The organism is Sphingomonas olei (assembly GCF_045369765.1).
Classification (GTDB): Bacteria; Pseudomonadota; Alphaproteobacteria; order Sphingomonadales; family Sphingomonadaceae; genus Sphingomonas; species Sphingomonas panaciterrae.
This window is the reverse complement of the sequence record NZ_JBIQEU010000005.1, coordinates 1-218,897: the sequence shown is the minus strand read 5'-3', so window position 1 is coordinate 218,897 and position 218,897 is coordinate 1. Positions and strand designations below refer to the sequence as shown.

202 protein-coding genes, 3 tRNA genes and 2 pseudogenes are annotated in these 218,897 nt (G+C 67.6%); 87 read left to right on the top strand and 120 right to left on the bottom strand.

Features of this window, described 5'->3' with window-relative positions:
* The 5 genes from ACH0BU_RS08745 to rimP form a co-directional block, all read right to left on the bottom strand.
* On the bottom strand, positions 1-668 hold a 668-nt coding region (locus tag ACH0BU_RS08745), incomplete at its 3' end, for a translation initiation factor IF-2 associated domain-containing protein (RefSeq protein WP_500263929.1).
* Positions 665-1,411, bottom strand: a complete 747-nt coding sequence (locus ACH0BU_RS08740) for a DUF448 domain-containing protein (RefSeq protein ID WP_296218449.1) — start codon at positions 1,409-1,411, stop codon at positions 665-667. The genes ACH0BU_RS08740 and ACH0BU_RS08745, both read right to left, overlap by 4 nt.
* Positions 1,412-1,483: 72 nt before the next feature.
* Complete coding sequence (locus ACH0BU_RS08735; protein WP_125945862.1) at positions 1,484-1,720, bottom strand: tautomerase family protein; 237 nt, start codon at positions 1,718-1,720, stop codon at positions 1,484-1,486.
* Positions 1,720-3,351, bottom strand: coding sequence for a transcription termination factor NusA (nusA, locus tag ACH0BU_RS08730; protein ID WP_125945861.1), 1,632 nt, complete (start codon positions 3,349-3,351; stop codon positions 1,720-1,722). Before nusA ends, ACH0BU_RS08735 begins: the two co-directional genes overlap by 1 nt.
* Complete coding sequence (gene rimP / locus ACH0BU_RS08725) at positions 3,351-3,902, bottom strand: ribosome maturation protein RimP (RefSeq protein ID WP_296218453.1); 552 nt, start codon at positions 3,900-3,902, stop codon at positions 3,351-3,353. Before rimP ends, nusA begins: the two co-directional genes overlap by 1 nt.
* Positions 3,903-4,137: 235 nt before the next feature.
* On the opposite strand from rimP, the gene ACH0BU_RS08720 reads away from it, so the two are divergent.
* Positions 4,138-4,281, top strand: coding sequence for a lmo0937 family membrane protein (locus tag ACH0BU_RS08720; RefSeq protein ID WP_125945859.1), 144 nt, complete (start codon positions 4,138-4,140; stop codon positions 4,279-4,281).
* A gap of 49 nt (positions 4,282-4,330) precedes the next feature.
* On the opposite strand, the gene ACH0BU_RS08715 is transcribed toward ACH0BU_RS08720, so the two are convergent.
* The 3 genes from ACH0BU_RS08715 to ACH0BU_RS08705 form a co-directional block, all read right to left on the bottom strand.
* The gene (locus ACH0BU_RS08715; protein ID WP_296218456.1) at positions 4,331-5,647 is read right to left on the bottom strand and encodes a dihydrolipoamide acetyltransferase family protein; all 1,317 of its coding nucleotides are present in this window, start codon (positions 5,645-5,647) and stop codon (positions 4,331-4,333) included.
* Between the two features lie 104 nt (positions 5,648-5,751).
* Positions 5,752-6,756 carry an alpha-ketoacid dehydrogenase subunit beta gene (locus tag ACH0BU_RS08710; protein WP_046407317.1) on the bottom strand — a complete coding sequence of 335 codons (1,005 nt, stop codon included), beginning with the start codon at positions 6,754-6,756 and terminating at the stop codon, positions 5,752-5,754.
* Between the two features lie 193 nt (positions 6,757-6,949).
* On the bottom strand, positions 6,950-8,236 hold the full coding sequence (locus ACH0BU_RS08705; protein WP_125945857.1) for a 3-methyl-2-oxobutanoate dehydrogenase (2-methylpropanoyl-transferring) subunit alpha: 1,287 nt from the start codon (positions 8,234-8,236) through the stop codon (positions 6,950-6,952).
* A 221-nt stretch (positions 8,237-8,457) separates the two neighbouring features.
* Here ACH0BU_RS08705 and ACH0BU_RS08700 point away from each other — a divergent pair, with 221 nt between their 5' ends.
* The 5 genes from ACH0BU_RS08700 to ACH0BU_RS08680 all read left to right on the top strand — a co-directional run bounded on the left by ACH0BU_RS08700 (position 8,458) and on the right by ACH0BU_RS08680 (position 16,876).
* Positions 8,458-9,213, top strand: coding sequence for an ImuA family protein (locus ACH0BU_RS08700; protein ID WP_241212641.1), 756 nt, complete (start codon positions 8,458-8,460; stop codon positions 9,211-9,213).
* The gene (locus tag ACH0BU_RS08695; RefSeq protein WP_314472279.1) at positions 9,122-11,341 is read left to right on the top strand and encodes a DUF6504 family protein; all 2,220 of its coding nucleotides are present in this window, start codon (positions 9,122-9,124) and stop codon (positions 11,339-11,341) included. Before ACH0BU_RS08700 ends, ACH0BU_RS08695 begins: the two co-directional genes overlap by 92 nt.
* Before the next feature lie 15 nt (positions 11,342-11,356).
* Positions 11,357-14,629 (top strand): error-prone DNA polymerase, encoded by a 3,273-nt coding sequence (locus tag ACH0BU_RS08690; protein ID WP_296218461.1) that lies wholly within the window; start codon positions 11,357-11,359, stop codon positions 14,627-14,629.
* Between the two features lie 70 nt (positions 14,630-14,699).
* On the top strand, positions 14,700-16,010 hold the full coding sequence (locus tag ACH0BU_RS08685; RefSeq protein WP_296218463.1) for a cytochrome P450: 1,311 nt from the start codon (positions 14,700-14,702) through the stop codon (positions 16,008-16,010).
* On the top strand, positions 16,007-16,876 hold the full coding sequence (locus ACH0BU_RS08680) for a PaaI family thioesterase (protein ID WP_296218465.1): 870 nt from the start codon (positions 16,007-16,009) through the stop codon (positions 16,874-16,876). The genes ACH0BU_RS08685 and ACH0BU_RS08680 overlap by 4 nt, the downstream gene beginning before the upstream one ends.
* 50 nt (positions 16,877-16,926) lie before the next feature.
* On the opposite strand, the gene ACH0BU_RS08675 is transcribed toward ACH0BU_RS08680, so the two are convergent.
* On the bottom strand, positions 16,927-17,928 hold the full coding sequence (locus ACH0BU_RS08675) for a fumarylacetoacetate hydrolase family protein (RefSeq protein ID WP_296218467.1): 1,002 nt from the start codon (positions 17,926-17,928) through the stop codon (positions 16,927-16,929).
* A gap of 152 nt (positions 17,929-18,080) precedes the next feature.
* On the opposite strand from ACH0BU_RS08675, the gene ACH0BU_RS08670 reads away from it, so the two are divergent.
* Positions 18,081-19,235, top strand: coding sequence for an acyl-CoA dehydrogenase family protein (locus ACH0BU_RS08670; protein WP_296218469.1), 1,155 nt, complete (start codon positions 18,081-18,083; stop codon positions 19,233-19,235).
* Between the two features lie 90 nt (positions 19,236-19,325).
* Here the strand turns inward: ACH0BU_RS08670 and ACH0BU_RS08665 are convergent, their stop codons facing one another.
* Together ACH0BU_RS08665 and ACH0BU_RS08660 are read right to left on the bottom strand one after the other, a co-directional pair.
* The gene (locus ACH0BU_RS08665) at positions 19,326-20,867 is read right to left on the bottom strand and encodes a methyl-accepting chemotaxis protein (protein ID WP_125945851.1); all 1,542 of its coding nucleotides are present in this window, start codon (positions 20,865-20,867) and stop codon (positions 19,326-19,328) included.
* Positions 20,864-21,184 (bottom strand): hypothetical protein, encoded by a 321-nt coding sequence (locus ACH0BU_RS08660; RefSeq protein ID WP_296218473.1) that lies wholly within the window; start codon positions 21,182-21,184, stop codon positions 20,864-20,866. Before ACH0BU_RS08660 ends, ACH0BU_RS08665 begins: the two co-directional genes overlap by 4 nt.
* A 270-nt stretch (positions 21,185-21,454) precedes the next feature.
* On the opposite strand from ACH0BU_RS08660, the gene ACH0BU_RS08655 reads away from it, so the two are divergent.
* Positions 21,455-22,840: a DEAD/DEAH box helicase gene (locus tag ACH0BU_RS08655; RefSeq protein WP_046407281.1), complete on the top strand. Its 1,386-nt coding sequence runs from the start codon at positions 21,455-21,457 to the stop codon at positions 22,838-22,840.
* A gap of 77 nt (positions 22,841-22,917) precedes the next feature.
* The gene (locus ACH0BU_RS08650; protein WP_046407280.1) at positions 22,918-23,178 is read left to right on the top strand and encodes a hypothetical protein; all 261 of its coding nucleotides are present in this window, start codon (positions 22,918-22,920) and stop codon (positions 23,176-23,178) included.
* 31 nt (positions 23,179-23,209) lie between these two features.
* On the opposite strand, the gene ACH0BU_RS08645 is transcribed toward ACH0BU_RS08650, so the two are convergent.
* Positions 23,210-23,875, bottom strand: coding sequence for a nitroreductase (locus ACH0BU_RS08645; RefSeq protein ID WP_046407278.1), 666 nt, complete (start codon positions 23,873-23,875; stop codon positions 23,210-23,212).
* A gap of 81 nt (positions 23,876-23,956) precedes the next feature.
* Between ACH0BU_RS08645 and ACH0BU_RS08640 the strand changes: the two genes are divergently transcribed.
* The 3 genes from ACH0BU_RS08640 (at position 23,957) to ACH0BU_RS08630 (ending at position 26,640) form a co-directional block, all read left to right on the top strand.
* Positions 23,957-25,159 (top strand): acetyl-CoA C-acetyltransferase, encoded by a 1,203-nt coding sequence (locus tag ACH0BU_RS08640; protein WP_046407276.1) that lies wholly within the window; start codon positions 23,957-23,959, stop codon positions 25,157-25,159.
* A 94-nt stretch (positions 25,160-25,253) separates the two neighbouring features.
* A complete protein-coding gene (locus ACH0BU_RS08635; RefSeq protein ID WP_046407275.1) occupies positions 25,254-26,036 on the top strand; it encodes an SDR family NAD(P)-dependent oxidoreductase in 783 nt (260 codons plus the stop codon).
* 160 nt (positions 26,037-26,196) lie between these two features.
* Positions 26,197-26,640, top strand: coding sequence for an acyl-CoA thioesterase (locus tag ACH0BU_RS08630; RefSeq protein WP_046407313.1), 444 nt, complete (start codon positions 26,197-26,199; stop codon positions 26,638-26,640).
* A gap of 100 nt (positions 26,641-26,740) precedes the next feature.
* Here the strand turns inward: ACH0BU_RS08630 and ACH0BU_RS08625 are convergent, their stop codons facing one another.
* Together ACH0BU_RS08625 and ACH0BU_RS08620 are read right to left on the bottom strand one after the other, a co-directional pair.
* The gene (locus tag ACH0BU_RS08625) at positions 26,741-27,010 is read right to left on the bottom strand and encodes a CsbD family protein (protein ID WP_046407273.1); all 270 of its coding nucleotides are present in this window, start codon (positions 27,008-27,010) and stop codon (positions 26,741-26,743) included.
* A 111-nt stretch (positions 27,011-27,121) separates the two neighbouring features.
* Complete coding sequence (locus tag ACH0BU_RS08620; RefSeq protein ID WP_125945850.1) at positions 27,122-27,904, bottom strand: crotonase/enoyl-CoA hydratase family protein; 783 nt, start codon at positions 27,902-27,904, stop codon at positions 27,122-27,124.
* Positions 27,905-28,020: 116 nt separating this feature from the next.
* On the opposite strand from ACH0BU_RS08620, the gene ACH0BU_RS08615 reads away from it, so the two are divergent.
* Positions 28,021-28,458 carry a PaaI family thioesterase gene (locus ACH0BU_RS08615; RefSeq protein WP_046407269.1) on the top strand — a complete coding sequence of 146 codons (438 nt, stop codon included), beginning with the start codon at positions 28,021-28,023 and terminating at the stop codon, positions 28,456-28,458.
* Positions 28,455-28,847: a PaaI family thioesterase gene (locus tag ACH0BU_RS08610; protein ID WP_296218487.1), complete on the top strand. Its 393-nt coding sequence runs from the start codon at positions 28,455-28,457 to the stop codon at positions 28,845-28,847. The genes ACH0BU_RS08615 and ACH0BU_RS08610 overlap by 4 nt, the downstream gene beginning before the upstream one ends.
* Here ACH0BU_RS08610 and ACH0BU_RS08605 read toward each other — a convergent pair.
* A complete protein-coding gene (locus ACH0BU_RS08605) occupies positions 28,831-29,976 on the bottom strand; it encodes a PQQ-dependent sugar dehydrogenase (protein WP_500263933.1) in 1,146 nt (381 codons plus the stop codon). The genes ACH0BU_RS08610 and ACH0BU_RS08605 overlap by 17 nt on opposite strands.
* Before the next feature lie 167 nt (positions 29,977-30,143).
* Here ACH0BU_RS08605 and rnhB point away from each other — a divergent pair, with 167 nt between their 5' ends.
* From rnhB to ACH0BU_RS08570, 7 genes are all read left to right on the top strand, one after another.
* A complete protein-coding gene (rnhB, locus tag ACH0BU_RS08600; RefSeq protein WP_046407266.1) occupies positions 30,144-30,752 on the top strand; it encodes a ribonuclease HII in 609 nt (202 codons plus the stop codon).
* A 177-nt stretch (positions 30,753-30,929) separates the two neighbouring features.
* A complete protein-coding gene (locus ACH0BU_RS08595) occupies positions 30,930-32,081 on the top strand; it encodes a site-specific DNA-methyltransferase (protein WP_296218490.1) in 1,152 nt (383 codons plus the stop codon).
* Positions 32,082-32,227: 146 nt separating this feature from the next.
* Complete coding sequence (gene folP / locus ACH0BU_RS08590; protein WP_296218492.1) at positions 32,228-33,274, top strand: dihydropteroate synthase; 1,047 nt, start codon at positions 32,228-32,230, stop codon at positions 33,272-33,274.
* Positions 33,252-34,031, top strand: a complete 780-nt coding sequence (locus tag ACH0BU_RS08585) for an NRDE family protein (RefSeq protein WP_500263928.1) — start codon at positions 33,252-33,254, stop codon at positions 34,029-34,031. Before folP ends, ACH0BU_RS08585 begins: the two co-directional genes overlap by 23 nt.
* A 99-nt stretch (positions 34,032-34,130) precedes the next feature.
* Positions 34,131-34,712, top strand: coding sequence for an alpha/beta hydrolase (locus ACH0BU_RS08580; protein WP_314472275.1), 582 nt, complete (start codon positions 34,131-34,133; stop codon positions 34,710-34,712).
* A 59-nt stretch (positions 34,713-34,771) separates the two neighbouring features.
* A complete protein-coding gene (gene purE / locus ACH0BU_RS08575; RefSeq protein ID WP_082102663.1) occupies positions 34,772-35,248 on the top strand; it encodes a 5-(carboxyamino)imidazole ribonucleotide mutase in 477 nt (158 codons plus the stop codon).
* A complete protein-coding gene (locus ACH0BU_RS08570) occupies positions 35,245-36,321 on the top strand; it encodes a 5-(carboxyamino)imidazole ribonucleotide synthase (protein ID WP_046407260.1) in 1,077 nt (358 codons plus the stop codon). Before purE ends, ACH0BU_RS08570 begins: the two co-directional genes overlap by 4 nt.
* A 397-nt stretch (positions 36,322-36,718) precedes the next feature.
* Here the strand turns inward: ACH0BU_RS08570 and ACH0BU_RS08565 are convergent, their stop codons facing one another.
* The 18 genes from ACH0BU_RS08565 to ACH0BU_RS08480 form a co-directional block, all read right to left on the bottom strand.
* Positions 36,719-37,837 (bottom strand): OmpA family protein, encoded by a 1,119-nt coding sequence (locus ACH0BU_RS08565; protein ID WP_350027055.1) that lies wholly within the window; start codon positions 37,835-37,837, stop codon positions 36,719-36,721.
* A gap of 110 nt (positions 37,838-37,947) precedes the next feature.
* The gene (locus tag ACH0BU_RS08560) at positions 37,948-38,451 is read right to left on the bottom strand and encodes a DUF2793 domain-containing protein (protein ID WP_296221893.1); all 504 of its coding nucleotides are present in this window, start codon (positions 38,449-38,451) and stop codon (positions 37,948-37,950) included.
* Complete coding sequence (locus tag ACH0BU_RS08555; protein WP_314472528.1) at positions 38,448-40,586, bottom strand: GTA baseplate fiber-binding domain-containing protein; 2,139 nt, start codon at positions 40,584-40,586, stop codon at positions 38,448-38,450. The genes ACH0BU_RS08560 and ACH0BU_RS08555 overlap by 4 nt, the downstream gene beginning before the upstream one ends.
* Positions 40,586-40,981: a peptidoglycan endopeptidase gene (locus ACH0BU_RS08550; protein ID WP_145117917.1), complete on the bottom strand. Its 396-nt coding sequence runs from the start codon at positions 40,979-40,981 to the stop codon at positions 40,586-40,588. The genes ACH0BU_RS08555 and ACH0BU_RS08550 overlap by 1 nt, the downstream gene beginning before the upstream one ends.
* A complete protein-coding gene (locus ACH0BU_RS08545; protein WP_296221898.1) occupies positions 40,978-41,793 on the bottom strand; it encodes a phage/gene transfer agent baseplate hub protein in 816 nt (271 codons plus the stop codon). Before ACH0BU_RS08545 ends, ACH0BU_RS08550 begins: the two co-directional genes overlap by 4 nt.
* Complete coding sequence (locus tag ACH0BU_RS08540; RefSeq protein ID WP_296221900.1) at positions 41,790-44,072, bottom strand: DUF2460 domain-containing protein; 2,283 nt, start codon at positions 44,070-44,072, stop codon at positions 41,790-41,792. Before ACH0BU_RS08540 ends, ACH0BU_RS08545 begins: the two co-directional genes overlap by 4 nt.
* A gap of 1 nt (position 44,073) precedes the next feature.
* Entirely contained in the window at positions 44,074-44,664 is a 591-nt protein-coding gene (locus ACH0BU_RS08535; protein WP_500263927.1) for a tail tape measure protein, read from the bottom strand.
* The gene (locus ACH0BU_RS08530; protein WP_314472522.1) at positions 44,657-44,902 is read right to left on the bottom strand and encodes a phage tail assembly chaperone; all 246 of its coding nucleotides are present in this window, start codon (positions 44,900-44,902) and stop codon (positions 44,657-44,659) included. The genes ACH0BU_RS08535 and ACH0BU_RS08530 overlap by 8 nt, the downstream gene beginning before the upstream one ends.
* Complete coding sequence (locus ACH0BU_RS08525; RefSeq protein ID WP_314472521.1) at positions 44,899-45,210, bottom strand: GTA-gp10 family protein; 312 nt, start codon at positions 45,208-45,210, stop codon at positions 44,899-44,901. Before ACH0BU_RS08525 ends, ACH0BU_RS08530 begins: the two co-directional genes overlap by 4 nt.
* Positions 45,207-45,614 (bottom strand): phage major tail protein, TP901-1 family, encoded by a 408-nt coding sequence (locus tag ACH0BU_RS08520; RefSeq protein WP_046407325.1) that lies wholly within the window; start codon positions 45,612-45,614, stop codon positions 45,207-45,209. The genes ACH0BU_RS08525 and ACH0BU_RS08520 overlap by 4 nt, the downstream gene beginning before the upstream one ends.
* A gap of 1 nt (position 45,615) precedes the next feature.
* Positions 45,616-46,014 (bottom strand): tail completion protein gp17, encoded by a 399-nt coding sequence (gp17, locus tag ACH0BU_RS08515; protein WP_136451061.1) that lies wholly within the window; start codon positions 46,012-46,014, stop codon positions 45,616-45,618.
* A complete protein-coding gene (locus ACH0BU_RS08510) occupies positions 46,011-46,571 on the bottom strand; it encodes a head-tail connector protein (RefSeq protein WP_231621836.1) in 561 nt (186 codons plus the stop codon). The genes gp17 and ACH0BU_RS08510 overlap by 4 nt, the downstream gene beginning before the upstream one ends.
* Positions 46,572-46,629: 58 nt before the next feature.
* Complete coding sequence (locus ACH0BU_RS08505; protein ID WP_500263926.1) at positions 46,630-47,646, bottom strand: phage major capsid protein; 1,017 nt, start codon at positions 47,644-47,646, stop codon at positions 46,630-46,632.
* 73 nt (positions 47,647-47,719) lie between these two features.
* Entirely contained in the window at positions 47,720-48,094 is a 375-nt protein-coding gene (locus ACH0BU_RS08500; protein WP_314472520.1) for an HK97 family phage prohead protease, read from the bottom strand.
* Positions 48,091-48,399 (bottom strand): DUF6127 family protein, encoded by a 309-nt coding sequence (locus ACH0BU_RS08495; RefSeq protein ID WP_125946348.1) that lies wholly within the window; start codon positions 48,397-48,399, stop codon positions 48,091-48,093. Before ACH0BU_RS08495 ends, ACH0BU_RS08500 begins: the two co-directional genes overlap by 4 nt.
* Positions 48,396-49,502, bottom strand: coding sequence for a phage portal protein (locus ACH0BU_RS08490; protein ID WP_314472523.1), 1,107 nt, complete (start codon positions 49,500-49,502; stop codon positions 48,396-48,398). The genes ACH0BU_RS08495 and ACH0BU_RS08490 overlap by 4 nt, the downstream gene beginning before the upstream one ends.
* Before the next feature lie 68 nt (positions 49,503-49,570).
* Entirely contained in the window at positions 49,571-50,872 is a 1,302-nt protein-coding gene (locus ACH0BU_RS08485) for a DNA-packaging protein (protein ID WP_314472519.1), read from the bottom strand.
* Positions 50,869-51,630: a hypothetical protein gene (locus ACH0BU_RS08480; RefSeq protein ID WP_500263925.1), complete on the bottom strand. Its 762-nt coding sequence runs from the start codon at positions 51,628-51,630 to the stop codon at positions 50,869-50,871. The genes ACH0BU_RS08485 and ACH0BU_RS08480 overlap by 4 nt, the downstream gene beginning before the upstream one ends.
* 258 nt (positions 51,631-51,888) lie before the next feature.
* Between ACH0BU_RS08480 and ACH0BU_RS08475 the strand changes: the two genes are divergently transcribed.
* Positions 51,889-53,115, top strand: a complete 1,227-nt coding sequence (locus ACH0BU_RS08475) for an NAD(P)/FAD-dependent oxidoreductase (RefSeq protein WP_314472081.1) — start codon at positions 51,889-51,891, stop codon at positions 53,113-53,115.
* 75 nt (positions 53,116-53,190) lie between these two features.
* Here the strand turns inward: ACH0BU_RS08475 and lpdA are convergent, their stop codons facing one another.
* Positions 53,191-54,585, bottom strand: coding sequence for a dihydrolipoyl dehydrogenase (gene lpdA / locus ACH0BU_RS08470; protein WP_296222905.1), 1,395 nt, complete (start codon positions 54,583-54,585; stop codon positions 53,191-53,193).
* A 92-nt stretch (positions 54,586-54,677) separates the two neighbouring features.
* Here lpdA and ACH0BU_RS08465 point away from each other — a divergent pair, with 92 nt between their 5' ends.
* A complete protein-coding gene (locus ACH0BU_RS08465) occupies positions 54,678-55,910 on the top strand; it encodes an acyl-CoA dehydrogenase family protein (protein WP_296222904.1) in 1,233 nt (410 codons plus the stop codon).
* Positions 55,911-55,990: 80 nt separating this feature from the next.
* Here the strand turns inward: ACH0BU_RS08465 and ACH0BU_RS08460 are convergent, their stop codons facing one another.
* The 3 genes from ACH0BU_RS08460 to ACH0BU_RS08450 form a co-directional block, all read right to left on the bottom strand.
* Positions 55,991-56,566, bottom strand: a complete 576-nt coding sequence (locus ACH0BU_RS08460) for a hypothetical protein (protein WP_046407339.1) — start codon at positions 56,564-56,566, stop codon at positions 55,991-55,993.
* Between the two features lie 141 nt (positions 56,567-56,707).
* Complete coding sequence (locus ACH0BU_RS08455; protein WP_046407341.1) at positions 56,708-57,079, bottom strand: tRNA-binding protein; 372 nt, start codon at positions 57,077-57,079, stop codon at positions 56,708-56,710.
* Positions 57,079-57,750, bottom strand: coding sequence for a glutathione S-transferase family protein (locus ACH0BU_RS08450; protein WP_046407342.1), 672 nt, complete (start codon positions 57,748-57,750; stop codon positions 57,079-57,081). Before ACH0BU_RS08450 ends, ACH0BU_RS08455 begins: the two co-directional genes overlap by 1 nt.
* 135 nt (positions 57,751-57,885) lie before the next feature.
* On the opposite strand from ACH0BU_RS08450, the gene ACH0BU_RS08445 reads away from it, so the two are divergent.
* From ACH0BU_RS08445 to ACH0BU_RS08435, 3 genes are all read left to right on the top strand, one after another.
* On the top strand, positions 57,886-58,731 hold the full coding sequence (locus tag ACH0BU_RS08445; RefSeq protein WP_296222771.1) for an enoyl-CoA hydratase-related protein: 846 nt from the start codon (positions 57,886-57,888) through the stop codon (positions 58,729-58,731).
* A 143-nt stretch (positions 58,732-58,874) separates the two neighbouring features.
* A complete protein-coding gene (locus tag ACH0BU_RS08440; protein WP_500263924.1) occupies positions 58,875-60,968 on the top strand; it encodes a S9 family peptidase in 2,094 nt (697 codons plus the stop codon).
* Between the two features lie 84 nt (positions 60,969-61,052).
* Positions 61,053-61,259 carry a hypothetical protein gene (locus ACH0BU_RS08435; protein ID WP_500263923.1) on the top strand — a complete coding sequence of 69 codons (207 nt, stop codon included), beginning with the start codon at positions 61,053-61,055 and terminating at the stop codon, positions 61,257-61,259.
* Positions 61,260-61,301: 42 nt separating this feature from the next.
* Here ACH0BU_RS08435 and ACH0BU_RS08430 read toward each other — a convergent pair whose 3' ends face one another.
* On the bottom strand, positions 61,302-62,288 hold the full coding sequence (locus tag ACH0BU_RS08430; RefSeq protein ID WP_314472118.1) for a nitronate monooxygenase: 987 nt from the start codon (positions 62,286-62,288) through the stop codon (positions 61,302-61,304).
* A gap of 89 nt (positions 62,289-62,377) precedes the next feature.
* Here ACH0BU_RS08430 and ACH0BU_RS08425 point away from each other — a divergent pair, with 89 nt between their 5' ends.
* Both ACH0BU_RS08425 and ACH0BU_RS08420 read left to right on the top strand, forming a co-directional pair.
* Positions 62,378-62,794 (top strand): secondary thiamine-phosphate synthase enzyme YjbQ, encoded by a 417-nt coding sequence (locus ACH0BU_RS08425; protein WP_296223125.1) that lies wholly within the window; start codon positions 62,378-62,380, stop codon positions 62,792-62,794.
* A gap of 4 nt (positions 62,795-62,798) precedes the next feature.
* Positions 62,799-64,280 carry an ABC1 kinase family protein gene (locus ACH0BU_RS08420; protein ID WP_314472089.1) on the top strand — a complete coding sequence of 494 codons (1,482 nt, stop codon included), beginning with the start codon at positions 62,799-62,801 and terminating at the stop codon, positions 64,278-64,280.
* An 18-nt stretch (positions 64,281-64,298) separates the two neighbouring features.
* On the opposite strand, the gene ACH0BU_RS08415 is transcribed toward ACH0BU_RS08420, so the two are convergent.
* Complete coding sequence (locus ACH0BU_RS08415) at positions 64,299-65,555, bottom strand: aspartate kinase (RefSeq protein ID WP_296222945.1); 1,257 nt, start codon at positions 65,553-65,555, stop codon at positions 64,299-64,301.
* Positions 65,556-65,607: 52 nt separating this feature from the next.
* On the opposite strand from ACH0BU_RS08415, the gene ubiG reads away from it, so the two are divergent.
* On the top strand, positions 65,608-66,387 hold the full coding sequence (gene ubiG / locus ACH0BU_RS08410; RefSeq protein WP_314472091.1) for a bifunctional 2-polyprenyl-6-hydroxyphenol methylase/3-demethylubiquinol 3-O-methyltransferase UbiG: 780 nt from the start codon (positions 65,608-65,610) through the stop codon (positions 66,385-66,387).
* A gap of 50 nt (positions 66,388-66,437) precedes the next feature.
* Here the strand turns inward: ubiG and ACH0BU_RS08405 are convergent, their stop codons facing one another.
* Together ACH0BU_RS08405 and ACH0BU_RS08400 are read right to left on the bottom strand one after the other, a co-directional pair.
* The gene (locus ACH0BU_RS08405; protein ID WP_136451046.1) at positions 66,438-67,211 is read right to left on the bottom strand and encodes a class II aldolase/adducin family protein; all 774 of its coding nucleotides are present in this window, start codon (positions 67,209-67,211) and stop codon (positions 66,438-66,440) included.
* Positions 67,212-67,251: 40 nt separating this feature from the next.
* Entirely contained in the window at positions 67,252-68,286 is a 1,035-nt protein-coding gene (locus ACH0BU_RS08400; RefSeq protein WP_296222814.1) for an alcohol dehydrogenase family protein, read from the bottom strand.
* Positions 68,287-68,531: 245 nt separating this feature from the next.
* On the opposite strand from ACH0BU_RS08400, the gene clpB reads away from it, so the two are divergent.
* Positions 68,532-71,111, top strand: coding sequence for an ATP-dependent chaperone ClpB (gene clpB / locus ACH0BU_RS08395; protein ID WP_314472094.1), 2,580 nt, complete (start codon positions 68,532-68,534; stop codon positions 71,109-71,111).
* A gap of 43 nt (positions 71,112-71,154) precedes the next feature.
* Here the strand turns inward: clpB and ACH0BU_RS08390 are convergent, their stop codons facing one another.
* The gene (locus tag ACH0BU_RS08390) at positions 71,155-72,003 is read right to left on the bottom strand and encodes an inositol monophosphatase family protein (protein ID WP_500263922.1); all 849 of its coding nucleotides are present in this window, start codon (positions 72,001-72,003) and stop codon (positions 71,155-71,157) included.
* 63 nt (positions 72,004-72,066) lie between these two features.
* On the opposite strand from ACH0BU_RS08390, the gene ACH0BU_RS08385 reads away from it, so the two are divergent.
* The gene (locus tag ACH0BU_RS08385; RefSeq protein ID WP_125946367.1) at positions 72,067-72,606 is read left to right on the top strand and encodes a peroxiredoxin; all 540 of its coding nucleotides are present in this window, start codon (positions 72,067-72,069) and stop codon (positions 72,604-72,606) included.
* 49 nt (positions 72,607-72,655) lie between these two features.
* Positions 72,656-73,705, top strand: coding sequence for a GGDEF domain-containing protein (locus ACH0BU_RS08380; protein ID WP_231621837.1), 1,050 nt, complete (start codon positions 72,656-72,658; stop codon positions 73,703-73,705).
* 377 nt (positions 73,706-74,082) lie between these two features.
* On the opposite strand, the gene ACH0BU_RS08375 is transcribed toward ACH0BU_RS08380, so the two are convergent.
* Positions 74,083-74,715, bottom strand: a complete 633-nt coding sequence (locus ACH0BU_RS08375; RefSeq protein ID WP_296219128.1) for a YbhB/YbcL family Raf kinase inhibitor-like protein — start codon at positions 74,713-74,715, stop codon at positions 74,083-74,085.
* 74 nt (positions 74,716-74,789) lie between these two features.
* Here ACH0BU_RS08375 and ACH0BU_RS08370 point away from each other — a divergent pair, with 74 nt between their 5' ends.
* A complete protein-coding gene (locus tag ACH0BU_RS08370) occupies positions 74,790-75,215 on the top strand; it encodes a DUF1810 domain-containing protein (RefSeq protein WP_296219127.1) in 426 nt (141 codons plus the stop codon).
* Between the two features lie 38 nt (positions 75,216-75,253).
* Here ACH0BU_RS08370 and pepN read toward each other — a convergent pair whose 3' ends face one another.
* Entirely contained in the window at positions 75,254-77,848 is a 2,595-nt protein-coding gene (gene pepN / locus ACH0BU_RS08365) for an aminopeptidase N (RefSeq protein WP_296219126.1), read from the bottom strand.
* Between the two features lie 216 nt (positions 77,849-78,064).
* Here pepN and ACH0BU_RS08360 point away from each other — a divergent pair, with 216 nt between their 5' ends.
* The 3 genes and pseudogenes from ACH0BU_RS08360 (at position 78,065) to ACH0BU_RS08350 (ending at position 81,847) form a co-directional block, all read left to right on the top strand.
* Positions 78,065-79,732, top strand: coding sequence for a M28 family metallopeptidase (locus ACH0BU_RS08360; protein ID WP_296219125.1), 1,668 nt, complete (start codon positions 78,065-78,067; stop codon positions 79,730-79,732).
* A gap of 15 nt (positions 79,733-79,747) precedes the next feature.
* Complete coding sequence (locus ACH0BU_RS08355; protein ID WP_296219124.1) at positions 79,748-81,028, top strand: M48 family metallopeptidase; 1,281 nt, start codon at positions 79,748-79,750, stop codon at positions 81,026-81,028.
* Positions 81,025-81,847, top strand: a pseudogene (locus ACH0BU_RS08350) (Rossmann-fold NAD(P)-binding domain-containing protein). The gene ACH0BU_RS08355 and the pseudogene ACH0BU_RS08350 overlap by 4 nt, the downstream one beginning before the upstream one ends.
* Here ACH0BU_RS08350 and ACH0BU_RS08345 read toward each other — a convergent pair.
* The 4 genes from ACH0BU_RS08345 to nadB form a co-directional block, all read right to left on the bottom strand.
* Positions 81,757-82,674, bottom strand: a complete 918-nt coding sequence (locus ACH0BU_RS08345; protein WP_296219122.1) for a DMT family transporter — start codon at positions 82,672-82,674, stop codon at positions 81,757-81,759. The pseudogene ACH0BU_RS08350 and the gene ACH0BU_RS08345 overlap by 91 nt on opposite strands.
* A 38-nt stretch (positions 82,675-82,712) precedes the next feature.
* Positions 82,713-83,717 (bottom strand): threonine aldolase family protein, encoded by a 1,005-nt coding sequence (locus tag ACH0BU_RS08340; protein ID WP_296219121.1) that lies wholly within the window; start codon positions 83,715-83,717, stop codon positions 82,713-82,715.
* Between the two features lie 77 nt (positions 83,718-83,794).
* Entirely contained in the window at positions 83,795-84,916 is a 1,122-nt protein-coding gene (locus ACH0BU_RS08335; RefSeq protein WP_052742397.1) for a serine hydrolase, read from the bottom strand.
* Between the two features lie 116 nt (positions 84,917-85,032).
* Positions 85,033-86,613, bottom strand: a complete 1,581-nt coding sequence (nadB, locus tag ACH0BU_RS08330; protein WP_296219119.1) for an L-aspartate oxidase — start codon at positions 86,611-86,613, stop codon at positions 85,033-85,035.
* Positions 86,614-86,747: 134 nt separating this feature from the next.
* Here nadB and ACH0BU_RS08325 point away from each other — a divergent pair, with 134 nt between their 5' ends.
* The 6 genes from ACH0BU_RS08325 (at position 86,748) to ACH0BU_RS08300 (ending at position 90,987) form a co-directional block, all read left to right on the top strand.
* Entirely contained in the window at positions 86,748-88,550 is a 1,803-nt protein-coding gene (locus ACH0BU_RS08325) for a M24 family metallopeptidase (protein ID WP_314472107.1), read from the top strand.
* Positions 88,511-88,645 (top strand): hypothetical protein, encoded by a 135-nt coding sequence (locus ACH0BU_RS08320; RefSeq protein WP_269430555.1) that lies wholly within the window; start codon positions 88,511-88,513, stop codon positions 88,643-88,645. The genes ACH0BU_RS08325 and ACH0BU_RS08320 overlap by 40 nt, the downstream gene beginning before the upstream one ends.
* A gap of 208 nt (positions 88,646-88,853) precedes the next feature.
* Positions 88,854-88,928 (top strand) — tRNA-Thr (locus ACH0BU_RS08315).
* Between the two features lie 195 nt (positions 88,929-89,123).
* The gene (hdhA, locus tag ACH0BU_RS08310) at positions 89,124-89,906 is read left to right on the top strand and encodes a 7-alpha-hydroxysteroid dehydrogenase (protein WP_206430605.1); all 783 of its coding nucleotides are present in this window, start codon (positions 89,124-89,126) and stop codon (positions 89,904-89,906) included.
* A 100-nt stretch (positions 89,907-90,006) separates the two neighbouring features.
* Positions 90,007-90,597, top strand: a complete 591-nt coding sequence (locus ACH0BU_RS08305; RefSeq protein ID WP_052742400.1) for a MarC family protein — start codon at positions 90,007-90,009, stop codon at positions 90,595-90,597.
* 87 nt (positions 90,598-90,684) lie between these two features.
* Positions 90,685-90,987, top strand: a complete 303-nt coding sequence (locus ACH0BU_RS08300) for an alkylphosphonate utilization protein (protein WP_046407374.1) — start codon at positions 90,685-90,687, stop codon at positions 90,985-90,987.
* A gap of 26 nt (positions 90,988-91,013) precedes the next feature.
* Here ACH0BU_RS08300 and ACH0BU_RS08295 read toward each other — a convergent pair whose 3' ends face one another.
* The 5 genes from ACH0BU_RS08295 to purD all read right to left on the bottom strand — a co-directional run bounded on the left by ACH0BU_RS08295 (position 91,014) and on the right by purD (position 98,071).
* Positions 91,014-91,478, bottom strand: a complete 465-nt coding sequence (locus tag ACH0BU_RS08295; protein WP_145117858.1) for a PaaI family thioesterase — start codon at positions 91,476-91,478, stop codon at positions 91,014-91,016.
* Positions 91,479-91,517: 39 nt separating this feature from the next.
* Positions 91,518-93,035, bottom strand: a complete 1,518-nt coding sequence (locus tag ACH0BU_RS08290; protein ID WP_046407377.1) for a lipopolysaccharide biosynthesis protein — start codon at positions 93,033-93,035, stop codon at positions 91,518-91,520.
* A gap of 46 nt (positions 93,036-93,081) precedes the next feature.
* Entirely contained in the window at positions 93,082-95,862 is a 2,781-nt protein-coding gene (gene polA, locus ACH0BU_RS08285; protein WP_314472115.1) for a DNA polymerase I, read from the bottom strand.
* Between the two features lie 71 nt (positions 95,863-95,933).
* Complete coding sequence (locus ACH0BU_RS08280; RefSeq protein ID WP_206430606.1) at positions 95,934-96,692, bottom strand: helix-hairpin-helix domain-containing protein; 759 nt, start codon at positions 96,690-96,692, stop codon at positions 95,934-95,936.
* Between the two features lie 116 nt (positions 96,693-96,808).
* On the bottom strand, positions 96,809-98,071 hold the full coding sequence (gene purD / locus ACH0BU_RS08275) for a phosphoribosylamine--glycine ligase (protein WP_125946381.1): 1,263 nt from the start codon (positions 98,069-98,071) through the stop codon (positions 96,809-96,811).
* Here purD and xseA point away from each other — a divergent pair.
* From xseA to ACH0BU_RS08260, 3 genes are read left to right on the top strand one after another with little or no spacing between them, the layout of a single operon-like run.
* The gene (xseA, locus tag ACH0BU_RS08270) at positions 98,070-99,437 is read left to right on the top strand and encodes an exodeoxyribonuclease VII large subunit (RefSeq protein WP_314471721.1); all 1,368 of its coding nucleotides are present in this window, start codon (positions 98,070-98,072) and stop codon (positions 99,435-99,437) included. The genes purD and xseA overlap by 2 nt on opposite strands.
* A gap of 10 nt (positions 99,438-99,447) precedes the next feature.
* Positions 99,448-99,648, top strand: a complete 201-nt coding sequence (locus ACH0BU_RS08265) for a DUF2093 domain-containing protein (RefSeq protein WP_296222683.1) — start codon at positions 99,448-99,450, stop codon at positions 99,646-99,648.
* On the top strand, positions 99,645-100,565 hold the full coding sequence (locus tag ACH0BU_RS08260; RefSeq protein WP_296222684.1) for a M23 family metallopeptidase: 921 nt from the start codon (positions 99,645-99,647) through the stop codon (positions 100,563-100,565). The genes ACH0BU_RS08265 and ACH0BU_RS08260 overlap by 4 nt, the downstream gene beginning before the upstream one ends.
* A 10-nt stretch (positions 100,566-100,575) precedes the next feature.
* Here the strand turns inward: ACH0BU_RS08260 and ACH0BU_RS08255 are convergent, their stop codons facing one another.
* Positions 100,576-101,400 (bottom strand): HTD2 family dehydratase, encoded by an 825-nt coding sequence (locus ACH0BU_RS08255; protein ID WP_046407018.1) that lies wholly within the window; start codon positions 101,398-101,400, stop codon positions 100,576-100,578.
* A 106-nt stretch (positions 101,401-101,506) separates the two neighbouring features.
* Here ACH0BU_RS08255 and ACH0BU_RS08250 point away from each other — a divergent pair, with 106 nt between their 5' ends.
* A complete protein-coding gene (locus tag ACH0BU_RS08250; RefSeq protein WP_046407016.1) occupies positions 101,507-101,704 on the top strand; it encodes a hypothetical protein in 198 nt (65 codons plus the stop codon).
* A gap of 51 nt (positions 101,705-101,755) precedes the next feature.
* Entirely contained in the window at positions 101,756-103,609 is a 1,854-nt protein-coding gene (locus tag ACH0BU_RS08245; RefSeq protein ID WP_314471726.1) for an AMP-binding protein, read from the top strand.
* Between the two features lie 109 nt (positions 103,610-103,718).
* Here the strand turns inward: ACH0BU_RS08245 and ACH0BU_RS08240 are convergent, their stop codons facing one another.
* Positions 103,719-104,546: an arylamine N-acetyltransferase family protein gene (locus ACH0BU_RS08240; protein WP_296222676.1), complete on the bottom strand. Its 828-nt coding sequence runs from the start codon at positions 104,544-104,546 to the stop codon at positions 103,719-103,721.
* The gene (locus ACH0BU_RS08235) at positions 104,543-106,225 is read right to left on the bottom strand and encodes an acyl-CoA dehydrogenase family protein (RefSeq protein ID WP_296222675.1); all 1,683 of its coding nucleotides are present in this window, start codon (positions 106,223-106,225) and stop codon (positions 104,543-104,545) included. Before ACH0BU_RS08235 ends, ACH0BU_RS08240 begins: the two co-directional genes overlap by 4 nt.
* A 37-nt stretch (positions 106,226-106,262) precedes the next feature.
* Between ACH0BU_RS08235 and ACH0BU_RS08230 the strand changes: the two genes are divergently transcribed.
* Positions 106,263-107,180, top strand: a complete 918-nt coding sequence (locus tag ACH0BU_RS08230; RefSeq protein ID WP_296222674.1) for an L-threonylcarbamoyladenylate synthase — start codon at positions 106,263-106,265, stop codon at positions 107,178-107,180.
* Positions 107,181-107,183: 3 nt separating this feature from the next.
* Here the strand turns inward: ACH0BU_RS08230 and msrA are convergent, their stop codons facing one another.
* On the bottom strand, positions 107,184-107,729 hold the full coding sequence (msrA, locus tag ACH0BU_RS08225) for a peptide-methionine (S)-S-oxide reductase MsrA (protein ID WP_296222673.1): 546 nt from the start codon (positions 107,727-107,729) through the stop codon (positions 107,184-107,186).
* A 65-nt stretch (positions 107,730-107,794) separates the two neighbouring features.
* Here msrA and galE point away from each other — a divergent pair, with 65 nt between their 5' ends.
* Positions 107,795-108,808: a UDP-glucose 4-epimerase GalE gene (galE, locus tag ACH0BU_RS08220; RefSeq protein ID WP_314471730.1), complete on the top strand. Its 1,014-nt coding sequence runs from the start codon at positions 107,795-107,797 to the stop codon at positions 108,806-108,808.
* Positions 108,805-109,641 (top strand): aldolase/citrate lyase family protein, encoded by an 837-nt coding sequence (locus ACH0BU_RS08215; protein WP_314471731.1) that lies wholly within the window; start codon positions 108,805-108,807, stop codon positions 109,639-109,641. The genes galE and ACH0BU_RS08215 overlap by 4 nt, the downstream gene beginning before the upstream one ends.
* Before the next feature lie 15 nt (positions 109,642-109,656).
* On the opposite strand, the gene phbB is transcribed toward ACH0BU_RS08215, so the two are convergent.
* From phbB to gmd, 7 genes are all read right to left on the bottom strand, one after another.
* A complete protein-coding gene (phbB, locus tag ACH0BU_RS08210) occupies positions 109,657-110,379 on the bottom strand; it encodes an acetoacetyl-CoA reductase (RefSeq protein ID WP_125946390.1) in 723 nt (240 codons plus the stop codon).
* Positions 110,380-110,409: 30 nt separating this feature from the next.
* On the bottom strand, positions 110,410-111,417 hold the full coding sequence (gene hemH / locus ACH0BU_RS08205; RefSeq protein WP_296220890.1) for a ferrochelatase: 1,008 nt from the start codon (positions 111,415-111,417) through the stop codon (positions 110,410-110,412).
* Complete coding sequence (locus tag ACH0BU_RS08200) at positions 111,414-113,627, bottom strand: molybdopterin cofactor-binding domain-containing protein (protein WP_296220892.1); 2,214 nt, start codon at positions 113,625-113,627, stop codon at positions 111,414-111,416. Before ACH0BU_RS08200 ends, hemH begins: the two co-directional genes overlap by 4 nt.
* An 83-nt stretch (positions 113,628-113,710) precedes the next feature.
* Positions 113,711-115,342, bottom strand: coding sequence for a long-chain-fatty-acid--CoA ligase (locus tag ACH0BU_RS08195; RefSeq protein WP_296220894.1), 1,632 nt, complete (start codon positions 115,340-115,342; stop codon positions 113,711-113,713).
* Between the two features lie 121 nt (positions 115,343-115,463).
* Positions 115,464-116,636 carry an acyl-CoA dehydrogenase family protein gene (locus tag ACH0BU_RS08190; protein ID WP_046407034.1) on the bottom strand — a complete coding sequence of 391 codons (1,173 nt, stop codon included), beginning with the start codon at positions 116,634-116,636 and terminating at the stop codon, positions 115,464-115,466.
* A gap of 67 nt (positions 116,637-116,703) precedes the next feature.
* On the bottom strand, positions 116,704-117,666 hold the full coding sequence (gene fcl, locus ACH0BU_RS08185) for a GDP-L-fucose synthase (protein ID WP_296220898.1): 963 nt from the start codon (positions 117,664-117,666) through the stop codon (positions 116,704-116,706).
* Positions 117,667-117,732: 66 nt separating this feature from the next.
* Complete coding sequence (gene gmd / locus ACH0BU_RS08180) at positions 117,733-118,800, bottom strand: GDP-mannose 4,6-dehydratase (protein ID WP_296220900.1); 1,068 nt, start codon at positions 118,798-118,800, stop codon at positions 117,733-117,735.
* Positions 118,801-119,086: 286 nt separating this feature from the next.
* Here gmd and ahpC point away from each other — a divergent pair, with 286 nt between their 5' ends.
* The 16 genes from ahpC (at position 119,087) to ACH0BU_RS08100 (ending at position 137,296) form a co-directional block, all read left to right on the top strand.
* Positions 119,087-119,650 (top strand): alkyl hydroperoxide reductase subunit C, encoded by a 564-nt coding sequence (gene ahpC / locus ACH0BU_RS08175; protein WP_046406992.1) that lies wholly within the window; start codon positions 119,087-119,089, stop codon positions 119,648-119,650.
* 278 nt (positions 119,651-119,928) lie between these two features.
* Positions 119,929-121,506 carry an alkyl hydroperoxide reductase subunit F gene (gene ahpF / locus ACH0BU_RS08170; protein ID WP_145117820.1) on the top strand — a complete coding sequence of 526 codons (1,578 nt, stop codon included), beginning with the start codon at positions 119,929-119,931 and terminating at the stop codon, positions 121,504-121,506.
* Between the two features lie 115 nt (positions 121,507-121,621).
* On the top strand, positions 121,622-122,599 hold the full coding sequence (locus ACH0BU_RS08165; RefSeq protein ID WP_125946396.1) for an NAD-dependent epimerase/dehydratase family protein: 978 nt from the start codon (positions 121,622-121,624) through the stop codon (positions 122,597-122,599).
* Between the two features lie 129 nt (positions 122,600-122,728).
* Positions 122,729-123,265 (top strand): glycoside hydrolase family 108 protein, encoded by a 537-nt coding sequence (locus ACH0BU_RS08160; protein WP_296220901.1) that lies wholly within the window; start codon positions 122,729-122,731, stop codon positions 123,263-123,265.
* Positions 123,266-123,278: 13 nt separating this feature from the next.
* Positions 123,279-123,686, top strand: coding sequence for a holin family protein (locus ACH0BU_RS08155; protein ID WP_136451014.1), 408 nt, complete (start codon positions 123,279-123,281; stop codon positions 123,684-123,686).
* A gap of 132 nt (positions 123,687-123,818) precedes the next feature.
* A complete protein-coding gene (hslV, locus tag ACH0BU_RS08150) occupies positions 123,819-124,364 on the top strand; it encodes an ATP-dependent protease subunit HslV (RefSeq protein ID WP_082102736.1) in 546 nt (181 codons plus the stop codon).
* Positions 124,365-124,463: 99 nt separating this feature from the next.
* Entirely contained in the window at positions 124,464-125,885 is a 1,422-nt protein-coding gene (locus ACH0BU_RS08145; RefSeq protein ID WP_296221592.1) for an amidohydrolase, read from the top strand.
* Positions 125,882-127,174, top strand: coding sequence for an amidohydrolase family protein (locus tag ACH0BU_RS08140; RefSeq protein ID WP_136451012.1), 1,293 nt, complete (start codon positions 125,882-125,884; stop codon positions 127,172-127,174). Before ACH0BU_RS08145 ends, ACH0BU_RS08140 begins: the two co-directional genes overlap by 4 nt.
* Positions 127,175-127,262: 88 nt before the next feature.
* Positions 127,263-129,206 carry a heme lyase CcmF/NrfE family subunit gene (locus ACH0BU_RS08135; RefSeq protein ID WP_296221594.1) on the top strand — a complete coding sequence of 648 codons (1,944 nt, stop codon included), beginning with the start codon at positions 127,263-127,265 and terminating at the stop codon, positions 129,204-129,206.
* Positions 129,203-129,730, top strand: a complete 528-nt coding sequence (locus ACH0BU_RS08130; protein WP_145117812.1) for a redoxin family protein — start codon at positions 129,203-129,205, stop codon at positions 129,728-129,730. Before ACH0BU_RS08135 ends, ACH0BU_RS08130 begins: the two co-directional genes overlap by 4 nt.
* A gap of 17 nt (positions 129,731-129,747) precedes the next feature.
* A complete protein-coding gene (locus tag ACH0BU_RS08125) occupies positions 129,748-130,161 on the top strand; it encodes a cytochrome c-type biogenesis protein (RefSeq protein ID WP_241212746.1) in 414 nt (137 codons plus the stop codon).
* Between the two features lie 79 nt (positions 130,162-130,240).
* Positions 130,241-131,035, top strand: a complete 795-nt coding sequence (locus ACH0BU_RS08120) for a glutathione S-transferase family protein (protein WP_296221597.1) — start codon at positions 130,241-130,243, stop codon at positions 131,033-131,035.
* Positions 131,036-131,066: 31 nt separating this feature from the next.
* Entirely contained in the window at positions 131,067-132,422 is a 1,356-nt protein-coding gene (locus tag ACH0BU_RS08115) for a cytochrome P450 (protein ID WP_125946669.1), read from the top strand.
* Positions 132,422-132,802: a hypothetical protein gene (locus ACH0BU_RS08110; protein ID WP_296220984.1), complete on the top strand. Its 381-nt coding sequence runs from the start codon at positions 132,422-132,424 to the stop codon at positions 132,800-132,802. The genes ACH0BU_RS08115 and ACH0BU_RS08110 overlap by 1 nt, the downstream gene beginning before the upstream one ends.
* A gap of 83 nt (positions 132,803-132,885) precedes the next feature.
* Positions 132,886-135,483 carry a type I DNA topoisomerase gene (gene topA / locus ACH0BU_RS08105; protein ID WP_500263921.1) on the top strand — a complete coding sequence of 866 codons (2,598 nt, stop codon included), beginning with the start codon at positions 132,886-132,888 and terminating at the stop codon, positions 135,481-135,483.
* Positions 135,484-136,315: 832 nt separating this feature from the next.
* Positions 136,316-137,296, top strand: a complete 981-nt coding sequence (locus tag ACH0BU_RS08100) for an acyltransferase family protein (protein WP_500263920.1) — start codon at positions 136,316-136,318, stop codon at positions 137,294-137,296.
* On the opposite strand, the gene ACH0BU_RS08095 is transcribed toward ACH0BU_RS08100, so the two are convergent.
* On the bottom strand, positions 137,180-138,505 hold the full coding sequence (locus ACH0BU_RS08095; RefSeq protein ID WP_314471749.1) for a WcaI family glycosyltransferase: 1,326 nt from the start codon (positions 138,503-138,505) through the stop codon (positions 137,180-137,182). The two genes, ACH0BU_RS08100 and ACH0BU_RS08095, sit on opposite strands and share 117 nt — an antisense overlap.
* 192 nt (positions 138,506-138,697) lie before the next feature.
* Positions 138,698-139,309, bottom strand: a complete 612-nt coding sequence (locus tag ACH0BU_RS08090) for an ankyrin repeat domain-containing protein (protein ID WP_046407978.1) — start codon at positions 139,307-139,309, stop codon at positions 138,698-138,700.
* A gap of 46 nt (positions 139,310-139,355) precedes the next feature.
* On the opposite strand from ACH0BU_RS08090, the gene ACH0BU_RS08085 reads away from it, so the two are divergent.
* From ACH0BU_RS08085 to ACH0BU_RS08075, 3 genes are read left to right on the top strand one after another with little or no spacing between them, the layout of a single operon-like run.
* On the top strand, positions 139,356-139,937 hold the full coding sequence (locus tag ACH0BU_RS08085) for an SCO family protein (protein WP_296220973.1): 582 nt from the start codon (positions 139,356-139,358) through the stop codon (positions 139,935-139,937).
* Positions 139,934-140,365, top strand: a complete 432-nt coding sequence (locus ACH0BU_RS08080) for a YcgN family cysteine cluster protein (protein ID WP_145117803.1) — start codon at positions 139,934-139,936, stop codon at positions 140,363-140,365. The genes ACH0BU_RS08085 and ACH0BU_RS08080 overlap by 4 nt, the downstream gene beginning before the upstream one ends.
* Before the next feature lie 44 nt (positions 140,366-140,409).
* Positions 140,410-141,129: a M48 family metallopeptidase gene (locus ACH0BU_RS08075; protein WP_296220969.1), complete on the top strand. Its 720-nt coding sequence runs from the start codon at positions 140,410-140,412 to the stop codon at positions 141,127-141,129.
* On the opposite strand, the gene ACH0BU_RS08070 is transcribed toward ACH0BU_RS08075, so the two are convergent.
* From ACH0BU_RS08070 to rpmI, 9 genes and pseudogenes are all read right to left on the bottom strand, one after another.
* Positions 141,087-143,216: a transglycosylase domain-containing protein gene (locus tag ACH0BU_RS08070; protein WP_296220967.1), complete on the bottom strand. Its 2,130-nt coding sequence runs from the start codon at positions 143,214-143,216 to the stop codon at positions 141,087-141,089. The genes ACH0BU_RS08075 and ACH0BU_RS08070 overlap by 43 nt on opposite strands.
* A gap of 143 nt (positions 143,217-143,359) precedes the next feature.
* Entirely contained in the window at positions 143,360-143,755 is a 396-nt protein-coding gene (gene msrB / locus ACH0BU_RS08065) for a peptide-methionine (R)-S-oxide reductase MsrB (protein WP_296220965.1), read from the bottom strand.
* Between the two features lie 58 nt (positions 143,756-143,813).
* A complete protein-coding gene (locus tag ACH0BU_RS08060) occupies positions 143,814-144,698 on the bottom strand; it encodes an RsmD family RNA methyltransferase (protein ID WP_296220963.1) in 885 nt (294 codons plus the stop codon).
* Entirely contained in the window at positions 144,695-145,570 is an 876-nt protein-coding gene (locus tag ACH0BU_RS08055) for an aldose epimerase family protein (RefSeq protein ID WP_314471755.1), read from the bottom strand. The genes ACH0BU_RS08060 and ACH0BU_RS08055 overlap by 4 nt, the downstream gene beginning before the upstream one ends.
* 51 nt (positions 145,571-145,621) lie before the next feature.
* Positions 145,622-147,973, bottom strand: a complete 2,352-nt coding sequence (pheT, locus tag ACH0BU_RS08050; RefSeq protein WP_296218983.1) for a phenylalanine--tRNA ligase subunit beta — start codon at positions 147,971-147,973, stop codon at positions 145,622-145,624.
* A 13-nt stretch (positions 147,974-147,986) separates the two neighbouring features.
* Positions 147,987-149,093 (bottom strand): phenylalanine--tRNA ligase subunit alpha, encoded by a 1,107-nt coding sequence (gene pheS / locus ACH0BU_RS08045; RefSeq protein WP_046407964.1) that lies wholly within the window; start codon positions 149,091-149,093, stop codon positions 147,987-147,989.
* 85 nt (positions 149,094-149,178) lie between these two features.
* Positions 149,179-149,469 (bottom strand): annotated as a pseudogene (locus ACH0BU_RS08040) (GIY-YIG nuclease family protein); the annotation flags it as partial.
* A 139-nt stretch (positions 149,470-149,608) separates the two neighbouring features.
* On the bottom strand, positions 149,609-149,974 hold the full coding sequence (rplT, locus tag ACH0BU_RS08035; RefSeq protein WP_294444813.1) for a 50S ribosomal protein L20: 366 nt from the start codon (positions 149,972-149,974) through the stop codon (positions 149,609-149,611).
* Positions 149,975-149,991: 17 nt separating this feature from the next.
* Positions 149,992-150,195: a 50S ribosomal protein L35 gene (gene rpmI, locus ACH0BU_RS08030; protein WP_046407959.1), complete on the bottom strand. Its 204-nt coding sequence runs from the start codon at positions 150,193-150,195 to the stop codon at positions 149,992-149,994.
* A 156-nt stretch (positions 150,196-150,351) separates the two neighbouring features.
* Between rpmI and ACH0BU_RS08025 the strand changes: the two genes are divergently transcribed.
* On the top strand, positions 150,352-152,487 hold the full coding sequence (locus ACH0BU_RS08025; protein WP_296219022.1) for an AsmA family protein: 2,136 nt from the start codon (positions 150,352-150,354) through the stop codon (positions 152,485-152,487).
* A gap of 36 nt (positions 152,488-152,523) precedes the next feature.
* Here the strand turns inward: ACH0BU_RS08025 and ACH0BU_RS08020 are convergent, their stop codons facing one another.
* Positions 152,524-152,766, bottom strand: coding sequence for a hypothetical protein (locus ACH0BU_RS08020; RefSeq protein WP_296218987.1), 243 nt, complete (start codon positions 152,764-152,766; stop codon positions 152,524-152,526).
* A gap of 46 nt (positions 152,767-152,812) precedes the next feature.
* Positions 152,813-153,985: an aspartyl/asparaginyl beta-hydroxylase domain-containing protein gene (locus ACH0BU_RS08015; protein ID WP_296218989.1), complete on the bottom strand. Its 1,173-nt coding sequence runs from the start codon at positions 153,983-153,985 to the stop codon at positions 152,813-152,815.
* A gap of 153 nt (positions 153,986-154,138) precedes the next feature.
* On the opposite strand from ACH0BU_RS08015, the gene ACH0BU_RS08010 reads away from it, so the two are divergent.
* Positions 154,139-155,071 (top strand): hypothetical protein, encoded by a 933-nt coding sequence (locus ACH0BU_RS08010; RefSeq protein ID WP_296218991.1) that lies wholly within the window; start codon positions 154,139-154,141, stop codon positions 155,069-155,071.
* Between the two features lie 81 nt (positions 155,072-155,152).
* On the opposite strand, the gene ACH0BU_RS08005 is transcribed toward ACH0BU_RS08010, so the two are convergent.
* Positions 155,153-158,215 (bottom strand): TonB-dependent receptor domain-containing protein, encoded by a 3,063-nt coding sequence (locus ACH0BU_RS08005; RefSeq protein ID WP_314471765.1) that lies wholly within the window; start codon positions 158,213-158,215, stop codon positions 155,153-155,155.
* A 241-nt stretch (positions 158,216-158,456) separates the two neighbouring features.
* Between ACH0BU_RS08005 and ACH0BU_RS08000 the strand changes: the two genes are divergently transcribed.
* On the top strand, positions 158,457-158,990 hold the full coding sequence (locus ACH0BU_RS08000) for a hypothetical protein (RefSeq protein WP_314471768.1): 534 nt from the start codon (positions 158,457-158,459) through the stop codon (positions 158,988-158,990).
* Positions 158,991-159,020: 30 nt separating this feature from the next.
* Here ACH0BU_RS08000 and ACH0BU_RS07995 read toward each other — a convergent pair whose 3' ends face one another.
* The 4 genes from ACH0BU_RS07995 to ACH0BU_RS07980 form a co-directional block, all read right to left on the bottom strand.
* Entirely contained in the window at positions 159,021-160,442 is a 1,422-nt protein-coding gene (locus ACH0BU_RS07995; protein WP_500263919.1) for an SGNH/GDSL hydrolase family protein, read from the bottom strand.
* Positions 160,439-160,867 (bottom strand): hypothetical protein, encoded by a 429-nt coding sequence (locus ACH0BU_RS07990; protein ID WP_296219001.1) that lies wholly within the window; start codon positions 160,865-160,867, stop codon positions 160,439-160,441. Before ACH0BU_RS07990 ends, ACH0BU_RS07995 begins: the two co-directional genes overlap by 4 nt.
* A gap of 64 nt (positions 160,868-160,931) precedes the next feature.
* On the bottom strand, positions 160,932-162,104 hold the full coding sequence (locus ACH0BU_RS07985; protein WP_314472013.1) for a glycosyltransferase: 1,173 nt from the start codon (positions 162,102-162,104) through the stop codon (positions 160,932-160,934).
* Entirely contained in the window at positions 162,101-162,679 is a 579-nt protein-coding gene (locus ACH0BU_RS07980) for an LbetaH domain-containing protein (RefSeq protein ID WP_136450992.1), read from the bottom strand. Before ACH0BU_RS07980 ends, ACH0BU_RS07985 begins: the two co-directional genes overlap by 4 nt.
* Before the next feature lie 159 nt (positions 162,680-162,838).
* Here ACH0BU_RS07980 and ACH0BU_RS07975 point away from each other — a divergent pair, with 159 nt between their 5' ends.
* Positions 162,839-164,338 carry a hypothetical protein gene (locus tag ACH0BU_RS07975; RefSeq protein WP_296219006.1) on the top strand — a complete coding sequence of 500 codons (1,500 nt, stop codon included), beginning with the start codon at positions 162,839-162,841 and terminating at the stop codon, positions 164,336-164,338.
* Here the strand turns inward: ACH0BU_RS07975 and ACH0BU_RS07970 are convergent.
* The 3 genes from ACH0BU_RS07970 to ACH0BU_RS07960 are packed head-to-tail and all read right to left on the bottom strand — an operon-like array spanning position 164,287 to position 167,617.
* Complete coding sequence (locus tag ACH0BU_RS07970) at positions 164,287-165,315, bottom strand: glycosyltransferase family 4 protein (protein ID WP_296219008.1); 1,029 nt, start codon at positions 165,313-165,315, stop codon at positions 164,287-164,289. The genes ACH0BU_RS07975 and ACH0BU_RS07970 overlap by 52 nt on opposite strands.
* The gene (locus ACH0BU_RS07965; protein WP_500263918.1) at positions 165,308-166,609 is read right to left on the bottom strand and encodes a teichoic acid transporter; all 1,302 of its coding nucleotides are present in this window, start codon (positions 166,607-166,609) and stop codon (positions 165,308-165,310) included. The genes ACH0BU_RS07970 and ACH0BU_RS07965 overlap by 8 nt, the downstream gene beginning before the upstream one ends.
* Positions 166,610-166,654: 45 nt before the next feature.
* Positions 166,655-167,617 carry an alpha/beta fold hydrolase gene (locus tag ACH0BU_RS07960; RefSeq protein ID WP_046407945.1) on the bottom strand — a complete coding sequence of 321 codons (963 nt, stop codon included), beginning with the start codon at positions 167,615-167,617 and terminating at the stop codon, positions 166,655-166,657.
* A gap of 78 nt (positions 167,618-167,695) precedes the next feature.
* Between ACH0BU_RS07960 and ACH0BU_RS07955 the strand changes: the two genes are divergently transcribed.
* Complete coding sequence (locus ACH0BU_RS07955) at positions 167,696-168,388, top strand: DUF2490 domain-containing protein (protein WP_296219014.1); 693 nt, start codon at positions 167,696-167,698, stop codon at positions 168,386-168,388.
* A gap of 22 nt (positions 168,389-168,410) precedes the next feature.
* On the opposite strand, the gene ACH0BU_RS07950 is transcribed toward ACH0BU_RS07955, so the two are convergent.
* The 12 genes from ACH0BU_RS07950 to ACH0BU_RS07895 form a co-directional block, all read right to left on the bottom strand.
* Positions 168,411-169,142 carry an RNA methyltransferase gene (locus ACH0BU_RS07950; RefSeq protein ID WP_145117760.1) on the bottom strand — a complete coding sequence of 244 codons (732 nt, stop codon included), beginning with the start codon at positions 169,140-169,142 and terminating at the stop codon, positions 168,411-168,413.
* Positions 169,143-169,203: 61 nt separating this feature from the next.
* Positions 169,204-169,665, bottom strand: coding sequence for a transcriptional regulator NrdR (gene nrdR, locus ACH0BU_RS07945; RefSeq protein ID WP_125945407.1), 462 nt, complete (start codon positions 169,663-169,665; stop codon positions 169,204-169,206).
* A 62-nt stretch (positions 169,666-169,727) separates the two neighbouring features.
* Entirely contained in the window at positions 169,728-169,904 is a 177-nt protein-coding gene (locus ACH0BU_RS07940) for a hypothetical protein (protein ID WP_164518900.1), read from the bottom strand.
* Between the two features lie 7 nt (positions 169,905-169,911).
* Positions 169,912-171,234, bottom strand: coding sequence for a serine hydroxymethyltransferase (glyA, locus tag ACH0BU_RS07935; protein WP_046407940.1), 1,323 nt, complete (start codon positions 171,232-171,234; stop codon positions 169,912-169,914).
* Entirely contained in the window at positions 171,231-171,683 is a 453-nt protein-coding gene (gene rpiB, locus ACH0BU_RS07930; RefSeq protein ID WP_136450985.1) for a ribose 5-phosphate isomerase B, read from the bottom strand. Before rpiB ends, glyA begins: the two co-directional genes overlap by 4 nt.
* Before the next feature lie 137 nt (positions 171,684-171,820).
* Positions 171,821-173,863, bottom strand: a complete 2,043-nt coding sequence (locus ACH0BU_RS07925) for a malate synthase G (protein WP_500263917.1) — start codon at positions 173,861-173,863, stop codon at positions 171,821-171,823.
* Between the two features lie 127 nt (positions 173,864-173,990).
* Complete coding sequence (locus tag ACH0BU_RS07920; protein WP_136450983.1) at positions 173,991-175,499, bottom strand: acetyl-CoA acetyltransferase; 1,509 nt, start codon at positions 175,497-175,499, stop codon at positions 173,991-173,993.
* 2 nt (positions 175,500-175,501) lie between these two features.
* Positions 175,502-176,305, bottom strand: a complete 804-nt coding sequence (locus ACH0BU_RS07915; RefSeq protein WP_046408016.1) for a crotonase/enoyl-CoA hydratase family protein — start codon at positions 176,303-176,305, stop codon at positions 175,502-175,504.
* Positions 176,306-176,316: 11 nt separating this feature from the next.
* Complete coding sequence (locus ACH0BU_RS07910) at positions 176,317-178,584, bottom strand: CaiB/BaiF CoA-transferase family protein (RefSeq protein ID WP_500263916.1); 2,268 nt, start codon at positions 178,582-178,584, stop codon at positions 176,317-176,319.
* Positions 178,581-179,990: a phosphotransferase family protein gene (locus tag ACH0BU_RS07905; protein WP_500263915.1), complete on the bottom strand. Its 1,410-nt coding sequence runs from the start codon at positions 179,988-179,990 to the stop codon at positions 178,581-178,583. The genes ACH0BU_RS07910 and ACH0BU_RS07905 overlap by 4 nt, the downstream gene beginning before the upstream one ends.
* Entirely contained in the window at positions 179,987-181,114 is a 1,128-nt protein-coding gene (locus ACH0BU_RS07900; protein WP_500263914.1) for an Rv3169 family protein, read from the bottom strand. The genes ACH0BU_RS07905 and ACH0BU_RS07900 overlap by 4 nt, the downstream gene beginning before the upstream one ends.
* 197 nt (positions 181,115-181,311) lie before the next feature.
* Positions 181,312-181,911: an NADPH-dependent FMN reductase gene (locus ACH0BU_RS07895; protein WP_046407933.1), complete on the bottom strand. Its 600-nt coding sequence runs from the start codon at positions 181,909-181,911 to the stop codon at positions 181,312-181,314.
* Between the two features lie 101 nt (positions 181,912-182,012).
* On the opposite strand from ACH0BU_RS07895, the gene ACH0BU_RS07890 reads away from it, so the two are divergent.
* Positions 182,013-184,121, top strand: coding sequence for a transglycosylase domain-containing protein (locus ACH0BU_RS07890; RefSeq protein WP_500263932.1), 2,109 nt, complete (start codon positions 182,013-182,015; stop codon positions 184,119-184,121).
* Between the two features lie 41 nt (positions 184,122-184,162).
* On the opposite strand, the gene gltB is transcribed toward ACH0BU_RS07890, so the two are convergent.
* From gltB to ACH0BU_RS07870, 4 genes are all read right to left on the bottom strand, one after another.
* Positions 184,163-188,677, bottom strand: coding sequence for a glutamate synthase large subunit (gltB, locus tag ACH0BU_RS07885; protein WP_500263913.1), 4,515 nt, complete (start codon positions 188,675-188,677; stop codon positions 184,163-184,165).
* Complete coding sequence (locus tag ACH0BU_RS07880; protein ID WP_125945399.1) at positions 188,677-190,125, bottom strand: NAD(P)-dependent oxidoreductase; 1,449 nt, start codon at positions 190,123-190,125, stop codon at positions 188,677-188,679. The genes gltB and ACH0BU_RS07880 overlap by 1 nt, the downstream gene beginning before the upstream one ends.
* 133 nt (positions 190,126-190,258) lie before the next feature.
* Entirely contained in the window at positions 190,259-191,059 is an 801-nt protein-coding gene (locus ACH0BU_RS07875) for an undecaprenyl-diphosphate phosphatase (protein ID WP_500263912.1), read from the bottom strand.
* 67 nt (positions 191,060-191,126) lie between these two features.
* Positions 191,127-192,053 carry a complex I NDUFA9 subunit family protein gene (locus ACH0BU_RS07870; RefSeq protein ID WP_498343151.1) on the bottom strand — a complete coding sequence of 309 codons (927 nt, stop codon included), beginning with the start codon at positions 192,051-192,053 and terminating at the stop codon, positions 191,127-191,129.
* Between the two features lie 100 nt (positions 192,054-192,153).
* Here ACH0BU_RS07870 and ACH0BU_RS07865 point away from each other — a divergent pair.
* Positions 192,154-192,240, top strand: a tRNA-Leu gene (locus ACH0BU_RS07865).
* Between the two features lie 91 nt (positions 192,241-192,331).
* Complete coding sequence (locus tag ACH0BU_RS07860) at positions 192,332-193,891, top strand: DUF6538 domain-containing protein (RefSeq protein ID WP_500263911.1); 1,560 nt, start codon at positions 192,332-192,334, stop codon at positions 193,889-193,891.
* Between the two features lie 125 nt (positions 193,892-194,016).
* Here the strand turns inward: ACH0BU_RS07860 and ACH0BU_RS07855 are convergent, their stop codons facing one another.
* From ACH0BU_RS07855 to ACH0BU_RS07840, 4 genes are all read right to left on the bottom strand, one after another.
* Positions 194,017-194,853 carry a hypothetical protein gene (locus tag ACH0BU_RS07855; RefSeq protein ID WP_500263910.1) on the bottom strand — a complete coding sequence of 279 codons (837 nt, stop codon included), beginning with the start codon at positions 194,851-194,853 and terminating at the stop codon, positions 194,017-194,019.
* A 533-nt stretch (positions 194,854-195,386) separates the two neighbouring features.
* Complete coding sequence (locus ACH0BU_RS07850; RefSeq protein ID WP_500263909.1) at positions 195,387-195,896, bottom strand: hypothetical protein; 510 nt, start codon at positions 195,894-195,896, stop codon at positions 195,387-195,389.
* Positions 195,897-195,923: 27 nt separating this feature from the next.
* Entirely contained in the window at positions 195,924-196,187 is a 264-nt protein-coding gene (locus tag ACH0BU_RS07845) for a hypothetical protein (protein ID WP_500263908.1), read from the bottom strand.
* A gap of 904 nt (positions 196,188-197,091) precedes the next feature.
* Complete coding sequence (locus ACH0BU_RS07840) at positions 197,092-197,760, bottom strand: recombinase family protein (protein WP_500263907.1); 669 nt, start codon at positions 197,758-197,760, stop codon at positions 197,092-197,094.
* Positions 197,761-198,085: 325 nt separating this feature from the next.
* Here ACH0BU_RS07840 and ACH0BU_RS07835 point away from each other — a divergent pair, with 325 nt between their 5' ends.
* On the top strand, positions 198,086-199,057 hold the full coding sequence (locus ACH0BU_RS07835) for a DUF6236 family protein (protein WP_500263906.1): 972 nt from the start codon (positions 198,086-198,088) through the stop codon (positions 199,055-199,057).
* Between the two features lie 325 nt (positions 199,058-199,382).
* Here ACH0BU_RS07835 and ACH0BU_RS07830 read toward each other — a convergent pair whose 3' ends face one another.
* Complete coding sequence (locus ACH0BU_RS07830) at positions 199,383-200,039, bottom strand: Crp/Fnr family transcriptional regulator (protein ID WP_500263905.1); 657 nt, start codon at positions 200,037-200,039, stop codon at positions 199,383-199,385.
* Between the two features lie 78 nt (positions 200,040-200,117).
* On the opposite strand from ACH0BU_RS07830, the gene ACH0BU_RS07825 reads away from it, so the two are divergent.
* Positions 200,118-200,951 carry a TauD/TfdA dioxygenase family protein gene (locus tag ACH0BU_RS07825; protein WP_334656655.1) on the top strand — a complete coding sequence of 278 codons (834 nt, stop codon included), beginning with the start codon at positions 200,118-200,120 and terminating at the stop codon, positions 200,949-200,951.
* A 31-nt stretch (positions 200,952-200,982) separates the two neighbouring features.
* Here the strand turns inward: ACH0BU_RS07825 and ACH0BU_RS07820 are convergent, their stop codons facing one another.
* From ACH0BU_RS07820 to ACH0BU_RS07790, 7 genes are all read right to left on the bottom strand, one after another.
* Complete coding sequence (locus ACH0BU_RS07820) at positions 200,983-202,197, bottom strand: UbiH/UbiF/VisC/COQ6 family ubiquinone biosynthesis hydroxylase (protein ID WP_125945447.1); 1,215 nt, start codon at positions 202,195-202,197, stop codon at positions 200,983-200,985.
* A 188-nt stretch (positions 202,198-202,385) separates the two neighbouring features.
* Complete coding sequence (gene pgeF, locus ACH0BU_RS07815; protein WP_500263904.1) at positions 202,386-203,174, bottom strand: peptidoglycan editing factor PgeF; 789 nt, start codon at positions 203,172-203,174, stop codon at positions 202,386-202,388.
* 11 nt (positions 203,175-203,185) lie between these two features.
* Positions 203,186-203,701 (bottom strand): GNAT family N-acetyltransferase, encoded by a 516-nt coding sequence (locus tag ACH0BU_RS07810; protein ID WP_500263903.1) that lies wholly within the window; start codon positions 203,699-203,701, stop codon positions 203,186-203,188.
* On the bottom strand, positions 203,698-204,750 hold the full coding sequence (locus ACH0BU_RS07805; protein ID WP_500263902.1) for a class I SAM-dependent methyltransferase: 1,053 nt from the start codon (positions 204,748-204,750) through the stop codon (positions 203,698-203,700). Before ACH0BU_RS07805 ends, ACH0BU_RS07810 begins: the two co-directional genes overlap by 4 nt.
* Positions 204,751-204,814: 64 nt before the next feature.
* Positions 204,815-205,276: a GNAT family N-acetyltransferase gene (locus tag ACH0BU_RS07800; protein WP_500263901.1), complete on the bottom strand. Its 462-nt coding sequence runs from the start codon at positions 205,274-205,276 to the stop codon at positions 204,815-204,817.
* Positions 205,277-205,335: 59 nt separating this feature from the next.
* Positions 205,336-206,136, bottom strand: coding sequence for a DUF72 domain-containing protein (locus tag ACH0BU_RS07795; RefSeq protein WP_500263900.1), 801 nt, complete (start codon positions 206,134-206,136; stop codon positions 205,336-205,338).
* 172 nt (positions 206,137-206,308) lie between these two features.
* Positions 206,309-206,383, bottom strand: a tRNA-Gly gene (locus ACH0BU_RS07790).
* A gap of 152 nt (positions 206,384-206,535) precedes the next feature.
* Between ACH0BU_RS07790 and ACH0BU_RS07785 the strand changes: the two genes are divergently transcribed.
* From ACH0BU_RS07785 to ACH0BU_RS07750, 8 genes are all read left to right on the top strand, one after another.
* A complete protein-coding gene (locus ACH0BU_RS07785; protein ID WP_046406678.1) occupies positions 206,536-207,246 on the top strand; it encodes a response regulator transcription factor in 711 nt (236 codons plus the stop codon).
* Complete coding sequence (locus ACH0BU_RS07780; protein WP_125945390.1) at positions 207,243-208,562, top strand: ATP-binding protein; 1,320 nt, start codon at positions 207,243-207,245, stop codon at positions 208,560-208,562. The genes ACH0BU_RS07785 and ACH0BU_RS07780 overlap by 4 nt, the downstream gene beginning before the upstream one ends.
* Before the next feature lie 90 nt (positions 208,563-208,652).
* The gene (locus ACH0BU_RS07775) at positions 208,653-209,351 is read left to right on the top strand and encodes a carbonic anhydrase (RefSeq protein ID WP_046406681.1); all 699 of its coding nucleotides are present in this window, start codon (positions 208,653-208,655) and stop codon (positions 209,349-209,351) included.
* On the top strand, positions 209,351-210,880 hold the full coding sequence (locus ACH0BU_RS07770; protein ID WP_046406683.1) for a SulP family inorganic anion transporter: 1,530 nt from the start codon (positions 209,351-209,353) through the stop codon (positions 210,878-210,880). The genes ACH0BU_RS07775 and ACH0BU_RS07770 overlap by 1 nt, the downstream gene beginning before the upstream one ends.
* Positions 210,881-211,055: 175 nt before the next feature.
* Positions 211,056-211,901 carry a TorF family putative porin gene (locus ACH0BU_RS07765; RefSeq protein ID WP_500263899.1) on the top strand — a complete coding sequence of 282 codons (846 nt, stop codon included), beginning with the start codon at positions 211,056-211,058 and terminating at the stop codon, positions 211,899-211,901.
* A 110-nt stretch (positions 211,902-212,011) separates the two neighbouring features.
* Positions 212,012-212,908 carry a tetratricopeptide repeat protein gene (locus ACH0BU_RS07760; protein WP_046406686.1) on the top strand — a complete coding sequence of 299 codons (897 nt, stop codon included), beginning with the start codon at positions 212,012-212,014 and terminating at the stop codon, positions 212,906-212,908.
* The gene (locus tag ACH0BU_RS07755; RefSeq protein WP_125945389.1) at positions 212,905-213,522 is read left to right on the top strand and encodes an LON peptidase substrate-binding domain-containing protein; all 618 of its coding nucleotides are present in this window, start codon (positions 212,905-212,907) and stop codon (positions 213,520-213,522) included. Before ACH0BU_RS07760 ends, ACH0BU_RS07755 begins: the two co-directional genes overlap by 4 nt.
* Positions 213,519-213,725: a Trm112 family protein gene (locus tag ACH0BU_RS07750; RefSeq protein WP_498343329.1), complete on the top strand. Its 207-nt coding sequence runs from the start codon at positions 213,519-213,521 to the stop codon at positions 213,723-213,725. The genes ACH0BU_RS07755 and ACH0BU_RS07750 overlap by 4 nt, the downstream gene beginning before the upstream one ends.
* 119 nt (positions 213,726-213,844) lie before the next feature.
* Here ACH0BU_RS07750 and pal read toward each other — a convergent pair whose 3' ends face one another.
* The 7 genes from pal to ACH0BU_RS07715 all read right to left on the bottom strand — a co-directional run.
* A complete protein-coding gene (pal, locus tag ACH0BU_RS07745; RefSeq protein WP_046406691.1) occupies positions 213,845-214,363 on the bottom strand; it encodes a peptidoglycan-associated lipoprotein Pal in 519 nt (172 codons plus the stop codon).
* A 59-nt stretch (positions 214,364-214,422) separates the two neighbouring features.
* Positions 214,423-215,787: a Tol-Pal system beta propeller repeat protein TolB gene (gene tolB, locus ACH0BU_RS07740; protein ID WP_500263931.1), complete on the bottom strand. Its 1,365-nt coding sequence runs from the start codon at positions 215,785-215,787 to the stop codon at positions 214,423-214,425.
* Between the two features lie 107 nt (positions 215,788-215,894).
* Complete coding sequence (tolA, locus tag ACH0BU_RS07735; RefSeq protein ID WP_500263930.1) at positions 215,895-216,998, bottom strand: cell envelope integrity protein TolA; 1,104 nt, start codon at positions 216,996-216,998, stop codon at positions 215,895-215,897.
* Between the two features lie 5 nt (positions 216,999-217,003).
* The gene (tolR, locus tag ACH0BU_RS07730; RefSeq protein ID WP_125945387.1) at positions 217,004-217,435 is read right to left on the bottom strand and encodes a protein TolR; all 432 of its coding nucleotides are present in this window, start codon (positions 217,433-217,435) and stop codon (positions 217,004-217,006) included.
* 44 nt (positions 217,436-217,479) lie between these two features.
* On the bottom strand, positions 217,480-218,172 hold the full coding sequence (tolQ, locus tag ACH0BU_RS07725; protein WP_046406694.1) for a protein TolQ: 693 nt from the start codon (positions 218,170-218,172) through the stop codon (positions 217,480-217,482).
* The gene (ybgC, locus tag ACH0BU_RS07720) at positions 218,169-218,636 is read right to left on the bottom strand and encodes a tol-pal system-associated acyl-CoA thioesterase (RefSeq protein WP_136450958.1); all 468 of its coding nucleotides are present in this window, start codon (positions 218,634-218,636) and stop codon (positions 218,169-218,171) included. Before ybgC ends, tolQ begins: the two co-directional genes overlap by 4 nt.
* A gap of 52 nt (positions 218,637-218,688) precedes the next feature.
* On the bottom strand, positions 218,689-218,897 hold a 209-nt coding region (locus ACH0BU_RS07715; RefSeq protein WP_500263898.1), incomplete at its 5' end, for a hypothetical protein.

Sequence of the window (218,897 nt, the reverse complement as noted above, 5' to 3'; positions counted from 1 at the left end):
GCCGCTACCGGCGCGGCCGGTGCCGGCGTCGGCGGAGCCGGCGCCTCGACGACTGGTGCCTTGGGCTCGGGCGCGGGAGGCGGCGGCGGCGGGGCCACCGGACGGAACATGATCGGCGCACCCGTGCGCACCATCAGCGGCTCTTCGGCCGGGGGCGCGGGGGGTGCAGCCGCCGGGGTCTCAGCCACCGGCTCGGGTGCCGCCGGAGCAGCCTCGGGCGCAGGCGCAGCCTCGGCCGCGGCGGCAGCAGCGGCACGCTCCTCGGCGCGGCGCTTCTCTTCCTCGGCCGCGCGGGCACGCTCGGCCTCCTCGCGGTGCCGCTGTTCCTCCAGCGCACGCATGCGCTGCTCCTCGGCCTCGCGCAGCAGGCGGGCCTGCCGCTCCTGCGGGGTCTCGTTGGACGGGGCGCGCGGCGGTGCGGGCGGCTCAGCGCGCGGTGCGGGCGCGGCGGGCGCCTCGACTTCCGCCGGTGCCGGCGCGGCAACCTGCTCCGTCGGCGCGGGGTCGCCCGGCTTGCGGAAGGTGCGGGCCTTCTTGGTTTCCACGATCACCGTATTGGAGCGGCCGTGGCTGAAGCTTTGCTTCACCTTGCCGGTCTCGACGGTGCGTCGGACGCCCAGAGGCGCGCGCATGCCAAGTTTCGGCTTATCGTTGTCGGTCTCGCTCACTCAAATTCCTCGTGTGTCGTCACGGCCGGTACATGCCCGGAAAGCTCGGGCGCCGATGCGCCTTGCGCGGCCGTTGCGCAAGGTGCGGAGGTCAGACCACCCACCAAAGTATCACTTTGATGAGCTTCTGGGCTATCAGGGCCGATAAAGCGGCGCCAGCGATCGAGCGCGTCGCTCAACCTGCCGGCCGCCATGCGGTCGGTGACGCCGATATGTACCACGTTTTCGCGGCCCAGCGCCATCGACAATATGGGGCGTGGTATCGGCAGAACCAAGCCCCCCAGTCCGCTGCCCTCGCGGTTGGATCCGACTCGCCAGGCCTGGGCCAGCTTGCGCCGCCCGTCCTCGCTCGCGTCCGCGGCATGGTACAATGCGTGCAGCCGGCCGGCGCGCGCCGCCTCGGCAATGCGGTCCGATCCGGTCAGCACGGTGCCCGCGCGCGATTCCAGCCCCAGCCGGTCGAGCGCCTGGCGCTCCAGCGCGGCGGCGATCATCCCGGGCAGATCATCGGGAATGATCATCTCGCCGGTCTTGAACGCCCGCGCCAGCGCCCCGCGCAGCTTGCCCTTCGCCTGGGCGGCGGAAAGCTCGGCCGCGGTCACGCCGATCCAGGCCCCGCGGCCCGGCGCCTTGGCACGCACATCGGGCAGCACGCGCCCGTCAGGCGCCAGCACCAGCCGGATCAGGCCGTCGCGCGGTGCTTCCTCGCGCGACAGGATGCAGGTACGAACAGGATCGCTCATGCGCGCGCCTCCCGTCCGGCAACCTGGTGGCTGCCGGCCTGATGTTGGTTGGCGCTGCGGATCGTTAGCCGATCATTGTGAGGGTTCCGCATGCGCGTCTCCCTCTTTCGGTGCGGCAGGCGAGTCGCGATCAACGATCAGCACGCCGCCGGCACCGTAATTCTCCGTCGAAACTTCCTCGATCACGATCTGGACCGCGGCGGGATTCTTGCCCAGCCGCGTGACCAGCGAGGACGTGACGTCAGCCACGATCCCCGCCTTCTGCTCCCTGGATGCGGAGCCTGCCAGTCTGATCGACACGAACGGCATCAGGCCTCCGACTCCTCCGTCGCAACATCGGCCGTCGCGGCATCGGCCGGCGCGGCCTCCTCATCATCGAACCAATGCGCACGGGCAGCCATGATGATCTCATTGCCCTGCTCTTCGGTCAGGCCATATTCGCCCAGCACACCGCCCTTGTGCTCGGGACGGCGCGGTGCGTCCTCGTTGCGGCGGCGCGGCTCGGCACGCTTCTTCTCGATCAATTCGTCGGTGGCGAGGTCGGCGACATCGTCCAGCGTCTTGATCCCGGCCTTGCCCAGCGTGACCAGCATCGCTTCGGTCAGGTGCGGCAGCTGCGCCACCGCATCCTCGACGCCCAGCGCCTGGCGCGCTTCGCGATTGGCCTGCTCGCGACGCTCGATCGCCTCGGCCGCACGGCTCTGCAGCTCCTGCGCCAGATCCTCGTCGAAGCCTTCGATCGCCGCCAGCTCGTCCAGCTCGACATAGGCGACCTCTTCCAGCTCGGTGAAGCCTTCGGCCACCAGCAGCTGGGCCAGCGTCTCGTCGACGTCCAGCTCGTTCTGGAACGCTTCCGACCGGCTGACGAATTCCTGCTGACGCTTCTCCGACGAATCGGTCTCGGTCATGATGTCGATCGCCTTGGCGGTCAGCTGCGACGCCAGGCGCACGTTCTGACCACGGCGGCCGATGGCAAGGCTCAGCTGGTCGTCGGGAACGACCACCTCGATCCGCTCTTCTTCCTCGTCGATGATCACGCGGCTGACGTTCGCCGGCTGCAGCGCGTTGACGACGAAGGTCGCGATGTCCGGCGACCACGGGATGATGTCGATCTTCTCGCCCTGCATTTCCTGCACGACGGCCTGAACGCGGCTACCCTTCATGCCGACGCATGCGCCGACCGGATCGATCGACGAATCGTGGCTGATGACGCCGATCTTCGCGCGGCTGCCCGGGTCGCGCGCGGCGGCCTTGATCTCGATGATGCCGTCGTAGATTTCGGGCACTTCCTGCGCGAACAGCTTCTTCATGAAGTCGGGGTGCGCGCGCGACAGGAAGATCTGCGGCCCGCGGTTCTCGCGCACCACCTTCAGGATCAGCGACCGGATGCGGTCGTTCACGCGCACCACTTCGCGCGGGATCTGCTGGTCGCGGCGGATGACGCCCTCGGCGCGGCCAAGGTCGACGACAATGTGGCCGAACTCGACACGCTTCACGACGCCGGTGATGATCTCGCCGGCGCGGTCCTTGAATTCCTCATACTGGCGCTCGCGCTCGGCATCGCGAACCTTCTGGAAGATCGTCTGCTTGGCAGCCTGCGCCTGGATTCGGCCGAATTCGATCGGCGGCAGCGGATCGACCAGGAAGTCGCCGACGGTCGCGCCCTTCTGCAGCTTCTGCGCGCCATTGACGTCGACCTGCTTGTAGATGTCGTCGACCTGCTCGACCACTTCAACGACACGCCACAGGCGAAGGTCACCGTTGTTCGGGTCCAGCTTTGCGCGGATGTCCATTTCCTGGCCGTAGCGGGTACGCGCCGCACGCTGGATCGCATCCTCCATCGCCTCGATGACGATCGCCTTGTCGATCATCTTCTCGCTGGCGACGCTGTTGGCGATCGCGATCAGTTCCGCACGGTTCGCGGTGACGCCGGTAGCCATTACTCGGTTTCCTCTGCTTCGATTTCTTCTTCTTCCGCGCCCTCGACGGAGAGCGGGACGGTTGCAGCGATCAATTTGTCGGTCAGCACCAGCTTCGCGTCAGTGATCCGCGCGAAGGGAACGTTGGCCACCGAGCCGGTACGATTGCGGATGGCGATGTCCTCGCCCTCAACGCTGACGATCTCGCCGCGAAACTGCTTCTGCCCGTCGAGCGGCGCGTCCAGCGTCAGCTTCGCCTCATGTCCGGCCCAATCGGTGTAATCCGACAGGCGCGTCAGCGGGCGATCGATGCCGGGGCTCGACACTTCCAGGCGATAGGCGCCCTCGATCGGGTCACGCCCTTCCTCTTCCAGCGCGTCGAGCACGTCGGAGATCCGGCGCGACAGGTCGGCGCAATCGTCGATCGTCAGCTGCCGCGTGTCCGGCCGCTCCGCCATCACCTGCAGCGTGCGCTCGTCACCCTTGCCGAACAGCGCGACACGCACGAGGTCGAACCCGAGTGCCTTGGCCTCGGTCTCGATCATCTGGGTCAGCGCGGCCAAATCCGCCATCGGGTCTCCACATACACACAGGTTGTTGCCGCCGCGGAGCCCTGCCCCGCGACCCCTTGCATCTGGCGATGTAAGAGAAAGCACGGTCAATATAGATCGGGATGCGATGAGGGGCAATCCCCCACTGCCTTCCCTGATCAGTCGCGCCGGCAATGTTTCAAAATGTTGCCAAGAAGGTCGGAACGGGCCGCCCGCGGCATCGTTCACCATATATCACTTGGGAAAGGAACGCGCTTTGCTCTGGACGATCGTTGTCATCCTGCTGGTCCTATGGCTCCTCGGCTTCAGCCTGCATGTCGCTGGCGGCCTGATCCACATCCTGCTGGTGATCGCGCTGATCGTCGGGCTGGTGCAGCTCTTCACCGGCCGCCGCGTCTAGATCCGGTGGCATCACCCCGGGATCCGTCCCGGGGTGACGCGTCCCCGCCTCAGTCGGCGAACAACATCACCGGCGTCTCGAGCAGCTTCTTGACCGCCTGGACATAGCTTGCCGCATCCCAGCCATCGACGACGCGATGGTCGCAGCTGATTGACAGGTTCATCAGCTTGGCGCGGACGATGTCGTCGCCCCGGAACACCGGCCGCTCGACGATCTTGTTCGGCCCGATGATCGCCACTTCCGGCCGGTTGATCACCGGAGTCGTCGCGATCCCGCCCAACGGCCCGAGCGAGGTGACGGTGATCGTCCCGCCGCCCAGCTCCTCGGGCTTCAGCTTCTGCGTCCGCGCCGCTTCCGCGAGACGCCCGATCTCGGCTGCCAGCTGCCAGACATTCTTGTCCTGCGCATCGCGGATCACCGGCACGGTCAGCCCGGCATCGGTCTGCGCCGCCATGCCCAGATGCACCCGGCCCGACCGAGTCACCACGCCCGCCTCGTCATCGTAACGCGCGTTGAGCATCGGGAACTGCGGCAAGGTGCGGCAGATCGCAACGATCAGGAACGGCAGCATGGTCAGCTTCGGCCGCCCGCCACGATTGTCGTTCAGGTCGGCGCGCATCTCCTCCAGCGCGGTCACGTCGATTTCGTCGACATAGGTGAAGTGCGGGATGTTGCGCTTCGACGCGGCCATGTTCTCGGCGATACGGCGGCGCATCCCGATCACCTTGACCTGCTCGTCCTCGCGCGCGCGGCTGGCATGCGGCGCATGATAGCCCTGCCCGCCGGCATAGCGCAGATAGGCGTCCAGGTCGGCGTGGCGGATGCGGTCACCCTCCGACACCTTCACCTGCGAGAGGTCGACGCCTAGATCCTTCGCCCGCGCGCGCACCGCCGGGGAGGCCAGAACAGGAGCCGCCGACGCCGCGGCAGGCGCCACCTCGGCAACCGGCGCAGCAGCCACCGATGCAGCCGGAGCCGGAGCCGGAGCCGGAGTGGCCGGCGCCGCTTCCACCACGTCCTCGACGCCGGGATTCTCCGCCTCGAATGCCGCGGCTTCGTGCGCGCCGCCCAGCTTCTGCTCGACCTCCGCCGCGGTCTCGCCCTCCGGCTCGACCGACGCATCGGCGTCGGTTTCGATCACCACCAGCATCGCGCCGATCGCAATCTGGTCGCCGACCTCGCCGGCCAGCTCGACCACGACGCCCGACACCGGCGATTCCATCTCGACCGTCGCCTTGTCGGTCATCATGTCGGCGATATTCTGGTCTTCCTCGACCCGGTCGCCCACCGCGACATGCCAGCCGACGATCTCCGCCTCGGCAATGCCTTCGCCGATATCGGGCAGCTTAAAGGTGAAACGCGCCATAGCCTGATCCAAATCCGTTCGTGTCGAGCGAAGTCGAGACACTGTCTCGCGAAGCCCCGCCCCTCGACTTCGCGCGGGACGGACGGGGCGGGTGGGACTGGGTGTCAGTCCTTCATGATCTTTTTCAGCGCCATGCCGATGCGCACGGGGCCGGGGAAATACGCCCATTCCAAGCTGTGCGGATACGGCGTGTCGAACCCGGTCACGCGCTCCACCGGCGCTTCCAGGTGATAGAAGCACCGCTCCTGCACCAGCGCCGACAGTTCCGCGCCAAACCCGCCGGTGCGCGTCGCCTCATGCACGATCAGGCAGCGCCCGGTCTTCTTCACGCTCTCCTCGATCGTCTCGATGTCGAGCGGCACCAGCGTGCGCAGGTCGATGATCTCGGCGTCGATGCCGGTATCCTCGACCACCTGGGCGCAGACGTGAACCATCGTGCCATAGGCCAGCATCGTCACCGCCTGGCCCTCGCGCACGACCGCCGCCTTGCCCAGCGGGATCTTGTAATAGCCGGTCGGCACTTCGCCCGCGGGATGCTTTGACCAGTTCGCCGCCGGGCGATCCCAATGGCCGTTGAACGGGCCGTTGTAGATGCGCTTGGGCTCAAAGAAGATGACCGGATCATTGTCCTCGATCGCGGAGATCAGCAGCCCCTTGGCGTCATAGGGCGTCGACGGAATCACCGTCTTCAGGCCGGAGACGTGGGTGAAGATCCCCTCCGGGCTCTGCGAATGGGTCTGCCCGCCGAAAATGCCGCCGCCGAACGGCGAGCGCACCGTGATCGGCGCGGTGAATTCCCCGTCCGAGCGATAGCGCAGCCGTGCCGCCTCGCTCACCAATTGGTCGAGCGCGGGGTAGATGTAATCGGCAAACTGGATCTCGGGCACCGGGCGCAGCCCGTACGCGCCCATGCCGATCGCGACGCCGATGATGCCGATCTCGGTGATCGGCGTGTCGAACACGCGCGTCTTGCCATATTTCGCCTGCAGGCCGGCCGTCGCGCGGAACACGCCGCCGAAATAGCCCACGTCCTCGCCCATCACCACGACGTCGGGGTCGCGCGCCATCAACACGTCCATGGCGGAATTGATCGCCTGGATCATGTTCATGCGCTGGGTGGCGCCGGCGGCGTCGGTCTCCACCGCCGTATTTTCCGCGTTCGTCTCGATCACGTCACTCACCAGGCCAACTCCGTCATCCCAGCGCAGGCGGGGATCCATAAACGCATCATGTCGAAAGAGCCGCCGGGGGCGCGGCCAGTGCTGTTCGCCGTCCGCGCGGCGGCACTCACCGTCGCAGCGCTCACTTCTTGCGCGCCCACGGTCGCCCGCTTTCCTCTTCCTCGGCGATCATCTGCGCCTGCTGTTCGCGCAGATGCCACGGCATCTCCTCGAACACGCCGTCGAACAGCGTGTCGAGCGGCTGGTGCAGGCCATGGCCCAGGATGCCGTTCTTCTCGGCTTCCTTCTGCGCGGCCTTCACCTCGTCGGCGACTTCCTTGTCCATCGTCGCCTGGCGCTCCTCGTCCCATTCGCCGATGGTGATCAGATGATCCTTCAGCCGGCGGATCGGGTCGCCCAGCGGCCATGCGGTCGGCTCGCCCGCGCTGCGATATTGCGACGGGTCGTCGGACGTGGAATGCCCTTCGGCGCGATAGGTGAAATGCTCGATCAGCGTGGGGCCCTGGTTGGTCCGCGCACGCTCCGCCGCCCATTGCGTCGCGGCATAGACCGCCAGCGCGTCATTGCCGTCGACCCGCAGGCCAGCGATGCCATAGCCAACCGCGCGCGCGGCAAAGGTCGTCGCCTCCGCGCCGGCAAAGCCGGAAAAGCTCGAAATCGCCCATTGGTTGTTGACGACGTTGAAGATCACCGGTGCGCGATAGACGGTGGCAAAGGTCAACGCGGAGTGGAAGTCGCCCTCCGCCGTCGATCCCTCGCCGCACCAGGTGGCGGCAATGCGCGTGTCGCCCTTCGATGCGGACGCCATCGCCCAGCCCACCGCCTGCGGGTATTGCGTCGTCAGGTTGCCGGAGATCGAGAAGAAGCTGAAGCGCTTCTCCGAATACATGATCGGCAGCTGCTTGCCCTGCAGCTTGTCGCCCGCATTCGAATAGATCTGGTTCATCATGTCGACCAGCGGGCACCCGCGCGCGATCAGCAGACCCTGCTGGCGATAGGACGGAAAGCACATGTCGTCGGCGTCGAGCGCATAGGCCTGCGGCACGGCCACCGCCTCCTCGCCCAGCGACTTCATGTAGAAGCTCGTCTTGCCCTGCCGCTGCGCGCGGAACATGCGCTCGTCGAACGCGCGCACCGTCGCCATGTGGCGCAACATGCGGCGCAGCGTGTCGGGCGACAGCTTGGGGTCCCACGGGCCAACGGCGCGATTGTCGTCATCGAGCACGCGGACCATCGTATAGACGAGGTCGGTGAACCCGCGCGCGTCCTCGGCAGTGTCCGGGCGGCGCACCGATCCCGCGGCGGGGATCTCCACATCCGAAAAATCGACCGTGTCGCCGGGGCGGAACTTGGGCTCGGGCACATGCAGCGCGAGCGGGGGCAGATTGCTGCGGGCGGCGTCCGCCATAGTTTCTCCGGTTACTTGTTGCACCGGACAACGCGCCGGTGAGCAGATCGAATCCTTGTTATAAAATTTCAACGCACAGCGCCAGCGTCTGCGATGCAAGGAAATGTGACACGACCTTTTCGTCCGCCGAAACCGCCATGGATCATGGTTTCGAGTCGCACGATTGACTCCGCCGCTTGTAGGAACAAAAGAGGAACGTGAGTTTTGAGTGAGTCGTGCCCGTGCCATCCCCTGCCACCATTGCCGAGCTGAGAGAAACGCTCCGCGCCATCGAGGGCGACGGCCATCGCCGGCGCGAGACGCTGCCCTTCGGTGTGGCGGATATGGACTCGCGGCTCGCCGACGGCGGGCTGCGGCTCGATGGGCTGCACGAGGTTGCGGCAAAGGGCGCCGACATGTGCGATGATTCGGCCGCCACCTTGTTCATGGCGGGGATTGCCGCGCGCGCCTGGGGTCCGATCCTGTGGGTCGTGCGCCGGCGCGATCTGTTCGCCCCCGGCCTCTACCAGGCGGGCCTCTCCCCCGAACGCGTCCTTTATGCCGAGGCGCGCGACGATGCCGAAGTGCTCGCGCTGATGGAGGAAGGGCTGCGCCACCGCGGTCTTGGCGCGGTGATCGGCGAGGTAAAGCGCGCTGCCATGCCTGCCACCCGCCGGCTGCAACTCGCCGCCGAAGGGGGCCGCACGATCGCGCTCCTCCTGCGCCGCCATGCGCGCGAGGATGCCGATCCGCTGGCCCCGCCCTCCGCGGCGCTCACCCGCTGGCGGATCGCTTCCGCCCCGTCCGTTCCCCTGCGCTGCGGCAGCATGGGCCGCCCGCGCTGGGCCGTCTCGCTGGTGCGGCAACGCGGCGGCGACCCTTTCGACACTTTGCTGGAGGCCTGCGATGACACGGGTCGTCTCGCTCTACCTGCCGCACTGGGCGATCGATCGCGTGCGCCGGGCCGAGCGTCGCCGCGCACCAACGCCGCGGCCTGAACCGGGCAATTCGCTCGATTCAGGGCCGCTCGATCTCGCGCCGCTGACGGCGGCGGTGGCCGAGGAACAGGTGCTGCAATGCGACGCGCCGAAGAACACCGGCTGGCGCCCCGGCGCGCGCTGGGCGCGCAGCGATGCCGCTGCGCCTGTTGAGAAGCGCTGGTCGCAATCGACGCGCGCCGATGTCGCACGCCAGGTGGAGGCGATGCCCGCGCATCAGCGTCCGCCGATGCGCGAAATGGGCCGCCGCAGCGAGGCCGCCGACCATCCCTTCCGCGCCATGCCGCCGGACGAAGGCGCACGCCCCGTGCCCACGACGCTACCCGTGGGCCCCGATCCCGAGGACGTGCCCAACACTCGCTGGCGCGGCTTCGACGGCCTCGATCCCAACGCCGACGACCGCGCCGCCGCCGCGCTCGCACGGTGGAACGCCATGCCCAGCGTCCGCTACCCCGGCGAGGGACCCCACCCCGACAAATACGCCCGCTGTGGCTCCAACGATGCCGGCGCGCGGGTCCCCGGCGTCGCACCCTTTTTCGACACCGGCCGCACCCTCGCCAACACCGTCGCCCGCGCCAGCAATCTCCAACATCCCGCCCCCAAACCTCACAAGCGCAATGTTCGAGAACTTCCGCCGCCCTTGATCACCGTCCACAAGATCGGCAGCCGCATCGAAATCGCCGCCGCCTCGCCCGAGGCACGCGCCCTCGGCCTCACGCCGGGCATGGCGCTGACTCAGGCGCGCGCCGCCGTCCCAGACATCGACGTGCGTGATGCGGATGCCGCCGGCGACCTCGCCGATCTGCACCGCCTCGCCACTGCGCTCGCCCGTCGCTGGTGCCCGGTGGTCGCACTGTCAGACAGCGATGGCCTGTTCCTGGAGATCAGCGGCACCGCGCACCTCCACGGTGGCGAGGAAGCGATGGCGCGCCGCCTGCTGCGCCTGCTCGCCCGGCTCGGCATCACCGCGCAGCTGGCGATCGCCGACACCGCGGGCGCCGCCTGGGCCTTCGCACGTCAGGCTGCGCCCGCTGCGATCATCCCCCCCGGCGCGCATGTCGCCGCGCTCACCCCGCTGCCGGTCACCGCGCTTCGCCTCGCCGATGGCGCGCGCGAATTGCTCGCCCGGCTCGGCGTGGAGACGATCGGCGAGCTCATGGCGATGCCTCGCGCGCCGCTCGTCCGCCGCTTCGGCAAGACGATCGCGCAGCGGCTCGACCAGGCGACCGGCGCCCTGCCCGAACCGCTCGATCCGATCATCCCGGTGCAGCCGATCGCCGTCACCCGCCGCTTCGCCGAACCGATCGCCACCGCCGATGCGATCGGCCATTGGCTCGCCGGCCTCGTTGATGATCTGGCGGCAGCGCTGGCCAGGGCAGGGGTCGGCGCCCGTTCGCTCGCCTTCGTCGCCGCGCGTGTCGATTCGACCGATCAGGTGATCCGCATCGGTCTCGCGCGCGCCAGCCGCGAACCGTCGCACCTGCTGCGTCTCATTGCCCGCCGGATCGAGGAAATCGACGTTGGCTACGGCCTCGACGCGCTGACGCTTCACCTCGTCCGCGCTGACCCGCTCGGTCCCGAAACGCTGGGCGCGGCGCTTGCCGAACAGCAGGCGCCCGATCTTGCCCCTTTGGTCGACACGCTCGCCAACCGCATCGGCCCGACGCGTTTGTGGCGGCACCAGCCGATCGAAAGCGACGTCCCCGAACGCTCGGTCGCCCCGCTGCCGCCGCTCGATCCCCCCGCCACCGCTGCCACCCGCCTGAAGCGCGACGACGTGCGCCAGCTCGACGGCCGCACGCCCGATCATGCCTGGCACCCGCGCTGGCCGCGCCCCGCACGATTGCTGCGCCGTCCCGAGCCGATCGACCACGTCATGGCCGAAATGCCCGATCATGCGCCGCGCCGCTTCACTTGGCGCGGCCGCCCGCATCGCGTCACCCATTCCGACGGCCCCGAACGGATCACTGGCGAATGGTGGCGCCGCGCGGGCGAGCGCGACGGGGTGCGCGATTATTTCCGAGTCGAGGACGAACAGGGCCACCGCTTCTGGCTGTTCCGCCGCGGCGATGGCGAGCGCGCGGAAACGGGCGATCTCAGCTGGTACATCCATGGCACCTTTGCATGATCCGCATGGTGCCGCATGACCTACAGCGAGCTTCAGGTCACCACGCATTTCTCGTTCCTGCGCGGCGCGTCCTCCTGCGAGGAGCTGTTCGCCACCGCCGCACTGATGGGGATGCCGGCGCTCGGCATCACCGATCGCAACTCGGTCGCCGGCGTGGTCCGCGCGCTCTATGCGTGCGAGCAGCTGAAGGCGAAGCACGGCCTCCTCATCCGCTCCATCCCCGGCTGCCGGCTCGATCTGGTCACCGGCGAATCCCTCCTCGTCTGGCCGGAGGATCGCGCCGCCTGGAGCCGGCTCACCCTCCTCCTCACGCTCGGCAAGTCGCGCGCTGACGCGCGGCGCGGCGAGAAAGGCCAATGCTTCCTCCACTGGGAGGATGTCGCCGCGCATGGGGACGGCCTCGTCGCCGCGCTGGTGCCGGGGCGCAGTGGCGCGGCGCCAACCGCGCTGGCCGCCACTACCGACATCTTCGGCCGGCGCGGCCACCTCTGCCTCACCCCCTGGCGCCGCCCGGGCGAACGGCGGCGCTTTGCCGAGACCGCGCAGGCCGCCGCCGCCTACGGCCTCACCCCGCTCGCCACCGGCGACGTGCTGTACCACAAGCCCGATCGCCGGATGTTGCAGGACGTCGTCACCGCGATCCGCGAGAAATGCACGGTCGACGAGCTCGGTTTCCGCCGCGAACGCCATGCCGATCGCCATCTCCAGCCGCCCGACGAAATGGCGCGCCGCTTCGCCGCTTACCCCGATGCGCTCGCCGCGGTGGAGGCGATCGTCGAACGCTGCACCTTCTCGCTGCGCGACCTCGACTATCAATATCCCGACGAGATCATCATGTCCGGCCGCACCGCGCAGGAGGCGCTGGAACGCCTGTCGCGCAACGCGCTCGCCGACCGCTTCGATGGCGCGCCGCCGGAGCCCTATACCCGGCAGCTCGAACACGAACTCTCGCTCGTCGCGAAGATGGGCTACGCGCCTTATTTCCTCACCGTGAATTCGATCGTCAGCTACGCCCGCTCGATCGAGATCCTGTGCCAGGGCCGCGGCTCGGCGGCCAATTCGGTCATCTGCTTCGTCCTCGGCATCACCTCGATCGATCCGGTCAAGCACCAGCTCCTCTTCGAACGCTTCGTCTCGGAGGAACGCCGCGAACCGCCCGATATCGACATCGATTTCGAGCATGAGCGGCGCGAGGAAGTGATCCAGTGGATCTACGAAACCTATGGCCGGGATCATGCCGCGCTGACCGCGGTGGTCAGCCGCTTCCGCACCCGCGGCGCGATCCGCGAAGTGGGCAAGGTGCTCGGCCTGCCCGAGGACATGACCTCCGCGCTCGCCGGCCAGGTGTGGGGCTGGTCGAACGAGGGCGTTCCCGACAGCCACGTACAGGCGCTTAACCTGGACGCCGGCGAACCACGCCTCGCGCTCGCGCTTGAGCTCGCCAAGGAGCTGATCGGCACGCCCCGCCATTTGTCGCAGCACCCCGGCGGCTTCGTCCTGACGCGCGATCCGCTCCACGATCTTGTCCCGATCGAGCCGGCCGCGATGGTCGATCGCCACGTCATCGAATGGGAAAAGGAGGATATCGAGCATCTTGGCTTCATGAAGGTCGATATCCTCGGCCTCGGCATGCTCGGCTGCATGCGGCGCGGGTTCGATCTGCTGGGTCAGCACAAGGGGATCGCGATGACGATGGCGAGCGAGCCCTTGCAGGACGATGATGAACCGACGTTCGAGATGATCCGCCGGGCCGATACGCTCGGCGTCTTCCAGATCGAGAGCCGCGCGCAGATGAGCATGTTGCCGCGGATGAAGCCGAGGAATTTCTACGACATCGCCATCCAGGTCGCGATCGTCCGCCCCGGCCCGATCCAGGGCGACATGGTGCATCCCTATCTGAAGCGCCGCGAGGGCAAGGAGCTGGTCGAATATCCCAATGATGCCTTGAAAGCGGTGTTGCAGAAAACGCTTGGCGTGCCCTTGTTCCAGGAACAGGCGATGCAGGTCGCGATCATCGGCGCCGGCTTCACCCCGGGCGAGGCGGACTTGCTGCGCCGCGCGATGGCGACATTCAAGATGACCGGCGGCGTGGGAGAGTTTCGCGAAAAGCTGATCACCGGCATGCGCGCCAACGGCATCTCGCAGGCCTTTGCCGAGCGGCTGGTGAAGCAGATCGAGGGGTTCGGCAGCTACGGCTTCCCCGAAAGCCATGCGGCGAGCTTCGCCAAGATCGCCTACGCCTCGTCATGGATGAAATGCCATCACCCCGACGTGTTCTGCGCAGCATTGCTCAATGCCCAGCCGATGGGCTTCTACGCCCCGGCGCAGATCGTCCGTGATGCCCGCGCGCATGGCGTCGAGATCCTGCCGGTGTGCATCATGGCCAGCGATTGGGACACGGCGTTGCTGGAGGACCGCAGCGCGCAAAAGCCGCTTCGCCTCGGCCTGCGCATCGTCCACGGCCTGTCCGCCGCCGATGCCGGCAAGGTCATCACCGCCCGTGCTGCCCGCCCCTTCACCTCGGTCGAGGATGTATGGCGTCGCTCCGGCGTACCGCTCGCCGCGCTGGAGACACTCGCCAAGGCGGATGCCTTTGCCGGCATGGGGCTCGACCGGCGACAGGCGCTGTGGGCGATCCGCGGCCTCGGCGACACGCCGCTCCCTTTGCTCGCCGCCATCGAGACGAAGGAGGATCCGGTCCACCTGCGCGCGCTCACCGCCGGGCGCGAGGTGGTGGAGGATTATCGCGCCACCCAGCTGACGCTGCGCCAGCACCCGCTCACCTTCCTGCGCGATCGTTTGCGTGAACGCCGCTGCGTCCGTTGCGAGGAGCTTAAGACCATCAAGGAAGGCACGCTGGTCGACGTCGCCGGCATCATCCTCGTCCGCCAGCGGCCGGGCAGTGCGAAGGGCGTGCTGTTCATCACCATCGAGGACGAGACCGGCGTCGCCAACGGCATCCTGTGGCCCGACCGGTTCGAGGCGCAGCGCCGCACCGTCATGTCCTCCGCGATGGTCAGCATCCGGGGCCGCGTGCAAAAGGAAGGGATCGTGATCCATGTCGTCGCGGATCTGATCACCGATCTTACCTGGATGCTGCGCAAAGTGGGGGAGATCGACCTACCCTCTCTCGTGGCCCGCGGCGATGGCGCGACCCACCCCGGCGCGCCCGATCGCGGCGACGCCGGGTGGAAGCCGCGCAACCGCACCGACTATCATTACAGAGACGGGCACTATCGGGACCGGCCGGAGGACGTGATTCCGATCCGCAGCCACGACTTCCATTGATCTTGGTAAAGCGATCGGCTTAGGCTTGACCCCAGCCGACGACCGACCGGCGATGGATAGGAGAGACCGCATGGCCACCGCCGCCCTCAGCCGCGAGCCCCAGATCGGCGTGACCGCGCACGTCCCGCTGCCGACCGACAAGGCCGCGTTCGACGCCGCGATCGTCGATCCCGACAGCTACGCCAATGAGGAACGCTACCACGCGATCTTCAAATATCTGCGCGAGGAAGCCCCGGTCTATTGGTGCGAGCCGGAGGGCTATCGCCCGTTCTGGACGGTGTCGCGCCACGCCGACATCCGCCGCGTCGAACTCGACAACGACACCTTCCTCAACGATCCGCGCCTGACGCTCGCCACCATCGCCGATGAGGAGCGGATCATGGCGCTGACCGGCGGCAACAAGCTGACGCGCAACCTCGTCAGCATGGACAATCCCGACCACAAGCACTTCCGCGCCATGACACAGGGCTATTTCTCGCCCAAGCACATGAAGCAGCTGGAAGAGGATATCCGCGCCCTCGCCTGCGACAGCGTGGAGCATATGGCCGCGCTCGGCGATCGATGCGATTTCGCCGCGGAAGTCGCGATCTGGTTTCCCTTGCGCGTCATCATGCTGACGCTGGGCGCCCCGCGCGAGGACGAACAGTTCCTGATGAAGATTACGCAGGAAGTGTTCGGCGCGCAGGATTTCGATCACATGCGCCCCGAGGAGATGGGCGGGCTGTTCGCCACCATCGCCGAATTCAACGCCTGGTGCGATCGAATCACCGCCGACCGCAAGGCCAACCCCCGCGAAGACGTCTCCACCATCATCGCCAATGCGACGCTCACCGATGGCTCGCCGATGGGGAATATGGAGGCGATGAGCTACTACCTCATCATCGCCGCTGCAGGGCATGACACGACCAGCTCTTCCACTTCCGCGGGGCTGCTGGAACTAATCCGTAACCCCGCGGAAATGCAGAAGCTGCGCGACGATCCCTCCCTGCTGCCAAACGCGGTCGAGGAGATGATCCGCTGGGCAAGCCCGGTGAAACATTTCTTCCGCACCGCCGCCAAGGATGCCGAGGTCGGCGGCGTGCCGATCAAGGCCGGCGACGGCCTCGTCATGGCTTATCCGTCGGCCAACCGCGACACCGCCGTCTTCGACGATCCCTTCACCTTCCGGGTTGACCGCGCGAACGTGCGGCAGCACCTGGCGTTCGGCTATGGCCCGCACCTGTGCCTGGGCCAGCACCTCGCCAAGCTGGAGATGCGTATCCTGTTCGAAGAACTCCTCGCCCGCTTCGACGATTTCGAGCTTGCCGGCGACCCGTCCTGGACCCGCGCCAGCTTCGTCAGCGGCATGAAACACCTTCCCATACGGTACCGCGCCAAGTGAGCCGACACGACCCCGAGAAACTTTACCCCGGCTTTCCGGGCACCGAGCCGAACCAGCATCTGCGCACCATCCCGGCCTGCGCCGCGCTTGGCATGTGGCAACACGCCACCGTGGGCGAGCCGGTGTCGACGTCGCTGGACGCCGCTCTTCCGGCGGCGTGCGACGCCGACGGGCGCGTCTCGCGCGGCGCCGCACTGGTGCTGGCCGATCAGGCAACCGCGGGCGGCGTCTTCACCACGCTGTCACGGCCCACGCCGATGATGACGCTGGACCTTCGCGTCGACTGGTTCGGCCCGCTCCCCGCCGCCGCCATCAGCTGCATCATCGACGAGGTGACGCGCGAGGTCGATCTGGCCTTGTCGCGCGGCCGATTGGTTGCCGAGGGAAGGCCGATCGGCGCCGCGGTCGCGCGCTATCTGATCGGGTCGATGCCCGGCGGCACACCTGGCCGGATGGATGAACGGCACGACGTGCTGCCGCCGTCGCCCGCGCCCTGTTTCGCCGATTATCTTGGTGCCGAGTCGACGCCCGATGGCCTGGTCATGCAGCCGCGGGTCGAACATGTCGGCGCGCCGCTGCCGGCCTATCATGGCGGCGTCATCGCCGGCCTGCTCGAACATGCCGGCGTGTCGTCGATCGATGCAGCGTTCCGCCCGCTCGATATCGAAATCCGCTTTCTCGCGCCGGCGCTCGCCACGCTGCCGCTGATCGCGCGGGTCGTGCCCCGCCGCATCGGCCGCCGCGCGATCACCCTCGATCTGGAGGCGCATCAGGGCGATCCCAACCGCCCCGTCGCAATCGGGCGGATGCTGGCGATCACCGATCCTGCCGGCGATCCCGTCCGCCACGATCTGCCGCGCGGCTGACGCGGCGCGACCAGCATGGGGTGGGTCCTCCCCGCCCCATGCCGGATCGATCAACCCACCGTCTGTTCGATCACGCCGAAGATCGGATGATGCCGGTCATCCTCGGCCCAGATGCGGACGGTATCGCCCTTCTTCAGGAACGGCGTCACCGGCTTGCCACCCGCGATCGTCTCGATCGTGCGTACCTCGGCGATGCAGGAATACCCGACCCCGCCTTGCGCGATCGGCTTGCCCGGCCCGCCATCGGCGTCACGGTTCGATACCGTACCCGACCCGACGATCGTCCCCGCCCCCAGTGCGCGGGTCTTCGCCGCATGCGCGATCAGCGTGCCGAAATCGAACGTCATGTCCTCACCCGCCTCGGCGCGACCGAACGGCTCACCGTTCAGGTCGACCATCAGCTTGCGATGCAGCTTGCCGTCCTGCCACCAGTCGCCCAGCGCGTCAGGCGTCACGAACACCGGCGAGAAGGCGGACGCCGGCTTCGACTGGAAGAAGCCGAAACCCTTGGCCAGTTCACCCGGGATCAGGTTGCGCAGCGACACGTCATTGGTGAGCCCGACCAGCCGGACCGCCGCCAGCGCCTCCTCACGGGTCGCCCCCATCGGCACGTCACCGGTCACCACGACCACCTCTGCCTCCAGGTCGCAGCCCCAGCTTTCGTCACCCAGCGGGATCGCGTCACGGGGGCCAAGGAAGCCGTCGGACCCGCCCTGATACATCAGGGGATCGTGCCAGAACGTCTCTGGCATCTCCGCCCCACGCGCCTGCCGCACCAAAGCGACATGGTTCACATAGGCGGAGCCATCCGCCCATTGATACGCGCGGGGCAGCGGCGACGCCGCCTCATGCTCGTGAAAACGCAGCCGGGGGATCACCTCATGCTCGAGATCGGTCGCGAGGTTCTGCAGGTCCGGCAACAGCCGATCCCAATCGTCCAGCGCCGCCTGCAGCGTTGGCGCAATGTGGCCGGCATCGGCGCACCAGGCGAGATCGTTCGACACCACGACGAGCTTGCCGTCGCGGCCATGCTTCAGACTCGCTAGTTTCATCCGTCACCTCTCTTTCAGCCCTCCGGCATAGGCGCGCGCAGACGGCCAAGTCGAGAGCGGTCCCCTACGCGATACCACCATAACAAAAGTTACTTGACCGTTCAGGCGGGGCTGGCGACAAGCGGCGCTGTAATTTTCCGGAGAGGTTTCGAATGTCGCTCGACCAGATTGCGGGCCGTTTCGCGTATAACGAGGATCATGAGGCGTTCCGCCAGACGGTGCGCAGCTTCCTCGCCAAGGAAGGCGTGCCGAACGCGGACCAGTGGGAAAAGGATCGCCTCGTCCCTAAGAGCTTCTGGCAGAAGGCCGGCGAGGTCGGGATGCTCTGTCCGACCGTGCCGGAGGCCTATGGCGGGCTCGGCCTCGACTTTGGCTACAATGCCATCGTCGACGAGGAAATGGCCTATTCGGGCGTCCCCGCCGGCTTCTCGCTCCAGTCGGACATCGTCGCCGGCTATATGGAGACCTACGGCTCCGAGGAGCAGAAGAAGGAATGGCTGCCCAAGATGGTCTCGGGCGACGTGATCACCGCGATCGCGATGACCGAACCGGGCACCGGCAGCGACCTTCAGTCGATCCGCACCACCGCGAAGAAGGACGGCAATCACTACGTCATTAACGGCTCGAAGACGTACATCACCAACGGTCAGAACACCGATCTGACTCTGGTCGTGGCCAAGACCGATCCGGACGCGCAGCCGGCCTACAAGGGCATGTCGATCATCCTGGTCGAGAGCCACCGGGAGGGCTTCAGCAAGGGCCGCAAGCTCGACAAGATCGGTCAGGACGCGGCCGACACCTCGGAATTGTTCTTCGAGGACGTGCGCGTGCCGATCACCAACTGCCTTGGCGAAGAGGGTATGGGCTTCATCTACCTGATGAGCCAGCTGCCGCAGGAGCGCCTGTCGATCGCGGTCAGCACCATGGCCTCCTCGCAGAAGGCGTTCGACGATACGGTCGCCTTCGTGAAAGAGCGCCGCGCGTTCAAGGGCGTGGTGTTCGACTTCCAGAACACCAAGTTTGTCCTCGCGGACCTCAAGGCGAAGCTTCAGGTCGGCTGGGCGCACCTCGACTGGGCGATCGCACGCCATCTGAAGGGCGAACTGACCAACGAGGAAGGCGCAGCCGCCAAGCTGTGGCACACCGACCTTCAGTGGGAGGTCATGGACAAGTGCCTCCAGCTGCACGGCGGCGCTGGCTATATGAACGAATATCCGATCGCCCGCATGTGGCGCGGCGCGCGTGTCAGCCGGATCTACGGCGGCACGAACGAGATCATGAAGGAAGTGATCAGCCGCAAGCTCTGAGCCCGGCCGGTTAGCCGACACACAGCACGCCCCGCGCGCCATCCGGCGGGCGGGGCGTCGTGTATCAGACGGCGGTTGAAGGAGTGATCCTCAGGCCGCGACCGCGCGTTCGCCGGTGCGCAGTTGCTCCACGAACCCATCAGTGCTTCGCCGCAGCCGCCGTGCCTGGTCGGACAGGGCGCCGGCCGCCTCGCGCACCTGCTGCGACAGGACGTCCGCCTCGTTGGCGGCCTCCGCGACCTGCGCGATCCGCTGCTCGATCATGTCCACACCGCGTGCTGCCTCGTGCGCGGTACGCTCGATCTGCCCCGCGACGCCGCGCTGACCGGACACGGCGCCCTTGATAGCATCGGCCGCGGCAGCCACCCGGCACACCGCGTCCGCCGCGCCCACGATGCTGGCCTCGGTCGAATCCACGCCGTGCCGCACGCTGCCGATCAGCGACACGATCTTCTCGCTGGCCCGCGCCGTTCCCCCGGCGAGTTGCTTCACCTCGCCCGCCACCACGGCGAAGCCACGTCCCGCGTCCCCGGCGCGCGCGGCCTCGATCGTGGCGTTCAGCGCGAGCAGGTTGGTACGCGTGGCGATCTCGTGGATCTCGCCTACCAGGCCATTGATGTCGCCGGCACGTGCGGCGAGATCCAGTACCGCCGCCTTGCCCTGTTCGGCATTGCGTTGAACGTCGCCGGTCAGCGTCGCCTGGGCATGCGCGCTCTCGGCAATTTCGCCGATCGAATCGGTCAGTCGGTGGACGGCATCGGCCACGTCCTGTGTCGCGCCGGCCGCCTGATGGGCACCTACGGCCACTTCGCTCGCTTGCCGCCCGGCCTCCGCCGCGATCCGGGTCAGCGTCGCGGCCGACCCTTCCAGCGTTGCCGAGGCACCCTCGATCGCCACCGCCACGCCCGCCACCGACCGCTCGAAGTCGTCGGCCAGCGCCATCAGCGCGCTCCGCCTTTCGCTCTCCAGCCGCGCTTCGGCCGCTTCTCGCCGCTGGCGCTCCGATTGTGACCGCTCGTCGGCCGCTTGCGCCGCCGCCAGCGCCGCAACCGCCCGGCCGCGCTCCACCTCGGCAAGCGCCAGCAGCCGCTCGCCCTCTTGGCGCGCCACGTCCTGCGCCACGATGAGGATGCGCAGCCGGGTGGTCAGATAGGTCAGCGCCGCAAACTCCAGCACCACCGCCAGCGCATGGAACAGCACGCGGTCCAGCGCGCCGCCATTTTCGAACACCCAGTTCGGCAGCACGTAGGACAGCACCAGATGGTGAAGCGCGATCAGGATCGCCGCCAGCGCCAGCGGCCGCCAGTCACACAGCACCGCGATCATCGCCAGCGCGACAAAAAAGTACATGTGCCCATCCATCTGCCAGGCCGAACCCGCCAGCAGATAGACGTAGATCGCCGGCATCGCCGCGGCGAGCACGCCGCAGCTCATCCGTGCGGCCAGATCATGCCGGCCACGCACCGCCAGAGCGGTCGGTATGATGTTCACCATCGCCGCCGCGGCGATTGCGAGCCCGGTTCCCGGCGCGTTCATCGCCGCGCCCCAGATCAGCAGCAGCGGCAGGCACAACCATCCCACCGCCGCGATGACGCGGATCCCGCGCATGCGCAGATTGTCTAGCGAGCTCATGAGGCACGCCCCCCGCAGATCAGCGACGGCGCCGCGATCGTCACTATTCCCGCCCGAAGCAGCGGCCAGAAGAGCGCGTCGCGCTCCCCCTGAACCACCATGCCGCCGCCGGGGCCCGCCGCCACCAGCCGCGCATCCTGTGCCAGCGCGAGGCGGGCGGTTGGTGCGTCTGGCCACAGCGGAAGCAGCAGCATGTCGCCGCGCAGCGGGGGCGACAGCGCCACCGCCGCGAGCGCGCCAGCGGCAATCACGACCTGCCCGATGACAAGGCCAAGCCCGCGCGCGATCAGCATATGCCGGAGAAAAACAGAACCCATACGGCCGCCTTTGGCCTGACGAGGGTTAGGACCAGGTAAAGCATGGCCGCGGGCCATCGAGCGTCGGCCACTACCCCGCGCCTCCTTGACTTTCTCGCGCAGGATCTGCATTTCAGCGTGATCGAGACGTTTGCAGCGTGATCGGGCTTCGTGCCCAGGCTCCGTCTCGGTCGATTGAACCGGCTTCCCAAGTCACGCGGGGTGTCTATTTTCCCCCGTTCCTGCACGTCCCATGACGTTGCGGGCTGCGACTATTTATAGGTTTATTGCATGTCATTCTCCGATCTCGGCCTCGCCGAGCCGCTTGTCCGCGCGCTTGAAGCAAAGGGCTATGAGACGCCCACGCCGATCCAGCGTGATGCCATCCCGACGGTACTCACCGGCCGCGACCTCCTGGGCATCGCCCAGACAGGTACCGGCAAGACGGCAGCGTTCGTCCTCCCCTCGATCCAGCGACTGCTCGGCAGCGAGAAGCGCGTTCTGCCGACGCATGTGCGCATGCTGGTCCTCGCCCCGACCCGTGAGCTGGCCAGCCAGATCGCGGACAATGCGAAGCTCTACGCGCGCCATTCGCGCCTGACCGTCGCCACGGTGTTCGGCGGCACCAGCATCAACAAGAACCGGCAGGACCTGTCGCGCGGCGTCGACATCCTCGTCGCCACACCCGGGCGCTTGCTCGATCTGGTCGAGCAGGGCTTCTGCAACCTCACGATGCTCGAGATCCTGGTGCTGGACGAGGCCGACCAGATGCTCGACCTCGGCTTCATCCATGCGCTGAAGAAGATCGTGAAGATGGTGCCGCGTCGCCGTCAGACCCTGTTCTTCTCCGCCACGATGCCGACCTCGATCCGCGACCTGGCGGACAAGTTCCTGAATGATCCGGAAACCGTCTCGGTCGTCCCTGCCTCGACCACGGCGGAGCGGGTCGAGCAGCAGGTGGTGCTGGTCAATCAGACCGAAAAGCAGGCGCTGCTGACGATCCTGATTCAGGAAGAGAAGATCGACCGCGCACTGGTCTTCACCCGCACGAAGCATGGCGCCGACCGCGTCGTGAAGCTGCTGGCTGGCAACGGCATCGCGTCCAACGCGATCCACGGCAACAAGAGCCAGCCGCAGCGCGAGCGCGCGCTTGCCGCGTTCAAGAGCGGCGAAGTGCCGATCCTGGTCGCGACCGACATCGCGGCGCGCGGCATCGACATTTCGGGTGTCAGCCACGTGTTCAACTTCGAACTACCGAACGTGCCGGAGCAATATGTGCACCGCATTGGCCGCACCGCGCGCGCCGGCGCCAGCGGCATCGCCATTTCCTTCTGCGCCGACGACGAGCGGCCGTATCTGAAGGACATCGAGAAGCTGACCCGCCAGAAGGTGCCGCATCGCGCCCTGCCGGCCGATTTCCTGAAGCGCGCCGACGCGCTGAAGGCGGCGCGCGTCAAGGCGATCGGTGCCGATCCGGCGCCGCGTGAGGATCGTCCGCGCGGGCCCCGCCCGCCGGCACGCCCCAAGGCGAGCCATGCGCCGACGGCAACCCGCGACTATGCCAATGCCAGCCGCCGTGGCGGACCTGGTGGCCATGGCAGCGGACAGGGCGGTGGTCGCGGACGCGGCGGTCGCGGCCGTGGGCGCGGCGGCGCACGCACTGCCGCTCAGGCCTGACCTCACGCCAATTGCGCGCGGCCGTGCAACCCGGCCGCGCGTGATCGGTTGCCTCTCCTGAAGAAGGAGACGGCCCTATGGATATCGCGACTGGCCCGGTTCTGGAGCGCATTGCGCGCGTACTGGCCGGCGAGCGGCTCAGCGTAAATGCGCACGGGGATCAGGAATCCGCCGGCGATGCGGTGGATGCCGCCTGGCGCGATTATCGCGAGGAAGCGATGGCCGTCCTCCACACGCTGCGCGCGCCCAGCAAGGCGATGGCCGCCGCTGGTGACCCCGCCGTGTGGGAACGGATGATCCTGGCCGCCATCGAGGAATCGCAGCCAGAGGGCGCCTGAGCACAGGCCGCCCCCCGGCGACACGTTCACTTCAGGCCAGAACCGTGAGCCATTCCTCTTCCGGCGCGCGCGGGCTGCGCGTGCGGTTGGCCGGCTCCTCCGCATCCTCATAGCCGATCGCGACACCGCAGAAGAGCATCCGCTCTGGCGGCGTGCCGAGGAACGTTTCGACCGTGCTGGGATAGACTGCCCAGCATTCCTGCGGGCAGGTCGCCAACCCTTTCTCCACCGCCAGCAGCATCAGATTCTGCAGGTACATGCCAAGGTCGGCCCATTGCGGCGGCCCCATGCGGCGGTCGACCGTCACGAAGAAGGCGGCCGGCGCGCCGAAGAACTGGAAATTTCGCGCGAACCACTGCGCACGCGCGCGCTTGTCCTCGCGCGGGATGCCGAGGTGCCCGTACATGATTTCGCCGATCTGGAACGTGCGCGCCTTCGTGGCGTCGGTCATTTCACGCGGATAGATGTCATAGCCCGGCGTCTCGGTCTCGCGCCGCTCGATCTTGCCGCGCATGATCTCCTTCAGCTCGGCCATCTTCTCCCCGGTCACGATGTCGATGTGCCAAGGCTGAATATTCCCGCCCGTCGCCGCGCGCGCCGACGTCAGCGCCAGATCCTTCAGCACGTCCAGCGGCACCTCCTTGTCCAGGAATCCGCGGACCGAACGCCGCTCCCTTACTGCGTCGGATACGTTCATTCGCCTCTCCACCTCTTGCCGTGCGCGTTAAATCGCGGCACATGAGCGGCTGGGATAACATCTGTTATGGAGAGTCGGAAGATGGCCGAGGCGTATATCGTCGAAGCGGTGCGGACGGCTGGTGGACGACGCGGCGGAAAGCTCGCGGGGGTTCATCCGGTCGATCTGGCAGCACAGGTTCTGGACGCGGTAATCGAGCGTTCGGGCATTCCGGGCGACGCTGTCGAAGACGTCATCATGGGTTGCGTCAGCCAGGGCGGCGAGCAGGCCGGTCAGGTGGGGCGCAATGCGGTGCTCGCCTCCAAGAAGCTGGCGCAGTCGACGCCGGCCGTCACGATCGATCGCCAGTGCGGCTCGTCGCAGCAGTCGATCCAGTTTGCGGCGCAGGCCGTGATGTCGGGGACGCAGGACGTGGTGATCGCGGCGGGCATCGAAAGCATGTCGCGCGTGCCGATGGGCTCGACCTACAAGCTGTTCTACGACGCCGGCCTCGGCAAGAACAAGTCGCCGGGCCTGGAGGAGAAGTTCCCGGGCATCAACTTCAACCAGTTCGCTGGGGCGGAGATGATCGCTAAGAAGTACGGCTACACCCGCGAGCAGCTCGACGAATATTCGTTGAACTCGCACCGCAAGGCGGTGGCCGCGACGCAAGGCGGCAAGTTCAAGGACGAGATCGTCCCGATCGAGATCGAGACGCCCGAGGGCAAGGAAGTGCACACCTCTGACGAGGGCATCCGCTATGACGCCTCTGCCGAGGGCATGGCCGGGGTGAAGAAGCTGTCGGAAGAGGGCGTGCTGACCGCCGCCTCGTCGAGCCAGATCTGCGACGGCGCCAGCGCGGTGCTGATCGTCAGCGAGGAAGCCCTGAAGAAGTACAACCTCAAGCCGCTGGCGAAGATCGTCAACCTGACGGTGACCGCGGGCGACCCGGTGATCATGCTCGAAGAGCCGCTGTTCGCGACCGACAAGGCGCTCAAGAAGGCCGGCCTGTCGATCGATGACATCGACCTGTACGAAGTGAACGAAGCGTTCGCCTCGGTTCCGGTCGCCTGGCTCGAGCATACCAAGGCGGATCCGAACAAGCTGAACGTCAACGGCGGCGCGATCGCGCTCGGCCACCCGCTCGGCGCATCGGGCACGAAGCTGATGGCGACGCTGGTTCACGAACTGCGCCGTCGTGGCGGCCGCTATGGCCTGCAGACGATGTGCGAAGGCGGCGGTGTCGCCAACGTCACGATCATCGAAAATTGCGACTGGCAGGGCGAGGCGAAGGCCGCGGCCTGAACCTGTTGCCGATCAAATGGCCCGTTCCCCGCACAAGCGGGGGACGGGATCGTGCCCCGCTTGTGCGGGAGCACTTTCTCGGGAGGGGAATTCAATGAAGCTCGACAACAGCATTTCCGCCGTCATCACCGGCGGCGCGTCCGGCCTTGGCGCCGCGACCGCGCGGCAGCTCGCCGCCAAGGGCGTGAAGGTCGCCATCTTCGACCTTCAGGAAGAAAAGGGCGAGGCGATCGCCAAGGAACTCGGCGGTGTGTTCTGCAAGGTCAACGTCACCGACGAGGCGTCGGTGGACGAGGGCTTCGCCAAGGCGCGCGCGGCGATCGGCCAGGAGCGTATCCTGGTGAATTGCGCCGGCACCGGCAACGCGATCAAGACCGCCAGCCGCAGCAAGGAAGACGGCTCGATCAAGCACTTCCCGCTCGACGCGTTCAACTGGATCATCCAGATCAACCTCGTCGGCACCTTCCGCTGCATCGCCAAGTCGGCGGCCGGCATGATGACGCTCGACCCGCTGCCCGATGGCGACCGTGGCGCGATCGTCAACACCGCGTCAGTCGCGGCCGAGGACGGCCAGATCGGCCAGGCGGCCTATTCGGCGTCGAAGGGCGGCGTGGTCGGCATGACCCTGCCGATCGCACGCGACCTCATGAACGAGCACATTCGCGTCAACACGATCCTGCCGGGCATCTTCAACACCCCGCTGCTGCAGGGCGCGCCGCAGAACGTGAAGGATGCGCTGTCCGCGTCCGTGCCGTTCCCGAAGCGTCTTGGCGATCCGGAGGAATATGCCGCCCTCGCCACGCTGATGATCGAGAACGGCTATTTCAACGGCGAGGACGTTCGCCTCGACGGCGCGATCCGCATGGCGCCGCGCTGAGCACGGCGACACGCTGACGGCGCGGCGCCTGCCGCCGCGCCTGACCGCCTTTATCGAACGATGACACCTCCCCGGGGAGGGCCATGGCCAGCGACGATCGGATCGTCCCGGGCGCTGGTCACCCCCGGGGAACGTGTTTCAGAGCTACAGGAAATATCGCATGTCCCGCCCCGCCCCCTGGCGCCTTGACCTTTCATCCTATCCCAAGCGCGAGGTGAAGCAGACGCGCTTCCAGGATCTCGACACGATGGGCCACCTCAACAACGTCGCTTATGCCGCCTTGTTCGAGGATGCCCGCGTGCGCATGAACCAGCAGCTGGGACGCGTGAACCGCGGGAAGATGGCGGAAGGCTCGTTCCGCGCGGTGGTGGCCCGCAACGAGATCAACTACCTCGCCGAAGGCAGCTTCCCCGAGGATGTCGAGATTGGCCTGGGCATCGGCCGCATCGGCAATCGCAGCTTCGAGATGCTGGCGGCGGCTTTTCAGTCGGGCGCGTGTATCGCCACCTGCGACACGACGATCGTGATGACCGATCCGAAGGGCGAGTCCCTCCCGGCCGACTTCGTCGAGCGGCTGAAGGCGGTTCAGGTGAAGGCCGCCTGATCGCGGCCGGGTACCGCAACGGCAGCGGGCCCGGCGCCACCGATGATCGCGATCATCGGCAGCGCACGGGCCCGCATTTCACCGCCTGGTTGCGGCGGGATTACTTCCCGCGCAGCGTACCCAAGGTGGCGAGGCCAAGGACGCCGACCAGCGCGGCGGCTGCCCACGGACGCTCCTTGGCAAAGGCCTTTGCCTGTCCGACCACTGCGGGCTGCCCGTCGGCGCCCGGCGCCATCGCCTTCTGCACCGAACCCTTCAGCTGATCGAGCATGCCGCTCGCCTGCATCGAACGATCGTTCGTCGCGGCGCCGGCCGTTTCCTTCACCTTGCCCGTCACCGTGTTCATATCTGCGGTAAGTGCGTCAGCCATGATCAATACCTCCGATTTCCCGGAGGCGACAACGGGTCAGACGGGCTTTTGTGCCACATGCCGGGCCGCTCGCCGCCGGCCGCGAGACCGGAGGCGAGCGGCACGAAAACGTCAGTCGACGAAGACCGGCGCGCGCTTTTCCATGTTGGCCTTTACCGCCTCCACCTGGTTGGGCGAGCGCATCAGCTTGACCTGCTCGTCGCTCTCGCCCTGCAGCACGGTGGCGGTGTCGCCATCCACCATCAGGTTGATCAGCCGCTTGGACGCCTTCACCGCGTCGGGATTGCGACCGGCGATCTCGCGCGCCAGCTCGAACGCCGCGGCGCGCGGATCATCGGCGAGCCGGGTGACGAAGCCATAACGCTCGGCCTGCCCGCCGGTGAACTCGCGCGCGCTGTAGGTCAGGTCGCGAAGCACGTCGTCGCGCGCCAGCGTCCGCCACAGCGCGAGGCCGGCCATGTCGGGCACCAGCCCCCAATAGGTTTCGCGGATCGACATGCGCGTGTCCGGCCGCGCGATGCGCACGCAGGCGCCCGACATGATCTGGAACCCGCCGCCCAGCGCGACGCCATGCACCGCGGCGATCACCGGCATCGGCAAGGTGCGCCAGCCCCAGGCGACATTCTGCGCCGTGTTGGCGACACCATGGCTGCGCTTGCCCAGATCGTTGCCCGATCCGCCAGCCGCCATGGATCCCATGTCGAGCCCGGCGCAGAACGCCCGCCCCTCACCCGACAGCACGGCAACCCGCACATCCTTCATGCCCGCCAGCCGCTCGATGGCGGCGTTGATGCCGGCGAACATCGCCGGATCGAGCGCGTTCATCTTGTCCGGTCGGTTCAGCCGAACGTCCGCGATGCCGTTCTCGACCGTGATCGTAACCCGCTCTTCCATCTCGCTCTCCCGCAAATTGATACGATCGACTTAGACAAGCCGGCCGCGTCCAGCAATGCCGCCCCGGAAATGCCGCGATCGTTGCGCTCGAGGAAGGCGGGTGTATCAGCGGGTGCATGAAGATCGAGACGGCATTGGGCGACATCCCCGGCATGGAGGATGTGCGCTTCGGCGGCCATGGCGGGCGGCTCGGCATCGCCTATCACGCGCATGGCCCGGACTGGTGCGAGCTGACGCTCCCCTATCATCCGGACATCATCGGCGACGAGGACAGCGGCGTGATCGCGTCCGGCCCGATCTTCGCGCTGATGGATATCGCCACCAGCCTGGCGACGATGCGCAAGCTGGGGCGGTTCGTGGCGCACGCCACGCTCGACCTGCGGGTCGATTATCTGCGGCCTGCGAAGCCCGGTCACACCGTCATCGGCCATGGCGAATGCTATGCGATCAAGCGATCGATCAGCTTCGTGCGCGGCCAGGCGCATGACGGTGACCCGAACGATCCCGTCGCGCATGTCTCGGGTACCTTCATGTTCCTGGGAGAGGGCGCATGAAGTTGCCACCCTATGCCGATCTGCTCGGCGCGACGCTGGAATGGGAAGATGGCCTCCCCGTCCTCGCCATGCCGTTCGGGCCCGCAGTGATCGGGCGCCCCGGCTTTGTCCAGGGTGGCGCGATCACCGGCCTCATCGAAATGGCGGCGCTGGCCGCGCTGCGCCACCAGATGGCGGGCGAGGATGGCGCGGACGGCAACCGGCGCGTGAAGCCGATCAACGTCACGATCGATTTCATGCGCGGCGGGCGAGAGCGGCTGACCTATGCCGCTGGCACGGTCACCCGGCTGGGCAATCGTATCGCCAATGTGGAGGCGATCGCCTGGCAGGAAAGCCGGACCAAGCCGATCGCCTCGGCACGGATGAACTACCTTATCGCGCGGGGGTGAGCCGCAGCATCCGGCCCTGCGACCCCTGCGCGCCATCCTCCAGCACGTAGATTGCGCCGTCCGGGCCCTGCTCCACTTCTCGGATGCGGGCACCCATGTCCCATTGATCGCCCTTGCGCGCATTGGTGCCATCCAAATCGACGCGCACCAGCGCCTTGGATGACAGCCCGCCGATGAACGCGTCGCCCTTCCACTGCGGGAACAGGTTGCCCGAATAGATCATCAGGCCGCCGGGCGAGATCACCGGGGTCCACGACACCTTGGGCGCCTCGAAGCCGTCGCCGGGCGCGTGATCGGGGATCGGGCGCCCGTCATAATGGTCGCCGTTAGACACTTTCGGATAGCCATAATTGCGGCCCGGCAGGACGAGGTTCAGCTCGTCGCCGCCCTTCGGCCCCATCTCCTGCTCCCACAGATTGCCCTGCGCGTCGAAGGCGATGCCGAGCAGGTTGCGATGGCCATAGCTCCACACCGCGGGGTGGAAGCCCTTTGCCGCCAGCGGGTTGCCCGCCGCCGGCTTCCCGTCGGGGGTGAGGCGAAGCACCTTGCCAAGCGTCGCCTTGGGATCCTGTGCGGGATCGAACTTCTGCCGCTCGCCATTGGTGAAGAACAGATACTGGCCGTCGGGCGAGAAGGCGATGCGACCGGAATAATGGCCATTGCCCTCGACGAACGGCGTCGCGCGGAAGATCTCCTGGATCTGGCTCAGCTTGGCCGCGCCAGGGTTCGCTTCATCGAGCACGCCGCGCGCCAGCACCACGCCCTTGCCGCCCGCACCCGTCGTCGACCAGCTGAGGTACACACGCTTCGACTGCGCGAAATCGGGCGCCAGCACGACATCCATCAACCCGCCCTGGCCGGCCGAATCGACCGTCAGCGTGGCGATCGTCTGGCGCGCCTTGCCGTCGGCGGAGACCAGCAGAAGCCGCCCGTCCTTTTCCGTCACCAGCATCCGGCCGTCGGGCAGGAACGTCATCGCCCAGGGCGCATCGAAATCGGCGACGACCGTCTCGACAAACGGCTTGCCGGCGGTGGCCGCGGTGGAATCGTTCGCCGCATTGCCGGCCTGCGGCTCTGCGGAACAGGCGGTGGCGGCCAGCAGGGCCGCGACGAACAGGCTGCGCGAGATCACGATAACTCCTCAAACGGGCAAATCAGGATCAATACCGTCGCAGTGTCGATGCGGTTCCGCAACAGATCACCCGAGGCGAAAGGGCGACGATCCGCGCTTCGGCTGGCGCGACGCTTTTGCTAGAGCCGCACCCGATCCTGTCAGAGAAAGCTTGTCCCCTCGCAATGCCCGGAATGAAGCACGAACGCCTGTATCTCGCGCCGGTCGCTGGCGTCGACGAGGCCGGGCGCGGGCCACTCGCAGGGCCCGTGGTGGCGGCGGCCGTGATCCTGCCGGAGCGCGGCGTGCCGCGCGGCATCGACGATTCGAAGAAACTCTCCGCCACCGAGCGCGCGCGGCTGTGCGGCCGGCTGCTGGATTGCGCGATCGTCGGCGTCGGCATCGTCGAGGCGGAGGAGATCGACACGCTCAACATCTATTGGGCGACGATGAAGGCGATGACCGTGGCGGTCGATCAACTCGCCGCCACGCTCGGCTGCGCGCCGGGTCACGTGCTGGTCGACGGCAACCGCCTGCCGCGCTGGGGCTATGCCGCCACCCCCATCGTGGGGGGCGACGCGCTCAGCCGCTCAATCGCCGCGGCCTCGATCGTCGCCAAGCACACGCGCGACACGATCATGATTCGGCATCACGAATCATATCCGCATTACAATTGGGCCTCTAACAAGGGGTATGGCTGCGCCACCCACCGCCGCGCATTGGTGGAACACGGCCCCTCGCCGCTCCATCGCCGCAGCTTCGCGCCGGTGGCGCAAACGGTTCTTCCGCTCTGAGTCTTTTGCGCCACACCCCATTGCTTGAGTCCTGCCGCCGCGGTTGACTCAACATCTGGGTTCGGGCGCGGAATGTTCCGCCATGTTAACGGCTTTGCAGCTTTTATCGTTAACCAATCATCGCTTGACGGCGAGTCCACCGCGCGGCGACGGTCGCGTGCGAAAAGGGGGAACCGCATGAGTGTCATCGAGAAAACGCGCGTGCGTCGCGCCCCGGCGAAGGTGTCGACGAAGGTGGCGGCCGATCCGGCCGCCCTGCCGCTCGACCGGATTCTGATCGGTGACTGCATCGCGCAGATGCGCGCGCTGCCGGCCAAGTCGGTGGACATGATCTTCGCCGACCCGCCGTACAATCTGCAGCTCGGGGGTGAGCTGTTTCGTCCGGACGGCAGCCATGTCGATGCCGTCACCGACGATTGGGACAAGTTCGATACCTTTGCCGCTTATGACGCGTTCACGCGCGCCTGGCTTACGGAGGCGAACCGGATCCTGAAGGACAATGGCACGATCTGGGTGATCGGCAGCTATCACAACATCTTCCGCGTCGGCGTGGCGGTGCAGGATCTGGGCTTCTGGATCCTCAACGACATCGTGTGGCGCAAGAACAACCCGATGCCCAATTTCCGCGGCACCCGGTTCACCAACGCGCACGAGACGCTGATCTGGGCGTCGAAGGGCGAGAAGGCGAAATACACCTTCAACTATCGTTCGATGAAGACGTTGAACGACGAGATCCAGATGCGCTCGGACTGGGAATTCCCGATCTGTGGCGGTCAGGAACGGCTGAAGGGCGCCGACGGGCACAAGGTGCACCCGACGCAAAAGCCCGAGGCGCTGCTCTATCGCGTGCTGCTCGCCTGCACCAAGCCGGGCGACGTGGTGCTCGATCCGTTCTTCGGCACCGGCACGACGGGCGCGGTTGCCAAGCGTCTTGGCCGCCGCTGGATCGGCATCGAGCGCGAGGGCGTGTACATCGATGCGGCGCAGGCGCGTATCGACGCAGCGCTGCCGCTCGACGAATCGGCGCTGCGCACGATGCAGAGCCCCAAGCAGCAGCCCAAGGTCGCGTTCGGCGTGCTGGTGGAAAACAGCTATCTACCCGCCGGCAGCATCGTGGTGGATGCCAAGCGCCGCTTCCGCGCCACCGTATGCGCCGACGGCAGCCTCGCCAGCGACTGCGGCGCCAGCGGCTCGATCCACAAGCTCGGCGCAACGCTCCAGGGCGCACCGACCTGCAACGGCTGGAGCTTCTGGCACTACGAGGTCGAGGGCGCGCTCAAGCCGATCGACGCCCTGCGGCAGACGTACCTGCTCGCCACCCAGGTGTAAGCACCGCTGAGCCTGTCGCCGCGGGGCAGTTGCCCGGCGACGCGACAGGCTCCGCAACGGCCGCCGCGTCAGCCTCGCGCTGGCGGGATGCTTGCCCCCTGTCGATCGCTGCCGCACAAAAGGCGCTCCTTCTGTGAAAGCGGTTCATGCACCTTCGTCCGGTACAATTTGTCGACGCGCCCTTCGCCTATGATGATGGCGCGGTGGCGCGACTTGCCGGCGGCATGCAGTGGTTCGCCGCTTATGAGGTGAAGGAAAGCGGGGCCAAGCGGATCGCCCCGGTCGCGGAGGTCGCCACGCTCGGCGCCCGCGCGGCGATGCTGCACGCCCGCTTCGTTGCGCCGCGCCCCCCGCTCGTCCTTGGCGAACGCACGTTGCGCTTCGACCAGCCGGTGCTGGCCGCCATCCTCAACGTCACGCCCGACAGCTTCTCCGACGGCGGCACGCATCGCGATGATCCCGCTGCCGCGGCATCGGCCGGCATGGACATGGCAAGCGCCGGCGCGGCGCTGATCGACGTCGGCGGCGAATCGACCCGCCCCGGCGCTGCCGCCGTATGGGAGGAGGACGAGGCAGCGCGCGTCGTTCCCGTGATCGAGCGGCTGGCGCGGGCCGGCGCGCTCGTCTCCATCGACACGCGCAAGGCACTTGTCATGGAGCGCGCGCTGGCTGCCGGTGCGGCGATCGTGAACGACGTCTCCGCATTGCTATGGGACAAGCGCGCGGTCGACGTCGTCGCGCGTGCCGGCTGCCCGGTGATCGTGATGCACTCGCCCGACCCGGAAAAGGGCGGCCACGGAACGACCATCTACCGCGATGTCGCGGTGGAGGTGTTCGACTGGCTGGACGCGCGGATCGAGGCGCTCGTCGCGGCCGGGGTCGACCGGTCGCGCATCATCGTCGACCCGGGCATCGGCTTCGGCAAGTCGCTGCAGGACAATCTCGCGCTCATCAATGCGCTGGCGATGTTCCACGGGCTGGGCTGCGCCATCATGCTCGGCGCCAGCCGCAAGCGGCTGATCGGGGCATTGTCGAACGAGGCGCCGGTCGGGGAGCGGCTTGGCGGCTCGGTGGCGCTGGCGCTCAAGGGTGCGGAGGCGGGGGTTCAGGTGCTCCGCGTCCATGACGTCGCCGAAACCCTGCAGGCGCTGCGAGTCTGGCGTGGCCTGCGTGACCGGGCGTTTGTCGGATGAGCTGCCGAGGTCCGACGCTCGCCGCATCGGCCGGCATCGGGCGCGCGCGCTGATGTGCGTCGTGGCGCTGGCACATCGCGCGCATCCCGACTGGCGCCTGGTTGTCGCCGCCAATCGCGATGAATTCCACGCGCGCCCCTCCGCCCCGCTCGATCGCTGGACCGATGCCGACGACGTGCTCGCAGGGCGGGATCTGCTCTCCGGCGGCAGCTGGATCGGGGTGTCGGAGGCGGGGCGGTTCGCAGTGGTGACCAATGTCGCCGGCCACCCCCGCGGCGGCGGCGCGCCATCGCGCGGCGCGCTGGTTGCGGACTATCTGCGCTGCGGGGCGTTGCCTGACGATGACGGGCTGGACGCCTATGGCGGGTTCAGCCTGATCACGATCGGACCCGTTGCCGATTATCGGACCAATCAGCCGCGCCCGCTCCGCCACATTCTCTCATCCGGGGTGCACGGCATCTCCAACGGGCCGCTCGATCCGCCGTCGTTGCGCACCCGCGCGGTGACGATGGCGCTCGACACATGGCTTAGCGCACCGCAGCCCATCGACCACCTGCTCGACCTGCTGGTGGACGAGACGCCGGCCCCTGAGGGAGAGCGGCCGGTTTTCATCCGCGATGCCGTCTATGGCACCCGTTGCAGCACCGTGATCGCGATCGACCACGCCGGCGACGGGATCATCGTCGAGCAGCGTTTTCATCCCGATGGAACGGCTGACGGCGTGACCCGCCTCGCCTTCCGCTGGCCGACCGACTGACGCCGCCGTCACCGGTACAGCCCTGCGCGAATACCGCAGGATTGTCGCGAGCCCGCGAATCAGGGATAGTCGCGCCGCGAACAGGATGGAGTGGACGCCATGTCGATTGCGGCGGCCGTCATGCCAAACCATTGGTCGATCATCACGATCGCTGCTGCCGGGCGCACCGATCCGGCGTGGAACACGCGGATGCGCTGGCCGGTGAAGGGTGATGATCACGTCGTCCTTCACGACGGTGAACGCCGCAGCCTGTGGGCGGCGCAGCTCGATGCGGCGGTGATGCGCGCCGATCGCACCGTGCTGCTGGTCGCCGAGGGACTCGGCTGCCATGCGGCGTCCTGGTGGGCGCGCCTCTCCCCGGCGAGCTATGTCTCACGGATCGCCGGCGCCTTGCTGTTCGATCCGCCCGCCGAAGGCGCCGAAGAATCCCAGCCCTTCGCCTCGCCCGCCATCGCGCTTCCGTTCCCGTCGCTCGTCCTGTCCGGCGCGGATGCGGCGGCCACGATACCCGCGGTGAACGGCTGGGGCAGCCGGCTGCTGCGCGGCGACCGCCAGCGGCACGGCGACCTACGGCCGTGGCGCAGCGCGCAGCGCCTGATCCAGCGCGCCACCGCGCGGGTCGTCGATCGCGACGTGGAACGCGCCATCGCGGTCCATCCGATCTTCCATCGGGACCGTTGAGGGCAGCACTGCGCACACTCGCTGTTGCCCTGCCGCGCCACGCTCGCTAACCGCCGCCAATGGCGCACGTTGGCATCATCATGGGCTCCACCTCTGACTGGGAGACAATGCGGCACGCGGCCGACATTCTCGCCGTGCTGGAGATCCCCCACGAAACCCGCGTTGTCTCGGCCCATCGTACCCCGCAGCGTCTCTATGATTACGCCACCGGGGCTGCCGATCGCGGGCTGAAGGTGCTGATCGCGGGTGCTGGCGGGGCGGCGCACCTGCCCGGCATGGCCGCGGCGATGACGCATTTGCCGGTGCTTGGCGTGCCGGTGGAATCGCACGCGCTGAAGGGCATGGATAGCCTCCTGTCGATCGTCCAGATGCCCGGTGGCATCCCTGTGGGGACGCTGGCGATCGGCAAGGCCGGCGCGATCAACGCCGCGCTTCTCGCCGCCGCCATCCTCGCCCTCGCTGACCCGGCACTGGAAGAGCGGCTGAAGGCATGGCGATCGACCCAGACCGACAATGTCGCGGAGCTGCCCCAATGACACCGCTGCCTCCAGGCTCGACCATCGGGATCCTCGGCGGCGGACAATTGGGGCGCATGATCGCCGCAGCCGCGGCGCAGCTGGGCTATCGCACCCATGTGCTGGCCCCTGACCGCGAAAGCGTCGCGGCGCAGACGGCATCGTCGCTGACCCGCGCCGACTATCACAACCGCATCGTCCTCGCGGACTTTGCCGCCCAATGCGATGTGGTCACCTACGAATTCGAGAATATCGCCGCCGAGCCCGTCGAATGGCTGGCCGATCACGTGCCGGTCCACCCCTCCTCCGCCAGCCTGCGCGTGGCGCAGGATCGCGCTGCGGAGAAAAGCTTTGTCGAGAAGCTCGGTGGTCGCCCGGCGCGCTGGGCCGCGGTCGACAATCGCGCGGCGCTGGAAACCGCCATCGAGGAGATCGGAGTCCCCGCGATCCTCAAGACGACGCGCATGGGCTATGACGGCAAGGGCCAGGCACGGATCATGGATCGCGCCGATGCCGACGCCGCGTGGGAGGCGGTTGGTGGTCCGGCCGTGCTCGAAGCCTTTGTTCCGTTTACCCATGAATTCTCGATCATCCTGGTGCGCGGCCATGACGGATCGATGGTGAGCTATCCGCCGGCATGGAATCAGCATGTCGACGGCATCCTGTCGCGCTCGACCGTTCCCGCACCGGCGGAGATCGCCGCACTGTGGACGGAGGCCGCGGCGCTCACCGGGCGCGTTGCCGATGCGCTGGGGCATGTCGGGGTCCTGACGTGCGAGTTCTTCGCGACGCCCGATGGCCCTGTGTTCAACGAAATGGCGCCGCGCGTGCACAATTCCGGCCACTGGACGATCGAGGGCGCGGAGACATCGCAGTTCGAGAACCACGTTCGCGCGATCCTCGGACTGCCGCTGGGCAGTGTCGCACTCACCGGCCGTGAAGCGGTGATGCAAAACCTGATCGGCGCCGACGTGGATTGCTGGGCGGATGTGCTGGCAGAGCCCGGCGCCCACCTGCATCTCTATGGCAAGCGCGAGGTTCGCCCGGGCCGCAAAATGGGCCACATCACCCGCGTCGCCCGGGACCTGGACTGACACCCTGCTTGGCTGCTCCCTGAGCGGCTGAACCCGGGCCAACGCTGCTCCGGCGGCCTCCACACCCGGCGCCGCCTTATGCGCCATGCGAGCTGCCTGAACCAAGCCGCGTCGTCGTGGCCAGCCTCAGCGCCCTGCCGTATGGCGTCGCGCTTTCCGCACCTTGCAAGCAGATGAGCTCTGCGCCTCGTTGCGCTGGTGGGTGGAATGGCGGACGCACCGCCCGCAGGAACTGTAAAGCTGCGCTGAGCCGCGACCGCACAACGGCATCCAGGATCATGCGGACCCCGCCGCAGCGGAAAGAACGCTGCTGCGCCTTCACCAAGCGGTGCCGCACAGAAAAAGAGGGGCCGGCAATGCCGACCCCTCCCTCTTTTTTCGTCTGACGACGAAGGTCTTACATGCCCGCGCCGGGGCCGTAGGTAACCTCCACGCGACGGTTCTGAACCTCGCGGACGCCGTCTGCGGTCGGCACGCGCGGGTTGCTCTCACCGAACGCCTCGGTGGTGATGACGCCACCCGGGATCGACTTCGACTCGAGGTACGACTTCACCGAGTCTGCGCGACGCTGCGACAGACCGACGTTGTACTGTGCCGAACCCGAACGGTCAGTGTAACCGGCGACCATCACCTGGGCGTTGCCGCAGGTCTGGTACTGGGTCACGGCGTTGTCGAGGATCGACGCTGCCTCAGGCGTGATGTCCGACTTGTCCCACTCGAAGAAGACAATGAACGGACCCGGCGAGCACACCACTTCCGGCGGCGGCGGCGGCGGCGGGGGAGGCGGCGGCGGCGGCGGCGGCGGCGGCGGCGGCGGCGGTGCAACCGGCTCGCCGAAGTTGTAGGTCAGGCCACCCAGGATGCTGTGCGACCGGAAACGACCGTCAAAGCCACGGTTCGCCACGTCGACCAGCTTCACGTTGCTGGCGTTGAAGAAGCGATACTTCAGCGTTGCATCGAGGTTGTCGGTCAGCGGTGCGCGAACGCCCGCGATGCCCTGCCATGCGAACACGGTGTCGGAGTCATCGAGGAAGCTGCCACGCTGGTTCAGCGCGATACGCGACTTGACGCGCGCCACGCCGACACCGCCGCCGATGAAGCCCTGAATGCTGTCGTCGTCGCCGAAATCGAGCAGGCCATTGACCATGAAGCTCAGCGCCGAGGTACGGCCGCCAGCATAGTCATAGGTGCCCGGAGCCGCGATACCCGGCCCAGCCGCGCCGAGAACGGGCGTACCGACGGTCGACGAATAGCCGTCAACCACAGCCGACTTGTAGGCGACTTCGGCTTCCAGGCGGAAGCTGCCAAAGTCGTAACCGGTCACGCCACCGACGTCATAGCCGTACTTGCTATCGACGGTGCCGGTGCCGCTGGTGGCGGCGGTGATGTCGTACTCGATGTCCTCGACGATCATCCCACCGAACTCGGCGCCTACGTACCACGCGTTATCGCGGGCAAGTGCAGGCGAGGCGAGTGCGGTAGAAGCGAATGCCAGAACTACGGCAAGCTTCCGCATAATATTCCCCTTTCCATGGTGTCACTACGGACAGCGCTAACTCAGTAAAGAAGGGATAGTTTCCACGCAAGACGACAAAAAGAAGCGACTGTTGCGGGTTTGCCACACCCTCAGGGGGCGATCAAACCGTGCGCCCGAAGCGCCTCCAGAACAAGGGAAAGCGTGGCCCGGGCGGCGGAATCGACGTTAGTTCCGTTGGTTGCGTCGGCGATGGCGGGCTGTTGCGTCGTGAGCACGCGGGTTCCGCCGACGAAAACACCGGTTGTGTGCACTGCCCCGGCCACCCATTCACCGTTTCCAAAGCGCGCGATCACCCCGCCCTCGCGGCACGCCACCGCCATGCCGTCGCGCGGGCCAACGAAGCGCCAGCCGCCCGCCGTCCATCCCGCCAGCGCCAGCGCCTGTCCCGCCCAGTCGCCGACAGGTTCCGCCCCGACGATCCAGCATTGCCCGTCCACCGCCGCGCTCGGCGGCACATCGACCCCAATCGCCTCGACGCAGGCGTGAAGGGCAAGATCGATCAGCGCCAGCGCTTCATTGTGGTCGAGTTCCTTCTGCGCCTGTCCGGCATGCAGCAGCGGCAGCGCCCAGCGCGCCGTGGTGTTCACCATCATTCATCATCTCCCAGGGTCAGCGTTGCGGGCGAGGATGCGCCGAGGCTGCCGATCTGCCGCACCGCGGCCCGCAGCGGCGCGCCGTTCAGCGCGCTCAGCGGCACCGTCACGTACGGAACCGCCGTCACGACAATGTGGCTGGCGATCGCAGTGGTGACGGTAACCTCATAGGCCTCGCGCTCTTCGCCAAGCGGCACGTCGACATGGTCGCACCACCACCAATCGACGCGGCTGCGGCGGCGCCAGCGCAGGGCGAGCGCCCCCTCGCGGATGTCCGCCGACAGATGCACCGGCGCCAGCGGAAGGCTCGCAGCGCCGGTCAGCCGCACCGCGGCCTCCACACCTTGCTCATCCCCGACCCCCCGCGCCATGACGCGCACGGTTCCACCGGCGCCCGTGAGAGGAAGGATCCGCAGCATCGCTTCCCGCTCCAGGATCACGAAGCGATCCCCGGGTGCCAGCAAGGCCGGCGTCGTCCCGAACCGTCCGCGCCACAGATCGGAGAGCCGCCAGCGACACGCACCGACCTGCTCGACGCTTCCGAATTGCAGCAACTCGTCACCGACCAGCGCCAGGTTCCCGCCGCGATCCAGCCCTGCCGCGTCCATACTCGTCAGCATCATGCCGTCATGCGCCAACGATACCTCGATCACGGTGCGGCGATCGACCAGCGTGGCGGGCGCGGCCGATGCTGCGGCCACGATCGTGCCGATGGTTCCGGCGGCCGGCGTTGCCCCCGCCGCCGTCCAGCTCGCGCCATCGTCGATGCTGTGATGGATCATCGCGCGTCGCCAATGCGGCGTGCTGCCCGCCGCGACGACGGCGATCGTCGGACCGGCGCCCTCCCCCATCATGGCGGGCAGTTCCGCGACGTGCACGATCGTCTGCCCCGCCGGCACATCCACCTGGCGAAGCACCCGCCCGGACGCGGCCGGCAGCGCAACCACCGGCGGCGGCAAGGCCACCAGCTCGATCGTCACGGCAAATCGCTCGATCTCCACCGATCGCACGCGCCACGCCCCCGCCTCGCCGGACAGCGACACCACGCTTCCCGGCAACACGTCGACCGTCGCGATGTCCGTGACGATCCGCCGCGTGGCGCGCGCGCTGGAGGTGCGCGCCAGCATCGTCTCTGCCACCGCCCGCGCGCGCTCCGCCGGCAGCGCCGCAGCAAGGTCAATCGACATCGCCGCCCCAAGCGCGCCAGGACGAACCGCGCGCTGCACCCCCGCCTGCCAATCACGCGCCGGATCATAATGGCTGACCGTCATGGCGTGCGGCGCGCGTGCAGGCGGCGCGATCCGCCGCTGCCCCGCTCCCCCCGCCAGCATCCGCGCCGGCGCGGGGTCACCGCGCATCGCCACCCGGTCACCGATCGGAACAAACCAGGCGCCCGCCACTTCCGCCAGCGTCTCGATCACCGACCGGACACTGTCACCGTAAGCGGAAAAGCCATCGATCGGCAGCATCGCCGCCTCGTCGCCCGGCACGCTCGCGATCACCGCGGGCGCCAGTGCCTGCGCGATCGTAGCGGCGGGTACCGGCGCATCATCGGCAATCACCTCGAACGTCAGCGACGGGATGCGATTGCCGAACGCCTCCAGCGGCAAATCCTCGAATACGGCATAAGCGATGCCGCGATGGGCCGGCGCATTTTCGCCACCCTCGGCGCTCGCGATCAGCGGGTCGGCCGCCTGATCCTCGCTGCCCAGGTGCAGGCGGAATTGCACCGGCACTTTCCAGTCCCCCGCCGCTCCGCGCAACAGGTTGCCATCAGCCCAGATCCGCCCTACGCCGCGGATCGCTCGCGCCGACAATGCCACGGCAACGCTCGCCGAATAGGCGTAGCGCGTCATCGCCGGCTGTCCCTTGCTCCCGCCCTGCCGCTCGCGCCGCTCCACCAGGTCGGTCGCCCAGATCACGTGGCCCGCGACGCGCATCCGCCCGAACAGGCGCGGGATCGGTTGGCCATAGCGCGACGTCTGCACCGCCAGATCGTTGAGGCGCGGCCCATGTCGCCCCTTGGGCCGGAACAGCACATTGCGGTCCACCGCCTGGCCCAGCATGCCGCCCAGCGCCGCCCCGATCGGCCCTCCGGCAAGCCCGCCGACAGTCGTCAGCACCAAAGTCGCCATCAACCTTCCCCCAATTGCCACGCCGCCTCGATCGGCCAGGGTGGCACGCCCGGTCGCGCCACCACCCGGCCCAGCCCGACATCGGCATGGATGATCCCCTCCCGCGTGCGCACCGCCAGATGCAGGTGCATCGCGGCCACCCGGCACAACAGGATGTCGCCGTCTTGCCCGCCCCCCGCCGGCGCGAGGCCCTGCCAGCAATCGGCGTAGCCCTGCGCATTGCCGCAACGGATCGCATAGCCCTGCGGCGTCGGGCCAATATGCCCCGCGCCCCGCAGCGCTGCGGCCACCACGCCGACACAGTCCAGCCCGATCGCCGGATCACGACCATGCAGCCGAAAGGGCACGCCGATCAGCGCCCGCGCCGCCGCCGCGACGCGCTCTCCCCGCGTCATGCGCCGGGATAGCGCGTCAACAGGTCCATGCCGGGCAGGTACGGCTCCCCGCGAAAGTTCACGACATTGCCGAACCGCGCCACGCACGTCGCAACCGTCTTGTCGCACCCCTCGCGCAGCAGCACCAACAGGCCCGGCGCCGCCCCGCCCGCCGCTTCGGCGGACAATGTCACCCTTTCGCCGTCCGATCGCAGGATCGCCTGCTCCAGCCCGCACGCGGCGCCGCCCAACCAGCGCAACGTGCCCCCGCCATAAGCATCGGCCACCGGCTCGCGCTGATCGAGCATCACGCTCGCCCCCTCGACCGCGCGCACCCGCGCGAACCGCCGCCGCCCGGCCATCGCCACCCGGCATCGGTTATCGCCCAGGCTGGCGCGGCACGTCGCGCTCGTCTCCTCCGCCACCGCGCGGTCGAGCGCGGCGGCCGGCCCGTGAAGCTCGACCCGAAACGCGCCCCCGCCGGCCGCATCGACCTCCAATTCTACCGCGCCGATCGTTCCGCTGTTCAGCACCAGCGGCGCCCCGCCGCGCGCCCAGTCGACGATCGCCACCGTGATCCGCGCTGCGTCCCAGCGGCCGGCGATCAGGTCATCCGCCGCGATCGCCGCGCTGCTCAGCGCGCCCTCCGTCTCGCTGGTCGCGGCATCAAGCCCATCGCTGCGCCGGATCGCCGCCGGGATCATGCCGGGTGCCGCGTGATAGCGCCGCCCCTCTATGACGAGGTCGCGGTCGTGATCGGTCAGCCCGATCGTCACGCCGTCGCGCCGCTCCAGCGTCCACAGCATGGCAAGGGTGGTCAGCCGATCGCTCATGCCTCATGCACCTCGATCAGCGGCACGGCCGGCGCCGCCCCCGCCAGGAACGTTGCGCGCGTCACGCTCAGCCGGTCGTCGGCAAAGCGCACCGGCACGTCGAAGGCGAAGCTCGCCCGCACCGTGACCCCCGCCGCGGGCGCCGTGTCCAGCATCACCACGCCGCCGGGCTCGACCGTGAACCCCTGCGTCTCCACCCCGTCAAGCATCACCCGCACCGATCCCGGCACCGGCCGCGTGATACGCCGCGCAGGAGCATCGCCCGTCTCGCCGTACCGCTTCACCAGCGCAAAGCCGCGCGTCACCCCATCGCCCGTGCCGATCACCACCTCGGACGCCGCGAAATCGAACGGATCGCGCAACCGGAATCCCCGCGCCGGCCCGACCCGCGCGCGGAAGAAATCGAGCAGCGCCGCGATATCCGCCTCGCTGCGCACCCCCGGCCCCACGTCATAGCGAGTGCGCGCCCCCGCCCAGCTCGCATTGCGGCTTTCCCGGCCGCCCGCGCTCGTCACCACCGCCGTCGAAAACTCCGGCATCACCTCCGCCTCCGCGCCCAGCGCCAGCGGAAACAGCACATCGTCAAAGTCCTGCACCCCGTCCTCCCCGAGTTGCGCGCCCGGCGCATCCCAATGAACGAAGCCGTCGCGCATCACCTGCGGCAGCGCCCAGACATGCACGCCGCGCACGCCCCGCCCGCGCGCCGCTGCGGCCGCCGCCTCGATCGGGGCCCATTGCGCCTTGTCCTCAGGCCGCAGCACGAAGCCGGCCAGATAATCCTGCCGCGCCGCGGGATAGCCGAGCCGCGCGCTCGCCAGCGCCACCCCCTCGCGGGTCGAGGCGACATCGCCCGCCGTTACCCAGTCATAATCCTCCAGCTGAAGCACATCGAACGCCGGGCTCGCCCAGCCGATCGGCAGGTTCATCCGCTTCGCCTCTGGCGCCGCGCGGTCCAGCACGGTCGGCAGATAGGCCAGCAGATGCGTCTCGCACCCGGGATGCGCCGCCGCCACGGCCGCGCACAGCGCCGCGGTGGAGCCGGCCAGCACCGCCCCCGCCTGGTCCAGCGTCAGGCATTGCGCTGCCGTCAGCGGCGCCGCCACGCTGGGGATCGCCACCGGCGCGAACAGCGCCACCGCGGCTTCATCATACAGGCACGGCCGCCCGTCCGCCCGCACCCACCACCATGGCTCCCCCACCTGGAACCGCGGCGCCAGCCCCGCCTCCACCCCGATCGCCACAAAGGCGCAGGCGATCCGCTGGAGATACGCCATCGCCCCCGCATGGGCGGGTGACAGCAGGGTCGACGGCGGCTGCCACCCGGTCAGCGCCGGCGCGCCATCGGCGTCACGTTGCTTCCAGTCCGCCGGGCAATGCGCATCGAACAATTCGTATGACAGCGACCAGATCACGTCCTGGCCAAGCGCCGCCGCCGCTTGCGCAAAGGATCGGTGCCACGCCGCGCACGGCGCATTCACCCCGCCGGTCACCATCATGTCGGCGTCGAGCCGAAAATAATGGCTCATCCCGACATAATGGATGATCGCACCGCGATAGCCGAGGTGGAGCACGTTACGCAGCAGCCGCGCCGGCGTCAGGTGATAGCTGTCGTCGTAACCGCTCGCGATTCGCAGCCCATGCTCGGGCAGCACCGCGTCGCCGATGCCGATCACCGATCCCGCGCCCTCGCAACGGATCGCGCTCAATTCCGCCCAGCCCTCCGCCGGCGCGTCCAGCATCGCGTCGCTCGCGTCATAGCCGGGCGCGACGAACGAGATGAACAGCCGGTCGACATCCCCGGCCCATACCGGATCGGCATCAGTCGGCAGGTCAAACCCGCCGGTCAGGCCGGCGAAATCGATCGCGATGACCGCATCCTCCGGCGTCCCCACGGCATAGTTCCACAGCCGCACATACCAGGCCCGCGCCACGCCCGCCGCATCGCGCCCCTCGATCGTCAGCACCGGGCCGTGGATCGCGTCCAGCGGCCGTACCCCGCCCGATCGCCAGCGGAACGACAATCGGCATGCGCGAAAATCGCGCTCGGTATCATAGGCCAGCAGCGGGTGATCATGGCGATCCTCCGCCTCCCAGATCAGCCCCGCCAGATCGTCACGCCGGTAAAAGGCGCAATCCACCCGCAGCGCATCGGGCGCGGTCGTCGTCACCGCCGCCATCATTGGCCGGGGGAAGTTGATCGTCCAGAATGTCGGATCGAACCGCGTGATCACGTCGGCGGCATGATGCGGCCGCCGCTCGGCCACCAGGCAATGCGCCATATCAGTCCTCCAGATCCGCCAGCGCGGCCTTCACCGCGCGCGCCACCTGCCGGCTCGATCGTGCCAGCGCCGCCGGCGCCGCCTCAGGCGCGGCGTTGATCGCGATGCTCACCCGCACGTCGCGCCCGCCCCCGCCTGCCCGCCCCGGCGTCGGCAGCACCGATCCCGCCGCGGTCGGCACGAACAGCTCCGGCCCCCGCTCGCCGACCCAGAAGGGCCGCCCGGGCGACACCGGCCCGCCCGTCGCCCGCCCCGGCGCGCCCAGCGCGGCAAGCAGCACGCTAGCCAGCGCCCCGCCCGGCGCACTCCCGCTCCCGCCCGTCACGCTGCCGAACACGCTGCCGATCCCGGCGCGCAGCGCATTGGCCGCAATCTCGCCCATCGCCGACAAGGCGACGGTCTTCAGGTCCTCGAACCCCAGCTTGCCCGTCCGCACCGCGCGCGCCAGCGTCGTCTCGATCGCCCGCCCGGCGCGATCCGCACCTGCGGCCAGCGGGCCTTCCAGCGCGGCGCGCATCTCCGCCACGTCGCGCGCAAAGCCACCGGCGTCGGCGCGCACGCCGACGACCATCCGATCCCAATCCTCATCCATCCGGAAATGCCCTCTTCAGCGCGGCGATCATCGCCGCATCGGGGGGCCCCGCCCCGTCAGCCCGGCCCGACCCGTCAGCCCCGCCCAGCACCCGCACCAGCGCGGCGAGCTCGGCCGGCGTCGCGCTCCAGAACGCGTGCGGGCTCCAGCCGAACAGCACGCCCGACAGCCCCGCCAGCCGCACCGCCGCCTCGGCAAAGCTGTCCCCCGGCCGGGGCGCGGCCGTGGCCGATCTCATCGCCCCGCCAGTATCTGCCCGATCAACACCTTCAGCGGCGCCATCGCCGCGGTCAGCCCCTGCGCCGCCACCGCCTCGCCCAGCATGTCGCGCGTCAGCGCCGCCGGCCGATCGCGAAGGCAATGCCAGAACAGCCCGACGATCTCGCCCAGCGCCAGCCGCCCCTCGGCTGCCCGCTCGACCAATGCGAACAGCGGCCCCAGCTCCGCCTCCGCCGCGACCAGCGCGGCAAAGCTCGGCCGAAGCACCAGCGCCTCGCCCGCCACGCGCAGGCTCGCCTCGCCGCGCTGCGAGTTCGCCCCGCTCATGCCGCCACCACCGGGCCGGAGCTTTCCAGGTTCACCGTGTAGCTGCGCTCACCGTTGAAATCGCCGGCATAGTCCAGCCGAGTCACCAGGAAGCGGCCGGTCAGCGTCTCGCCGCTTTCGAAACTCAGCCGGTAATCGTCGATCGTGCCGGCCAGCGCATTGGTCTTCACCCGTGTTTCCGCCGCCGATCCGGTGAACACCCCCGCCGCCGACACGCTGACGCTGCGCACGCCCGCGCCCGACAACAGGTCGCGCCACCCGCCCGACCCCTTGTTGGTCACCACCACCGCCTCGCCGTTGATGCTCAGCTGCGTGGTGCGCATCCCGGCCACCGTCGCAAATGCCGGCGTCGCCGCGCCATCGCCCACCTTCAGCAGGAAGGCCGAACCTTTCTCCACCGCCATCTTATATCTCCCGATAGATCTTGACCGCGAACTCGCCCGTCGCGGCCCAGCGGTCGCCCCCGCCACTTTTCACGATGCGCGTTCGCACCAGCCGCAGCGCCACCACGCGCCACCCGCCATCGATCGCCCCCGACAGCGCCGCGACCGCCGCCTCCGCCTGCGCCGCCAGCGTGCGCAGCCGCACCGGCCGCTCGCCCGCATCGTGCAGCATGATCCGCACCCGCCCCTCGCGGCCGTCGATCCCCGCCCCGCCCCAGCGCGCCAGCACGGCGTCCTCGACCACCGCATGGGGCAGCGCCGCGCGCACCGGCGGCGCATCGAACGTTGTCACGACAGTGCCGACCGCGGCGACCAGCGCCGCCTGCAACGCCGTCGCCGGATCGCTCCCGCCGCCACTCATGGATGCGCCTCCGCCATCAGCCGCATTCGCCGATACGGCCGCCACAGCGCCGCCACCGCTGCCGGCGGCGCGCGCCCGGCGTCGCGATCGTTGAACAGATGCGCGATCAGCATCGCGACGCCTTGCGCGATGGGTGGCGGCAGCGCGTCCCAGTCCACTGCCAGCCCCGCGGTATAGCTCACCGCCACGCGCCCCGCCGCGCCCGGCGCGATCACCCGCACCCAGCCACGCGCCGCGCCATCCACGTCCACCGCATAGGCGTCCGGCGGCAGCACGAACGGCGCCCCCTCCGCCGGCAGTCCCATGACGCCGCCGATCGCGCGGACCGGCGCCGCCGCCAGCAATTGCCACCCGCCGCCGCGCGCCGCCGGCAGCACATCCTCCACCGTTCGCGTCACCAGCAACGTGCCGGTGAACGCCTCCGCCAGCGTGATCGCGGTGGCGGCCAGCCGCTCCAGCAGCGCCTGTTCCGCCTCTCCCTCCAGCCGCAGAAAGCCGCGCGCCTCCTCCACCGCCGCGGCGATCGCGGCGGGCGACACCCCCGAAACCGTCATCATCCTCTCCCCCTCTGCAACGAACCGCCCCTCCTGCGCGAACGGGAGGGGCGGGAAAGGATCACGACGCGGCGAACTTCATCACCTTGATCGCCTCGCTGTTCGACACGCAGCCACCGACGCGCTTGGTGGCGTAGAAGCTGACGAACGGCTTCTTGGTGTAGGGATCACGCAGGATCGCGGTCTCGCTGCGCTCGGCGATCAGGTATCCCGCCTTGAAGTTGCCGAACGCGATCGACAGCGTGTTCGCCGCCATGTCGGGCATGTCCTCCGCCTCGACCACCGGATAGCCGAGCAGCGTCGCCGGCTGCCCCGCCGCCAGGCTCGGCTGCCACACGAACGCGCCATCGCTGGTCTTGAACTTGCGGATGCGCGCCAGCGTCGCCGCGTTCATCACGAACACCGCCCCCTGCCGGTACGGCGCGCGCAGCGACTGGACCAGGTCGATCAGCCGCTCCTGCGGGTTGCTGCCGAAATCGCCCGCCGCGCCCGACAGGATATGCTGTAGCGTGCCGAACGGCCGCGTGGCATCGCCGGTCGCCGCCGTCGCCTGCTGCAGGAAGCCCTTGGGCCGGTTGATGCCGTTGCCATTGACGAACGCCGCGCCTTCCGCCTTGGCGAATTCCGCCGCGATCTCGCCGGCCAGCCATTCCTCGACGTCGAAATGCGCGTCGTCCAGCATCGCCTGCGTCGCCGACGGATTGGCGAACAGCTCGCCCATCGGCGGCGCGATCTCCACCATCGTCGGCGTCGCCGTCTCGCCCCGCTCGCCCGTCTCGGCCGCCCAGCCCGACGGCGTGCCACCCGTCGTCACCAGCTTGCGATAGCCGGCGCTGCCGACCGACACGACATTGGCGATGCTCCGGATCGGCGACGCGGCTTTCAGCGTCGCATCGATCACCGCGTCGAGCTCCTTCGGCACGGCATAGCCGCCGGTGTCGCCGGTCACCCCCGAAAACGCCTTCATCTCCAGCACCGCGCCGCTGCGCACGAACGCCCCGAACGCCGCATCGCGGCCCGCACCCAGAATTGCCGACGCGCCATCCAGCACCGGCCGTGCCACCATCATCTCACCCATGTTCTTCTCCCACGCGAAAACCCTCCCCGGCCGCGCTTGGCCGGGAAGCTGCACCCACCACGGGCGCGCACCTTCAGATCTCGATGATCGTCTCCACCCGCGCCGCCGCCTGCATCGGCACGGCGACCAGGCTCACTTCGGCAAGGCGTGCGCGCAGCACCTCGCGCCACGCCCCCTGCCGCGCCGCCAGTGCGCGATAGCCCACCGACAGCCCGCGCAGCGCCCCGCTACGCACCATCCGCGCCACATCAGGATCAACAACGCACGCCTCGATCCACAACCCGCGCGCGTCCTCCCCGATCGCCCAGATCTCCCCCACCGGCGCGCCGCCATGCTGCATCAGCAGCGGCACCGGCACCGCATCGGCAAAGACGCCGCTGCGAAACACATCGCCCGCCCGGTCGACCCGGTCGAACAAGGCCGCATAGCCCTGAATCCGCAGGCTCATCGCACCCACTCCCCGAACCCCAGCTTCACCGCCAGCAAGGCGAGCAGCAGCGCCGCCGCCCAGCCGGCGAACGCCTTCCACGCGCTGCGCTTGGCATCGCGCCACGCGGTCAGCAGCTCGCGCAGCTCCGCGAGGTCGCGCGACGCCGCATCATCGGCCAGCCCCAGCCGGGTCATCGCCCGCGTCGCGCCCAGCTCGCCCGCCTCCTCGGCGATCGCGCGCAACGTCGCCATGTCCGCCCCGCCGGCGCTCCCCTGCGCCAGCAACTGCGCCAGAACAGAACCAGTCCCAGAAGACCCTGTCATTGCGCCCACCCCACCATCTGCCGCTTTTCGTCGGCGGAAATGAAATCGGCCGCGGACACCATCGCCCACAGCCGCTCGCGATCCTCGACCAATGCCGGCACGCGATCGGGATCGATCTCGATCCGCGCCTCGGCAAACCAGTCGCGCAAGCCAGCCGCCAGCGCCCCGAACACCGCATCCGCCAGCGGCAGCACGGTCAGCCGCCACAATGCGCGATTGGCCTCGCGATAATTGGCGTAGGTCGCGTCGCCGGGCAGCCCGAGCAGCATCGGCGGCACCCCAAACGCCAGCGCGATCTCCCGCGCCGCCGCCGATTTCAGCCCGACGAAATCCATGTCGGCTGGCGACAGGCTCAGCGCCTGCCACTTGAGCCCCCCTTCCAGCAGCATCGGCCGCCCGGCATTGCCCGCGCCGGCAAAGCCCGCCTCCATTTCCTCGCGCAGCCGCTGGAACTGGTCGGCCGACAGCGCCGATCCGTCCCCGGGATCATAGACCAGCGCCCCCGAAGGCCGCGCCGCATTGTCGAGCAGCGCCTTGTTCCAGCGGCCAGCGGCATTGTGCACCGCGATCGCCCCCGATGCCGCGCCAAGGCACCCCAGCCCGTAATGATCGTCGAGCGGGTGGAACCCGCGCACATGGATCACCGCATCGGGCGCGATCTCGCTCACCCGCCCGCCCACGGTGTAGCGATAGCCCGCCGCCCAGCCGCCGGCGTCCAGCACCACGCCAACCCGCTCGGGCCGCAGCGGATACAGCTCCGCCACCGCTCCCGCCTCGTCGCGCAGCACCTGGACGAAGGCATTGCCGTGCAGCAGCACCTGCGCCGCCACCACTTCCGCCAGCCGCCCGCCCCCGCCGCGCGCCGTCACCAGCGCCAGCAGCGCGGGATCGCTCGCGTCCAGCGGCGCCGATCCCACCGCCTCCGCCACCAGCCGCACGGCGCGCTGCGCCACCGCATTGCCGAGATACCCCGCGCGCACCTGCGCCTCATACCCCATGGGCCACTCCCCGTGTGCGAAGCTTTGCCCCCCGTGCGACCCCGCCCCCCGCGACAAGGCCGGACGCGATTCCTCGCGCCCGGCCCTCATGCCGAACCATCTCATGCTCATCTCTCCCGAATGTCGAAGCCGACGGCGCGCTACAGCGCGCCCGCAACAGCTCCAGGCGCGCGCTACAGCGCGCGCACCGCCGCCGCCCCGCGCCGCCCCAGCATCAGCTCATTGAGCGCCCAGACCAGGGCATCCGCGCGGTCCGGCGATCGCCCCGGCCCCTCATAGCCGCCGCCGACCACCATCCCGCACAGCTCGTCCTCCAGCATCGGGAACACGCCCGCATGGCGCACGCGCCCCGCTTCATACAGCGCCGCCACCGGCTCGGCCCGCGCCACCTTCCCGCGGCTGGCATGGACCAGCCTGACCGGCAGGCCGGTGTCGGCGGCATGAAGCACCGATCGCACCATCTCGCCGCCCTGGTTGGCCTCCGCCACCACCCGGTCGGCGCCATGCCGCGCGGCGCAACCCGCCACCGCGCGCGCCCAGCCCTCGGGCGTCGCGCCGGTCACGCTCGCATCCTCGATCACATGGCCGCCTCCCTCGGCGTCCAGCCCGGCGGCGACGATCCCGCAGGCGTCGCCACCGACCCCCGCCGGCGGATCGACCCCAACCACCACGCGCACCAGCACCGGCGCCGCCACGATCCGGCATGCCTCGATCATCGCGCGCGTCCATAGCGCGCCCGCGACCGTCTCGATCATCTCGCCGTCCAGCTCCTGCCGGCCCAGCGCGGTGCTGCCATAGCTTTCGATCATCGTCTCGACGAACGCCGCCGGCAGATGAACATTGTCGCCCGTCCGCCCGGTCGTCTGGTGCAGCCCCGGCAGCGCCATCACGCGCCGCATCAGCGCGGTCGATCGCGGCGTGGTCGTCACCATCACCTGCGGCTGCTTTCCCAGCCGCATCGTCATCATCAGATTGTCCCACGCCGCCTCGCCGCGCCGCCATTTGGCCAGTTCGTCGCACCAGGCGGCATGATGTTCCGGCCCGCGCAGCCCCTCGGGCGAATCCGCCGAATAGACGGTGGCGATCGCCCCGCCGGGCCAGCGCACCTCGCCCTTGCTCGCCGCCCAGGCCGGCCGCATGTCGAGCCGCGCGGTGGCAAGCACCCCGCTCGGCCCCTCCACCATTACCCGCCGCGCCTCGTCCGCCGTCGCGCCGACCAAGGCGATCCGCGCCTCGGGCACCCGCCTCGCGACGCCGTTGACCCATTCCGCCCCGGCGCGCGTCTTGCCGAACCCGCGCCCCGCACGGATCAGCCACACGCGCCACGCCTCCTCCGACCAATATTGTCCCCCATGCGCGAACGTGTGCCAGCGGCCCGCCAGCTCCACCTTCATCGGCATCGACAGTTCTGCGATCACCCGGTCGCGCTCGTCCGGCGGCAGCAGCGCCAGCCTCATCAACAGATGCCCGTTCATGACGCCGCCCCCCGCCTGGCCAGCCCGTCGAGCGCGCGCTTCAGCGCCGCGTCGCTCTCCGCCTCGGTCGGCATGCGAACCGGCAGCACCTGCCCCCTGCGCCCGCCATCGGCGGCGCGATGCCGCTGCAACATGCCGACCGCCAGTTGCAGGTCGGCATTGCTGATGCTCGCGCCCGCCGCGCCAGCCGCCACCGCGTCGACCTTGCCGATCGCATAGACCAGCAGCGCATTTTCCAGCCGGTCGTATCCGATCGCCAGCGCCTCATCCCAGGCCGCGGCAAAGGCGGCATCCACGCTGCGCCAGCGATGCACCGTCGCCAAAGTCCGTCCCGCCGACGCGGCCGCCGCCGCCACATTGCAGGTCTCCGCCAGCACCTTGGCAAAGCGCAGCTGCCGCAGCCGGGTGGTATGGCCGGCGATCCGCTCGACCCCACGCCTCTCGTCCTGCGGCCACGCGCTCGCGTCCGCCGCCGCGCCAGCCTCATCCCCGGGCGCTGGCGACAACGTCGCGACGTCAGTCACGACGCCCTCGCCGCCGCCCTGCGACACGGCGCCCGGCGCTTCGCTGCGGCTGCGCGCTTTCCCTCCCCGCCCCACGCCGGTCGCGGCACCCGGCTTGCGCGCCGTGATTTGCGCGGCCTCACCCGCCGTGGCGCCTCGCACGGCCCGCCGGGGTCGCGCCGGATCGGCAGTCCCGTGCTCCCGCGCGCCGCTGCCGCCGATGCGCACGACCCCCTCCGCTGCGCCCTTGTTCATCGCGCCTCTCCCCCGCTGCCGTGGACGTCCCGCCGCTCGGACAGGCCCCCAAACGCCGACGGGCCGGGAGCGACAGGGCCTACCCCTGCGCTCACCGGCCCGTCGCCGCATCGAGCTGGCAGCGCTGCCCAATTGCGCCTGCACTTCCTCGATGTTCCTGTTTTGTACACAAACAGCGTCGCGCTGTCAAGCGCGTTTCGCTTGCCCTTGGCCGCGCCCCCGCGCAGGAACCCTCGCGAACGACTGCGGGGAGGACGAATGAGCAGCTATGACGTGGTGATCGTCGGTGCGGGCCATGGCGGTGCTCAGGCCGCCATCGCGCTGCGCCAGGCGAAGTTCGACGGCACGATCGCGGTGATCGGCGCGGAGCCGGAACTGCCCTATGAACGCCCGCCTTTGTCGAAGGAATATCTCGCCGGCGACAAGGCGTTCGACCGTATCCTGATCCGCCCGGAGGCCTTCTGGCAGGAACGCGGCGTCGACATGCTGCTGGGCCGCGAAGTCACCGCCGTCGATCCCGCCGCGCATCGTGTCACCACCGCTGACGGCGCGACGATCGGCTATCGCCATCTCATCTGGGCCACCGGCGGCAGCCCGCGCCGTCTCGCCTGCGCCGGCAATGATCTCGCCGGCGTCCACACCGTGCGCACCCGCGCCGATGCCGATCGCATGATGGCGGAGCTTCCCGGCGTGACGGACGCGGTCGTCATCGGCGGCGGCTATATCGGGCTGGAGGCCGCGGCCGTCCTCGCGAAGTTCGGCAAGAAGGTCGTTCTGCTCGAGGCGCTCGACCGGGTCCTTGCCCGAGTCGCCGGCCCGGACCTGTCGCGCTTCTACGAGGCGGAGCATCGCGCGCACGGCGTCGACGTTCGGCTCGGCGTCGCGGTCGACTGCATCGTCGGGGAGGACGGCCGCGCCACCGGCGTTCGCCTCGCCGACGGCAGCGTGATCCCCGCGCAGCTCGTCATCGTCGGCATCGGCATCATCCCCGCGGTCGAACCGTTGCTGGCCGCCGGCGCGGTCGGCGGCAATGGCGTCGCGGTCGACGCGCAATGCCGCACCAGCCTGCCCGACATCTTCGCGATCGGCGATTGCGCGCTCCACGCCAACGGCTTCGCCGACGATGCCGACATCCGGCTCGAATCGGTGCAGAACGCCAATGACCAGGCCAATGTCGTCGCCAGGACGATCGCCGGTCAGGACGCGGCCTATCACGCGGTGCCGTGGTTCTGGTCCAACCAATATGATCTGAAGCTTCAGACCGTCGGCCTCTCGATCGGCCATGACGCCACTGTCCTGCGCGGCGACCCCGCCACCCGCAGCTTCTCGATCATCTACCTCAAGGCCGGCCGAGTCATCGCGCTCGACTGCGTCAATTCGGTCAAGGATTACGTCCAGGGCCGAAAGCTCATCGAAACCCGCGCCGCGCCCGATCCCGACCGGCTGGCGGATGCGGCGACTCCGCTGAAGGAACTCACCGCCTAGCCGCCGCCACCAACGAAAAAGGGGCGCCGGCAAATCTGCCAGCGCCCCCTTTCCTGTGTCGCCCGGGCGACCCGATCAGATGTGGATCGGCTTGCCCTGCACCGCCATCGCGGCTTCCTTGATCGCTTCCGAATGCGTCGGGTGCGCGTGGCAGGTGTAGGCGATGTCCTCGCTGGTCGCGCCAAACTCCATCGCCTGCGCCGCCTGCGCGATCATTGTGCCCGCGACGCTCGCGATGCACCACACGCCCAGCACGCGATCGGTCTTGGCGTCGGCGATCACCTTCACGAACCCGTCCGGCTCATGGTTGGTCTTGGCGCGGCTGTTCGCCATCATCGGGAACTTGCCGACCTTGATCTCGCCCTTCTCCTTGGCGGCTTCCTCGGTCAGCCCGACGCCCGCGATCTCCGGCCAGGTATAGACGACCGACGGGATCACATCATGATTCACGATGCCATGCTGGCCCGCGATGTTCTCCGCAACGGCGATGCCCTCGTCCTCGGCCTTGTGCGCCAGCATCGGCCCCGGAATGACGTCGCCGATCGCCCAGACACCCGAAACCGAGGTGCGGAAATCGTGGTCGGTCTCGATCTGGCCGCGGTTGTTCGGGGTGAGGCCGATCTTCTCCAGCCCCAGGCCGTCGGTGTTCGGCTTGCGGCCGATCGACACCAGCACGCAATCCGCCTCGATCGTCGATGCCTCGCCGCCAGCGGCGGGCTCAACGGTCAGCGTGGCCTTGTCGCCGTTCACGGCAACATTGGTCACCTTGGTGCCCAGCTTGAACTCGATCCCCTGCTTCTTGAAGATCTTGTTGGCTTCCTTGCGCACGTCCCCGTCGAAGCCCGGCAGGATCTGGTCGAGGAACTCGACGCACGTCACCTTCGCACCCAGACGACGCCACACCGAGCCAAGCTCCAGCCCGATCACGCCGCCACCGATCACTACCATGTGCTCCGGCACCTTGGGCAATTCGAGCGCGCCGGTCGAATCGACCACCACCTTCTGGTCGATCGTCACGCCCGGCAGCGGGGTGACCGACGAGCCGGTGGCGATGACGACGTTCTTCGCCGTCACCTTCTGCCCGTCGACGATGACGCTGTGCGCATCCTCGAAGCTGGCGCGGCCCTTCAGCCACGTCACCTTGTTCTTCTTGAAGAGGTATTCGATGCCGCCCGTCAGGCTCTTCACCGACTCGCGGCGCTGGCCATGCATCGCGTCGAGGTCCAGCTCCGGCGTCACCTTCACGCCCATCTTCGCCATCGAGCCATTGGCCGCCGCATCGAAAAATTCGCTCGCGTGCAGCATCGCCTTCGACGGGATGCAGCCGACGTTGAGGCAGGTGCCGCCCAGCGTCTCGCGGCTCTCGGCGCAGGCGGTCTTCAGGCCCAATTGTGCCGCCCGGATCGCTGCGACATAGCCACCCGGACCGGCACCGATCACGAGAACGTCATAGTCGAATTCGTCAGCCATCGGGTGCACTCGCCTCTGGATTAGGGAAACCGGCTGCGACATAGACCCTCGTGACGGGGGTGCAACCCCGCGAGCGACTTAGGAGAGGCCGGATGGACCTGACGTGGAGCCCCGAAGAACGGGCGTTCGAGGCGGAGGTGCGCGATTTTCTCGCCACCGCGCTCACCCCCGATCTGCAACGCGCCGGCCGCCTCTCCACCAGCGTCTATGCCGATCACGAAGCCAGCATGAAATGGCAGCAGATCCTGGTCGAAAAGGGCTGGGCGGCACCGCACTGGGCGCCCGAGCACGGCGGCACCGACTGGACGGTGGCACAACATTACATCTGGAATCGGGAGCGGATCGCCGCCGGCGCACCGGGCCTGTCGCCGATGGGCATTTCGATGGTGGCCTATGTCATCATGAAATACGGCACGCCCGAGCAGCAACGCTTCTTCCTGCCGCGCATCCTGTCCGGGGAAATCTTCTTCTGTCAGGGCTATTCCGAACCCGGCTCGGGTAGCGATCTGGCATCCTTGCAGACCAGCGCCATCGAGAACGGCGACGACCTCATCATCAATGGCCAGAAAGTGTGGACCACCCACGCCAATGAGGCGAACTGGATCTTCGCACTGGTCCGCACCTCGAAGGAAGGCCGCCCGCAGCAGGGCATCACCTTCATCCTCATCGACATGACCACGCCCGGCGTTGAGGTCCGCCCCTTCACCATGGCCTCGGGCGAGCAGATCCAGAACGCGGTCTTCTTCACCGACGTGCGCGTGCCCAAGGCGAACGTGATGGGGGAGATCGACCGCGGCTGGAGCGTCGCGAAATATCTTCTCGAATTCGAACGCGGCGGCAATGCCTACACCCCCGCGCTCAAGGCCCGCGCCGACGCCATCGCCCGCTATGCGGCGGAAACCATCGGCAGCGACGGCGCGCCGCTCCTCGATGACCCGGTTTTCGCCACCAAGCTCGCCCGCGCGCGGATCCGCGCCGACGTGCTGGAGATCATGGAACTCCGCCTGCTCTCGGCCGCGAACGACGATGGCAGCGTCGGCGCCTTGTCGTCGATGATGAAGATCATGGGCACCGAACTCGCCGGCACACTGACCGAACTGACCATGGAGGCGGCGGGCGACCGCGGCCTCGTCTATCAACCCCACGCCACCATGCCCGGCGGCCCGGTCCCCCGCCACACGCCGCCCGCCGACGGCTATGTCTCGGGCGAGGAATGGCACGCGCTCGCACCGCTGCGCTACATGAACGAGCGCGCCGGCCCGATCTACGCCGGCTCCAACGAAATCCAGCGCAACATCATCGCCAAACAGGTGCTGGGGCTCTGACCAAGCTCCCCGCTCCGATTGCACGAAAAAAGGGGCCCCGGCCTGCGCCGGAGCCCCCTTTCGCTAGCTCGGCGCGGGGATCAGAAGTGCCCGATCACGCCCAGCATCGGACGCACCGTCTCGAAATCGCCGGTGGTGGCGATTTCGGCGCGGATGCGGATGCCTTCCTTCTTGACCAGACCGTCCAGGCCGATCGCCGACGGGCCGAACTCGCCGCCGATGCCGTAGGAGATACGGCCATAGTCGCGGCTGTCGTTGCCGTAGCGGTCGAAGTTGACCCAGCGATAGCCGGCCTTAACGTAGATGAGGCCAGTCTCACCAGCGCGCGCGCCGACCCGGCCGTGCACACCATATTCCCAGTCGATGTCGCCGGTGAAGCCCTTGGCCGCATTGCCCTCGACGCCGACGAAGAAGCTGTTGAGCGGCACGTTCACGCCGACCACGCCCTCGACCAGGCCGCCCTTCAGGCGGTTGCCCGGCTGCGACACGGGGATGCCGCCGCCCGGTGCGCTCTCGAAGCCTTCATAGCCGCCCAGCACGCCGACATAGGGATCGATCCCGAACGCGCGCGAACCGTCGCTGGTGGTCTCCTGCGCCGCGGCCACAGACGGAATCACAAAAGCGGCGGCAACGGCCGCCGAAAGCAACTTCTTCATCACAATACCTTATCACGAGGCCGCCGCTTGATGCGCGGTCCACACGTTCAAACCGTCAGGGTTCCCGCAAGTTGCTGCACTTGCGAGACAAAGAAATCGTGTTGCATTGCAGCAACACTACTGTGGCCGAAACGGGACGACCTAGAACAGCCGCCCGCCGTCGGGCACCGCCAGCGTCGGCGCAGCCAGCACCACCTTGCCCGCCGCGTCGGGAAAGCCGAGCGTCAGCACTTCGCTCATCACCGGGCCGATCTGCCGCGGCGGGAAGTTCACCACCGCCATCACCTGCCTGCCGACCAGATCCTCGGCGGCATGGTTCTCGGTGATCTGCGCCGACGATTTCTTGCGCCCGATCACCGCCCCGAAATCAATCACCAGCTTCAGCGCCGGCTTGCGCGCTTCCGGGAACGGCTCGGCCGACACGATCGTGCCGACGCGAATGTCGACCTTCAGGAAATCGTCGAAACTGATCGTCTCGGCCGCCGGGGCGCCGGCATCATGATTGGCGTGCATCAGAAATCCGGGTTCTCGTAATAATCAGGCGGCTCGATCCCGCTCATCCGCTCGGCCAGCAAGGGCCGGAAGCTGCGGCGGCTCTTGAACGCCGAATACCACGCCTTGGCATGGGTATGCCCTGACCAGTCAATCCCGCCAAGATAATCCGCGACCGAGATATGCGCCGCGGCGGCAAGGTCGGCGAGGCTGATCGTCGCGCCCGCCATCCATTTGCGATGGTCGAGCAGGTAATCGATGTAATCGAGATGCCCGATCGCGGATTTCATCGCCTCGCGCAGCCGGGCGGCGTTGGGCGACTGGCGCAGCACCAGCCGCTTCACCATCCGCTCCTCGATCAACGGCTGGCTGACGTCGCGGAAGAATTGCGCGTCGAACCAGGTTGTCAGGCGGCGGATCTCGGCGCGGTTGGCGGCCGATCCGTTGATCATCGCCGCGCGATCGACCGTCTCCTCGAAATATTCGCAGATCGCCATCGAATCGATCAGCACCGTGCCGCGCTCGCCATCCACCATCACCGGCGTCTGCCCGGCGGGGTTCAGGTGCAGGAACTCGTCCCGCCGCGACCACGGCATTTCCCGCACCAGCTCATAGCCGACGTCCTTCTCGCCCAGCAGGATGCGGACCTTTCGGGTGAAGGGACACAAAGGAAATTGATGGAGCTGCCACATGCCCCATCGTTAGGCCGCCAAGCCGGCCAGTGAAAGGCGCTTCGGCGAACTTGCGCCACCGCATGGCGTGTCACGCCGGGGCAGGTTATGCCGTGCCGCAAGCGGACGCAGGATCCGCATCATCAGGAGAGGCCGATGACCTTTGAACAGATCCGCTACACGATCGATGGCCCGATCGCGACGATCATGCTCGCCCGCCCGGAGAAGATGAACGCCTATACCGCGGTAATGGGGGCTGAGTTGGCCGAAGCGGTGCGCAAGGCGGGCACCGAGGAGAAGGTGCGTGTCATCATCCTGACTGGCGAGGGCCGCGGCTTCTGCGCGGGCGCGGACATCTCCGGCGGCGCCGACAGCTTCGGCAGCGGCGGGCCTAATTTCGCCGCCGAGGGCAAGCCGCGGCAGGACGGCGGCGGCTTCGTCGGCGCGCTGTTCGACAGTCCCAAGCCGATCATCGCCGCGATCAACGGCGCTGCGGTCGGGGTCGGCGCCACGCTCACCCTGCCATGCGACATCCGCATCGCCGCCGACACCGCGCGCTTCGGCTTCGTCTTCGCGCGCCGCGGGCTGGTCCCTGAGGCGGGCAGCGCCTGGTTCCTGCCGCAGCTCGTCGGCCTGCCCCAGGCGCTGCGCTGGTGCCTGTCGGGCGCACTGTTCGACGCGGCTGAGGCGCTTCGCGGCGGACTGGTCAGCGAGGTCGTCCCCGCCGACATCCTGCTCGCCCGCGCCCACGAAATCGCGCGCGAGATTGCCGAGAACACCGCTCCCGTCTCGATCGCGCTGACCCGCCAGATGCTGTGGCGCTTCGCTGGCGAGCCATCGCCCGCCGCCGCGCTCAAGGTCGATGGCGGATTCGCCATGACGCTCGGCGCCGGGCCCGACGTGCGCGAGGGCGTCGCCGCCTTCTTGGAAAAGCGCCCCCCCGCCTTCCCCGGGCGGATCGCCACCGACATGCCGCCCGGCTACCCTTGGTGGGGCCGCTGACGGCACTCGCCCCGCCATCGCCGCCCTCACCGTTGCCGGAAGCGGCGCGGACCCATGCCCGAACTGCAATGCCGCGCGCACGATGCTTGCTTGCGCCCCGCCCCCCTGCTGCGCTTCAACCGCGCATCCACCGGAGTAACCCAATGCGCCGTTTCGCTTTTCTCCTTGCCTGTTCCGTCCTCGCCGCCCCCGTCCTCGCCGCCCCAGCCCCCGCGCTTGCGCAGCAGCAGGCGAACGCCGCGCCGGTTGACGGCCCCAGCCGCACCTTCAGTGGCAACGACCTGTTCGGCCTCTCGATCGCGGCCGATCCGCAGATCAGCCCGGACGGCCGCACCATCGTCTATGTCCGCCGCACCGGCGACATCATGACCGACCGGATGCAGTCCTCACTGTGGCTGATCGATGTCGCCAGCGGAAAGCAGACGCCCTTTGCCGCCAGCGGCTCCAGCCCGCGCTGGTCGCCTGACGGCACGCGGATCGCCTATGTCGCCGCCGACGGCGACCGCGCCCAGCTCTTCGTCCGCTGGATCGGCAGCGGCGCCAGCACGCGCGTGACCAGCCTGCCGGGTGATCCGAACAGCCTGTCCTGGTCGCCCGACGGCACGCGTCTCGCGTACATCGCGACCGTCGCTGGCGAACCGACCAAGCTCGGCAAGGCACCCGCCAAGCCGGAGGGGGCGAAATGGGCCGAACCGCTCGAGGTGATCGATCGCATCACCTATCGCAACGACGGCCCCGGCTATCGCAAGCCCGGCTACGACCATGTCTTCGTCGTCTCGGCGGAGGGCGGCGCGGCGCAGCAGCTGACCTTCGGCAAGTTCGATGATGGCGGCCCGCTGTCGTGGAGCGCGGACGGCCGCACCATCCTGTTCTCCGCCATCCGCGGCCCGGATGCCGAGCGTCAGGTGATGAATTCCGAGGTGATCGCGGTGGACGCCCGCACCGGTGCATTGCGCACACTCACCAGCCGCGATGGGCCCGACGGCGCACCGCGCTTCTCCAGCGACGGCAGCCGGATTGCCTGGATCGGCTTCGACGACAAGCGCCGCGCTTATACCAACGCCGAACTGTACGTCGGTGACGCCAATGCAGCGTCGCCGCGCTCGCTCACCGCGTCGCTCGATCGTTCGATCGATGACGCGCAGTGGGCCGGCGACGGCCGCGCGCTCTACGTCAGCTATGACGACAAGGGGCAGCGCAAGCTCGCCCGCATCGGGCTTGACGGACGTTCGACGGTGCTTGCCGACAACCTCGCCGGCGGCGGGCTCGATCGCCCCTATACGGGCGGCGATTTCTCCGTCTCGCGCGGCGGCACCATCGCCTACACCGGCGGCGACGCCTCGGCCCCGGCGGACGTGTGGGTGTCGAGCGGCGGCAAGGCGCGTCGCCTGACCAACCTCAACGCCGTGCTCACCGCCTCCAAGACGCTGGCGCCGGTGCGCAAGATCGCGGTGACCGCGCCCGACGGCCGCCCGATCGACGCCTGGCTCGCCACCCCGCCGGGCTGGCAGCCGGGCACCCGCGTGCCGCTGATCCTCGAAATCCACGGCGGCCCGCATTCCGCCTACGGCCCGAGCTTCGCCACCGACGTCCAGCTCTATGCGTCCGCCGGCTATGCCGTGCTGTGGACCAACCCGCGCGGCTCCACCTCCTACGGCGCCGAGTTCGCGAACCTGATCGACAAGAATTATCCCAGCGAGGACTATGACGACCTGATGGCCGCGGTGGACGCGGCGATCGCGGAGGGCGTGGCCGATCCCAACAATCTGTTCGTGACCGGCGGCTCGGGCGGCGGCGTGCTCACCTCCTGGATCGTCGGCAAGACCGATCGCTTCAAGGCGGCGGCCACGCAAAAGCCCGTGATCAACTGGATTAGCGAGGCGCTGACGATGGACAACACGCTGTTCACGCCGCGCTACTGGTTCTCCAAGCTGCCGTGGGAAGATCCCATGAGCTACTGGAACCGCTCGCCGTTGAGCCTCGTCGGCAACGTGAAGACCCCCACGCTCGTCGTCGTCGGCAGCGAGGATTACCGCACCCCCGTCAGCGAGAGTGAGCAATATTATGCCGCGCTCCAGATCGCCGGCGTCCCGACCGCGCTGGTGAAGGTGCCCGGCGCCAGCCACGGCGGCTTCACCAGCCGCCCGTCGCAATCGGCGGCGAAGGCCAGCGCAATCCTTGCCTGGTTCGATCGCTACCGCAACGCCGCGCCGGCGGCATCCACCCCGGCCAATTGATCATCGGCATGGCGGCGGACCGCGCGTTCGCCGCCATGCCATAATCGTTTGGCGCGACTCCGCGAGCGGGCGTATGATCCTCTGATGGAAAAGCGCCGCCAGATCTCGATCGTCGCCGGCACGTTGTCGCTCGCCGCGCTCGCCATGATCGACCCGCCTAGCGCGGACATCCGCATCCTGACGCATGAGCGCGCCGACACCTCGCCGGCCCGTTTCCAGGCCGGGGTCGACCTCGGCCTCGCCAGCGCCTCGATTCTGGTCACCTGGACGGCGCACCAGCTGACTCGCTGAGCCACCGCCGCGCCGCGGCAATGGCCCTGCTCGTTTGCCTGATCAGGTCGCGCGCTGTTCCAGCGCCTGCGCCGCCTCGGCCATCAGCGACGCGATGATATCCGCAAGCGGCTCTTCCTTGGTCACCATGCCGACCGACTGGCCCGCCATCACGCTGCCATGCTCGACATCGCCGTCGATCACCGCGCGGCGCAGCGCACCGGCCCAATAATGTTCGATCTGAAGCTGCGCCTCGGCCATCGCGACCGCACCTTCGTCCAGCGCCTGCGCCACTTCGCGCTGCTTGGCGGTGAACAGCTCGCCCCCGGCATTCTTCAGCGCGCGCACCGGGATCACCGGCAGCCGCGGGTCGATCTGAACGCTCGCCACCGCATCGCGCGCAGAGGCGCGGATGAACGCCTGCTTGAACTTCGGGTGCGCGATCGATTCGGTCGCGCAGACGAAGCGCGTGCCGAGCTGGACGCCAGCCGCGCCCATGTCGAGATAGCCCGCAATCGCCTCGCCGCGGCCGATGCCGCCGGCGATGAACACCGGCACGTCATTGGCAATCGCCGGCAGGATCTCCTGCGCCAGCACGCTGGTCGACACCGGGCCGATATGCCCGCCCGCTTCCGAACCCTCGATCACCAGCGCATCGACGCCCGAACGGATCAGCTTCTTCGCCAGCGCCAGCGTCGGCGCAAAGCAGATGACCTTGGCGCCCGACGCCTTGATCGCCTCCAGAGATCCCTTCGGCGGTAGCCCGCCCGCGAGCACGACATGGCCGACCTCATGCTTACCGCACACCTCGATCAGCGCCATCAGATCGGGGTGCATGGTGATCAGGTTCACGCCGAACGGCTTATCGGTCAGCGCCTTGGTCGCGGCGATTTCCTTGTCGAGCAGCTCCACCGTCATCGCGCCGCACGCGATCACGCCAAAGCCGCCGGCGTTGGACATGGCGGCGACGAGGTTGCGCTCGCTAACCCAGCTCATCGCACCGGCCATGATGGCCACTTCGCTGCCGAGGAATGCGGCGCCGCGCGCCATGCGGCGGGCGAGACGGGCGGAACCGGAACGGTCGATCGTGGTATCGTTCATCACCGCGCCGCTACACGGGTCGCGCGGCGGAGACAAACATGCGGCAGCACGCCACCGAATTGATTGTTACTGCGCCCGGCCAGGGGCTTCACGAATTCACCCGCGATGTCGTAAACTGGGTCGCCTCGACCGGCATCGAACAGGGTCTGCTCACCCTCTTCATCCGCCACACCTCCGCCTCGCTGCTGATCCAGGAAAATGCCGCCCCCGCCGCGCGCCGCGACATGGAGCGCTACTTTGCGCGCATCGCCCCCGAATCGCGCGATTACGAGCATGACGATGAGGGGCCGGACGACATGCCCGCGCACCTCCGCTCGGCGCTCACCGCCACCAGCCTGTCGATCCCGGTCACGAACGGCCGCCCGGTGCTCGGCACCTGGCAGGGCATCTACCTCTTCGAACATCGCCGCGCGTCGCACCGCCGGCGCGTCGCGCTTCATCTGATCGGCGAGTGACGCGATGCTGGGTACGCTGAAAGTCGCCGCCCGCGATCGCGCCCGGCTGGGCGAAGTCGCCGCCGTCATGTCGCGCTTCGGCGTCGACGTGCTGCTCGCCCGCCTCGGGCTCGGCAGCGCGCAGGACCAGCCCGAGCCATTCGATCTCCCCGATCGCACCCGCCGCGCGCTTGAGGCGCTCGGCCCCACCTGGGTGAAGCTCGGCCAGATCATGGCGACCCGCGCGGATATCCTGCCGCCCGAATGGATCGCCGCCTTCGAACAGCTGCAAAGCTCGGCCCCACGCCTGCCGTTCGAGGACCTGCGCCCTGCGGTGGAAGCCGCGCTCGGCGAGCCGCCCGAAACGGTCTTCGCCCAGTTCGATCCCGAGCCGCTCGCCGCCGCCTCGATGGCGCAGGTCCACCGCGCCACGCTGCATGATGGCACCGCCGTGGTGGTCAAGATCCGACGCCCCGGCATCCGCCCGCGGATGGAGGCGGACTTGCGCCTGCTCGGCGAAGTCGCCCGCGTGATGGAGCGCTCCAATACCGAGGCACGCCGCTTCGGCGCAACCAAGCTCATCCGCCAACTCGGCAGCGCGATCCTGGGCGAACTCGATTTCGCCAATGAGGGCCGCAACGCCGATCTGCTGCGCGACGATTTCGCGCGCGACGCCCGCGTCCTCATCCCGCGAATCCATTGGGAATATACGTCCGATGCGCTGATCGTGATGGATCACGTCCCCGGCGTTCCCCCGCGCAATGGTCAAATGCTGCGCGAAGCCGGGATCGACCCCGCCGTGATCGCGAGTTCCGGCGCGGACATCGTGCTCCAGATGGCGCTCATCAACGGCCGCTTCCACGGCGATCCGCACCCCGGCAACCTCCTGTGCCTGCCGGGCGACCGCATCGGCATGATCGACTTCGGCCTCATCGGCCATGTCAGCCCGCGCCGGCGCGAGGAGTTCATCGCCTTCGTCCAGGCGCTGGTGACCGACGATCCCGCGCTACTCGCCGAAACGCTCGCCCGCTGGGCCGAACTGGAACATCAGGTCCCGCGCTTCATGCCGATCGCGGAGGGGCTGGTGGTCCGCCACGGCCGCCGTCTGGTGCTGGCCGATCTCGTCGCCGACCTGTTCGGCACGCTGCGCGAGGAGAAGCTCGCCTTCCCGCCCGATCTTCTGCTGCTGTTCAAGGCGCTAATCACGCTCGACGGCGTGCTCGGCGCGATCGAGCCGAACTTCGATCTCGCCGCCGCGATGCGCCGCGCCAGCGGGCGGCTGGTGATGGAGCGGCTGTCGCCCGAACGCTGGTCACGCCGCGCCGCCGCCGTCGCACTGGAGGTGGATCGCCTGGGCGACGATCTCCCGCGTCTGATCCGCGCGCTCGTCCGCCGCGCGGAGGCCCCGCCAACGCCTGCCCCGGCGCAGCCGTTCGACAGCCGCATCCTCGCGGCCGCCCTAATCGTCGCCGCGCTCATCATCGCGGCGGCGATCATGCTGACCTAGCGGCGCGGGCGGCGGGGTTCAGGCGGCCTCTTCGGCGTCTAGGCCGTAGGCGGTGTGCAGCACGCGCACCGCCAGCTCGGTCTCGTCCTCATGGATCAGCACGCTGACCTTGATCTCGCTGGTCGAGATCGCCTGGATGTTGATCCCGCGCGCGCCCAGCGTCGAGAACATCGTGCTCGCCACGCCCGCATGGCTGCGCATGCCGACGCCGACGACGCTGATCTTCGCCACACGCGTATCGTGCACCAGCTCCTTGAAGCCGATCGTCTCGCGCGCCTGGTTCAGCGTCTCGATCGATCGCGCGAGATCCGCCGAGGGCACCGTGAACGTCACGTCGGTCGAGCCCGAACCATGGGCGATATTCTGGATGATCATGTCGACGTTGATGTTCGCCGCGGCGAGCGGCTCGAAGATCGCCGAGACCGAGCCCGGCTTGTCCGGAACCGCGGTCAGCGTGATCTTCGCTTCGTTCTTGTCGTGCGCGATGCCGGTGATCAGCTGGCGTTCCACGTCTTCAACCTCCTCTTCGCCCACGATCATCGTGCCGGGCAGTGTATCCGCCATCGGGGCATCGTCGCCGGTGAACGACGAGAGCACCTGGATGCGGACATTCTCCTTCATCGCCAGGCCCACCGACCGCGTCTGCAGCACCTTGGCGCCGACGCTGGCGAGCTCCAGCATTTCCTCATACGTCACCTTGGCGAGCTTGCGCGCGCGCGGCACGATCCTGGGGTCGGTGGTATAGACGCCGTCGACGTCGGTGTAGATGTCGCAGCGATCGGCCTTGATCGCCGCCGCCACCGCCACTGCCGACGTGTCGGAGCCACCGCGCCCCAGCGTCGTCACGCGGCCGTTATGCACGCCCTGGAAACCCGGGATCACCGCCACTTCGCCCGCGCCCATGCTGGCCAGCAGCGCGTCGGCGTCGATCGTCTCGATCCGCGCCTTGGCGAACGCGCCCGAGGTATTCACCGGCAACTGCCAGCCCAGCCACGAACGCGCCGGCACGCCGATCGCCTGCAGCGCGATTGCCAGCAGCCCGCTGGTGATCTGCTCGCCGGCGGAAACGACGACGTCATACTCCTTGGGATCGTAAAGCGCGCTGGCCTCCCGGCAGAAATTGACCAGCCGGTCGGTCTCGCCCGCCATAGCGGAGACAACCACCGCCACCTCGTTGCCGGCCGCCGCCTCGCGTTTCACCCGCGCCGCGACCGAGCGAATCCGCTCGATCCCCGCCATCGAGGTGCCGCCGAATTTCATGACGATGCGGGCCACGGGATACTCTCGGGTGCTTGGGGAAAACAGGCGCGCCTGATAGGAAAGCGTCATGGCCGACGCAACTGTAACAACCGATACCGCACCCTCCCCCGCCGGAAGCGACGGCAGCGGCCACGCCAGCGTGGTGGCGCGCGAGGCGGCGCATTTCGGCGCCATGGCGAGTGAATGGTGGGATCCGCGCGGCTCATCCGCGATGCTTCACCGGCTCAATCCGGTGCGCCTGCGCTACATCCGCGAACAGGCCGACCGGCATTTCGATCTCGATCCCGCCAGCTTCACGCCGCTCGCGGGCAAGACCGTGCTCGATGTCGGCTGCGGCGCCGGCCTGCTTGCCGAACCGCTCAAGCGGCTGGGCGGCGCAGTCACCGCTATCGATGCCGCGGCGGAGAATATCGCGGTCGCGCGCGATCACGCTGCGCAGAGCGGGCTGGTGATCGACTACCGCGCCGGTGGCGTGGAGGCGGTGGCCGGCGAGACGTTCGATCTCGTCACCTGCATGGAGGTGATCGAGCATGTCGCCGATCCGGCGGCCTTCGTCGCAGGGCTGGCGGGCGCGGTCGCGGATGGCGGCCTGCTGATCATGTCGACCCCCAATCGCACGCCCGTGTCGCGCCTCGCGATGATCACGCTGGCCGAGGGCACCGGCCGCATCCCGCGCGGCACGCATGATTGGGACAAGTTCATCACGCCGGAGGAACTGGGCGAGATGCTCGCCGCCGTCGGCTTCACGGTGCGCGACACGCGCGGCATCGCCTTTTCGCCGACCAGCGGCTTCGCCCTCTCCGACTCGCTGACGCTGAACTACCTCGTCACCGCGACCCGCACATAACATCCGCCCCGGTCGTCACCCGGCAGGCACCGGATGACGGCCGTGCGCCCTCAGTTGCGGAAGCTGGGATCGATCCGGTCGAGCTTGCGCAGCAGCGCCGGCCACGCCAGCTTCTCGGCCAGCTTGCCCATGCCCGCCGGCGCGCTCTGCCCGGCGACCTTCTCCTCCACGCCCTGCGGCGGATTGTTGAGGTTCTCGCGCCCGGCGGACAGCATCAGCACCTGCGCCTCGCACGCCCGCTCCAGGAAATAGAGCCGCAGGAAACAGGATGCAACACTGTCGCCCACCGCCAGCGTGCCGTGGTTGCGCAGAATCATCGCATGCTTGTCGCCAATGTCCGCGACCAGCCGCTCGCGCTCGTCGAGGTCGGTCGCGATGCCCTCATAGTCATGATAGGCGACATTGTGCTGCGCGATCATCGCCGTCTGGGTGTGCGGCAGCAGGCCGAATTCCATCGCGCTCACCGCCTGGCCATGCGGCGTATGGAGATGCATCACCGCGGCGGCATCCTCCCGCGCCATGTGGATCGCGGAATGGATCGTAAAGCCCGCCGGGTTCACCGGATGATCGGTATGGCCGACCGGATTGCCCTCGACATCGATCTTCACGAGGCTCGACGCGGTGATCTCCTCGAACATCATGTCATAGGGGTTGATCAGGAAGTGATGCTCCGGCCCCGGAACCCGCGCCGACAGGTGCGTGAAGATCAGGTCATCCCAGCCGTATAGCGCGACGAGGCGGTACGCCGCGGCCAGATCAACCCGCGCCTCCCACTCACCGGGGGCATATTGGTTGGTGTTGTCGACCGGCGCCAGCGTGGCCATGGCAAACTCTCCTTCGTTCGATTTACCCACGACTATAGCCTCACTCCGGCGTCATCACCACCTTCAGCGCCTCGCGCCGGTCGAGGATGGCGTAGGCCTCGGCGCCTTGTGACAGCGGCAGTCGGTGCGAGATGTAGCGTTCGGGCCTGAGCTGCCCCTTCTGCACCATCGGGATCAGCTCCTGCCACCAGTGCGGCACGGAGCAGGTGCCGGTGCGGAACGTCAGCCCGCTGGCGAAGGCGCGCTCCATCGGAAACGGAAAGCGCCGCGTCTGGTTTACGCCAAGGCACGACACGGTGCCCCATTTCCCCACCAGCCGAAGCGACAGGTCGATCGTCGCATCTGCGCCCACCGCCTCGACGACGCTGCTGCACATCCGCCCCTTGCTATCCTCACGGATGAACGGCACCGCCTCGGCCGGATCGACGCCGACCGCGCCCAGCTCCTCGGCGATCGCGCGGCGCTCGGGCACCAGGTCGATCGCATAGACCCGCCCGGCCCCCATTGCGAAACAGCCCTCCACTGCCATAAGTCCGATCGGGCCCAGCCCCACCACCGCGACGCTCGCGCCCGGCTTGATGTCGGCATTGCGCACCGCCATCCAGCTGGTCGGCAGCGCATCGGTCAGCATCAGCGCCTGTTCGTCGGTGATACCTTCCGGAATGCGCCGCGCGTTAACGTCGCCCGCCGGCACCCGCACCGCTTCCGCCTGGCTACCCTGCAGCGCCGCGGATAGCCCGTAGCAGCCGGAGCCATTGTTCTCGCATTCATGCACCCGGCCCATCAGGCACCCGGGACACGCGCCGCAGCCGACCGCGGCCGAAATCATCACCCGGTCGCCGGATTTCAGGGTGCGCACCGCGCGGCCGGTCTCGACCACTTCGCCCACCGCCTCATGCCCGACGCAAAAGCCCGTATCCTCTGAAAAGCCGTGGCCGTGATAGATGTGAAGGTCGCTGCCGCAGATCGCGCAATGCTTCACCCGGACCAGCACATCACGGTCGTCCTGCAACGCTGCGTCCTCTGTCGATCCGTATTGGATGTCGCGCGCGCCGAAATACCGCAAAGCCTTCATGATCCGCTCCCGTGTCGCTTTGCCTACAGGGGAAGCGCAAACGCCAGGCAGGCGTCAACTGTCCTTCGGAAATCCCGGATACCCGCGGCGGAGTTCGCCTCCGATGACAACAAGGAAGTCGGGAAGATGCCGGCCAGACATGCGCCTCTGGACGCGCCCGCCGCGCGTCGCCATCTTTCGCTTGATCGCTCTCTTGTGTTGCCAATCGGCAACACCACATGATGCTCGAAGGAAACAGGGACACCATGAACCTCGAGAAATTTACCGACCGCGCCAAGGGCTTCCTCCAGTCGGCGCAGACAGTTGCGATCCGCATGAGCCACCAGCAGATCGGCCCCGAGCATCTGTTGAAGGCGCTGCTGGAAGACGAACAGGGCATGGCCGCGGGCCTCATCCAGTCCGCCGGTGGCGACGCGCGCCGCGCGGTAACCGAGACCGACGCCGCGCTCGCGAAAATCCCCGCGGTCAGCGGTTCGGGCGCGCAGTCGACGCCCGGCCTCAACAACGATGCCGTGCGCGTGCTCGATTCTGCCGAACAGATCGCGCAGAAATCCGGCGACAGCTATGTCACCGTCGAACGCCTGCTGGTGGCGCTCGCGCTGTCGCTCAACACCCCCGCAGGCAAGGCGCTTCAGGCCGCCGGCGTGCGCGCCGACGCGCTCAACACCGCGATCAACGATCTGCGCGGCGGGCGCACCGCCGACACTGCGACCGCGGAGGATCGCTACGACGCGCTGAAGAAGTTCGCCCGCGACCTGACCGAGGCGGCACGCGACGGCAAGCTCGATCCGGTGATCGGCCGCGACGAGGAAATCCGCCGCACGATCCAGGTCCTCGCCCGCCGTACCAAGAACAATCCCGTGCTGATCGGTGAGCCCGGCGTCGGCAAGACCGCGATCGCCGAGGGGCTGGCGCTACGCATCGCCAACGGCGACGTGCCCGATACGCTCAAGAACAAGACGCTGATGGCGCTGGACATGGGCGCGCTGATCGCGGGCGCGAAATATCGCGGCGAGTTCGAGGAGCGGCTGAAGGGCGTGATCGACGAGGTGAAGGCCGCCGAAGGCGACATCATCCTCTTCATCGACGAGATGCACCAGCTGATCGGCGCCGGAAAATCCGAAGGCGCGATGGACGCGGGCAACCTGCTGAAGCCGGCCCTCGCGCGCGGCGAGCTGCACTGCGTCGGCGCGACCACGCTCGATGAATATCGCAAATATGTCGAGAAGGATCCCGCGCTCCAGCGGCGCTTCCAGCCCGTGTTCGTCGGCGAACCGACCGTGGAGGATACGATCTCGATCCTGCGCGGGCTGAAGGAGAAGTACGAGCTTCACCACGGCGTGCGCATCACCGACGGCGCGCTGGTTTCCGCGGCGACGCTCTCCAACCGCTACATCACCGATCGATTCCTGCCCGACAAGGCGATCGACCTGATGGACGAAGCCGCTTCGCGCATCCGCATGGAGGTGGAGTCGAAGCCCGAGGAGATCGAGACGCTCGACCGCCGCATCCTTCGCCTCAAGATCGAGCGCGAGGGCCTGCGCCGCGAAACCGACGAAGCCTCGCAGGACCGGCTCGAGAAGATCGAGGAGGAACTCGCCAATCTTGAGCAGCAGTCGGCCGAACTGACCCAGCGCTGGCAGTCCGAGAAGGACAAGCTGGCGGGCGAGGCGAAGCTCAAGGAGCAGCTGGACGCCGCGCGGCTCGAACTGGAACAGGCGCAGCGCCAGGGCGATCTCGCCAAGGCGGGCGAGCTTTCCTACGGCCGCATCCCCGCGCTCGAAAAGCAGCTCGCCGAGGCGCAGGGCGCCGCGGCCAATGCGATGCTGCGCGAGGAAGTGACGCCGGAGGATATCGCCGCCGTCGTCGCCCGCTGGACCGGCATCCCGGTCGAGCGGATGATGGAGGGCGAACGCGACAAGCTCCTCAAGATGGAGGAAGTGATCGGCAAGCGCGTGATCGGTCAGGAGGATGCGGTGCGCGCCGTCTCCACCGCCGTCCGCCGCGCCCGCGCCGGGCTACAGGATCCGAACCGCCCCCTGGGCTCGTTCCTGTTCCTCGGCCCGACGGGCGTCGGCAAGACCGAGCTGACCAAGGCGCTCGCCGAATTCCTGTTCGACGATCCCAACGCCATGGTCCGCATCGACATGAGCGAGTTCATGGAGAAGCACGCCGTCGCCCGGCTGATCGGCGCGCCTCCGGGCTATGTCGGCTATGAGGAAGGCGGCGTGCTGACCGAAGCGGTGCGGCGCCGGCCGTACCAGGTCGTGCTGTTCGACGAGGTGGAGAAGGCGCATGGCGACGTGTTCAACGTCCTCCTCCAGGTGCTCGACGATGGCCGCCTCACCGATGGCCAGGGCCGCACGGTCGACTTCTCGAACACGCTGATCATCCTGACGTCGAACCTCGGCAGCCAGTATCTCGCCAATCTCGGCGAGGGCGAGGACGTCGAAACGGTCGAGCCGCAGGTGATGGAGATCGTCCGTGCGCACTTCCGCCCGGAATTCCTCAACCGGCTGGACGAGATCATCCTCTTCCACCGGCTGGGTCAGGCGCACATGGGGCCGATCGTCGACATCCAGGTGGCGCGCGTCGGCAAGCTGCTCGCCGATCGCAAGGTGACGCTCGACCTCACCGATGCCGCGCGCGCGTGGCTCGGACGTGTCGGCTACGATCCGGTCTATGGCGCCCGCCCGCTGAAGCGCGCGGTGCAGCGCTACCTGCAGGATCCGCTCGCCGATCTCATCCTGCGCGGCGAAGTGAAGGACGGCAGCACGATCAGGGTCGACGAAGGCGACGGGAAGCTCGTGCTGTCCGTCGTCTGACCCGCAACCGGGGAGGGCGCGCCCACGCCCTCCCCTTTACCGCTCAATGATCGTGGTCATGCCCATGCCCATGCCCATGCCCATGGTCGTGCGCGCCGGGCGCCGCGTGCAGCGCCTCCAGCACCTCGTCCATCCGCGCCGGGTCGCCGATCGCCAGCACCTGCCCCGTGCTCGCCTGCGTCAGCGGATCACCGTTCCAGTCGCACATCCGCCCGCCCGCGCCCTCGACGATCGGCGCCAGCGCGGCGAAATCGTACAGCGCCAGCCCCGCCTCGCACACGATGTCGAGGTGCCCGCTCGCCAGCAGCCCGTAATTGTAGCAGTCGCCGCCATAGACCGGCCCCTGCCGCGCGTGCCCGCCGGAGACCGCCGCGACCAGCGCCATGAAATACGGCACTTCATCGTCGTTGAAGGCGTGCGGGCTGGTCGTCGCCAGGATCGCGCCCTCCACTTCGCGGCAGGCGCGCGTGCGCACCGGCGCCCCGTTGAACAGCGTCGGCCGCCCCGCCGCGCCGATCCACCGCTCACGCTGGATCGGCTGGTCGATCACCCCCATCATCGGCCAGCCATCCTCGACCAGCGCGATCAGCGTGCCGAAAATCGCCCGACCGACGGTGAAGCTGCGCGTACCGTCGATCGGGTCGAGCACCCAGGTGCGACCGGTCACGCCGTCCTTGATGCCATATTCCTCGCCATGCACCGCGTCGCCCGGCGCTTCGGCATCCAGGATCCGGCGCATCGCCGCCTCCGCCGCCCGATCGGCCAGCGTGACCGGCGAATGGTCGGCTTTCATCTCGGTGCCCAGTTCGCCGCGAAAATAGGGGCGAATCGCCTCCCCCGCGGCATCGGCGAGGCGGTGGGCAAGGGCGAGGTCAGCTTGGCGGATCGGCATGGCGCAGCCCTATCGCGCCCCGCACGGCCGCGCTAGAACCGGCGCACCAACGGGAGATACCCTGTGCGCCACGTCCTTGCCCTTGCAGCCGCTTTTTCCCTTACGCTCGCCGCTCCCGCCGGGGCGAGCCTGGCCGTGGGCGCCAAGGCGCCCGATTTCACCACCCGGGGCGCGATCGCGGGCAAGGTGGTGAACGTCAATCTCGCCCGCCAGCTGAAGAACGGGCCGGTCGTGCTCTACTTCTTCCCCGCGGCCTTCACCGCCGGCTGCAATGCGGAGGCGCGCGCCTTTGCCGAGAATATCGACAAGTTCCGCGCCGCGGGGGCGACGGTGATCGGCATGTCCGCCGATTCGGTCGAGGATCTCACCAAGTTTTCCGCCGCCGAATGCGCGGGTCGCTTCGCAGTGGCCAGTGCGGGACCGCGCGTCGTCAGCGGCTATGATGTGGCGCTCGGCCGGCAGGTGAAGGGCCGCGATGCCACCCGCCGCACCAGCTACGTCATCGATCGCACCGGCCGCATCGCCTTCGTGCATGACGACATGTCCGCCGAGCGTCACGTTGCCCTTACCCTCGACGCCGTTCGCCGGCTCGCAAAGTCGTAACAATCGCAACGCTATCTTAGCGATTTCGCGCTAGCTCAGGACACCGCCCGTGGCGCTGGCTGGCAGCGCCTGGGGAAGAAAGCGGACCAGCACGGTGAAGGTAAGCACGGCCGAGACGGAGGCGTTCAGCCTCTATGAGGCGATTGGCGCCTTTCTCGCCATTCACCGCCTCAGCGCCGACCCGGCATATTATGCGCTGGCGCATGAAATATTGAGCCATCCGGACGGCGCGCTGGCGCGGGCAGTCGCCGTGCGCACCGACGGCGGCGTACGCCTCACGCAGCAGGATATGGCGGAACTTGGCGTGCTCGCCCGAACGCAGCCGCACGACACCCCCGCCCGCCCCGCCGAGGATGCTTTGGTCGCGCAACTCACCATGCAATTGGGCGACTTTTCGGAAACCGTCCGGTCGATCCATGCCGAAACCAGCGACTTTGGCCGCGATCTGATCGCCACCGCCGCCGCGATGCGACAGGCGGACCCCGCATCGACGCGCAACTACATCAGCGAACTCACCGCCGCGATGATCGAACGAGTCCGCCAGGCGGAGGCACGGCTGGCCGCGGCGGAACAGGAAAGCGAGGCGCTCCGCAGCGCCCTCGCCGATGCACGCAGCGACGCGCGGCAGGATCCGCTGACCGAATTGGCCAATCGCCGCGCCTTTGACGAGGCGCTGTCGGCGCTGGCCCCGCACACCCCGGTGATCTTCGCACTGTGCGATATTGACCACTTCAAGCGCGTGAACGATCAGTTCGGCCATGCCGTCGGGGATCGGGTGCTGCGCGCGGTAGGCCAGACGATCGCCGCCGAAAGCGGGTCGGCGCTGGTCGCGCGTTATGGCGGCGAGGAATTTGCGCTGCTCCTCGTCGGCGTCGACATGGACACTGCGACCGGCATCGTCGATCGCGCCCGCAGCGCGGTTGCCGCGCGCCGCTTCCGCTCGCGTGCGACCGATGCCCCGATCGGCGTGGTGACGATTTCCGCAGGGCTCGCCGCCGGCACGGCCGGCGAAACGCGCGAGGTCCTGTGTGCGAGAGCGGACGCCGCGCTCTACCAGGCAAAGGCGGCCGGCCGTAATCAGGTACTCAGCGCCGTTTGATGGTGTGATCCACCGCGCGCGGATGGCGATATTTCCCAACCCTGAACGGCGAACCAGCTAAGTGGTTGATATTGCTTCGGCGGTCAAACTTGGCACGCCCCATGCAAATGCCTTGAGCATCGGCGCCGGATGGTCCGGCCGCCAGATAGCACAAGGGAATTGCACCATGTTCGTCCGCCTCAACCAGCTTCACCAGAATGTCGCCAGCCTCGCCGGCGCCTTCATCTTCGCCGCGCTCATGATCAGCGCCGCCGTTCCCGTCAGCCCGATCGCCTGATCCGGCCACACGCCTCCCTCTGTTCTGGAAAGGATTGTTCGATGGTCCGCTCCGCCTGCCTCGCCCTCGCTGCCTTTGTCAGCATGTCGGGCCTCCTCGCTTATGTCGACGCCGCCGCAAACGCGGTCTGAGCCGGCGCTGCCTCGGCCGGCTCGCCACGCGAATAGGTCCCGATAAGCAGCCCCGCAGCAAGCACATGCCCGGTCATGGCGCGCACCAGCGCCGTTCGACCGGGCGATGCGCCGGGATCGCCCACCCCGGCACCCAGCGCGAACAACTGGAACACATAACGATGCTCGCCATGACCGGTCGGTGGATCGGGTGGCAGCCAGCCTTCGCCCAGGTACGAATGGCGACCCACGTCGCCTTGCTCGGCCAGCCCGTCGCCATCGGCGACGATCGCGCCCTCCTCCAGCCGCCCGGCGTCCGCCGGCAGGCCCCACATGACGGCATGGACCAGCGGCTGCGGCGCCGGTGCGTCCGCATCCTCGACCAACAGCGCCAGCAGCGCCGTTTCTTCCGGCACCGCGCCCCAGATCAGCGGCGGTGAGACACCCTCGCCATCGGCGGTGAATCGCGGCGGCAGACGCGCCTCCTGCGCGAACGCCGGGCTGGACAGGTCAAGCGCGCCGAATGTTCCACCCAGTTCGGGCTGCACGATCGCCAGCTTGTCCGCACCCGCGCGCACATTGCCCAGCGTTCGCCCAAGCCAGGCGGGGATATGTTCCAGCATGTCGCCTCCTTTTCTTGCGCCGATTTCAACGCACGAGGCCGCATCCGCGATGCGTGTTGCGCGTTGGGTGCGGCATGGACGACCCGTTCGATCTCGACCGCTTCGTCACCGCGCAGCACGGCAGCTATGCCGACGCGCTGACGGAATTGCGCCACGGCCGAAAGACCAGCCACTGGATGTGGTATGTCTTTCCGCAGCTCCGCGGGCTGGGTCACAGCCCCACTGCGCAGCATTTCGGAATCGCGTCGCTGGATGAGGCGCGCGCCTATCTTGCGCATCCCCTGCTCGGCCCGCGTCTGCACGCGGCGTGCGCCGCGCTGGCTGCCGCCAGCGGCAGTGCGGTCGACATCCTTGGGCCGGTCGACGCGATGAAGCTTCGGTCCTCGATGACGCTCTTCGCGCGCGCGGCCGATGATCCTGCCCCGTTCCAGGCGATCATCGACCGGTTCTTCGACGGGCCGGGCCCGGCCACGGCCGCGCTGCTGCCCAAGGCACCCTGACGCGCCGCACGCGTCTGGGCTTTGGGGTTCAGCGGGCCTCAGCCGTCGAGGCTCTTCGACGCCTGTTCGAACAGGTCCTTGGACAGCCCGCTGGTCCCGACGATCCGCTCCAGCTCCGCCCGCATCAGCGCCGCGCGCGCGGGGTCGAACCGCCGCCACCGGCCCAGCGGCGGCAGCAGCTTCGCCGCCGTCTGCGGGTTGAGCCGGTCAAGCGCGATCAGCTGGTCGGCAAGGAAGCGATAGCCAGCGCCATCGGCCTGATTGAACGCCCGCTGGTTGACCGCGAACGCTCCGATCAGGCTGCGCGCGCGATTGGGGTTGGCCAGCGTGAAGTCGGGATGCTCGGCCAGTGCGCGCACCGCCGCCAGCGTATCGACCCGCGTCGACAACGCCTGCGTCTGGAACCATTTGTCCAGCACCAGCGGATTACCGGCATAACGGTTGTAGAAGATGTCGAGCGCCGCCTCCCGCAGGTCGCTCTCGCCATTGACCAGCACTGACAGCGCGCCCTGCCGATCGGTCATGTTGTCGGCACGCTCGAACTGGCGGAACGCCAGCGCCGCCGCATCGCTCGCGCCCGACGCCGCGATATAGCCCAGCGCCACGTTGCGAATCCGCCGCGCCGCCTTCGCCGCCGGCGTATATTCATACGGCCGGTCGCTCTCATTGGCGTCGTAGATCTCGCGCCAGCGATCGCCCAGTGCCCGGCCCAGGTCCGCGCGCAGCGCCTCGCGCGCAGCAAAGATCGCATCGGGATCAACCACGCTCAGCTGGTCGCCGATGAAGCTTTCCGACGGCAACAGCACCGCCTCGGCGACGAACGCCCGGTCCAGCGTCGGATCGTCGAGCGTGTCGGCCACCGCGTCGATCACCGCGCGATGATCCGCCACGCCCTCCACCGCACCCGCCACCAGCGTGTCCAGCATCAGCTGCTGCATCGCCTCATAGCGTGCAAAGGGATCGTCATCGTGCCGCGCCAGGAACGCCAGCTCCTCCGCGGTACGATCGCTCTCGATCGTCACTGGCGCGGAAAAGCCGCGGTTGATCGACAGCACGGGCCGCTCGGCGATGCCGTCGAACACGATCGTCTCGCTCGCATCCTCCAACAGCACCAGTTGCTCCGGCCCCAGCGGCCGCCCGGTTTCCGCGCCGAACAGCCGGATCTTGAGCGGCAGGACCATCGGCTCCTTCACCGCCTGTCCCGGCGTCGGCGGCACATGCTGCGCCAGCCGCAGCGTCGCGCGACCGCCATCATGCGACAGGCTGGCGGCCACCCGCGGCGTCCCCGCCTGGCTGTACCACAGGCGGAAGCGCGACAGGTCGACCTCACCGCCTTCCTCCATGCACGCGACGAAATCCTCGCACGTCGCTGCCGTCCCGTCGAAACGGTCGAAATACAGGTCGCACGCCGCCCGGAAGCGTGTCGGCCCCAGGATCGTCGCCATCATGCGGATCAGCTCGGCGCCCTTGTTGTAGATCGTCGAGGTGTAGAAGTTCGAAATCTCGAGGTAGCTTTCGGGCCGCACCGGATGCGCCAGCGGGCCGGCATCCTCCGGGAACTGGCTGGCGCGCAGCCCGCGCACATCCTCGATCCGCTTGACCGCCGCCGATCCCTGGTCCGCGGAGAATCCCTGGTCGCGAAAGACGGTGAAGCCTTCCTTCAGCGACAACTGGAACCAGTCGCGGCAGGTGACTCGGTTGCCCGACCAGTTATGAAAATACTCGTGCGCCACGACGGTCGCGATCGCGTCGTAATCGTAATCGGTCGCGGTGTCGGGATCGGCCAGGATGTAGCGGCTGTTGAAAATGTTCAGCCCCTTGTTCTCCATCGCGCCGAAATTGAAATCATCAACCGCGACGATGTTGAACACGTCGAGGTCATATTCGCGGCCATAGACGCGCTCGTCCCACGCCATCGACAGCTTCAGCGCATGGAGCGCGTGATCCGTCTTCGGCAGGTCTGCCTCGCGCACCCAGATGCCCAGCTCCACCTCACGCCCCGATCGCGTGGTGAAGGTGCCACGGTTGCAGGCGAGGTCCCCGGCGACCAGCGCGAACAGATAGGATGGCTTGGGAAACGGGTCGTGCCATTCGGCCCAATGCGTCCCGTCGCCATTGTCGCCGGCCGCAATCGGATCGCCATTGGCCAGCAGCACCGGGTAGCGCGCCTTGTCCGCGCTCATCCGCACGCGATAGGTCGCCAGCACGTCGGGCCGGTCGGGGAAGAAGGTGATGCGGCGAAATCCCTCCGCCTCGCATTGGGTGCACAGGTTTCCGCCGGAGGAATACAGCCCCATCAGCTGCGTGTTGCGATCGGGCGCGATCTCCACCTCGGTCTCGATCACATGCGCGTCACCGGTCAGCGGGATGACCAGCTGGTCATTCTCCATCCGCCAGTCGTTCACTGCGACACCATCGACCAGCACCGCGATCGGCGTCAGCCCGTCGCCGTCCAGCCGCAGCGGCTCGCCCGTCTCGCCGCCGCGCCGCACGTCGAGCCGCGCGCGCACCCGCGTCGCCGACGGGTCGAGCGCGAAGTCGAGCGACACGTCGGGGACCAACCATGCCGGCGGTCGATAATCCTCGCGGCGGTGAACGGCCGGGGTCGCGGTGGCGGTAAGAGCGTCGAGCATGGGAAGAGATATAGACGGCGCGCGATCCGGTTCCATCGGTAATGCTTGCGGCGCGCTCCCCCAATGCTACGACTTGCGGCATCAAGCCGCCCAATCCTTGTCTTTCATGTCGAGTGAGGTCGAGCCGCGTGTCGCAGGCGCCCGTCGCCGGTGCCACGTCGCCCCGCCCTTCTCGCCGTCCCGGTCGGGGGCGGGCGCCATCACCACGGGATATCCATGCGTCGTTTCGCCATAGCTCTGTGCTTCGCCACCCTGCCCGTCGCTGCCATCGCGCAGCAGGCTGCCCCCGCCGCTCCGGCAACGCCCGCGAAGGCTCAAACCGCCGCGGCCACCACGCCGCTCTCGCCCGAGGCTGCGGCGATCAAGTCGCACGTCATGTTCCTCGCCTCGGACGCGATGCGCGGGCGTGAGGCTGGCAGCCCGGAATATGATATCGCCGCCGAATATGTCGCCTCGCAATTCTTTGCCGCCGGGCTGAAGCCCGGCGCGGCCAAGGGCGGCTATCTGCAGGAAGTGCCGCTGGTCGCCTACAAGGCCGAAGGCGAGGGGAAGCTCGGCATCACGCGCGGCGGCACCACGCTGCCGCTCACCTACGGCACCGATTACGTCCCCTCCGCGAACCCGCGCGCCAAGGAAACCAATCTGTCCGCACCGGTGGTGTTCGTCGGCTATGGCATCGTCGCGCCGCAATATGGCCGCGACGATTATCGCGGCGTCGATGTGAAGGGGAAGATCGTCGCCTTCGTCAGCGGCTCGCCGTCCAAGATGACGGGTGAGGAGCGTGCCTGGCTCGGCTCGCCGACGACCAAGGCACGGCTCGCGGCGGAACGCGGCGCGGTCGGCACGATCACGCTCGTCACCTCGCGCAGCGACAAGCAGCGCCCCTTCGCCAAGATGGTCGAAGGGATCGGCCACACCCGCATGACCTGGGCCAATCCCGACGGCACCGGCCATGTCGAGGAAGGCGGCATCCCGACGCTCGCGACGCTGAGCCTCACCGGCGCGGAAAAGCTGTTCGCCGGCGCGCGCACCAGCTGGGCGAAGGTCGCAAAGGAATCGGACAAGGCCGATGCGCGCTTCACGCCCGAGGAGCTGCCCGCCACGCTCTCCGCCACCACCAAGACCAGCTTCGCCCCCGCACGCTCGTCCAACGTCGTCGGCGTGCTGCCCGGCAGCGATCCGGCGTTGGCGAAGGAAGTCGTCGTCCTCTCGGCACACCTCGACCACGTCGGCGTCAGCGGCAAGGCCGATGACAAGATCCACAATGGCGCGCTCGACAATGCGATCGGCATCGCCAGCCTGATCGAGGAGGCCAAGCGCTTCCAGAAGGAAGGGGCGCCCAAGCGCACCGTCCTGTTCCTCGCCGTCACGGCGGAGGAAAAGGGGCTGATCGGCAGCGACTATTTCGCCAATCACCCGACCGTGCCGGCCTCGTCGATCATCGCCAACGTCAATCTCGACATGCCGATCCTGACCTACAAGTTCGAGGATATGGTCGCGTTCGGCGGCGATCGCTCGACGCTCGGCCCGATCATCAGCCGCGCGGTCGCCGGCGCCGGCGTCAGCCTGTCGCCCGATCCGATGCCGGACGAGGGGATCTTCGTTCGCTCCGACCATTTCCGCTTCGTGCAGAAGGGTGTGCCCTCGGTCTTCCTGTGGCCGGGCCAGAAGGGACCGGGCAAGGCCGCGGTCGAACATTTCATGTCGACCAACTACCACAAGCCCAGCGACGATCTGTCGCAGCCGATCGAGTGGGAACAGGGCGTCCGCTTCGTGGATGTGAACTATCGCATCGCCCGCGACATCGCTGACGCGCCCACGCGCCCGGTGTGGAACAAGGGCGATTATTTCGGCACGTTGTTCAAGGGGCCAATGGCCCCGTAACCGGGGGAACAGGGGATGAGGAAGGTCATCGGGGCAGCGCTGCTGGGGGCAGCGGCGCTGTTACCCGCCATCGCGCAAGGACAGGGGGCAAACCCCGGTTTTGACGTCGACGCGGCAACCCGCGCCTACCTCGATCTTTTGCAGGGGCCGGCACGGGCGAAGTCGGACGCCTATTTCGAGGGTGGCTATTGGCTGATCCTGTGGAACGCGGTGGTCGCCGTGCTGGTCTATGGCGCGCTGCTCGCCAGTGGCTTTTCCGCCCGGATGCGCGATCTCGCCGAACAGCGCGTCAGGCGCACCTGGCTCGTCCCCGGCCTGTACGGCGTGCTGTTCACGCTCGTCAGCTTCCTCCTGTTCCTGCCGTGGACGATCTACACCGGCTTCGTGCGCGAGGCGCAATATGACCTGATGAGCCAGACGTTCGGCGCCTGGCTTATCGACCAGCTCAAGATGCTGGGCGTGTCGCTGGTGGTGAATGCGCTGCTGTTCACCGCGATCTACGCCGTCATTCGCCGCTTTCGCCGCGGGTGGTGGGCGGTCGGCACGGCGGTGATGATCAGCTTCCTCACCATCGGGCTGCTGCTCGGCCCGGTGTTCATCGAGCCGCTGTTCAACCGCTACACCGAAATGCCCGCCGGCCCGCTGCGCGACCGAATCGTCGCGATGGCCGAGGCGCATCACATCCCCGCCGACCATATCTATGTCGCTGATGCCTCACGCCAGACGAAGCGGATTTCCGCCAATGTCGCCGGGCTCGGCCCCACGATCCGCATCGCGCTCAACGACAATCTCCTTAACCGCACCTCACCTGACGAGGTCGCAGCGGTGATGGGGCATGAGATGGGCCATTATGTGCTCGGCCACATTTGGCGACTGCTGCTGTGGTTCGCCCTCGCGGTGCTCGTCATCTTTTTCGCGCTCTCCCGGCTGGCGCCGCGGCTGATCGCGCGCCACCCGCGCTGGGGCGTGCGCGACGTGGCGGACCCTGCCGGCGCGCCGCTGCTGCTCGCGATCACGAGCGTCCTCGTGGCGCTGGCGACGCCGTATATCAGCACGGTCACCCGCCTGAGCGAGAGCGAGGCGGACCGCTTCGGCCTCGATGCCGCCCGCGCGCCTGACGGCTTTGCCACCGCGGCGATCCGCCTGTCAGAATATCGCAAGCTTGAGCCCGGGCCGATCGAGGAATTCCTGTTCTTCGATCATCCTTCGGGCGCGACGCGCGTTCGCATGTCGATGCAGTGGAAGAAGGATAATTTGCCCGGCGCCACGATGGTCACGCCAACGCTCGCGAGATGAGCCGGCTGTTCATCTTCGGCCTCGGCTATGCGGCGAGCGCGATCGGCGATGCCGCGAGCGGCCCGGTGCTGGCGACGACGCGCGACGGCCGCGCCGGCACGATCCGCTTCGATGATGGAGATGCGGTGCGCGCCGGGCTCGCCGCCTCAACGCATGTGCTGTCCTCCGTGCCACCGGATGGCGCGGACGATCCGGTGCTGGTGCGATATTGCGCGCTGCTGGAGGGCAAGTGGCTGGGCTACCTCTCCTCCACCGGCGTCTATGGCGATGCGGGCGGCGCCTGGGTGGACGAAAGCGCGCCGATCACCGGCCGGCGCGGGCCCCGCAACGCGGCCGATGCGGCATGGCTGGCGCTCGGCGCGCGCGTCTTCCGCCTCCCCGGCATCTACGGCCCGGGCCGCTCCGCGCTCGACCGGGTGGCGGCCGGCAAGGCGCACCGCACCGCCATCCCCGGCCAGGTGTTCAGCCGCGTCCATGTCGATGACATCGCGCGCGGCGTCGTCGCCGGCTTCACCGCGCCGCCGGGCGCCTACAATCTCGCCGACGACCATCCGTCCAGCCAGGATGCGGTGATCGAATTCGCCGCCGACCTGCTCGGCCTGCCGCCGCCCCCCCGTGGTGCCGCTCGACAGCCTCTCACCGATGGCCCGCGCTTTCTATGGCGAGAACCGCCGCGTCGCGAACGGGAAGGCAAAGCGGGTGCTCGGCTGGACGCCGCTCTATCCGGACTATCGGTTGGGCCTTCGGGCGGTCAGCGCGATGACCAGGCCGAAAGCGGCCAATGCTGCGCCACAAGCGGCCAATGTTGACCAGCGGTAACCCTCGAACAATGTGGAAAGGGCCATGGCGATCACGGGCACGATGACGCTGGAATAGGCCGACTTTGCCGGGCCAATGATCCGGATCACCCCGAAATATAGCGGAAACGCCAGCGCCGACGCCGCCAGCCCCAGGTACAGGATGCCGGCTACATACCCCAAGCGCCACTCCATCACCGGCGGCCCCGCCGTGAACCACGCCCAGGCCGCATCGAACACCCCGCCCATCAGCATGGCGATGGCGGTGGTCCGCAGCATCGGATAGCGCCGCGCGGTTTCAGTCCCCTGCATCACATTGGCGCTGGAGGCGGACAGAATAGCGCACAAGGTCAAGGCGATACCGGTCAGCGCGGTCGCCGGCCCATGCGGATCGCTGCGCACCTCATGGACGAACAGCAGCGCCACGCCGCCCATCGCCACCGCCGATCCGACAATCAGCTGCCGCCCCATCCGCTGACCCAGAAATATGCGCCCGAACAAGGAGTTGGGGATCAGCAGCAGCGCGAACACCACCGCGACCAGCCCCGAGGTGATGAACTGTTCCGCACGGTAGACGAAGTTGAAATTGAGCACGAACTGCGCGAGGCCGAGCGCGCCGGCAAAGGCATAGCCACGCGCATCGATCGTCCCCGGCTCCCGCCGGATCACCGCCCAGGCAAGCAGCGCGGCGCCGGCCACCAAAAAGCGGTAGCTCACCGACCAGGACGGCGGCACCACGCCCAATTGGTCGCGAATGACCAGCCACGTCGACCCCCAGATCAGCGTCACGATCCCGAACGGGATCAGGACACGGGCGCGAGTCGATTGCGGTGGCGGGGCGGTGATCATGCCGCCGCGTAGTGCGGATTGGACGGCGGGTGAAGCGGTTAGCCGAGCGCCGCGATGGCATCGGCCAGCGGACGGATATCCTCCACGCGCTGGTTCCACGACACCACCAGCCGCGCCTCGCCCGGCCCCCAATCATAAAAGTCGAACCCCTTGGCCCGCAGCGCCGCGGCTTCCTCGGCCGAGACGCGCAGGAACACCTCGTTCGCCTCCACCGTATGCACCAGCCGATCACCCGCGGCGGCGGCGATCAGCGCCGCGCCTTCGTTGGCATTGCGCGCATTGGCCAGCCAGCGGTCCTCCTCCAGCAGTGCGAGGATCTGCGCCGCCAGATAACGCCCCTTGGAAAACAGCAGGCCAGCGCGCTTGCGGCGATAGCGGCTCGCCTCCACCAGCCCGCGCTTGAAGAATACCAGTGCCTCGGCACCCATCCCGCCATTCTTGACGAAGCCCATGCTGAGCGCGGTCACGCCCGCGCGCCACGTCATGTCGGCGGGTGAGCAGCCGGCGTGAACCAGCGCATTGGCAAAGCGCGCACCATCCATGTGCAGCGCCAGCCCGTGCTCGGCCGCCATCGCGCCGATCGCCGCCACCTCGTCGGCACGGTACACCAGCCCATATTCAGTCGCATTGGTGATCGAGATCGCGTGCGGCTGCACCTGATGCACGTCCTTGCGGATCGTGCCGAGCAACCCGGTGAGCGTCTCGGACGTCAGCTTCGCGCCCTCGCCGCCTGCGAGCAACAGCTTGGCGCCATGGGTGTAGAATTCCGGCGCGCCGCATTCGTCATTCTGGATATGCGCGTCATGGTGGCACAGCACCGCGCCGTGCGGCGGGCAGAGCGCCGCGAGCGCCAGGCAATTGGCCGCGGTGCCCGTCGGTACCCACAAGGTCTCGACCTCGGTCTCGAACAGCGCCGACAGCCGCGCGTCCAGCATCCCGGACCAGCGATCGCCATCATAGGCGGTGTCGAGCACATCGGCCTCGGCCATGGCGGCGAGCACGGCGGGATGGACCGGGGCGGCATTGTCGGAAAAGAAGCGCATGGGGGTGCCTTGCGGCGCTACCGCGCGACGGTCAATCGACACGGATCAAGCGATCGGGCACCGACGCTGTGACCGGATCAGGTTTCGGGATCGTCCTGCTCGCGCGAGGCGATCGTCGCCGTCCCGCGATAGCCGCTGACGCTGGCCGCCACCGCCTGGATCAGCTGCTGGCGCTCGCGCATCGGGCGCGTCGTGTCGCCGATCATCACTGCCACCGCATAACGCCGGCCGTCCGGCGCGGTCAGCAGGCCGACGTCGTTGAAGCCGGCGTTGCGGCGGCCCAGTTCCTGCCCCGTCCCAGTCTTGTGCGCCAGCGTCCATCCCGGCGCGATTCCCGCCTTCAGCCGCGCCCGCCCGGTGCGGCTCGATTCCAGCGTGGAGATCATCAGCCGCGTCGACGTTTCGGACAGCAATTCGCCCCGCGCCAGCCGCGACAGCGCATCGGCAATCGCTAGCGGCGCCGCTCCATCGGGCGGATTGTCGATATAGGCCTGCATCGCCCGCGCGCGCACCGCCGGATCCAGCTTCGCCCGCTGGATCGAGAAATTGTTGCCGATGCTCATCGACTGATCCCACGTCAGCCCGGCGGTCTTCGCCTGGAGCAGCCGCTCACCCGGGCCGAAGCGAATGTCGCCCAGCCGCTTGCGCTCGATAAAGGCGTTCACCGCCCTCGGCCCACCGACCAGCGTCAGCAGCCGGTCATTGGCGGTATTGTCGCTCTGCGTCAGCGCACGGAACAGCAGGTTGCCGACGGTCGTGTTCCACGTCCCGCCCTTCACCAGATAGGCGACCGGCTGGTGGAACAGCGTCAGGTCGCTGGCCGTCACGCTGACCGGATCGTCCAGCTTCAGCCGGCCATTGTCGCGCTGATCGAGCACGGTCATCGCGACCCACAATTTGCTGACGCTCTGCTGCGGCAGCAGTCGACGCCCCCCGGCCTCGATCGTCCAATCCTCGTCGACGGCGCGCACCGCCACGCCGGCAATACCCGGGAACTCGCGCACCAATTGCTGGATCGACGCATCCAGCGCGCGCGGCGCGCGGCTGGCCGGCAGCGGCTTGGGCTTGGGCACCGGGATGGCGACGACATAGGAGGGCGCGGGGGCCGGCGCGACGGCGCGCGCGTTCCGCGAGGGTGGCTCCCCGACACAGCCGGCCAGCGCGAGCAACGCAGCTCCTGCGCCCAACCGTCCGATCATGATCCTCGCCTGCCCCATGCCATGACACGGGAGGCTATCGGAAAAGACGCCATTGAAAACCGTGAGTTACCCGCTTTGCGATGAACGGCGCCTCTGCTGCGATGAACAGGATGCCGTTACGGAACCAGGACCGTGTCGACCGGCGCCTCCAGCGTTTCCGGCCAGTCCAGCGTATAATGCAGGCCGCGGCTTTCGTGTCGGTGCAGTGCCGATCGTACGATCAGCTCCGCCGTCTGAAGCAGGTTGCGCAGCTCGATCAGGTCCGGCGTCACCCGGAAATGGCCGTAATAATCCTCCACCTCCGCGGTCAGCATCTTGATGCGATGCTGCGCGCGCTGCAGCCGCTTGGTCGTGCGCACGATACCGACATAATTCCACATGAAACGGCGGATCTCGGTCCAGTTCTGCTTGATCACCACTTCCTCGTCGGAATCGGTGACCCGGCTTTCGTCCCACGGCCTGATCTTCGGCACCGACGGCAGCATGTCCCAATGCGCTGCGATATGCTGCGCTGCCGCCTCGCCAAACACGAAGCACTCCAGCAGCGAGTTTGACGCCAGCCGGTTCGCGCCGTGCAACCCGCTCTCGGTGCATTCGCCCGCCGCATACAGCCCCGGCAGGTCGGTGCGCCCGTGGCGGTCCACGATGATCCCGCCGCAGGTATAATGTTGTGCGGGCACGACCGGGATCGGCTGCACCGTCATGTCGATGCCCAGGCTCATCAACTTGTCGTAGATGTTCGGAAAATGCCCGCGCACGAAATCCGCCGGCTGGTGGCTGATGTCGAGATGGACATAATCGAGGCCGTAACGCTTGATCTCGGCATCGATCGCGCGCGCGACTACGTCGCGTGGCGCGAGCTCCAGCCGCTCGGGATCATAATCCACCATGAAGCGGTGGCCGTTCAGCGGGTTGATCAGACGCCCGCCCTCCCCGCGCACCGCCTCGGTGATGAGGAAGTTCTTGACGTCGAGGTTGTACAGGCAGGTCGGATGGAACTGCATCATCTCCATGTTGGAGACGCGGCAGCCCGCGCGCCACGCCATGGCGATCCCGTCGCCGGTCGCGCCGCGCGGCGCAGTAGAGAACAGATACGTCCGCCCCGCTCCACCTGTGGCCAGAATCGTCGCACGGGCGGTGTAGAGGTTCACATGCCCGCTCTTGCGATCGACGGCATAGACGCCCCAGACGTTGCCAGCCCCGGAATAGCGCTCCTCATGCCGGCTGGTGGCGAGATCGATCGCCACCTGATCGGGAACCAGCGTGACGTTGGGATGCGCCTCCGCCGCCCGCTGCAGCGCCTCCTGCACGGCCCAGCCGGTCGCGTCGTCGACATGCGCGATGCGCCGATGCGAATGCCCGCCCTCGCGCGTCAGGTGGAGCGCATTCCCGTCCTGCGCGAACGGCACGCCCAGCTTCTGCAGCCGCTCGATCGCCGCCGGCGCATTCTCCACCACGAATTCAACGATCTCGCGGTCATTGAGTCCAGCGCCCGCCACCATCGTATCCTCGACATGGTTCTCGAACGTGTCGCCCGGCTCCAGCACCGCGGCGATCCCACCCTGCGCCCAGGCGGTGGACCCTTCGTTGAGCGCGCCCTTTGCCAGCACGATCACCTTGAATCGATTGGCGAGGTTGAGCGCGGCCGTCAGCCCCGCAGCACCCGATCCGACGATAAGCACGTCCGCGCTCGTCATGCGCGGCTCTGGGGAGGAAGAAGCATCCCGGCTGCATGGCACGAAGCGCCGGCATCTGCCATATCGGGCGATGATGTTCCCGCGCGGCACCTGACCCGGTGAGGTGGCCGTGGGTTGGTTTGCAAGGAAGCTCCATGTCCACCTACTCCGCCCGTCTCGCCGCCCTGCGCGACCAGCTTGCGCGCCAGCAGCTCGACGGCTTCGTCGTGCCGCTGACCGATGAGCATATGAGCGAATATGTCGGCGCCTATGCGCAGCGCCTGTCATGGCTCACGGGTTTCCAGGGGTCGGCCGGCACCGCCGTCGTGCTCCCGGCAGAGGCCGCGATCTTCACCGATGGCCGCTATACGCTGCAGGTGCGCGAACAGGTGTCGGACGACGACTGGCAGTTCGTCGGCGTGCCGGAAACCAGCGTCTCGGGCTGGCTTGCCGATCATGCCCGGCAGGGCGCGCGCATCGGCTATGATCCGTGGCTCCACACCCGCGCCTGGGTCGATGAGGCAAGCCGCGCGCTGGCCGCGATCGACGCGACGCTGGTGCCGGTCGACACCAATCCGGTGGACGCGGTCTGGCCCGATCGCCCCGCGCCGTCCGATGCGCCGCTCACCGTGCAGGACGATGCCCATGCCGGCCGGTCCTCGGCCGAAAAGCGCGCCGCCGTTGCCGACTGGCTGGTGGCGCACGGCGCGGATTCGGTGGTTCTCGCGTCGCTTGAATCGACCGCATGGCTGCTCAACGTGCGCGGCGGCGACGTTTCGCGCACCCCGGTCGCCTTGTCCTACACGATCGTCAACGCCGACGGCACCGCTGACCTTTATGTCGCACCGGAAAAGATGAACGACGCGGTCGCCGCGCATCTCGGCAACGCCGTTCGTGTCCATGACCGGCGCAGCTTCGCCGCCGCGCTGGGCCAGTTCGCCGGCCGGCGCGTCGCGGTTGATCCCGCGCTGTCGGTGGCGGCCATTCCACACGCGATCGAGGCCTGCGGCGGCACCGTCGTGCCGCTGCGCGACCCCACCGTCATCCCACGCGCGACCAAGAATGCGGTCGAGCAGGCCGGCCATCGCGCCGCCAGCATCCGCGACGGCGCCGCCTTGTCACGCTTCCTGCGCTGGATCGCGATCGAGGGGCCGAAGGGGGGCCAGACCGAATTGTCCGCGGCGGCAAAGCTGGAGGAATTCCGCCGCAAAACGGGCGTGCTGAAGGACCTGTCGTTCGACGCCATCTCCGCCACTGGCCCGCACGGCGCGATCCCGCATTATCATGTCACTGAGGAATCGAACCTGCCGATCGAGCCGGGGCAGCTCTATCTGATCGATTCGGGCGGCCAATATGTCGACGGCACCACCGACGTCACTCGCGTCGTCCCGATCGGCCACCCGACGCAGGAGATGCGCGATCGCTTCACTCGCGTGCTGAAGGGGCATATCGCGCTCGCCACGGCCGTCTTCCCGCGCGGCACGACGGGGGCGCAGCTCGACGCGCTCGCCCGCCTTCCCTTGTGGCAGGCGGGGCTGGATTTCGCGCATGGCACCGGCCACGGCGTCGGCAGCTACCTCTCGGTACACGAAGGGCCCGCGCGGATCGCCAAGCCGAGCTATCCCGGCGCCGGCCCGTCGGAGCCGCTGCTGCCCGGCATGATCCTCTCCAACGAGCCGGGCTATTACAAGGCCGGCGAATACGGCATCCGGATCGAGAACCTGCTCCTCGTCCATGAACAGGACGTGCCCGGCGGGGAGTCGACGATGCTCGCCTTCGAAACGCTCACCCTCGCTCCGATCGACCGCGATCTGGTCGATCCGGCCCTATTGACCCCCGGCGAATTGTCATGGCTCAATGACTATCACGCCCGGGTCGCGGCAACGCTCGCCCCCGTGCTGGAGGGGGAGGAACGCGAATGGATCGTCTCAAGGTGTTCGCCCATCATTGTCGGGTAACGCTTCCCTGGGCGGTGGTCGGCGGGGCGGCGCTGACCATCGCCTATCTGACGGGCGACTTCTGCTATGCGGTCGGCCGATTCGTCGCGGACTGATCGTCGCCCTCACCGTCCGCCGCTGTCTCCTTCACTGCCCGCGCCTGCTCCTTGCGCCGGCGCAGGTTCGCCCGCAGCGCCGCGGCCAGCCGCGCGTCCCGTTCTGCCTTGGTTTCCATCGAAACAGGCTATCGCGCGACTTTAGCGCCTTGACAATCGGCCGCCGCTCGTCTCTAGCGCCCCCTCGCCCGCCGATCGCGGGCCGAGTGCTGCCGTAGCTCAGTGGTAGAGCGCATCCTTGGTAAGGCTGAGGTCGTGAGTTCAATCCTCACCGGCAGCACCATTTTCCCCGACCGTCATTGAACGAAACTCCGCCGTGGCGCGGAGCTGCCCGCCCCCGCCCCCGCCCCATTCGCCACGTCCGGGCGCGGCCGTCTGCGCATGTTACTGATTGCCGCGACCTCCGCGCACGCCTCATCTGGCATCCGCGACACGGCGCCTGCCCTGTCCTGGTCGCATTCGCGGGAAAGGAATGCGTGTGGACGACCGGCTGTTCGACCCCGACCGATTCCGCCTCACCGGCCAGGTCGCGCTGGTCACCGGCGCCGGCAACGGCATCGGGCGTGCCATCGCGCGCTTGTTCGCCGGCGCGGGCGCCGCGGTGATGGTCACCGACCTCGCGCGTGACAAGGCGGAGGCCGTCGCCGACGATATTCGCGCCGCTGGCGGAAAGGCGGGCGCCTTCACCTGCAACGTCACCGTGGAGGCGGAGCTGCAGGACGCGGTCGGTACCACGGTCGACACATTCAAGGCGCTGACGATCCTGGTGAACAATGCCGGTGGCGGCGGTCCCAAGCCGTTCGACATGCCCATGGAAGATTTCCGCCGCGCCTTTGAGCTGAACGTCTTCTCCTCGTTCCGGCTGGCGCAGCTCGCTGCCCCGCACATGGCGGCGCATGGCAGCGGCGCGATCCTCAACATCTCCTCGATGGCGGGGGAGAACCGGGACGACCACATGGCGTCCTACGCCGCGTCCAAGGCGGCGGTGAACCACCTCACACGCAACATCGCCTATGACCTCGGGCCGTCGGGCATCCGCGTAAACGCCATCGCGCCCGGCGCGACCAAGACCGATGCGCTCGCCTCCGTCCTGACGCCGGAGATCGAGAAGGCGATGCTGCGCCACACCCCACTGCCACGCCTCGGCACCCCCGATGACATCGCCTATGCGGCGCTCTTCCTCTGCTCGCCCGCCGCATCCTGGATCAGCGGGCAAGTCCTCACCGTGTCGGGCGGCGGCGTCCAGGAACTGAATGGATGATCCCTGCGCGCAGCGGTTCCTGCCCGTGAGCTTTCACCCCGCCTCATCGTCGGGGGACCGCGCCGCAAGGGCGGCCGCCTGAGACGGAAGCGAGGCTCCTATGGAATTCCCGGCGGCAACGCTCTTCGGGTTGCTCTTCATGACCATGGGGCCGATCCGCGCCGTGGCGATATTCGCGACCGTCGGGACGGATGACAAGGCGCCGGGCGTCCGCCGGCTGGCGACGCGCGCCGCGCTGCTCACGGCACTCGCCTTCGTTCTTGCCGTCTATGGCGGCACCGGCACGCTCGCGTCGTGGGAGGTGTCGCTCCCCGTGCTGATCGGCAGCGCCGGCGTCGTGCTGCTGGCCCTCTCGCTCCAGTCGCTGCTCGTGCCGGCGGCACAGAGCCCCACGCTGCTCGATCCGCAGAAGCTGCGCCCGACCACGCTCGTCTTTCCCGGCCTCTTCCCACCGATCGCAGTGACGATCCCGATCATCTTCGCCGCCGCCGTGCCGAATACGGGCGCCCAACTGGAGATCATCGCCATCGGCCTTGGCATCATCCTTCTCAACTGGCTGCTGATGCTGCGGTCCAAGTGGCTGATGCGCAAGATGGGCTCCAGCCCGCTGGAAATCATGGGCGCCGTGTTCGGCGTCCTGCAGGTCGCGCTGGCGATGCAATTCATCGTCAACGCGGTGAAGATGCTGTGACGGGCATGGGCATCATGTCCCATGGCGATCGGCCCGGCTCCGGCATAAAAGCCGCCTCCACCGCGCTGCGCACAACAGGGAAGCAAGATGGCTGACGACGAATATGTCTATGACGAGGAAAGCGGCGAATGGCTGCCGGCGAGCGAGCTTGCCGCCAAGCGCGCCGAGGCCGATCAGGTGGAGGTGCGCGACGCCGTCGGCAATCTGCTGGCGGACGGCGATCAGGTCACGCTGATCAAGGATCTGGAGGTCAAGGGCGCCGGCCAGACGCTGAAGCGCGGCACGCTCATCAAGTCGATCCGCCTGACCGGAGACCCGCAGGAAATCGACTGCCGCTACGAAGGGATCAAGGGCCTCGTGCTGCGGGCGGAGTTCGTGCGCAAGCGATAGCGCCTGCGCCGTCCCCCCGCGACCGATCAGGCTGTCGCGGGCCGCCGCGCGATCTTCTTGATCACCCCGGAATAGCTCATCACCGCGTCGCCTGAGTCATCGATCACGCCGCGCACGAAGATCAGGCTGCGCCCGGCTTTCACCACCTCGCCCCGCGCGGTCAGCAACCGGCCGGGCACCGCCGCGCCGACGAACTCGGCGTTCAGCGTCGCGGTGACGCCGTGGAAGGCGGGCAGCACTGCCGACGCGACCATGAACAGCGAGAAATCGGCAAAGGTCAGCAGCGACCCGCCATGGACGTTGCCCCCGCCGTTGCGGTTCTTGGCTTCCGGGCGAAAACCGCACTCGATCTGCCCGTCGGCATCATAGCGCGCGAAGAACGGCCCGGCATGGTCCTCGAACGGGTCGGTGCCTGGCCAGCGCAGCCATCCCTGCCACTCACCGTCGTCGATCGGCGTCAGCGCGATGCCGGGTTCGGTCGTGATGTCCACAATCTTCCTTCTTGGCTCCTGGGATGATCCGCGCGCCGCTCAGCGCGCCGGCGACCCGACGTTCGGCAGTGTCGCCTCCTCGGCATTGGGCATCTTGCCGAACAATGCCCGGTCGGCCGGCGTGAACGCCCAACGCCACAGCACGAACAGGTAGACGCCGGCGATTGCCGGGATGCCGAACACGATCTCCGCCCATTCATATTCATGCGGCAGCGACGTCACCAATCCGCCGATGACCAGCGCCGCCAGCATCGCCCACACCAGCGGCCAGCGCAGCGGCGACACGGGCGCCGACAATATGTGGCGCAGCAGCCGCGCCTTGATGACGGAGGTCAGCGCGACGCTCACCATCAGCGCCACCGCCGGCGCCGCCGCCTGCGCCTCTTCCGACCAGCCGAGCCGCCGCGTGGCGATGATCATGCCAAAGCTGAGCGCCACCTGGAACGCCAGCATCACGGCGGAGATCAGCAGGTTGCGGTGCCGCGCGGTATAGACCAGCGCCGTCTCGCACACCGCCCCGGTCGACGCGAGCACTTCGGCGAACAGCAGGAAGGCGAGCGCCGCGGTGCCAGCCACGAATTGCGGCCCCACCGTCCCCATCACCGCCTCGCCCGGGATCGATCCCATCAGCGCCAGGCCAAGCTGCGCCGCCATGATCCAGAAGGCGACCTGCCGCACCTGGTTGGCGATCGCCAGCCGGTCGTTCACCGCCAGGCTCTGCGTGATCACCGGGCCCAGGATCGGGTCGAACGATGTCTTCAGCTTCTGCGGCAGGCTCGCGACCTGCTGCGCCATATAATAGATGCCGACGATCTTGGGCTCGAACATCACCCCCAGGATGAACCGGTCGACGTTGCGCGTGCCCCATTCGAACGCGTCTGCGCCCGCCAGCGGCACATTGTCGCGGATCATCGCCAGCAGCCCGCGCACATGCGGGGACCAGCCACGCGGCAGGCCGTAACTGCGCACCAGCGGCACGATCGATGCGATCAGCGCCGCGATCATCGACGCGACATAGCTCAGCACCAGGCCATCGCGCGTGGTGAAGAAGGAGAATATCCACGCCGCGATCGAGATCGTCCACGGCTCCACCACCGCGCGCGCCGTCACCGCGGCCTTCACGTTGTGGCGATACGCCAGCGCCGCCAGGCTCACGTCGGACCAGGCGATCGCCAGCACGATCAACGGCAGCCATCGATCGAGGCCGACGATGGGCGTATTGGGGTACATGACCTCGGGGAAGGTCCACAGCACGGCGCTCGCCAGCAGCGACAGCAGCGCCGCGACCACCAGCCCGTCGGCGACGACATGGACGTGCGGCCGGTCGGTGCGGCTCAGCGCCTGCGCCAGCCCGCGCTTCAGTCCCAGCGTCGCCAGCAGCGCCGCCAGCTCCACCACCACCACCGCGATGGCGAACCGCCCAACGAGCTCCGGTCCGTACAGCCGCCCGGCGATGAACAGGAACGGGATGCGCGCCGCCAGCCGCAGGATGAATCCAGCGACATTGGTCCGCCCGCCCTTGGCGAGCTGGGCAATATCCTTCGATGTTTCGGTCACTGGGGCGTCCCGCCGGCCCCGCGCTGCCCGCCGGTCAATGGGCCGGTCAATGCGCCGCCCCCCAGCTTGCGCCGGTGCCGATCTCCACCGCCAGCGGCACGTCCAGCTTCACCGACGGCTCGGCTGCGGTTGCCATCACGCGCTCGATCACCGGCTTCGCGGCCTCGACTTCGCTTTCTGGCACTTCGAACACCAGTTCGTCGTGCACCTGCAGCAGCATGCGCGTTCCGGTCAGCCCGGCCTCGGCCAGCGCCGGCTCCATCCGCGCCATCGCGCGCTTGATGATGTCGGCGCTCGTGCCCTGGATCGGCGCGTTGATCGCCGCGCGCTCGGCGCCCTGCCGCTCGTGCTGCACCTTCGATTTGATCCGCGGGAAATGCGTCTTGCGGCCGAACAGAGTCTCGGTGAACCCCTGCTCGCGCACCGCTTGCAGCGTCTCGGCGATGTAACGGTTGATCCCCGGGAACCGCTCGAAATAGCGATCGATCATCGCCTGCGCCTCATCCGCCGTCACGTCGAGGCGGCCGGCAAGGCCCCAGCGGCTGATGCCGTAGAGGATCGCGAAGTTGATCGTCTTGGCGCGCCCGCGGGTGTCGCGATCCACCGTGCCGAACAGCTCCTGCGCGGTCAGCGAGTGGATATCGTCGCCCCGCGCGAACGCTTCCTTCAGCGCCGGCACGTCGGCCATGTGCGCCGCCAGCCGAAGCTCGATCTGCGAATAGTCCGCCGCCAGAATGACGTTACCCGGCTCGGCGACGAAGGCGTCGCGGATCTGCCGGCCGATCTCGGTGCGGATCGGGATGTTCTGCAAATTCGGATCGGTGGATGACAGCCGCCCGGTCTGCGCGCCGGTCAGCGAATAGCTGGTGTGGACGCGGCCCGTCGCCGGGTTGATCTGCTCCTGCAGCGCATCGGTATAGGTGGATTTCAGCTTCGACAGCTGGCGCCAGTCGAGCACCCGCGCGGCAATCTCCTTGCCGGGCGAATCCTTGTCCGCCGCGATCCGCTCCAGCTCGTTGACGTCGGTCGAATAGACGCCGCTCTTGCCCTTGCGACCGCCCTTGATGCCCATCTTCTCGAACAGGACATCGCCCAGCTGTTTGGGGCTGCCGATCGTGAACGGTGCGCCGGCGATGCCGTGGATCACGCCCTCCAGCTCCGCCATCTGAGTCGCGAACTCGGTCGAAAGCTGCGCCAGCCGCTCGCGATCCACCTTGATCCCGTGCCGCTCCATCCGCGCGATGACCGAAACAAGCGGCCGGTCGACCATCTCATACACCCGCGTCGCCCGCTCGATCGGCAGCCGCGGGCGGAAGCGCCGCCACAGCCGCAGCGTCACGTCGGCATCCTCGGCCGCGTACCGCGTCGCGGCGGCCAGATCGACCTGGTTGAACCCGATCGCCTTCTTCCCCGTGCCCGTCACGTCCTTGTACGCGATGCAGCTGTGCGACAGGTGCGTCGCCGCCAGCTCGTCCATCCCGTGCCCGTGCAGCCCGGCGTCGAGGTCGAAGCTCATCACGATCGTGTCGTCATAGGGCGCAAGCGCGATCCCCAGCCGCCCCAGCACGACCATATCGTACTTCAGATTGTGCCCGATCTTCAGCACTGCCGGATCCTCCAGCAGCGGCTTCAGCTTGGCGAGCGCCAGGTCGCGGTCGAGCTGCACGGGCTTCTCGGCGAACATGTCGCCCCCGCCGCCCTCGCCGACATGCGCCAGCGGCACATAGCAAACGAGATTGGGCGCCAGCGCCATTGACACGCCGACCAGCTCGGCCAGCATCGGATCCTTGGCGGTCGTCTCGGTATCGATCGCAACCCAGCCCTGATGCCGCGCCACGGCGATCCAGCGATCGAGCGCATCTTCGTCGACCACCGTTTCGTAATTGTCATGGTCGCAGGGCGGGTCTTCCTCCTGCGGGACGCCGACCGGCTCGGGCGGCGCCGGATCGACGCCCTCATTCTGCTCCGCGCTCAGCTTAGCCAGCAGCGACTTGAACCCGTGATGCTCCAGGAAGGCGCGCAGCGGCGCCTCTGGGATCCCGTCGAGCGCCATTTCCTCCAGCGGGTGCGGCAGCGGCACGTCGCACGCCAGCTCCACCAGCTTGCGCGACAGCCGCGCCTGATCGGCGAACTCGATCAGATTCTCGCGCAGCTTGCCCTTCTTCATCTCGGGCGCGGCGGCCAGCACCGCCTCGACGCTGCCATGCTCCAGGATCAGCTTCGCCGCGGTCTTGGGCCCCACGCCCGGCACGCCCGGCACATTGTCGACGCTGTCGCCCATCAGCGCCAGCACTTCGCCGAGCTTGTCCGGCCCGACGCCGAACTTCTCCACCACCTCGGGCGGGCCGAAGCGCTTGTCCTTCATCGTGTCGAGCATGTCGATGCCCGGCTCGGTGAGGAGCTGCATCAGGTCCTTGTCGGAACTGACGATCGTCACTTGCCAGCCCTGCGCCAGCGCCGCCTTGCTGTACGATGCGATCAGGTCGTCGGCTTCCCAGCCCGCTTCCTCGATGCACGGCAGCGAAAAGGCGCGCGTTGCATCGCGGATCATCGGAAACTGCGGTTTCAGATCCTCCGGCGCGGGCGGGCGATGCGCCTTGTACTGGTCGTACAATTCGTTGCGGAACGTCGTCTCGGACTTGTCGAGGATGACCGCCAGGTGAGTCGGGCCATCGGCCTTGTGCAGGTCGTTGGCCAGCTTCCACAACATGGTCGTATAGCCATAAACCGCACCGGCCGGCTCACCATGCTTGTTCGTGAGCTTCGGCAGCACGTGGTACGCGCGAAAGATGAAGCTCGAGCCATCGACGAGATAGAGGTGCGGCATGGGGGCCGCTTAGCGGATCGGCGCGCCGCGAACAAACAATGCGGTGGGCGCAGGATCGCGCCGCCCGCGACTCACAGTTTCCCGAACCGTTCCTCGAACGTCTTGATGTCGCCGGCGGCCAGCAATTGCGCCTGTTCCAGCCAGCGATCGCGCCCCATCCGGCCGGTGAACGGCCCAAGATGCGCGTCGAGGTCCTCGGCGGCGCGCTGGTCCAGCGCGGCCAGTTGCCCGACGGTCGAAATGCCCAGCTCGGCCAGCCGTGCAGCGACCTTCGGGCCCAGCCCCTTGATGCGCGTCACCGGCGCGTCCCCCGGCGGCGGCGCGGCGGGGGCGGGGGCGGGGGCGGCGGCGGGCGGCGCTGCAGGTGACGGCGCGGGCGGTGCCAGCGGCTCGGGCTGCGCCTCGACCGCGGGGGAGGCATCGAGCGGGGCAGCCGCGGCAATCGGCTCGTCCGCCAGCGGCGGCGGCTCGGTCGCGGCAGGTTCCGGCGCCGGTTCGACAGGTGCGGATGCGGACGCGACCGGCGCTGGCGTAACCGGTGCGGGCGCTACCGGTGCCGTTTCGGGCAGGTCGGTCAGCGGCGGTGGCGGCGGGGCGACCGGCGGCTGCACGGGGACCGGCGCCGGAGCCGCTACCCTCTCGGGCGCAGCGGCACGCTGGTGCGGCTGCGACGCTTCGGCCAGACGGTCGCGCTCGGAACGCTCCGCCTGCTGCCGGGCCCGCTTCCTGCGATTGCCGGCCAGCATCGCGACGATCGCCAGCACCGCAATAACCGCGATGATCGCGAGCACGATGCCGATCAATGTATTGTCCACCGTGGTGGGCTGCATGAAGACACTCCGCTACGCCGAACGCCAAGCCTTAGGGGCGCGTCATGGTTCCCGCAACGGGGGCGAAACGTTACCGGTCATCCCCGTCGCGACCGTTCCGGCGCGATTTTCCTCGATCAGAGCGCGCGCCAGCCGATATCGCGGCGGCAGAAACCGGTCGGAAAGTCGATCATATCGACCGCGGCATAGGCCCGGCGCTGCGCCTCGGCGACGTCGCCGCCGGTGGCGGTCACGGCCAGCACGCGCCCGCCCGCGGCCACGATCTCCTCACCATCGGCGCGCGTTCCCGCCTGGAACACGACCGCCCCGGTCGCCTCCGCCGCCTCGATCCCGCGGATCGCGCCGCCGGTCTCGGGCGTGCCCGGATAGCCGTTCGCCGCCATCACCACCGTCAGCGCCACGTCATCGGCAAAGGCCGGCGCCGGCATATCGGCAAGCCGCCCTTCCGCCACGGCGAGCAGCGTCTCGACCAGGTCGCCGGCGAAGCGCGCCATCAGCACCTGGCACTCGGGATCACCAAAGCGCACGTTATATTCGATCAGCTTCGGCCCCTCGGCGGTCAGCATCAGCCCGGCATAGAGCACCCCGACATAGGGCGTGCCCGACGCGGCGAGCGCGTCGATCGTCGGGCGCACGATCTCGCCCAGTGCCTGCTCCTCCAGCTCGGGCGTCAGCACCGCGGCGGGGGAGTAAGCGCCCATCCCGCCGGTGTTCGGACCGACGTCGCCGTCGCCAACGCGCTTGTGGTCCTGCGCGCTGCCAAAGCTCGCCGTGCTGGTCCCGTCCGACAGGACGAACAGGCTCGCCTCCTCCCCTTCCAGGAATTCCTCGATCACCGCCTCGGCCGGCCCGCCTGTAAACAGCGCGGCGATCGCCGCCTCGGCCTCAGCCCGCGTCATCGCGACGACCACGCCCTTGCCCGCCGCCAGACCATCGGCCTTGATGACGCAGCGCAACTCGTCGCCGCTCGCGAAATCGTCGAGGCAGGCCAGCGCCCCATCGCGGCTGGTGACGCGGAAATAACGCGCCGTCGGGATGCCGACGCGCGCGCACAGATCCTTGGTGAAGCCCTTCGACCCCTCCAGCTTCGCTGCCTCGCGGCCTGGCCCGAACACGGGCACGCCAATCGCGCGCACATTGTCGGCCAGCCCGTCGACCAGCGGCTGTTCCGGGCCGATCACCACCAGGCCGATGCCGTGCCGGCGGACGAAATCGATCACCGCGCGGTGATCCGTCACGTCCAGCGCGGCAAGCGTCGCATGCTGGGCGATGCCGGGGTTGCCGGGCGCCGCATAGAGCGTATCTAGACGCTCAGACTGCGCGAGTTTCCATGCCAGAGCGTGCTCGCGCCCGCCCGATCCGATCAGCAGGACGTTCATGCCCGACCCCTTATTTGACGTTCCCGCGCGGCTCGTAGCGGACCCGGTGCCGGGGGACAACGCAGCCGCGATGTCGGTGGGCGAACTCTCCGCCCGGCTGAAGCGCGTGGTGGAGGGCGAATTCGGCCACGTCCGCCTGCGCGGCGAGATTTCCGGGTTCAAGCGTGTCGCGTCCGGCCATTGCTATCTGTGCCTGAAGGATGACGCCGCGGTGATCGACGGCGTGATCTGGAAGGGGCAGGCCGCCGCGCTCGCCTTCCGGCCGGAGGACGGGATCGAGGTCGTCGCCACCGGCCGCCTCACCACCTATCCCGGCCGCTCGAAATATCAGGTCATCATCGAGCGGATGGAGCTTGCCGGCGCGGGCGCGCTGATGGCGCTGCTCGAACGCAACAAGGCGCGCTTCGACGCCGAGGGGCTGTTCGCCAAGTCGAAGGCGCGCCGGCCGCTGCCCTATCTGCCGCAGCGCATCGGCGTCGTGACCTCGCCCACCGGCGCGGTCATCCGCGACATCATCCACCGGCTGGAGGATCGCTGCCCCAGCCATGTCCTCGTCTGGCCGGTGAAGGTTCAGGGCGACGGCGCGGCGAACGAGATCGCCGCCGCGGTGCGCGGCTTCGATTCGCTGCCCGATCACCTTCGCCCCGATCTCGTCATCGTCGCGCGAGGCGGTGGCTCGATCGAGGATCTGTGGGCCTTCAATGAGGAACCGGTAGTCCGCGCCGTCGCCGCCTGCTCGATCCCGATCATCTCCGCCGTCGGCCATGAGACCGATACGACGATGTGCGACTATGCTGCCGACCTGCGCGCGCCGACGCCCACCGCGGCGGCGGAACTGGCCGTCCCCGTGCTCGCCGACCTGCGCCTCACCGTCGCCGCGCATGCCCAGCGGACCGAGCGGTGCGCGCGCCGCTATATCGATCGCGGGCGCGAGCGGCTCGACGCGATGGTGCGCCTGCTGCCGACGCGCGACCGTTTGCTCGGTCCCCAGCGCCAGCGCACCGACGATCTGGGCGCGCGGCTCGATCGCGGGCTCGAACGCCGCGTGGTGCGTGCCCGCGGGGAACTCGACCGCACCGGCGCGATCCTGCGCCCGGCGCTGCTTCAGCAACGGCTGGGTGGCGCCCGGCAACGGCTGGAGGATCTGGGCCGGCTGCTCGCCTCGGTCGATCCCGACGCGCCGCTCGCGCGTGGCTATGCCCGCGTAACCGATCGGTCCGGCGCCACGCTGACCAGCGCCGCCGCCGCCCGCGCCGCGGGGGAGCTGACGCTCAAATTCGCCGACGCTGCGGTGGACGCAAAGGTTGAGGGCGCCCGCGCGCGCTCCTATCCGACCAAGAAACCCGAACAGCCGACGCTGTTCTAGGGAGATAGAAATGTTGATGTCGAATACCGATCGCCCCGCCCGCCTGCACTATATGGCCAATGGCTTCCGTGTCCTGACGCCGGGCGATCATGTCACCTGCGCGGTCAGCGGCGCGCGAATCGCAATCGAGGATCTGCGTTACTGGGACGTGGAGTCGCAGCGCGCCTTCGCCTCGGCCACCCTCGCTTCGGAGGCGATGGCCCCGCAATGATCGACTGGCGGCTCGGCCCCGCGATCATCCTCGCCCTCACCGGCTGCGTGCCAGCCGCCGCCGGCCCAGCCTCCATTTCGGCTCGCCCCCAGCCCGTGCGGGCGCCGGTACAGCCCGCGCCGGTACCGGTGCAGGCTGTACCGGCCCCGCTGCCCCCCGCCGTCATCACCATCGACGGTCCGTTCAGCCAGGGCGGCCTCGCGCGCGGCACCGCGCCCGAAGGAACGGTGTCGCTCACCCTCGACGGCCGGCAAGTCGCGATCGCGCCCGACCGCCGCTTCCTGATCGCCTTTGACCGTGACGCCGCACCCACCGCCACCCTCGAGGCACGGCTGGAGGATGGGCGCACAGCCCGCCGCACGCTGACCGTCGCGCCGCGCGCCTGGCGGATCGAGCGGCTCGACCGCGTCGCCAAATACCCCGTGCCCAGCGCCGATTTCCAGCGCCGCCGCCCCGGCGAGCTGGCGCAGATCGAGGCCGCACGCGCGATCGAGTCTCCGGTCGAGGGCTGGCGCCAGCGGCTGGTCTGGCCGGTCACCGGCCGCATCTCCGGCCTGTTCGGCGCGCAGCGCATCTATCGCGGCGAGCCCGGCTCCTACCATTCCGGCGTCGACGTCGCCCGGCCGAGCGGCACGCCGGTCGTGGCGCCCGCCGATGGCGTGGTCGTGCTCGCCGCCGCCTCCCCCTTCACGCTGGAGGGCAATCTCCTCATCATCGACCATGGCATGGGGCTGAACAGCGCGTTCCTGCACCTCTCGCGGATCGACGTGCCGGTCGGCACACGCGTCCGTCAGGGGCAGACGGTTGGCGCGATCGGCGCCACCGGCCGCGCCTCGGGTCCGCATCTCCACTGGGCGATGAAGTGGCGCGACGCACGGATCGACCCGTTGCTGATCGCGGGGCCGATGCCGAACTGAGCGCGCGCCGTCAGGCGGTCTGCGCCTCGGCCTCCATGCACGCGCAGCCATCCTGATCGGTGGTCCACAGCGCGACGCTGCCGTCCCCCGCCAGGTTCAGCGCCGCCGCCCGATCGACGAACAGCGGGCGCGCCCCGCGAAACGAGAAATGCGTCAGCCGCGTGCCCCGCCGCTCGCGCAGCAAGTGATCGGCCAGCAGCATCGCTTGATAGGGCCCATGCACCACCAGATCGGGGTACAGTTCCTCCTCCTGCGCATAGGGCCGGTCGTAATGAATGCGGTGCGCGTTGAACGTCAGCGCGGAGAAGCGGAACAGCGCCGTTGCGTCGAACTGCACCGGCTGCTTCGCTTCGGCGACGCGCGGATCGGCGGGTGCCGGCGGCGGCGTACCATTGCCCGCGCCGCGAAACACCAGGTCCTGCTCCTCGACGATCGCGGTCGCACCATCGATGACGACGGTATGCCGCACGGTGACAAAGGTCAGCCGCCCCGACCGGCCATCCTTCACCTTGGCATCTGTGACGATACTGCGCCGCTCCGCCTGCGCGCCGATCGGCAGCGGCGCATGGAAGGTCAGCCGACCGCCCGCCCACATCCGGCGCGGTGCATCGACCGGCGGCAGCGCCGCTCCACGTGCCGGGTGGCCATCGACGCCGATGGTCGATTGCGGCGCTTCGGGCAGGAAATACAGCCAGTGCGCCAGCGGCGGCAGTTCACCTGCCGGCCAATGCCCGCCGTCATGATCGAACAGCGCCGCCAGCCGGCGCAGCGGCGCCGCGACGAGATCATCGGCCTGTACCGTTTCCACCGGCGTCCAGCCGTCGAACTGCTCCATCGCTCTCCCTCCCTCGCGTTGCGGGGGGCCTAGCGCCACGCGGCGAGCCCGCCAAGCGCGGCTACCCTGCGCTGAACCCTCCCGCGCCCCTCGGCGTTGCGCTGCCATGGCCAAAGCTCCCACCCACCATGCCGCCGCCACCGTTCGCGCCGGCAAGCGCGCCCGGATCGGCGCACGCGTCGACATCACCAGCGGCGGCCTGCTCGCGATCGGAGGGCTCGTGTCGGCGATCCTCCTCTCCACCGCGGTGCTGGTCCGCGTCGCCGTGCGCGAGGGCGGCAAGGCAAAGGCGATTCAGCGCTAGGCGAAAGTAATACGGCTGGCTTATATCGGGACAAAATAGGAGAGAGACCCGATGGCAACCGCCCCCGCCATGCCCAGCCAGCCGCCCTTCCGCCGCCTGCCGCAGAAGGGGCCGGACATTTCCGTCGAGCACCGCGCCGACGGCTCGATCCTTATCAGCTCCAACCATGCGATGGGCACGCCCGCCCGCTCGATCCCGCACCTCATGGCGGAAAAGGCCGCGCTCCACCCCGATCGCCCGTGGCTGATGCAGCGCGCGCCGAACCACGGCCCGTGGCAGGGCGTCACTTATGGCGAGGGCAAGGCTGCCGCCGACAGCGTCGCGCAGTGGCTGCTCGATCGCGGGCTGGGCGCCAATGACGCGGTGATGTGCATCAGCGGCAACTCGGTCGCGCACGGCATCCTGATGCTCGGCTGCTTTACGGCGGGCGTGCCGATCGCCCCGCTGAGCCCGGCCTACAGCCTGATCTCGACCGATCACGCGAAGCTCAAACATTGCTTCAACACCGTGCGTCCGCGCATCGTCTTTGCCGAAAACGCCGCGCAGTTCGAACGCGCCTTCGCCACGCTGCGCGATCTCGACTCCTCGCTCACCTTCGTCACCATGGATGGCGGTGCGGGCACCATCCCCTTCTCCGAATTGACCGGCACGCCCGCCACCCCGGCGGTGGATGAAGCGCGCGACGCACTGACTCACGAGACGGTCGGCAAATATCTCTTCACTTCCGGCTCGACCGGCATGCCCAAGGGCGTGCCGCAGCATCAGGGCATGTTCGTGAACCTCATCGCCGCGTCCGAGGGGCTGCGCGATGATCCCGATCCCGTCGATCACCCGATCTCGCTCGACTGGATGCCGTGGAACCACATCTCCGCCGGCACGATCCACTTCAACGCCAATATCGCCGGCGGCGGCACGCTCTACATCGATGAGGGCAAGCCGATCCCCGGCATGTTCGAAACGACGATCGCGAACCTGCGCGAAGTCTCCCCAATGAGCTTCGGTTCGGCCCCTGTCGCCTTTGCCATGCTGGCCGACGCGATGGAGCGTGATTCCACACTCCGCCAGGCGTTCTTCCGCAACCTGCGCGGCATGGGTTACGGCGGGGCGACGCTGTCGGACGATCTCTACGATCGCATGCAGGCGCTGGCGATCGCCGAGACGGGTGAGCGCATGCCCTTCACCACCATGTACGGCGCGACGGAAACCTTGGGCGTCACCGTCGTTCACTGGGCATCGGAACGCGTCGGCCTGATCGGCCTGCCGCTGCCGGGCTCGACGCTCAAGCTCGTGCCCAACGGCGCCAAGCTGGAAGTCCGCGTGAAGGGTCCGACCGTCACGAGAGGCTATCATAATGACCCGGAAAAGACCGCCGCAGCCTTCGACGAGGAAGGCTTCTACATGCTCGGCGACGCCGCCAAGTTCATCGATCCCGAGCGGCCTGAGCTCGGCCTGGTGTTCGACGGCCGCGTGACCGAGGATTTCAAACTGTCCACCGGCACCTGGGTCTCGGTTGGCACGCTTCGCCCGGACATCTGCGCCGCCTGCTCGCCGTACATTCAGGATGTGGTGATCGCCGGCCAGGACAAGCCCTATATCGCCATCCTCGCCTGGCCCTCGCAGGCCGCGCTGCAGACGCTGGCGGAGGCATCGCCCGGCGCCGATCCGATCCCGACGCTTGAGGCGCTGGTGAAGGAAAAGCTGGAGGCGTTCAACGCCGCCGCCGGCGGCTCCTCGCGCCGCATCCGCCGCTTCGCCATCCTGCGCACGCCCCCGTCGATCGACGCCGGCGAGATCACCGACAAGGGCTATGTCAACCAGCGCGCGACGCTGACGGCGCGCGACGATGTGGTGAAGGCGCTGTTCACCGAGGAACTCAGCGACGGCGTGATCGAGGTCGACGCGTAACGCCCGGCCGACCCGTCATTCCCGCGAAGGCTGGAACCCATATCCTCCAACGCCGCGGCCTCCATCAGGACCGCGGCGTTCATGTATCGGCTATTCGCGACGCGCCCGCTCAGAACAGCCCGAGCGCCGCGACATCCTCTTTCGACAGGTCGATGCCGAACATCATGCTCAGCCGCATGCGATAGACGCGCGGATCCTCGATCACCGCCGCCGTCTCCTCCTCGCCCGCCCGCCGGCGATACTGCCGGTCGGTCAGCGTCGCCAAGCCGTGCGGCAGTACGATGCTCACCACCTTCAGCGTGGTGAAGCGGGTGTCGGGCGCGGTCGACGTCCAGCGGTTCGCCATCTCCAGATCCGCCGGCCACACCGTGTCGGTGGTGAAGCTGTACTGCGGCTGGAAGCCCTCGCCCCCGCCACGCCCGTCGGTGGTCGCGCTATGGCCATAGCGCAGCAGCATCCAGCCATGCTCCGCATCGCGCACCAGCCGGAACGTCGCGCCATCGGGCGCCTCCGCCTCGGCGCCATCCACCAGCGGCATCACCGGGGTGTAGCTGCCGCCAAAGCCCGGATCCGCGATCCACTGCTCGTCGCCGAAGGTCACGAGGCTCAGCGTATGCGTCTTGGGCGGCACGCCGCCGCCGTTCAGCCACACCCGCGCCAGCAGCGGCCGCGCCTCGAACCCCAGCGCTTCCAGCGCATCCAGGAACAGCCGGTTATGCTCGAAACAATAGCCGCCGCGCCCGGCGACAACGAGCTTGCCGAACACCGCGTCGGACGAAATGTCGATCCCGCGTCCCAGCGGCACGTCGAGATTCTCGAACGGGATTGCCAGTCGGTGCGCGCGCTGCACCGCCGACAGGCCATGATGGTCGACCGTCGCGCGTGCCGGCAGGCGGATGCGCTCCAGATAGGCGGGAAGGTTGAACGGCAAGCTCATGCGGCAAACGCCTCCGCCTCGAGCGCGTAGAGCGGCGCGGCCGGCGCCTCCGCCGCGGCGCGCAGGCCCAGCGCCTCGGGCACGATCTGGTCGAGGTAGAAGGCAACGACCGCCTTCTTCGCCTTGCCGAACGCATCATCGCCAGCCTCGGCCGCTTCCCGCTCCAGCAGCCAGCCGCACGTCGCGACCGACAGCATCGTCAGGAACGGATAGCTCGCGGCCAGCCGATCATCAGCATCCGCCGTCTGCAACCGCCGGCCGACCGAGTCGCACGCGGCGACCAGCTCGCCCAGCGCCGGATGCTCGGCGCCGCGCAGATCCTCGATCAGCGTCGCGAACGCTGCGCCATTGGACAGCGACAGCTTGCGCCCCACCAGATCCGCCGCCTGAATGCCGTTCGTCCCCTCATAGATCGGGGTGATGCGCGCATCGCGGAAGAACTGTGCCGCGCCCGTCTCCTCGATATAACCCATGCCGCCATGCACCTGCACGCCGAGGCTCGCGACCTCGTTGCCGATGTCGGTGCCATGCGCCTTGGCCAGCGGCGTCGCGATCTCCAGCCGGTCACGCGCCGCCGCGTCACCCAGATTGGCGCGATCCACCTGCCCCGCGGCATAATAGACCAGCGCCCGCGCGGCCTGCGTCTGCGCCTTCATCCGCATCAGCATGCGGCGAACGTCGGGATGCTCGATGATCGCCGCGGCCTTGCCCTCGCGCGCGCCCTGGATCCGCTCGCGGGCATATTCCACCGCCTTCTGCGTCGCGGCCTCGGCCACCTGCACACCCTGCAGGCCGACGTTGAGGCGCGCATTGTTCATCATCGTGAACATCGCGCGCATGCCACCGAACTCCGGCCCGATCAGCTCACCCACACAATCGTCATGATCGCCGAACGACAGCACGCACGTCGGCGAGGCATGGAGCCCCATCTTGTGCTCGATCGAAACGACGCGAACGTCGTTGGACGTGCCGTCGCTGCGCACCTTGGGCACCAGGAACAGCGAAATGCCCTTCGTCCCCTTGGGCGCATCGGGCGTCCGGGCGAGCACCAGGTGGACGATATTGTCAGCGAGGTCATGGTCGCCGAACGAGATGAAGATCTTCGTCCCCTTGATCGAAAACGTGCCGTCGCCGCGCGGTGTGGCGGTCGCGCGCAGCGCGCCGACGTCGCTGCCGGCCTGCGGCTCCGTCAGGTTCATCGTGCCGGTCCACTCACCGGTGGCGAGCTTCGGCAGCCACGTCGCCTGCTGCTCGGGCGTGCCATGGTGCTGCAACGCCTCGATCGCACCCACCGACAGGATCGGCGCCAGCGCAAATCCCATGTTGGCGCTGCCCAGCGTCTCCAGCACGGCGCATTGCACCGCGAAGGGCAGGCCCTGCCCGCCGAACTCCTCCGGTACGCCGATCGTGCCCCAGCCGCCCTCGACATAGGCCTTGTACGCGGCCTTGTAGCCGTCGGGCATCACCACGCCGTCGGGCGTCCACTTCGCGCCCACCGTGTCCCCGGCGCGCGCCAGCGGCGCCCATTCGCCCGCGGCCAGCTGCCCGATTCCCTCCAGCACCGCCTCGATCACGTCGGGGCTGGCGGCATGGTAGCGTTCCGTAGCGGCAAGCTCGGCAATGCGCACGATATGCTCGAGCACGAAACGCTGCTCGGCGACCGGGGCGGTGTAAGGCATGTTCTTCTCCAGTGTCGCGCCGCTATACCGTCCGGCGATGACGGCTCAAATCCCTCGAATTTTGCCCTTTGGTGATGCTGCGATCACCCAGGCGGCGGCGCTGATCCACGCGGGCGGGATCGTCGCCGTGCCGACGGAAACGGTATATGGGCTCGCTGCCGACGCAACCAATGCCGATGCCGTCGCGCGGATCTACGCCGCCAAGGGCCGGCCGAGCTTCAACCCGCTGATCGTCCACCTGCCCGATCGCGCCGCCGCCGAACGGATTGCCGTATTCGACGATGCCGCCCGCGCGCTCGCGAATCGCTGGTGGCCGGGGCCCCTGACCCTCGTCCTGCCGCTGCGCCCCGACGCCGGGATCGCCGGCCTCGTCACCGCCGGCCTCGACACGATCGCGCTCCGGGTGCCGGCGCACCGCGCGATGCAGGCGCTGCTGCACGCCTCGGCTCGCCCGCTCGCCGCCCCCTCCGCCAACGCCAGCAACGCGATCAGCCCGACCCGCGCCGAACACGTCGCTGCCAGCCTGGGCAACCGCGTGCCGCTGATCCTCGACGACGGCCCCACGACCGCAGGCCTCGAATCCACCATCGTCGGCAACGGCACGATCCTGCGCCCCGGTCCCATCACCGCCGAACAACTAGGCCTGTCAGCTGCCGCCCCCAGCGCAAAGGTCACCGCCCCCGGCCAGCTCGCCACCCATTACGCCCCCGCCAAGCCGCTGCGCCTCAACGCCACGGAGCAGCAAGGCGACGAATGGCTGATCGGTTTCGGTAAGATCGCAGGCGACGACACCCTGTCCGCCACCGGCGATCCCGTAGAGGCCGCCGCCCGCCTGTTCGACGCGCTCCACCGCGCCGACGCCGCCGCGCCTCCACGCATCGCCATCGCCCCCGTGCCGGACAGCGGCATCGGCGCAGCGATCAACGACCGCCTGCGCCGCGCCGCACATCGCTAGCGATCAGGCGGAGACGGTCACCGCCTTGGATCGCGCCGCGAAGCTCTTGCGCAGCTTCTGCAGCTTGGGCGGGATCACCGCCATGCAATAGGGGTTCCGCTGCCCCTCGCCGTTCCAATATTCCTGATGGTAATCCTCGGCCGGATACCATTCGTCGGCATATTCGATCGTGGTGACGATCGGCTTGTCATGATCGGCCTGCGCCCGCGCGATCGCCTGGTTCGCCTGCTCCTCCTGCATCACCGTCATCGGGAAAATGGCAGAGCGGTATTGCGTGCCCACGTCATTGCCCTGGCGATTGAGCTGCGTCGGATCATGCGTCGCGAAGAAGATGTCGAGCAGGTCGCCATAGCTGATCTGCTGCGGATCGAAACCGACGCGGATCGCCTCGGCATGGCCGGTATCGCCGCTGCACACCTGCTTGTACGTCGGGTTGGGCACGGTGCCGCCGATATAGCCGCTCTCGACGCTTTCCACGCCGATCACGTCCTTGAACACGGCCTCGGTGCACCAGAAGCAGCCACCGGCAAGCGTCGCATATTCGGTCATGGATGCAGTCTCCTTTGCGGCCCATGTAGGAAGCCGCTAGGTCGCACGCAAAGAGGGAGATCGACATGGCGCTTGGCGGCGAAACTTTGGGCGGCAAGGTGATGGTGACGGGCGGGGCCGGCTATATCGGCAGCCACGCGGTGCTGGCGCTGCTCGATTCCGGCCATGACGTCGTGGTGATCGACAATCTCGTCACCGGGTTCGATTGGGCGGTCGATCCGCGCGCCGCCTTCGTCAACATCGCGGTCGAGGATCCGGGCGTGCGCGACGTGATCCGCGATCACAACGTCCGCGCGATCATGCACTTCGCCGGCTCGGTGGTGGTGCCCGAATCAGTCGAAAACCCGCTCAAATATTATAGCAACAACACCGCCGCCACGCGCAGCCTGATCGAAAGCGCGGTCGAAGAGGGCGTCCCGCACTTCATCTTCTCCTCGACCGCCGCGACCTACGGCAACCCGACCAAGGTGCCGATCACGGAGAGCGATCCGCAAGCACCGATCAACCCCTATGGCATGTCGAAACTGATGACGGAGGCGATGCTGCGCGATGTCGCCGCGGCACACCCGATGAACTATGGCGCGCTTCGCTATTTCAACGTCGCCGGCGCCGATCCCCAATCGCGCAGCGGCCAGTCGACGGTGGGCGCCACCCACCTCATCAAGATCGCGGTCGAGGCCGCGACCGGCAAGCGCGAAGCGGTCGGCGTGTTCGGCACCGATTTCGCCACCCGCGACGGCACCGGCGTGCGCGATTACATCCACGTCTCCGATCTCGCCGACGCGCATGTCGCCGCGCTGAAGCAGCTGGTCGCCGCGCCGACCGAAAGCTTCACCTTCAACTGCGGCTATGGCCGCGGCTTCTCGGTGCTCGAAGTGCTCGACGCGGTTGACCGGGTCACCAACATGACGATCGAGCGCCGCATCGAAGGGCGCCGCGCGGGCGACCCCGCCGAGCTCGTGGCGGACAATAGCGCGATCCTCGCCGCGCTCGATTGGCAGCCCAAGCGCGCCGATCTCGATGGCATCGTGCGCGATGCGCTCGCCTGGGAACGCAAGCTGGCGGAGATGGGTAAATGAAGTTGCGATCGCTCCTGTTCGTCCCCGGCGACCGGCCGGAACGCTTCCCCAAGGCAGCCGCGACCGGCGCCGACGCGCTGATCCTCGACCTTGAGGATGCCGTCGCCCCGGATCGCAAGCCGGAGGCGCGCGCTGCGGTGCGCGCCTGGATCGAGGCGCCGCGCGACCCTGGTCCCGCCATCTTCGTGCGCATCAACCCGATCGACAGCGATGAGGTCGCGGCCGACCTGGAGGCGCTCGCCGGCCTGTCGTTCGACGGCATCGTCCTGCCCAAGGCGGAGGGCGCGTCCTCCGTCGCCACGCTCACCGACCGCCTGCCCGGCGACTACGCGATCCTGCCTGTCGCCAGCGAGACGGCGGCGGCGGTGTTCCAGCTCGGCACCTTCGGCAGCGTCGCCGGCCGCCTCGCCGGCCTCACCTGGGGCGCCGAGGATCTCCCCGCCGCGATTGGCGCGACCAGCGCGCGTGAGGAGGACGGCAGCTACACCGATCCCTATCGCGTCGTCCGCGCGCTCACCCTGTTCGGCGCGCATGCCGCCGGCGTTCCCGCGATCGAGACGGTGTTCCCCGATTTCCGCAACCTCGACGGCCTCGCCGCCTATGCCGCGCGCGGCCGCCGCGACGGCTTCACCGGCATGCTCGCGATCCACCCGACGCAGGTGGCCGTCATCAACCAGGCCTTCACCCCCAGCGAGGCCGAAATCACCCACGCCCGCGCCGTCATCGCCGCGTTCGAGGCCAATCCAGGCGCCGGCGCGCTTCAGCTCGACGGGAAGATGATCGACGCCCCACACCTCAAAAGCGCCCGCCGCCTGCTCGCCCTGGTGGAATAACCCCCGCGGCGGCGGTCAGTACATGTGCTGGCCGCCGTTGATGCTCAGCGTCGATCCGGTAACGAAGCCCCCGTCCTCCGAACAGAGGAAGGCGACGCCGCGCGCGATCTCCTGCGCACGGCCCAGCCGCCCGACGGGGATCTTGGCGACGATCTTGTCCAGCACCTCGCCCGGCACCGCCGCCACCATGTCAGTGTCGATATAGCCGGGCGCGATGGCATTGACGGTCACGCCGACGCGCGCCCCTTCCAGCGCCAGCGCCTTGGTGAAGCCGTGGATGCCGCTCTTCGCCGCGGCGTAATTCACCTGGCCATATTGCCCGGCCTGGCCGTTGATCGACCCGATGTTGACGATCCGCCCCCATTGTCGCTCGCGCATTCCCGGAAACACCGCCTTGGCCATGTTGAAACACCCGCCAAGGTTGGTGTCCATGACTTCCTTCCACATTTGGTAGGTCATCTTCATGAAGGTGCCGTCGCGGGTGATGCCGGCATTGTTGACCAGCACGTCAACCGGGCCCAGCGCCGCCTCCACGTCGGCAACCCCCGCCAGGCACGCCTCATGATCGCTGACGTCCCAGCGGACTGCGCGGATGCCGGTACGCGCGGTGAAATCCGCCGCACGCGCGTCGTTGCCGGCATAATTGGCGGCGACGGTCAGCCCCATGTCGCGCAACGCGATGCTGACGGCTTCCCCGATGCCCCGCGTGCCGCCAGTGACGATCGCAACCCGCCCCATCAGTCCCCCCTCGTTCAGTGTCCGCGAACGCTAGGTGACGGGCAGCCAGCCTTCAAGCTCGCGGCGGATCAGCGTGCGTAACAAATCAAGTCCGACCGGGCTGTCGTTCAGGCACGGCAGATAGGCAAAGTCGCTGCCCCCCGCCTCGATGAACGTCTCGCGCCCGCGGATCGCCAGTTCCTCCAGCGTTTCAAGGCAGTCGGCGGAAAAGCCCGGCGCCACGATCGCCACTTTGCGGATGCCGCGCGCGGGCAACTCGGCCAGGACCACATCGGTCGCCGGTTCCAGCCAGCGGGCGCGGCCGAACCGCGACTGGAAGGTGATCGTCACCTCGCGCCCCAGCGCCTCGCCCAGCAGCCGCGCCGTTTTCTGGCACTGGCAATGATAGGGGTCGCCCAGCTTCAGCGTCCGCTCGGGCATCCCGTGGAAACTGGTCAGCAGCGCGTCGGGGGTAAAGGGGAGCGCGGCGATTGCCTCGCGCACCGACGTCGCCAGCGCGGCGATATAGGCGGGATCGTCATGATACGGCGGCAGCGTGCGGATCGCCGGCTGCCAGCGCATCTGCGCCAGCTTGGCAAAGGCCTTGTCGTTCGCTGTCGCCGTCGTCGCGCCAGAATATTGCGGGTACAGCGGCGCCAGCAGGATGCGGTCGCAGCCACCATCCTTCAGCGCCTGGATCCGGTCGCCGATCGCCGGATTGCCGTAGCGCATGGCGTAATCCACCGTGACGCCCGGCCCGAAGTCACCGGCCAGTGCCTGCGCCTGTGCGCGCGTGATCGCCGCCAGTGGCGAACCATCTTCGCGCCACACCTGCTGATAGGCGTGCGCCGACTTCTTGGGTCGCGTGGTCAGCACCGCACCGCGCAAAATGGGCTGCCAGATCAGCCGCGGGATCTCGACGACACGGGGGTCCGACAGGAATTCCGCCAGATAGCGGCGCACCGCGGGCGGATCGGGCGCGTCGGGCGTGCCGAGGTTGATCAGCAGGACGCCGATACGGCGCGGCGCGATCGGGGGGTGATCGGGGGGCGGGGTCATGATGCTCCAAACGGCAGGGTGCGGGGGCGGTTGCCCGCGGCGGCGGCCAGCGCGTTGGCGATGGCGGGGGCAACCGCCACGACGCCAAGGTCGCTGACCCCGCCCGGATCGCCCCGGCTGGGGATGAGTTCGACGGTGATCTCCGGCGTATCCGCCAGCCGCGGCAACCGCAGGTCGCCCAGCGTGCGCGTATCGGCCAGCCCGGCGGTGAAATGCGGCGCCCGGCCGGTCGCCAGCGCCAGGCCCAGCAGGATGCCGCCCTCCACCTGCTGGCGTACGACATCGGGGTTGATCGCCCGCCCGCAATCCACCGCAGCGACGATCCGATCGACCTTCACCCCGCCGCTGCCGCCCTGCTGCGCCTCCGCGACCAGCGCGATCCGGCTGCCGGCCATGGCATGACACGCCAGCCCCTGCCCCGTGCCCGCCGCCCCGCCGTCCCACTCGCCCAACGCGGCGGCGGTGCTGAGGCAGCGCGCGAGCTGCGGGTCATGACCCAGCATCCCGATCCGGTAGGACATCGGCTCGGTCCCGGCACGATGCGCCAGCTCGTCGATGAAACATTCGGTGAAGAACGCATTGGCGCGAGCCGCCCCGCCGCGCAGATGCCCGACCGTCAGCGGGATATCGGCCGGATGGTGGAGGATCGACGCCGCTGGAAAGGCATAAGGCGGCACCGCGCCGGCCATCGCATAGCCATCCGCGCGCTCGGGCAGGAACATCGTCGACCGCGCCAGCGCATCATGGCCCAGCAAGCGGTCGGTTAGCGCCGCGCCGGTCGCGGGGGTGGCGATGCGCGCCTGCCAATCCAGGATCCGCCCGTCGCTCGCCAGCCGCGCGGCCATGCGCGCACGCGCCGGCGCGCCGAACCGGTCGTGCAGCGTCGCCTCGCGCCGCGTCCATAGCAGCTGCACCGGCCGGCGCAGCGTCGCCGCCAGGATCGCGGCCTGCTCCACCGCCTCATGGTCGAGCGCGCGGCCGAACGATCCGCCGATCATCATCGGATGGATGGTGACGGCCTGTTCGGACACGCCGATCGCGCGCGCGGCGGCGGCACGGGCCAGCCCCGGCGCCTGCGTCGGCGCCCATAGTTCCAGCCGGTCGCTGTGCCACCATGCGGTCGCGGACGGCGTCTCCAGCGATGCGTGGACACCGGGCCCGATCGCGTAGCTCGCGCGCGCCACATCGCCCGCCAGCTCGTCCGCCGCCTCGCCGTGCCGCGCAAACGCCAGTGCGGGTCGCTCGAACGCCGCCTCCAGTCCGGCATCGATCGCCGCGCTGTCCGCCAGCCCACCGCGCGTCTCGAACCGCGGGCGAAGCGCCGCCAGCCCCTGGATCGCCGCCCAGCTGGTGTTGGCGACCACCGCCACCCAATGCGGATTCTCGATCACCCCGGTCACGCCGCGCACCCGGTCCGCCGCCGGCTTGTCGACCCGCACCAGCCGGCTGCGCGCAACGCCCGCGGGCCCCTGCGCGATCGTCGCGAAGACCATGTCGGGCAGCCGCACATCGGCGGTGAAGTTCACCGATCCATCGACCTTCGCCGGCGCGTCCAGCCGCGGCAGCGACTGGCCCGACAACCGACCCTCGTCACCAAAGCGCAGCGGCAATTCCTCGGGCAGGTCGAACCCCGCGGCTTCCGCCGCCAGCTCGCCGAACCGCAGCCGCCGGTTGCCGTTGACGACAAAGCCGTCGGCGGTGTCGCATTCCCCCCAGTCAACGCCCCAGCGCTTCGCCGCCGCCTTCGTCAGCAGCACGCGCGCCGCCGCCCCCGCCTCGCGCAGCGGCGCCTCGAACATCCGCACGGAGGTGGAGCCGCCGGTCAGCACCAGCCCCGATCGCACCCAATGCTCGCGCCGGATCGCGTCGGGCACCTGCGCCAGTCCGCCGCCGAACAGCGCTGCCGCGGCCAGCGGATTGGCATAGGTCGGCCCCGGCACCGCCGCTTCCACCCCGATGGTGCGCCAGTCCGCACCCAGCTCGTCGGCCACGATCTGCGGCAGGGTGGTATAGACGCCCTGGCCATGCTCGGCCTGCGGCACGGCAATGGTGATGCGGCCGTTGTGCGCGATCTTCAGCCACGCGCCGATCGCGGTTTCGTTGCGCTCGGGCGCGAGGTCGACGGCATAATGGCGCGGCCACACCGCCCAGGCGAGCGCGAGCCCGGCCCCCGCCCCTCCGGTCACCAGCAAGGTTCGACGCGAGATCATCGCGCGGGTCTGTAGCGCGCTGCGATCATCGCGTCATTGCCCTGCGTTCGATGACAATTATCGACGGAAAGCGCCCGTGCGCGTCAGTCGACCGTCACCGCCAGCACATAACCCGCCATCTGCTGGCGGATCAGCTTCTTGTCGATCTTGCCCGTCGCGCCGAGCGGGATCTCCTCCACGAAGACCACATCGTCGGGCATCCACCATTTGGCGATCTTGCCCTCCAGGAACGCGAGCAGGTCGTCGCCCGTCGCTGCCTCACCCGGCTTCAGCTGGCACAGCAGGATCGGTCGCTCGTCCCATTTCGGATGCGCGACGCCGATCACCGCGGCGATCGCCACCGATGGGTGGCCGACCGCGATATTCTCGATCTCGATCGAGCTGATCCATTCGCCGCCCGATTTCACCACGTCCTTCGCGCGATCGGTGATCTGCATATAGCCGCGCCGGTCGATCGTCGCGACGTCGCCGGTGTCGAAATAGCCCTCCTCGTCGAGGATCTCGCCGCCCTCGCCACCGAAGTAGGAGGAGACGATCGTCGGCCCCTTGATCTTGAGGTGCCCGAACGTCTCGCCATCATGCGGCAGCGGATTGCCGTGATCATCGGTCAGCTTGAACTTCAGCCCGCACATCAGCCGGCCCTGCTTGATCTTATGTGCGACCTGCGCGTCGTCATCCATCGCCGCCACCTCGGCGCTGGGCGAGGACAGCGTGGCCAGCGGCGATGTCTCCGTCATCCCCCAGCCCTGCGTGACTTCGACGCCATATTCGTCGCGGAACGCACGGACCAGCGCCTCGGGCACCGCGGATCCGCCGATCGTCACCCGGCTGAGCGTGTCGATCCGCCGCCCCGACGTGCGCAGATACTGCAGCAGCCCCTGCCACACCGTCGGCACCGCGGCGGAATATGTGACGCCCTCGCTCTCGATCAGGTCGCAGATTGATTCGCCGTCCATCCGGGGCCCCGGCAGCACCAGCTTCGCGCCGACCGCGGGCGCGGAATAGACCACGCCCCAGGCATTGGCATGGTACATCGGCACCACCAGCAGCACCGTGTCACGTCCCGACAACGCCAGCGCATCGGCCTGCAGCGTCAGCATGGTATGGAGGTAGTTGGAGCGGTGCGAATACAGCACGCCCTTGGGATTGCCCGTCGTCCCGCTGGTGTAGCAGAGGCCGCAGGCGAGATTCTCGTCGAACCCGCCCCAGGCATATTCCGCCGGCTCGCCCGCGATCCAGTCGTCGAAGGCGGTAGCGGCATAATCGGTCGCCGGCATCGAGGCCGCGTCGCACAGGAAGATCACCCGCTCGATCGACGGCGCCTGCGGCAGCAATTGCCCGACCAGATCGGCACAATTGGGATCGGCCAGCAGGATGCGATCGCCGGCGTGATTGGCGATATAGACGATCTGTTCCAGGAACAGCCGCGGGTTCAGCGTGTGGAGCACCGCGCCCATATTGGTCGCACCATACCAGGCGGCGACATGGCGGTGCGTGTTCCACCCCATGGTGGCGACCCGGTCGCCCTGGCGGATGCCGGCGCGCGACAGCGCCGACGACACCTGCTTCGCCATGTCGCGGATGCTGGCGTAATTGCTGCGGGTCACATGGCCCGCCGCATCGCGCGACACGACCTCGCGCCCCGGCTGCCAGGTGGCGGCATGGTCGAGGAAGGTATCGACGGTCAGTTGCCCCGACTGCATCAGACCCAGCATCACATTCTCCATCTACGCGCCGGGCCTGCTGCCCCGGCCTCTTCGGTTTTCCACGCCATCGCGGTCGCCGACTGTGCGGCAGGGGACATGCCGGCACAAGGCCGCCCCGCGCCGCACGGCGTCAGCCGGCCTGCGCCGCCTTCCAGTCGCGCTTCACCTTCTTCGCCAGGCTCCATTTGTGAACCTCGGTGGGGCCGTCATAGATGCGGAAGGCGCGCACTTCGCGGAACACCTGCTCGACGATCGTGTCCCCGCTGACTCCCGTCGCCCCCATCACCTGGACGCAGCGATCGGCGATGCGCATCAGCGCCTCCGACACCGCGACCTTCGCCATCGAGCTTTCCACCGTGCCCAGCACGCCGGTGTCGAGCACGTCGGCGCACCAATCGATCATCAGCTCGGCCTGTTTCAGGTCGATCAGATTCTCCGCCAGCATGAAACCGACGCCTTCATGGTCGACCAACGGCTTGCCGAAGGCATGGCGGCGATTGGCGTAATCGGTCGCGATCTCGTGCGCACGGGCGCAGGCGCCGTGCCAGCGCATGCAGTGCGTCAGCCGCGCGGGCGCGAGGCGAACCTGCGCCAGCTTGAAGCCATCGCCGGGATCGCCCAGCATCTGGTCCGCCGGCACGCGAAGGTTGTCGATCGTCACCACCGAATGGCCGCCCGGCATCGAGCTGTCGATCGTGTCGAGCACGCGTTCGATGCGGATCGCAGGGTCGGGCAGGTCGACGAGGAACATCGACGCCCCTTCGTCGGCCTTGGCCATGACGATGCCGACCTTTGCGCCATCAGCGCCGGTGATGAACGTCTTGCGGCCGTTGATGACCCAATGGTTGCCGTCGCGCACTGCGGTGGTGCGCATCATCGACGGGTCGGAACCGGCGCCACCGCCGCCCTCGCCGTCCATCGCCGGCTCGGTCATGAAGAAGGCCGAACGCGCCTCGCCGGCGACGAGCGGCTTCAGGAACCGCTCCTTCAGCTCGGGGCTCGCCTTCTGGCCAAGCAGGTACATATTGCCCTCGTCCGGGGCCATCACGTTCACCGCCAGCGGCCCCAGCGGCGACAGGCCCGACGCGCGCAGCACGTCCGCCGTCTCGCGATGCGTCAAATGGCCACCGTCGGGCAGGATGTGCGGCGTCAGCACGCCCGCCTTGCGCGCCAGCCCGCGCATTTCCTGCACCAGTTCGTCGGATGGCCCGTGCGTGCCGCAGCGCGGATCCCGTTCGTACGGCACGATCGTCCCGCGCACGAACGCCTCGACCTTGGCGGCGATCTCCTGGCCTCTCGTCATCCCCATTCCCGCATGATTATTGTCAGATGAGGGGGCTAATGTCGTGTTTCGTTTCGTGTCGCCAGCCCTAACCCCCGCCGCGCACCGCGCCCGTCGTCTCGCAGAACCAGCGACAGGTGGCCGCAATCCCGTCCCCCAAGGCGATGCGCGGCTGCCATCCCAGCGCACGCAGCCGGCCTGAATCGACCAGCTTGCGCGGCGTGCCATCGGGCCTCGCCGGGTCCGCCACGATCGCGCCGTCGAACCCGATCGCGCGCGCCACCATCGCCGCCAGCTCGCGGATGGTCACTTCCTCGCCCGACCCGACGTTGATCGGCGCATCGTCCGAATAATGCATCATCAGGAACACGCAGGCGTCGGCCAGGTCGTCGACGTGCAGGAATTCACGCCGCGGCGTCCCGCTGCCCCAGATCGGCATCGCCACCGCCCCCGCAACGCGCGCCTCATGCGCCTTGCGGATCAGCGCCGGCAGGACATGACTCGATTCAAGGTCGAAATTATCGCCCGGACCATAAAGGTTGGTCGGCATTGCGGCGATGAAGTCGCAGCCGTGCTGGCGGCGATAGGCCTGGACCAGCTTGACCCCAGCGATCTTGGCGATCGCATACCATTGGTTGGTCGGCTCCAGCGGCCCGGCCAGCAGCGCCTCCTCGCGGATCGGCTGCTCTGCCAGCCGCGGGTAGATGCACGACGACCCGAGGAACAGCAGCTTCTCCACCCCCGATCGGTGCGCCGCCTCGATGACGTTCGCGGCGATCATCAGATTGTCGCGCAGGAAATCGGCCGGGTAACGATCATTGGCCAGGATCCCGCCGACCCTCGCCGCCGCCAGGAACACGGCATCCGGGCGGTTGGCTGCAAACCATGCCCGCACCGCCGCCTGATCCCTCAAGTCCAGCCCCGCACGATCGATGGTCACAATGGTGCACGCCTCGCGCTCCAGCCGGCGCACCAGCGCGGACCCCACCATCCCCCGATGCCCCGCTACGAAGACTCGCTTGCCCGCCAGCGCATAACGCGCCCCAATCATGCCGCCGCCCCGGTCACGGCCGTCCCGCTGATGATCGTCCCATGCGGGGCGCCTAATAGGGGCATGTCACGCGCCCCGGGCGATCGGAGCGGTCTTCATCTCCTCCAGGTCCGCCAGCACCATCTCGCGCGCGAGGTCACGCACCGGCGTCTCGTGCGACCAGCCCAGCTTCTGCTTCGCCTTGCGCGGGTCGCCGATCAGCAGATCGACCTCCGTGGGACGGAAATAGCGCGGATCCACTTCCACCCGGCAATCGCCGCTGCGCTCGCAATAGCCCTTTTCCGCCACTCCCTCGCCATCCCAGCGCAGCGTGATCCCGGCATCGGCGAACGCCCATTCGACGAAATGCCGCACCGGCGTCGTCTCGCCGGTCGCCAGCACATAATCGTCCGGCTCGTCCTGCTGCAGCATCATCCACATGCCGCGGACGTAGTCTCGCGCATGGCCCCAGTCGCGCCGCGCATCGAGGTTGCCGAGATACAGCCGCTCCTGCCGCCCCAGCCTGATCGCCGCCGCCGCCCGCGTAATCTTGCGCGTGACGAACGTCTCGCCGCGTACCGGGCTCTCGTGGTTGAACAGGATGCCGTTGGAGGCGTGCATCCCATATGCCTCGCGATAATTCACCACGATCCAGTAAGCGTACAGCTTCGCCACGCCATAGGGTGATCGCGGGTAGAAGGGCGTCGTCTCGCGCTGCGGCACTTCCTGCACCAGCCCGTACAACTCCGACGTCGACGCCTGGTAGAACCGCGTCGTCTGCTCCAGCCCCAGGATGCGGATTGCCTCCAGCAGCCGCAAGGTGCCGATCGCATCGGCGTTGGCGGTATATTCGGGCGATTCGAAGCTCACCTGCACATGGCTCTGCGCCGCCAGATTGTAGATTTCGGTCGGCTGCACCTGCTGCACCAGCCGGATCAGGTTGGTCGCGTCGGTCAGGTCGCCATAATGAAGGTGAAAGCGAGGATCGTCTTCGTGCGGATCCTGATAGATATGTTCGATCCGCCCCGTGTTGAACGAAGATGATCGTCGCTTCACGCCATGGACCTGATAGCCCTTGGCCAGCAGCAATTCGGACAGATACGCCCCGTCCTGCCCCGTCACGCCGGTGATCAGCGCCACCTTTCGCTGCGACATCATGTTTTCCCCGCCCCGTTAACCATGAGGCTAGGCGACGTTACTGGCGCCGGCAAGCCACAGGCGACGAAATGATGTGCCGCGGCAGGATCCTTGCCGCGCCGCAATGCGTTGATCCGTCGACCAGTCGGTCGCGCGGCGCCCCAGCGATCCCAACCCGTTGAAAAGCGGTGTATTCAGGAAAACGGTAATCGACTCTTTCGATCACCCACATTCAATATAAACGATTGGATCACTCGCTGCGGCGCACTATCTCGGGGCCTCGGATACACCCAAGGAGTTACGCATGTCGCTTATCGGCACGACCATCAAGCCGTTCGAGACCCAGGCCTACAAGGACGGCAAGTTCATCACCGTCACCGACGCCGATACCCGTGGCAAGTGGGCGGTGTTCTTCTTCTACCCGGCCGACTTCACCTTCGTGTGCCCGACCGAGCTGGAGGACCTCGCCGATCATTACGAGACGTTCCAGAAGATGGGCGTCGAGATCTACTCGGTGTCGACCGACACGCATTTCAGCCACAAGGCATGGCACGACACCTCGCCGGCGATCGGCAAGATCAAGTTCACCATGCTGGGTGACCAGAACCACACCATCTCGAACAATTTCGAGATCCTGCGCGCTGGCCAGGGCCTCGCCGATCGCGGCACCTTCGTCGTCGATCCCGATGGCGTGATCCAGCTGATGGAAGTCACCAGCGAAGGCGTCGGCCGCAACGCGGTCGAGCTGCTGCGCAAGATCAAGGCGGCGCAGTACATTGCGGCGCACCCGGGTGAGGTTTGCCCGGCGAAGTGGGAAGAGGGTGAAACCACGCTCGCCCCGTCGCTCGACCTCGTCGGCAAGATCTGAGCGGCAACGCACCGATCATGGACGGGGCAGCGTAACGGCCCCGTCCAGAACGCCGTCATGCCGGGCCCGTCCCGGCATCCACCACCCCGCAGGCGCGCCCCCGCGCCCGGTATGCGGGACAAGGATGGGCCCCGGCCACGCGGCCGGGGCGACGACGGTCCCCCCACCTGCCCTCACGCCAGCGGTGCGGCGCCCTCCCCCCGCGTCTCCCCCCTGCCCCCGACGCGAGGCCGCACCGCTGACGTGACGGCAGACAGCAATCACGAAAAGGGCTTTTGATGCTCGACCAGAACCTGAAGACCCAGCTCAAGGGTTATCTCGCCAACATCCGCCAGCCGATCGAGCTGGTCGCCTCCACCAACGACAGTGCCAAGTCGCGCGAGATGATGGAGCTGCTGGACGAGGTCGCCGCGCTGTCCGACCAGGTCAGCGTGGTGCGCGCCGACGACGACCAGCGTCGCCCCTCGTTCCTGATCCGCCGTGTCGGCACCGACATCGGCGTGCGCTTCGCCGGCGTGCCGATGGGGCATGAATTCACCTCGCTCGTCCTCGCGCTGCTGCAGGTCGGCGGCCACCCGTCGAAGCTGTCGCAGGAAGTGATCGCGCAGGTCCGGGCGCTCGACGGCGACTATCAGTTCGAAAGCTATTTCTCGCTCACCTGCCAGAACTGCCCCGACGTGGTGCAGGCGCTGAACCTGATGAGCGTGCTCAACCCGCGCATCCGCCACGTCGCGATCGAGGGCGGCGCCTTCCAGGACGAGGTCGAGGCGCGGCAGATCATGTCGGTCCCGGCGATCTTCCTCAACGGCGAGCCGTTCGCGCAGGGGCGCATGGACGTGGAGCAGATCCTCGCCAAGCTCGACACCGGCGCGGTCGCCCGCACCGCGGAGAAGATCTCGGCCAAGGAGCCGTTCGAGGTGCTCGTCGTCGGCGGCGGTCCGGCCGGCGCGTCGGCGGCGATCTATGCCGCGCGCAAGGGTATCCGCACTGGCATCGCCACCGAGCGGTTCGGCGGCCAGGTGCTCGACACCATGTCGATCGAGAATTTCATCTCCGTCCCGCATACCGAGGGGCCCAAGCTGGTCGCCCAGCTCGAGCAGCATGTCGGCGACTATGACGTCGACGTGATGAACCTGCAGAAGGCAGCGAAGCTCGTCCCGGCGACGCAGGAAGGCGGCCTCCACGAAGTGACGCTGGAAAGCGGCGCAACGCTGAAGGCGCGCACCGTGATCCTGTCGACCGGCGCACGCTGGCGCCAGATGAACGTGCCGGGCGAGGACGCCTATCGCAACAAGGGCGTGACCTATTGCCCGCACTGCGATGGCCCCTTGTTCAAGGGCAAGCGCGTCGCGGTGATCGGTGGCGGCAATTCGGGCGTTGAGGCCGCGATCGACCTCGCCGGCATCGTCGCCCATGTGACGCTGATCGAGTTCGACCGTGACCTGCGCGCCGACGCGGTGCTTCAGCGCAAGCTCGCCAGCCTCCCGAACGTGAAGGTCATCACCTCTGCGCTCACCACCGAGGTGAAGGGCGACGGCAGCAAGGTGACCTCGCTCACCTACAAGGATCGCAATCACGACACGCTGCATGAGATCGAGCTGGAGGGCATCTTCGTCCAGATCGGCCTCGTCCCCAACACCGAATGGCTGAAGGACACGGTCGCCCTGTCCAACCGCGGCGAGATCGAGATCGACCATCGCGGCGAAACCTCGCGCCCCGGCATCTTCGCGGCCGGCGACTGCACGACCGTGCCGTACAAGCAGATCGTGATCGCGATGGGCGAGGGGTCGAAGGCGTCGCTCTCGGCGTTCGACTATCTCATCCGCCTGCCCGCCGACCTCGCCGAGGCAGCCTGATCCACCAGCCCCGGCGCCCGCGCGGGCGCCGGGGCGACCGGCCCGCCCCTGTTGTCTTAAGCTCGCCGCAATGCTCAGGCGTTAGGGCGGCGCCAGACACAGGGAAGCGGAGCATATGGCCTATCTCGTCACCGGCGTGGCCGGGTTCATCGGTGCCGCCGTCGCGCGGCAACTGCTTGATCGCGGCGAGCAGGTCGTCGGCATCGACAATCTCAACGATTATTATGCCGTCCAGCTGAAGCACGATCGCCTCGCGACGCTCGCCGGAGCGAACTTCACCTTCACTGCTGTCGACATCGCCGACCAGGCGGCGCTCACCGCCGCGCTGGCACCGCACCGCATCACCCATATCGTCCATCTCGCCGCGCAGGCGGGCGTGCGCTACTCGCTCACCAACCCGCACGCCTACGTCCAGTCGAACGTCGTCGGGCAGGTCAATCTGCTCGAATATGCCCGGTCATGCGACGGCCTCGTGTCGATGAGCTACGCCTCCTCCAGCTCGGTCTATGGCGGCAATACCAAGCTGCCGTTCGCCGAGGATGATCGCGTCGACGCGCCGGTCTCGCTCTATGCCGCGACCAAGAAGTCGGACGAGCTGATGGGCCATGTCTATGCCCATCTCTATCGCGTGCCGCTGACCGGCCTCAGGTTCTTCACCGTCTACGGCCCGTGGAGCCGCCCCGACATGGCGACCTGGCTGTTCACCGACGCGATTCTGAAGGGCAAGCCGATCCGCGTCTTCAACAATGGCGACATGAGCCGCGATTTCACCTTCATCGACGATATCGTCTCCGGCGTGATCGCGGTGACCGACAGCCCGCCGGCCGACGATGGCAGCCGTCCGCCGCACCGGGTCTACAACATCGGCAACAACAAGCCCGAACGGCTGTTGCACATGATCGACGTGCTGGAGGATGCGATCGGCATCAAGGCGGTGCGCAGCCTGGAGCCGATGCAGCCCGGCGACGTCCCGGCCACTTATGCCGACATTTCCGCGATCCAGCGCGACCACGGCTTTGCCCCCACCACCCCGATCGAGGTCGGCATCCCCCGCTTCGTCGACTGGTTCAAAAGCTACCACGGCATCGCCTAGCGCCGTCCTTCGTCATTCCCGCGCAGGCGGGAATCCATAATCGCAACCCTCGCCGCGCACGCGGCGCCGCTGTCCTACATCCCTCCAACGCGCCTATGTTCTTCTTCTGTTCCAACGCAGGAGAGGAATATGATCGACGATCTCATCAACGGCGTGATCGACCGTGAGGGCGGCTACGTCCACCATCCGGCGGACCGCGGCGGCGCGACTCGCTGGGGCATTACGGAGGCGGTGGCCCGCGCCAACGGCTATGCCGGCGACATGCGCCATTTCGCGCGTGAGGCCGCCGCCGTCATCTACCGCCGCATCTACTGGCAGCGCCCCCGGATCGATGACGTGGCGCAGCGCGCGCCGAGCATCGCAGCCGAATTGTTCGACACCGGCGTCAACATGGGGCCGGCGGTCGCCGTCGCCTTCCTCCAGCGCGCGCTGAACGCGCTCAATCGCGGCGCACGCGATTACCCGGACATATTGCTCGACGGCCGCATCGGTCCGCAGACGCTGGGCGCGCTCGACGGCTTCCTCGCGACGCGCGGCGCGGCCGGAGAGACGGTGCTGCTCAAGGCGCTCGAGGCGCTGCAGGGCGAACGCTACGTCTCGCTCGCCGAGCGCCGCCCCGCAAACGAGGCATTCCTCTACGGCTGGCTCGCCAACCGCCTCGTCTGAAGGAGAAGGCAAAATGGCATTGCTCGATACCATCATCGGCCCGGTCGCCGGGCTGATCGACAAGATCATCCCCGATCCCAAGGCGCGCGAGGCGGCGAAGCTCGAATTGCTCCGCCTCGAAGGATCGCAGGAACTCGACCGGCTGAAGGCACAGATGGCCGCTGTGCTGGCGGAGGCGGAATCGCCCGATCCCTGGACCAGCCGGGCACGGCCGAGCTTCCTCTACGTCATGTACGTGCTGCTGCTCTGGTCGATCCCGATGGGGATCATCGCCGCCGTCAGCCCGTCGACCGCACGGGTCATCGCCAGCGGCATGAACGCCTATCTCTCCGGCATTCCGGAGCCGCTCTACGCGCTCTTCGCCACCGGCTATCTCGGCTACACCGTCGCGCGCGAATGGGGGAAGGCAAAGGCGCGGTGACCTCTTCTCTCCCTCCTGTGCGCAAGGTTCGGGAAGTTTGGCCCCCGCAAAACCCTGCCGTGCCGGCGTCCGGGGGTCTGTTCCACGCCCCCCATCCACCCTACATCGCGCGCCATGAGTGAACAAAGCAGCATGCCCGTCTGGCACGGCACCACGATCCTGTCGGTGCGTCGCGGCGGGAAAGTGGTCGTCGCGGGCGACGGCCAGGTATCGATGGGCCAGACGGTGATGAAGCCGAACGCGCGCAAGGTCCGCACGCTCGGCCCCGAAGGCAAGGTGATCGGCGGCTTCGCGGGCGCGACCGCCGACGCCTTCACCCTGTTCGAACGGCTCGAGGCGAAGCTCGAACGCCATCAGGGCCATCTGATGCGCGCCGCGGTGGAGCTGGCCAAGGACTGGCGCACCGACAAATATCTGCGCAACCTGGAGGCGATGATGATCGTCGCCGACAAGGACGTGACGCTGATCCTCACCGGCAATGGCGACGTGCTGGAACCGGAGGCGGGCATCGCCGCGATCGGCTCGGGCGGCAATTTCGCGCTCGCCGCCGCCCGCGCGCTGGTGGATTATGAAAAGGACGCCGAGACGATCTGCCGCAAGGCGATGGCGATCGCGGCGGAGGTCTGCGTCTACACCAACGATCGCCTCGTCGTGGAAACGCTCGACAGCGCGACCTGACGGGCCGCGCCGGCTGATTGCGACGGATTGCGGCGGATTGTTCCGGGGCGGCGGCTAAGCGCTTGTCTTCCGCCCCGCGTCCGTCCAATCACGGCGTCCATGACCCTCCGCACCCTTACCGCCGGGCGCTTGCTCGCGACCGGCGTCGCCGCGCTGTCGCTCGTCGCCTGCTCGCAGGGCGATGCCCGCCCCAAGACCGCCTCGTCCAAGGCGCCGGCCAAGCCCTATTCGCGCGATCCCTACCCCTCCACCTACCGCGCCTATCCGGGCGTGCCGACGGTGGTGCGCAACGTCACGATCTACGATGGCGAGGGCGGCCGGATCGACAATGGCCAGGTGCTCTTCGCCGACGGCAAGATCGTCGCGGTGGGCGCCAGCGTGAATGCGCCGGCGGATGCACAGGTGATCGACGGCACCGGCAAGTGGGTGACCCCCGGGATCATCGACATTCACAGCCACCTCGGCGACTATCCGACCCCCAGCGTCCAGGCGCACAGCGACGGGAACGAGGCGACCAGCCCGATCACCGCCGATGTCTGGGCCGAACACAGCGTCTGGCCGCAGGACCCGGGCTTCAGCCGCGCGCTGGCCAACGGCGGCGTCACCACGCTGCAGATCCTGCCCGGCTCGGCGAACCTCATGGGCGGTCGCTCGGTCACGCTCAAGAACGTCTATTCGCGCACCATGCAGGGCATGAAATTCCCCGGCGCGCCCTACGGCCTGAAGATGGCCTGCGGCGAAAACCCGAAGCGCGTCTACGGCTCGAAGAACCGCCAGCCCTCCACCCGCATGGGCAATATCGCGGTCGACCGCGCGACCTGGGCCAAGGCGCAGGATTATCGCCGCAAGTGGGACAAGTATGAGGCCGAAGGCGGTGAGCCCCCCGCGCGCGATATCGCGATGGACACGCTGCGCGGCGTGCTGGCGGGCGAGATCCTGATCCAGAACCACTGCTACCGCGCCGACGAAATGGCGATCGTCGAGGATATGGCGAAGGAGTTCGGCTACAAGGTCACCGCCTTCCACCACGCGGTCGAGGCGTACAAGATCGCTGACCTGTTGAAGGCGAATGGCACCTGCGCCGCGGTCTGGGCCGATTGGTACGGCTTCAAGATGGAAAGCTATGACGGGATCGGCGAAAACCTCGCCATCCTCGAAAATGCCGGCGCCTGCGCGATGATTCACTCGGATGACGAAAACGGCATTCAGCGGCTGAACCAGGAAGTCGCGAAGGTGCTCGCCAGCAGTCGCCGCGTCGGCATCAACATCGCGCCGGAAGTGGCGTGGAAGTGGCTGTCGCTCGGCCCCGCCAAGGCGATGGGCATCGCCGACCAGACCGGCAGCCTCGTCCCCGGCAAGATGGCCGATGTCGTGCTGTGGAATGGCGATCCGTACAGCGTCTATACCCGCCCGGAAAAGGTGTGGATCGACGGCGCGCTCCTCTATGATGCCAATGATCCCAAGCGTCGCCCGGTGAGCGACTTCGAGCTTGGCCAGCCCGGTTCGGGAGACGTCAAGTGAAGCGCGCTTTCCTCCTCCTCGCCACGATGCTGGCGAGCCCGGTCGCCGCACAGACGGTCGCGATCACCAATGCGACGATCGCGGTCGGCGATGGCAGCGCCCCGGTCGAAGGCGGCACGGTCGTGTTCCAGAACGGCCGCATCGTCGCTGCCGGCTCCGGCGTCGCCGTGCCCGCCGGCGCGCAAGTGATCGACGGCAGCGGCAAATGGGTCGCGCCTGGCTTCATCGCCGGCTTCAGCGATCTCGGCATCAGCGATGCCGGCGGCGTGCGCGAAAGCAATGACACGGGCGCGCGCACCGCGCCGTTCAACGCCGCGATCGACGTCTCCACCTCGATCAACCCGGCCGAGGTGAAGATCGCCAACGAGCGCTTGGGCGGCGTCACCCGCGCGCTGGTCGCGCCGGAGGCGTCGAACTCGATCTTCGCCGGCCAGGGCGCGGTGATCGATCTCGGCAATGATCCCAATGCCGTCACCCGACCACGCGCCTTCCAGTTCGTCGAGCTTGGCGAAGCCGGCGGGCGTCTCGCCGGCGGCAGCCGCCCGGCGGCCTATGCTGCGCTGCGCGATGCGCTGGCGCAGGCAGAGGATTACCGCCGCAACCCCGCCGCCTTTGGGGGCCGCGAAAAGGACTCGATGGTGAAGCGCGGCGACGCGCAGGCGCTGCTGCGCGTGCTCGACGGCAGCGTGCCGCTCGTCGTCCATGTCGAGCGTGCGAGCGATATCCTGACAGTGCTGGCACTCCCGCGTGAGTATCCCAAGCTGAAGCTGGTGCTGACCGGCGTCACCGAGGGGTGGATGGTCGCGCGTGAAATCGCCGCCGCCCGCGTGCCCGTCATCGCCGCCGCGCTCGCCGATCTGCCGGCGCAGTTCGAATCGCTCGGCGCGACCGAATCCAACGTCGGCCGCATGCGCGCTGCCGGCGTCCAGGTCGCGCTCGCCTCGACCGGCAACAATGGCGGGGAGCATAATCTGCGCCAATATGCCGGCAATCTCGTCGCGATTACCCGCGTGCCCGGCCACACCGGCCTGACCTGGGGCGAGGCGCTCGCCGCGATCACCTCCGGCCCGGCCGCCGCGCTCGGCATGGACAATGAGCTCGGCTCGCTGCGTGCCGGCCGCCGCGCCGACGTCGTGCTGTGGGATGGCGACCCGCTGGAGATTGCCTCCGCGCCGACCGCGGTGTGGATCGATGGCCAGCCCCAGCCGATGCGCTCGCGCCAGTCGCAGCTGCGCGATCGCTATCTGGTGCCGACCGAAGGCGCATTGCCCAAGGCCTATGAGCGCTGAGCAGCAGGTGAGCGGCGGTGGCTGACATGATCGTGGCCCCACCCGCGCGCTCGGCGGACGTCCCCACGCGCGAAGCGGGCATCCCCGCATGATGGCGGAAGCCGGCCTCGCCGCCCTGTGGTTCGCTGCCGCGCTCGCGGCGATGCAATTGCTGCTCGCCGCGCTGGCGGTGAGGCGCGGCGACGATACGCTCGCCAGGGCGGTGCGCCCCGTCGCGATCGTCCAGGGCGGGCTGTCGCTGGTCGCCATGGCCGCGCTGATCGGCGTGTTCCTCCAATCGGACATGTCGGTCGCCTTGGTCGTGGCGAACAGCCATTCGGCCAAGCCGTGGCTCTACAAATTCGCCGGCGCCTGGGGAAACCATGAAGGCTCGATGCTCCTGTGGGTCACCATCCTCGGCCTCGCGGGCGCCGCGGTCGCTGCGCTCGAACGCCGCCTCGCCGAACGCACGCTGACGGCGACACTCGGCGCGCAGGCGCTGATCGCGCTCGGCTTCTACGCCTTCCTGCTCTTCGCCTCGAACCCGTTCGCGCGGCTGGTCAATCCGCCGGCGGACGGTCAGGGGCTCAATCCGCTGCTGCAGGACCCCGGCCTCGCCTTCCACCCGCCGACGCTCTACGCCGGCTATGTCGGCCTGTCGGTCGCCTTCTCCTTCGCGGTCGGCGCGCTCGTCACCCGCGACGTCGGCCCCACCTTCGCTCGCGCGATGCGCCCCTGGGTGCTCGCCGCCTGGGTGTTCCTGACGATCGGCATCACCGCGGGCAGCTATTGGGCCTATTATGAGCTCGGCTGGGGCGGCTGGTGGTTCTGGGACCCGGTCGAGAACGCCTCGCTGATGCCGTGGCTTGCCGCAACCGCCCTGCTCCATTCGGTCAGCGTGCTCGCCACCCGCGATGGGCTGCGCGCCTGGACGGTGATGCTGGCGGTGGTCGCCTTCTCCATGTCGATGCTCGGCACGTTCCTGGTCCGCTCGGGCATTCTGACGAGCGTCCACGCCTTTGCCGTCGATCCCGAACGCGGCCTGTTCATCCTGGTGCTGCTGTCGCTCTACATCGGCGGCGCGCTGGCGCTGTTCGCGACGCGCATCGGCGTGGTGCGGGCGGGCAATACGTTCGAGCTATTGAGCCGCGAGGGGAGTCTGGTGGCCAACAACCTCCTCCTCTCAGTGATCCTCGGCATCGTCCTGATCGGCACCTTCTACCCGATCGTCGCCGCCGCGATGGGCACGCAATTGTCGGTTGGCCCGCCCTTCTTCGAAAAGGCCGCCGGGCCGATCGCGCTCATCCTCGTGGCGATCATGGCGGTCGGGCCGCTGCTGCGCTGGCGCAAGGATGATGCTCAGGCGCTCCTGCAGCGGATGACCTGGCCGATCGCCGCCACCGTCTTCACCGCCGCGGCGCTGGTCGTGTTCGGCGGCGGGATCGGCATCATGCCGCTGATCGCGATCGCGCTTGCCGCCGGGCTCGCGGTCGCCAGCGTCGCGCCGCTGTTCGGCCGCAACCTGCGCCGTACGCCGCTGTTCGTCTATGGCATGGTCGTCGCCCATCTCGGCATCGCGGTGAGCCTCGTCGGCATGGCCGCATCCTCGGCCTATACCCGCGAGACGCTGGTCGCGGCCGGCGTCGGGGAGCCGGCGCGCGTCGGCCCCTATCGCGTCACCTTGCGCGGTATCCGCCCGGTGATCGGCGACAATTGGACCGCGCTGGAGGCCCGGCTTGAGGTGCAGCGCGGCGACGGCCCGGTCACCTTCCTCGCCCCGCAATCGCGCTATTTCTCCAACCCGCCGACGACCACCAACGAAAGCGCGATCCTCACCAGCGCGGACGGCCAGCTCTACACCGTCATCGGCCAGCCCGATGGCGCGGGCCGCTGGCAGCTGCGGCTGTGGTGGAAACCCTGGGTGACGCTGATCTGGTATGGCGGCGGGCTGATCGCGCTGGGCGGCGCGCTGTCGATCCTCGGCCACTGGCTGCGCGATCGCCGGCAGAAGAAGCGCGCGGATGAGGCGGCGGAGGCGCTCGCCTGGGCATGAAGCGCTGGCTCCTCTGGCTACCGCTGGTCGTGTTCCTCGTCCTCGCCGGCTTCGCCGTGCGCGAGCTTCGCCGGCCGAGCGACCGGACGGTCTATTCGGCAATGGTGGGAAAGCCCGTGCCCGACATCACCCTGCCGCCGATCGTTCCGGGCAAGCCCGGCCTCGCGCCCGCTGATCTCAGGACCGGCCAGCCGCGCCTCCTCAACATCTTCGCCAGCTGGTGCGTGCCGTGCATCGCGGAGGCGCCGCAGCTCATGAAGCTTAGGGCGATGGGCATTCCGATCGACGCCGTCGCGATCCGCGACACCGGCCCCGCCATCGCGACCTTCCTCGCCCGCCACGGTGACCCTTATCAGCGGATCGGCGATGATCGAGATAGCCAAGTGCAGCTCTCGCTCGGCTCCTCCGGCGTGCCGGAAACCTTCGTGATCGACGGGAAGGGCGTAGTGGTGAAGCAGCATGTCGGCGACATCCGCGACGATGACGTGGCCGCGCTGGCCGAGGCATGGCGCAACGCCCGGTGAGCGCGCTTCTGCCCCGCATGCTCGCCGCCCTCGCTGCCAGCCTGCTCGCGCTCGCCGGCCCCGCGACTGCGCAGACGCGTCCGCCGGCCGATTACGCCAACGTCCAGCTGCGCGATCCCGCCAAGGAGGCGGAGGCGAAGGCGCTGATGGAAACCTTGCGCTGCCTCGTCTGTCAGGGTCAGTCGATCGCCGACAGCGACGCCGACATGGCCGGCGACATGCGCAGCCTGGTGCGCCAGCGGATCGCCGCCGGCGACAATGCGACGCAGGTCCGCGACTGGCTGGTCGCCCGCTACGGCGATTACGTGACCTATGATCCGCCGATGAGCGCGGTCACCCTGCCGCTCTGGCTCACCCCGATCGCCCTGCTCGCGATCGGCATCTGGATCGCGCGGTCCAGCTTCCGCAGGCGCCGTCGCCGACACAAGTGAAAGTAGCGAAATAGGACTGGATTTGTCCGTCGCTGCCGCATAGCCTCTTCCACAACAAAAGTTATGGGGAGGGTGCGGCATGACCGTCACTTTGTGGGATCACCCGCTGTCGCCGTACGCGCAGAAGGTGAAGATCGCGCTGCGCGAGAAGGGCGTTCCCTTCGACACGGCGGTGCCCGGCGGGATCGGGGTCGGCGGCGCCGCGGGGGATTTCCTCGCCGCCAATCCGCGCGCGGAGGTGCCCGCGCTGCTCCATGACGGCACTGCCATCTTCGATTCGACCATCATCCTCGAATATATCGAGGATTGCTGGCCCGACCCGGCGCTGCTCCCCGCCACCCCCGCCGATCGCGCCCGCGTGCGGATGATCGAGGAGGTGGTCGACACCCATCTCGAGGCGGTGAACTGGGGCCTCAGCGAATTGCGCTGGTTCCGCCGCGCCGAAGGGCCGCTGGGCGAAAGCCTCGCCACCAGGGCAGCCGAGCAGATCCGCGGCTATCACGCCTGGCTCGAACGCGCGCTCGGCGACCGCCCCTGGTTCAACGGCGACAGCTTCGGCTGGGGCGACCTCAGCGTCGTGCCCTACCTCAACGGCTCCGCCGGGCACGGCGTGCCGCCGGCGCCGGGATCGAAGCTGGCCGACTGGCTCGCCCGCGCCAATGATCGCCCATCGGTGCGCGACACCGTCGCCGATGCCGCCGCGACCGCCTCCACCGGCGGCATGGGCGATGTCGCCAAGCTCCTCGAACAGGGCCTCTTCAAGCGCGAATATCGCGACCACCGGCTCGAATGGATGGTGAAGTCCGGCGGGCTGGAGGTCGTCACCCAGGGCCTTGAGCGCGGCAACATCCGCTTCTCCCCCGATCTCACCTGACCCTCCCTCCGCCAGCCAGAGAAGACCGACCATGCATCTCGTCAGCGATCACATCATCGAGGGCCGGCAGGGCCCGACCTTCGACCAGGCCTATCCCACGATCCCCGGCGCCGACCTCATCGACATCAAGCGCTTCACCGCCGGCCAGCCGTGGGACGATTTCCGCCGCATGCGCGAGGAAGCGCCGGTGATGTGGCATCCGATGCCGGGCAACGGCATCGGCTTTTGGGCGGTGACGAGCTATGATGGCGTGAAGCGCGTCAACGGCGATCCGGAGACGTTCAGCAGCGAGAAGGGCGGCATCCTGATGGCGCTCGGCCCGCAGGAAACGCGTCACCCGGTGCTCTTCTCCGCCTCGACCAACTCGATGATCAACCTCGACGGCCGCCCCCACCGGGAGCTGCGCCGCGAGCACATGCCCTATTTCACCGCCAGCTACATGAAGGGGCTGCGCGCCCGCGTCTCGGCCGAGGTCACCCGCCTGCTCGACACGATGGCCCCGCTCGGCAAATGCGACCTGGTCGAGAAATTCTCGCAACGCCTGCCGATCTTCACCCTGTGCGAAATGCTCGGCGTGCCGGAGGCCGACCGCGAGCGCTTCATCGGCTGGATCCACTTCCTCGAAATGGCGCAGCAGGTTGCGACCGAACAGGCGCAGCAGATCGCCAGCGGCGGCGAGCTCAGCCCGCAGATCCTCGCCTTCATCGAAATGTTCAACAAGAATATCGCCGAGATGTTCGAATACGGTCGCCACATGCTGGCCAAGCGCCGCGCCGATCCGCAGCCCGACCTGATGAGCGCGATCGCCAATGCCATGGTGGAGGGCGATCCGCTGCCCGATCCGTACCTCGACGGCGCCTGGCTGCTGATCGTCTTCGCCGGCAATGACACGACGCGCAACTCGATCTCCGGCGCGATGAAGCTGTTCACCGAAAATCCGGCTGAGAAACAGCGGCTTCAGTCCGACGGCAGCCTGCTGACCAATGCGGTGCACGAGATCACCCGCATGGTCTCGCCGGTCATCTACATGCGCCGCACCGCGACCCGCGATACCGAGATCGAGGGGCAGAGGATCGCCGAGGGCGAAAAGGTCATCATGTATTACGGCGCGGCGAATCGTGACCCGAAGATGTTCCCCGATCCCGACCGCTTCGACATCACCCGCGCCAATGCCGAAAAGAACATCGCCTTCGGCCACGGCCCGCACATCTGCATCGGCCGCATGACCGCGCAGTTGCAGCTGGAGGAAGCGTACCGCCAGATCTTCGCTCGCTTCCCCGACATCCGCTGGACCGGCGACATGGACATCGCGCCCAACAATTTCGTCCACGCCGTCCGCCGGCTGGAAGTGGAATTCACCCCCGAACGCGCGGCGCAGGCCGCCTGATGGCCGGCGGCATTGCGGCGGCGGGCGCGCCGCGCTGGATATCCTGGTGGTTCCGCGGCGCGGCGGTCTTCGGCCTCGTCGCGCTGCTGCCGCAATATCTCCTGCCACAGCCGACGGGGGCGGAGCTGGTGGCCTATGGCTTCATCGGCACCGCCGCCGCCTTTCAGCTCGTCTTCTGGGTGATCGCCGGCGATCCCGTCCGCTACCGCGCGCTGATGCTGCCCTCGGTGGCGGAAAAGCTCGCGTTCGGTGTGCCCGCGCTCCTGCTCTTTGCCTCCGGCAAGGCGCCGGCGCCGGTGCTGCTGTTCGGCGCGATCGACCTTCTCCTCGGCCTCGGCTTCTTCCTCGCCTGGCGTGCCATACCAATCCACCGCGCCTGAAATAGGGAGAACGCCGGCTTGACGGCGGGGGCCGGCGCTCTCCACCCTCGCGCATACGTGTGAGGATCACTAGTTAGGCGCCAATGCAGCTTGTAATTGTCGAATCGCCCGCAAAGGCGAAGACCATCGAAAAATACCTCGGCTCCGATTTTCGCGTTCTCGCGAGCTACGGCCACGTCCGCGATCTGCCGGCCAAGGACGGCTCGGTCGATCCCGACGCCGGCTTTGCGATGGAATGGGAAAATTACGCCGACAAGGCCAAGCAGCTGAAGGCGATCGCCGATCTCGCCAAGGATGCCGACCGCCTGATCCTCGCCACCGACCCTGATCGAGAGGGGGAGGCGATCAGCTGGCACGTCCAGGAAGTGCTGGCGAAGCGCAAGGCGCTGCCCAAGAAGGTCGATCGCGTCACCTTCAACGCCATCACCAAGCCCGCGGTGACTCAGGCGATGGCGAACCCGCGTGAGCTCGATACCGATCTGATCGACGCGTACCGCGCCCGCCGCGCGCTCGACTATCTCGTCGGCTTCACGCTCTCGCCGGTGCTGTGGCGCAAGCTGCCCGGCGCCAAGTCCGCCGGCCGCGTTCAGTCGGTCGCGCTTCGCCTGATCGTCGATCGCGAGCGTGAGATCGAGGCGTTTCGCGCGCAGGAATATTGGTCGGTCACTGCCGCCATGGAGCAGGACGGCACGCCCTTCACCGCACGCCTCGTGCAATGGGACGGCAAGAAGCTCGACCGCCTGTCGATCGGCAATGAGGGCGACGCGCTGAAGGCCAAGGCCGCGGTCGAGGCCGGGCGCTTCACCGTGGAGCGGGTCGAGACCAAGCCGGCGACGCGCAACCCGCCGCCGCCCTTCACCACCTCGACGTTGCAGCAGGAGGCAGCGCGCAAGCTCGGCTTCTCCGCCGATCACACGATGCGGATCGCGCAGCAGCTCTACGAGGATGGCGCGATCACCTATATGCGTACCGACGGCGTGCAGATGGACGGCAGCGCCATCGATGCCGCACGCGGCTCGATCGCCAATCGCTATGACGCGAGCTACGTCCCCGACAAGCCGCGCCAGTATCAGACCAAGGCGAAGAACGCGCAGGAAGCGCACGAGGCGATCCGCCCGACCGATTTCAGCCGCGACCGCGTCGGCTCGGGCGACCATGCCCGCCTCTACGATCTCGTCTGGAAGCGCGCGCTCGCCAGCCAGATGGCCTCCGCGCGGATGGAGCGCACCACCGTCGACATGGCGGACGGGACCGGGCGCAACGTGCTGCGCGCGACCGGCCAGGTCGTGCTCTTCCCCGGCTATCTCGCGCTCTACGAAGAGGGGCAGGACGATAGCGCCGACGAGGATGCAAAGCGCCTGCCGCGGATGCGCGACGGCGATTCCCCGGCCAAGAAGTCGGTCGACGCCGAACAGCATTTCACCCAGCCGCCGCCGCGCTTCTCCGAAGCCTCGCTGGTCAAGCGCATGGAAGAGCTCGGCATCGGCCGCCCGTCCACCTACGCCTCAATCATCAAGACGCTGAAGGATCGCGCCTACGTCCGCGTCGAGAAGAACCGCTTCTTCGCCGAGGAGAGCGGGCGGCTCGTGACGGCGTTCCTCGAACGCTTCTTCGAACGATACGTCGGCTATGATTATACCGCCGAGCTTGAGGAGGAGCTGGACGACGTCTCGGGCGGCCGCGCACAATGGCAGGCGGTGCTCGAAAGCTTCTGGCGCGATTTCAAGCCGCGCACCGCCGAGGTGATGGAGTTCAAGCCGAGCGAAGTCACCGAACAGCTCGACGCCTTCCTCGCGCCCTATCTCTTCCCCGATCGCGCGGACGGCAGCGATGCACGGCTGTGCCCCAATTGCGGCAATGGCCGGCTCGCGCTGCGCGGCGGCCGCTTCGGCGCGTTCATCGCTTGCTCCAATTACCCCGAGTGCAAATACACCCGCCGCTTCGCACAGGCGGGCGCCGAGGGCGGCGACAGCGGTGAGCCCGAACAGCTCGGCCATGATCCGGAAACCGGCCTCCCGGTCGAGCGCAAGTCAGGGCGCTTTGGCCCCTATATCCAGCTCGGCGAGGGCAAGGATGCCAAGCGCGCCTCGATCCCCAAGGATGTGGGCGAGCTCGACCTCGAAATGGCGCTGAAGCTCCTCAGCCTGCCGCGTACGATCGGCCAGCACCCCGAAACCGGCAAGGACATCGTCGCCTCGATCGGCCGCTACGGCCCCTATCTGCAGCATGACGGGAAGTACGCCCGGTTGCAGAGCACCGCCGACGTGTTCGAAACCGGCATGAACGCCGCCGTGGTGAAGCTCGCGGAGGCCGCCGCCGGCGGTGGCCGCCCGCAGCGCGGCTCGCGCGAACCGCTCAAGGTGCTGGGCAAGCATCCGCGCACCGAGGCGGAGCTGAAGCTCATGGAGGGCCGCTACGGCCCCTATGTCACCGACGGCGAAACCAACGCCACTCTGCCCAAGACGATCGCTCCCGATGCACTGACGCTGGAGGAGGCCGCGCAGCTCATCGACGCGCGCGCCGCCATGCCGAGCAAGGGCAAGGCCAAGAAGAAGGCGCCCGCCAAAAAGGCCGCACCCAAGAAAGCCGCCGCCCCGAAGACCGCGGCCGCAAAGAAGGCACCGGCCGCGAAGACGGGCGCCAAGAAGACGGCCGCCAAGAAGGAAGCCGCGGCGGAATAAACACCGGCCGGCCGGCCCCTGCCCCGCAGGGCCGGCCGTTCCGGCGCGGGAAAAACCCTTTCCATGCAAGAAAGGTCACCCCGCCGCCGCGCCGATCGGCAAACGCCCGATCCGCGTTTGCTGCGCCTCGAAGCTGCCCCACTCCGCGCGTGATCCTCCGAACAGGTATGGCGCACGCGACCAGGATCGCCGTCGTCAGCGGACAGCCACCACCGATCCACGCAGCACATCAGGCCCGCCGACCCGCCTTCCTCGGCACGCACGCGCTCTTGCATCTGCTTGCGCCGCCCGGCGCTGCTGCCACGCGCCCGTGACAGGAAATCGGGCCGGCAGGCTCGACACGGCGCTGGCAATTGGCGTCCTACGCGTCGTCATCGGACAACGCACACCCGATCCGCAGCGCTACCCGACACCGGGCCCACCCGCCCTCGCCACCTACGCCCGCTCTTATCTGCATTCGGGCCCGCGCGGTAGCTACGCGTCGCGCGATAGGGGGTCGGCTCCGCGGGATCGGCACGCCACATACGGTCGCAACCTCGCCGTCGCCGCCACTCATCCGCGCGGCCCAGCCCGGACCAATCCAGCCCAAACCGGCGACCCGCCGGGCCTCACCGCGCCCGACCGCCTGCATCTGCTTTGGCCGCCCCCACGGCTGTCACCCTCTTATGAGGGACGGATCGGCTGGCGCGGTTCGTCTCGCGCGAGCGGATCGTCGCGGTGGCTATCGGCCAGCTCCCCCCTACCCGCGCCCGTCGACGCAGCGGCCCGTCCGGGCGCGCCATACAGGCACGCATCCGCTTGCGCTGGCTTGCGCGGCTGTTACGCTCCGATGATGGGGGATCGGATCGGCTGGCTCGATACGGCGCGCGCGATCGGCATCGTCGCGGTCGTCATCGGTCATTTCACCAGCGATCCCGCGGTGCGCGCGGCGATGTTCCATTTCCACATGCCGCTGTTCTTCATGCTGTCGGGCATCGTCTTCGGCACGCCCGCCCCCGCGCGCCTAATTCGGCGCCGCGCGGCGACCTTGCTCCTGCCCTATGCCGCCTGGCTGCTGGTGATCGCGCTGTCCGACGCGGCGATCGCGGCGGTTGCCGGGTATCAGGCCTATCTGCCGTGGGATCATCCCCCGGCGGCGCTCGCCCGGTTGCTGCTCGGCGGCACGTTCCTCGTCGCCCCGTTCGGCATCTTCTGGTTCGTCACCTGCCTCTTCGTCACTCAGATCCTCGCTGCCCTCCTGCTGCGGCTGCCCGCGCGCTGGCTCCCCGCCACCGCCGCTGCTGCCCTCGCCGCGGCGTTGCTGATGCCCGCCCTCCCCAATCCCTGGGGGGTGATCAGCGTGCCGCTGGCGCTGTTCTTCTTCCTCGCCGGCATCCTCCACCACCGTCACGCCGACCGGCTTGGCGGGCCGCTGACGCTCGCGGCGATCGCGCTCGCGCTCCTCGCGCCGCTGTCACGCCCGCTCGACCTCAAGGTCGCGGACGCCGGCACGCCGCTCTTCAGCATCCTCGCCGCGCTCGGCCTGTGCCACCTGATCCTGCTGGCCGCGCGCCGGCTGCCCCGCTCGCCCGCCATCGAACGGCTCGGTCAGGCCAGCCTCGTCATCATGTATGTCCACCTGACGCTTTATTACGCGTTGCGCGACGTGCTCAGCGCGCCGCTGCTCGCCCCCCTCGCGCTTGGCTTCGGTGTAGCCTTATGGATGCTGCTGGATCGGTTCGATGCGACCCGCTGGCTGATGCTGGGCAAAGCGCGGCCGAATAACTCCGCCAACAGGCCGGTTGTACCCCGCCTCCACCACGAGCGTGCGTAATTCGCGGCCAAACTGCTCCAGGATTTCGCGCTTGTCCCAGCGCGCCGCGGCAAGCCGCCGTCCCGCCGCCCCCATCGCCGCGCGCCGCACCGGATCATCGATCAACGACGCGATCGCGTCCGCCAGCGCGCGCGCGTCATGCGGCGGCGTCAGCAGCCCGGCCCCGCCCAATTCTCGAGCAATTCCCGTACCTTCGTCCGCCGTGGCAATCACCGGCCGCCCCGACGCCAGCATGTTGGGCAGCTTTGACGGCAGCACCAGATCCGCCGCTCCCGCGATCTGCGGCAGTACATGCACACTCGCCAACGCCAGAAGATCGCCCAGCAGTTCGGTCGGCTGCAGGTCATGGATCATCACCCCACTCCCCCGCGCCGCCCCCTCCAGCGCTGCCCGGTTGGCGCCATTGCCGCAGATCACGAACTGGATATCGGTCCGCCAGCCAAGCAGCCGGGCCGCCTCGACGACGAGCTCAACGCCTTGTTTTGCCGCTATATTCCCGGAATATAGCACCACATGCGGCCGCCCGATGCGCCATTCGCGACGATAGGGCGACTCAGCCTCCGCCCGATGGACGACCGCCGGATCAGCCCAGTTCCTGAACTCGAACACGGCTGCACCGCGCCCCAGCTTCGCCGCGAGCCGCTCGCACATCGCCGGCGAAATGCTGCTCACCCGGTCCCCCGACAGCGCCCAGCGCTCGACCGCGCCCAGCAGCGCGGCGGTTTGCCGGCCACCCGGCAACTGCCCCGTCGCCAGCGCAACCTCGAGCTCGAGATCCTGGACATGGATCCACAAGGGCCGCCGCACGCATGTGGCGACGAGCCGCGCCACCGCGGTCGACAGGATCGATGGCGCAATTGCGACAATCACGTCGGGCCGCCGGCGCCAGCACGCTCGCAGCATCGCCCAAGTCGCTAGCAGGGCGAAGCTCAGATGATGGAGGATGCGTCGCCAACCACGCGGGACCGAGGGCACGAAGTGCGGCAGCCGTGTCACTGCAACCCCGCCCTCGCACCGGTGCGTCACCTTGTAGTGGGAGTAGCCCGGCAGCACCGACCAATGCGGGTAACAGGGCGTGCCACAGATGACACGAACTTCATGGCCATCCGCCAGCATTTCGGCCATGCCGCTGGTATAAACAGCAATGCCGACCGGTTCGGGCGCGTAATTGTGACCGAGCACAAGGATGTCGAGCGGCGTCTCGGTCATCGGATCTGACCAAAGTCAAAGATCAGGCGCTGGCGTGCCCCCGCCGCCCCCGCGTCTCCATTGCCCATCAAGCTGCCCCCCGGCGCCGTTGCTTCGGCAGGGGCAAGCTTCACTGATTACTGACAAATGTCCAGAGCGGATTAACCATCTTCGTGCGGCAAGGGAATGCGAGCAATTCTGCTCCTTGTGATGCTAGAACTTCGGGCCCGCAACTGCCCGAACCGCCCGCTTCGGCTTTTCATCGATCAGCTTTGCGATTGCTGGGGACCGCGCATCCGCATGGGCGTAATCACGCGCCGACATCCCGGCGATATTGTCGGTCTGGTCGGGGTTTGCGCCCGCGGCAAGCAGGCTGCGGACCATCGGCAGATCGCGCTTCTGCACCGCGCGGATCAGCGGCGTCTCGCCCCCGCCATTGCCCAAATTGGGGTTGGCCTTGTTCGCGGTCAGCACGTCGACAATCGCGTTTTGGCCGTATTGGACCGCGAGGAGCAGCGGCGTGTCGCCGCGGCCATCGCGCATGTTGGGATCGGCGCCACGCTGCAGAAGGAAGCGCAGGTACGTCGAGTCACCGCGCTTCACCACGATGTGGAGGGCCCCTTCGCCGGTCGTGATGTCGCGCGAGTTGACGATCCGCTGCCCGGGCTGGTCGAGCATCTTCACCACCGTGTCGCCATCGGCTTTGCGCACCGCCTCCAGAAACTTGTAGCCCTGGGACTGCTGCTGCGCAGCGGCCGGTACGGCGGCAGTGATCAGGAGGGGAACGAGCAGGCGGCGCAGCGTCTTCACAGGCAGAAGGTCCATCCGATGGTTGCGATCGCGGCCTTAACAGATCAAGGCTGGCGATGCCATGAACGTCCGCCTTCTCATCAGCCTAGCCCCCCTCGCCCTCCTCGCCTGCTCGCCCGCCGCGACCCCGACGCGCCCGCCGCTGGAGGGCGCGCGGATCGGTGGACCGATGAGCTTGATCGATCAGGATGGGAAACCGTTCAGCGATCAGGCGCTGAACGGCAAATATCGCATCGTCTATTTCGGCTACACCTTCTGCCCCGACGTCTGCCCGGTCGACGTGCAGAATATCGGCGCCGGCCTGAAGCTGCTGGAGAAGAGCGATCCCGCGCTCGCCGGGCGGATCGTGCCCGTCTTCATCACCATCGACCCGGAACGCGACACGCCCGCGGTGCTCAAGCAATTCGTCTCCGCCTTCCACCCGCGGATGATCGGGCTGACCGGCACGCCGGAAGAGATCGCCAAGACCGCAAAGGACTACGCGATTTTCTACCAGCGTGGTAAGGGCACGTCCGGCGGCTATCTGATGGATCACAGCCGCCAGGCCTATCTCATGTCCCCGGACGGCAAGCCGCTCGCGCTGCTGCCGCAGGAGGGACCGCCACAGGCCATCGCCGACGAGATCAAACGCTGGGCTGAATGACGCGCTTCTGGGAAGACACACCGCTCGACAAGCTTGACCGCGCGCAATGGGAAGCATTGTGCGACGGCTGCGGCAAATGCTGCCTGCACAAGCTTGAGGACGAGGAAACGAACGAGCTTTACCCGACCAACGTCGCGTGCCGCCTGCTCGACCGGCGCACCGGATTCTGCTCGAACTACAAGCACCGGCATGCCTATGTGTCGGAATGCGTGCGGCTTTCGATGCGCAATGTCGACGCGATTGAGTGGCTGCCCTCGACCTGCGCCTATCGCCTCCGGCTGCACGGCGAGCAGTTGCCCGAATGGCATTACCTCGTGTCCGGTGATCGCGAGGCGGTGCATCGTGCGGGCGAATCCGTGCGCGGCTGGACGATCAGCGAAGATGACGCCGGCGAACTGGAATATCACATGGTCGATCGCAAGCTGTGAGCGGATTGTCTCGGCCGGGTGCGCCGGGAGACGCTGGATCATCGATGGCGCAGAAAGTCCACCTTGCCGATCCAGGCCACGCGATTGAGGTGGTTCGGCACCCGACCGCCCGGCGCGTGAGATTGAGCTTCGACCCGCTGAGCGGCCGCGTCCGCCTGACCATCCCGAAACGTGCCTCCGCCGCAAAGGCACTCTCCTGGGCAACGGGCTATGGCGACTGGATCGCGGCGCAGCGCGCCCGACTTCCGCGCGCCCGCCCCTTTGAGGATGGCGCTCAATTTCCGTTCGACGACGACCTGCTCACCATTGTCTGGCAACCTGGCCGGTCGCGGATCGTGCAGCGCGAGGGCGACCTGCTGCTCCTCTCGGGGCCGCCCGAAACAATCGCCCGCCGCGTAGAGACATGGTTGAAGCGCGAGGCGCTGTCATTGCTGGAGGCGGACACGCGTTTTTATGCCGATCGCGCCGGCATCGCGGTGGAGCGCGTTTCGATTGGTGATCCTCGCGGGCGGTGGGGCAGTTGCAGCAGCACGGGCGCGATCCGCTACAGCTGGAGACTGGCGCTCGCCCCCGTGGCGGTACGCCGTGCAACCGCGGCGCATGAAGTGGCGCATCGCATCCACATGGATCATTCGCCCGCGTTCCACGCGCTGGTCGAGCAGCTATACGGCAGCGACCCGACGCCACATCGTCAATGGCTGCGCACCCAAGGTGCGACACTTCACTGGTATGGTCGTTCCTCGACGGGCGGCGGCGCCGGGTAGCGACGCTCGCCGCGGGGCTCCCGCGCGGGCGCGCGCGGGTCCCTGCCGGTCACGCGGTCGATCCAGTCCTGATCCAGCCGTTGCGGCGGCGCGGGCTGAGCCGGATCGCCATCCTCGATCACCGGACGCTCGGCGCGCGGCGACGGACGCTCAATGCCGCGGCCATAATCGTCCTCAGGCAGCGGCACCGCGTCGGTGGGCAGCGGCTCCCCATTGTCGTCGACAAAGACGCTATTGTCCGGCTCCCCGAAATAGCTCTCCTCATCGGGTTCGAGCTGCCATTCAGGCAGGGTCACTTCGGTCTCGAACTGCTCGATCGGACGATTGGCCACCGCCTTGGTCATGAACTGAGCAAAGGCGCGGGCCGGCGCGGCGCCGCCCTGCAAGCCGCCGATCGGCTTGGCATCATCCCGGCCCATCCACACGCCCGTCGTCAGGCCGGAGGAGAAGCCGAGGAACCAGCCGTCCTTGGAGGATGAGGTGGTACCGGTCTTGCCCGCCACCGGGCGACCGATCTGCGCGGCGCGGCCGGTACCGGTATTCACCGCCGTCTGCAGCAGGTCGGTCATCTGGGCGGCCACATAGGGCGCGACCAGGACGCGGCTGCGATCGACCTCATGCTGATAGATAACCTCGTTGTTCGCCGTCACCTTGGTGATTCCGTACGGCATCACAGCGACACCCTTGTTCGCGACACTGGCAAACGCCCGGGTCATGTCGATCAGGCGCACGTCCGACGTGCCGAGCACCATCGACGGCTGGGTGTTGACTGGGGTCGTGATGCCGAAGCGGCGCGCCATGTCGGCGACGGTGGTGAAGCCGACCTGCTGGCCAAGCCGCGCCGCAACGGTGTTGAGCGAATAAGCAAAGGCGGTCCTCAGCGTCACCTGCCCCGAATAGCGGCGCGAGCTGTTGCGCGGGCTCCATCCGTCGATCGTGATGGGTTCATCCACCACCGTCGTCTCCGGCGTCATCCCAGCCTCGAGCGCGGCAAGATAGACGAACAGCTTGAAGGCTGAGCCCGGCTGCCGCTGCGCCTGAGTCGCGCGATTGTAGATCGACGACACATAATCCTTGCCGCCCACCATCGCGCGCACCGCGCCATCGCGATCGAGCGAGACCAGCGCGCCCTGCGCGCCGCCCGGCGCATTGGCGCGCACCGCGGCATCCGCCGCGCGCTGCATGTTGAGATCGAGCGTGGTCCACACCTCGAGCGGCTTTTCCGTCTCGTCGATCAGCAGCTCGAGCTGAGGCAACGCCCAGTCGGTGAAATAGCGCACGCTGTTCTGCTTGGGCTCGGGCGCGAGCTTGACCGCCTGCGGATCGGCCTCGGCCGCCTCCGCGGCGCTGATCACGCCATTCTCGGCCATGACATTCAGCACGACCTGTGCGCGGTCCACCGCGGCCTGCGCGTCAGCGGTCGGCGAATAGTTCGACGGTGCCTTGACCAGCCCCGCGATGATCGCCGCCTCGCTCAGCGTCAGGCGATTGGCGCCATGGCCGAAGAACTTGCGCGACGCAGCGTCGATGCCATAGGCGCCGCCGCCATAATAGACCTTGTTCAGGTACAGTTCGAGCACTTGTTCCTTGGTGAACTTGCGCTCCATCGCGAGCGCCAGAATCCACTCGCGGAACTTGCGGCCGAACTTCTTCTGATTGTTAAGGAAGACGTTGCGGGCGAGCTGCTGCGTGATCGTCGACCCGCCCTGCACCCAGCGACCGCGATCAAAGCGCACCTTCACCGATCGCGCGACTCCGATCGGGTCGACGCCGAGATGGCTGTAGAAGCGCTTGTCCTCCACCGCGATCGTCGCATCGCGCATGATCCGCGGGATGCGATCGAACGGCAGCCATTCGCCATAGCTCGGCCCGATCGACACCAGCACAGTGCCGTCGGCGGCATGGACCCGGATCATCTGGCCATTGGGCGAGGATTTCAGCTCATCGAAGGAGGGGAGCTGCGTCCGCGCGATGTAAACGGCGGTGAGCAGCGCACCAAAGGCAACGACGGCCAGCGCGATCAGGATCTTGATCGCGATCGACAGGCGTCGACGCCAGGGCGAGCGGGGAACAGGGCGACGGGCCATCGGATGCGATCTGGCGGATAGTAGCTTAGGCTGGGCTTAACAAGGTAAGGTCGCCTGCCGCAGCAACAGAACATGTTGGCGCGCAAAGTGTCGCGCGCGCAACATCTACACGACGGATCTTCTCGCCCGCCGTGTGCCGGGGCTTACTTTCGCGGGCGGAAATCCAGGCTGACGGAGTTCATGCAATAGCGAAGGCCGGTCGGCGGCGGACCGTCGGGAAACACGTGACCAAGGTGGCTGTCGCAACGCGCGCACCGCGATTCGATGCGGATCATCCCGTGGCTGGTGTCACGATGATCAGTCACTGCATCGGGCGCGATCGGCTGGGTAAAGCTCGGCCAGCCCGATCCCGAATCGTATTTGTCAGCGCTGTCGAACAATTCGAGCGCACAGCCGGCGCAATGATAGATGCCGTCGGCCTTGTAATCATTGTACTTGCCGGCAAACGCCCGTTCGGTGCCTGCCTCTCGCAGCACGTGATATTGTTGGGGCGTGAGCCGCTCTTTCCATTCGGCTTCCGACAGGTTCAACTGATCCATGGGCGACTGGTCTCCGTAACTTGTCCTGCATCTGGTAGCGCGCGATGCACGGTGCAAGTCACGCGTTGGACCAGCGCGCCCAGATTGCGGTGGGCAGCACCAGGCCGCGTGCCTCCTCGCGCACGCCCAGCTCGCCGCATTCGACGGTGCCAGGCAGGTCGGCGAAGGCCTGGCGCAGCATCTCGCCGATCGCCAGCGCGGACATCCGCACGGCATAGACGGTGAGGAACAGCGCCCGCGAATGGGCGTCGAGGAGCTGGCGGCAGTCGGCAATCAGCCCCGGCAGATGCTCCTCCAATCGCCAGATCTCGCCGTCCGGGCCACGACCATATTTGGGCGGATCGAGCAGGATCGCGTCATAGCGGCGGCCACGGCGGACCTCGCGCGCGACGAACTTCGCCGCATCGTCGATGATCCAGCGCACCGGGCGATCGGTCATGCCCGATAGCTTCGCATTGGCGCGCGCCGCCTCGACCGACTTCTTGGACGCGTCGACATGGACCATCTTCGCGCCGGCGGCCGACAAAGCGAGCGTGCCGACGCCGGTATAACCAAACAAATTCAACGCTTCAGGCTCACTGACGCCCTCCAGCCGCTCGCGTAGCCAGGACCAGACGGGCGCCATGTCGGGGAAGAAGCCGAGGTGGCGGAAGGGCGTGTTCTGCGCGGTGAAGCGCACGGTACCGGGGCCGACGCCCCAGGCGAGCGGCCAGCCGTCTCGCGGGACAGGACGGGTATAATGCCACTGACCGCCACCCTCCTCGTCGCTGCCGGGAATGAATTCCCCGTGCGATTTCCAGTCGTTACTGGCCGGGGCCCAGAGCGCCTGCGGTTCGGGGCGGATGAAGCGATAGTCGCCGTAGCGCTCGAGCTTTCGACCATGGCCGCAATCGACGAGGCCATAGTCGCTCCAGGGTTCACCGATGAGCGTGTCGAGTTTCATGGGAGCAGCGTTACCGCCATGCTGATGGACTTGGAACCGCCGGGCGGGATCAGGAAGATGCCGGCTTTATCAATGAATTCACCGGCATAGCCCTCCGGATCGGCGATGCCGTGCCATGGCTCGACGCAGATGTAGCGGGCGCCGGGCTTGGTCCAGATGCCGAGCATCGGAGTGTCGGGAAAGTCGATCCGCAGATGCGGCCCGCCAGGCGCACCGTAAGTGACGCTGGAGGAGCGGACATTGTCCCACACCAGCGCGTCATGCGCGAACAGATCGTCGGCGAGGTGGAGCGTCCGGCCGTCCAGCGGGGATGGGAGCGAACCGGCCTTGATCGTGCCGTCATCGGCGATGGGCCGGACGCCATCCGGCTCATTTTGGCCAAAAGTGATGACATGCTGGCCACGTTTCGCGCCGCCCGGCAGCGGCCAGGCGAACGCGGGGTGAAAACCGAAACTCGCCGGCAGTTCGTTTTGGTTCGGATTGCTGATGAGGATGTCGGTTCGCAGCGTCGCGCCGTCGAGGCGGAAGGTCGCGTCGAGCGTAAAGGCGAAGGGGTAATGGACGCGCGTTTCGTCGCTGTCTTGCAAGCGGAAGGTGACGTGGGTCGGGCCGTGCTCGATCGGCGTGAACGGCAGGCGGCGGGCGAAGCCGTGCTGCTTCATCGGATATTCGCGGCCGCCGATGCGGATCACCTCGCCCGCAGGCTTGCCGACGACGGGGAAGAGCAAGGGGGAGCGGCCGGTCCAGAAGGCAGGATCGGCGTCGGTCATCAGCTCGCGGCCGGCGGCGTCCTTCAACGAGGACAGTTCCGCGCCGAGCGGGTTGATCGCCGCCGACAGATGATCGTTCGCGATGGTGATCCAGTCGGTCACTTTGCCTCCTTCATCGTCATCCCCGCCTAGCGCGGGGATGACGACCATGTGTCAGCCGCGGAGCGACGCGCCCAGTTTGGCGGCGGCGGCGACGACCTTGTCGGCGATCGTCTTCAGCTCGGCCTCGACGAACGCCTTGTCGCCGGGCTGGAGCACGATCTCTACCGCCATCGAGGTTTCGCCGTCCTTGGTGAAGACGTCGAACACGCGGGCGGAGACGATCGCGGCCTTGTCCGCGCCCTTCACTGCGCGCGCCAGTGCATCGGCGGCGACGCCATCGGGCACGAGGAAGGCGAAGTCACGGCGGACGGCCTGGAGAGCGGGCGGCGTATAGGCCGGGCGCATGAAGCCGGCGGAACGCTTTCCGGGGATCGCATCTAGATACAGCTCCACCGCGGCGACGCCGGCGTCGAGATCGAACGCGCGGGTGACATTGGGGTGGAGGATGCCGAAGGCGGCGAGCACCGTCTTTGGCCCGAGCCGCAGCGTGCCGGACTGGCCTGGATGCCAAGCGTCACCGGCTTCACCGAACACCTGCAAATTGTCGACCGGCGCGCCGGCGGCGGCGAGCAGCGCCAGCGCCTCTGTCTTGGCGTCGAACGCATCGAAGCCCTGCGCCTTGCCCGTCTGCCAGTGCCGCGCGCGGCGGTCGCCGGCGAGGACGAGGCTGAGCGTCGGGCGCTCCTTGTCGGCGAGATAGCGGCGACCGATCTCGAACAGGCGGATCGTGCCAGCACCGCGCCGCACGTTGCGCGCGGCGGCGGAGAGCAGGCCGGGCAGCAGCGACGGGCGCATGATCTTCAGGTCCTCGCTGATCGGATTGGCGAGCGTGAAGGCACCGCCACCGAACGGCGCGGCTTCGCCTTCCGAAATGAAGCTCCACGTCACAGCCTCGTCGAGGCCGCGCGCGGCAGCGGCGCGGCGGACGCGGCGTTCCAGCTTCTGCTCCGGCGTGGCGGTCGGCGTCGCGACACCCGGCGCGCGCGGCAGCGGCACGGAGGGGACGTTATCGATACCTTCGATGCGGATCACTTCCTCGACCAGATCGGCCGGGCCGTCCACATCGCGGCGCCAGGTCGGCGGGGTCACCTGCCAATCGTCGCTGACGGTGAAGCCGAGCGACTGAAGGATCGCGCGCTGCCGCTCCGGCGCGACGGCCAGGCCGCCCAGCGTTTCGGCGCGGGCGGGATCATAGGCATAGCTGCGCGTGCCGAGCGGTGGCTCGCCCGCGCGGGTGATGCCCGTCGGCTGACCACCGCACAGGTCGAGCACGAGGCGGGTGGCGATCGCGAGGCCATCGTCGAGGAAGGCCGGGTCGACACCGCGCTCGAACCGCTGGCGGGCATCGCTGGTCAGCATCAGCCTCTGGCCGGTGCGGGCGATATGCTCGGGATCGAAAAAGGCGCATTCGATGATGACGTCGGTGGTCGCGTCCGACACGCCCGATTCCTCGCCGCCCATGATGCCGCCGATGTCATGGACATGGGCATCATCGGCGATGACCGTCATCGTCTGATCAAGCGTGTAGGTCTTGCCGTTCAGCGCAAGCACCGTCTCGCCGGCCTTCGCCTTGCGCGCGACGAGGCCGCCGGAGAGCTTCGCCTTGTCATAGACGTGCAGCGGGCGGCCGAGATCGACGGTGATGTAATTGGTGATGTCGACCAATGCCGAAATCGGCTTCTGACCGATCGCGCGCAGCCGCTTCGCCAGCCATTCGGGCGAGGCGCCGTTGCTGACGCCATTGACGCCCTGCGCGAAGAAGGCGGGGCAGCCGGCGGGATCGTCGGTCCGTACGTCGGGGCCGGGGCCTTCGCCCGCAACCGGCTCTGCCGTCAGCGGCTTCAGCGTGCCGAGGCCGGCGGCGGCGAGATCGCGCGCGATGCCGCGCACGCCCATGCAATCCTGCCGGTTGGGCGTGATCGACACGTCGATGACGGGATCGTTGAGGCCCGCCCATTCGGCATAGACTTCGCCGACCGGCGCGTCGGCGGCCAGTTCGATGATGCCGTCATGATCGTCGCCCAGCTCCAGCTCGCGCGTGGAGCACATCATGCCGTTCGATTCGACGCCGCGGATCGCCGCGACCTTCAGCACCATGCCGTTGGCCGGCACCGTCGCGCCGGGCATGCCGAACACGCCGACGAGGCCGGCGCGCGCATTGGGCGCGCCGCACACGACCTGAAGCGGGCCGTCACCGGCGTCGACCGACAGCACCTGAAGCTTGTCCGCCTGCGGGTGGCGCTCGGCGGTCAGCACCTTGGCGATGCGGAAGGCGGCGAGCTTTTCGCCCGGGTTCTCGACCCCTTCGACCTCAAGGCCGATGCGGGTGAGGCCGACGACGATCTCGTCCAGCGAGGCCGAGGTTTCGAGGTGATCCTTGAGCCAGGAAAGCGTGAATTTCATCTCTATCGTCCGATCACGCCGCGCCGACGCCGCCCGACAGGGTCGGGACGTCGAGGGCGGAGAAGCCATAATGCTTGAGCCAGCGGATATCGCCGTCGAAGAAGGCGCGTAGATCGTCCATGCCGTATTTCAGCATGGCGAGGCGATCGATGCCGCAGCCAAAGGCGAAGCCCTGCCATTCGTCGGGATCGAGCCCGCAGGCGGCGATCACCTTGGGGTGGACCATCCCGCTGCCGAGCACTTCCATCCAGCCACCGTTGGGCACGTCGCCGCCGCCGCCGATCACGCGCTTGCCCTTTTGCAGCGTGTAGCCGACGTCGACCTCCGCCGAGGGTTCGGTGAAGGGGAAATAGCTGGGGCGGAGGCGCAGGACGATGTCGTCACGCTCGAAGAAGGCCTTCAGGAACGTCTCCAGCGTCCATTTCAGGTGACCCATGGTGATGCCCTTGTCGATCACCAGCCCTTCGACCTGGTGGAACATCGGCGTGTGGGTCGCGTCGCTGTCGCTGCGATAGGTGCGGCCGGGCGCGATGATCCGGATCGGCGGCTTGTTCGCCAGCATGGTGCGGATCTGCACCGGCGAGGTGTGGGTGCGCAGCAGGCGCGGGCGCTCGCGGTCCTCCGGCACATGATCGCCGGCGAGATAGAAGGTGTCGTGCATCGCGCGCGCCGGATGGGTTTCCGGAATGTTGAGCGCGGTGAAATTGTGCCAGTCGGTCTCCATCTCCGGGCCGGTGGCGACCGCGAAGCCGAGATCGGCGAAGATTTCCGCCAGTTCGTCCATCACCTGGCTGACCGGGTGGATCGTGCCGGCGAGCGGCGCATCGACCGGCAACGTCATGTCGATCCGCTCGGCGGCGAGCTTTGCCTCCAGCGCGGCGGCCTCCAGCGTGGCCTTGCGGTTGGCAATCGCGTTGGTGACGGCCTCGCGCAGGCCGTGGATCGCGGGACCCTTCACCTGGCGTTCCTCGGGGCTGAGGCCGCCCATCGACTTCAGCAGCGCGGTGACCCGGCCCTGCTTGCCCAGCGCGTCGACGCGCACGGTTTCCAGCGCCTCGAGCCCGGCCGCGGCATCGATCGCGGTCAGCAGGTGCGTCTTCAGGTCGTCAATCTCGGTCATGCTTTCCCGTTCCGTCATTCCACCGCGCCACATCGTCATTCCCGCGGAGGCGGGAATCCATACGCATTGTCTTCTCTACTCGAGCGAAACCGAGGTCGATCGCCAGATCGCGCCATTCGGGATTGCCCTCCTCGATCAGCCGCAGCTTCCAGTCGCGATTCCACTTCTTGAGCTGCTTCTCGCGGGTGATCGCCGCTTCCATCGTGTCTGCAATGTCGAACCAGACCAGACGATGGATCCCGTAGCGGGTGGTGAACCCTTCGATCAATCCTTCGCGGTGCTGGTGGAGGCGGGCGACGAGGTTCGAGGTCACGCCGATGTAGAGCGTGCCATGCCTGCCGCTGGCGAGGATATAGACGCAGGGTTGTCGGGACATCGGGTTCTCCGCTCGCGAGCGTTCGGAGAATATGGATTCCCGCCTTCGCGGGAATGACGGAAATCTTGTTATATGACCGACACGCAAAGGGCGCGGGTGTTGCCACCCACGCCCTTTGTGTCGCTCTGGAAGAAGAGGCTCAAGCCTCGGCCGGCAGCGCCTTCTTCACCTGAGCGACCAGCGCGCTAAATGCTTCGCCTTCGTGCATCGCAATGTCGGCCAGGACCTTGCGGTCGAGGTCGATGTTGGCGAGCTTCAGGCCGTGCATGAACTGGCTGTAGGTCAGACCCTCGGCGCGGACGCCGGCGTTGATGCGCTGGATCCACAGGCCACGGAAGGTCCGCTTCTTAACCTTGCGGTCGCGATACGCATACTGGCCAGCCTTTTCGACGGCCTGCCGCGCGATGCGGATCGTGTTCTTGCGACGGCCGCGGTAACCCTTGGCCTGTTCCAGAATGTTCTTGTGCTTGGCGCGAGTGGTTACGCCCCGCTTGATGCGTGCCATGTGCTAGTTCCTCTCGCTCAACGCAGGCCGTACGGGGCCCAGGCCTTCACCGTCGCGGTGTCGGCCTTCGACAGCACCTTGGTGCCGCGGTTCTGGCGGATGTACTTGCTGTTGTGGCTGATCAGGCGGTGACGCTTGCCAGCGACGCCGTGCTTGAGCAGGCCGGATGCGGTGAGCTTGAAGCGCTTCTTGACGCCGCTCTTGGTCTTGAGCTTGGGCATTTTGGTCCTTTCAAATCGAGCGAGACTGGAACCGCCGCGGCAGCCCTGATGGCCGGGCGATTCTTTTCACCTCGCTGGTAAGAAGCGGGGCGCATAGCGGGCGGACCGGCGAAATGCAACCAACGCGTGCGCCATGCGATTCCCGCTTTCATGGACATGGCGACGAAGCGTGATGGGCAGCCCGCGCTGTCCACGGCGAAGACCCCGCCCGACACCGGCCCGCGCGACCCGCGGCGGCGGCGCCATATCCTGCGCAACACGATCATCGCCATCCTCGCCGTACCCGCGCTCATCTGGCTGGTGCTGTTCATCACCAAGGGCCGGTTCCTGAAGGGGCCGTTCGAAACGATCGTCGGGCGGATGACCAACCGCGAGGTGCGCGTCGGCGGCGATTTCCAGCTGTATTTCGCGCCGCTCAGGATCAAATTCTACGCCGAGCGCTTCACCATCGCCAATCCGGCCTGGGCAACGCGGCCCTATCTGTTCCGCGCGGACAGGATCGACACGCGCATCGCTCCCTTGTCGCTGCTGTTCGGCAAGCGGCGGCTCTATTGGCTCGACCTGGAGAATGGCGCAGCGGACCTGGAGTGGAACGCCGGGCACACGACGAACACCTGGACGTTCAGCGAGAAAAAGGGCGGCAAGCCGCTGGAGTTCCCGCGCATCGACGTGGCGACGGTGCGCGGCACGAGCGTGCGCTATCTCGATCCCCGCATGCGGCTGCTCGCGGACCTCGGGATCGAGGATATCCGCTCGGAAGATGCGCAGATCGGCAAGTCGGTGCGCGTCGGCGGCACCGGGCGGATTCGCGACACGCCGTTCCGAGTCACCGCGCAATTGCTGTCGCCCGACGCAACGGTGAACCGCGGCGAGAACAAGCTGACCGCGCGCGCCTGGGCGGCGAACAATGTAGTCGACGTGTCGGGCACACTTCCCTCGCTCGCCGAGATCGAGAAGGTGCCGCTGGAGACGCGGGCGCGCGGGCGTGACCTGTCCGAACTGCTCGGCATCATCGGCGTCGTCCTGCCGGAAACGCGGCGCTATGCGCTGAAGGGCCGGATGGTGAAGGATGGCGAGGTCTATCGCTTCACCAATATCGCCGGCACCGTTGGCGAGAGCGACGTTGCGGGCAAGCTGACGGTAACGAATGGCGAGCGGCTGCACCTCGATTCGGTGATCCGCACGCGCAGCCTCGATATCGTCGATGCGTCGGTTCTGGTCGGCTACAATCCCGACATCGTCGAAACCAAGGGCGCGGTCGCCGCAGCGGCCGCCACCGGCTCCGGCCCGCGCAAGCTGCTGCCGGACGATGACATGCCGGTCGAGAAGATGCGGACGTTCGACGCCGACCTCGTCTGGACGGTCGATCAGGTGAAGTCGCGAAAGGTGCCGATTTCCAACATGGAACTGACGCTCGATCTCGATCGCGGGCGGCTGGCGCTGTCGCCGTTCAGCTTCTCAATGTCGCGCGGCAATGTGTCGAGCGACATCGTGTTCGACACGCGCCAACGGCCGAGCGCGGTGAAATACGACTTCCGCCTCGCGCCGACGCCGATGGGGCGGCTGTTCGCTGGCTGGGGCGTGTCCGAAGCGGGCACCACGGGGACGATCAAGGGCCGTGTCCAGCTGAACGGGCGCGGTGATTCGATCGCCGATTCGCTGGCGACGTCGAGCGGCCGGATCGCCTTCATCATGCCGCAGGGCGCCTTGTGGACGCGCAACGTGCAGCTGGCGGAGCTCGACATCGGCACGTTCGTGCAGAAGATGTTCGCCGGCAAGCTGAAGGAGCCGGTCAGCATCAACTGCGGGCTGGTGGCGTTCAGCGTGCGCAACGGCATCGCAGCCGCCGACCCGATCCTGATCGATACGCGCAAGAACGTGATCCTGGGCCGGGGCGGGTTCAGCTTCCGCACCGAGGCGGTCGACCTGGCGGTCCGCGCCGATGCCAAGAAGTTCAGCCTGTTTTCCGGCCAGTCGCCGGTCGGCCTGGGTGGCTATTTCTCCGCGCCGGCGCTGAGCGTGATCAGCCCGGACCTGCTCGCCCGCGCAGGCGCCGGGCTCGGCCTTGCCGTAGCGGCCGCACCGCTCGCCGGAGTGCTGGCGTTTGTCGACATCGGCGACGCGAAGTCGGCCGCGTGCGGACCGGTGCTCGCCGGCGCAACCGCAGCGGCGCAGCGCACGACCAAGGGCGAGGAGCGCGACGACGTGGGCCGCGGCACGACGGCAAAGGATGAAAAGGGCAAGGAGAAGCCAGGCAAGGAACAGCGCAAGAAGTTCCTCGGCATCTTCTGAGTGCCGGTAGAGCGGCCGGCGCAGCGGCCGCGGCGATTACTGACCCGTGGGGCGCCCGGTGCTATAATCAACAATCGCACGCGCGCGGCTGTTGCCGTTTTCCTCAGCCGCACGCCACTCGGCCTTGGTCTTGCACACGCGCTCCTTGCGCGCGATCGAACCCGTCACCTCGAGCCGCCGGCAGATCGGCTCTTCCGAGGTCGCGCTAGCCGGAATGGCCGCTACCGGCGTTGCGGCGGTCTGAAGCAACACTGAGACTACGAAAACCGTGCCAACCATGATCAGCCTCCTTGGTGTGCCGTCGTCTTCGCCTTTATAGGTTCGCCTAAAGGTTCGCCGGCGACGCCGATAGTTCATCTACCATGCGGCAATAGTCGGCGACAATAGTCTGTTCTTCCGCGGACAAATGCGGATTCCATACATCGAAGATCAGCACGGCGCGCAACTGATCGCTGTCGTTCCATGCCTCATGCTCGATCGTGTCGTCGAAGGCGAACGGCTTTCCCAGCACCCACTCGCGCGTCTCCCCGCCGACACGGAAGCCGCAACCCGGCGGCACGATCAGCGGCAGATGCACGATCGCGCGCGTGTTGGTGACGCCGGTGTGCGGCGGGATGCGGGTGTGCGGCTTCAGCATGGAAAAGAAGGCGCTTGGCGCCCGGCCCGGGATACGTGCCCCGGGCAGCGCGTCCAGTGCCGCCGCAGTCCGTGGGCAGCGGGCCAGCACGGGGGCGTTGGGCTCACCATATTCCCACAGGAAACACGCACCCCAATCGAGATTGTTGTTGAGCGGATCCCATTTGGTGCCCGATACGCCCTTCTCCATGCGGACATAGGGGATCAGTTCCTCGCCGGGGTTCGCGATCAGCGCCTCCAATTCTGCACGGATCGCATCGGTTTGCGCCGCCAGATCGCCGAACCAGGGGAAATGCCGGTCGTCGAAGAACTCGTCAGCCGGCAGAAAGGGATAATGGAGCCCCGCGCAGACATTGGGATACAATTGACGCTCGCCGAGCGCGTGTTGGACAAAGGCATTGGCCCGCCGGCGGCTGGTTTCTTCGAAGCCGTCGTAGCGCGGCTGCAACTCCTTCCGGATCGGCCCGGCGAGTGCGACCCCCTGCGCGGCGACATAGGATCGGGCGTGATCCAGCAGGTCGCGTAAGGCGGCGCTGGGTTGCGCCACCTGTTCGCCCAATTGAATGACGCCCGACCAGCGGATCATTGCGTTGCGGCGATCGCCTGCACGCTCGAGCCATTGTGCGAGACGGATCAAAGCCGTCAGATCGCGCGCGTTGACCGCCAGCGCCCCTTCCAACGCGGCACGCTCCCCCGCGGTGTCGCCGGTCAGTCGCCGGGCATGCGCGAGATTGCGCCATAGGCTGCCGGCAGTGGGATCGCTGGCAACCGCCTGCTCGAAGAAGCCGATCGCCCGCGCTGCGTCCCCGGCGCGCAACGCGTTCATACCGCGTGCATTGGCTTCCTGCGAAGATACCGTCATGGCGCCTGTGTACGAAGCGCGCGACATCTTGAACAGTCGATGCCGGTTGCTTCATGCGAATAATAAGGGCGCGCGATGAACTCCCCGACAACTTTCGATCCTGCTGATCCTGTTTGGCTAGCCCATCGGTACGAGGCGACACGAGACCAGCTGATGTACCGGCAGGTGCCACGCACGCTTCACCGAGCGGGCGCCTTTCTGACCGACGCCCTGGTGGGCGAACAGCCGCAGCAGATCACGGATCGGACAAGCGGCGTATCCGCCGCCCGGAGCGCCGCGGCGCCGGTGCATTTCATCTTCCACTCGGCCTTCTGCGCCTCGACCCTGCTGGTCCGCGCCCTGGACCTGCCGGGCGTGTCGATGGGGCTTTCGGAACCGGTACTGCTTAACGACGTGGTCGGGATTCACCGCCGCGGCGAACGCAAAGGAGCCGACCTGGCGCGCCTGATCGACGATGCGATCACGCTGCTCGCCAGGCGCTGGGAGGCGGGCGAAAGCGTGGTGATCAAGCCATCGAACATCCTTTGCGGATTGCACCGCCCGATCCTCGCGTTGCGGCCGGGCGCGCGGGCCGTGCTGCTGTATGCGCCCCTACCGGCATTTCTCACGTCGGTGGCACGCAAAGGCCTGTGGTGCCGTCTTTGGGTACGCGAACTGCTCGAGGGGCTGCTCCGCGACGGGCTGGTGGATTTCGGCTTCACTCCAGCGGATCTCTTCCGCCTGAGCGACCTGCAGGTCGGGGCCGTCGGCTGGCTGGCCCAGCACCGCCAGTTCGCCCTGTTGGCGCAGCAGTTTCCCGATCGCGTGCGTGTGCTCAGGTCCGACGAGTTGCTGGCGGACCCGGATCGCGTGCTCGGTGCAGTGGCAAGCTTCTTCGGCCTGTCGCCGGAGGGTTTTGCCGGGCACCCGGCCCTCGCGCGACACAGCAAATCGGGAGACGCCTTCTCACCTGCGGCGCGCGACGCAGAACAGGCGGCTGCACGAGGGGCTCATGGCGAGGAGATCGACACGGTGACCGCCTGGGCCGAGGTGCTGGCGGAACGCACCGGTGTCGCGCTGACGCTTCCGGCGCCGCTGCTCGCCTGACGCGCACACACAAAAAAAGGGCGGGCACAAAAAAAGGGCGGGCACAAGGCCCGCCCTTCTCTCTGGTTCGAGAACCCGCGCTTAGAAGCGGATCTTCGCGCCCATCACGAAACGGCGACCGATCGCGTCGTAGGTCGACGGGAAGGTGTTGCCGCTGTTGAACGTGGTCGAACCGGCTTCGCCACCAACCAGCGGCGGTTCCTTGTCGAACAGGTTCTGGATGCCGACCGTCAGGATAAGGTTCTCAGCAACCGTCACCCGGCTCGTCAGATCGAAGTAATCCTTCGCCGTGATCCGGTTGAAGTTGACCTGACGACCCGCGAGCGCACCGGCGCTGGCCGGCAGCGCGCCCGAGAAGAGGACACGCGAGGTCGGCGAGAAGCCACGGTCCGCGAAGTCAGCAGCCGCACCTTCATACTGGGTGCCGCCGATGTGACGCCACAGCAGCGAGACGTCGATGCCCTCGAACGTCGCGGTACCGCGGACGGACCACTGCCACTCGGGGATCGGCTGCCCGCAGTTTGCCGAATAGTAGCCGACGCAGTCACGCACGTATCCGCCGGTCACCGCCTGGAACTCCGACTCCTTGGTCCAGGTCGCCGTACCGGCGAGGCTGAGCTTGGCGAAGCCGAGATCATGGGCATAGTTGGCGGTCAGGTCGATACCGCTGGTCTTCAGCATGCCGAGGTTCGACGTGGTGAGGAACAGGCCCGGGGTGGTGTTCGGATCGCCGTTCAGGCCGCCCGTCAGCGGATCACGACGGATCGAGGTGCAGGCTGCGCTTGCCGCGGCACCAGCCGGCGGTGCCGACGGGTTGTCGCCGAAGCATGCCGTGATCGCATCGCCCGGAGTCGGCGAGGTGATCGCGTCGGTGATCTTGATGTTGAAATAATCAACCGAGATCGAGAGACGCGGCACGAACGTCGGCTGGAAGACGGCACCAACAGTCCAGCTCTTGCCGATTTCCGGCCGCAGGAGAAGGTTGCCGCCGCCGGTCGAATTCGCCTGACCCGAGATCGGCTGCGCGATCGAGTTGATGTTGGCCGGCGTTGCACCCTGCGCAAGGCAGACCGCCTGCAGTGCGCCGGTCGGGTTCGGACGGATCCGATCACCATTGTCGTCGAACGTCGCGCAGGGATCGTCCTGCAGGTTGGTGAGGCCGGTGACGACCGGCGAGAACAGCTCGGCGATGTTCGGCGCGCGCACCGCACGGGCGTAGTTACCGCGAATCTTGAAGCCGTTGACCGGAGTCCAGCTACCAGCCGCCTTCCAGGTGGTGGTATTGTAGCCCGGATCGCCCGCCGCATCGATCGTGTACTTGGAATAGCGGATGCCGCCTTCGATCGTCAGATCTTCGAAGAACGGACGGTTCTGAACGAGCGGAACGATCAGTTCGCCGATCGCTTCGTACACGTCATACCCACCGGTGATGTTCGGCTGCGCGCCGCCGGCGCCGCCGAGGTCACCGCCGACTGCAAGCGTATCCGACTGCTGCGACGCAGTGTAGCGGCGATACTCGCCACCGACCGCGAAGGAGATCGGGTTCTCGGACAGCGGGCTCGACACGCCGAAGTCACCGCTGATCGTGCCGCGCGCCTGGGCCAGCGTGGTCGAGGTACGAACGGTGGACACGTCGTTCAGGAAGTCGATCGCATCATCAGTCCAGGTGGCATTGCCTTCCGGGCCGAACCAGTTGATCGGAACGCAGCCCGATGCCGTGCCGGTGAAGCAGCTCGTGGTGTTGTTGGCCAGGAAGCTGTCGCGAACGCGCGAGTTCAGCGTGTACCCGCCGATGGACTGCAGGTTTTCCGACTCACCGTACGATCCGAAGATATCCCAGTCGATCGTGTCGGTGATGCCGCCACGGAAGCCCAGGCGGTAATCGAAGAAGGTCGTGCTGTATTCGCTGATGCGCGGCCCCACTTCGGTGGCGCGGCGGAACAGCGCGCTGGTGACCGTCTGGTAGCCCGCAGCGCCCGGCGTCAGCGCCGGATTGGCAGCAGCGGCGCAAGCCGCGGCCGAGATGCCGTTGGCCGAGCAGAAGGTGTTGCGCAGGGCGTCCGTCAGGAACGGGTTGTTGAGCGGGATCTCGACAGGAATACCAAAGGCGCCCGACGGTGCGATGATCGTCGACACGGTGTTCTTCGAGAAGATGCCGCGCGTATAGACCTCAACCGCGTCGCTGATCTCGTAGTCCGCCGCGCCGTACATGTTGAAGCGCTCGAACGGCGTCTGATAGACGTTGTACGGGTTGAAGTTGAACGCGCTGAACGCGGTCCCGGGACGGAAGTCCGTGCCGGCTGCGTTGACCTGGCGCGTGCCTTGACCCGGCAGGGAGAAGCGCGACGGGACCGCCGTTCCCGAGCCGCCGCCGCCGCCCGTGGCGGAGTTGAGCGCAAGGAAGCCATAGTCACGGTCGCCCTGGTAGATGGCATCCGCTTCCTGATAGCCGACGCTGAACACCGCGTTGCCGCGGCCGTCGTCGAAATTCGCACCGATCGTCGCGTCGACGCGGAATACGTTGCCGTCGCCCTGTTCGCTGATCTGCTGCGAGACGTTCGCCTCGAAGCCGGAGAAGTCGCGGCGCGTGATGAAGTTGATCACGCCCGACACGGCGTCCGCACCGTAGGTGGTCGACGCGCCGCCGGTGAGCACGTCAACGCGCTCGATCAAAGCGAGCGGCACGTTGTTAAGGTCGAAACGGCCGTTCAGTTCAGCCGGCACGAGGCGCACGCCATCGAGCAGGACGACGTTGCGGTTCGAACCCAGGTTGCGCAGGTTGGCGAACGACGCACCACCGTTGCCGTTGTTGACCGCGGAACCGATCGACGGGGTGATGCCCGGCAGCTCGCGCAGCAGCTCTTCAGCGACGTTGGCCTGCTGAAGATCGATTTCGTCGGCGCCGACGACCTTGACCGGCGTCGCCTGAACGAGGTTCGGGTTGCGGATCAGGGTACCGGTGACAACGATGTCGCCGGTCGAAGTCTCGCTGTTCGAGGCGCCTTCCTGAGGGACCGGACCCGGTGCTGCGGTACCCGGCGTGGTGGTCGAATCGACCTGCTGTGCGAGGGCCGATGGCGACGCCATGACGGCACCGACGAACAACGTCGTCGTCAACAAGCGTGAACGAAAGTTAGTACGCATGCGTGTTTCCCCTTTTTTGCCCCGGTTTGGTCCCGGTTTATCGGCTTGTGCCCAGTGTCAGCTCGGCGGCGACCGAACGACATGGGGCGAAGGGCTAGTGAGCAATTCACGCGCCTGCAACGTCGCCACAGCGCAACTGCAACATTGCGATTGAGGTGTAACAGGAAGGCAACAGTTTTGTGTCCGCCTTGTCCGGTTCCACGACACACTCTATCCCCAGGACTGTTCAGGGAGACGATAAATGACACGGCTTGGCAACGTGGCAGCGGCCGCCGTCGCATTGGCGATGACGGCGGTTCCGGCAGTGGCGGCGGAGAAGGACGGTGCGGGCGACCGGGTATTGCAATCCTTCGCGCAATGTCGCGCGGTCGCCGATGCAGCGCAGCGGCTCGCCTGCTTCGATAGCGCGGCGAGCGCGCTGGAGCAGGCCGTTAAGGCCAAAGAAGTGCGCATCATCGACAAGGAAGATGTACGCCGCACGCGTCGGTCGCTGTTCGGCTTCACCTTGCCGCGCGTCGGCCTGTTCGGCGACGGCGATAAGGACGAAAGGGAAGAGTTCACCGAGATCAACACCACTGTCGCGTCGGCCCGCCAGCTGGATAACGGCCGAGTCGAGCTGCGCCTGACCGGTGAGGAAGACGCGGTGTGGCAGACCACCGAGGCAGTAGCGTGGCCGCCAAAGCCCGGTGACAAGATCCGCATCCGCAAGGGCGCCATCGGCAGCTATTTCGTCACTTTTAGTGGCAAGACCTTTCGCGGCATGCGCGTGCGCTGACCGGGAGCGGCCGGCGCACGCGTCGGCCGGCTATCCGGCGGCCAGGGCGGGTAGCACCTGCGCGCGGATCGCCTGTTCGATCCGCTGCGCATAATAATCATAGCCGATTTCCGGCGGATGGACGTCATCCCCGGCGATGTAGAGCGCGGCATTGGCGGTGCCGGACGGCACCCCCACGGCATTGTTCCAGCTGCCGAGCACCCAGGGCGGCGTTGCGGTGGTGACCGGGACGAAGAATGTCAGCGGGTCGGCGATAGCGGCGACGGCGGCGGCGAGTGCCTGCTCCGTCGCACGCGCCCCGGGGAGGTTGATCGACGGCACGCCCACGACAATGATCGGCGCGGGCGTGCCGCCACGCAACGCGCGCAGCATGGCCACGGCCGCCGCCTCCACCGTCGCGGGTGAATAGCCAACGTCATTGGTCGACCCCATCACCAGCACCGCATCCGGCCGGAGCGCCAGCACCTGCGGGACGCGATCGACAAAGGTGCGCAGGCCCGCACCCGTGTTGCAATAACCCGTCCCGCCGACCGACAGGTTCCAGGTGTCACGCCAGCCGAGCCGCTTGCCCAGCAGCTGCGCGATCGACCCGCCGGCCAGCCACGGGCCATAGGACGAGCCGGCATTATAGCTGTCGCCGATCACCACCAGGCGCGGGTCCGATGCCGGCGCCGCGGTGACCATCGCCGCGGTGCCGGTCTGCGCGCAGCCGAACTGCGCCGCGCTCTTGCCGGTTTCGAGCTCGTACCGGCGCATCCGGCGGCCGCTGCTCATCGTCCAGTCGATCATCAGCCACTGATCCTGGCCACCGATCACGATGCTGCCGGGATGGAGATACCGCTCCTCCACCAGCACGCGCAGCTGCGCCGAATTGGCGGGAAGGAAGAGCGCCAGTCGATCGGCATCGCTGTCAAAGGCGACCGAGGCCCCCGCGCACGTCATCATATCCGGCTTCGCTTCCAGCGTTTCCAGCGACCAGAAACTGGCGCGCAGCGGCACCGGGCGCGCGCCGCGCACAGCGTAGGCGCCGGGGACGAGCGCGGGCAGCCAGTTGGCGCCGAGCGCGGGATTGCTGGTCAGCAGCGTGACCACCGGGGCGCCATCGGCCGCATCGGGATGCCGCGCCCCGCCAAGGCAGGTCCAGTAGAGGCCGCCCGGTCCGTCGGGGAGATATTGCCCATGGTGCCGCCCGGTCGGTCCGGGGCCAGTCGCGGGGGCCACCCCGCCGATCCCGCACATGTACCAGGCGCCCGCATGCGCGACGACCTGCCCCGGCGCATAGGCGCTGCCCGGCGCATAGGCTGGCGGCGCGAGCCAGGGCGGCGCGGTCGCCGGATTGCGCCCCTGCGCGCTGTCCGCCGCACGAAGCAATCGCGCATGCCGCGCGGCGGCGCGCTGAGTCGCCCGCGCCTGCACCGCCAGGCCGCGCGAGATCAGGTCCGGGCCGCTCATTGCGCCACCCGATAGGTCAGCGCGCCACCCAGCAGCGTGACGGCAAGATAATAGGTCGCGCCCGCCTCGCTCTCGTCCGCCACCGCCTCGTTGGTGCTGCCGACAAACCGCCCCCAGCGCTCACCGGCGATCGTCAGCGGCAGCATGGTTGCCCCCCCATCGGCCGAGCGGAGGAAGTCGACCTGCCCCTGCCATTGTCCGGAAAGGCTAAGCCAGATGGGCCGATCCAGCTCCGGCACGAATGGCCCCACGATGGCGCTGCTCACGATCGTGCCGGCGAGCGGCGCAGACTGCGCCGGGCGGGGCACCGCGCGCACCGGCAATGGATTGTCCGCCTGCACCGCCACCGCGGGCCCATCGACGGCACCGAACGCCACCGCATATTGCGGGACGAACCCCGCTGGTACTTCCACTTCCGCGACCATCGCACGCCTCCTGTTGTTCGTGCTATGTTCTACAGCGGGCAGGCGGATGTAGGACAGGCGTGCGTCAGGCGCGGTGCTGATCGATCAGCTGCAGGAGGTGATCGGCCGCCGCCTCGATACGAAAGCGGGTGGCGAAGCAGTGGCGCGCGCGCCGCCCCATCACGCTTCGCTGGCGGACAGGAAGCGCGCAAAATCGGGACAGCATCGTCGCAGTATCGGCGGCAGTGGCCGGGGCCACCATCCCGGCGCCATCGGCCAGGATCTCGCGCCAGATCGCGACCTGATCGCTCACCAGCACTGGCGTGCCGGCGGCCAGCGCCTCCGCCACGGCGATCCCGAAATTCTCCTGATGTGACGGCAGCACGAACGCCGCCGCTGCGCGCAGGGCGCCCGCCTTTGCGGCGCCCGAGAGCATGCCGGGAAAATGGACGCGGTCGCGGATGCCCAGCCGGGCAACGCGGTCGCGAAGCCCGGCGACCAGCGCCACCTCGTCGGGGCCGGCGATCACCAGGTCGATGCCGGGGTCATGCCGCGCGATCGTGGCGAACGCCTCCACCAGCAGGTCGCACCCCTTCTTGCGGTGGATGCGGCCAAGAAACAGCAGAAAGGGGCGCTGGCCCAGCGCTGGGATCTGCTGGCGAAACGCTTGGATCTGCGTGGCCGGATCCCCCGCCAGGTCCGCCGTGCCATAAGGCGTGATCACCGCATTCATGCGCCACGGCCGGAACCCGCCCTCCGCCCGCCGTCGTTCCTCCTCCGTGGTGAACAGCACAGCACGCGCGCCGGCCAGCAGCGGACCTTCCGCCCACCACCAGCTCAGCTGTTTGCCGACATGCTTGAGCGGCATCGTCCGGCGAAACCATGGGTCGAGCATGCCATGCGGAAAGACAAAATAGGGCACGGGCCCGCCGGCCAGCGCCTGCGCCGCGCCGCGCGCGCCATAGCGCCACAGGCCCGAGACGATCACCGCGTCATAGTCCCGCGCATGGCGCTGCAGCCAGGGGACCATCGCGGGCGAATAGCGATACAGCTGCCGCGGATTGCGGCCGCGCGGCGGGCCGAGCGGCACGATTGCGCCCGGGTAATCCGGCAAGTGAAGCTCGTCCGGCGGATCGAGCGTCAGCAGGTCCTGCCGATGTCCCTGCCGCGCCCACACTTCGCCCAGCCGGCGCGCGCCCTCGATGGGGCCGCCGGCGCGCGGGTCGGCGCTCGTGATGATCCGCAGCACGCGGGTCATGCAGCCTCCACGAAGCGGATCGTGCGCGCTCGGATCGCGGCCGCAGGATTGCCGCGATAAACGGTCCAGGGCGCCAGATCGGCGAAGGCACAGCCCCGCGCGCCGAGCACCGCACCCTCGCCGACGGTAACGCCGGGGCCGACGAACGCCTCGGCCGCGACCCAGGCGCGCGCGCCGACGATGATCGGCCGTGTGTGGAGCGTGAAGGCGGGATCCTCGCTATCGTGCGTGCCGGCGCACAGATGCGCGCGTTGCGAGACGATGGCGAACCGCCCGATCGTCACCTTTCCCATCGAATAGATGTGCGCGCCCGGCCCGATCGTCGCATGATCGCCGATCGCCAGATTGGCCGGCGACCAGATGCGCGCGCTGCCATAGACATTGGCGGTCGGTGCGACCTGCGCGCCGAATGCCCGCAGCACCAGCCGGCGCCACGCGCGCAGCGGCGGCGGGGTCCATCTGACCAAGAGCAGCCAGGCGACGATCCAGCCGGCACGATACAGCCGATTGCGGAGCGGAAAGCTGGCGCCCCCCTCCCACATCGGCGCGCCACGCGCGTCGTGCGACTGAGTCATCGCCCCTGTTCCCCCTGCTCCCCGACACGAACGCTAGGGGCTGCGCGAAGCGCGCGCAATCATTCAGGTTAACCATGTTCCGGGCCTGGTCATCATGCTCTCGACGGGGGGCGGCGCGCTGCCTAGGCTGGGCACAGACAGGGAGGAGAGGGCACGGTCGTGAGGGGGCTCGGCTGGCTATATCTGCTAGCGCTCGCCGTGCTCGGCGGCGTGCAGCTCGCCCTGCGCGCCGACGTCTGGCTGCTGGCGATCCTGCTGCTGATCGCGGCCGCGGCGCTATTGCCGCTGACGCGCGGCGGATGGCGGGTGTCCGACGGCCTGTACGCGATCATGACCGTCTATTTCGGCACGGGCGCCCTGGTGGTGAAGACGCTGGCGGGGCAGCCGGTGCAATCCAACCTGCATGTGCCGGATCTGTCCGCCGCCTATCTTCTGGCCGGCTTCGGCTCGATCACCATCGGCTACGGGCTGAGCCAGGGGGTGCGCCGGCCGCTCCGCTTCGCCCGCGCGCTGCGCCGCGTGACCGGGCACGAACCCAATCTGCGCCGGTTCGCGGTACCGATCTTCGCGCTGGGTGCGATGTTCCTGCTCCTCCAGACACAGTTTCGCGCGATCGCCGTGTCGGGCGGCTTCACCGCTGGGGGATTTGGCGGCTTTGGCACCTTCTACCCGCTGCTGATGCTGGGCGCGGCAATGCAGGCGGCGCTCGTCATCCGGCGCCCTGACCAGCGACGCCACGGGCTGGTCCTCGCAGCGATGGCGACGACGATCCTCGCGCTGACGCTGGCCGACAACACCAAGCGGACCTTGTTCGATTTCCTGTTCGTCGTCGCGCTTGCCTTCGTGGCGCTGAACGGGCGTGTCCGCTGGCGTTGGGTGGTGCCGGGCAGTGTCGCCGCCGCCTGTATATTCGCCCTGCTCCTTCCCGCGATTCAGATCGTGCGCACCGATCCCGACGTGCGTGGCACGGCGCGGATCACGGCGACGTGGGACGTGCTGCGCGCACATGGCTTCAGCGCGTCGCGGCTCAGTGCAGCACAGGCGCGGGTCGCCACCGGCTATCGCTTTGCCTGGATCGACAGCTACGTCCACCCGCTGACCTGGAACAGCGAGCGTTTCACCATGATCCAGCCGATCGACCAGGTCGCGCGCAGGCTGGCGGAACACGGCACGATGGGCAGCGCTGACCTGTGGCGCGATCCCGCGGAAGCGCTGCTGCCCGGCTTTCTGATCAGGAAATCGCTGGTGACCGCGCCAGACCGGATCGCCTGGCATTACGGCTTTCGCGCCAAGGGGTCGATCGCGCGGCCGGTCGTCGGGCTGATCGCCAGCAGCCTGGCGGCGTTCGGGCTGGCCGGCGTGCTGCTGCTGCCGGGCGCCACCGCCGCGATCAGCTTCACCCTGCTCGACCTCGTGGGCGGGCGCCTCTCCGGCAACGTCTGGGGGGTGTTCCTGCTCGCTGCCACCGCCTTCCTCGCAGAGCGCGAGGCGAGCACCATGCTGGCCTTCTTCTGCCGCAGCTTTCCCTTCATCCTGATCGTCGGCGGGGCGCTGCTGCTGGTCGCGCGGCGGCCGCGACGGGCGGCGGCGGCGGGCGATGGGCGGGACTATGCGCCGATCAGCGCGCGGAGATTGGCGACAAACGCGGGCGCGGAATAATGCTGCGCGACGCGGGCGCGCCCGGCGGCGGCCATTGCCTGGGCGAGCGCGGGATCGTCGAGCAGGCGACGCAGCCGCTCGGCAAGCGCCGCTATGTCCGCCGGATCGATCGTGAAACCATCGATGCCATCGCGGATCACCTCCCCCGCCGCGCCGTGGCACGATCCGACAACCGGCAAGCCAGCGGCCCACGCCTCCAGATAGACGATGCCGAATCCCTCCTTTGACGAGGGAAGGGCAAAGACGCTGGCGACGGCAAAGGCATGGGCCAGCGCGGCAGGATCGAGCGCACCGTGCAGGTCGACACGCCCCGCGACGCCCAGCATCTCGGCCAGCCGCCGCAGAGAATCGCGCAGCGGCCCCTCCCCCACGATCATCAACCGGGCGTCGGGGATGAGCGGCAAGGCGCGGATCAGCGCATCGAGGTTCTTCGCCCCCTCCGCCGCACCCAGTCGGCTGACCGCCAGCACCAGCCGCTCGCGCTTGCCCGGTGCTGGCGGGGCATCCGGTGGCAGATCCACGGCGTTGGGGAAGATCGTGAAACGTGCATGGGGCAACCCGAACGCCGCGGCCATGCGATCGCGCGAATAGCCGCTCACCACCGCCACCTGGCTGATCGTGCGGGACAACAGCGCCGGTTCCCAGCGACGCACCGCGCGATAGGTGGGGTCGCCCCACACCTCGATCCCGTGCGCGAACAGGATGCGCCGGCCGCGCGGGCGGACCAGCCGGTGAAGCGCAGCCAGCGGCAGCAGGTTGACATGGCCGATCAGCAGCAGGTCGGAGGCGGGGAGCAGGCGAAGCGCCCTGCGGGCGAAGCGCCAGTCGCCCTCGTCCGCCCGCATCACCACGTCGGCAGGCACCGCAAGGCTGGCCAATGCCGCGGCGACGCGACGGTTGAACGCCTGGATCCCGCCATGGCCATGCGCGGCAATGCCGACAAACAGCGCGCGGCCTTGGCCCGGCGGGTTACCCATGCCGCCGCCGACCCGTGAACAGGCAAAGCGCGACCATTGCGAGATGCGCGGCCGCCAGCGCACCGGCGATCCCGCTCAATCCGTAGCACGGCGCGAGCAGCCAGGCGGCCCCCACCCCCGCCAGCGCGACTGCCGCGAAGCCGATCGCCAGCCGCGCGTGGCGGTTGATCGCCGCGCTGGGGCTGAACAGCGCCGACCAGATCATCTCGGCGACCACCGCCAGCACCAGCCACAGGAGGAACGGCGTGGCGACGCGGACGGCATCATGCGTCAGCAGCGCGACCGCCGCGGGGGCGAGCAGGATGATGGCGGCGGCATAGCAAAAGGTCGCGACGAGCGTTGCGCCAACATGCCAGCGGAACAGCACGGATGCCGCCGCCCGCGCGCCCTTGCCGTGAAGCGCGGCATAGTCGCTGACCACGCTGTTGTTGATCATGTTGATCGCGGCCGTCCCGAGCCGCACGACCGTGCGGGTCGTGGCAAAGGCCACCGTCGCGCCGGCACCCAGCAGGCTGCCGGCCACGAGCACGGGCCCTTGCAGCAGCAGGGCGTGGCCGACCGGCATCGCCATATACGCCAGCGCGGGTCGCCAGAGCGCGGACGCCGTGGCGCGATCGGCCGCCCGCCAGCCCAGCGCCAGCCAGCCCGCGGTGCCGCGCAGCCAGCGATAGGCGGCGAAGAGGAACAGCAGCCTGATCGCGACCATGGCGGCTGCCGCCGCCACCAGCCCGCCACCGGCCAGTGCGGCGCCGGCAGTCGCCGCGCCCTCCCCCAGCCGTGCCGTTGCCGCCCAGGTTACTTCGCTCGCCGGACGATTCTCGGCCCTGATCCCGGCGCAGACCAGCAGGAACAGCTGGTAGGCGGCCATGTTCAGCGCCAGCAGCAGCAGCGCCGCTCGCGCGGTGCCGGGTGCCACCCCCGCCAGCCCTGGCAGCATGTCAGGGTCGAACAACAGGATCAGCGCAGCGCTCCCCATCAGCAGCGGCGGCAACAAAGCACACAGCAGCGCAAAGACCGTGTGGAAGATGCGCAGCGCCTCATCCCGCCGCCCGCCCGCGACCGCTATGACCATCGCGTTCTTGGCGACGAACGTCAGGCCGAAGTCGCTGAAGCTGAGGTAGAGGGGCACGGCCGACAGCACCAGCCACGCGCCGTACAGCGACGTTCCCCAGGCGCGAAGCAGCACCGGGACCAGCGCCAGCTGAACCGCCAGCGTGACCAGTTGGGCATAGCCCTGCGCAGACAGCGTGCGCCCCAGGCGGCGCGTGATCGACCGGTCAAGCGCGCGCAGCACCGCGCCCGCCCCGATCCGCCGCGCCCGCGCCCCCCATCCGCCGCGTCACCCGAGGCGGCCGAGCCACTCCACCAGCAGGCGATTGACCACATCGGGGCGCTCCTGCTGCGTCCAATGGCCGCAGCCCTCGAGCAAATGGCCCTCGACGCCCGGCACATGCGGGCGCATCAGCGCGATCGGATCGGGCACCGCCCCAAACAAGGTGGTCGCGGGGTCGCGGGTGCCGCCGATGAACAGCGCGGGCTGCTCGATCCGGCGATCCTTGTACGGCTGCAGCCAGGCGAAATCGCGCTCGTGGTTGCGGTAACGGCTGATCGGCCCGAAGAAACCCGAGCGGACGAACTCACCGACATAATAATCGAGGTCCGCCGGCGTCAGCCACGCCGGGAAAGGATCGGGATCGACCATGCCATCGAGCAGCGTCGAGCCGGCCGGCTTGTTGGGCCAGGTGCCATCGGGCGCGTCGCCGGAAATGCCGTAATAGAATTTGCGCAGGAAATCGCGCACATCGCGCTGCGCCTCCTCCTCGGCCGGGCCCACTTCCTGGAACCATTCCTGATAGAAAAAGCGCCCCTTGTTGGTGAAGGCCTGCCGGAACACCTCGGTGAACGGCCGCGCCGGCACGCCGGCATAAGGCACCGACAGCGCGGCCACCGCGCGAAAACGCTCCGGCCGGGTCAGTGCCGAATTCCACACCTGCGGCGCGCCCCAGTCGTGCCCGACGAGGATCGCGGGGTCAGGCTGAAAGGCGTCGGCCACGGCCGCTATGTCGGAAACCAGATGCTCCATGGCATAATCCTCGACCAGCCCCGGCCGGTCGGACTGGCCATAGCCGCGCACGTCGATCGCCGCCGCGGTGAAGCCGGCCGCCGCGACGGGGCCCAGCTGATGCCGCCACGAATACCAGCTTTCGGGAAAGCCATGCACCATCAGGACCAATGGACCCGCGCCTTCCACCGCGACACGCAGCCGTACGCGGCCCGTATCGATCATGCGAAATTCGGGCATCCACTCTCTCCTGACGTTTTATTGCTGTTGCGCGTTGAACCATGACAAGTTGCGGAGGGCGAGGCTAGAGATCTCGCCATGTCGCGTATCCTTGTCCCGACCCTCGCCCTTGCCCTGTTGACCACCATCGCCGCCGCGCCGGCCGTGGCACAGACCAATCATGACGAGGCGCTGTGGGTCAATGCCACGGTAATGGGCCGCGTATCGGGACCGCTGGTATATTTCGCCGAGGTGCAGCCCCGCGTGACGGACGGCGTATCGCGGCTGTCGCAGGTGCTGCTGCGCCCGGCGATCGGCTACCAAATCTCGCCGGCGGTGACGGTGTATCAGGGCTATGCCCATGTCATCGAGCCGCTCGAAAACGGCCCCGACCGCAACGAGGACCGGTTGTTCCAGCAAGTGACCTGGAATGTCGGCAAGGTCGGCAGGCTGGAGGTGCAGTCGCGCACCCGGCTGGAACAGCGCTGGCGCTCCGACGGTGACGGCATGTCGCTGCGCGCGCGGCAGATGATGCGGTTCGAATATCCGCTCGCGCCGGGCACCAGGCGAGTCGCGGCGCTGGGATCGGTCGAGGGCTTTGTCGGCCTGAAGTCAGCCGATTGGGGCGGCGTCACCGGGTTCGATCAGGTGCGCACCTTTGTGGGGCTGGAAATCCCGCTGCCGGGCACGTCGACGCTGGAGGCGGGATATCTCAACCAGACCCGCGACGCGTCCGGGCGCCGCGTCGACATGGCGCACGTCGCTTCACTGACGCTGTTCGTTCGCCTTTGACCTGAACGAAGGGCGCGGAAGCTCAGCTGCTGCGCTTCGCCTTCGCCCCCGCCAGCGCCGACAGCACGCCGCGCATGGTGCGCACTTCCTGGCTGGTCCATGCCGGCTTGGTCAGCAACGTCCGCAGCGTGCGGCGTGTCGCAGGCGTGCGATCGGGCGGAAAGAAGAAATTCGCCTGTTCCAGCATCGTATCTAGCTGGCCGATCAGCCCCTCCAGCTCCTCCTGCGGGGCGGGCGGATCGAGCGTCACTTCCGGCGGTGACGCGAGCGCCTCGCCCTTTGACCATTCATAGGCGACCAGGATCACCGCCTGGGCGAGGTTGAGGCTGCCGAATTCGGGATTGATCGGCACCGTCAGGATCGTGCGGGCGAGCGCGACGTCGTCGGTTTCCAGCCCCGATCGTTCCGGCCCGAACAGGATCGCGCTGCGCCCCGCCGCGCCGCGCATGTCGGTCGCCGCCTGTTCGGGCGTTACCACCGGCTTGGTGATCCCGCGCTTTCGCACCGTCGTCGCATAGACGTTGGGGCAGTCGGTCACCGCCTCCGCCACGCTGTCGAACACCCTGGCCTGTGCCAGCACGATGTCCGCGCCCGAGGCGGCGGGGCCCGCGGCGGGATTGGGCCAGCCGTCGCGCGGCGACACCAAGCGCATTTCGGTCAGCCCGAAATTGAGCATCGCGCGCGCCGCCTTGCCGATATTCTCGCCCAGTTGCGGACGGACGAGAACGATGACGGGGGGTTGGGAAGAAGCCATGGTGCTGCGCCTATCCGCCAAGGGTCGCGTTCGACAAGTATCGCAGCGGCGCTCGGGCGCCTCAGCCGCGCGCCGCTTCCTCCACGGTGCCGGCGAACTCCTCGAAATCGCGCGCCTCGCTGAAATCGCGATAGACGCTGGCGAAGCGGATATAGGCGACCGAATCGAGGCCCTTCAGCGCCTCCATCACCATTTCGCCGATCCGCTTGGACGTGACCTCGGCCTCGCCGCTGGTTTCCAGCTGGCGCTGGATGCCGCTGACCAGCCGCTCGATGGCGAGGCCGTCGAGCGGCCGCTTGCGCGCCGCGATCCCGATCGATCGCAGCAGCTTCTCGCGATCGAACGGCTCGCGCCGATCCTCCGACTTCACCACGGTCAGCTCACGCAGCTGGATCCGTTCAAAGGTGGTGAAGCGTGCGGCGCAGCCCTCGCACTGACGACGGCGGCGGATCGCGGCGCCATCGTCGGTCGGGCGGCTGTCCTTCACCTGGCTCGCATCATGGCCGCAGAAGGGGCAGCGCATCGTTCAACTCTTCTGGTTGGACGCCCCCGCCGCAGCCGCGACAGGGACGCAGGATGACAGGATCAGATCTTGTCCCGCCGGGCATAAGCGACGCCGGCACCGACAAGCGCGCCCAGCACCGGGCCGACGAACGGCACCGGAATGGCGATGACCGCGCCGATCGCGCCGTACTTGGCCATCTTCTTGCCGAGCCCCGGCGTGTTCTGGACGGTGGTCTGGACTTCCTCGATCTTGGACACGTTCACCTCACTTGTAGATGGGGAAACGAGCGCACAGCGCGCGAACTCGTTCCCGCACGGCCGCCTCGACCTCGGCATCGCCCTTCTCGCCCTTCTTGGCCAGACCGTCGAGCACGTCGGCGACCATGTTGCCGATCTCGCGGAACTCGGCCGTGCCGAAACCGCGGGTCGTGCCCGCCGGGGTGCCGACGCGGATGCCGCTGGTCTTCACCGGCGGCAGCGGATCGTTGGGGATGCCGTTCTTGTTGCAGGTGATGCCGGCACGCTCCAGCGCCTCGTCCGCATCCTTGCCGGTGACGCCGAGCGGGGTGAGATCGACCAGCGCCAGATGCGTGTCGGTGCCGCCGGACACGATCGCCGCGCCGCGCTCCTTCAGCGTTGCCGCCAGCACCTTGGCATTCTCCACCACCGCGGCGGCATAGCTCTTGAACTCCGGCTGCAGCGCCTCGCCGAACGCCACTGCCTTGGCGGCGATGACATGCATCAGCGGGCCACCCTGGAGCCCCGGGAACACCGCCGAGTTGATCTTCTTCGCGATCGCTTCGTCATCGGTCAGGATCATGCCGCCACGGGGGCCGCGCAGCGTCTTGTGCGTCGTGGTGGTGACGACATGGGCATGGCCGAACGGGGTCGGGTGGACGCCACCAGCGACGAGGCCCGCGAAATGCGCCATGTCGACCATGAAGAACGCGCCGACCTTGTCAGCGATCGCGCGGAAGCGGGCGAAATCGATGTGACGGGGATAGGCCGAACCGCCGGTGATGATCAGCTTGGGCTGTGTCTCGATCGCCTGACGCTCGACCGCGTCATAATCGATCAGGTGCGTGTCCGGCGTGACGCCATATTGCACGGCGTTGAACCACTTGCCGCTCATCGCCGCGCGCGCGCCGTGCGTCAGGTGCCCGCCCGAATCGAGGCTGAGGCCCATGATCGTGTCGCCCGGCTTCACCAGCGCCAGCATCACCGCGCCATTCGCCTGCGCGCCCGAGTGCGGCTGCACATTCGCAAAGCCGCAGTTGAACAGCTGCTTCGCGCGATCGATCGCGAGCTGCTCCACCTCATCGGACGGGTGGCAGCCCTGATAGTAACGCTTGCCGGGATAGCCCTCGGCGTACTTGTTGGTGAAGACCGAGCCCTGCGCCTCCAGCACCGCCTTAGAGACGATGTTCTCGGACGCGATCAGCTCGATCTGAGTCTGCTCACGGTCCAGCTCATGCTCGACACCGGCGAACACCGCGGGATCAGCATCGGCGAGACCGCGGGTGAAGAAGCCGCCCTCGACAGCATAAGGCGTCTGAACCTCGTTCAGCGTGGTTGGGTTGGTGCTCATGCTGGCTCCTTCTGGAAATCAGGCGCGCCGAGCTTGTCGACGCGGGGGGCGTGGCGGCCGCCGGCAAAGGCGGTGTCGAGGAAGGCGGTGACGCAGGCCTTGGCCATGTCCTCGCCGATCAGGCGGGCACCAAGCGCGATGGCGTTGGCGTCATTATGCTCGCGCGACAAAGCGGCGGCGAGCGGATCGGACACGAGCGCACAGCGCAGCGCGGGATTGCGGTTCACCGCGATCGAAATGCCGATACCCGAACCGCATAGGGCAATGCCGCGCTCGGCCTCACCCGCGGCGACCGCTTCGGCCAATTTGTATCCGTAATCGGGATAATCGACCCGCGCGTCGGTGTCGGGCCCGAGGTCGAGAACATCATGCCCGCCCTCGCGCAGCCAGGCGACAAGCGTCGCCTTCAGCGACACGGCGGCGTGATCGGAAGCGACGGCGACTCGCATGGGGTTCAGCGATGCTCTCGGCAGTGGTGGATGCGCGGCCCTTTAGCCGCGGTGTCACGATAATGCCACCGTCGCGATCGCCACCGCTCGCCTCCCCCGCGCCGGGACATGGCCGGGCGCGGGGGATAGGGCGCGGATCACGCGGCCTTGGCTGCCTGGCGGAAACGATGGAGCAGCGGCTCGGTGTACCCCGACGGCTGCTCCACCCCTTCAAAGATCAGCGCGCGGGCAGCGCGGAAGGCATGACCGTCCCAGTCGAGCGGGCGGTACAGCGGGTCGCCGGCATTCTGCGCGTCGACCTTCTCCGCCATCCGATCGAGCGCCTCGTCCACCTCGCCTTCGGTGCACACGCCGTGGAGCAGCCAGTTGGCAAGATGCTGCGAAGAAATGCGCAGTGTCGCGCGATCCTCCATCAGCCCCACGTCATGGATGTCGGGTACCTTGGAACAGCCGACGCCCTGGTCGATCCAGCGCACGACATAGCCAAGGATCCCCTGGCAGTTATTGTCCAGTTCCTCGCGGATCTCCTCCGGCGTCCAGTTGCGACCCGGCGCCGCGAACGGCACGGTCAGCAGCTTCGCCAGCGGCGGCGGCGCCTCGCCCGCGATCTCCTTCTGCCGCGCGAACACGTCGACCTGATGGTAATGCAGCGCGTGGAGCGTCGCCGCGGTGGGCGACGGCACCCAGGCGGTGTTGGCGCCGCTCTTCGGGTGTGCGATCTTCTGCTCCAGCATGTCGGCCATCATGTCCGGCGCGGCCCACATGCCCTTGCCGATCTGCGCCTTGCCGGAAAGGCCACAGGCAAGGCCGATGCGCACGTTGCGATCCTCATAGGCCTTGATCCACTCCGCGCCCTTCATCTCCGCCTTGCGGATAACCGCGCCGCCGCGCATCGCGGTGTGGATCTCGTCGCCGGTGCGATCGAGGAAGCCGGTATTGATGAAGGCGATCCGGTCGCGCACCGCATGGATGCAGGCGGCAAGATTGGCCGAGGTGCGGCGCTCCTCGTCCATCACGCCGACCTTGATCGTGTGGCGGTCGAGGCCGAGCAGATCCTCCACCGCATCGAACAGCCGGTTGGTGAACGCCGCTTCGTCCGGCCCATGCATCTTGGGCTTCACGATATAGATCGATCCGGTGCGGCTGTTCTGCAGCGTGCCGAGCCGCTTCAGATCATGCAGCCCGATCAGCGAGGTGACGATCGCGTCGAGGATCCCCTCCGGCGCGTCGCTGCCATCTTCGAGGCGCAGCGCGGGCGTCGTCATCAGATGGCCGACGTTGCGCACGAACAGCAGCGAACGGCCCGGCAGCGTGAAGCTGGAGCCGCTCGGCGATTGATAGGTCCGATCGCCGGCCAGCTTGCGGGTCAGCGTCGCGCCGTTCTTCTCGAACGTCTCGACAAGATCGCCGCGCATCAGGCCCAGCCAGTTGCGGTACGCCGCGACCTTGTCCTCCGCGTCGACCGCGGCCACCGAATCCTCCAGGTCGACGATCGTCGTCAGCGCCGATTCGAGGATCACGTCGGCGATGCCGAACGGATCGGTCTTGCCGATCGGGGACTCGCGATCGACCACGATCTCGATGTGCAGCCCGTTATGGACGAACATCACGCCCTTATCGAAGCGCGCGAAGCGATGCGGGCAGTCACCGCCCGTCAGCGCCGCTTCCCAGCCCGGCAGCGTTTCATCGAGGAACGCCCGCGCCCGCGCGATCACCTGCGCGCCGCGATCGGCATCATAGCCGCCCGGCTTCGCCTTCCCCGGCAGCGCATCGGTGCCGTAGAATGCGTCGTAAAGGCTGCCCCAGCGCGCATTGGCGGCGTTCAGCACGAAGCGCGCGTTGAGGCTCGGCACCACCAGCTGCGGCCCGGCCATGGTGGCGATTTCGGGATCGACGTTCTCGGTGCCGATGGTGAACGGCGCCGGCTCTGGCACGAGATAGCCGATCTGCGTCAGGAACGCCTCGTCGACCGGTTCTCCGGCCATATAGCGCGCGTCCATCGCCGCCTGCAGCTCCTCGCGCCGGGCAAGCAGCGCCTTGTTCTCCGGCGTGAAAAGATCGAATATCGCCGCCGCCCCCTGCCAGAAGGCGTTAGCCGAGATGCCGGTGCCGGCAAGCGCCTCCTCCTCGACAAAGGCGGCGAGGCGATCATCGACCGAAAGGCCGGCGCGGGTCTGCATGGGGATTCCTCCTGACGTTACCAACAGCGCCTGGGGAGGGCACCGCCGCGATTAGTCGATGCCGCGGTGGGAGTGCAACGCCCAATTCCGCCCCGAGGTCCGCCCGGGGAGGATTGATCGGGCCGGATCAGGAGGCGCGTTTCCACACCATCAGTTCGCCCTCGGCAACCACTTGGCCGGCCGTTCCGACCGGTTCGGAACTGCCATCGCTGAGGAAAGCGATCGTCGCCGCGTCGCTCGCCGGCACCTGCGCCAGCGTGCGCTTCCCATCCGGCAGCTTCGCCACGACCACCCCGGCCTTTGCCGAACCGTCACGGTTGTAGAACACGGTGTAGGTCTCGACCTCAGCCGGTCCGCTATAGTCCTTCACCAGTTCCGGCACCGCGCCGCGTGCAGCATCCGCCTCCGCCTGCAGGTCGAACGCATGCGCCTCCCCCGCGCCCGGCAGCGGCTTTGTGCCGAGCACGATCGCGTGATTGTGCGTGGCAAAGCCGCCATTGGCGAACAGCAGCCCCTTCTCGCCCTCGCCGGCGCGCAGGGCGTCGACCATCTCGGCCACGGCATGCGCCATGTAATTGCCGATCGGCCCGCCGCCGAAGGTGAGGCCACCGAACACCGTCGCGGGCTTCTCCACCGGCCAGCCGATCACCCGCCGCGCCATCTTGGGCACGCAGGGGAAGCAGGAATAAAGCTCGACCAGGTCGAGATCGTCCGCCGTCACCTCGTTGAACTCGAGCGTGCGGCGGAGGCACACTTCCATGCTGGGCGACGTGTCGTAGCGGTCACGAGCGAGAAAATCGTCCGCCTCATGCGCGCTGGCGCCGCGCCCGACATAGATGATCCGCTCCTCCGGCACGCCGCGCCGTCGTGCTTCGGCAAGGCTGGTGACGATGAAGCCGGCGCCCTGATTGACGCTCGAATTGGCCACCATCAGCTTGGTGTAGGGGAAGGCGATCGGGCGATTGTCCGCGGTCGGCTCGACGATCTCCTGCGGTGACTTGGGCGCATGGATCCACGCCGCCGGCGTCTGCGCCGCGATCTCGGAAAAGCGTGACCAGATCTCGCCTGACTCACGCTGCCCTTCGTCCAGCGTCTGGCCATAAGCCGCACGCCCGGCATTCTCGTAGAGCGGATAGACGTCGACCGGCGTCGCCAGGCCATAGATCTGGCGATAGCCGGGCTTCGCGCCCTTGCTGAGGGTGCGCAGCGGGTTCTGGTCCGCCACGCTCGTCTTCGCCGCGATCGCCGCACGCTGGCTGGCGGTGCGCAGCGCCTCGCCGCCAGTCACCGCCGCGATTTTGATCTCGCCGCGCGCGATCCGGTTCGCCGCCTCGTTCAGCAGCAGGATCGGGCTGTCACCATTGGGACCGACCGATTCATAGACGATCGCCGCCGTCGATCCGATCCCGTCTGCCACCTTCTGCGCCAGCGGATTGTCCTTGCGGAAGCTGATCTGCTGCACGACCGCGACGGAATCGACATCCGCCAGCCAGCCGCCGCCCGCGTCCTTGTCGGCCTCCTCCAGCGCGGCGATCATCAGGCCCAGCGCATCCTTGCCCGCCATCGGATCGGCCGGGCGGTCATTGACCTGCCCGACCCCGACGATGACGGCGACCTTCTCCGGATCAGCCGCCATGTTCAGCGCGCCTTCCACACCGGGGCGCGCTTCTCGGCAAATGCCTTCGGCCCTTCGCGCGAGTCCTCGCTGGTGAAGACGATCTTGGTTTCCTCGCGGTTCTGCGCCCAGGCCGCTTCCTCGCGCTCGACCCGGCCGTTCGAAATGCCCTGCGCCATCCGCTTCGACGCCTGCACCGACAGCGGCGCGTTGACCGCAATCCGCTCGGCCAGCGCGAAGGCGGTGTCGAGCAGCTGCTCACGCGGGGCGACGGCGTTGATCAGCCCCAGTTCCAGCGCGCGATTGGCGTCGATCGGGTCGCCGGTCAGGATCATTTCCATCGCGATCTTCTTGGGCAATTGCTCCGGAAGCCGGAACACGCCGCCAGCGGCCGCAAACAGGCCGCGCTTGGGCTCGGGCAGGCCGAACTTCGCCTCATCCACTGCGACGGCAAGGTCGCAGGCCAGCGTGATTTCCAGCCCGCCGCCCAGCGCCATGCCGTTCACCGCCGCGATCACCGGCTTGGAAATGGCGTGGCTGACGATGCCGGCAAAGCCCCAGGCCGCCTTGGTCTTGTCGTCCGGCGCCAGGCTCTCGCCGCGTGACAACGCGACGAGATCGGCGCCCGCACAGAACGACTTGTCGCCAGCGCCCGTCACGATGACGACGCGGATCTCGGGATCCTTGTCCGCCGCCTCCAGCGCATCGCCCACGCCCTCATGGACGAAGCGGTTGACCGCGTTGCGCGCTTCCGGGCGGTTGATCGTGATGAGCATCACATTGCCGCGCGTTTCGACGGTGACGGCTTCATTGCCAAGGTCGGCCATATTGATCCCTTTCATGCTGCTTGTTCGATGATCTTCCGGGCCAGCAGCGAAGCGACGCTATCGTCGCTCCACCCCAGCCAATCCTTGATGACGGTGGCGCTGTGTTCGCCGATGCGGGGCGCAGGCCGCTGGTCGGGCGGCGGTACGCGGTCGAAGCGGGTGAGCGCGCCCTCTACGATGAACGGGTCGGGCAGCAGCGGGTGATGCGCGGTGCGAAACGTGCCGAGTGCGCGAAACACGGGAAGGTCGGGAAGGTCCACCACGCGGACCATCATGCCCGCCGCCAGCCCCACCGACTGAAGCTGCGCCATCACGTCGTGAGCCGGCTGGGTGCGCGACCATTGTTCGGGCTCGTCGCCGGCGATCGCGTGCAGGGCCCGGCGATCCGTCGCGTCGCGCAGCGTCACGGCGCACCATTCGTCCTCGCCAGCGCACGGAAGAAGACGATCCTCCGCCGGATCGCCGCTGACCGTCAGCCCCTGCGCGCGGGCGGCGGCCGCGGCGATCTCCACTGCCTTGTGCCCCAGCATCACTTCCGCCTGGCTGACGCTCGCCGTCCCGCCGGTGCCGGTGCGCATCCGCCGGATCAGCAGCGCCAGCGCGCCGATCGCGCTGATGCGGCCAGCGACGTGATCGGGATAGACGGTGACTGTGTCGGAGAAGCTGTCGGGCTCGCCCGGATAGGTCCATTGCGTGCTGAGCCCGGCGGAGGCGCGCACCAGCGGGCCATAGCCCAGCCGGCGCGACCAGGGCCCGGTCGGCCCGAAGGCGGAACTGTCGACGCTGACCAGCCGCGGATTGGCCTCGACCAAGGTCGCGGCATCCAGCCCCAGCGCATCGAGCGTGCCGGGCTTGAAGTTCGACAGCAGCACATCGGCCTGCCGCACCAGATCGAGGAACAGCGCACGCCCCTCCGGCGCCTTGAGATCGATCGACAGCCCGCGTTTGTTGCGGTGGCCGGCCGCAAAGGTGAGGCTCACCGGATCGTCGTCGCGCGACTGGCGCTGCCCGTCGGGGAAAGCGGCATTTTCCACCTTCACCACGTCGGCGCCAAAGTCGGCGAGCAGCCGCCCGGCCTCTCCCCCGACGACGATGATCCCCATGTCGAGCACTCGCAGGCCGGCGAGCGGGTAATCGGCCGCTGGCGGAGGATCGAAGCGCGGCCGTGCCGTCGCGAACGCCGTATTCTCGCCCGCCAGAGGGTCGCGAGCGGCAGGCGACACCCCGGCGCGCTCGCCGTCGATCTCGATCGTGCCGTTGGGGAAGGGCAAGGTGATGCCGGGCGCTATTTCCACCGGCACGAAGGCCTCGCGCGCCGTCATCTGCGCCGTCGCGATCGCTTCCTCGACGGTGAGCAGTCCGGCGGCCGGGATTCCGCGTCCCGCCGCCTCTTCCTCGATCTCGGCGCGGGTCTTGTCGGCAAAGAAGCGCGTGATCGCCGGCAGCAAGGTGGTGGAGCGGAAGCGGGTCATCAGCTTCTCCCACTCCGGCCCGGCAAACTCGTCCGGCTCCCCCAGCCACACGAACATGCTGCGCCACTGGCGGGGCGCGAGGACGCACAGCCGCACGAAGCCATCAGCGCAGGGCAGGATCGGATAGCGATAGCGTTCGTCGGTTCGCCCGCGCGGCTGCTTCCAGCTTGGCACCCCCGATTGCGCGCTGCCGTTCAGGCCGAAGCCGGGATCAAGCGCCTGCATCGCCGCCTCGAGCAGCGTCATGTCGAGGTGATCGCCCTCGACCGTGCGCAAGCGGCGGATCAGCGCGCCGAGCGTCGCGACCACCATTTGCGTCGCAGCCGTTTCCAGCGTCAGCCGGCCCGGCGGCAGCAGCGGCGGCCGGTCCGGCAGGCCCGAGCGCGACAGGCTGCCGGTCAGCGCGTGCAGCACCGCGTCGCTCGCACGCCAGTCCTTCCACGGGCCGAGGGTGCCGAAATCGCTCAGCGTGACATGAATGATCTGCGGCGCCGCATGGCGTATCGCCGCGTGATCGAGCCCGGGGAGCTGCGCCTCGAGCAGGATGTCCGCTCCCGCCGCCAGCGCCAGGAAGCGATCCTGATCGCGCGGCAGGTCGATCGTGACGGCGCGCTTTCCAAGGTTCGCCGCAACAAAGTCGAGGCTGATGTCGCCGGCCATCGCACCGTTCCGCCGATCCGTGCCCCCGCCGCGGGGCTCGATGCGGATGACCTCGGCGCCCAGTTCCGCCAACAGCCGCCCCGCCGATCCGAGCACGCCGGGAACGGCATCCAATACGCGTATCCCGGTGAGCGGCAGGTCGGTCATAGCGGCCAGGCGAGTTCCCGCCGGGCGGCGCTTTCGCGGTAGAAATCGAGCAGCGGCCGCTCGTCGCCGCGCGTCCGCGCGACCTCGTCATGATGCGCGATCAGCGCCTCGGCCAGCGTCGCCCAGGCGCCGTCCAGCGCGTCCAGCGTCTCGCCCTCATTGGTGACCGGAGCATCGTCGCCGAGCAGCCGGCGCACGTCGGCAATATCGGCGCGGCGCCAGGCGGCGGCCTTTTCCGCCTCCTGCGCGCCGAGCAGCGCGAGCAGCGCCGCCACCGTCAGCGTCGATCCGGCAAAGGCATCGCTCGCACCCACCTTCTCCCCCGCCCCGGCGGCGGCGATGCCAGCACCGATCAGCACCTGCGCCAGATCGCTGGTGGGGAGGGCCGGCACCGGATCGAACACCGATCCGCCAAGCTGCGCGGCGATGATCGCCTCCTGCCGCCGCGCGGTGTACCACCCCGACACCGCCAGCACCGGATCCTGCCGCCCGCCGTCGACGAACTCGCGAAAGGCGGAGATCCAGATCGCCATTCCCTTCACCGACGCGAACAGCGACCACCAGCGCATCGCCGCGGGATCGACCGTCAGCCCGCTGGCGCGCTCCCAGATCGCGATCGCATCGGGCCGCGGCAGCATGCCGCTGGCCGCGCCGGGGATGAAATGATCCCAGATCGGGTCCAGCGCCCAGCCCAGATCCTCCAGCGGATCGCCGAGATGCGCCATTTCCCAGTCAAACATCGCGCGCATTCCGCCCGCGCCGTCGTGCATGACGTTGCCGGAGCGGTAATCGCCATGAACGATCGCAACACGCTGCGCCGGCGGCGGCGGATTGGCGCGCAGCCAGCGGATCGCGGCGCGCGCGATCGGCTGCGGCTGCAGCGCGTCCTCCTCGATCACCCCTTCCCAATAATCGAGCGCGATCCGCCAGCATTGGTCGGGCTCGGGCATCGGTACATGGTCGGCGAGCGGCGTGCCGGCCGGATCATGCGCCGCCAGCCGGCCCAGCGCACCAAAGAACGCCTCGCCCAGCGCCGCGCCATGCACGCCGAACGGATCGCGCGCGAAGCTGCTCGCGACTTCGCCGCCCTCGATCCGCTCCATGATGAAGAACGGCCGGCCAAGCTCGGCGCCATCGGGCTCCAGCGCCACCGCACGCGGCACGGGAACGACCCCTGCCGCACTTTGATAGGCGCGAAACTCGGTCGCGCTTTCGGTGTCGATCAGGCCCTTCGCCGGCTCGCGCCGCAGGATCAGCCGATGGATGTCCGCGCCGGCATGGGCATCGAAGCGATAAGTCTCGCGGCTCGCGCCGCCAGGGATCCGGGCGAGATCCGCCACCCGCACCGGCTGTTCCCAGACGCGCGAGAGATAGGCCTCGATCTCGGTTGCGGTCAGCGTGGTCATGCCGGGTCGAGCACACCCTTGAAGCCCGACGGCGCGTGCGGCCCCATCACCAATTGCTCAAGCACCCCCTTGCCGCGTCGCACCTTGCCGTCAGGTCCCGTCATGGTGACGGTGGCCAACGCCTGGATGTGCAGATGGTGCGGCTGCATCGGGTCCATCTCGGCGGGCACGAAATCCTCGCGCTCCACCGTGAGCCCGTCGCCCTGGTGCCGCCCATGGCTCCACTTGGGGTGGGTATAGCCAAGGCCAAGCATCATGAATTGCTGGCCAAGATCGAACTCGACCTTCGTTTCCTGACCCTCTTCGTCCTTCAGCGTGACGCTGGCCGCCTGGGCGTGGCGCGATCCCTGCTTCCACTGCACCTGATAGTCGGACTCGAAATGCGTTTCGTCCTCGATCCCGCCACCCAGCGGCTTCCACGCGGCGCGGCGATTCCAGAAGCGGCCATGCTCGTCGTCGTTGGTGTGGAAATAGAAGTCGCCGTCCTCCATCGCGGTCGGGCTCCACAGCCAGAAGAATTGCGGCGCAATCGGCGGACTGGCGGGCTGCGCATCGGGCGCACCGATCGGGCGCACACCCCAGGAGCGGTCGCGCGTGCCCAGCCAGCCGTTCACCTCGGTCCGCTCGCCATCGACCTCGATCCAGCCCTGATAGCTGCCGTTCTGCGTCATCCGCGTCACGTCCATCAGCACGCGCGGGCCGTTGCGGCGGGTAAAGCGCGGCTCCTCCAGCGGGAAGGCGCGGCCGGTGAAGGTCAGCTCGGCGCGGATCTTGTGCTCGGGCGAATTGACCGTGAGCTTCACCGACTTGAGCGGCTCAAGCACCTCGACCGCGATCCCGCCGACCTGCGTGTCCATACGCTCCATGTTGAGGCCGCGGCTGGCGTGCAGATTCACCTGCTTGCCGTCCTTCAGCCAGCAGAAGCTCGCATCGATGATGTTGATATGCGGATAGACGCCCATCGCGGCGGCGAAGAAGCCGTCCTCGTCGGCACCGGGGGCATAGCCGTTGAAGAAGAAGCGATCGTAGAAATTCCGATCCGTCCCCGCATAAGCGACCGGCTCGGCCGTCTGGTGGATCGGATATTCGTCGCCCTTGGTCAGCACCATGCCCGCTCTCTCCATCACATCCTTGGCCGATCTGTCGTCGGCTCAAGGGCGGAGGTGGACCAGCGGCGGCGGCCCTGTCAACGCCAAGATAACAGAAGTTACGTTACGATGACCGCGTGGTGCGGGCGCGTGCGTCAAACGCGCCGACACTGGCCGCGCGCCCCGGCGACACGGCCGGGCAAAGCCGCCCGCCCGTGCGCCTCCTGTCCGACTCAGCCGCGCGCGAGCGGCGCGAAGCGGGCGACCTGCTTGCCCACCATGCGCAATTGCTCGACCACCGCCGGGTCGTTCGCCCCGCCCTCGGCATCGAACTTGGTGATCGCGCTGTTGATCGCGGCGGCGAAAGGCGTCGGCCAGCCGCGCAGCGCATGGACGATCGATCGCAGCGCGGCGATCGTCGATCCCGTCGCCTGCCAGCCATAAGCAGTCGCGATCAGCCCCACCGGCATGTCGGCAAGATAGGTCCGCTCGGCATCGCGCGCGGTTTCCTCCAGCAGGTCGAGCGCGTTCTTCACCACGCCCGAAATGCTGCCGTGATAGCCGGGCGAGGCGATGATCAGCGCCGACGCGCCGCGCACCGCGTCGACGAATTCCTGCTCCTCGGCGGTGCGGCCGGGCGCCTTGGGGTCATAGAGCGGGAATTTCGCCATGTCGGCACCACCGAACAGGCGCGTGCGGAAACCCTGCTCGCCCGCCGCGTCCAGCGCGATCCGAAGCGCGCGTTCGGTGGAGGATATGCCACCAATGGTGCCGCCAATGCCCACGACCAACGGTCTGTCGTCCAATTGAAATGCTTTCTCTTCGCCGCTCATGCGCCTATCCCTCGCACGGTGCGCACCCTTGCGGCAACTGTCATACTGAAGTAATACGCCCGATGGCTGACCGCCGAGATGATTCCATGCGCCCGAGCTCCATGCGCCCTGACCCCTTCGATCCCAGCCAGCACGACGGTGGCCGCATCCGCTATCACCATGCCCCCGGCGAGGCGCGTGATCCCATGCCCGATTTCGCGGCGTGGCGCGATGGCGACCTGCCGGGCGAGGACGGAGCGGCGACACGCCGCGCAACGCGCTTCCGCCTGCCACGGGTGTCGATGCGCTGGATCATGCGCGGGCTCGGGGCAGCCGTCATCCTGCTGGTGCTGGCGATCATCTGGCTGGCGATCACCGCGCCGCTGTCGCAATCGCTGAAGCCGCCGACGCCGCCGTCGATCACGCTCACGGCGTCCGACGGCACGCCGATCGCACGGCGGGGCGCAATCATCGCCCAGCCGGTCGATGCCGCCAAGCTGCCCGCGCATGTCCGCGAAGCGTTCATGGCGATCGAGGACCGCCGCTTCTATTCGCACTGGGGCATCGATCCGCGCGGCATCGCGCGTGCCGCCTGGGCGAATTTCGGCTCCGGCGGGGTGCGTCAGGGTGGCAGCACGATCACGCAGCAGCTGGCCAAGAACGCCTTTCTCGATTCCGATCGTACCGCCGCGCGCAAGATCCGCGAGGTCTTCATCGCCTTCTGGCTGGAGGCGTGGCTAAGCAAGGACGAGATCCTCTCCCGCTATCTGTCGAACGTCTATTTCGGCGACAACGTCTATGGCCTGCGCGCCGCGTCGAACCATTATTTCGGGCGGGAGCCGGAGAAGATGAACATCGGCCAGGCGGCGATGCTGGCCGGCCTCGTCAAGGCGCCGTCACGGCTCGCCCCGACCAGCAACCTGAAGGGCGCGCGCGATCGGCAGAAGGTGGTCGTCGCGGCGATGGTCGACGCCGGTTTCCTGACCAAGAGCGAGGCCGCCGACGTGCAGCCGCAGCGCGTCAAGGCGCGCCGCGCACAGCAATTGCCCACCGGCACCTATTTCGCCGACTGGGTACTGCCCGATGCGCGCGACCAGGCCGGCGAGGTGCAGACCGAGGCCACCGTGCGCACCACGCTGGACCGCGATCTGCAGCGCAACGCCGAACGCGTCATCCGCCAGGCCGGATTGCGCCAGGCACAGGCCGCGCTGGTGGCGATGAAGCGCAATGGCGAGGTCGTCGCGATGGTCGGCGGGCGCGATTACAAGAAAAGCCCGTTCAACCGCGCCACCCAGGCGCGGCGCCAGCCGGGATCGACGTTCAAGCTGTTCGTCTATCTCGCCGCGCTGCGCGCCGGCATGTCGCCCGACACGATCGTGGACGATTCGCCGGTCGAGATTGCCGGGTGGAAGCCAAAGAACGACGACGGCCGCTATCTCGGCGACATCACGCTTCGGCGCGCCTTCCAGCGATCCTCCAACGTCGTCGCGGCGCGACTGACGCAGGAGGTCGGCGTGCGCAACGTGATCCGCGCCGCGCGCGACCTCGGCATCACGACGCCGATCGCCAATGAAGCGACGATTGGGCTCGGCACGTCCGAAGTATCGCTGCTGGAACTGACCGCGGCCTTCGCCGGCGTGTCAGAGGGGCGCTATCCGGTGCAGCCGCATGGCCTGCGCAACGTTGCGGACAAGAGCTGGTATCGGGCGCTGACCGATGGCCAACGCACGATGCCGCGCCGCATCCATGACGACATGCTGACCCTCCTTGCCGCCTCGGTGCGCGGTACGGGCCGCGCGGCGGCGCTGTCGGTCGATGCTTATGGCAAGACGGGCACGTCGCAATCGGGCCGCGACGCGTGGTTCATCGGCTTTGCGGGCGATCTGGTCGTGGGCGTGTGGGTCGGCAATGACGACAATACCCCCAACCCCGGCCTTCACGGCGGCGGCATCCCGGCGCAGATCTGGCGCAACTTCATGGTCAGCGCACTCGATCTTGCGCCGGTCGTGAAGGCGCCGGTGGTCGAGGATGTCGATCCCGATGCCGGGCTGACCAGCACGTTCGAAAATGAGATCGCGCCGATCGCCGGCCAGATCGAGGGGCTGGGGATGGATCTTCAGATCGGCCCCGACGGGTCGGTCAGCATCGCCCGGCCCGAACTGCCGCCCCCGCCCCGCCGACGCGAGGAACGGGAGCCGGTGTTCGAGGACGATCCAGGCGGCTTCTACTAGGCGAGCCGCCCGCCGCTCGGATCAGGCGGCGGGCGCAGCGTTTACTCGGCCGCTTCCATCACCGGGCTGTCCTCCAGCGGGTGCGACAGCCGGTCCAGCATCTCGCGCGGAACCACCTGCCAGAACCGGCCGACGCTGCGCTCCCAATCCTCCAGGATACCGCGCGACCATTTGGAATCGGTCGCCTTGGCGTGACGCGCGATTAGGTCGTGCAGCACGTGCGCCCAATGCGTCGAGGCGAGCCGCTGCCAGGTGATGCTTTCCGGATTGGCGCGCCGGGCGAAGCTGTCGTCATGATCGTAGACGAATGCCATGCCGCCGGTCATCCCAGCGCCGAAGTTCTGGCCCACGGCACCCAGCACGACGGCGGTGCCGCCGGTCATATATTCGCAGCCGTTCGCGCCGCAGCCCTCGACCACCACCGTCGCGCCCGAGTTGCGGACCGCGAACCGCTCGCCCGCCTGTCCGGCCGCGAACAACGCGCCGGAGGTCGCACCATAGAGGACGGTGTTGCCGACGATCGTATTTTCCTGGCTGCGCAGCGGTGACGACACTGCCGGGCGCACCACGATGATGCCGCCGGACAGGCCCTTGCCGACATAATCATTGGCGTCGCCGAACACCTCCAGCGTGATGCCCTTGCACAGGAAGGCGCCCAGGCTCTGCCCGGCCGAGCCGCGCAGGCGGATCGTCACGTGATGGTCGTTGAGCGCGCTCATCCCGAAGGTGCGCGTGATCTCGCTCGACAGCCGCGTGCCGACCGCGCGGTGCGTGTTGCGCACCGAATAGGTCAGCTGCATCTTCTCGCGGCGCGAGAAGACGGCGGCGGCATCCTTGATGATCTGCGCGTCCAGGCTGTCAGGCACCTCGTTGCGGAAGGTGCTGAGCGAGAAGCGCCGCTCCGCATCCGTGGCATCCACCTTGGCGAGGATCGGGTTGAGATCGAGGTCGTCGAGATGCTCCGCACCGCGGCTCACCTGCCGCAGCAGCTCGGTACGCCCGATCACTTCGTCGAGGCTGCGCACGCCCAGCCGCGCCAGGATGTCGCGCACTTCCTCGGCAATGAAGGTCATCAGGTTGATGACCTTTTCCGGCGTCCCGACGAACTTCTCGCGCAGCCGCGGATCCTGCGTGCACACGCCGACCGGGCAGGTGTTCGAATGGCACTGGCGCACCATGATGCAGCCCATCGCGACGAGGCTGAGCGTGCCGATGCCGAACTCCTCCGCCCCCAGGATTGCGGCGATCACGATGTCGCGCCCGACGCGAAGGCCGCCGTCGGTGCGCAGCTTGATCCGGCCGCGCAGGCCGTTCAGCGTCAGCACCTGGTTGACCTCGGAAAGGCCCATTTCCCACGGCGTGCCGGCATATTTGATGCTGGTCTGCGGGGAAGCACCCGTGCCGCCGACATGGCCGGACACCAGGATCACGTCGGCATGCGCCTTCGCGACGCCCGCCGCCACCGTGCCGATGCCCGCCGAGGAGACGAGCTTCACGCATACCCGCGCGCGCGGGTTGATCTGCTTCAGATCGTAGATCAGCTGCGCCAGATCCTCGATCGAATAGATGTCGTGGTGCGGCGGCGGCGAAATCAGCGTCACGCCCGGCGTCGCATGGCGCAGCTTGGCGATGAATTCGGTCACCTTGAAACCGGGCAGCTGCCCGCCCTCGCCGGGCTTGGCACCCTGCGCGACCTTGATCTCGATCTCGTCGCAGGCGTTGAGATATTCGGCCGTCACGCCGAAGCGCCCCGACGCGATCTGCTTGATCACCGAATTGGCGTTGTCGCCATTCTCGTACGGCTGATACCGGCTCTTGTCCTCGCCGCCCTCGCCCGACACCGCCTTGGCGCCGATGCGGTTCATCGCAATCGCCAGCGTCTCATGCGCCTCCGGCGACAGCGCGCCCAGGCTCATGCCCGGCGTGATGAAGCGCTTGCGGATCTCGGTGATCGGCTCGACCTGGTCGACCGGCACGCCTTCGGCCGGGAAGTTGAACTGCAACAGGTCGCGCAGATACACCGGCGGCTGGTCCGCCACCCCGCGCGAAAATTGCAGATAGGTCGAATAGCTGTCGGTGCTGACGGAGGTTTGCAGCAGGTGCATCAGCTGCGCCGAATAGGCATGCGCCTCCCCGGTATGCCGCTGGCGATAGAAGCCGCCGATCGGCAGATTCACCACCGCGTCGTCATAAGCGGCATCGTGCCGCCCCTTCGCGTTGACGTGGAGCGAGGCATAGCCCTCGCCCGAGATCTTCGCGGGCATCCCCGGGAAGAAATCGTTCACCAGCGCGCGGGACAGGCCCACCGCCTCGAAATTATAGCCGCCACGATAGCTGGAGATCACCGCGATCCCCATCTTCGACATGATCTTCAGCAGCCCTTCCTCGATCGCCTTGCGATGCCGCTTCAGGCACTCCTCCAAGCTGAGGTCACCGAACAGCCCGCGTGACTGACGATCGGCGATTGCGGCTTCCGCCAGATAGGCGTTCACCGTGGTCGCGCCCACGCCCACCAGCACCGCATAATAATGGGTGTCGAGGCATTCGGAGGTGCGCACGTTGATTGAGGCGTAGGAGCGCAGGCCCCGCCGCACGAGATGCGTGTGCACGGCCGCGGCCGCCAGCACGCCGGGGATCGCGATCCGCGCCGGCCCGACATGTTCGTCGGTGATGAAGATCTCGCTCTTGCCCTGGCGCACCGCCTGTTCCGCCTCGTTGCGGATGCGCTGGATCGCGGCGCGCAGCTTTTCCGGCCCGCCGTCCGCCTCGAACGTGGCATCGATCTCCGCCGCGGCGTTGTTGAAATAGGTCTTCAGCCGTGCCCAGTCCGTCGACGTCAGCACCGGCGAATCGAGCACCAGCACGCGCTCGCGCCGATCCTCGGTGTCGAGGATGTTGGCGAGATTGCCGAACCGCGTCTTGAGGCTCATCACATGGCGTTCGCGCAGCGAATCGATCGGCGGGTTCGTCACCTGGCTGAAATTCTGCCGGAAGAACTGACTGATCAGCCGGGGCTTGTCGGAAATGACGGCGAGCGGCGTATCATCGCCCATCGATCCGATCGCTTCCTTTGCCGTTTCCACCATCGGCGCCAGGATCAGCTCCATGTCCTCCAGCGTCTGGCCCGCCGCGACCTGGCGCCGTGCGAGTTCCGCACGGTCATAGCGCGGTACGCCTGCGGCGGGCGGCGGCGGCAGATCCTCGATCGTCGCGAAATTGCCGATCATCCCGGCATAATCGGCCTCGCCGGCGATCCGGTCCTTGACCTCGCGATCATGGTACAGCCGCCCCTCAGCCAGATCGACCGCGATCATCTGCCCCGGCCCCAGCCGGCCCTTGGCAACGATCGTCGATTCGGGGACCACCACCATGCCGCTTTCGGAGCCGACGATCAGCAGGCCGTCGGCGGTCTGGGTGTAGCGCAGCGGGCGAAGTGCGTTGCGGTCCATCCCCGCCACCGCCCAGCGGCCATCGGTCATCGCCAGCGCGGCCGGGCCGTCCCACGGCTCCATCACCGAGGCGAGATATTGATACATCGCGGCATGCGCGGGCGGCATGTCACCGCTGACGTCGCCCTGCCATGCCTCGGGCACCAGCATCAGCTTCGCGGTCGGCGCATCGCGGCCCGAACGACAGATCGCCTCGAAGGTCGCGTCGAGCGCCGCCGTGTCGGATGCGCCCGCCGGGATCACCGGCTTGATGTCCTCCGAATGCTCGCCGAACGCGATCGACGCCATGCGGATCTCGTGGCTCAGCATCCAGTTCTTGTTGCCGCGGATCGTGTTGATCTCGCCGTTATGCGCCAGGCACCGGAACGGCTGGGCGAGCCACCATTGCGGGAAGGTGTTGGTGGAATAACGCTGGTGGAAGATCGCGACCCGGCTTTCGAAGCGCTTGTCGGTCAGGTCCGGGTAGAACACCGACAGGCTCTCGGCCAGGAACAGCCCCTTGTAGATGATCGACCGGCAGCTCAGCGAACAGATGTAAAATCCCTGGATCTGCGCCGCGATCACCCGCTTCTCGATGCGGCGGCGGACCAGATACAGGTTCTTCTCGAACTCGGCCTCGTCGACCGCCTCGGGCAGCGGGCCGGCGATCATGATCTGCTCGATCTCCGGCCGCGTGGCCTGCGCCTTCAGGCCGATGACGCTGACGTCGACCGGCACCTGGCGCCAGCCATAGATGGTGTAGCCCGCCTCGATAATCGCGCTCTCGACGATGGTGCGGCACGTCTCCTGCGCGGCGAGATCGGTGCGCGGCAGGAACACCATACCGACGGCGAGCCGATTGGGCAGCACCTTGTGCCCGCCCATCGCGATCGCATCGTCGAAGAACCGCACGGGCAGGTCGACATGCAGGCCGGCGCCGTCGCCGGTCTTGCCATCGGCGTCGACCGCACCGCGATGCCATACCGCCTTCAGCGCATCGATCGCGGACTGGACGACGCGGCGCGACGGCTTGCCATCAGTCGCCGCGACCAGGCCAACGCCACAGGCGTCGCCTTCGAACTCGGGACGATACATGCCATGGGTGGCGAGATATTCGCGCTGATCCATCACGCGGCCTCCTTCGCGGTCGATGCCGCGGCCTTGCTCTTCAGATATTGGTGCATCGATGCGGCCACGTCGCGCCCATCACGGATCGCCCACACCACCAGGCTGGCGCCGCGCACGATGTCGCCCGCCGCGAACACCCCGTCGAGGCTGGTCATCAACGTCCTCGAATCGACCAGCACCGTGCCCCAGCGGGTGACGCCCAGCTCAGGCGCATCCCACAGATGCGGCAGTTCCTCGGCATCGAAGCCCAGTGCCTTGATCACCATGTCCGCCGGCATGTCGATCGGCCCGCCCGGGTCCACCTCCGGCGCGCGGCGGCCACTTGCATCGGGCGCGCCCAGCCGCATGCGATTGGCGCGCACCGCCGTGACCTTCTCGTCTCCCACAAAGGAATGCGGCGCGGACAGCCAGACGAATTCGGCGCCTTCCTCTTCCGCATTGGCCACTTCGCGCTGCGATCCCGGCATGTTGGCGCGGTCGCGGCGATAGAGGCATTTCACGCTCTTCGCGCCCTGGCGAATAGCGGTGCGCACGCAATCCATCGCGGTATCGCCGCCACCGATCACGACCACATTCTTGCCCGCGGCATCCAGCCCGCCATTGTCGAAGGCGGGCACCGAATCGCCGAAGCTCTTGCGGTTGGAAGCGGTGAGATAGTCGAGCGCGGCGATCACGCCGGCGGCATCGTTGCCCGGCACGTCAATCGCCCGCGCCTTATAGACACCGGTCGCGATCAGCAGCGCATCATGCCGCGCGCGCAGGTCCGCAAGCGAGGCATCATCGCCGACTGTAAAGCCCTCGTGAAAGACGATCCCGCCCGCCTTCAGCCGGTCGACCCGGCGCATCACCACCGGCTTCTCCAGCTTGAAGCCCGGGATCCCATAGGTCAGCAGCCCGCCGGCGCGATCGTGCCGGTCATAGACATGCACCTCATAACCATTGGCGCGCAGATATTCCGCTGCGGTCAGCCCGGCCGGACCGGCCCCGATCACGCCGACCGACTGGCCGCGCGCGGGGCCCGGCACCAGCGGCTCGACCCAACCTTCTTCCCAGGCGGTGTCGGTGATGAACTTCTCGACCGAGCCGATCGTCACCGCGCCATGGCCGGAGAATTCGATGACGCAATTGCCTTCGCACAGGCGGTCCTGCGGACAGATCCGTCCACAAATTTCCGGCATGGTGGAGGTCGCGTTGGAGAGCTCATAGGCTTCGCGCAGCCGCCCTTCGGCGGTCAGCCGCAACCAGTCGGGGATGTGATTGTGAAGCGGGCAATGCACCGTGCAGTAAGGCACGCCGCATTGCGAACACCGCCCCGCCTGCTCCTCGGCGCGCGGCACCGCATAGCGATCCGCAATCTCGCGAAAGTCCTCCGCGCGCGCGTCGGGCGCCCGCTTGTCCGGGTAGGATTGCGGGGTGACGACGAAACGAAGCATGGAATCAGCAGCCATAAGCCCTCCGCCGACGTGGTTCTCACATCGGCCGGATGCCATCAAGTCAGCATTGCTGTCCTATTTTCCAGCCTGCCCCGTTAGATCGTCAGTCCGCACGTATTTTTCCGGAGATAATAGTCCTGGTCCGGACCTACTTTGCTGCGAGCACCAGCAGAGCAACGCTCCCGGCGGCGATTCGGTACCAGGCGAACGGCGCGAAACCATGCTTCGTCACCACAGCCATGAACGCTTTCACCACCACCAGCGCGACGACGAACGACACCAGCGCGCCGACGCCGATCAGCTGCAGGTCATTGGCGGTGATCGCATCACGATGCTTGTACATCTGAAGCACCGTGGCGCCGGTCAGCGTCGGCAACGCCAGGAAGAAGGAGAATTCCGCAGCCGTGCGGCGATCAATGCCGAACGCCATCGCACCCATGATCGTCGCGCCCGACCGGCTCACGCCCGGGATCATCGCCATGCACTGGACCAGGCCGATCTTCACCGATTGCGGCACCGAAACGCCCGAGATGCCCCCGACGTCGCGGGTTTTCGCCAGTCGCTCGACGATCAGGATCGCGACCCCGCCTATGATCAGCGCCCAGGCGACGACGACGGCATTTTCCAGCAGCGCCTCGATCTGGTCGTTGAAGGCGAGGCCCAGCGCAACCGCAGGGATGAACGCGATCAACAGGTTACGGACGAAGGCGATCGAGTGTTTCTCGCCCTTCATCAGGCCGGACAGCACCGCCATGAACGTGCGCCAGTACAGCACCACGATCGCCAGGATCGCGCCTGGCTGGATGGCGATGTTGAACACCGCCCAGCGCTGCGGATCATAGCCCAGCAACTCGGTGGCGAGGACGAGATGGCCGGTGGAGGATACCGGCAGGAATTCGGTCACGCCCTCGACAAAACCGAGGAGGATGGCGGTCAGCAGATCGGACATGGGTGCCTTTCAGGTCACGCGCCGCCCAGGTCCGGGCGCGCGCGAAAAAACGCGCGCGAAACGATGCTCAGGCGGCGGTGGGACGGGCAAAGCGGCCGTTGCGCTGGTAGCGCACCAGCCAGCCCGGCGCGACGCTCGCCAGCGGCGTTGCGGTGATGCCCAGCGCGGTCAGCCCCTCGGCACCCGGCGTCACCACCGTGTCCTTCTGCAGCAGCTTCCACTGGTCGGGCGAGACCGGAATGAACGGCACCGCCGCGAGCACCCCGCCCAGCGCGTCAGGCACCCGAACGAACGACGGACGGCGGCCGATGGCGCGCGCAATCCACTGGTTCAGTTCCATCATGGTGAACACGTCCGGTCCGCCAAGCTCGAAGGTGCGCCCACCATAAGTCGCCGGATCGGAGAGCGCGGCGACCACCGCGTCACCCACGTCACCCGCGAACACCGGCTGGAAACGGGTGTCGGGCTTCAGCACCGGCACCACGGGCAGCCGCGCGATCATGCCGGCGAACATGTTGATGAACTTGTCCTCCCGCCCGAACACGGTGGACGGACGCAGGATCGTCGCGGCCGGGAACGCGTCGCGCACGGCCGCCTCGCCTTCGCCCTTGGTGCGGGCGTAATAGGAATCGCCATCGGCATTCGCCCCGATCGCCGAGACGTGCACCAGCGCCTGGACGCCCGCCTCGCGCGCCGCGCTGGCCAGCGCTTGCGGGCCATCGACATGGATGCGCAACAGGTCGCCGGTGAAGCTGCCGACCAGATTCACCACCGCGTCCGATCCCGCGACGGCGCGCGCCAACGTATCGGGGCGGGTGATATCCGCCGCCACGAACTGGGTCTGCCCCAGGCCGCCAAGCGGCTTCAGAAACCAGGCCTCGCGCGGATCACGCTGCGCGATGCGCACGCGGGCGCCAGCGGCAAGCAGGGTCTGCGCGACGTACCGGCCGAGAAAACCGCCACCGCCGATCAGCGTGACCAGTTTGTCCTTCATGTAACGCTCCGCCGAGGAAAAATTCGCTTTGCCCCTAGCCGTGCGATGTACCTGTTGACAAGGCTGCCACCTGGGCCCTAGAGGCGCCGGCCTACCCCGTGCCCAGATGGCGGAATTGGTAGACGCACCAGCTTCAGGTGCTGGCGATCGCAAGGTCGTGGAGGTTCGAGTCCTCTTCTGGGCACCATTCTCCCTAGGCTATTGAAAAGCCTAGGAAATAGCTGAGAAACAACGGTTTTTACAGGCGGCTGTTACATCTGTAACAGGGGCTGAAAGCCATGTGTACCTATCTCGCTAAGCGCGGTTCTACCTACTATTTTCGGCGGGCAATCCCTGTCGAGCTACGGCCTGCCTTTGGCGGTCGGGCTGAGTTCATGCTGTCGCTACGGTCCAAGGATCGGGCTGAGGCCAAGCTCCGCATCCCTTCTCACACTGTCGAAACTGACAAGCTGCTAGCAGATGCTGCCCGGTCCCTAGCTGGCAAGCCTGCCCCTAAGCCGAAAGCTCCCCTGTCCCCTGCTCAGATAGAGCGGGAGCGGACACGATGGGAACAGGAGCTAGAGCAAGCGGACCATGTAGCCGATGAGCTATTCGCCACGGACATGGAGGCTGAGGCTCTATCCCCGATCATGGATGCCCTGAGCGCGGGCAAGGAGCCTGAGGGATCGCTAGCCGACATAGCGAGGGCTGGCAGGCTGCTAGTGGAGCATGAGCGGGAGACAGCCGGGGCAGATCGGGAAGCCCTGCTAAACTCGCTTCATGCCCGGTTCGGCCAGAATGCCCGCGCATCGGAAGGCCAAAATCAGGCCGTTGAGTACAGCCCCGATGCCAGCCCCAATGAGGGCAAGGGCAAATACCTAGACACAGATATCCTCAACGGGTGGGCCGCTGAACGTAAGCCGTCGCCCCGTGGCAAGGATGCCTACTGGCGGGATGCCAAGCTGTTCAATTCCATGATGGGCCGTAAGTCCGTCGAGCTAATCACGAAGGCCGATGTGATGGCCTACAAGCGCAAGCTGATAGCGGACCCTGCCCGTTCTCAGGTCAATGTTCGGGATCGGCTGGCCTACCTGCGAACCCTGCTAGAGTGGGCGGCGCAAGAGGATATCGTCCCCGTCAACGTAGCCCGCGACGTTAAGATGGCTGTGACGGAACGGGGAGAAAAGCGGAAAGACTTCTCTACCGATGACCTCAACGCCCTGTTCGCTGGCCCGGTTCACGCCAAGGGCGAGCGGCCTAAGGGCGGATATGGTGAGGCTGTGTACTGGATGCCCCTGCTAGCCCTGTTCATGGGAGCGCGCCGGGAAGAGATTGGCCAGCTACGGGTGCAGGACGTGAAGCCCGTCGCCTACATAGACGATGACGATAAGCGGCAAGAGGTATGGTGTATCGACATTACAGATACGCCCGATGATGACGCCTTACCTAATCAGATCAAGAATGAGGCGAGCAATAGGCTTGTCCCGCTGCATCCCAAGCTAATCGAGCTGGGGTTCATCGACTATGTGCAAAAGCTGCCCGATCAGACAGGCCGCGTATTCCCCGGCTTAAAGGCCGTAGGCGTTGGTAAGAAACTAACTGACAAGGTAGGCCAGTGGTTCAGCCGCTATAAGAAGGATTGCGGGATAGAGGATAAGGCCAAGGTCTTTCACTCATTCCGCCATACATGGAAAACTCATGCCGTAGATGCCGGTATCCCTGAGCGGGTATGCCGACAATTCCAAGGGCATGAGGGTAAAGACGCTGCCGACAAGTACGGGGCTGCTCCATCTATGCGGGTAATGGTAGCTGCCATTGCATCTTATCGGGTGCCGGGGCTGGTCATTCCCACGCCTTGAACGAACCGGACATACAGATACCCGAAATTGCTCCGCTCAGCCCCGTCAGGAGTCGATTGGATGCGGTCGGGTATCTGTAGGCCGGGATGAGCTATCGCCTCTCAGCGACTCTCCTAGGCAGGATTTCAGGCATCCGGCCCAAGCGGTACGCCAGCCTCACGGCGGGCAGCTTCCCCAGTCGGGGTCACTCGGTATCCCGTGGCCGTCTGCATATAGCCCACGTCCCCTACCGGGGTGCCATGGGTGCGGCGGGCCGCGTCTCCGGTCTGAGCTACCCGGATGCCGGTCACGCTGCGGCTGGTCTGATAGGGATCATAGCCGGACATGCTCTGCCCCGCCTGTGGGCCGCTTGCCGGGGCCTGTGCGACGAGGCGGAAGCCGGTCGGGGTCTGCACCCACTGCGGTCCCGTCGCCGGTGCCTGAGCGGGCGCTGAGGGAGCCTGAGCGGTAGGGCTGGGAAGGCCATTGAAGCCGAACGAGCTATTGGCCGTCTGGCCGGGTGCAAGCGTGGTGGCGTCGGGAACATCGGGAGTATCGGCAAAGGCTTCTGCCGTGCTGCCTAGCGCATCATCGATAGTCCAATTGGCTGCATCGGCCTCGGTCACTTCGCCCTTGCTGATTGCCAGCGCCTTGGCATCCTCAAGGATCATAGGAGCAAGGCCATCAAGGCAACTGTCATCGCCGGTATTATTGTATTCGGTCAGCGCCCGATCATACAGCGCAACCGTAGCATCGTCGCTATGGTGGATCAGATCAACGGCAAGGTGCAGCGTATTTCCCATAGCAGGGACACGAGCAATGAAGCTATCGATAGCAGTCTTGTAAGCGACATTGGCGGGATAGCCCTTAGCCAACTCAGCCGTTGCAGCTTGCTGTACAGTACGGGGATTGTGGCCATGTACAGCGATCAGGGATAGTGCCGCCTTGACCTTAATGGCCTGACGGGGAGTTAGTGCGGTCATGTGGTATCCTTAGGAATTGAGAGGCGGAACGTCGCCAATGGTCAACACTGGCGGGATCGACCCTGAGCGGACGCAAGCTACCAGCCAGCGATAGGCATCCTTGAAGCGGGGCGTATTGAGGTAGGAACGGCCTGCGGCCTCCCAGAGCGCATAGACCTCAGCAGCCATACAGCGGGCTATGCCTTGGGCATCCTCTGGCAGGTCGTAGAGTGCAGGCGTTACGGCCCGGTCTGATAGCTGGGGCCATCCAGCTTCAAGCTCGATAGCTTGCCGGGTTAGCAGGACTGCGAGGCTAGCGGCCTCACCGGGGATGAAGGCGGCGGCTAGGGCGGGATCGGCCTTGCCACTCATTTGCCATGCAGTGACAGCGCCCCATTCTACATGGGCCTTGGTGCCATCGGCATAGGGGCCTGCCCTCAGTAGCAGGTCATCAAAGGTACGGGGTTCAACGTGCCAACGTGGCCGGGGATTGGCTGGGAATGAGCGGGGAGGCTTAGGTGCCTCTCCCGTTCCCCAGTCATGCAGATCGGACATTACGCCGCTAGGGCAGTCGTGAAGTATCCGCGCTGCTTGCCCTGCATATACAGAGTGAACGCCTCCCGTGGCTTACCCGGTGCCAGCGCCATGATGCAGGCAGGAATAGCGTGGGGTTTTTTCGTTACGAGATAGTCAAAGGCATCATCATCAAGGGCAGAGAAGCCGTTGCACTCATGCTCTTTAGGGATGCTGGCATTAGCCGTGATATCCCATGTATCCCGCTTATACTTGATGAGGAAGCCGGTAGTATTCAGGTTATCACCGGGCTTCACCTCTACGCGGATATCAGAGAAGCGGGAGAGTCGTAGATTGCGAGCCTCCACCTGTTCGTCAGCAAGAGCAGTAGCAAACCTATCCTTGGCATCCTTCAATGCCCTATCAAGCTCATTGGCCTTATCCATGGCAGGCTTGCCGAGGATATCAATATAGCTGTTGACCTTGAGCAATTCGGCGCTGAGCGTTTCAATCTCGACGGCAATAGCAGCAAGGGTGTCTTTGTTGTTCATGGGTGTATCCTGTTACAATAGGGGAAATCAAAGCTTGGGAGCGGATGCCCCTATCTTCATCTTCTCATCGCGATAGGTGTAGATGGTCCCGCTATCTGCATCAGCAGCGGCCATCAGCTTGGCAATCGACGGACGGCCAGCAGGCTTACGCTCGATATGCTTGGGCATAGGAATGCAGAGAACATCGAGAGCTAGGCGAAAGCCATTGATGATACGGCTATCGATACCATCAAGATGGGCAACAATCCGGGGATCACTCAGGCGGCTGGTATCAACAGACATAATCGTCATGGGATATCCTTCATATTGTTGGAGGTAATTTGGCAAAAGTTCAGACAGACAGCCCGCTTGCACGTAGGCAAACGAGAACAGATATCTTGAAGCTATGGAAAGGGTACGCCTGCTAGCTACCAACTAGGGCAATGCTATAGCTAGCAGGCTGGCAATTGCTCAGGGCCGATGGGCATTGGTTAGATGAGCAATGCGTATATGGAGGAAGATGGCAGTCATTCCTCTGATAGCCTCAGGCTGATGTATAGCGATCACCCGAACAGGAAACGAGTAATAACTATCTGAGGCTATCGGAAGAATGAGATTGTGCATCGGGAATGCGGATGCAGATTGTAGAGTAGGATATACATATACTAGTATGATCCTAGATTAGATATATAGAAGCTGTATCCAGCGTCCCCCCTACCCCCCAGAGCTTCCAATATGGAGCTTACCCGCAATGCAGGTATGAGGATAATCGACATCATAGGTAATGGCCGAATGCCATAGCTACAGTCATTGGGAAGCAAATACAGCCGCATGATCCTGAGTTAGATAATACGTCGCTTGTAGTGCCAGCGTCCGATACCGCATGTCATCCTATCAAGATGGCACACCCCTTCGCCCTACGGCTAACCCTCACGGGCTGTGGTATCTACAGTTACGTACTGTCAGACGTGCCCCCGGCCTAAACGGGAACTGGCGGTGATGAATGGTGTATTGCCTAACGGTAGTGAAATGGTCCGAGATTTACTCCCGTGCCTGAGCAAGCCTGCCCTGTGCAATACGGTAATGAAATGCTCCGGGCCTTCCTCCCGTATCTGAGCCGCGCCCGATACAGCCCCGTACAGAGTCGCCAAGGTATCCCGGCTAGGTCGATACCCTGAGCCTCCCATATCGACTCCTGTGGCCGTCTCTGGCCGATCTAGCGGGCCTCCAATCGAGCAAGCGCCTTATGCAGGCTGGCGGGATGCCACTTGCCCCCGGCTGGCGACGGGATCGCACGGCTATTCAGGGCCTCGACCATCTTACGAACGGACAGCCCCTCAGCCTTCAATGCCAGGAGGTCAGCAGCGATAGGCTCTAGCCGGTCCAATGCCTCAGCCTTGTTAGCAGCAGCCAGTACCTTGCCATGCTTGCCTAGCTCCGTTCCCCGATCCTTGGCAGCGGCTAGCGCGGCCTTGGTCCGTTGGCTGATTACCTCAGCTTCCTTCTCAGCCAGTGCAGCGAAAAGGTGTAGCTGGAAGCGATCAGCGTTCGGCATATCAGCGACAGCGAACTCTACGCCTGTCTCCATCAGCCCCGATATGAAATGGACATTGCGGGCAAGCCTATCGAGCTTGGCGATAATCAGGCCAGCCTTCTCCCGCTTGGCTGTAGCGAGAGCAGCGACAAGCTCAGGCCGCTTGGACAGGGCATTAGCTCCCTTGCCCGTCTCTACCTCGATATGCTCCCCGATCAGGTCAACGCCATTGGCCGCAACGTATCGGGCCACCGCCTCCCGCTGAGCCTCTAGCCCTAGGCCGCTCTTGCCCTGCTTATCCGTGCTAACGCGGAGGTAGGCGACAGCCTTGGTCATCTTGCGAAGGTTCATAACGGCTAGTCCTGTTCACGGGTCAACGAACGTATACCCATGAACAGTTAGGAGGGCAAGCCGTTCCCGGTCCTATCGTTATCGATCTAGCTGGGATGGAGCTTGGCTGTAGTGACACGCTACGCAGGGATGGAGAACCACGCGCGATAATGCAGGTCGGACAGGCGTGTCATATTCGTGGGACCGGGCAGGGCCGGGATACGGGGGATAGGACGCTGGCTCTAATCCGAGTGCCCCTCTCGCATATCTCCACCAAAAATAGGTCGTAGGCGGTTGCAGCCCTGTCGGTTAGTGTTCCGGCATAGATGAAGCCGGAGATGATGGCGTGACTGGTAAGCCTTGGGGATTTGAGTTCAACGGGGACAAACCTGCTGTATTCAGCCTACCTAGGCAGGGGCTAGACGGGCGTCCGCTAGGCAGACAGGTAAACTTGTCACCGCCTCTGGCCAAGGGTGAGCGGGGAGGTGTGCTAACCCCTCCCGTCAATGTTAAGTCCAGTAGCAAGGCTGCGTTGGAGGTTGAGACTCCTAGGCCTCTCAGCGAAGAGTTGTTGAAGCTAACGCTGTTGTTTGTCGATAGGATCGATGTACCTAAGAACAGAAACATTTCTTCTGGAAACGCGAACATAGATGCACTCAGCGATATGGGCATAGCCTCTAGGTCGACCATTTTCTTTGAGGGTGGCGTAGGGCTAGATAAGATGTTTACTCATCCATGGCTTGCCTACTTAGAACTAGAAAAGCGTGAGCCGGGACGCTGGTCTATCTGGCAAGAACCCAATCAGCAAATCGTACCAGAAGACGAGTTAACCCCTGACCTCGCCTTCCAGCTAGAGCTTACCAACGGTCTGATAGTTCCTCACGAACTAACCCCATACGAGGACGTTCTATCGTTTAAAGACAGGCATCGTGATGAGCTTATTTCTCTGAGGCATCATCTAGAGGATTTTGCAATCAGACTGTCGAAAGAAGGCGACCCTAGGGCCGTAAACCTTGAGAGAGAACGATTTGACGTTTCGCTAGCTGACTATCTGAAAAAGGCTCGCCGTTCCAACGTTCGGAAAGCGATTGCAAGCGTGACTACTGAGTTCGATTGGAAGGCAGGGGTTAGTAGCATAGCTGGTGGCGGTAGCGGTGGCCTTCTAGCTGCTGCTCAGAACTTATCTCTGACAGCCGCAGCGACAGCGATTGGCGGCGGCGTACTCGCTGCCCTGTCGCTCAAGAGCGTAGCGGGATTGAAGGACGGCCCTTCCCCGTTCCGATATATCGCACGGATCGAGAAGGAATATGGTGGGTGAACGGTTCGAGTCCCTGTCGCGGACTCGCATTGGAGTGCCCCCTTGCCATGCGCCTAGGCAGACTGTTACATCAGCCATTGCCAACAGTGACAGCGACCTAAATAAAAACCGTTGTTTCTCAATGGCTTAGAAGGGTGACGGTAAAATCCTCTTCTGGGCACCACTTTTCCGGTCAGGGATGGGCACTGCGCCCTCCCTGACGGAAAATCACGGCGAGCTTCGCTTTACTTCCTCCGATCGTCTATCCGGAATACCCACCGCACTAGCGCCAGCGGCGGGAACCGACGGTTTTTCTTGCACCTGGCATTGCGCTGGGTCGGCCGCATCACGTTGCATCGTCAGTCCCCGCCCGCTCCAGCAGCGCCGCGTCGATCACCCTGACATGGCCGTAGCCCCTGCCGATCGCCCCTGCCCGCTCCAGCGCCGCGAGATGCGCATTCACCGCTTTTCGAGAAAGGCCGCACAGCTCGGCCAGGTCCGATTGCGACAGCGGCGCCTCCCCGACCGCGGCAAACGGCAGCAGCCGCCGCGCGATCCGCGCGCGGGGCGGCAGCGCCAGCATCTGCGCCAGCGAATGAACGCTCGCGTCCAGCTGCGCGTAGACGAGCGTGCTGACCGACTGCCACAACAGCGGCTCCTCGGCACCGACGCGCGCCAGCGCGGCATCGCTCACCGTGAACACGCGGCTCGGCGGCCCGGCACTCGCGGTCACGATCCGTGGGCCGCCGCCATGCCGCTGTGACTGGCCAAAGGCGCCGCCGGCCTGCGCCACGCCGACCAGGATGGTGCGATCATCGACCATCGCCTCCAGCCGCAGCATGCCGCTGAGCACCATCACCAGCCCCGTCGCATCATCGCCCTCGCCATAGACCCATTGCCCCGCCCCAAGCGCCCGCAGGCGCCCAGCGGCGGCAAGGCTGTTCTGCAGCGCACCCGACTGGCGAGCAAACCAGCGACTGATCCGAAGCTCCTCCAGAAGCATGCGCCAAATGTAACCCGCGGGACATTTTCAGGCCAGCCGCGGCGGTACGGTCAGCAGCAACCAACAAGGAGAGGATCAATGGCGATACCCGAAATGCACCCTCTGGCGGCGCATGTCGGCGTAGAGGCGCACGGCGTCGACCTGAACACGATCGACGACGCGGGGTTCGACGCGCTGCGGCGGGCGGTGGCGGACCACGGCGTCCTGTTCGTCCGCGACCAGACCCTGACGCCCGAACAGCATATCGCTTTCGCCCGGCGCTGGGGGCCGATCGACGTCAACAAATACTTCCCGGCGAACGGCGGCTACCCGGAAATCGCCGAGGTGCGAAAGACGGAGAATCAGCAGACCAATATCGGCGGCGGCTGGCATACCGATCACAGTTATGACCAGGTGCCCGCCATGGGTTCGATCCTGCTGGCGCGCGAGACGCCGCCGACCGGCGGGGACACGCTGTTCGCCAGCCTCGGTGCGGCCTTCGACAGCCTGTCCGACGGCCTGAAAACGACGCTGCGCGGCCTGCGCGCGGTCCATTCGGCCGATCACATCTACAGCGCCGACGGCATCTACGCGAAGACCGATCAGGCCGCCGATCTGAAGGGCCATGACGAGCGTACCCGCGCCGTCCACCCGGTGATCATCCGGCACCCGCAGACCGGGCGCGAGATCCTGTACGTCAATCCCGCCTTCACGCTCCATTTCGAAGGCTGGACGCGGGAGGAGAGCATGCCGCTGCTGACCTACCTCTATCAGGTGGCGATGCAGGATCGGTTCCACTGCCGCGTCAGCTGGGCACCGGGGTCGCTCGCCATCTGGGACAACCGCTCAACCTGGCATCTCGCCATGAACGATTATTACGGGCACCGGCGGCTGATGCACCGCATCACGATCTCGGGCGAGCCGCTGCACTGATCGCGCGAAGCGGCGCCCGCCCGCGGCTGGATCAGATGGTCATGCCCTGCAGCAGCCGCGGCAGCGCGCCGCTCTCGCCGCGCGCCTCCGCCATGAAGCGGTCCTTCAGCGGCGGGATGGCGTTGACGGCGGAAATGCCGAAGCGGCGCACCGCGCTCGCCGTTCGCCCCGGAATGCCGAACAGGCGGGTCAGCACGTCAGTCGCGCCCGCGACCATCATCGTGTCGAGGCTGCGCCAGCGCCGATAGCGGTCAAGCAATTGCGCATCGCCCGCCTCCAGCCCGAGGCGTCGTCCCTCGACCAGCACTTCGGCCAGCGCCGCGACATCGCGGAAGCCCAGGTTCAGCCCCTGGCCGGCGATCGGGTGAATACCGTGTGCGGCGTCGCCGACCAGCGCCAGCCGCTCGGCGGTGATCGTGGCGGCATGGTGAAAGCCCAGCGGATAGCTCGCGCGCGGGCTCGCCTTGTAGAGGGTGCCGAGGAACCCGCCCATCCGCTTCTCCGCCTCCGCGAGGAAGGCGCGGTCGGACAGTTTCAGCATCGCCGGGCCCTGCGCCTGCTTCACCGACCAGACGATGGCGCAGCGATGCCCGTCATCGTCGTCGACCAGCGGCAGCAGCGCGAAGGGGCCGGTGGGATAGAAGATCTCGAACGCGATGCTTTCATGCGGCCGCTCATGGTGGAACGCACCGATGATCGCGGCATGATCGTAGCGCCAATTGGCGGTGGTGATGCCGGCGGCGGCGCGGGTGGGCGAGTTGCGCCCCTCGGCAGCGACCAGCAGCGACGCGGTGACCATGCTGCCGTCGCTCAGCGTCGCGCGCACGCCACTGGCAGAGCGATCGACCTCGACCGCACGGGTCAGCGGGCGGAAGTCGACATTGCTCTCGCTCATGCTGTCGGCCAGCGCGCGGCGCAGCGCGCGATTCTCGTACATCGTGCCCAGCGCGCCATCATCGGCATCGGGAATGAAATCGAGCGCACCCGGCTCCAGCCCGTCGCTGACGCGGATCTGCCGGATCGCGCACCCCTGCCCGCGTAGCCGGTCGGCGACGCCGATCGCTTCCAGCATGCGGTGGCTGGCACTGGCGATCGCGGAGGCACGTCCGTCGAACCCGGCCGACAGCGTGACCGCCGGGTCCGCCGGATCGACGACGATGGTGGAGATGCCGTGGCGATCCAGTGCCAGCGCCAGCGTCGCGCCGACCAGGCCGCCACCCAGGATCAGGACGTCCGCGTGTTGCATGTGAGTCATCCGATACGCTCTTTTCCGCCGCCAGCCTGTCGCCGCCGCTTATGACAAGTCACCCAGGGCTCTAGCGGTTGCATCGCCCCGGCGAAAGCACAGGCCCGGCGAAAGCACAGGCCCAGCGAAAGCACAGGCCCAGTGAAAGCATAGGCCCAGCGAAAGCAGAGCCAGGGCCCACGCGGCGCTCAGCGCAAGCCGATGATCGCGATCTGCCGGCCGTAATCCGGCTCGCTCCGGTGCGTCGCGCGGCGATAGCTGAAGAAGCGGTCCTCATCGGCATAGGTATCCAGCCCCAGCGCCTCGATCCGCTGCACCCCTGCGCTCGCCAGCCGATGCGTGACATAGGCCTCCAGGTCGAACTTGGCGTGGCCGGCGCGGGCATCGACGAAGAACCGCTCATTGGCGGGATCCTCCTCCTCGAAGCGGCGGCGGAACGCCTCGTCCACCTCATAGCTGGCGCGCGCGATGCACGGGCCGATCGCGGCGGCGATCCGATCGCGCCGCGCGCCAAGCGCTTCCATCGCGGCAATCGTCGTATCGGTGACCCCGCCGATCGCCCCCTTCCACCCGGCGTGGGCCGCACCGACGACGCCCGCCTCCCGGTCGGCCAGCAGCACGGGCGCGCAATCGGCGGTCAGGATGCCGAGCGCGAGGCCCGGCCGGTCAGTGACCATCGCATCGGCACGCGGGCGTTCGGCCACGTCCTGCGTGATCGTCACGCAATCGGCCGAATGAACCTGGAAACAGGTGACGAGCGGCGCGCGCCCCAACACCGCCGCCACCGCGCGTCGGCGGTTTTCATCGACCGCGGCGCGATCATCGTCGGAGCCAAGCCCGACGTTGAGCCCGCCATGCAGCCCCTGCGACACCCCGCCACGCCGACCGAGGAAACCATGCGCCACATCGCGCAGACTGCGCGCCCGGATCACTTCCACACCGTTCCCGTCGCCGCTCAAACCTACGCCGCTATCCATATCAACTCCGCTCACAATTCGCGCCGCATGATGAGGTCGCGGTCGATCTGCGACCCGGTCTGGAACGCATAGTCGCCGACATGGACGAAGCCGTGCTTGGCGTAAAAGGCGCGCGCCCGGCCATTTTCTTCCCAGACGGTCAGCAGGATCGCGCTCTTTCCGCGGCTGCGCGCGACGTCATGGGCCCAGTCGAGCAGCCGGGCGGCCACGCCGCTGCCATGCCGCGCGGGATCGACGTACAATTGGTGGAGATGAAGCGCGTCGTCGGTCGGCACCTCGCCCGCAAAGAAGGTCGGCCCCAGCTTGCAATAACCGACCACCCCCGCGCCATCGACCGCCAGCTGGAAGTCGAACGCGGGGTCGAGCAACTGGCGGCGCAGCGTTCCCGCCGCGCCATAATGCTGCGCCACATAGGCCGCGATGTCGTCTGCGGGCGCCGAATGGCCAAAGGTCGCCAGCCACACCGCGCGTGCCATCGTGTCGAGCGGCTCGGCGTCGCCGGGCGTCGCCGGGCGATAGTCGATCATGCGAAACCGGCCGGCTCGGGCCAGTCGGGATGGCGCATCGCCAACACCTTGAACAAGGTGCCCATGGCGACGACCAGCCGCTCGCGATCCGGCGCCACCCTGGGCCCCAGCGCCGCGGCGCGCGCATCGATGCCCAGCCGCGTCAGGAAATCGCCCTGTCCCACGGGCCCGGAGACGATCGCGCCGCTCGCCGTGCCGACCATGCCCAGCGTCGCGAAATCGACATGCGCGGTCAGATCGCGCTCGCCCGGCTCCTCGAACGGATTGGCGAATTGATGGCCGCGAACCGCCTGCAACGTCTCGCCCACCGCCGGCCCCTCATAGCCGTAATCGATCGCGAGCAGCGCGCCGCCCTGCGCCACGATCCGCGCGGCGAGCACGCGCATGATCCCCACGCTGGCGGGCGAGGTCTCGATGATCGCACCAACCGGCGAATCGCGCAGATGCTCGGGAATGATGCTGTCCGGAACGGTCGCGCCGCCGATCGGCAGGAACAACGTGTCTTGGCAGGCGACCAGCCGCTCGCGCCATCCCGACGGCCCACGCACCAGCTGGCGGATCGGCAACGCGTCGAAGAATTCATTGGCGATGATGATCAGCGGGCGATCGGTCGGCAGGTCCTCGACATCGTCATGCCACACCGCCTGCGGCACCGCCGCCGCCTGCCGCGTGCGCAGCGTCGGGCTGGTCTCGACGAAGTGAACCGGCGGGGTGAAGCCGGCCTTTGCAGCGGCGCGCAAGGCATCCGCGGTCAACGTGCCGCGCCCCGGCCCCAATTCCACCCAGCGCACCTCGGGCCGTCCTGCGCGGTCCCACAGGTCGGCGGCCCACAGGCCGATCAGCTCGCCGAACATCTGGCTGATCTCGGGCGCGGTGGTGAAATCACCCTCCGGGCCCAGCGGGTCACGCGTCGCATAATAATGCGCGTTGGCGGCGGCCATGAACTGGCTGACCGGGATCGGCCCGCCCAGCGCGATCGCGCGGGCGAGGCGTTCGGGAAGGTTGCCCTCCATCGGGTCGGGCGAAGCGGGAACGGCGGGGTCACTCATCAGCCCGGCGACATGCCCGCCGCCGCCGCGCGCCGCAACCCGGGCGCATACGGGCAGGCATTGCTCAGGCGGCGGCACCAGTCAGGCGCAGGCGCGCATTCTCGAACGGCATGCCCTCGTCGTCCACCACCCGCCGCGACACCTCCTGAAAGCCGATCCGCCGATAGAAACGCATCGCTGCCGCGTTCAGGACATAGACGTCCAGTTCCAACTCGCCCCGCAGCCCCATCGCATGGGCGATCAACCGGCGGCCGATCCCCCGCCCCTGCATCTGCGGCGCCACGAAGAGCCCACCGACAAAGGAATCGAGCAGGCTGATGAACCCGACCGGGGCGCCCTCGATCGTCGCCACCCATGTCTCGGAATGGGGAAGGTACTGGTCCTCGATCAGCGAACGCTGCTCGATCAGGCGCTGCTCCCCGATGAAGGAGTGGGCGATCAGGCAGGCGTCGAGCCAGATCTGCGACAATGTCGTCGTGTCGGCTGCCCCGGCGAAGGGGCGGATGATGATGGGCTGACGGGGCATGATATCCGCGCGAATGGGTTTAGCCGGAAGATTGATGGCGATGGGATCCCCCTTGCCGTTCAGGTCGCCAGCCGGTCGATCATCGCCATCGCCCCATGCGGCGCGCGCACCTTGGCGCCGTTGATGAAGAATACGAATGTCTCGCGCGGCCGCACCGGCGCTGGCTCTGCCGCGACATAGGGCAGCCCCTCCGGCTGCTGGCCCGCCGCCCAGTCACGCGCCACCTGCGTCCAGCGGTCGAGCGCGGCGGGGGAATAGCCGGCCGGCTCCTCCTCCACCGCATTTTCCAGCCGGGCATAGACGAAGTCGCCCGAGACGTCGGCGATCGCGGGATAGCTCGCCGAATCGCCGAACACGATGGCGACGCCCGCCGCGCGGCACAGCGCGACGAACTCGGGCACCGCGAAGCTGTCGTGTCGCACCTGCACCGCGTGGCGCAGCGCGACGCCCTCATGCGCCGCCGGCAACAGCGCCAGGAAAGCGGCGAAATCCTCGGCATCGAATCTTCGCGTGGCGGCGAATTGCCACAGGATCGGCCCCAGCCGGTCGCCCAGTTCGACGATCCCCTGCCCGACGAATCGCGCAACGGATTCGCCCGCCTCCGCCAGCACCTTGCGCGTCACGCAATAGCGCGACGCCTTCAGCGCAAAGACGAAGCCGTGGGGCGCCGTCTTGGCCCAGCCGGCAAAGGTCGCCGGCTTGAAGCTGGAGTAGAAGGTGCCGTTCACCTCGATCGCGGTGAGATGGCTCGCGGCATATTCCAGCTCGCGCTTGATCGGCCATTTCGGCGGATAGAAGGTTCCGCGCCAGGGCTCGAAGGTCCAGCCGCCAATGCCAACGCGAATCGGTGCATCCGTCATGCCCGATGTGTAGCGCGCCGGATGCCCAAGCGAACCCCGCCCGCGAAACGCGCTGCGCCCGCGAAACGCGCTGCGCCCGCGAAACAAGTCGCGACATCCAATGACGTGGCTGGCTGTGCTAATGATTGGCGCGAGATCATTCTCGCTGGGTCGCTGCCCTGATGGCAGCGACTGGAGCGGGCGAAGGGATTCGAACCCTCGACCCCAACCTTGGCAAGGTTGTGCTCTACCCCTGAGCTACGCCCGCTCTGGCGCCGTGTCCCGGATGCTTCCGGGCTGGGTGAGGCGCGGCCACTAGCAGCGACTTTTTGACCCTGCAACCCCAAAATATTCAGAAACGTTACGTCACCGTCTGAAACATTGACCGAAGCGGCCCTTCCCCTTTAGTCCGCCCCTTGCATGACCGCCCCTACCATATTGCTCGTGGAGGACGATCCGGCGCTGCGTATGCTCACCGCTCGCGCGCTCCAGGAAAACGGCTTCAACGTCCGGCCCGCCTCGGCCGCGCCCGAAATGTGGCTCGCGCTTGATTCGGGCCCGGTCGATCTCGTGCTGCTCGATATCATGTTGCCGGGCACCAGCGGGATCGACCTGTGTCGATCGCTGCGCCAGAAAAGCGACGTGCCGATCATCTTCATGTCGGCTCGCTCCAGCGAAACCGATCGCGTGGTCGGGCTGGAACTTGGCGCGGACGATTACATCGCCAAGCCGTTCGGTGTGCGCGAGCTCGTCGCACGCGTGCGCGCCGTGCTGCGCCGACCGGCGCTCGATCGCCGCTCGGGCGAGGGCGATCATGGCATGCTCCGCTTCGAAGGCTGGACGGTGAACCTGCCGCGCCGCGAGCTGACCTCGCCGACCGGCGCATCGGTTGACCTCACCGGCGCGGAATTCGATCTGCTGGTGGCGCTTGCCGACCATGCGCAGCGCGTGATCGCGCGTGAACGCCTGATCGAATTGTCGCGCACGCGCCTCGGCGACAGTTCGGACCGGTCGATCGACGTGCTGGTCAGCCGGCTGCGGCGCAAGCTGTCGAGCGCGGGGGAACAGGCCCCGATCGTCACCGTGCGCGGCGTCGGCTACATGCTCAACGTTCCCGTGGAGCGCAGTTGAGGCGCTGGATCCCCTCCGTCGGCCTGCTCGGGCAGGTCGTCGCGATTCTCCTCCTCACCATGGTCATCGAGTTCGGCGTGTCGACCGCGCTGTACGAGCGGGCGAGCGAGTTTTCCGTCCGGGATGACGAGGCACGGCGCCTCGCCGAACATCTCGTCATCACCCGCCGGCTGATGGAGGATCGCTCGGCGTCGCAGCGGCCGGCGCTGGCGAACGAGCTGACCACCGATCGCTACGAAGTGCAGTGGCACGATGCCACGTTGGTACCGCCCGCCCCCGATCCCGCGCTCGATCCGATGCGCCGCCAGATTGTCGAGTGGGAGCCGGCCTTGCGCACCGGCGACATCCGGCTCCGGCTGATCGCGCCGGCGCGCAATTCCAAGGTGATGGGGGCGCTGCGGCTGCGCGATGGCAGCTGGCTGCAATTCCGCACGCTGGAGGCGGTGGCGAAGCTCGACTTCGCCTATGAACGCGTGCTGCTGGGGCTGGTCCCGGCGGTCGCGCTGATGATTCTCGGCGGCCTGATGCTGCGCCGGACGCTGAAACCGCTCAAGCAACTGGCGGAGGCGGCTGATCGTGTCGGCCATTATGAGGTCGGCTCCGTCCCGGAGGACGGCCCGCGCGAGGTGCGGCGGCTGGTCACGGCGTTCAACCGGATGCAGGCGCGAATCGCCGCGCTGATCGAGGCGCGCACCCAGTCGCTCGCCGCGGTCGGCCACGACCTGCGCACCCCGCTTGCCCGGCTGCGGCTGCGCACCGAATCGATTCCCAGCGACGAGGTGCGCGCCGCGATCGGGCAGGACGTGTCCGAAATGGAGGCGATGATTGCGTCGCTGCTCGCCTTCCTGGGCGGCGATAGCGATCCGGAGAAGCCCACCGCGCTCGATCTCGCCGTGCTGTGCGCGACGCTGGTCGATGACGCGACCGACCGCGGTCATGAGGCGACCTATGTCGGCCCCGACCATTTCGAGCTGCGGCTGCGTCGCCTCGCCATGAAGCGCGCGCTGACCAATCTCGTCGAGAATGCGCTCCATTATGGGGAGCGGGTCACCGTCGTGCTGGAGCCGGGCGACGGGGTGGTGACGATTCGCGTGATGGATGACGGGCCGGGCATTCCCGAAAACCAGATGGACGCGGTGCTCGAGCCGTTCGTGCGGCTCGACCCGGCGCGCGGGCGCGACACGGTTGGCTTCGGACTCGGCCTGCCGATCGTCGTGCAGGCGATCGCGGCAGAGGGTGGGCAGCTGATGCTGTCCAACCGCGCCAGCGGCGGATTGGTGGCCACGGTCACCTTACCCATCACCCGCCTCGCCTGATCCACCAGACATTAAATGTAACGTTGGCGCTGCGGTCCAGAAAAGCGCAGCAACTAAATAAGCTGTTCCAGTTTTTTTAGGAGCAGCCCCGTGAACGAACTCATCGGCCGCGTCTTCGACTTCGAAAAGAAGGTCTATGAAGATAGCCGCGCGCTTTATTCGAAGCTCGCCAATCATGGGCAGGAACCAAAGGCGCTGATCATCAGCTGCGCGGATTCGCGTATTGTGCCTGAGCAGATCATGCAGGCGCAGCCGGGCGACCTGTTCGTCTGCCGCAACGCCGGCAACATTGTGCCGCCTTACGCGACACAGAATGGCGGCGTTACCTCCACGGTCGAATACGCCATCGCGGCTCTCGGCATCCGCGACATCATTGTCTGCGGTCACTCCGATTGCGGCGCGATGAAGGGCCTGGCTGGCGATCCCGCGAAGCTTGAGCCGATGCCCAACGTCGCCGCCTGGCTGCGTCACGGCTCCGCCGCACGCCAGGTCGTCGATTCGAGCTATACCGAACTGGAGGATGGCGCCCGCATCCGCGCGATCAGCCTCGAGAACGTCGTGGTTCAGCTGGCGCACCTGCGCACCCATCCGTCGGTCGCCGCCGGCATCGCGCGCGGCGAGATCGCGCTGCACGGCTGGTTCGTCGACATCCACAATGGCCAGATGCTGGCGCTGAACGGCGAAACCTCGCGGTTCGAGGCCGTCCGTGCCGACAAGCCGCTGCCGGTCGCCCTTCCCGCCGGGAAGCGCCTGGCGGCTGACTTCATCATGCAAGAGGCAGCCGAGTAATGAGACAGGATGCGATCGAGCGCCCTGGCGTCTCCATACCTTCATTGAAGTTCTTCGGTCGGGACTTCACCGCCTCGATCGTGGTCTTCCTCGTCGCGATGCCCCTTTGCATGGGCATCGCGATCGCTTCTGGCGTGGCACCGGAAAAGGGCCTGATCACCGGCATCATCGGCGGCATCGTCGTCGGTGCGCTGGCGGGTTCCCCGCTTCAGGTGTCGGGCCCCGCCGCTGGCCTCGCGGTCATCGTCTTCGAACTGGTGCGTGACCTTGGCCTGTCGGCACTGGGTCCGATCCTGATTCTCGCTGGCGGGATTCAGGTGGTCGCCGGCATCTTCCGGCTCGGCGGATGGTTCCGCGCGATCAGCCCGGCAGTGGTCCACGGTATGCTTGCGGGCATCGGCGTGCTGATCGTCGTCGGCCAGTTCCACGTGCTGTTCGATCACAAGCCGCTGTCGTCGGGCCTCGAGAATCTGGCAGCGATGCCGGGTCGCCTGCTCGGCCTGTCGTCGGACCTGCGCGCCACCGAACTCGCTTTCATGATCGCGCTGCTCACCATCGGCGGCATGGTCGGCTGGGAGAAATTCCGCCCGAAATCGTTGCGTCTGGTGCCGGGCGCGCTGGTCGGCGTCGTCGCGGCGACGCTGCTCACCGTCATCCTCGGCCTCGACGTCGCCAAGGTCGTCGTTCCCGAATCGATCATCGGCGCGATCACCCCGCCCGAAAGCGGCTTCCTGGGCCGTTTCGCCGAACCGGCCATCCTGACCGCCGCGGTCGCCATCGCCTTCATCGCCTCGGCCGAAACGCTGCTGTCGGCAGCCGCGGTCGACAAGATGCACGACGGCGTGCGCACCGACTATAACAAGGAACTGCGCGCGCAGGGCATCGGCAACCTCCTGTGCGGTTTCGCCGGCTCGCTGCCGATGACGGGCGTGATCGTGCGTTCGTCCGCCAATGTGCAGGCCGGCGCCGTCACCCGGTCGTCGGCGATCCTGCACGGCGTCTGGATCCTCGGCTTCGTCGCACTGCTGCCGTGGCTGCTGCGCGCCATCCCGATGGCGTCGCTGGGCGCGGTACTGGTCGTCACCGGCTGGCGCCTGGTCAGCCTGAAGCATGCGCAGCACCTGTATCGTGACTATGGCGTCCTGCCGGTCGTGATCTGGGCCGCGACGCTGATCATGGTGGTCGCCACCGATCTGCTGACCGGCGTGCTGGTCGGCATCGGCCTGACGGTGCTAGAACTGGTGCCGAACCTGCGCCGCCTCCGCCTGCGCGTGTTCGAGCAGCAGGAGGGCGAATCGCACGCCATTTCGCTGGACGGCGCGGCGACCTTCGTCACCCTGCCCAAGCTGTCGGCCACGCTCGATCGCGTGCCGGCAGGCGCCCCGGTCCGCCTCGACGTGTCGAAGCTTGATGCGGTGGACCATACGTCGGCGGAATTGCTGCGTGACTGGTTCCAGCGTCGCAAGGCGGCTGGTACGCCAGTCGAATTGCGCGGCCAGCGTGGGCGGATCGCCGCGCTCGCGGTCTGACCATCAACCGCTAACAACGACCGCCCCGGAAACACTTTGACGCAATCCAGCAATATTACATTCATTTTGCTGCGATAGCGTCAAGGTGTCCGGCCAGCGAGCGACCGCTCCCTTAGAGGGAGGAGGAGCGCAAGCGGACCGGAAGCAGGAGGAGCCTCTGCCAACAGGAGGTTCCATGATGTTTCTGAAGTATCTGCCTGCCGCGCTCCTCGCGGTCGCCGCTCTTCCCGCTCAGGCCCAGGAAGAGCCTCCCAAACCCATCACCGTCAGTGGCAGCGTCGCCCTTGTCTCCGACTATCGCTATCGCGGCGTGTCGCAGACCGACAAGGAGATGGCGATCCAGGGCGGGATCACCGTCAGCCACAAAAGCGGCGTCTATGCCGGAGTCTGGGCATCCAACCTCGCCGGCTGGGGCACGTTTGGCGGTTCCAACATGGAACTCGACCTGATCGGCGGCTTTGCCACCGAAGTGTCGCCGGGCGTCAACCTCGACGTCGGCCTCACCTGGTACATGTACCCCGGCGGCGCCAACAAGACCGACTTTGCCGAACCTTATGTGAAGGTCTCGGGCACGCTCGGCCCCGTTACCCTCCTCACCGGTATCGCCTATGCGCCCCAGCAGCAGGCGCTGGGCCGCTGGTATTTCTCCGGCGCCGATGCGGCCGCGGGGATCTACAACGATCCGGGCGACAAGGAGGACAATCTCTACCTCTGGGTCGACGGCTCGGTCGGCATTCCCTCGACGCCGCTCACCGCCAAGGCGCATATCGGCTTTTCCGACGGCAACCGCGGCCTCGGCCCCAACGGCACCAGCATCGCGCCGACCGGCAAATATCTCGACTATATGATCGGGCTGGACTTCGCCGTCCCCAACACGCCGCTCACGCTGGGCGTCGCGTTCGTCGACACCAACCTGAAGAAGCGCGAGATCGCGTATCTCCAGCCCAATTTCTCCTCGACCAAGAACGGCAGCCGGATCGATTCGGATCAGGTGGTCTTCTCGGTCGCCGCGGCGTTCTGATCCGCCCTGAACTTGTGCTTTAGCGGCGGGCGGGGGGTTTGCTTCCCCTCGCCCGTCCCCACATAAGGGCGCGAACCATCAATCGGGAGCAGCCCTTGGCTACGCTGGGAATGAGTGCCGCGGAAAAGGAAGCCGTCCAGGCGTTCCGCACGGATGTGGTCGAGCCGTCGATGACGAAGCTCGTCATTATCGATTTCTGGGCCGAATGGTGCGGCCCGTGCAAGGCGCTGACCCCGGTCCTGGAAAAGGTCGCCGCCGCATACGCCGACAAGGGTGTCGTGCTGGCCAAGGTCGATACCGACAAGAACCAGTTCATCGCCTCGCAATTCCAGATCCGCTCGATCCCGACCGTCTATGCGATGTTCCAGGGTCAGCTGGTCGCCGACCTGACCAGCGCACGCACCGAATCGGCGCTGCGCACGATGCTCGATCAATTGCTGCGCCAGCTCCCGATCCAGGGCGAGGCGCAGTCGCAGGAGGCGGAGCTGGAGCCGCTGATCGCGATGGGCGAACAGGTGCTGGCCGAAGGCGACGCCGAACGCGCGCTGTCGATCTTCGACCAGCTCGTCGAAATGGCGCCCGAGCATCCCGCCGTCCTGTCCGGCCGCATCCGCGCGCTGGTCGCCGTGGGCGCGCATGACGAGGCGCAGGCGATGCTCGATACGCTACCGGAGGAGGTCGCCAAGCGCCCCGACATCGAACGCGCCCGTGCCGCTTTGGCGCTCGCGCAATCGGCTCCTGTCGTCGATGACCTCGCCCCGCTTGAGGCCGCCGTCGCCGCCAACCCGGACGATCATCAGGCGCGCTTCGACCTCGCCAATGCGCAGATGGCGGCGGGCAACCGCGATCCCGCCGCCGACAACCTCCTCGCCATCATCGCCAGCGAGCGTGACTGGAACGAGGGCGCGGCGCGGCAGCAGCTGCTGAAACTGTTCGAGGTCGTCGGGCTCGAGGATCCGTGGGTGTCGGCGCAGCGCCGCCGGCTGTCCGCCATCCTGTTCGGATGACCCGGCTCTCCATCTTCCCCCTGCCGGGCGCCCTCCTCTTCCCGGGCATGCACCTGCCGCTGCACATTTTCGAGCCGCGTTACCGGGCGATGATCTCGGACGCGATGGCGCGCGACCGGCGGATCGGCATGGTCCAGCCGCGGATGATGGAGGCGGGCGCTGGCGACAAGCCGGCGCTCTACGACATCGGCTGCGTCGGGCGGATCGCCGATATCGAGATGCTGGACGATGGCCGCTCCAACTTGGTGCTTGAGGGCGTCGCCCTGTTCCGCATCGAGCGCGAGCTCGATGTCGCGACCCTGTTCCGTCAGGTCGAGGCGACGCTGCTGCCCGAGCCCGAGCCCGAGACGCTGTCCTTGGGCGAACGCTCCGCGCTGGAACTGGAGGCACGCCGCTTCGCCGATCATCAGGGCTATGCCGTCGACTGGGAAGCGGTCGCCCGGCTCGACGACCAGAGCCTCGTCAACGGGATTGCGCAGATCGCCCCCTTCGACGTCGCCGCCAAGCAGGCGCTGCTCGAGGCGGACGGCATCAAGATACGCGCCGACCTGATCGTGCAGCTCATGCAATTCTTCGGCCGTCACGACGGCGATGACCGGGTGACGCTGCAATGACCGGAGACAAGCCGGCAGCGACGATCGACCCCTGGCTGCTCGAACGGCTGGTCTGCCCCGTCACGCGCACCCCGCTGGTGCTGGACGAGGCGGCTGGCGAGCTTGTCTCCGCCGCCGCCGGCCTCGCCTATCCGATTCGCGATGGCGTGCCCGTCCTCCTCGTCGAGGAAGCCCGCCACATCGCGCCCGCACCAACGGCCTGAGCCAGGCACCGCGCACCCACTAGCGGACAAAAGAAAGGGCGCCGGTGCGACTGCCACCGGCGCCCTTTGCATGACCGCAGGCGAGCAGCGCGCCCGATCGCGCGCGCTCGCCCGGCGGATCAGTTCAGCACCACCGTCACCGCACGGCGGTTCTGTGCCCAGCTCTCCTCGTCCGAGCCAAGCGCCAGCGGCCGCTCCTTGCCATAGCTGATCGTGGTGATGCGGCTCGGCGACACGCCGCGCGCGACGAGGTAGTTCTTCGCCGCATTGGCGCGGCGATCGCCCAGCGCGAGGTTGTATTCGCGCGTGCCGCGCTCGTCGGCATGGCCCTCGATCGTCACGCGCACGTTCGGGTAACGCTGCAGCCACACGACCTGGCTGTCCAGGATGCCGCGCGCGGTACCGTCGATGTCATATTGGTCCAGCCCGAAATTGACCGTGTCGCTGGTGACGGAGCGCTTGAAATCCTCCGCCGAACCCGGCGTCACCACGCCATCCACCGGCCCGGTCTGGCCGGTCTGGCCCGTCGTCGGCGCTTCGCCCGGCGCCGGCGGCAGCACTTCCGGCCGCTTCTTGGAACAGGCCGCAGTGGTCACCAATGCCGTCGCGAGCAGGATGGTGGTCGTTAGTCTGGCCATTCTCTTTTCTCCCATTTTCTGCCCCGTTGCCCCCCTGGTAACAGTATCCAGTAACAATTTTACGGCCGAAGCGGACCCCATGACGGGTCCGACCCGTCGAGCGGCGTCGGCACGCGGCGTTCGTTGACGCCGGTCAGGTCGACCGACCACAGGTCCGCCTTGCCGCTGCGTCCCTGCGCGGAGCGGTAGAACATCAGCACCCGGCCGTTGGGCGCCCAGCTCGGCCCCTCGTCGTGCCAGCCATTGGTCAGGATCTTCTCGCCCCCGCCATTGGCGTTCATGATACCGATGCGGAATCCGCCAGACATGCGCGTGAAGGCGATCATGTCGCCGCGCGGGCTCCATGCCGGCGTACCATAGCGCCCACCGCCGAAGCTGATGCGCTGCTGGTTCGAACCATCGGCGTTCATCACATACAATTGCTGCCCGCCGGACCGGTCGCTCTCGAACACGATCTTGCTGCCGTCGGGCGAATAGCTGCCGCCGGTGTCGATGCCCGGCGAATTGGTCAGCCGCTGCGGCGTGCCGCCGGCGGCGGGCACACGATAAAGGTCGGTGTTGCCGCCCGTCGCCATGGAGAACAGGATCCAGCGCCCATCGGGCGAGAAGCGCGGCGCGAAGGTCGTCGCGACATTCTGCACCACCAGCCGCTGCCGCCCGCTGCCGATCTCATAGACATAGATGCCCGGCACACGCCCGACATAGCTCATGTACACGATCGACTGCTGATTGGGCGAGAAGCGCGGCGTCAGCACGATCGACTGACCGTTGGTCAGGAAACGGTGGTTGGCGCCATCCTGGTCCATGATCGACAGGCGCTTGATGCGCTTGTCCTTGGGCCCGGTCTCCGACACGTACACGACGCGGCTGTCGAAATACGGCCCCTCGCCGGTCAGGCGGGTATAGACCATGTCGGCGCATTTGTGCGCCGCGCGCCGCCAGTCGGACGGCGGCACGACGAAGCCCTGGCGCATCAGCTCGGTCTGCGCCGACACGTCGTACAGATAGCAGCCGACCGTCAGCGTCCCGTCGCCATTGGCGCGGATATAGCCCTGCACCAGCGCCTGCGCGCCCGTCCCGCCCCAGTAACTGAACGCCGGGCTCTGCACCTCGGGGAACATGACCGCGCGCAGCTGGGCCGGCGGCAATGGCGAGAACAGGCCCGAATTGCGCAGGTCGTTGGTGACGATCTCGGCCAGCTGCCGCCCCAACGCGTCGGTCGACCCGGCCGGGGTCTGTAACACCGTGGCGGGCGGCATGTACGGGATTGCGATCGGCATCGGCGCGGAAATGCCGCCCGTCACGTCGACTTCCAGCGGGCCGCCCGTGGTCTGCGCCGGCGCCGCCGCAGCCGCCGGTGCCGGCACGTTGAGCGGGGTCGGCGGCACGTCCTGCGCGGAGGCGGTCGTCGCCAGCAGCGTCATGAACAGCGCCATCGCCCCGGCGCGCGTCCGGCGGGAAGGCGCATCGGCGCGCGCGGGTGCCGGCGAACGCCCAAGCGGCCCGTGACGGTCAAAATCGTGATCGGTCATCACCGCAGCTTCCATTTGAAGTTGATGTTGTTCCAGCCGCCATTGGGCGTGTCGTAATATTCCGGTGGCAGCTTCAACGGTGAACAGCCCTTGAACGCGGCAATGCCCAGGTCCTTCACGCGCTGCGCATAACGCTCGTTCTGCGGCGTGACCCCGGTCTGACGCACCATCGTCGGCGTCGCCGCCAGCGTGCCATTCTCGTTGAGCCTCAGGTTCAGCGTCGTGACGATCTCGTTCGCGCCGGGGCCTGGGTCGACCTGGCGATCGGCGCACGGCTGGATCTGTCGCGCGATCGCCTGGACGATGGAGGCGAGCGCCGCGCCGTCGATCTTCGCCGCGCGCGGCGTCTGGCTGCGGCTGGTCGACTTCTCGGTGCTCAGCCCCTTCAGGAAATCGTCGCCCAGCCGGCCGCCCTTGGGCCGCGCCGACTTGGATTCGCTGTCCGATCCTGATCCGCGCGCCTTGGCTGCCGCTGCCGCCTTGGCCTTCGCATCCGCCGCCGCCTTTGCGTCCGCTGCTGCCTTGGCCTTTGCGTCCGCCGCGGCTTTCGCCTTCGCATCGGCCGCCGCCTTCGCCTTGGCCGCTGCTTCCTTTGCCGCGGCCTCCGCGGCGGCAGCCTTCTTCGCCGCCTCGCGCTCGGCCGCCGGGTTCGCCTTGGGTTTGGGCGCAGGCTTGGGCTTCTCAACCGGCTTGGGGGCCGGCTGCGGCTTGGGCGGCGCGGGCTTTGGCTTGGGCTCCGCCTTCGGTGCGGCCTTGGGCGCAGGCGCGGGCGGCGCCGGCTTGGGCGCAGGTTGGGGCGCAGGCTGGGGCGGCGCGGGTTCGGGTGCGGGCGCAGGTTCGGGCGCAGGCGGGGGCTCCGCCGGGGCGGGCGGCGCGGCATCGTCCGGCTCGCCCGTCTCGGGCGCGACCGACTGTGCCGGCTCCTCCACCGCTTGCGGCGCCGTCGCTTCCAGCCCGACGTCCTTGACCAGGCTCACCTCGATCGGCTGCTGCTTCAGTTTTTCGGGGTTGGGCGTCGCCAGGAAGCCGACCGACAGCAACCCGAACAGGATCAGATGTCCTGCCAGCGCAAGTCCCAGCCCGATGCGTTCCGACCGGTCCATCCGGGTCATTCGTCCCCGATCGTCACCAGCGCGACGCGGTTCAGCCCGGCGCGGTTCAGCTCGCCCATCACGCGCATCACCTGCCCGTAATCCAGCGCACGATCGGCGCGCAGATACACTTGCGGCGGATCACCCTCACCGGATTCGGCGGCGATCGCGTCCAGCCGCGCGGGCAGCGCGTCGGCCGCTATCTCGTCCTTGGCGATGAAGATCCGGCCATCGGCGTCGAGCGAGATTTCGGTCGGCTCCTTGTCCTGGTCCAGCGGCTTGGCGCGGCTGTCGGGCAGGTTCACCGGCACGCCCGCGGTCAGCAGCGGCGCGGTGACCATGAAGATGATCAGCAGCACCAGCATCACGTCGACCAGCGGCGTGACGTTGATCTCCGCCATCGGCGCTCGGCGCCCGCCGGATCGCTGCGAGGGAAGCTGCATCGCCATGGCTCAGCCCTCCTGAACGGCTGGATCGATCGACGGCATCATGCTCACCGCTCGCGATCGAGCTGGCGCGACAGCGTCGCGTGGAAACCGTCAGCGAAACGGTTCAGCCGCGCCTCGATCCGGTTGATGCTGTGGCTGAAGCGGTTGTACGCGATCACCGCCGGAATGGCCGCGAAAAGCCCGATCGCGGTCGCGAACAGCGCCTCGGCGATGCCCGGCGCGACGACGGCCAGGCTCGTATTCTGCTGGCTGGCGATGCTGGTGAAGCTGCGCATGATGCCCCACACCGTGCCGAACAGGCCGACGAACGGCGCGACCGAGCCGACCGTCGCCAGCACGTTCAGCCGGTCCGACAGATTGTCGATCTCGTTGGCGACCGCTGCGCCCATGGTGGTCGCCAGCCGCTCGCGCGTGCCGCCGCGATCGATCACCGATCCCTGCGTCGATCGCCGCCATTCGGCGACGCCGGCGGCAAAGACGCGGGCGCTCGGCAGATCCTCTTCGGCGCGCGTCTTGTAGAAGGCGTCGACATCGTCCGCCTTCCAGAAATCGCGCTCGAACTTCTCGGTCGCCTTCCGCGTCCGGCCCAGCTTGCGCCAGAAGGAAAAGATGATCGCCCAGGTCCAGATGCTGGCAGCGAGCAGGCCGAACATCACGCCCTTCACCACGAAATCGGCCTGCAGGAACAGGGCGATGGGCGACAGGGTAGCAGCGTCGGTATTGAAGAACGGGTTCAAGGCCTCAAGTCCCCCTTGTCGGCAAGTGCGCCGAAACGTTCGATCCAGTCACGCGGTTGCCGCCGGGGTCGCCCCGACGGTGCCACCAGCGCCGCGACGACATCCGCGTCGGCCAGCACAAGCGCGTCGCGCATGACTCGTTGATGAATGGAAACGCTGGCCGCGCGCACCTCGGTCACTCGCGTGACGACGACCAGTGCATCGTCCAGCCGTGCCGGCGCGCGATAGCGGATCGCCAGGCTGGTGACCGCATAGGCGCCCTCGCCCGCCTCATGCACCGCGCGCTGGTCGATCCCGGCCAGCCGCAGCATGTCCGATCGCCCGCGCTCCATGAAGCGCAGGTAATTGGCGTGGTACACGATGCCCGACAGGTCGGTGTCTTCGAAATAGACGCGGATGGGCAGGCGATGCTCGACCCCGGCGAAGCGGCCTTCCACAGGCTGATCGATGCGGCCGGTCTCCATTACCGGCCTGTTAACCGAAGCGGATCGTCGCGAACAGTCCCGTGGCGGGTGGTCAATCCTGAAGAACCGCCGGATCGACCTCGATCCGCGGCGCACGCGTGCCGACCGCCACCGGGGCCGCCGCCGCACGGGTCGCCACGGCCGGCAACGCCGCTGTCGTGCGGGCTGCGCTGGCCGGTGCAGGCGCTGCCGGTGTCGCCGCGCGCACCGCCACTGCCGGCGTCACCACCGCCGGGGCCGTCGCCAGCGCAGGAACCGCGC

Excerpts from the sequence above, each read along its gene's own strand:
- ACH0BU_RS08740 (WP_296218449.1), bottom strand. The coding sequence starts at position 1,411 with ATGAGCGATCCTGTTCGTACCTGCATCCTGTCGCGCGAGGAAGCACCG.
- ACH0BU_RS08735 (WP_125945862.1), bottom strand. The coding sequence starts at position 1,720 with ATGCCGTTCGTGTCGATCAGACTGGCAGGCTCCGCATCCAGGGAGCAG.
- nusA (WP_125945861.1), bottom strand. The coding sequence starts at position 3,351 with ATGGCTACCGGCGTCACCGCGAACCGTGCGGAACTGATCGCGATCGCC.
- rimP (WP_296218453.1), bottom strand. The coding sequence starts at position 3,902 with ATGGCGGATTTGGCCGCGCTGACCCAGATGATCGAGACCGAGGCCAAG.
- ACH0BU_RS08715 (WP_296218456.1), bottom strand. The coding sequence starts at position 5,647 with ATGGCGCGTTTCACCTTTAAGCTGCCCGATATCGGCGAAGGCATTGCC.
- ACH0BU_RS08710 (WP_046407317.1), bottom strand. The coding sequence starts at position 6,756 with ATGAACATGATCCAGGCGATCAATTCCGCCATGGACGTGTTGATGGCG.
- ACH0BU_RS08705 (WP_125945857.1), bottom strand. The coding sequence starts at position 8,236 with ATGGCGGACGCCGCCCGCAGCAATCTGCCCCCGCTCGCGCTGCATGTG.
- ACH0BU_RS08695 (WP_314472279.1), top strand. The coding sequence starts at position 9,122 with ATGACACGGGTCGTCTCGCTCTACCTGCCGCACTGGGCGATCGATCGC.
- ACH0BU_RS08690 (WP_296218461.1), top strand. The coding sequence starts at position 11,357 with ATGACCTACAGCGAGCTTCAGGTCACCACGCATTTCTCGTTCCTGCGC.
- ACH0BU_RS08685 (WP_296218463.1), top strand. The coding sequence starts at position 14,700 with ATGGCCACCGCCGCCCTCAGCCGCGAGCCCCAGATCGGCGTGACCGCG.
- ACH0BU_RS08675 (WP_296218467.1), bottom strand. The coding sequence starts at position 17,928 with ATGAAACTAGCGAGTCTGAAGCATGGCCGCGACGGCAAGCTCGTCGTG.
- ACH0BU_RS08670 (WP_296218469.1), top strand. The coding sequence starts at position 18,081 with ATGTCGCTCGACCAGATTGCGGGCCGTTTCGCGTATAACGAGGATCAT.
- ACH0BU_RS08665 (WP_125945851.1), bottom strand. The coding sequence starts at position 20,867 with ATGAGCTCGCTAGACAATCTGCGCATGCGCGGGATCCGCGTCATCGCG.
- ACH0BU_RS08660 (WP_296218473.1), bottom strand. The coding sequence starts at position 21,184 with ATGGGTTCTGTTTTTCTCCGGCATATGCTGATCGCGCGCGGGCTTGGC.
- ACH0BU_RS08655 (WP_046407281.1), top strand. The coding sequence starts at position 21,455 with ATGTCATTCTCCGATCTCGGCCTCGCCGAGCCGCTTGTCCGCGCGCTT.
- ACH0BU_RS08650 (WP_046407280.1), top strand. The coding sequence starts at position 22,918 with ATGGATATCGCGACTGGCCCGGTTCTGGAGCGCATTGCGCGCGTACTG.
- ACH0BU_RS08645 (WP_046407278.1), bottom strand. The coding sequence starts at position 23,875 with ATGAACGTATCCGACGCAGTAAGGGAGCGGCGTTCGGTCCGCGGATTC.
- ACH0BU_RS08640 (WP_046407276.1), top strand. The coding sequence starts at position 23,957 with ATGGCCGAGGCGTATATCGTCGAAGCGGTGCGGACGGCTGGTGGACGA.
- ACH0BU_RS08635 (WP_046407275.1), top strand. The coding sequence starts at position 25,254 with ATGAAGCTCGACAACAGCATTTCCGCCGTCATCACCGGCGGCGCGTCC.
- ACH0BU_RS08630 (WP_046407313.1), top strand. The coding sequence starts at position 26,197 with ATGTCCCGCCCCGCCCCCTGGCGCCTTGACCTTTCATCCTATCCCAAG.
- ACH0BU_RS08625 (WP_046407273.1), bottom strand. The coding sequence starts at position 27,010 with ATGGCTGACGCACTTACCGCAGATATGAACACGGTGACGGGCAAGGTG.
- ACH0BU_RS08620 (WP_125945850.1), bottom strand. The coding sequence starts at position 27,904 with ATGGAAGAGCGGGTTACGATCACGGTCGAGAACGGCATCGCGGACGTT.
- ACH0BU_RS08615 (WP_046407269.1), top strand. The coding sequence starts at position 28,021 with ATGAAGATCGAGACGGCATTGGGCGACATCCCCGGCATGGAGGATGTG.
- ACH0BU_RS08610 (WP_296218487.1), top strand. The coding sequence starts at position 28,455 with ATGAAGTTGCCACCCTATGCCGATCTGCTCGGCGCGACGCTGGAATGG.
- rnhB (WP_046407266.1), top strand. The coding sequence starts at position 30,144 with ATGCCCGGAATGAAGCACGAACGCCTGTATCTCGCGCCGGTCGCTGGC.
- ACH0BU_RS08595 (WP_296218490.1), top strand. The coding sequence starts at position 30,930 with ATGAGTGTCATCGAGAAAACGCGCGTGCGTCGCGCCCCGGCGAAGGTG.
- folP (WP_296218492.1), top strand. The coding sequence starts at position 32,228 with ATGCACCTTCGTCCGGTACAATTTGTCGACGCGCCCTTCGCCTATGAT.
- ACH0BU_RS08580 (WP_314472275.1), top strand. The coding sequence starts at position 34,131 with ATGTCGATTGCGGCGGCCGTCATGCCAAACCATTGGTCGATCATCACG.
- purE (WP_082102663.1), top strand. The coding sequence starts at position 34,772 with ATGGCGCACGTTGGCATCATCATGGGCTCCACCTCTGACTGGGAGACA.
- ACH0BU_RS08570 (WP_046407260.1), top strand. The coding sequence starts at position 35,245 with ATGACACCGCTGCCTCCAGGCTCGACCATCGGGATCCTCGGCGGCGGA.
- ACH0BU_RS08565 (WP_350027055.1), bottom strand. The coding sequence starts at position 37,837 with ATGCGGAAGCTTGCCGTAGTTCTGGCATTCGCTTCTACCGCACTCGCC.
- ACH0BU_RS08560 (WP_296221893.1), bottom strand. The coding sequence starts at position 38,451 with ATGATGGTGAACACCACGGCGCGCTGGGCGCTGCCGCTGCTGCATGCC.
- ACH0BU_RS08555 (WP_314472528.1), bottom strand. The coding sequence starts at position 40,586 with ATGGCGACTTTGGTGCTGACGACTGTCGGCGGGCTTGCCGGAGGGCCG.
- ACH0BU_RS08550 (WP_145117917.1), bottom strand. The coding sequence starts at position 40,981 with ATGACGCGGGGAGAGCGCGTCGCGGCGGCGGCGCGGGCGCTGATCGGC.
- ACH0BU_RS08545 (WP_296221898.1), bottom strand. The coding sequence starts at position 41,793 with ATGAGCGATCGGCTGACCACCCTTGCCATGCTGTGGACGCTGGAGCGG.
- ACH0BU_RS08540 (WP_296221900.1), bottom strand. The coding sequence starts at position 44,072 with ATGGCGCATTGCCTGGTGGCCGAGCGGCGGCCGCATCATGCCGCCGAC.
- ACH0BU_RS08535 (WP_500263927.1), bottom strand. The coding sequence starts at position 44,664 with ATGGATGAGGATTGGGATCGGATGGTCGTCGGCGTGCGCGCCGACGCC.
- ACH0BU_RS08530 (WP_314472522.1), bottom strand. The coding sequence starts at position 44,902 with ATGAGATCGGCCACGGCCGCGCCCCGGCCGGGGGACAGCTTTGCCGAG.
- ACH0BU_RS08525 (WP_314472521.1), bottom strand. The coding sequence starts at position 45,210 with ATGAGCGGGGCGAACTCGCAGCGCGGCGAGGCGAGCCTGCGCGTGGCG.
- ACH0BU_RS08520 (WP_046407325.1), bottom strand. The coding sequence starts at position 45,614 with ATGGCGGTGGAGAAAGGTTCGGCCTTCCTGCTGAAGGTGGGCGATGGC.
- gp17 (WP_136451061.1), bottom strand. The coding sequence starts at position 46,014 with ATGAGTGGCGGCGGGAGCGATCCGGCGACGGCGTTGCAGGCGGCGCTG.
- ACH0BU_RS08510 (WP_231621836.1), bottom strand. The coding sequence starts at position 46,571 with ATGATGACGGTTTCGGGGGTGTCGCCCGCCGCGATCGCCGCGGCGGTG.
- ACH0BU_RS08505 (WP_500263926.1), bottom strand. The coding sequence starts at position 47,646 with ATGGGTGAGATGATGGTGGCACGGCCGGTGCTGGATGGCGCGTCGGCA.
- ACH0BU_RS08500 (WP_314472520.1), bottom strand. The coding sequence starts at position 48,094 with ATGAGCCTGCGGATTCAGGGCTATGCGGCCTTGTTCGACCGGGTCGAC.
- ACH0BU_RS08495 (WP_125946348.1), bottom strand. The coding sequence starts at position 48,399 with ATGACAGGGTCTTCTGGGACTGGTTCTGTTCTGGCGCAGTTGCTGGCG.
- ACH0BU_RS08490 (WP_314472523.1), bottom strand. The coding sequence starts at position 49,502 with ATGAGATGGTTCGGCATGAGGGCCGGGCGCGAGGAATCGCGTCCGGCC.
- ACH0BU_RS08485 (WP_314472519.1), bottom strand. The coding sequence starts at position 50,872 with ATGAACGGGCATCTGTTGATGAGGCTGGCGCTGCTGCCGCCGGACGAG.
- ACH0BU_RS08480 (WP_500263925.1), bottom strand. The coding sequence starts at position 51,630 with ATGAACAAGGGCGCAGCGGAGGGGGTCGTGCGCATCGGCGGCAGCGGC.
- ACH0BU_RS08475 (WP_314472081.1), top strand. The coding sequence starts at position 51,889 with ATGAGCAGCTATGACGTGGTGATCGTCGGTGCGGGCCATGGCGGTGCT.
- lpdA (WP_296222905.1), bottom strand. The coding sequence starts at position 54,585 with ATGGCTGACGAATTCGACTATGACGTTCTCGTGATCGGTGCCGGTCCG.
- ACH0BU_RS08465 (WP_296222904.1), top strand. The coding sequence starts at position 54,678 with ATGGACCTGACGTGGAGCCCCGAAGAACGGGCGTTCGAGGCGGAGGTG.
- ACH0BU_RS08460 (WP_046407339.1), bottom strand. The coding sequence starts at position 56,566 with ATGAAGAAGTTGCTTTCGGCGGCCGTTGCCGCCGCTTTTGTGATTCCG.
- ACH0BU_RS08455 (WP_046407341.1), bottom strand. The coding sequence starts at position 57,079 with ATGCACGCCAATCATGATGCCGGCGCCCCGGCGGCCGAGACGATCAGT.
- ACH0BU_RS08450 (WP_046407342.1), bottom strand. The coding sequence starts at position 57,750 with ATGTGGCAGCTCCATCAATTTCCTTTGTGTCCCTTCACCCGAAAGGTC.
- ACH0BU_RS08445 (WP_296222771.1), top strand. The coding sequence starts at position 57,886 with ATGACCTTTGAACAGATCCGCTACACGATCGATGGCCCGATCGCGACG.
- ACH0BU_RS08440 (WP_500263924.1), top strand. The coding sequence starts at position 58,875 with ATGCGCCGTTTCGCTTTTCTCCTTGCCTGTTCCGTCCTCGCCGCCCCC.
- ACH0BU_RS08435 (WP_500263923.1), top strand. The coding sequence starts at position 61,053 with ATGGAAAAGCGCCGCCAGATCTCGATCGTCGCCGGCACGTTGTCGCTC.
- ACH0BU_RS08430 (WP_314472118.1), bottom strand. The coding sequence starts at position 62,288 with ATGGCGCGCGGCGCCGCATTCCTCGGCAGCGAAGTGGCCATCATGGCC.
- ACH0BU_RS08425 (WP_296223125.1), top strand. The coding sequence starts at position 62,378 with ATGCGGCAGCACGCCACCGAATTGATTGTTACTGCGCCCGGCCAGGGG.
- ACH0BU_RS08420 (WP_314472089.1), top strand. The coding sequence starts at position 62,799 with ATGCTGGGTACGCTGAAAGTCGCCGCCCGCGATCGCGCCCGGCTGGGC.
- ubiG (WP_314472091.1), top strand. The coding sequence starts at position 65,608 with ATGGCCGACGCAACTGTAACAACCGATACCGCACCCTCCCCCGCCGGA.
- ACH0BU_RS08405 (WP_136451046.1), bottom strand. The coding sequence starts at position 67,211 with ATGGCCACGCTGGCGCCGGTCGACAACACCAACCAATATGCCCCCGGT.
- ACH0BU_RS08400 (WP_296222814.1), bottom strand. The coding sequence starts at position 68,286 with ATGAAGGCTTTGCGGTATTTCGGCGCGCGCGACATCCAATACGGATCG.
- clpB (WP_314472094.1), top strand. The coding sequence starts at position 68,532 with ATGAACCTCGAGAAATTTACCGACCGCGCCAAGGGCTTCCTCCAGTCG.
- ACH0BU_RS08390 (WP_500263922.1), bottom strand. The coding sequence starts at position 72,003 with ATGCCGATCCGCCAAGCTGACCTCGCCCTTGCCCACCGCCTCGCCGAT.
- ACH0BU_RS08375 (WP_296219128.1), bottom strand. The coding sequence starts at position 74,715 with ATGCTGGAACATATCCCCGCCTGGCTTGGGCGAACGCTGGGCAATGTG.
- ACH0BU_RS08370 (WP_296219127.1), top strand. The coding sequence starts at position 74,790 with ATGGACGACCCGTTCGATCTCGACCGCTTCGTCACCGCGCAGCACGGC.
- pepN (WP_296219126.1), bottom strand. The coding sequence starts at position 77,848 with ATGCTCGACGCTCTTACCGCCACCGCGACCCCGGCCGTTCACCGCCGC.
- ACH0BU_RS08360 (WP_296219125.1), top strand. The coding sequence starts at position 78,065 with ATGCGTCGTTTCGCCATAGCTCTGTGCTTCGCCACCCTGCCCGTCGCT.
- ACH0BU_RS08355 (WP_296219124.1), top strand. The coding sequence starts at position 79,748 with ATGAGGAAGGTCATCGGGGCAGCGCTGCTGGGGGCAGCGGCGCTGTTA.
- ACH0BU_RS08345 (WP_296219122.1), bottom strand. The coding sequence starts at position 82,674 with ATGATCACCGCCCCGCCACCGCAATCGACTCGCGCCCGTGTCCTGATC.
- ACH0BU_RS08340 (WP_296219121.1), bottom strand. The coding sequence starts at position 83,717 with ATGCGCTTCTTTTCCGACAATGCCGCCCCGGTCCATCCCGCCGTGCTC.
- ACH0BU_RS08335 (WP_052742397.1), bottom strand. The coding sequence starts at position 84,916 with ATGATCGGACGGTTGGGCGCAGGAGCTGCGTTGCTCGCGCTGGCCGGC.
- nadB (WP_296219119.1), bottom strand. The coding sequence starts at position 86,613 with ATGACGAGCGCGGACGTGCTTATCGTCGGATCGGGTGCTGCGGGGCTG.
- ACH0BU_RS08325 (WP_314472107.1), top strand. The coding sequence starts at position 86,748 with ATGTCCACCTACTCCGCCCGTCTCGCCGCCCTGCGCGACCAGCTTGCG.
- ACH0BU_RS08320 (WP_269430555.1), top strand. The coding sequence starts at position 88,511 with ATGGATCGTCTCAAGGTGTTCGCCCATCATTGTCGGGTAACGCTTCCC.
- ACH0BU_RS08305 (WP_052742400.1), top strand. The coding sequence starts at position 90,007 with ATGGAATTCCCGGCGGCAACGCTCTTCGGGTTGCTCTTCATGACCATG.
- ACH0BU_RS08300 (WP_046407374.1), top strand. The coding sequence starts at position 90,685 with ATGGCTGACGACGAATATGTCTATGACGAGGAAAGCGGCGAATGGCTG.
- polA (WP_314472115.1), bottom strand. The coding sequence starts at position 95,862 with ATGCCGCACCTCTATCTCGTCGATGGCTCGAGCTTCATCTTTCGCGCG.
- ACH0BU_RS08280 (WP_206430606.1), bottom strand. The coding sequence starts at position 96,692 with ATGCAGCCCACCACGGTGGACAATACATTGATCGGCATCGTGCTCGCG.
- xseA (WP_314471721.1), top strand. The coding sequence starts at position 98,070 with ATGCCCGACCCCTTATTTGACGTTCCCGCGCGGCTCGTAGCGGACCCG.
- purD (WP_125946381.1), bottom strand. The coding sequence starts at position 98,071 with ATGAACGTCCTGCTGATCGGATCGGGCGGGCGCGAGCACGCTCTGGCA.
- ACH0BU_RS08265 (WP_296222683.1), top strand. The coding sequence starts at position 99,448 with ATGTTGATGTCGAATACCGATCGCCCCGCCCGCCTGCACTATATGGCC.
- ACH0BU_RS08260 (WP_296222684.1), top strand. The coding sequence starts at position 99,645 with ATGATCGACTGGCGGCTCGGCCCCGCGATCATCCTCGCCCTCACCGGC.
- ACH0BU_RS08255 (WP_046407018.1), bottom strand. The coding sequence starts at position 101,400 with ATGGAGCAGTTCGACGGCTGGACGCCGGTGGAAACGGTACAGGCCGAT.
- ACH0BU_RS08250 (WP_046407016.1), top strand. The coding sequence starts at position 101,507 with ATGGCCAAAGCTCCCACCCACCATGCCGCCGCCACCGTTCGCGCCGGC.
- ACH0BU_RS08245 (WP_314471726.1), top strand. The coding sequence starts at position 101,756 with ATGGCAACCGCCCCCGCCATGCCCAGCCAGCCGCCCTTCCGCCGCCTG.
- ACH0BU_RS08240 (WP_296222676.1), bottom strand. The coding sequence starts at position 104,546 with ATGAGCTTGCCGTTCAACCTTCCCGCCTATCTGGAGCGCATCCGCCTG.
- ACH0BU_RS08235 (WP_296222675.1), bottom strand. The coding sequence starts at position 106,225 with ATGCCTTACACCGCCCCGGTCGCCGAGCAGCGTTTCGTGCTCGAGCAT.
- ACH0BU_RS08230 (WP_296222674.1), top strand. The coding sequence starts at position 106,263 with ATGACGGCTCAAATCCCTCGAATTTTGCCCTTTGGTGATGCTGCGATC.
- msrA (WP_296222673.1), bottom strand. The coding sequence starts at position 107,729 with ATGACCGAATATGCGACGCTTGCCGGTGGCTGCTTCTGGTGCACCGAG.
- galE (WP_314471730.1), top strand. The coding sequence starts at position 107,795 with ATGGCGCTTGGCGGCGAAACTTTGGGCGGCAAGGTGATGGTGACGGGC.
- ACH0BU_RS08215 (WP_314471731.1), top strand. The coding sequence starts at position 108,805 with ATGAAGTTGCGATCGCTCCTGTTCGTCCCCGGCGACCGGCCGGAACGC.
- phbB (WP_125946390.1), bottom strand. The coding sequence starts at position 110,379 with ATGGGGCGGGTTGCGATCGTCACTGGCGGCACGCGGGGCATCGGGGAA.
- hemH (WP_296220890.1), bottom strand. The coding sequence starts at position 111,417 with ATGACCCCGCCCCCCGATCACCCCCCGATCGCGCCGCGCCGTATCGGC.
- ACH0BU_RS08200 (WP_296220892.1), bottom strand. The coding sequence starts at position 113,627 with ATGATCTCGCGTCGAACCTTGCTGGTGACCGGAGGGGCGGGGGCCGGG.
- ACH0BU_RS08195 (WP_296220894.1), bottom strand. The coding sequence starts at position 115,342 with ATGCTGGGTCTGATGCAGTCGGGGCAACTGACCGTCGATACCTTCCTC.
- ACH0BU_RS08190 (WP_046407034.1), bottom strand. The coding sequence starts at position 116,636 with ATGACGAGAGGCCAGGAGATCGCCGCCAAGGTCGAGGCGTTCGTGCGC.
- fcl (WP_296220898.1), bottom strand. The coding sequence starts at position 117,666 with ATGATTGGGGCGCGTTATGCGCTGGCGGGCAAGCGAGTCTTCGTAGCG.
- gmd (WP_296220900.1), bottom strand. The coding sequence starts at position 118,800 with ATGTCGCAGCGAAAGGTGGCGCTGATCACCGGCGTGACGGGGCAGGAC.
- ahpC (WP_046406992.1), top strand. The coding sequence starts at position 119,087 with ATGTCGCTTATCGGCACGACCATCAAGCCGTTCGAGACCCAGGCCTAC.
- ahpF (WP_145117820.1), top strand. The coding sequence starts at position 119,929 with ATGCTCGACCAGAACCTGAAGACCCAGCTCAAGGGTTATCTCGCCAAC.
- ACH0BU_RS08165 (WP_125946396.1), top strand. The coding sequence starts at position 121,622 with ATGGCCTATCTCGTCACCGGCGTGGCCGGGTTCATCGGTGCCGCCGTC.
- ACH0BU_RS08160 (WP_296220901.1), top strand. The coding sequence starts at position 122,729 with ATGATCGACGATCTCATCAACGGCGTGATCGACCGTGAGGGCGGCTAC.
- ACH0BU_RS08155 (WP_136451014.1), top strand. The coding sequence starts at position 123,279 with ATGGCATTGCTCGATACCATCATCGGCCCGGTCGCCGGGCTGATCGAC.
- hslV (WP_082102736.1), top strand. The coding sequence starts at position 123,819 with ATGCCCGTCTGGCACGGCACCACGATCCTGTCGGTGCGTCGCGGCGGG.
- ACH0BU_RS08145 (WP_296221592.1), top strand. The coding sequence starts at position 124,464 with ATGACCCTCCGCACCCTTACCGCCGGGCGCTTGCTCGCGACCGGCGTC.
- ACH0BU_RS08135 (WP_296221594.1), top strand. The coding sequence starts at position 127,263 with ATGATGGCGGAAGCCGGCCTCGCCGCCCTGTGGTTCGCTGCCGCGCTC.
- ACH0BU_RS08130 (WP_145117812.1), top strand. The coding sequence starts at position 129,203 with ATGAAGCGCTGGCTCCTCTGGCTACCGCTGGTCGTGTTCCTCGTCCTC.
- ACH0BU_RS08125 (WP_241212746.1), top strand. The coding sequence starts at position 129,748 with ATGCTCGCCGCCCTCGCTGCCAGCCTGCTCGCGCTCGCCGGCCCCGCG.
- ACH0BU_RS08120 (WP_296221597.1), top strand. The coding sequence starts at position 130,241 with ATGACCGTCACTTTGTGGGATCACCCGCTGTCGCCGTACGCGCAGAAG.
- ACH0BU_RS08115 (WP_125946669.1), top strand. The coding sequence starts at position 131,067 with ATGCATCTCGTCAGCGATCACATCATCGAGGGCCGGCAGGGCCCGACC.
- ACH0BU_RS08110 (WP_296220984.1), top strand. The coding sequence starts at position 132,422 with ATGGCCGGCGGCATTGCGGCGGCGGGCGCGCCGCGCTGGATATCCTGG.
- topA (WP_500263921.1), top strand. The coding sequence starts at position 132,886 with ATGCAGCTTGTAATTGTCGAATCGCCCGCAAAGGCGAAGACCATCGAA.
- ACH0BU_RS08100 (WP_500263920.1), top strand. The coding sequence starts at position 136,316 with ATGGGGGATCGGATCGGCTGGCTCGATACGGCGCGCGCGATCGGCATC.
- ACH0BU_RS08095 (WP_314471749.1), bottom strand. The coding sequence starts at position 138,505 with ATGACCGAGACGCCGCTCGACATCCTTGTGCTCGGTCACAATTACGCG.
- ACH0BU_RS08090 (WP_046407978.1), bottom strand. The coding sequence starts at position 139,309 with ATGGACCTTCTGCCTGTGAAGACGCTGCGCCGCCTGCTCGTTCCCCTC.
- ACH0BU_RS08085 (WP_296220973.1), top strand. The coding sequence starts at position 139,356 with ATGAACGTCCGCCTTCTCATCAGCCTAGCCCCCCTCGCCCTCCTCGCC.
- ACH0BU_RS08080 (WP_145117803.1), top strand. The coding sequence starts at position 139,934 with ATGACGCGCTTCTGGGAAGACACACCGCTCGACAAGCTTGACCGCGCG.
- ACH0BU_RS08075 (WP_296220969.1), top strand. The coding sequence starts at position 140,410 with ATGGCGCAGAAAGTCCACCTTGCCGATCCAGGCCACGCGATTGAGGTG.
- ACH0BU_RS08070 (WP_296220967.1), bottom strand. The coding sequence starts at position 143,216 with ATGGCCCGTCGCCCTGTTCCCCGCTCGCCCTGGCGTCGACGCCTGTCG.
- msrB (WP_296220965.1), bottom strand. The coding sequence starts at position 143,755 with ATGGATCAGTTGAACCTGTCGGAAGCCGAATGGAAAGAGCGGCTCACG.
- ACH0BU_RS08060 (WP_296220963.1), bottom strand. The coding sequence starts at position 144,698 with ATGAAACTCGACACGCTCATCGGTGAACCCTGGAGCGACTATGGCCTC.
- pheT (WP_296218983.1), bottom strand. The coding sequence starts at position 147,973 with ATGAAATTCACGCTTTCCTGGCTCAAGGATCACCTCGAAACCTCGGCC.
- pheS (WP_046407964.1), bottom strand. The coding sequence starts at position 149,093 with ATGACCGAGATTGACGACCTGAAGACGCACCTGCTGACCGCGATCGAT.
- rplT (WP_294444813.1), bottom strand. The coding sequence starts at position 149,974 with ATGGCACGCATCAAGCGGGGCGTAACCACTCGCGCCAAGCACAAGAAC.
- rpmI (WP_046407959.1), bottom strand. The coding sequence starts at position 150,195 with ATGCCCAAGCTCAAGACCAAGAGCGGCGTCAAGAAGCGCTTCAAGCTC.
- ACH0BU_RS08025 (WP_296219022.1), top strand. The coding sequence starts at position 150,352 with ATGGCGACGAAGCGTGATGGGCAGCCCGCGCTGTCCACGGCGAAGACC.
- ACH0BU_RS08020 (WP_296218987.1), bottom strand. The coding sequence starts at position 152,766 with ATGGTTGGCACGGTTTTCGTAGTCTCAGTGTTGCTTCAGACCGCCGCA.
- ACH0BU_RS08015 (WP_296218989.1), bottom strand. The coding sequence starts at position 153,985 with ATGACGGTATCTTCGCAGGAAGCCAATGCACGCGGTATGAACGCGTTG.
- ACH0BU_RS08010 (WP_296218991.1), top strand. The coding sequence starts at position 154,139 with ATGTACCGGCAGGTGCCACGCACGCTTCACCGAGCGGGCGCCTTTCTG.
- ACH0BU_RS08005 (WP_314471765.1), bottom strand. The coding sequence starts at position 158,215 with ATGCGTACTAACTTTCGTTCACGCTTGTTGACGACGACGTTGTTCGTC.
- ACH0BU_RS08000 (WP_314471768.1), top strand. The coding sequence starts at position 158,457 with ATGACACGGCTTGGCAACGTGGCAGCGGCCGCCGTCGCATTGGCGATG.
- ACH0BU_RS07995 (WP_500263919.1), bottom strand. The coding sequence starts at position 160,442 with ATGAGCGGCCCGGACCTGATCTCGCGCGGCCTGGCGGTGCAGGCGCGG.
- ACH0BU_RS07990 (WP_296219001.1), bottom strand. The coding sequence starts at position 160,867 with ATGGTCGCGGAAGTGGAAGTACCAGCGGGGTTCGTCCCGCAATATGCG.
- ACH0BU_RS07985 (WP_314472013.1), bottom strand. The coding sequence starts at position 162,104 with ATGACCCGCGTGCTGCGGATCATCACGAGCGCCGACCCGCGCGCCGGC.
- ACH0BU_RS07980 (WP_136450992.1), bottom strand. The coding sequence starts at position 162,679 with ATGACTCAGTCGCACGACGCGCGTGGCGCGCCGATGTGGGAGGGGGGC.
- ACH0BU_RS07970 (WP_296219008.1), bottom strand. The coding sequence starts at position 165,315 with ATGGGTAACCCGCCGGGCCAAGGCCGCGCGCTGTTTGTCGGCATTGCC.
- ACH0BU_RS07960 (WP_046407945.1), bottom strand. The coding sequence starts at position 167,617 with ATGCCCGAATTTCGCATGATCGATACGGGCCGCGTACGGCTGCGTGTC.
- ACH0BU_RS07955 (WP_296219014.1), top strand. The coding sequence starts at position 167,696 with ATGTCGCGTATCCTTGTCCCGACCCTCGCCCTTGCCCTGTTGACCACC.
- ACH0BU_RS07950 (WP_145117760.1), bottom strand. The coding sequence starts at position 169,142 with ATGGCTTCTTCCCAACCCCCCGTCATCGTTCTCGTCCGTCCGCAACTG.
- nrdR (WP_125945407.1), bottom strand. The coding sequence starts at position 169,665 with ATGCGCTGCCCCTTCTGCGGCCATGATGCGAGCCAGGTGAAGGACAGC.
- glyA (WP_046407940.1), bottom strand. The coding sequence starts at position 171,234 with ATGAGCACCAACCCAACCACGCTGAACGAGGTTCAGACGCCTTATGCT.
- rpiB (WP_136450985.1), bottom strand. The coding sequence starts at position 171,683 with ATGCGAGTCGCCGTCGCTTCCGATCACGCCGCCGTGTCGCTGAAGGCG.
- ACH0BU_RS07925 (WP_500263917.1), bottom strand. The coding sequence starts at position 173,863 with ATGCAGACCCGCGCCGGCCTTTCGGTCGATGATCGCCTCGCCGCCTTT.
- ACH0BU_RS07920 (WP_136450983.1), bottom strand. The coding sequence starts at position 175,499 with ATGGCGGCTGATCCGGAGAAGGTCGCCGTCATCGTCGGGGTCGGGCAG.
- ACH0BU_RS07915 (WP_046408016.1), bottom strand. The coding sequence starts at position 176,305 with ATGGCCGACCTTGGCAATGAAGCCGTCACCGTCGAAACGCGCGGCAAT.
- ACH0BU_RS07910 (WP_500263916.1), bottom strand. The coding sequence starts at position 178,584 with ATGACCGACCTGCCGCTCACCGGGATACGCGTATTGGATGCCGTTCCC.
- ACH0BU_RS07905 (WP_500263915.1), bottom strand. The coding sequence starts at position 179,990 with ATGACCACGCTGACCGCAACCGAGATCGAGGCCTATCTCTCGCGCGTC.
- ACH0BU_RS07900 (WP_500263914.1), bottom strand. The coding sequence starts at position 181,114 with ATGGAGAGAGCGGGCATGGTGCTGACCAAGGGCGACGAATATCCGATC.
- ACH0BU_RS07895 (WP_046407933.1), bottom strand. The coding sequence starts at position 181,911 with ATGAGCGGCGAAGAGAAAGCATTTCAATTGGACGACAGACCGTTGGTC.
- ACH0BU_RS07890 (WP_500263932.1), top strand. The coding sequence starts at position 182,013 with ATGCGCCCTGACCCCTTCGATCCCAGCCAGCACGACGGTGGCCGCATC.
- gltB (WP_500263913.1), bottom strand. The coding sequence starts at position 188,677 with ATGGATCAGCGCGAATATCTCGCCACCCATGGCATGTATCGTCCCGAG.
- ACH0BU_RS07880 (WP_125945399.1), bottom strand. The coding sequence starts at position 190,125 with ATGGCTGCTGATTCCATGCTTCGTTTCGTCGTCACCCCGCAATCCTAC.
- ACH0BU_RS07875 (WP_500263912.1), bottom strand. The coding sequence starts at position 191,059 with ATGTCCGATCTGCTGACCGCCATCCTCCTCGGTTTTGTCGAGGGCGTG.
- ACH0BU_RS07870 (WP_498343151.1), bottom strand. The coding sequence starts at position 192,053 with ATGAAGGACAAACTGGTCACGCTGATCGGCGGTGGCGGTTTTCTCGGC.
- ACH0BU_RS07860 (WP_500263911.1), top strand. The coding sequence starts at position 192,332 with ATGTGTACCTATCTCGCTAAGCGCGGTTCTACCTACTATTTTCGGCGG.
- ACH0BU_RS07855 (WP_500263910.1), bottom strand. The coding sequence starts at position 194,853 with ATGACCGCACTAACTCCCCGTCAGGCCATTAAGGTCAAGGCGGCACTA.
- ACH0BU_RS07850 (WP_500263909.1), bottom strand. The coding sequence starts at position 195,896 with ATGAACAACAAAGACACCCTTGCTGCTATTGCCGTCGAGATTGAAACG.
- ACH0BU_RS07845 (WP_500263908.1), bottom strand. The coding sequence starts at position 196,187 with ATGACGATTATGTCTGTTGATACCAGCCGCCTGAGTGATCCCCGGATT.
- ACH0BU_RS07840 (WP_500263907.1), bottom strand. The coding sequence starts at position 197,760 with ATGAACCTTCGCAAGATGACCAAGGCTGTCGCCTACCTCCGCGTTAGC.
- ACH0BU_RS07830 (WP_500263905.1), bottom strand. The coding sequence starts at position 200,039 with ATGCTTCTGGAGGAGCTTCGGATCAGTCGCTGGTTTGCTCGCCAGTCG.
- ACH0BU_RS07825 (WP_334656655.1), top strand. The coding sequence starts at position 200,118 with ATGGCGATACCCGAAATGCACCCTCTGGCGGCGCATGTCGGCGTAGAG.
- ACH0BU_RS07820 (WP_125945447.1), bottom strand. The coding sequence starts at position 202,197 with ATGCAACACGCGGACGTCCTGATCCTGGGTGGCGGCCTGGTCGGCGCG.
- pgeF (WP_500263904.1), bottom strand. The coding sequence starts at position 203,174 with ATGGATAGCGGCGTAGGTTTGAGCGGCGACGGGAACGGTGTGGAAGTG.
- ACH0BU_RS07810 (WP_500263903.1), bottom strand. The coding sequence starts at position 203,701 with ATGATCGACTATCGCCCGGCGACGCCCGGCGACGCCGAGCCGCTCGAC.
- ACH0BU_RS07805 (WP_500263902.1), bottom strand. The coding sequence starts at position 204,750 with ATGAGTGACCCCGCCGTTCCCGCTTCGCCCGACCCGATGGAGGGCAAC.
- ACH0BU_RS07800 (WP_500263901.1), bottom strand. The coding sequence starts at position 205,276 with ATGCCCCGTCAGCCCATCATCATCCGCCCCTTCGCCGGGGCAGCCGAC.
- ACH0BU_RS07795 (WP_500263900.1), bottom strand. The coding sequence starts at position 206,136 with ATGACGGATGCACCGATTCGCGTTGGCATTGGCGGCTGGACCTTCGAG.
- ACH0BU_RS07785 (WP_046406678.1), top strand. The coding sequence starts at position 206,536 with ATGACCGCCCCTACCATATTGCTCGTGGAGGACGATCCGGCGCTGCGT.
- ACH0BU_RS07770 (WP_046406683.1), top strand. The coding sequence starts at position 209,351 with ATGAGACAGGATGCGATCGAGCGCCCTGGCGTCTCCATACCTTCATTG.
- ACH0BU_RS07765 (WP_500263899.1), top strand. The coding sequence starts at position 211,056 with ATGATGTTTCTGAAGTATCTGCCTGCCGCGCTCCTCGCGGTCGCCGCT.
- ACH0BU_RS07760 (WP_046406686.1), top strand. The coding sequence starts at position 212,012 with ATGAGTGCCGCGGAAAAGGAAGCCGTCCAGGCGTTCCGCACGGATGTG.
- ACH0BU_RS07755 (WP_125945389.1), top strand. The coding sequence starts at position 212,905 with ATGACCCGGCTCTCCATCTTCCCCCTGCCGGGCGCCCTCCTCTTCCCG.
- ACH0BU_RS07750 (WP_498343329.1), top strand. The coding sequence starts at position 213,519 with ATGACCGGAGACAAGCCGGCAGCGACGATCGACCCCTGGCTGCTCGAA.
- pal (WP_046406691.1), bottom strand. The coding sequence starts at position 214,363 with ATGGCCAGACTAACGACCACCATCCTGCTCGCGACGGCATTGGTGACC.
- tolB (WP_500263931.1), bottom strand. The coding sequence starts at position 215,787 with ATGACGCTGCTGGCGACGACCGCCTCCGCGCAGGACGTGCCGCCGACC.
- tolA (WP_500263930.1), bottom strand. The coding sequence starts at position 216,998 with ATGGACCGGTCGGAACGCATCGGGCTGGGACTTGCGCTGGCAGGACAT.
- tolR (WP_125945387.1), bottom strand. The coding sequence starts at position 217,435 with ATGGCGATGCAGCTTCCCTCGCAGCGATCCGGCGGGCGCCGAGCGCCG.
- ybgC (WP_136450958.1), bottom strand. The coding sequence starts at position 218,636 with ATGGAGACCGGCCGCATCGATCAGCCTGTGGAAGGCCGCTTCGCCGGG.